This window comes from Acinetobacter sp. LMB-5 (assembly GCF_001541635.1).
In the GTDB taxonomy this organism is placed as follows: Bacteria; Pseudomonadota; Gammaproteobacteria; order Pseudomonadales; family Moraxellaceae; genus Acinetobacter; species Acinetobacter pittii.
The window spans coordinates 1-201,563 of record NZ_LRDR01000009.1; the positions used below are offsets into that span (position 1 = coordinate 1).

Below are 201,563 nucleotides of genomic sequence, written 5' to 3' on the forward strand. Positions count from 1 at the left end.
TACGTGTGGCTTATTACGTTCAAACTTGGCTTTAGCCATGATGATCTTCCTTTATAAACTACTCATGGAGGGTCACCCCATGAGCACTTGGTTTTTAACTAAGAAATTAGTTTGGGCTTATAGTAATCGAAAGATTACTCGTCGTCACCTTTTTTACCGCCAGCTTGGAATTTAGCGATGATGCCTTCAGCCACGTTACGTGGAGTTTCAGCATATTTAGCAAATTCCATAGAGTAAGTCGCACGACCTTGAGACATAGAACGCATTTGAGTCGCGTAACCAAACATCTCAGCAAGAGGAACTTCTGCACGAATTGCTTTTGTTCCACCAGGAAGATCGTCCATACCTTGAACCATACCACGACGACGGTTTAAGTCACCCATGATATCGCCCATGTAGTCTTCTGGAGTTTCTACTTCAACTTTCATGATAGGTTCAAGAAGGATAGGATCTGCTTTCATGAAACCATCACGGAAGGCATAAGAACCTGCCATTTTGAACGATAATTCGTCAGAGTCGACGTCATGGTAAGAACCATCGAATAATGTCGCTTTAATACCAACAACCGGGTAACCAGCCAATACACCATTCTTCATACGTTCTTGAATACCTTTGTCAACCGCGCCAAAGAATTCTTTAGGTACTACACCACCAACAACTTCTTCAACGAATTGGTATTCTTTACCAGCTTCTTCAACATCAAGCGGTTCAAGACGTACATATACGTGACCAAACTTACCTTTACCACCAGTTTGACGTACGAACTTACCTTCTTGTTCAACAGACTTTTTGATCGTTTCACGGTAAGCAACCATTGGTTTACCAATGTTAGCTTCAACACCGAATTCACGCTTCATACGGTCAACAATGATGTCAAGGTGAAGTTCACCCATACCAGCAATAATTGTTTGACCAGATTCTTCGTCTGTACGAACACGGAACGATGGATCTTCTTTAGCCAAACGACCTAAAGCGATAGACATTTTTTCTTGGTCTGCTTTAGTTTTTGGTTCAACAGCCAATGAAATTACTGGCTCTGGGAACTCCATACGCTCAAGAGTAATGATGTTTTTCTCATCACATAATGTATCACCAGTTGTAACGTCTTTAAGACCTACACACGCTGCGATATCACCTGCACGGATTTCATCAAGATCTTGACGTTCGTTCGCATGCATTTGCACGATACGACCGATACGTTCACGCTTAGCTTTAACTGGGTTATAAACCGGATCACCTTGTTTAAGAACACCAGAGTAAACACGTACGAATGTTAAGTTACCTACGAATTTGTCGTTCATGATTTTGAACGCAAGCGCAGAGAACGGAGCTTCGTCAGATGCTTCACGAGACGCTTTAGTTTCGTCTTTGTCGTCAAGGATACCTTCGATCGCTTTAACTTCTGTAGGTGATGGTAAGAATTCAATTACAGCATCCAACATACGTTGAACACCTTTGTTCTTGAACGCAGAACCACAAAGCATTACTTGAATTTCAGAAGCTAATGTACGAGCACGTAAACCAGCGATGATGTCTTCTTTAGAAAGATCACCTTCTTCTAGGTACTTGTCCATTAATTCTTCAGAAGCTTCAGCCGCAGCTTCAACCATTTTTGTACGCCATTCGTTAGACGTATCAACTAGGTCAGCTGGGATATCAGCATATTCAAACTTCATACCTTGAGATGCTTCATCCCAGATAATCGCTTTCATTTCGATAAGGTCAACAACACCCTGGAATGTATCTTCAGCACCAATTGGCACAACGATAGGAACAGGATTACCACCTAAACGAGTTTTAACTTGCTCAACAGCACGGAAGAAGTTTGCACCAGTACGGTCCATCTTGTTCACGAATGCTAAACGAGGCACTTTATATTTGTTCGCTTGACGCCATACAGTTTCAGACTGAGGTTGTACACCACCTACAGCACAGTAAACCATGCACGCACCGTCAAGAACACGCATAGAACGTTCAACTTCGATTGTGAAGTCTACGTGTCCCGGGGTGTCAATTACGTTGATACGGTGTTGTTCGAATTGGTTACCCATACCAGACCAGAAACAAGTCGTAGCAGCTGAGGTAATTGTAATACCACGCTCTTGCTCTTGTTCCATCCAGTCCATTGTTGCTGCACCGTCGTGTACTTCACCAATTTTGTGAGATACACCTGTGTAGAACAAAATACGTTCAGTTGTAGTTGTTTTACCTGCGTCAATGTGCGCAGAAATACCGATGTTACGGTAACGAGTAATTGGGGTTTGGCGAGCCATGATGTCTACATTCCTAAATGTTATATTTAAAACAGGACGCACCAATTAAATTGATGCGCGCGAATATCCAAACAGGCAACTTAAATACCTGCAAAGCCCCCACTTTGATAGAGAGCAATGTTGAATCGAGCTGCTGTACGCATGAATATTCTCCTGAATAAGGCCTGTTTTATCCGCTTAGAAACGGTAGTGAGAGAAGGCTTTGTTAGCTTCAGCCATACGGTGCACATCTTCACGTTTTTTGATTGCTGCACCTTTACCTTCAGCTGCATCAAGCAACTCACCAGCAAGACGTAAAGCCATCGTTTTTTCAGAACGCTTAGCAGCAGCATCTACTAACCAACGCATAGCTAAGGCAGTACGACGGGATGGGCGCACTTCCATAGGTACTTGATAAGTAGCACCACCAACACGGCGTGCTTTTACTTCAACCATAGGACGAACTTTTTCAAGAGTAGTCTCGAAAAATTCAACTGGGTCTACTTTGTTTTTTTCTTGAACGCGTTCTAAAGCACCGTAAACGATACTTTCTGCAATAGATTTTTTACCATCTTGCATTACGTGGTTCATGAATTTAGCGATTGTTTGGCTGCTAAATTTTGGATCTGGAAGGATCTCACGAGCAGCGACTACGCGACGTCTTGGCATTTTAATACACCTAATAATATGACACTTCAGGATGATCCAGCAGTTTGTACAAGTGTCATGTACACGACGCTGGCCTTACTATACGTCGCTTGAATTACAAATCTATGAAGAATTCAAACAAGCGAAACGCTAAAGGGCTTATTCGACTAGTTTCCTAGAATTACTTCTTAGGACGCTTAGTACCGTATTTAGAACGTGATTGATTACGATCTTTAACACCAGCACAGTCTAATGAACCACGAACGGTATGGTAACGTACACCCGGTAAGTCTTTAACACGACCACCACGGATAAGAACAACACTGTGCTCTTGTAAGTTATGGCCTTCACCACCGATGTAGCTAGATACTTCAAAACCTGAAGTTAAGCGAACACGGCAAACCTTACGCATAGCTGAGTTAGGTTTTTTAGGTGTAGTTGTATAAACACGTGTACAAACACCACGACGTTGTGGACAAGCCTTCAACGCAGGAACTTTGGATTTTTCAACCAAAGTCGTACGACCCTTACGGATCAACTGATTCGTTGTTGCCATATGGCAATTCTCCCGTTATTAAAAAACCTTAAAAAGAAAATACCTCTTTTTAAGGGCACATAATTGTAAGCCAAGATGCAAAAATGGTCAACACGGCAATACTTACCAAATGTTGACCATATCAATGTTTGACAGCACGATTTACAAATTTAAATAGAGGCTATTTTTACTTTTTAAACCTTCACTTTGTAAGCGTATTGTTAAGAGTATTTTTTATCTTCCAATATCTCGTCATCATCCTCTGGTGTTAGAGCAGGCTTTTGCTCAGTATGCTCATGTTCTGTCACATGTTTGTCAGCAAGTTTTTCTAAGCCCTTATGAACATTTTCCTGAACTTTCTCTTCACTTTTTTCGCTTTCTGTAGGTTTTAACACAATAGATACTTTCGAGATTACCTCGTGATTTTCTACTTTATGATGATGAGCAGCATGAATGTTGCCATCTTCACCCACATTTAAAAGTCTTGGGCTTGCTTTTTGAATGAGTGTAACCGCAGCATAATAAGCCTGTAGTGGAGATAAATGCTCACTTGGATGTTCGTTTAAATAATGTCTTGCAGCTCCAAAAATTGCCTGAGCTTTATGTCCTACATCTTCTTGTAATTTCCAGCTATATACTGCACTTAAAACAGCGCCTGCAACTGGAGTAAACTTACCAAAAGCTGAAAGTTTAGGAATACGATTTAACCATTCCCATTTAAACTCCCCTTCTTCATCTGTTAACCAGTTCTTTAAAGTATCTATATCTGTGGTTGAACCTAATACTTGCTGAAATTGATGAATATCTTGAGTTTCCAACATATTTCGCAATGTTTTTAAAGCCAACAAGAGAGTTTGTTTCTCTGCAATCAAGCTAATGTCAACTTCTTTAAAAATAAACTCAACAACATCTTGGTCTGCTACCTCCAGTAGATCAAAGCCATGTGACCTTCCTGTCTGGTAAATAGTTCTTAAGACCAAAACTAATGAAACTGGAATATCTACAGCTGCACCAACGACACCTGATACACCTGTAATTGCACCTTGTACAGTCGCAATGAGCTTGTTTTGTTCTATAAGCGCCTGACTTAGACGTTGAGAACGACCTGTATCTTTAGTTAATTCAAATAAATCTTTAGCACCCGCTTCTTCTAGGATTTTTTCAGTTAAGGTACTTTTTGAACTAAAGTCATTTAACCAATTAAATAAATGGCCTGAGATTTTTTCATCCCAATCTGGCGAAAGAAATGTAGCAACACCATTTACTTTTTTAAAATGTCGACCAAATACCTGACGTGTGACTTTTGGTAAATGTTCTCTTAGCATTTGTTGAGGACTTTCATATTGCTCAACTTCAAATGGGCTTTTTGTTCTCGATCTACCTTCAACAGTTTTTCCAGTTGGGATTGGTTCAATTACCTTACTTACGTCACCTGATTGGTTCTGTTGCAAGATACTCAATCCTGTAGAACTGAGCTTTTTAGCCACTCCGAAGACCTGAGAAAACAAATTGTCAGATTGATTATTATTAAATTTTGTCATCAAGTACCTCGATTTTTTAATTTATCTAATTAGAGATAAATACTAGGTGGAATGTGGATTTATCTCAACTTGAATGTGTGTATTTTAGTTAACCCTAAATGCAACATACTATGTATTTGGTTATTTTTTTTAAATGTAAAATTGTCATAAAGATTTGCCATAAGAAATAAAAATCCTTTCTGCTATCATGTTAACAACGAAAAACATGAGTCCCGTTTTCTTACAGCTATATTCTCCTATTCATTTTCATAGCTGTTGAACACGATAGACTCTTAAATATCACCATAAAGGGACCTGTAGATGAAACGTGTTGTAATCACTGGTATGGGTATTAACTCATGTATCGGTAACTCTTTAGAAGCAGTTACTCATTCACTTCAAAATGGAATCTCCGGGACACGTTTTAACCCAACTTATGCTGAACTCAATTTTAAAAGTCATGTCAGCGCTGCTGCAGAACAAGACTTTGATAATATCGACCGTAAATTAAAACGCTTCATGGGCGTATGTGCGATGTATGCATACAACGCTGCTGTAGCTGCAGTTGAACATGCAGGACTTACTCCTGAACAACTTGCTGGTAATCCACGTTATGGTATTGCAGGTGGTTCAGGTGGGGGCTCAACTGCTTCTGTTGTTGAAATGACAGAATTATTAGAGACTAAAGGCGCACGTAAAGTGGGTCCATTCTTCGTACCACGTAACATGTCAAACACCATTACTGCAAACGTAGGTGTTGCATTTAAACTACAAGGTATTTCACATACTATTACAAGTGCTTGTGCAACTTCTGCAGATGCAATTGGTTATGCGTACAACTTAATTCAACTTGGCAAACAAGACCTTATGCTTGCTGGTGGCGGTGAAGAAGATCACTGGTCTCAAAGTTTATTGTTTGATGCAATGGGCGCACTTTGCTCGAAATATAACGACTCTCCAGAAACAGCATCTCGCCCATATTCAGCAGACCGTGACGGCTTCGTTATTGCTGGCGGTGGTGGTTTTGTAGTACTTGAATCACTTGAGCATGCGCAAGCACGTGGTGCGAACATTTTAGCTGAAGTAGTAGGTTATGCTGCGAACAGTGATGGCGCGGACATGGTTGCTCCAAGTGGTGAAGGTGCTACACGTTGTGTATTAATGGCACTTGAAGAAGCTAAGCAACATGGCGTAGAGAAAATTGACTATGTAAATACACATGGTACTTCTACTCCAGCTGGTGACATTACAGAACTTAAAGCAATGGAACGTGCATTTGGTGAAGGTAACGTACCTCCTCTTAGCTCAACCAAATCTATGACAGGCCATAGCTTGGGTGCAGCTGGTGTACAGGAGGCTATTTACTCTGTGCTAATGATGCAAAATGACTTTATCGCACCAAACATCAACGTGACTGAACTTGATGAAGGTGCAAAACCTTTTGATATCGTACTTGAAAAACGTGATGCAAAATTGAATACTGTAATGAGTAACAGTTTTGGCTTTGGCGGTGTTAACGCTTGCCTTATTTTCAAGAAGTGGGATGCATAATCCCACCTAGGATTATCGATGGATGCACCTTCTGATGCTTTTTTGTGGGTAAAAGCATTACATATTATTGCCGTGGTTTGCTGGTTCGCTGCTTTGTTCTACTTACCACGTCTATATGTTTATCATGCTATGAGTGAAGATGCTGCAAGTCATCAACGCTTTGAGGTAATGGAACGTAAGTTGTATCGTGGAATTATGTGGCCTTCGATGATTGCTACATTAATTACCGCCCATTTCCTTGTAGAGTGGGGTGATGCAACTCGACATTACCATCAAGCAACTTGGTTTTACCTCAAAGTTGGATTAGTGGCTTTATTAGTGATTTATCATTTGGTATGTGGCTATTATCGTAAAAAGCTTATCGGAAATGCTCACTATAAATCACATAAGTTTTGGCGCTTCTTTAATGAAATGCCAACCTTAATTTTATTTGCTGTTGTGATTTTAGTTGTTGTAAAGCCTCAGTTCTAACTGGGGCTTTTGCTTTTCTTCTCTAAGAAGTCTTATATTCACAATAATAAAAACATGAAATTCATTTAAAGTTTTATGAAAACAGAACTATAAAATTAATAAATAGCCATGGCTCTTTATTTAGCAACACATGATCTATACTATGCTAAACAAATAGATGAACTCATCTAATGGCAAAGCTATGCTAACTTTTAATGCCCTTAAACGCTTAACCCATACACCATTTATTCTTCTTACACTTTTTATTTTCCGTCACTTAAAAAACTATCCGATTAGACATCTGACTGCTCAAGAAAAATTATTGGCACAAATGGTTTTCGGCGACATGCTTGATTGTGAACGGCCTAAAATTATTGCTACGCGCTACCTCCCTTGGCAGAGTTGCGGTATTTTCATGGCCCCAAATGGGAATATTTATGTCAATACTGCTGATTACAGTGAAAATTACGCTTTAGAATCTAAGTTTATGCAGGGTATTTTTATTCACGAACTCACACACGTCATGCAATATCAAAAAGGCATTCATGTCCTACTTAAAGGTGCTTTATTACAATCAGCCTATTACCTCAGCTTTAAAAGTTACAATCCCTACAAATACACCTATCACCCTGACAAGGCATTTAGTACGTATAATATTGAACAGCAAGGCGAAATTGCGCGCGACATTTGCTCTGGAAAAATCCCAAATATTATCTGTTCACCTCAACTTCATTTGTAACTAAATAATCAATCTCACTTTGAACGTAACATTTTTTGCGTAATGTAAATGAGAATTCTTATAAATCAGAAATACTTATCTAAACTATAAAAGTGCGCTTATTCAATTCAAATTATTGAAAAAAATAGAACAGACTTATTCCAAATTAGCTTGTGATAAGGCAGTATACAAACAATAAAAATAATGAAGCCTGTTTCTATTCTATACAGAAAATCTCGTTATTTTTACGCAGAAAATATGGGATTGGTATATATTATTGATCTTGACATTTTTGTTTACTATTTTAATTGTTTACTATCGTATCATACACATCGTTGAAAAATTATATCCATAAAAATCAACACTGTGTGTATCTATATTCGTTATGATCTAGGATTAGGTTTGAATGAAAAGTTTTAAAGTTGCCCTTGCTCAGTTTTCTCCGCATATTGGCAATATTGACTCAAACACCCAAAAGATGATTGAGCAAGTAAATCAGGCGAAAAAACAAGACGCTGACCTGATTATTTTTCCCGAGCTTTCTGTTATTGGTTATCCAGCTGAAGATCTATTGTTACGTCCAAATTTAAATAAACGTATGCAAAAGGCTTTTGCACAACTTGCCGAAGTTAAAGATATTGTTATGGTTTTCGGGTTCGTAAACCAGACAGAAGATGGTCAACGTTATAATTCTGCTGCTGTCATGAAAGACGGTCAAGTTTTGGGTGTTTTTAACAAACACAATTTACCAAACTATGGCGTCTTTGATGAAAAACGCTATTTCCAAAAAGGCCATCAGCACTTAGTTTTTGAATATCTTGGGCATAAGTTTGGTGTATTAATCTGTGAAGATATCTGGTCAATTAACACTGTCAAACAGTTGAGCCAATTAAATGTTGATACAGTTCTTGTACTCAACTCATCACCATATGAAGTCGGCAAACCACAACACCGTATACAGACCTTGAGTGAACTTGCAAAACAACTTCATCTAAATATTGTTTACGTTAACCAAGTGGGCGGACAAGACGATTTAATTTTTGATGGTACAAGTTTTGTCAGCAATCAAAATGGTGAAATTGCTTTACAAGCACCAAGCTTTAAAGAAGACATTTATATTGCTGAATTTGATCGTGATACAAAGTTATTTAAAGTCACTGAGTCTGCTCCTGCATTAGAAACATTCGCAGAAATCTATCAAGGTTTAGTCATGGCAACTCGTGACTATGTAGAGCGCTCAGGCTTCCCTGGTGTGATTCTGGGTCTTTCTGGTGGTATCGACTCTGCCCTCACACTCGCAATTGCTGTTGATGCAATCGGTGCAGAAAAAGTGCAAGCTGTAATGATGCCTTATACTTATACTTCTCAAATTAGTGTAGAAGATGCGGCTGAACAAGCTCGCCGTATGGGTGTGACTTTCGGTATTGCTGAAATTCACTCAATCGTAAATAGCTTCATGCAAACCTTGTATCCTTTCTTTGGTAATTCACCAGCTGACGCAACTGAAGAAAATTTACAAGCGCGTGCTCGTGGCACATTACTTATGGGCTTATCAAACAAGTTTGGTAATTTAGTCCTTGCTACAGGGAATAAATCTGAACTTTCAGTTGGCTACTGCACACTTTATGGCGATATGGTTGGTGGCTTTGCGGTTCTAAAAGATGTTTATAAAACTATTGTGTTTGAATTAGCAAAATACCGTAACAGCTTAAGCGAAACTCCGGTTATTCCTGAGCGTGTGATTACTCGCCCACCTTCAGCAGAACTTCGCCCAGATCAAAAAGACCAAGACTCTTTACCAGCATATGATGTATTGGATGCCATCCTTTACGCATATATTGAAGAAGATTTAGGTCAGGCCGATATTATTGCCAAAGGTTTTGATAAAGAAGTTGTTGAAAAAGTCATCCGTTTAGTTGATCGTAATGAATACAAACGTCGTCAAGGTGCGATTGGCCCGAGAATTACCTCTCGTGCATTTAGTCGCGAACGACGTTATCCGATTGTCAACGGTTGGACAGCGAATGACTGAGCAGAAAAACTCATCAAAAACTACAGCACTTGCTCAAGCACTTTTGCTTGAGCAGGTGGAATTTTTCAAAAAACAATTATCTATAGAAAACTCACCTATTTATTTCCAGCAGTTCATTCAGTTATTTATGCAACATGCTGACGAAATCAAGCTACACGAAGTTGTTGATTTAGAGCAACTACAAGCCGTTGTGAAACGCTATGCTTTTGAAATGCAGCTAGGTGCTGGTTTACTTGAATTTATTGGGGAAATTGCACAGCGTATTTATTTATCTGCGATGAAATCGCCAATTCAGTTACAAGACTTGGTCTCTGACCATCAATTTGAAATGTGGCTCTCCAAATTTTTAGAAATGGAGCATATTCCTCATTATCTCAATCAGTTTTTAAGAACTAGCCCTTCTGTACAACAGCTTTGCCAATATATTGCAACCTCAACTCTAGAACAAAAATTACCAAAACTTCTAACTGCATCTAGAATAGATGACTACCATTTTGAATGGCAACATAAGCTCAAAAAATTCTCTTTTTTACAACAACAACGCCTCGAGCATAAACTTGAAACTTGGATTGCCAGTTTTATTCATGAGCAACTTACAGAATTAAGTCTTTTATCGAGTGAAGATTTAGAAAGTTTAGTACGTCATGTTTGGGAAGATATTAGACATAAAAAAATGTATGAGTTTATGAAGCAGCTCACTCCTCTCGATGTTGAAGAGTTTTTTGTTTTAATTTACGAATACTGGAAAGAATTACGCCAGTCACAATTTATGCAAGATCTGATTTTGTATGGCGTGGAAGTTTTTTATGACTTTTATAAAGATCAGAGTTTATTTGAAGTATTAAGTGAGATTGGGTTAACCGAAAGCGACTTACAAACCGAAGCTTTACGTTTTTATCCGAAGGTTATGGATGCCTTTAATGAACACGGTATTTTAGAACCATTACTTCAAGCGCTTTTAGCTCCTTTTTATCAAAGCTCAAAAACACTCGATATGATTGAAAAACATTTTAATGAGTAAAAAATAGATAAAAAGAAACCACGCAGGAGCGTGGTTTTTAAAATGGTGGCTATGACGAGACTTGAACTTGTGACCCCCGCATTATGAGTGCGGTGCTCTAACCAACTGAGCTACATAGCCGTAAACTGTGTGCGCATTATCTATAGTTCTGTATAGCAGGTCAATAGGTAAAAACCCTTAATGCCCATCAATTGAACAAATAAGATTCAGATCATCATTATTTGTTCTTTTTTTAGCATTTTTTTGCTTTAAACAATTGATCGGCCACAGAAATATATTAAAGATCTAATATTAGTTTTTTACCTTTAGCTCTCGACACACAAATCATCATGCTCTTCTGTGAAGCCTTTTCTGCATCACTTAAGTATTGATCAAAGTGATCTGCTTCGCCTTCTAAAATAGCAGTTTCACATGTACCGCATACGCCTTCGCGACATAAGCACTCCACATCAATATTTAATGTTTCAATAGCTTGTAAAATCGTCTGATTACTTTGTACTTCAATTTCCTGATTAGATTTGGCAAGTACAACCGTAAATGCTTCCCCATCTTCAGGAACTGTTGAAGCGAATTGTTCCCAGTGAATGTACTCATCACGATAACGATGCTTATTACAACAATCAACCACAGCATCAATCATGGGTTTCGGCCCACAGACATACACGTGTGTGCCTTTAGGTTGTGATGAAATCAATTCATCCAGCTTTAATGAGCAGCCTTCTGAGTCAACATAACTAAACACATGTTCTGCATGTTTCTGCTTTAACTCATCTAACAAAGCCGCATGTTCAGGTGAGCGGTAAGCATAATGTAGCTCAAAATCTGCACCACGTGCTGCAAGCTCGTCCATTTGAGGTAAGAATGGTGTAATACCAATTCCACCTGCAATTAAAATATGTTTATTGCCTGTTTCAGCTAATCGAAATAAATTTTTTGGTTCTGAAATCTGAATTTCACAGCCTTCATTACACTGATCATGCATAAACACTGAACCACCCTTACCTTCCACATCTTTACGAACACAGACTTGGTAAGTTGATAAATCTTGCGTACAGCTCATCAATGAATACGCATTTGAAAGCTGTTCATTCATTTTGACAATAATATGGCTTCCCCCACTAAATCGAGGAAAGTTCTGCCCATCTTGACGTTTGAACGTAAACCGTTTGATTAAAGGGGTTAGCTGTTCTACACGAGTAACAACCGCTGGGAACATTTCATAATGATTAGCCATATTAGAATCCTTCTTTTACCGCATATTCTTGTTGTTAGGGCTTATCCTTAAAGCCCTAAACACATGTATTTAATGGTCATAAATTCTTCAAGACCATATTTTGAGCCTTCACGCCCAACACCTGATTGTTTCACACCACCAAATGGTACAACTTCATTTGAAATTGCTGTGGCATTCATACCGACCATTCCATATTCAAGCTGTTCTGACACTCGCCATAAACGTGAAATATTTTCGCTATAAACATACGCAGCCAAACCAAAGATAGTGTCATTTGCTTGAGCAACCACATCTGCTTCATCTGTAAAGCGAATGAGTGGCGCAACTGGACCAAAAATTTCTTCTTGGACAATTTCCATGGTCCGGTCAACGTTAGTTAAAACTGATGGTTCATAAAAGGTTTGCCCTAAAGCATGCTGTTTGCCGCCGCAAGCAATTTTAGCGCCTTTGCTCACTGCATCATCAATCAACTGCTGTGCTTTCAAAACTGCTTTTTGATTAATTAATGGACCAATTTGCACACCATCTTCAAGTCCATTACCGACTTTAAACTTTTGTACTTCTTGTACAAACTTCTCGGCAAAAGCTTGATAAATATTGTCATGTACATAAATGCGGTTAGCACAAACACAGGTCTGGCCTGCATTACGGAACTTGGCAAAAATCGCACCTTGTACAGCTTTATCTAAATCGGCATCGTCAAATACAATCAAAGGAGCATTTCCGCCCAACTCAAGCGCCAATTTTTTAATGGTGCTTGAACACTGCTGCATCAATAAACGGCCCACTGGCGTTGAGCCAGTAAAGGTCAATTTCTTCACTTTTTCATGCGAAGTAAATACAGAACCAATTTCTTGAGATTTACCAGTAACAACATTAATTACACCAGCTGGAATACCTGCTTTTTCGGCAAGTTTCGCAATCGCTAAAGCACAGTAAGGTGTTTCATTTGCTGGCTTAATCACTATCGTACATCCAGCTGCTAAAGCTGGTGCTGCTTTACGCGTAATCATAGCAATTGGGAAATTCCACGGCGTAATAGCAGCCACAACACCCACAGGTTCTTTACTAATAATAAAACGCTGCTGATTATTGACGGTTGGAATCACATCGCCATAAATACGCTTGCCTTCTTCGGCAAACCATTGAATAAATGATGCAGCATAACGCACCTCACCTTTCGCTTCTGCCAAAGGTTTGCCTTGTTCAATGGTCATAATTAAAGCAAGTTCATCGGTATGTTCGAGAACCAGTTTGTACCAAGCCAATAAAATATCTGCACGGTTTTGGGCAGTTAAAGCTTTCCAACTTTGTAAAGCCGTATAAGCAGCCTCAACTGCTTGAGTCGCCTCAGCCGCTCCCATATTTGGAATTGTGCCAATTTCTTCGCCTGTTGCAGGGTTAGTCACTGGAACTGTTGCATTTGACTGTGCAGCTAGCCATTGCCCGTTAATATAGGCTTGTTGCTCAAATAATTCTGTGCTTTGTAAACTCAACATATCATCTTCCTAACTGAAGAATCAGGTGTAAGTGATATTTACACCTGAATAAATCCATTTGTTTTATTTATGATGCTGCGCCACTAAATGTTGGAAGTAAGCAATACCATGCTCACTAATTCCTGAACGTTGCTTATCAGTCATAATACGGCCTTGACCTCGATAACCACGTGATTTCAAACCACGTTGTACGCTTTCGACCAAGTTCAAATCTTCAGGACGGAATACATTGCGATACCACTCAATCAAATCTTTCTGATCTTGAGTGAGCTCTTCGTTCGTGAAGTAAATATCGTAATGCTGCAAAGTCGTTTCTGCATCTACTGGAAACTCATAGATCACCGTCATGAAATTGCTGCCCGGTGGTACGTTGAACATCGTGCAAGGCCAAGTCCAGAAACCATGAAATTCAGGATCAGTGACCGATGGATCAAGCTTGAATGACTTCTCAGATGAGCGAGCAAAGCCATATTGCAATGTCCAGTTTTGATGTGTGGTATGCCAATATTTATCAACTTGTACCGAATCGGCAAAGCCCGGATGTGCAGGCCCACAGTGATAACACTCTAGATAGTTATCGACAATCACTTTCCAGTTTGCCGGCGTTTCTGTCACAAAACGTGCTGCCAGTTTCAAATCTTTAATTACGCTACATGCTTGATTTAAACGCTCAGCAAATTCCGGAAGTTGGTCTTCTACACAAGTCGCATTTTCATCCATATTAATGAAAACAAATCCCGCATATTCCTCAACTTTTAAAGGCACCATGCTTGAGTTTTCTTTGTCAAAAGATTCGACATGGTCACAGTTACGCGCCAAGGCTAAGCTACCGTCTAGCTTAAAAGTCCAAGCATGGTATGGGCAGGTAATTACATTTTTTGCTTTACCACTACCACTTAAAAGCTCGTGACCACGGTGCGGACATACATTATAAAACGCACGTAAAACACTATCTTTACCACGAATGATGACAATATTTTCACCAATTACTTTACGGGTAATATAGTCATTCGGTTGTGTCAATTCACTGCCATGTGCAACACAAATCCAGCTTTTAGCAAAGATTGCTTCTTTCTCATGCTCAAAAACTTGCGATGAAGTATAGAAAACTTTAGGGAAAGTCCATGCAACATCTGGGTTTGCACAAAAATCTTCAGGTAATTTTTCAACTGCACTCATGTTATTACTCCATTAAATTCTTTTCGTCCAAATGACTCGATATTAAATTGATGTCTTTTCGACACTGCCAAACATGCGGCGTATCGCACTCAGCATGTTTTGATATAACTGTTGAACTTCAGGGCAATCACGCATGAGACGTAAACTGCCATGTAATAAACCTTTGCCTAAATGGAACTTGTTAGGGATACCTGCTTGTTCCAATTTTTGGGTAAGGAAATAACCGTCATCACTTAAAGGGTCATATTCTGCAACTGCCACAAAACTTGTAGGCATATCTGAAAAATCAGTTGCCAATAAAGGTGCTAGACGTAAATCCTGCCAATCTTGTGAATTCGGTGCATATTCCTTTAAATAAAAATGCATATCTTCTGTTGTTAACAACGGCGCATGGGCATGCTTTTGTGCGGCTGGTGTATCGAGTGCTGTAGTTAAACACGGATAAACCAAAGCCAGACCTTGAGCTTGCATACCACTATGCTGTAGATGCACTGCAAGGGCTGCTGCTAAGTTACCGCCTGCACTATCGCCTGCTAGAACGATATTTTCACTATCAATCTGCCAGTCAGAACCATGCTCTTTAAGCCATTGATAAAGTGCTAAACAATCTTCAAAAGCTGCCGGAAAGCGATGCTCTGGTGCCATGCGGTAATCCACACTAATGACAACTGCATTTAAGTCCTGACATAAATAACTGGTAATAAACTCATGTGAATCGAGGCCACCCACCATCCAACCGCCACCATGTAAATACAATACACATGGCCAACCAGCTTCAGGTCGTTTAGTTTTTGGTGAATAGATGCGAACAGGCACTGAATGCTCTGCATTTGCAACAACTCTATCTTCTACTTCGATCTTGCCATCACAAGGCAAAGTGTAGTGTCGACACATCGCGTCATATGCCGCGCGGACTGAGTCAATATCTGCATCTGCTGGTGAATAAATGCTGCTCCAATACACAAGGCTTTGCATTTCTTCACTTAAGGCATACGTAGTCTGTTCACATGTAGTCATTACTGTTCCCTCTAGCTGGTTTTTCTGTCCAGTTTGATTGAGCTTGCAAGCTCAAGCTGCATCCGTTTTGCATGTTCATCTTGAGTCTGGTTTAAACCAATTTCCGCATCATCATAACCTTGTTGCTCAATTAAATGTGATGGGACTTTGGCATAATCCTGAATCAACCATTTCACTAAGCCATAGGTTTGAATCAGAATAATCACAATAAATGGTAAAGCCGTCACAATAGTTGCTGTTTTCATTGTGTCTAAAGGTGCCTTACTAAAGATCATGGCAATCGGAACCAAAGTCAGCATGACACACCAGAACAGACGGGCATTTGGCGATGGATCTTGCCCTTCACTTAAACCGCGTGTACATGTTGCTGAAACCGCATACCCAACCGCATCCATATGTGCTGCCAAGAACACCACCATAATGCCGAGGAAAATCCACATCATCAGCTTTCCAGCAGGTAATAGGCTGAGCAATTGACCAATTGCAACCTCACCACCCTGTTGGCTTAAGATTTGCGGTACATTTACAGCCCCATGAATAAAGCTATAAACGCTGTAGTTTTCAAACACACCAAAGATGAACCAAAGACCAACACTACCGCCAATTACCATGGCAAAGATCACTTCTTTAATAGTACGGCCTTTAGAAACACGCGTTACAAAGAGTGCCACACCCGGTGCATATGAAATCCACCACAACCAGTAAAATACAGTCCATTCACGGGTGAACTTGCCATCACCCATTGGGTCGGTAAACAAGCTCATGTCGACAAAGTTGGTTGCCATTAACCCGAAACTCATTAATGAATTATTCAAAATGAATTGAGTCGGACCAAAGCAAAGTACATAAATTGCAAACAGCACCACACCTAAGCACACCATGTGACTTAAACGTTGCATGCCCTTGTCCATACCTACATACGAACTGAGTGCAAATAGAACCGAAACACCCAAAATAATGATGACTTTGGTCATAAAGGTATTTGGGATACCTGTGAGTTGAGACAAAATATTGGTAAATGTCACGGCAGTGAGTACAAGCGAAATCGTTAATGCACCAAACATGCAAAGCAAGAACATTAAGTCGACTAAACGCCCAACCACACCTGTTGATTTAAAGCATGTTACCGCTTCAATCACAGAAGCCAAACTTAAGCCTTTGTTTTTTCTAACATGGTAGCTGTAGCACAAAGAAATTGATGCCAAAGCATAAATTGCCCATGCACTTAAACCTGAGTGAAAAAACGAGTAAGCCACGCTATATTTCAATGCTTCTGCTGACTCAGGCGGTAAGCTCAAACCCGGAGTTTGATAATAGTAAGCCCAGTCCAAAAAGCCCCAGTACAATGTAGAAGACCCGATACCCGACAAGATGAACATAAAAATCCATGACATCGTGGTGTATTGAGGCTTTCCTTCACCTAGTTTGATTTTGCCGTATTTACTAAAAGCTAGACCAAAAGTAAAAATAATGGCTAAAAAAGCAAACAGTAATACTGGGGTGGTAAATACCGATGTCGTCCACTGCATCCATGTTGCAGCGATCTTGATCGACTCTTGCGAATAAATCGCCAAACCAGCAACTGAAATAAATACAAACAGTAAACTGGTTACGGCAAGAACTTTATCCGTATAAATTTTTGTGTTTTGATTATCCATATCCATACATCCATTTTTGGATGGCGTTATTCCATAGCGAACACGTCCATTTTAATTTGGGCTACACACGATGCAATTGCATCTCCTACCTCATAAGTTTTTGCCTGACCGCCGATATCGGCTGTCTTTGGCCCATTAATTAATACATTCTCAATCGCCTGCATAATGTCCTGACCTGCTTGAATGCAGCGTTCATCATCTTCGCCAAAGAATTCGAACATCATGGCACCTGACCAAATCGCAGCGATTGGGTTGGCAATTTGTTTACCGTAAATATCTGGTGCTGAACCATGTACAGGTTCAAACAATGATGGGAATTTTCTTTCTGGGTTTAAATTTGCCGAAGCAGCCAAACCAATAGTTCCTGTACATGCAGGGCCTAAATCGGAAAGAATGTCGCCAAATAAATTCGATGCAACAACCACATCAAAGCGTTCAGGTTGTAAAACAAAACGAGCTGCTAAAATATCAACGTGCTGTTTATCGGCCTGAATTTGTGGATATTGTTTTGCCATCGCATCAACGCGTTCATCCCAATACGGCATGCTGACGGCAATACCATTTGATTTGGTCGCTGCTGTAATTTTTTTCGCGTCACGCTGATTTGCAAACTCAAATGCATAACGCAAAATGCGATCTACGCCATGACGTGTAAATACAGCTTCTTGTAAAACAAACTCTCGATCTGTTCCTTCAAAAGCCTTACCACCAATGGCTGAGTATTCTCCTTCACTGTTTTCACGGACCACGTAGAAGTCGATATCGCCCGGTTTTTTACCTACTAGGGGACATTTAACACCCGGCATTAAGCGCACTGGACGTAAATTCACATATTGGTCAAAACCGCGACGGAACTGGAGCAGCGAACCCCATAGTGAAATATGGTCAGGTACTTTATCTGGCCAGCCTACAGCGCCAAAATAAATTGCATCGTAGCCCTGCAAAGTTTCAAACCAGTCATCTGGCATCATTTTGCCGTGCTCAAGGTAGTAATCGCAGCTTGCCCAATCAAATGCATCTAACTGAAGCTCAATACCATGCTTCTCTGCTGCTGCCTTTACAACCTTAATGCCTTCTGGTAGAACTTCTAAACCAATGCCATCGCCTGCAATCGTGGCAACTTTATATCTTTTTGCCATAAGCTTCCTTCACACCTTCGACTAATATCCTTGTATGGCTTAAACATGATGTTTTAAGCAAAAATGATCAACAACAGAACTATCACTCCAATGGACACGGATCGTGAATAATCTACCTAACCTATCGGATTTAAAGGTTTTTTGCACAGTCGCCAAACTAAAAAGTTTTGTCGAATCTGCTGAGGAACTCGGGACATCGCCAGCTTTTATTAGCAAGCGAATTAATATTTTAGAAAACACCTTAAGCTGCAAACTTTTTCATCGCAGCACACGTCATGTTAGCCTGACAGAAGATGGCAAACTCATTCTTGAGAGAGTTTCAAATATTCTTGAAGAATTTGATGAAGTCTGTGAACTAGTGAACAACCCACTCAGTACACCCACGGGTCGTATGGATATTATTAGTAGCTTTGGTTTTGGCAGAAAGCATATCGCACCAATTCTGTCTAAACTAATGATGCTCTATCCAAAACTTCAGATTCATTTTGACACCATCGACAATACCAAAGACCTGATTCAACACAGTATTGATTTAGACATCAGAATTGGTAATGAAATCGCACCGAATATGATTGCGAAGAAGCTGGCGTCTAATTTTAGAATTTTGTGTGCGGCGCCAAGTTATTTACTTAAACACGGAGTACCGGACAGCATTGAAGACTTGCAAACACATGATTGTTTGACGATTAGTGAGCGTGATCAATCGTCTGTGCTATGGAAATTTAGACATGCTTCTGAAGATGTCTCAGTGCATATCAAACCACGTTTTGTTTCAAATAACGGCGAAATTATTCATCAGCTTGCCATAGAAGGCCACGGGATTATTTTCCGATCAATTTGGGATGTTGCAGATGAATTAATTACAGGTCAACTCCAACACATTTTGCCCGAATATTGGCAAGATGCAGATGTTTGGGCAGTTTATCCATCACGACTCAAAAGCTCATCTAAATTGCAAACCTGTATTTTGTTCATTCAAAACGAATTGCTCAATCGTTTACAGCACGTTCAAAACCTAAACCGAGGACAGCTCATTTCTCCAGCAGTTAAACGAGAACCGCCGCCTGAAAAAGTCTTTCTATAAAAAAAGCCCTAAGTGAGGCCTATTCACTTAGGGCAATCGTTTACTTTTAAATTTTAGAAATAATATCCAATTGAAAGATAGAATAGTTTATCCCAATCATTACGACTACCTTGTGCAAGGCCCTCAGCCCCACCGCCCACCATTGGATCATTTTTACTCATAATGTATTCGCCCTGAATACCAATGGCTTTGTAATTAAAATAAACCCCTGCAATTAAACGCTCAGAGTCTTTATATCCATCCTCATCTTTGAAAAAGCGGCTATGAGAGATATAAGGTTTAATATTTTCAAGTTTGTGAAATGGCTGAGCAAAGGTATAGTTAATTTCATTGACTAGATATTTGCCTTTGTTAGCGACTTGATACGGGTAATCAAATGCTCCAATGGTTGAGCTATTTGGCAATAAATTATCGCCATTAGTGACATCTTGCTTACCTGCTAAGAACATCCATTGCCATGCTTGATATTGCGTTTGAGCAAATACATTCCATGATTTGCGGTGTCCATCTTCATCTGTTCTTTTATTTTCTAAATCAGAATACCAGACTGAACCTCCTAACTCGGTCGAAAATTTTTGAACTTTATCAAGTTCAAATTTTCTAGAGGCTCGCGCAATCCACATATTCTTTTCTTCAATGTTGGTTCCTACCGTCAAGTCATCAGCTTCAACGAAATTACCGCTGTATCTACTTGAGTCTTTTGACGTTCCCTTATAGTTTCCTCCATCAGTTGGATAGAAACCTAAGGTCAAATTGTATTTATCATCTGCAAATTTATATTTAATCCCCAGATTATCAATATCTTCTAAACCAACGGTATTTAAAAGCGTTTCGTAATAACTACTTCCCCAAAATTCACCAAAGCCAAAATCAACGGGTTGCAAACCTGCCGTGATTCTCTGCTGATCAGATAATTTATAACCTACCCAAGCTTTTTTTAGAAAAATCGCATCACACAAGCGATCATATTGATAACAACGAGCATCTGCCCCTGCAATCCAATCTGGATTTTCATAACCTAGCACTAATTTAATATCAGTTAATCGCCAGTCATCATTTTGAGAACCTTCATTTGCATCAACCACATAATCTTTATGCAAATAACGAGAACGTACTGCGCCAGAAACTTTAAATTGTCCCGATTCCAAAGTTGGATCTCCCCAACTTAAATCAGCCGCAGAAGCCTCTACTCCCGCCGTTAAGCTTAAAATTCCTAAAAATAATAATGACCTTTTCATGTCTTCAACATCCTTGTTAAGTGTTATAAGAACATGAAGAAATTGATCTAGACAAGCAATGCCATAACTATAAAGTCGGTCTTTACAAACTGTGTTTAATCAAAAAATGAGCATAAAAAAAGACCACGCAGGAGCGTGGTCTATAAAATGGTGGCTATGACGAGACTTGAACTTGTGACCCCCGCATTATGAGTGCGGTGCTCTAACCAACTGAGCTACATAGCCGAAAACTGTGCGCGCATTATCTTAACTTCTTTAACGCACGTCAAGAAAAATTTTAAATAAAATGAGGTGAAGTGAGCCTATAAGCCGGGTTCTGTCGAGGATGGTCATTCCTCTAGGCGTACAATCACTCATACGCTCAAGCGACCTACCCGAATCCAGTACGGGCCGTACCTCAGGATTCCTATTTGGTCTTGCTTCTGGTGGGGTTTACCATGCCGTGAACTGTTACCAGACACGCGGTGCGCTCTTACCGCACCCTTTCACCCTTACCTCACGAATGAGGCGGTCTACTCTCTGCTGCACTTTCCGTCGGCTTTCACCGCCCAGGCGTTACCTGGCACCCTGCCCTATGAAGCCCGGACTTTCCTCCCCTGCTTCAGTCACGAAGACCTCCACAGCAGCGACCATCCAGCTCACTTCAGGGGCGCATATTAACAAATTTATTTACTAATTGCTTGTGCTTTTTTGAGCAATTAATTTTTTATATTTGTCGAATAGCTCATCTTCCGTTTCCACATGCTGCGGATCTTTAGGAATACAGTCCACTGGACAAAATAACTGACATTGCGGCTGGTCATGATGACCAACGCATTCAGTGCATAAATCTGGATGAATTTCATAAATCACTTCACCCATGAAAATAGCTTCATTTGGGCAAACTGGTTCACAAACATCACAGTTTATGCATTCATCGGTGATATATAACGACACTTTACCAACCTTGTTGATGTTTACGTTCAAAGGCCTCAACCACAGCTTGCGGAACAAACTTGGTTACATCCCCTTTTAAACGAGCAATTTCCCGAATTAATGTCGAAGAAATAAATGAATACTGCTCAGATGGTGTTAAAAATACTGCTTCAAAATGTGGGTCAAGTTGACGGTTCATATTGGCAAGTTGAAATTCATATTCAAAATCAGAAACTGCTCTTAAACCACGAAGTACTGCTGTTGCCTTTTGCTCTTTGAAAAAATTAACCAGTAGACCATCAAAGCCTACAAATTCAACATTTGATAAATGGCTGAGTGATGTTTGGGCCAGTTCAACTCTCTCTTCTAGACTGAACAAAGGGTTTTTATGATGTCCAATTGCAATTGCTACTACAACCTCATCAAACATTCTTGATGCTCTAGTAACTAAATCAACGTGTCCATTCGTGATGGGGTCAAATGTTCCAGGATAAATTACACGCGTTTTAGACATCCGCTAGTACTCTAATTGTATTGTGAACCTATTTTAGCAAAAGTTATACATCAGGCGAAATATTGACGTGCAGGAAAAACTTCACCTTAGCATCAGTTTACGGCACAATAGGGGCAATTGTGGAAGTTTGAATTATGGCGAAAGCAACAGTAGTAAAGAAACATAATGGCGGAACCATCGCACAAAATAAACGTGCCCGTCATGATTATTTTATCGAAGAAAAATTTGAAGCTGGTATGTCTTTACTCGGCTGGGAAGTAAAGTCTTTACGTGCTGGTCGCATGAGTTTGACAGAAAGTTATGTCATTTTTAAGAATGGTGAAGCGTTTTTATTTGGTGCACAAATTCAACCGCTCCTTTCAGCATCTACTCATGTAGTACCTGAAGCTACACGTACACGTAAATTATTATTATCACGCCGAGAACTAGAAAAGCTGACAGGTTCAGTTAACCAAAAAGGTTACTCATGTGTTCCTTTAGCATGTTACTGGAAAGGTCACTTGGTTAAACTTGAAATCGCGCTTGTGAAAGGTAAACAGCTTCACGACAAACGTGCGACTGAAAAAGATCGCGATTGGCAGCGTGATAAAGCTCGTATATTTCATAAGTAATTAAATAAAAAGCCTCTTTTTAGAGGCTTTTTTATATCGCGGAATTTATTAATTTAATCTATATAAGAGTCCAGCAATATATTCGCCAAACCATTTTGCAGTATCTAAATCGCCTTGTGGAGGAGTAATTTCAACAGGCGCATTATCTGACTGTGTCATTAAACCTAAACAACTCGATAATCGGTTTAAATCTTTTTCACTATGCCCAGTCGTCATTAAAGGTAAACCTGACCAAAGCATGCCATGTTGCATCGCAAAAATATTTAATTGTTGTAATACCGCCAGTTTATCGCCACTCAACCCACCTGAGTTTGCAAATCCAGCTGCAAGCTTCCCTTGCCACAAACGCTCTTTCCAACGTTTAGAAGTACTGTCCATAAACTTTTTAAAGTCAGCGGTCATACTCCCCATATAGGTAGGCGAACCAAAAATAATACCGTGCGATGCATCAAGTGCATCCCAATCAATATATTCAATATTCATTAAATGTACTTTTACACCCATCACCTCTGCCCCAGCAGCAATAGCGGAAGCTACCTTCGCGGTATGACCATATGGACTGTGGTAGACAATAGAGAGATGTTTTTCAGGCAAAGACATAAGATTAAAATTTTGAGCGATTTTTTCTATTTTATCATTTTATTAACACTTGCTAAACCTTCATCTATAAATATGAAATATAAGGTTTTCACTACTGCATACTATAGAAATATTTTCAAATTAAATAAAAAACTCTCCTATTTTTAATAAATATAAAATAAGAGAGTCATTTAAGGAAGTTATCAAAACTTACATAAAAACAAACGTAGCCATACGTCCTGTCTTCGCATCACGACGATAAGAAAAATACTCATCACCCTGTTGATAAGAACATTGATCTCCACCTAAGACTTGTTGCACACCTAGACTTTGCAAAATAAAGCGAGCAATCGCATATAAGTCTGCATGAAATTTATTTGGAGCCACGCCCTCAACAAAGGCTGTTTCCAACTCTGGATATTTATCACAAAAAGCAGTTTTTACTTCAGCCCCAATTTCAAAACAAGGTTGGCTGATTGCAGCCCCTAACCATGCCCAAGTTGGAGGATTCTGCATAGCGACCACTGTATTTTCAATAATGCCACCTGCTAAACCACGCCAACCGGCATGCAAATTAGCGACTTCGGTTCCTTCGGCATTTCCCAACACGACAGGTAAACAATCAGCCGTCATCATCATTAAAGCATGACCTTTTGTTTGGGTGACCAAACCATCGCCGATTAAAGCTTTAAAAGGAATTTGTTCATTTACAGTATGGCAAATCGTACTATGCGTTTGGGTCATCCATGTCATTTTTTTAACACCAAATTTCGCAAACTCATCTAACAATATCATTCGATGCTGTTGAACACGCTGTGGCTCATCTTTGACATGTAAAGCCAAATTAAAGCCAGATAATTCAAGTTGATCCGTTGGTAATGCCAAAGGATGTTGAACACGTGTCTGCCCTACAAATACGCCTTGAGGTAAACCTTGAACAAATTCCATATGTACGTCCTTAATATGCAGCGTTTTCTGAACGTAACACATTCACTAAATGTGTGAAATCTTCAGGCCACGGCGCTTCAAATAGCATTTCTTCACCAGTACGAGGGTGTTTTAAGCCCAATTTAGCTGCGTGCAATGCCTGACGTTTAAAACCACGTAAAGTTTCAATGAGCAGCTCAGATGCACCAGCTGGCACACGCACACGGTTCATATAAACCTGATCACCAATTAAGCCATAACCAATGTAACTAAAATGCACACGGATCTGATGTGTTCGTCCTGTTTCAAGACGAGCTTGTACACGGGTAAAATCTTTAAAACGTTCTTTTACATTGTAGTGAGTTACCGCATCTCGCCCACCCGGTAAAATTGCCATTTTCACACGGTCAACTGGGTGGCGTTTGATTGGTTCATCAATCGTACCGCCAGCAATAATATTTCCATAAACAACCAAATCATATACACGGTAAACCGTTTTATTTGCCAACTGTTTACTTAAAGAAAACTGAGCTTCCAGAGTTTTAGCAACAACCAGTAAACCGCTGGTATCTTTATCAATACGGTGTACTAAACCAGCGCGCGAAAGTTCTGCCAATTTTGGGAAATGGTAAAGCAAAGCATTCACTAAAGTTCCAGAACTATTGCCTGCTCCTGGATGTACCACCATGCCTACTGGCTTATTAATGACTAAAATATCATCGTCTTCATAGACAATATTAAGTGGAATATTTTCAGGTTGACTCGTCGTCTGAGCTTCGAGCTCTACTTCGAGCGTAAGTAGCTCTGTTCCTTCACAACGGTGCTTAGGCTTGACAATGTTACCATTCACCAACAGATGGCCATCCTTCAACCATTGCTTGAGCTTTTCACGCGAAAACTCGCTCCACACCAAAGCTGCTACCTGATCGATACGTTGTCCCAGATAGGTTTCATCTAGCTGAACTTGCAACGATAAACGTGTTGCAGTTGTATCAGAAGTATGGTTATCTGCATCCTCAGAATCTTCAAGTAAATTGAAGTCGGTTTCAGAGAAGTTTGTGTTTGAAGATTGTGCTGAAGTCATTTGATCATTGAGATAAAAGTGGTTTAATAGCGCAATTGTAGCTCATTGCCCAACATAACAGAGGAGTTTTTATGTCGCTACCACGTTATAAAATTACGATGCTTGCCTTATCTTTAGGCGTAGCGTCTGCATTTGTGGGCTGTAGCAGCAATCCAAGTAAAAAAGAAGTGGTCGATACTGGCCCTCAATCTAGTGAACAAGCTTACTTCGAAAAGGCCCAAAAGTCGCTTGACCGTGGTCAATATCTTGATGCGACCAAGTCTTTAGAGGCAATCGATACTTATTATCCGACTGGACAATACGCTCAACAAGCACAACTTGAACTTCTATATTCGAAATTTAAACAAAAAGATTATGAAGGCGCCATTGCCTTAGCAGAACGTTTTATTCGTTTAAATCCTCAACATCCAAATGTGGATTATGCTTATTATGTTCGTGCTGTTGCCAATATGGAGCAAAACTACGACAGTTTGATGCGTTATACCTCTTTGCAACAGTCACATCGTGATGTGAGTTATTTAAAAGTTGCGTATCAAAACTTTGTTGATTTAATTCGTCGTTTCCCAAGTAGCCAATATTCTGTCGATGCTGCTCAGCGTATGAAATTCATTGGGCAAGAACTTGCCGAAAATGAAATGACTGCTGCCCGCTTCAACGTTAAACGTAAAGCTTGGATCGCCGCTGCAGAACGTTCGCAATGGGTGATTGAACACTATCCACAAACACCTCAAATTCCAGAAGCTTTAGCCACTTTGGCATATAGCTATGACAAGTTAGGTGATAAAGCTACTTCGCAACAATATATTGAAGTTTTAAAGCTTAATTATCCAAGCCTTGTGAAAAAAGACGGCACAGTTAACATGCGTGCTGCTCGTAAAGAAGGTAACTGGATCAACCGTGCAACTTTAGGTATTTTCGGTCGTGAATCGACTGCTGCAACGCCAGAGAGCACAACTGAAGCAGAAGCTCCAAAACGTGGTTTCCTCAACCGTGTTAGTTTTGGTTTAATTGGTAATTCAGATAAAGAAGAAACTGAAGCACCAGAACAAACACCTGTTGAAGCTCCTAAGCCTGAACGTAGTTGGACAAACCGTTTAAGCTTCGGTTTATTAGACAAGCCTGAGTCACAAGCAGCAGAAAATACAACTGTTGCACCAGCTGTAACCTCTACTGAAGCTTCAACTGATGTTCAATCAGATGAGGCAACACAAGGTGCGGATGACGCTGCTCAATAAGTTTAAGCTTTAAAAAACATCAACAAACAGGCAAGTAATATCACTTGCCTGTTTGTTTTTATAAAATATTAAAATATTTATTGGGCATATCTCGACTCATCATGTCAGAATATTCTGAGTCACTGTCTCATCAAGTTTTAATACGGTTATCTGAATTATGGCAATTCCACAGCATACGATTGATCAAATTTTAGATCGCACAGATATTGTCGATCTGATTGGTCAGCGTGTGAAATTAAAAAAAACCGGACGTACATATTCCGGCTGTTGCCCTTTTCATCAAGAAAAAACGCCATCATTCCATGTCTACCGTGACAAACAGTATTATCACTGCTTTGGTTGTCAGGCTAACGGAAATGCAATCCGTTTTCTTATGGATATTGATAACCGAAACTTTATTGAGGTAATGAAAGAATTATCGAGCAGTACCGGAATTGAATTACCCAAAGATAATACTGAGAATAAAAAACTATCTTATACCCGTCAGGTTACAAAGCCACCTGTTACTAAAACAAATACGGCTGAGCCTGTAACTTCACAGCAGCCATCGGATGAAAGCTACAACACGCTTGAACCCGTATTTTTTGATGACCCTTTTGCTCAGTTCGAACAGCCGTTTAGCTTTGATGAACCAGTTCAAGAAGGTAATTTATATGACTTACTGGAAAATGTTGCTCAGTTCTATGAACAACAATTACCTCATAGCCAAAAGGCAAAAAATTACTTTAAACAGCGTGGACTAACCAATCAGACGATTCAATTTTGGCGCTTAGGCTATGCTCCAGAAGACTGGCAACACCTAGAGAAAGCCTTTCCCTATGACATTGACGGCTTAAAACAACTTGGGCTTATCCGCTCGAGCGATAATGGCCGTGATTTTGACCTATTACGTGACCGCGTTATTTTCCCAATTCGCGACCCGAAAGGCCGGGTGGTTGGTTTTGGTGGGCGTGCATTAAATGATGAAATCAAGCCCAAATATATTAACTCGCCAGATTCAGAAGTCTTTCATAAAAATCAGCTACTTTACGGACTTTATGAAGGTAGAAAGCTTAAATCTAGTGATTGGTTAATGGTTGAAGGCTATATGGATGTCATTGCGCTTCAGCAGTATGGCATTACTGGAGCTGTAGCAACGTTAGGTACCGCAAGTAATACTGAACATCTTAATATTCTATTTAAACAAAATAGCCGAATTACCATTGCTTTTGATGGCGATGCAGCCGGTCAAAAAGCTGCACGTAGAACTTTAGAAATTGCTTTACCACTTCTTAATGATGGTCGTGAACTTAAATTTTTTGTTCTACCCAATGATCACGACCCCGACTCTCTCATCCGTCGAGAAGGACTCGAAAATTTCCAAAAACTATTACAACAAGCCCCTCTTCTATCCGATTTCGTGTTTGCGCACTTAACAGGTCAACACGATATCAGTACGCCTGAAGGGAAAAGCTTAGTCATGGGTGAACTCAGAGAACTCACCGAGTTATTGCCAAAACAAGGTTCTTTCCGTTACTTACTTACTCAATCTTTCCGTGAAAAACTCGGACTAGGTAAACGTTTTACCCCACAAATCAGCCACGATGCCTCGCTCTCATTTAACATCCATACAAAAGATGAAGACTTTGCGATTGCAATTTTAATGCATCATCCTTTTCTTTATATTCATTTTGAAGGATTACGGGCTTATATTCACCAAGATGAATTATTGGCCAAAGTACTGGCAATCTTAAACCGTATTTTTGATGATTTACCGGATGATCAAGAGCTGGCAACTTATTATGTGCTTGGTGCGTGTAGTAGTTACTGTCATGAAATCGCTGATATTATGCAAAGAACAAATATTCAGGCATTAACACAGGCACCTGAAGTAGCTGACAAGTTAGCTAAGGAATATTCGCTAAGTCTGCAAGAAAGATATTTACGTCAGAAGCTGAAATCACCGATTTCTTTAATTGAATCAAGAAATCTAAGACAACAATTGAATGAATTAACAAAACAAATTAGCTTAAAGTTGTTGTCTTAATGTTTTGGCTTACGCTCATGATCAAATACATCCTGTAAATGCTGTTGTAACCATTCAAAATAATCAGGATTTTCTGCTTTAGCAGCTTCACGCAACAAGATAGATGTGGGATGCATAAGTTTTTGCGTCAAACGGTGAGCAAATTGCTGTAACACCTGTTCAGCATTCTCACCATGATGCAAAGCTTCTAGTGCATGTGTAAGCTCTTGTTGACTAATCTCTTCACTGTGCTGGCGGTAAGCATGAATTGTACTACCCGCCTCTTTAACCTTTTGATGAGTAATAAGCTGAGTAGCTAATTGATTAACCATGACCTCTGCTTCAACAGCCGCCTGACGACGTTGAGCAAGGTTCTCATCAATCACACTTTGTAAATCATCAACACCATATAAATAGACCCCATCAAGTGCTTCAACTTTAGGATCTATATCACGTGGTACCGCCAAATCAACCATTAACATTTGTTGGTAGCGGCGTTTTTTTAATGCGGCCTTAACATCAGAATAAGCAATAACTTGATATAAACTTCCAGTACAACTCGACACAACATCAGCACGATATAAATTCTCTGCTAATGCTGAAAACTCAATAATTTCAACTTCAACCTGATGTGCAATTTCCTGAGCCAACTGATCAGCGCGCTCACGGCTACGATTACAAATAATAATCTTCGCGACACCCATTTCAGCCAAATGTTTAGCCACCAAGCTATTCATTTCACCCGCAGCAACCACCATAACAGTAAGCTTTTCAGGCTTACTAAAAACCTGTAAGGCCAGTTGTGCAACTGCATAACCCATTGAAACAGCATGACTACCTACCGCTGTTTCGGAACGTACCCGTTTAGCTGCATAGAAAGCGTATTCAAAAACACTATTTAATTCAGGAGAGACTGTTTGAGCTTCTTTAGACAATGCCAAAGCGCTTTTAACCTGCCCTAAAATTTGTGGCTCACCAAGCATGAGAGAGTCTAGACCACTCGCCACTCGCATTAAATGTGTAATGGCCTGCGTATTCTCGTAACGATAAACATGATGAATTAACTGCTTTACATCAATATTATTGGCATCGGCTAACCATTTTAGAAGGCTTTCGGCGTTTTCTGCCATGGCATAAACTTCTGTACGGTTACAGGTCGAGACGACCACCAAATCCTTTAAGTTTTGGTGATGGCGTTGTTCGGCAAGCAAACGACTTAATCGCTCTGCATTGAAAGCAATTTGTTCGCGGAGTTCTACAGAAGCTGTTTGATGGTTGACACCCAATGCAAAGAAAGACATATCAGATCATCATTTCGCTAAATTTATGCTATTGTGCAACATCGGTGTCATAAAAAGCATTACTTTGGATCAATAAAAATTGCGTCAAATGAATAGCCGTATTAATTTTAACGGTGCTTCGATAAGACAGTATTCTACCACATTCTTGTTGTTAGGTAGCATGTCCTCGTATGTCTATGCACGTCCTGTGCAAGAGACCTATGCCGTGCATTCATTTGATCAGGCACTAGAGCAAACGATGGTCGCTGAATTTGCTCTAGCTTATGACGATATTCCAAACGCTTTGCATAATTACACAGTGCTTGCAATTAAAAGCAACTCTACATCAATTAAGCAGAGAGCTTTAGACGTTGCACTTGAATATAATGATTTACAAGCTGCGTTAAATATTGCTACACACTGGGTAGCTCAAGAACCTAAAGATGTACCAGCTTTATTTTATTTGTCACATATTGCTTTAAAAACGCACGAATATCAGCTTGCTGCTGAGACATTAGATAAAATTTTAAAGATAGATCCCACTGCCGATTTAGAACAAATTTTAGCTAGCATTGCTCCAGAAAATGCGCAAGATCGAGAAGTACTATTAACAGCTTTACGTTCTAGCGCAGAAAAAGACAATCCTTCTATTTTGGCACTCATCGCCAATTTAGAGGCTCAAAATGGCCAATTACAAACTGCGCTAACCAACATTAACAAAGCATTACGTCGACGTCCTAAAGTAACGAGCTTTATTTTAATGAAAGCAAACTTACTTATTGCTCTCAGCGATCAAGAAGGTGCGCTTAAATGGTATGCAAAGTCGAGTCGTAAAAATAAGAAAAATTTAGATATTCGATTAGCTGAAATCCGCTATCTCATACAAATTAACCAATCTCAGCTTGCGTTAGAAAAACTTGAAAAGATTATAGAAACCAACCCTAAAGCTGAAGAAGCCTTATTTATTGCAGGCTTAACGAGTATTGATTTAAAGCAATATGACAAAGCAGAACAATATCTTGTTGACCTACGAAACTCGGCAAAATATCAAAATGAAGCGTATTACTACTTAGCTATTAATGCGGAGCGTAAACAGCATTATGAAACTGCAAAAGCATACTATCGTTTAGTTGATGGCAGTTTATATGTGGTATCTAGACGAAACTTGATCGCAATATATGATAAACAAGAAAATTTACACGATGCTTTACGGTTCCTTACTCAAGAACGAGTAAATTATCCTCAACATGCAAGTTTCTTATATCAAGCCCAAGCTGAAATCTTAAAGAAAATGGGCAATAAAAAAGCTGCACTAAATCTATTAGATGAAGCAATTAAAAACCTACCCGACGACCCAGAACTAATTTATGCGGAAGTTTTATTACTTGATCCATATACGGACCGTGACAAGCTGGACAAAACCTTAAAACAATTATTACAACTTGAGCCCAACAGCCCAACGTATCTAAATGCATATGCTTATACACTGGCACTGCAAAACCGTCGTTTAAAAGAAGCACGTCAGTATGCAGAGCAAGCATTAGAATATGCGCCTGAACAGGCCTCAATTCTTGATACGCTAGGTTATATTGCATTTTTACAGAACGATTATGAAGCTGCGGCGGAAGCCTTAGGCAAAGCGTATGAACTTAGCCATAATATAAATATTGGCGTTCGTTATGCTAAAGCTTTGTATATGCAAGGGTCACTCACGCAATTTAGCGCAGTGTTACAACAACTTAAACAAAAACATGCCAATGATCCACAATTACAACAGCTTGATGCGTTAATTTTACCTACATCTGCAAAAAAGAGTTAAATATATGAGCAAATTTGCCCAACTGTGCACAGCGATCTGTGGATCAAGTGTATTATTTCTAACCGGTTGTCAGCATTTTACTCAACCAAAACCTGCGGTCACCCAACAAGTTCAAGACGAAAAACACTTTAATTTACAAGGTAAGATTGGGGTTCGTACACCACAGCAAACTGGTAGTGCGTTTTTTACCTGGCTTCAACAGCAAGATAATTTTGATATCGAATTAAGCGGTATTTTAGGCGTTGGAAAAACCCAAATTCAGGGTAAACCAGGCGAAGTAACTTTAAACAGTTCTAAAACAGGACTTATTAGCGCTGCCTCTCCAGAAGAACTTTTAGAGCGAGCAACAGGTTGGCAAGCACCAATTACGCACTTAACGAGCTGGATTTTAGCAAAACCAGCAACGCTAAATGCTCAAATTACGAAAGACGCTACAAATCGAGTGAGTCAACTGATTGAAGATGGCTGGACAGTTAATTTCAGTTACGATGGTGAACAAACTTTGCCAAACAAACTGGTTTTAAAGCAAGCTCTTGCTGAAGATAAAGAAAACCGTATTACAATGGTCATCCAAAACCGCTAAGTCTAATTATATAAATCTATGATTCGAGTTCCTTCCCCTGCTAAGCTCAACCTGTTTTTACATATTACAGGCCGACGTGAAAATGGTTACCATGAGCTACAAACCATTTTCCAACTAATTGATTTATATGATTGGATGACATTTACACCGACTTTGGGCGAAGAAATCAAAATTGATGGGTTGAGTGAAGTTCGAGCTGAAGAAAACTTGATTTATCGAGCAGCTCAAATACTAAAACCACATGCAAAAAAACTTTGTGGCTTGGACATCAAAATTGAAAAAAATATTCCAATGGGTGCGGGTCTAGGCGGCGGTTCATCTAATGCCGCCACAACACTTATTGTGTTAAATCAATTATGGGAATGTGGCCTAGAGAAAGAACAACTTGCGGACTACGGTGTTAAGCTCGGTGCCGATGTTCCAATTTTTATTTATGGTAAAAATGCATGGGCTGAAGGCATCGGTGAACATTTATCATTCATAGACTTAGATCAAAAACAGTTCATTATTTTAAAACCTGATTGTTTTATCAGCACTCAATTGCTTTTTTCACAAAAAACATTGACAAGAGACTCTAAGACCACTAAATTTTGCGCCTATCAGTTAGAACCTTCTAATTTTGGAAATAACTTTGAGCCACTGGCTCGGCAGTTATACCCTGAAGTAGAAGAAGCAATGCAATATTTAGATCAATTTGGTCAAGCAAAGCTTACAGGTACAGGTGCTTGTGTTTTTATTGAAGTAACGAATGAAATGAATATTGATGAAATTCTTAAGCATTCACCATGTAAATCTTACTTGGTAAATAGTTTAAAAGAATCTCCTCTTAATCATTTTAAGGTTACACGTTAGGGGCGTCGCCAAGTGGTAAGGCACCGGGTTTTGATCTCGGCATCCGTTGGTTCGAATCCAGCCGCCCCTGCCAACCTCACCTGTAATGATGATTATATTAGGGGCGTCGCCAAGTGGTAAGGCACCGGGTTTTGATCTCGGCATCCGTTGGTTCGAATCCAGCCGCCCCTGCCATCCTCTTATTTTAAAGACAGACTTAATTGCTATGCTTTTTGTTGATTAATCTTGACATTGCATTGCAAAAATATTAAAGTTCTGCCGCATTAGGGGCGTCGCCAAGTGGTAAGGCACCGGGTTTTGATCTCGGCATCCGTTGGTTCGAATCCAGCCGCCCCTGCCATCCTCTATATCATCGAATTTAGGGGCGTCGCCAAGTGGTAAGGCACCGGGTTTTGATCTCGGCATCCGTTGGTTCGAATCCAGCCGCCCCTGCCATCCTCTCCTGTAATGATGATTATATTAGGGGCGTCGCCAAGTGGTAAGGCACCGGGTTTTGATCTCGGCATCCGTTGGTTCGAATCCAGCCGCCCCTGCCATCCTCTTATTTTAAAGACAGACTTAATTGCTATGCTTTTTGTTGATTAATCTTGACATTGCATTGCAAAAATATTAAAGTTCTGCCGCATTAGGGGCGTCGCCAAGTGGTAAGGCACCGGGTTTTGATCTCGGCATCCGTTGGTTCGAATCCAGCCGCCCCTGCCATCTATTTCATTACATACCAACCGCCAAGGGTGCTTCATGCCCAATCTTGTCGTTTTTAGTGGAAATGCTCATCCACAGTTCGCTCAAAAAGTCGTAAGTCACTTACATATCCCTCTAGGTGCTGCATCAGTCGGTCACTTTTCTGATGGAGAAATTTCAGTAGAAATTACTGAAAATGTTCGTGGTAAAGACGTATTTATCGTTCAGCCTACTTGTGCCCCTACCAATGATAACCTTATGGAAATCTTGGTTATGGCAGATGCTTTGCGTCGTGCAAGTGCTGGTCGTATTACCGCTGTTATCCCTTATTTTGGTTATGCTCGCCAAGACCGTCGTCCACGTTCTGCACGTGTGCCGATTACAGCTAAAGTTGTCGCAGACATGCTTACCACTGTTGGTATTGACCGTGTCGTGATGATCGACTTACATGCTGACCAAATTCAAGGTTTCTTCGATATTCCAGTCGACAACATCTACGGTACTCCTGCTTTGCTTGCTGACTTACGTCAACAACAACATGACAACCTTATGGTGGTTTCTCCTGACGTTGGTGGTGTAGTACGTGCTCGTGCTGTTGCCAAACAGATGGGTGACATCGATTTAGCAATTATTGATAAACGTCGTCAAAAAGCCAATGAGTCGCAAGTTATGCACTTAATTGGTGACGTAAAAGATCGTGATTGCGTTATCGTAGACGATATGGTCGATACTGCTGGTACATTGTGTAAAGCAGCTGATGCGCTTAAGCAATTTGGTGCACGTCGTGTAGTTGCATACGCAACTCACCCTGTACTATCAGGTAAGGCTATTGAAAACTTACGTAATTCAGTTATTGATGAACTGGTTGTGACTGATACCATTCCTCTTTCTGAAGAAGCATTGACCTTAGGCAAGATCCGTCAGGTTTCTGTTGCTAGCATGGTTGCTGAAACGATTCGTCGTATTAATAACGAAGAGTCTATCAGTGCAATGTTCGATAGTTTATAATATTGCAGCTTTTTATAAACCCTAGCCTTGGCTGGGGTTTTCTATCACTAAACTGGTCGCAAGTTTAGTCTTTTAAACTTTAATGAGGATTTACTCATGGCAAACTTCGTATTAAACGCTCAAGCGCGTGCTGAAGACAAACAAGGGAAAGGTGCGAGCCGCCGCCTTCGTCGCGAAGCTTTAATTCCAGCTATCATTTATGGTGGCAACGCTGAGCCTGTAACTGTTACTTTAGAACTTCGTGAGCTTGTAAAAGCTTTAGAAAGCAATGCTTTCTTTGAAGAAGTTGTAGAAATCAAAGTGGGTGACAAAGTTGAAAACGTTAAAATCCAAGCGTTACAACGTCACCCATCTAAAAACACTCCTATGCACGCTGACTTCAAACGCGCATAAGTGTTTAAAGGCGTAGATTAGTGTCAAATATTTCGCTAATTGTTGGTTTGGGCAATCCTGGTTCAGAATATGCCCAAACCCGCCATAATGCAGGTTTTTGGTTCATTGAACAGCTTGCTGACAAATATGGCATTACATTAAAAAATGATCCGAAATTTCACGGAATCAGTGGACGTGGTAATATAGAAGGACACGATGTCCGTCTACTTCTACCCACTACATTTATGAACCGTTCTGGACAAAGTGTAGTTCCATTTGCAAAATTTTATCAAATTGCTCCCGAAGCAATTTTGATTGCTCATGATGAACTTGATATGAGCCCAGGTGTAATTCGTCTTAAAACAGGCGGTGGACACGGTGGTCATAACGGTTTACGTGACATTGTCCCTCATATTGGTCCAAATTTTCACCGTTTACGTATTGGTATCGGACATCCTGGCTCGAAAGAGAAAGTTTCAGGTCACGTACTTGGAAAAGCACCAAGTAGTGAACAAAGTCTGATGGATGCAGCAATTGATCATGCCCTTTCTAAAGTGAAGCTACTTGTTCAAGGACAAGTTCCACAGGCCATGAATCAAATTAATGCATATAAACCCACTTAAATTGTTGAACAATCATGCTTGCTATCTTGCTTTTTTAGGAGCAAAATGCGCATCAGCCACTTTGCCAACCGCAAAAGCTAAAGATTTCACCATAAGATCTACATCTTAGGTCTACTCAGGAGACGCTAGCCATGCTATCTCGTTTATTAAAATGCAAAATTCACCGTGCAGTTGTAACCCATGCTGAACTTCACTATGAAGGTTCTTGTGCAATTGATGGCGTATTGATGGACTTAGCTGGTATTCGTGAATATGAAGAAATTCATGTTTGGAATGTAACCAATGGCAAACGCTTCACAACTTATGCGATTCGTGGTGAAGATAACTCTGGAATTATTTCAGTAAACGGCGGTGCTGCACATCAAGCAGACGTTGGCGATTTAGTAATTATTGCTACATTTGGTGATTTTACTGAAGCTGAAGCAAATATTCATAAACCACGTTTGGTATATGCTAATCCAAATAATACAGTCAACCACACAGCGAATTGCATTCCTGTTCAAGTTGCCTAATTTATTTTAAGAATAAAAAGCCCGCATTGACGGGCTTTTATTATTTTATAAATCCTTAATAGTTCCTTCCCACCAGTTCTTTTGTTTTTCACAATTTAATGGTTGAAGCTGCTCTCCTCGTAATTCGAACAATATCGCCTCTCCTTCAGGATTTACCTTAAATTCAGCATATTTGGCTTTTTCATAACATTGAGCCAAGCCTTCTGCAAACAAGAAACTGCGAGAGGCAGGATATAAAGCCTGCAAACGATTTTCAGGATTTTTTAAAATTAACCTCTGCCCAACAAATGAATTATTGATATCTAAAATGGTACGAACTACGCGATTTTGTGAATCCAAAATAACTTTTGCGGGAACGGAAGAGCGATTAAAAATCACCTGTTCCAGAGCCTCACCTTCACTTCCTGCAAGAGCTTTAAGAGATTGTAAATGTAATTCATAAGCCAGTGCCATATAGTCACCTTGTAAAATTGAACGAGGATCAACTGGCTTAAGCTCAATGAAAATACTTTTACTATGGTGCAGATGCCATTCGTTTTTCGCCACTAAACCTGCAAAAAATAATAGCGTAATAAAGGCAAGAATAAGAGAAAAATACTTTTTCATTCTTTCTCTCCTTTAACAAGATCATTTTTATTTTTACGTTGAAGTAACCAAGACAGAGCCAACAAAACAATACCCGAAATAAAAATAGATGCACTCTTAGCTAGAAAAGTTATTTGTAAGTTGTAATAGAGCTGCCAGAACACAAAAACGAATACTGTTAAGCTCACTCCATACACAATATAATCTTTCTTTTTTAATGCCCACGTTAAAATAATAAGCAGGATGAAAATTTCAAAATATCCCAACACAATAAGTAACACACCAAATATTAAAAAGGCGCAAAAAGTGAGTGTATTAAGTTGTCGATATAAATGAAGAACACTAAAGCAAAGTAACCAGACAACAGGTAGCAAATATAAAACCCATAACTGCTGATTTATCGAATTTTCTGATGCCAACCCCATAAAAGTATTGAAAAAAGAAGCTACAAGAATTACGACCAGCACGTATAAAAAAATACTACGCTCATATAGGGCTATTGATTCCCTCTTAGGTAAGAGCACCAAACTAAAAACCAAGTAACTGAGCAAAGTTAAATTTAAATAAGTCTGAGTAGAATGTATTGACCATAATGAATGGTCCAGTTGTAGCAAATAGATAAAAGCTATGCCATACGTAGCAAGCATTTGACTTAAAATGAAGAACCAATGTGGTTTAAGAAAATAACTAATACATAGAATAAAAATCTGTGCAATTAAAACCCATAGAATTTGATCTGTTTCTGAACCAAGATGAAACAAGAAAGCGGTCTGCCCACTGATAAACAAACAATAGGCAAATTGCCGAAAGAAATAGCTTTGTGATTTCTTTAAAAGAATAAATGCCAATCCAACAAAAACAACTCCAATAACTAAAGAAATAGTCTCCCAAAACACCAGCGTAAAAGCTGCAAGTGCCAAGCCAGCAAGCCAAGCACCAATTGCCAATGGAATGATATAAAAGCGGCTTTGACGAAAAATTTTTATTAAAAGATAGCTAATCAGCGCAAACCAAATAAAAATAATGCCTGCAATCAATAAAAATATAAACTCATTAGAGTCTTTAAATAAGTTATTAACCCCATCTACAAGCCATATGGTTGCAGTCACACCCAGAACAGCTGCCATCAAACTAGCACATAGCTGATCATCTTTTTTGAAGAAATAATAAAAAGCGATTATTCCTGAAAAGAAGGCAGAGATCAGATAAGGAATATTCTCATTCGATAAATATTGAATCATTCCAATAATCGAAATAACGGCGAACCAAGCGATAAAGACAAACCTTAAAGCACGATATTTCTTTATACATACCCAAAACTCAATAAGGCTTAATAGATTTAGAGCGATTAAATATAAATAAGGAAACTTTTCAGACCAGAAAGTCTGTTTAAAAAATAAAAAAAGTGTAAGTTGGCTGGTAATACAAATTAAAGCAAAGATTCCAATATTCGGCCGATATAACCACGGTAATAAAAGCAATGTCCAAATTAAAAAAAGCAAATAACTGTCTGCACCAGTTTGATAAACCTGTCCAATTACAGCCAAGCTTAAACCTATCATCAAACCACTAACGCTATGTAAGGTCTGCCTAACCCCATCACTTAATGTATCTTTTATGCTGAACCAAGCTGTAACAACTAATATAACGGGCGGGATCGCGAGTTGAATACTGTCTGGAAGCATAAACCAGTTAGCAGCAATTAAATACAGAATACTTACCGCCATAAATACATAACTGAAAACATGGAGGTGCTGAATAAATGAGCTATTGGTAAGAGGGTAATCATCTCTTATCTGCATGAAACACCTATTTTATTTATAATTTTCTATAAAAAACATAGCATTCCATTTTCATATCAACAAGTAAGCTCTTGTTAAAAAGCCTATTTCGATTTATGAAAATGCTTATTCATAAAGAAACTTAGCATTCTATAAAAGCATCTAGCCAATTTTGCCAAGCGCGCTATAATAAAACCCATCGCTTCAGGGCGGGGTGTAATTCCCCACCGGTGGTAAAGTTAATTTTTATAAATAGATTAACAAGCCCACGAGCTTAAATTGTTTAATTTGAGCAGATTTGGTGAAACTCCAAAGCCGACGGTATAGTCCGGATGAAAGAAGACGACGAACTGGGATAAATCCGTTTTATTTCAGTGCCAGCCTGTTTTTACATCAGTCCTGAAATGTTCAACCGTATTTTTTACGAGAGCGTTTCATTATGTCTAGCTTAATTCAACCAGAACTTTTTTTCTCAGCCCTCTCTCCTGCTGAGCAACGCATTCAACAAGCATTAGAAGATATCCGTCAAGGCAAGCCTGTCTTGGTTATGGACGACTTTGATCGCGAAAATGAAGCAGATTTAATTGTTGCAGCCGAAACTTTAACGGTAGAAACAATGGCACGTATGATTCGTGATGGCTCTGGTATCGTATGTTTATGCCTTACAGAAGAGCTAGCAGATCATCTAGAACTCCCTCCAATGGTTTCTCAAAACTCGAGTCAGTTTCATACCGCTTTTACAGTGACCATTGAGGCAGCTCAAGGCGTTACCACTGGTGTTTCTGCTAAAGACCGTGTAACAACCATTCAAACTGCTATTAAAGATGGTGCTGTTGCAAGTGACTTAAATCGTCCGGGTCACGTTTTCCCATTACGTGCACGTAATGGTGGAGTCCTTACTCGTCGAGGTCATACCGAGGGAACAATTGATCTAGCAAGATTAGCCGGTTTAAAACCTGCTGGTGTGTTATGTGAATTAACCAACCCAGATGGCACGATGGCATCAGGCATTCAAGTTTTAGCATATGCTCAAACTCATCACTTAACGGTGATTACGATTGAAGAACTTGTTCAATACCGCCAGCAACACGGTATTTAAATAAAAAAGGTTTGGCTTTAGATCAAAGCCAAACCTTCAAATCAAAATTTAATAATATTTAAGAAACTTTCTTTTGTGCTGCCAGTTCTTCAACATAGTCCAAAAGCTCAGAAAACTGCTTAATCATTGCTTTTGGCTGTGCTTGAGCAAGTTCCTCTGCTGTTCCGTAACCATAAGTCACCGCTACCGCCTCAATACCGTTATGACGAGCACCCAAAACGTCATATTGGCGGTCACCGACCATTAAACACTCTTCTGGGTTTAATTGCTCATGCTCAAGAATATAATGGATAAGGTCAGCTTTATTAGTGCGCTCACCCGTTAACTCACTCCCATAGATATGTACAAAGTATTGGCTTAATTCAAAATGCTCCAAGATACGTTTTGCATAAATCGTTGGTTTAGCAGTTGCAACAAATAAACGATATCCTTCTTTTTTTAAAGCGCTAAGCGTTTTTGCAACAGATGGATATACTTCATTTTCGAACAGGCCAACCACCGAAAAACGCTCGCGATAAGCAAGTAAAGCTTGTTCAGCTAAAGCATCATCTTGAGTAGCTAATAATTTTGCGAGTGATGGCTTTAGTGGTGGGCCAATTGTCCAGTCAATATCTAAATCGGCAGCCAATGGATAGCCTAATTTCTCCATTGCATAGCGAATTGAAGTATGGATTCCAACTTTTGGGTCTGTTAAGGTTCCATCTAAATCAATCAAAATATGTTTTATAGCCATTCAATCATTAACCCAGTAAAGTATTTAATTCAATTGGTCGAGAGTTTAATCAAACTCTCTTATACTAACGTAAATTTAAATTGAAAAGGAAATAACCGTGCGTCCAACCGTACTTTGTTTCTCGGGTTTAGACCCTTCAGGTGGTGCAGGTTTACAAGCCGATATTGAAGCAATTGGACAAAGTGGTGCCCATGCAGCAATTGCATGTACTGCCCTCACCATTCAAAACTCACAACAAGTATTTGGCTTCGAAGCAACCTCAAAAGAACTCTTATTAGCACAAGCAAATGCAGTTGTAGGTGACTTACCCATTAAATGTGTTAAGTCAGGCATGCTTGGCACAACAGATAATATTGCGGCACTAGCTGAATTTTTACGTGCTCATCCTGACTATCAATATGTACTTGATCCTGTTTTAGTCGCAAACAGTGGCGGCTCTTTAGGTGATCAGGCAACTCTCGTTAAAGCGTTCTTTGAACTTATTCCTCTAGCCACAATTATTACTCCAAATACCGTTGAATTACGTGCTCTAACAGGTATTACTGATTTAGATCAAGCCACTCAAAAGCTTTTTGAAATGGGTGCTAAAGCTGTTCTAGTGAAAGGTGGACACGAAGATACACCAGATCATATTAAAAATAGTTTATATATCGATGGTGAACTAGCAGCGAGTAGTAGCTGTCCTCGCCTTGAAGGTGAATATCACGGCTCAGGTTGTTCTTTAGCTAGCTTTATCGCTGGCCGTTTAGCTTTAGGTGATTCTTTAAAAATTGCCGTACAGCATGCTGAAACATGGTTATTCGGTGTTTTAAAAAATGCAGACACCCCTATACCAAACGGACAAAAGATTCCAAAGCGTTTTTAAAAGCACAAAAAAGGCGCTTAAAGCGCCTTTTTTTATTAACCTCAATTATTGAGGAATACGTAAAACTTGTCCAGGGAAAATCTCATCTGGATCTTTTAGCATTGGTTTATTTGCTTCAAAGATTTTTGGATATTGATTTGCATCACCGTAAACTTCTTTCGCAATTTTTGAAAGGTTGTCACCTGATTTCACCGTATAAAATTTACTTTCCGGTTCAGGAGTTGCCACTGTCATCTGGTCATCTACTTGAGCCACATGATCAATGTTTCCAACAATAAGAATAATTTTCTCTTTATCCGCTTGGCTTTTTACCTGCCCTTTAATAATTGCAGTATCAGTAGTACCGTTATAGGTTACAGATAAGCCTTCTACCCCTAAGCCCAAACTTTTAATTAAACCTAATAATTTATTTGCAACTTCTTGTGCAGAAGGTTCTGCTGGTGTTGCTGGAGCTGGTTGTGGTTCTGCTGGTGCGGTATTTTTCTTGCCAATACCTTTTACAAAATCAAAAAGACCCATCTTTTAGTCCTCATATTATTGTTTATAGTAAAGTCATTAAACTGACCTTTATTGTTATACTTCAAAAAAGTTATACCTCTGCTATCAATTGAGGTTGATCTTGTAAAAATATGTATCTCTTAAATTTTTTCTAAAATAAAAAAAGCCACCTTACGGTGGCCTTCTTTTTATTCAGCAATATGCGAATTAACCAAGTTTTTTAGTTACATAGTCAATTGCAGATTGAACTGTAGTGATTTCGTTAGAATCTTCATCAGGGATAGTGATGTCGAAGTCATTTTCGAAAGACATAACAAGTTCAACTAAATCTAAAGAGTCAGCACCTAAGTCATCCATAAAAGATGCTTCGTTTTTAATCTCTTCAGCTTTAAGACCAAGTTGTTCTGCAACCGCTTGTTTAACGCGTTGTTCGATATCGCTCACAGGAATTCTCCTCATTGCTTGTGGCGTTTAATTTGCCACTAGTTTAATTGAATATAAAAATTTTTAAAAGTTTATACATCGGCGTTAGGCCATGTATAAACCACCATTTACATGTAATACCGTACCGGTAATGTAACCTGCTTTATCACTTGCAAGGAAACTCACCGCATTTGCGATATCTTGTGGCTCACCTAAGCGATTTAAAGCCACTTGATCACTCATTTTTTTGCGAATGTCTTCACTAAGTGCATCTGTCATTTCTGTTGCAATAAAGCCTGGCGCCACACTGTTTACAGTAATTTGGCGGCTACCCATCTCTTTTGCAAGGCTACGGCTGAATGCTTCAATACCTGCTTTAGCAGCAGAATAGTTCGCTTGGCCTGGGTTTGCAAAGTGAGCTACAACAGAACTGATATTAATAATTCGACCAAAACGTGCCTTCGTCATACCCTTAAGCACACGTTTAGATAAACGATAAACTGCTTTAAGGTGAATGTTGAGAATGTCATCCCAATCATCTTCAGACATACGAAGCAACAAATTGTCTTTCGTAATACCTGCATTGTTAACTAGAACAAGTACAGGACCATAGTTCTGTTCAATATGAGAAACGACTGCTTCAATCTCGTCGAGATTACGCACGTCGAGCGCCAAACCTGCACCTTGTTCACCAAAGCTATCACTTAACTTTTGTGCACCAGATTCAGAAGTCGCAGTACCTACAACAAAATAACCGTCTTGAATAAGTTGCTGGGCAATGGCAGCGCCAATACCCCGACTCGCGCCCGTTACTAATGCAACTTTGCGTTCTTGTGTCATGCAATTTTTCCTTCTGCCACTAAAACAGCATTTAGGGCATCTTCCATTTTGCTCTTACTATCAATAGAAAAAGCTTTTTCAATATTTGGTAAACGCTTTGCGAGGTTACTCAATACTGTACCTGGACCACACTCAACAATGTATTGAATACCTTGGTCTTGTAGAGACTGCATGGTACGTGTCCATTGTACTGATTGGTACAATTGTGCAGTTAATGCCTGACGCAATTGAGCAACATCGGTAGCTATTCCCGCGTTGACATTTTGTATTACAGGAATGGTAGGTAGCTCAATGGCAGTTTGTTCCAAAGCTTCTGCAAATTTCTCAGCAGCAGGTTTCATCAACGAACAATGAGAAGGAACCGATACAGGTAAAGCAATTGCTTTAGCTGACTGCTCTTTTGCCAAAGCCATGACTTCTTGTACAGATGCAGTACTGCCTGCAATTACAACTTGGCCTTGTGAATTATAGTTTGCAGCTTCTACAGAACCTTCACCTGACGCACTCACGGTTTGACAAAGTTCAACCACTTTTTCATCAGCCAAACCAAGGATTGCAGCCATAGCCCCTTGGCCCTGAGGTACAGCACTTTGCATGAGCTTGCCACGCAAGTTAACTAATTTAACTGCATCCGCCAAGCTCATAGAGCCTGCAGCTACCAATGCACTGTATTCACCTAGTGAATGTCCTGCAAGGTATTTAGGTGCCAGACCACCTAAATCAAGCCATACACGCCATAAAGCGATACTGGCAGTTAATAACACAGGTTGGGTATTTTCTGTTTGGTCGAGACCTTCGCCACTTTGCGCAATATGCCAAAGATCAAATCCAAGAGCATCTGAAGCTTCTGCAAAAGTTTGCCCGACCCCACTAAACTGTTCTGCTAGTTCAGCAAGCATACCGACTTTTTGTGAACCTTGACCAGGAAACACAAATGCAGTTTTTGTGGCTAAAGCTACTTGTTCAAGACGTTTAGCAGACATAAGAAATCCTTTTTTGGGTTTTCACTCATTTCTGGAGCGGAAATTTAACATGTTATTTATATATTTATAATTGCGAAAAACAACAAAAAAAGGGAGCTTTCGCTCCCATTTTTTCTATACTTAAGCATCACGCTTAATGCATATCATGCAATTATTCAGCATCAGCTGCTTTAGCGAATAATTGACGACCACGGTAGAAACCGTCTTTAGTCACGTGGTGACGACGATGAGTTTCACCAGTTGCTTGGTCTACTGTTAATGCATTCTCGGTTAAAGCGTCATGTGAACGGCGCATGTCACGGCGAGAGCGACTTTTACGGTTTTGCTGAACGGCCATGATGGCTCCTTACAAAGATCGAAAAAATGGATCAGAACAAATTCAGTTGTCTTATCTCACAATTATAACACAAATTATGAGTTAAGTTTACCCTTCAAACCTGCCAAAACATCAAACGGATTATCCCGTTTTTCTTCGACAACATTCTGAATGGTAGGTTGATGTTTATGTTCACAAGCATCATGCTTGGGAGATAAAGGCATCAACAATAACAGTTCATCTTCTAGTAATGCGAGTAAGTTAATCGAGGCAGGCGTATCATAATCGCCTTTCGTCGAAGACTCACTTTCACCTAAAACGATGAAATCAGCATCCTCATCCAAGCGCTCTATCAGTGACTCATCATCCACTAATGCAATATGGAAGTCTAAGACAAGAGGCATTTCAACAGGTTCCAAACAACGTTGGCACTCCATTGGAACTTTCGTGTCCATGTGACCGTCCATCCACACAATGCGATGATATGCATCCATTGATAGCTTACAGTCTATGTTGATCAATTGATTATCAATTGATCCAACAGCTTCACGAGCGATACGAACAAAGCGAGACAAGGGCAGTTGACCTGACCATGTAAAGCCTTGTTCAGCCCATTTAAACGGCTCAATCTGTGCCGGAAAGGTATTTGCTGACATAATTAAGGCGGCAATTCTACAAATTCATCGGTACTCTGTCAAAGATTAAGATACAATTTTGCACTTCTTTAGACAGAACTCGGGGTAAATTAAGCAATGCACCTGTTGCAGCCGCAACCTGAAGTTAACACTTCATTACTCGTTTGCACCCATTCAACTCATCAGAACACTATTGTACCTGACCCAGTGCAACTCTCACCATGGTCAAGCTCAAAATCGGAGTCTGAGCAAGTTGATTGGCTTATTTTACACTTTAATCACTGGTTTTCCCACCATAATGTGACATTAGTTCGTGGTGATTTTGAACCTGAATATTTTCCAGCGACAAATAAAGAACCAGCCAAGATCCAATTTGCTCACGGTTTCTTTAATAGTGCTTTGCATGAAATTAGTCACTGGTCTATTGCAGGTGAAAAAAGACGTCTATTACCAGATTTAGGTTATTGGTATGCACCTGATGGTCGCACCCAAGAACAGCAAAGTTTATTTGAACAAGTAGAAATTAAGCCACAAGCAATTGAATGGTTATTTGCGCAATCTTTTGGCCGAAAATTTAGAGTTTCACTCGATAACCTTACAGGTGATAGCGGTGATGGCAAACTATTTAAAGATAACGTTTATGCTCAAGTGCAACGTTACTTTTCGGGTGAAGCTAAGTTGCCACGTGATGCAGCAGCATTTATTGGTTTTATTTGCCAATGTACACGTTCGGGTACACCTTTACAATTAAATGAATTTAAACGTGAACTCCTTGATTAATTGACAAAAAAGCTACGTTAATTGCTTGCCTAGGCCATTTAAAAAGCCTAATAATTATTTTTAACACTGGCGTGATGGAGTCTCTAAAATATGATGCATTTACATGTACATCCTGAAAATCCACAGCAACGCCTCATTGCCCAAGCGGTTGAACGTATCCGAGCAGGAGATGTTGTGGTCTACCCTACCGATGCTGCCTATGCGATTGGGTGTCAAATCGGTAATAAAAATGCCATGGAACGTATTGCACAGATTCGTGGCTTAGGGCCTAAACATCAATATGCCATTATGTGCTGTGACTTATCTGATATTGCAACTTATGCAAAAGTTGATAATGCGACATATCGTTTATTGAAAGCGAATACACCAGCTATTACTACATTCATTTTACCTGCAACAAGTGAAGTTCCCCGTAGATTGATGCACCCTAAGAAGAAAACAATTGGCTTACGTATTCCGAGTAATCCAATTTGTCAGGCTTTATTACAAGAGCTTGGCGAGCCCCTACTCACCAGTACATTAATTTTACCAGGCCAAGAAGACCCTCTAGATGACCCTTACGATATTGAAAATCAGTTAGATAAACGAATTGATGTATTTATTGACGGAGGTTTTGGTACCTTGACCAGTACAAGTATCGTTGATTTATCGGGCGAACATCCTGAAATTATCCGCCGTGGTGTTGGCGATGTAAGTGCTTTTGAATAAGCACTTACTTTTTTACCAATAGTTTAAAAAAAAGTATTATCACTCAAAAAAATACTCTTTATTTATTTTGGATTTTTTTTACACTTTAGTCGTTAAGTAATTTATTAAAAGACACAATTCATTTAGAATGATTTTCACTATCTGCTGTTCTTCTACTTACAGCTGTCTAGGACTTGAGTAACAAGTCTCATGCTTTTGAAAATTCGCGTGGCTTATAATCGTAATGAATCAATCACTTCATCAATCCATGGAAGACGCTCCACACATCCGTGTTTTAGATGAGTGGCAGGACAAAATTCCAGAAGATCTCTATATACCTCCAGCTGCATTTGAGATTTTGCTCGAGCAGTTTGAAGGTCCATTAGATTTTTTAATTTATCTGATTCAGAAAAACGGTTTCGATTTAATTCAACTCGATATTGCTCCTATAGCGACTCAATATTTGGCCTATATGGATAGCATGAAATCTTTAAATATCGAGTTGACAGCAGATTATATGGTGATGGCTGCTTTATTGGCTGACTTGAAGTCTCGCCTACTTCTACCAAAACCTACAATTATAAGCATTGAAAAAGACCCTAAGCAGGAGCTTATTGATCGTCTTGAAACCTATCTACGCATTAAGCAAGCAGCTGAGCGTTTAGGCCAAATGCCAATTCTCGAGCGCGATACATTTAGTGCCAATGTGAGCTTGGGACATATCTCACCTGTTTATGAAGGTTACGATATCTCAGCGCTACATGATGCGTTGTTCTGTGTATTTAATCGCCCCGAACCTATTACCCATGTTGTCGCTCAAGAACCTGTTTTACTCGAAGAACGCATTGCATATATTGAAGAGAAATTAGAGTCTGGTGACGTGTTAAGTTTTAAAGAATTACTCAATCCCCAGCAAGGTCGTATGGGAATGGTTGTTACTTTTATGGCAGTTTTAGAATTGACTCGCCAACAGAAAATTAAAATTATTGCCACTGGTATTGAAGCCCCGTTAGCAATTCAAGGATCTTCAATATGAGTAGTTTTGAACAACATAATAGTGATTTGTCATTAGCAGACATACATCATGAAGTCTTATTACAACTTGAAGCAATTATCTTTGCCAGTGAAGCGCCTGTTTCAATTGCCCGCTTAAAAGAAGCATTTAACAATCAATATAATAAACAACAGCTTCGTCAACTTTTGCAACAGCTCGCGCTATTGCAACATGGTCGGTCTATTGAGCTGATTGAAACAGCACAAGGGTTTCGCTTTCAGGTAAGATCTAAATATCGTAGTATTATTGCGCAAATTTGGCCAGAGCGACCAACAAAACTGTCGCCTTCATTACTAGAAACCCTGGCTGTCATTGCTTATCATCAACCGGTTACCCGAGCTGATATTGAACAAATTCGTGGTGTATCTAATAATAGTCAGATTCTTAGAACACTATTTGACTGGAACTGGATTAAAGAAGCCGGTTTTAGAGATTTACCCGGAAGACCTGCGTTGCTAATTACAACGCCTCAGTTTCTGAATGCTTTTGGTCTAGCCTCTCTAGGCCAATTGCCTCCCCTACAGAACGCCAAGGAAGCCTTTATGGCTCTCGATGCAAATGCACCGAAATCATAAAGAGGTGGACTGTTGATCATTATGTCTAAGGTTGTGCTGTCATGAGTGAAAAATTGCAAAAAGTATTAGCGCGAATCGGATTAGGTTCCCGCCGATATATGGAAGAGGTTATTGCCGCAGGACGCGTGAGTGTAAACGGTCGTGTTGCCCAAGTGGGTGAGCGCATTGAACCAGGCGATGAATTACGCATTGATGGCCGTAAAGTTCAGTTTCAGATTGAAGACGAAATTCGTCGTCGCGTACTGATTTATTATAAGCCTGAGGGTGAAATCTGTTCACGTAATGATCCTGAAAAACGCCCAACCGTATTTGATCATTTACCACAAATTGCCAATGACCGCTGGGTAATGGTAGGTCGTCTGGATATTAACAGTACTGGTTTATTACTATTCACAAATGATGGTGAACTTGCTAACCGCTTAATGCACCCATCTAATGAAATCGAACGTGAATACGCTGTTCGAGTAATGGGTGAAGTAACGCCAAAACTACGCCAAAACATGGTCAACGGAGTAGAGCTCGAAGATGGCCCTGCCAAATTCGAATCATTCTCTGAAATTGGTGGTGAAGGTATTAACCGCTGGTACCAAGTTGTAGTAAAAGAAGGTCGTAATCGCGAAGTACGTCGTATTTTTGAATCGCAAGATCTTAAAGTAAGCCGTTTATTACGTACACGCTACGGCACAGTTATTTTACCGCGCGAACTACGTACTGGTCGTTGGATGGAACTCGACAAAACTGACATCGACAACTTAGCAAAATCAGTTGAGTTAAAACCACGTCAAGGTACAGGTTTATTTGGTATGGCGAAACGCCGTACTGATCGTATGACTGAAAAACCAATGGCTGCGCGTCGTGGCGGATACTTACGTCAACAACGTCGTGATGATGAAAAAGAAGCTCCTGTTAACACAGGGAACCAACGTAAATCGACTGGTTTTAACCGCGGTTCGAAGAAATTCTAAGATATTAAAAAGATGTAAAAAACCGCTCAAATTAGAGCGGTTTTTTATAGCCGTTTAACTTAATTCATTTTTGCCAGTTCAATCCATTCAGCTTCGGGGAAATGAATAGCTAAATAATCTTTCAAAAAATTTGAAGTATCTTGAGAAATTAATGGATCTTTTGATTCATCTTTTAGGTTATAAACCAAGGCATGCAACTTCAGCCCACGAGACTTAAGTGCTTCAAGACTAAGCAAAGTATGGTTAATACTTCCTAAACGACCTGATGTTACTAAAATAACGGGAAACTGGTGCTGAGCGACGTAATCAATGGTCAGCAGGCTTGTGGTTAATGGCACCATTAAGCCTCCGGCACCTTCCAACAATACGATTTCAAAACGCTCCGCCAATGTTTTGGTTGCATTTTCAATTTTTTGAAAATCAATTTCTCGGTTATCAAGACGTGTTGCAAGATGAGGTGAAGCAGGATAACTGAAGATTTCAGGCATGGTTAGCTTGTCATGATCTTCTTGAAACCAGCCCTGTCCCATAATTTCACGATGCTTTTCAATATCCTCAGAAATATCAGCATTACCTGTCTGAATGAGTTTTTGGGTAATCACTTTTTTACCCTGCTCAGTCCATAATTTTGCTAAAAATCCTGTTGCGTAAGTTTTACCAATTTCGGTATCAATCCCGCTCACAAAATAGATCTGGCCACTCATTTACTTCATTCTCCGGGCAATGCAATAAATCGGATGATATTTTAGGGAATACCCATCGGTATGTTTAAACCGATCATAATCTTGATAAAACTGTTGTAAAGTTTGCTTAGTCCAACGATGCTGCGCCGTTGCTGTTACACCTGTTGCTTTTAAATGCTGTAACACGTCTTTAGGTGAATCGAAATAGAGTTGAGTTTCTGATTCTGACAAATGCAAAATCTCAAAACCAGCCTGAATTAAGGCACTATTCCAATTTTCAATTGACCAATAACTTAAACCTTGTCCTGTTAATTCTTTAATCTCTAATAAGTTTTTAGAGCCAAATGTTGAAAAGCATAACCAACCTTGCTCAGTTAAAGCCTCATTACAACGTTCGAGCAAGCGCGGTAAATCTTGCATCCACTGTAAAGCTGAACCTGAAACAATCATATCTAGCTGCTGAGGAAAATCTAACGCCTCAACGTCTCCAATCAACCATTTCAAACTTTCTTGATGACTAAAGTGCTGCTGCACATCTGCATACAGATCATTCAAAATTAACTCTTCGATTTGAAAAGATGCAGTAATAAGACGAGTTAAATTGCCAGAACCACAACCAATTTCAAAAACACGTAGCATCGTCCTCGGGCAAAATTGCTTTAGTAAATTCGTTAAATTTTGGCAAATTTGTTTTTGAACAATTGCATGCTCTGAATAGGTTTGCCCTGCTTTGGCAAAACGCTGGGCAACTAAGTTTTTATTCAAACTCACAGAAAACTCACCAATTCTTCAAGTTCATGTTGCTGCACCATTGATGTTAAAGAAATACGCAAACGCGAACTATTTTTCGGTACTGTTGGTGGACGCACAGGCATAGCATAAAAACCACTTTCCTGAACCTGTTTTGCTTTATCGATAGCAGCTTGACTCTCTCCAACAATGACTGGAATGATATGGCTGGTCGATGGACTATCGTAGCCCTTCTGTACAACAGCTTGTTGAAGATATTGGCTAATATTTTTTAAGTGTTCACGCTGAGATTGAGAGATTAATACTTTCTCAAAAATAAAGTTTGCCCATGCCATAACAATCGGTGGCTGTGCAGTACTAAAAATAAGTGGGCGCATTTTATTAATGAGATAATCTTTAACAATTGGATCGCAAATAATGTAACCACCGACTGCTGCTAATGCTTTGCCTAATGTACCGACTAGAAAATCAATTTCCTGAATCACATTATATTGTTCAGCACACCCTAAGCCTTGCTGACCACGCACCCCAATTGAATGCGCTTCATCGACATATAACATAGTTTTAGCAAAACGTTTTTTTAGCTGAACTAAAGCGGCTAAATCCGTCTCATCACCGTCCATACTAAAAATACTTTCTGTGACCACAATGATTCGTTCAATCTTGTCTTCATCATGATATTTTTGGAGGAGTTGTTCCAAGTGTTGTAAATCATTATGTCGATAACGCACATACTGAGCGCCAGATAAACGTATACCGTCAATCATACTGGCATGAACTAACTTATCCGCCAATATTAAAGTTTTACTATCAGCAATAGCTGGTAAAATACCAATATTCATATGGTAGCCACTATTAAATAATAGTGCCGCGCGACCACCAAATGCTTGGCTTAGGCTATTTTCTAATTGTTCATATTCGTCAAAATTGCCCGTTAATAGACGTGAAGATGAAGAACTAAAATAGCTACGCTCGATTGGAAAGCTATCTAAAAACTCTTGACGAAGATTGATATCAGCAGCCAACCCGAGATAGTCATTTGAAGCTAAGTTGAGCATCGTTTTATTTTGAATTGTAATAAAACGTCCGTGCTGCACATTTGGGGTAAATTGTCTAAAGTTACCTTGTTGCTTTAACTCATCTAATTCGGCAGAAAAATGATCAAGCAATGACATCTTAATTCGCTCCCTGCATCGTTTGAACAACTTCAACCAACTGTTCGAGCAAATCGCTTAACTCTTGATGCGTAATGACATACGGTGGCATCACATAAACCAATTTTCCAAAAGGACGGATCCAGATTCCGCGGTCTACAAATTGTTGCTGTAAGGTTTTCATATCAACATTAAAGGTGAGTTCTACTACACCAATTGCACCCAGCACTCGCACATCGGCAACATAATCAAGCTGACTTAAAGGCGTTAAATATTGACTTAACTGTTGCTCAATTCGCTCAATATTAGCCTGCCAATCTTGCTCAATTAATAATTGGGTACTTTTTAAAGCGACCGCGCAAGCAAGTGGATTGGCCATAAAAGTTGGGCCGTGCATAAACACCCCAGCCTCACCGCGACTAATGGTTTCTGCAACATGCTTTGTCGTTAAGGTAGCAGATAACGTCATGTAGCCGCCTGTTAAGCCCTTACCTATACACATAATGTCTGGCTCAACTTGGGCATGCTCCCATGCAAAGAGCTTACCCGTGCGACCAAAACCAGTCGCAATTTCGTCAAAAATTAATAACAGATTATATTGTTCACAAAGTGCTTTCGCCTGAAGTAAATATTCAGGATGATAAAAACGCATCCCCCCTGCACCTTGAACAATCGGCTCAATAATCAGTGCAGCAAGGTTTTCATGATTTTGCTGAATAGCTTGCTCTAGCTCAGCAATATCTTCTTGGTTCCACTCTTCATGAAATTTGGTTTGCGGTGCTGCTACAAAAAGACGGTTCGGTAAACTTGTACCAAAAATTTGATGCATGCCTGTCACTGGATCACAGACCGACATCGCATTCCATGTATCACCGTGATAACCAGAACGTGTAGTAATAAAATTTGTTTTTTGTGGTTGGCCTTGTGCTGTCCAGAATTGCACAGCCATTTTCAAAGCAACTTCAACGGCAACCGAACCTGAATCTGCATAGAAAATTTTATCGAGACTCGGTGGAGTAATTTTTAAAAGAATTTTTCCAAGTTCAATTGCAGGATCATGAGTTAAACCACCAAACATGATATGCGACATGTTCTGTAATTGATCTGTCACTGCCTGATTGAGTTCAGGGTGGTTATAGCCGTGAATTGCACACCACCATGACGACATACCATCAATTAAAGTCTTACCATCATCTAGTTCAATCGTTGCCCCATAGGCACGTTTAACTTTAAACGTTGGTAAAGGTTGGGTCATTGAGGTATATGGATGCCAAATATGTTCCAAATCAAAATTATCGGTCATCCTCTATACCCTTTTACAGCAATTAAATCTTTCATTTAGCACATGTTAAACCTGTTAAGAATGAAAGAAAATTGCGAGATCAACCAAAGCTTATTAACTTTGCTGATGAATTGTTAAAAATTGGCAGATTTCTTCAATTGTTCGGTCCACTTCTAGATATGGAAAAGCATGAGTAGCGCCTTCTAGCACTTTATAATTCATGTTTTCTGTCATGATATTCTTGAAATTTTCAATAATTTTGCAAGGAACGACCTTATCTTGCTCGGCAAACACATGAAACTGCGGACCTGGGTAGCTTTTTAAGTTATCTACCAAATTTAGTTGTTCAAGCATTTTCAAACCCAGTGATAGCAATTCAATTGAAGGCGGATTTGCTATGTTTTGTATGCTTACCCAATCTTGTTTGGCCTGAGATGAACCGAGTGTAATTAAGTAATAAAAACGCTTTAAAGTGGCTTGCGGGTTTTGTAAAAAAGAAGTCTTAAATTGACTAAACACATCAGCAGGCATAGCAGTTTGCCAATTATCGTTGGTAACAAAACAAGGATTTGAAGCGAGTGTAATTAATGTTTTAGTTTGACCTGTTTGCTCATAAAAAGTATTAACCAATTGAGTTGCTAACTGTCCACCTAAAGACCAACCTATTACTACATCAACCTCAGCAACTAAATCAAGCTGGGCACGATACTTACCATCTAAAATATTAAAAATATTAATAAGTTGTGTTTGATAGCCAGCTTTTTCCAATTGCAATTTAAGGGACTGCAAAGGCTCCACTCCTACTCCCCAACCTGTAATTAATAAAATTTTATTTTGTAACTTCATATGCCTGCTCAAAGCCGATTTTATAAGGATTATATAATATTATCGGTTTAAAATATCTTTTAAAATCAATATAAAAAACAAATTTTAGAGCATAAAATTAAGCATTTATAATAAGATAATATTCTGAAATATATTGATAAATAAGACCTGCATTATTCATAGTAAACATACAAAAATTTAATTATCTAAACATTGAAGCCAATCAAAAAACAACATACTCCACACTTCGCCTATAAATCCATTATGCAATGTAATTAATGTTAATACTTATGTTTTTTTATTAAAAGAAATGACTCATCAATTCATTTTAATGCTAGAAGATTAATTATTGATCAGAAAATATCAGGAAGGCTAATATGAACAGTCAAAACACAATATCTGATGGGAGAGAAAAAAACACATCTTTTGTTACACCCAATGATATTATAAACAACTTATCTTTAGATAAAAATTACTGCTTATTTTTGGATATTGATGGCACACTAGCACCCTTTCAAATTAATCCTGAGCATAGTTTTATTCCAAACGCCACATTAGAAACTATAAAAAAAATTACTAAATTAAATATACCTGTTATAGCTGTAACAGGTCGTGATGTAGATACAGCAAGCAAACTACTACATCCTATTGAAGTTCCAATTGCTGGTTTACATGGTTTAGATATTTATTTTAATTCAGGAAATTATATTCGACCAGATTTAAGCAGTATTAATTTCAAAAAATTAAAACAAGATATTATCAAAAATTGTGAAAAATATCCCGAATTATTAATTGAGGATAAAGGATATTCTATTGCCTTACATTATCGTAAAAATCCTAATTTAGAAAATAATGCTATTAATATTATGCAGAAAATTAATATCAACCACCCCCACTTAAAAATAAATAAAGGAAAATTTGTTGTTGAATTAATCCCAAACCAAGCTGATAAAGGTAGAGCAATTGAGACTATATTAAATCATCTTGATTTACATGCAGTATTACCTATTTTTATAGGTGATGATTTAACAGATGAATCTGGTTTCACTTACATTAATCAGCAAGCTGGCCTTAGTATTAAAGTAGGTCCAGGCGAAACACAAGCAAAATATAGATTAAAAGATATTGATAATGTCGCGGATTTTCTTCTTTTATTTCAAAACAGAATAAAAAGCTTATATGTCAAAAATAGCCAAAATCAGAATGGAGAAAAATTATGTCTAAATTAATCGTATTATCGAACAGAATAAGTATGCCATCAGGTAAAGCTTCAGCAGGTGGTCTTGCTGTAGCTGTACAAGATGCACTAAATGATAGTAACGGCATCTGGTTAGGCTGGAATGGGCAGCAAATTACCGATAGCGAAGCGCCAGAATTTGAGCAGGCTTATTCTCAAGGAATTGACTACATTACCTGCCCCCTCACTCATCAGCAATATGCCCAATATTATTGTGGTTTTGCTAACAAAGTTTTGTGGCCAGCAATGCATCATAGAGATGATCTGATTGAATATGATGCAGAAGAATATAAGACCTATCAAAAGGTTAATCGCTTATTTGCTCAAAAGCTAAAACAGCTTGCTCAGCCTGAAGATCTTATTTGGGTGCACGATTATCACTTTTTTAGTGTGGCTCGCTATTGCCGTGAATTAGGCATGCAAAACAAAATTGGTTTCTTCTTACATATTCCTTTTGCCAGTCTGAATATCTGGCACAAAATTCCGGTAGCCCGTGAGTTAATTCAAGACTTGAGTCAATATGATGTTATTGGCTTACAAACTCAGATTGACCAAAATGCTTGCATGCAGACTTGTCTGAATTTACTCGAAGCTCAAAAAATTCAAAGCAATAGTATTAGCTATAAAAAACGTCAAATATTAATTAAATCATACCCAATTGGTGTTCAGCCTGAACTTATACAAAAACAAGCCCAACAAGATTTGGCGACCTCTTCGGTGTTTAATTTTGAAGAAATTCCACGTCAAAAAACTATTATTGGAGTTGATCGTATTGATTATTCAAAAGGTTTACTCGAAAGATTTAATGCATTTGCAACGTTCTTGGAAACCAGCCCTGAATATCATGGCTTAGTTCGACATCTTCAAGTGGCAATCCCTTCTCGTACCGATATTCCAGCTTATCAACGCTTATACCAACGTTTTAAAACCAAGCTGGAGTTAATTAACGAAGAGTTTGCGCATGAAGACTGGAGGCCAGTAGATTGCTGCTATGACACGGTACAACACCATAATCTTATGCACATTTATCGTCATTCAGATATTTGCTGGATTAGTTCACTACGTGATGGTATGAATCTAGTGGCTAAAGAGTATATTGCGGCACAAGACCCTGAAAATCCAGGTGTGCTCATTTTATCTAAATATGCTGGTGCTGCTGAGCAAATGTCTCAAGCCTTGATTGTTGACCCGCAAGATAGAGCGGCAATGATGGATGCTTTAAAAATGGCTTTAGAAATGTCTAAAGCTGAGCGTATTAATCGTTATCAACAATTGATAGAGGGATTAACATCATCTGATCTTACCCATTGGCGAAATAATTTCTTGGATGATTTAGAAAAGACACCAACTTTACTAATGAAGCCTCAGCGATTATTACAAGATAATTATCAATCTATTTATCAGGTTTTATAAATCTAAATAAAAGAACATCGAGAAATTCAATTTCTCGATGTTCGCTATTTGGTGATTATTATTTATAAATTAATTTGTCTTTACTAATGTAAAGCGGTTAAGTAAAGCAATAATAAATAGTAATACAGCGACGCCTGTTAAAACTGTACTTAAACCAGTCCATTCCCCAATTAAACCGATTAAAGCTGGTCCACTTAATGAACCGGTATAGGCAATTGTTGATACTAAAGATAGTGCTGCTGCTTTAGGCATATTGTTTTGTCGACCAACACGAGAAAACATCACGGGTACAATATTAGAACAGCCTAATCCTAACAGTGCATAACCCAATACAACCACTTGCCACACTGGCGCAGTTACAATAACAGCCATACCAATAGCGGCTCCAATTGCACTATAAGTCACAATATTTTTTTCACCCCATTGCTTAAGCAAGATATGACCTGCAAAACGACCAGTCGTCATGCTAAGCGCAAAGAAAGTGTAAGCTAAACCAGCAAAAGCAGGATTAAGTTGATATTTACTTGTTAAATAAATACCACCCCAATCCATCGCAGCACCTTCTGATAAAAAGGCGATAAAACACATCATACCAATAAGCAGAATAATGCCATCGGGACGATAACGTTTTTTCGGTGCTTGAGTTGTATCTTCATGTGGCTTTTCATCCTGTTCAAAAGACGTTAAACAAGAAGGAATAGCAACACCACCAATAACAAGCAAAATCATAACGACTGATAAAGTACTCATTAAGGGTGAAAGTCCTACTGCCAATAGTGCTGTCACAAGCATAGCGCCCGTTAAGCCACCAAGACTACACATTCCATGGAAGCTAGACATGAGCGCTCGCAAGCTATGTTTTTCAACAACCACTGCTTGTAAGTTGATAGCTACTCCAAGACATCCTGCTGCCGATCCAAAAATAAACAATGCTACAGCCATCGTCACAATGCTGCTCCACATCGTAAGGCTAGGCAATAAAACCATTAACAACATCAATGCCAAAGCAATTAACGGACGACACCCCCAGCGCTTGACTAAAGCACCAGTCGCAGGCATAGCAATCATTGACCCGATACCCATACACAGCAAAAGTAAACCAAAATCGGCATGATTTAGGTTTAAACGCTGCTGTGCAAAAGGAATAAGAGGTGCCCAAGCTGCAGTCGCAAAACCTAAGCTAAAAAAGCTTAGTCGTGTTGCAAGACGCTGTGTGCTTAGGAGAGTAGCTGTATCTAAAACAGCAGGTTTGGTAAATAACATATTTCGCGAACTCACCATAAAATCATTGGCGATCCATACCAACCGATTTTCCATAGAAAAACCCTTGCCTCATTAAATTTCTAGGCAAGGGTTTTATTGGCGAAATTATAAACAATTCCATAAAAAAAACAGGGGGTGTGATACAATTTTTCTGACTTTTTTGTAACTGCCAAAGCCTTATATAGTAAGGCTTTGAATATGTTCAATTTGACAAAATCAACATCTAAGCCAAGACTTCATTTTATTAAAATGAGCCAATAAAAAAACCCAGCCTTAGCTGGGTCTTTTTATTAAATTTGAGATTGAATATAGTTTTGTAAGCCAATTAACTCAATTAAACGTAATTGCTTTTCTAACCAGTATGTATGGTCTTCTTCAGTATCTGATAATTGTTGACGCAACATATCACGACTAATGTAATCGCCCTTCTCTTCACAGAGTTTGATACCAGTCGCTAACTTTTCACGAACATGATATTCAAGCGCCAAATCAGCTTTTAAACAAGATACAACGTCTGTACCAACATTGATATCTTCACGATGCATGTTTGGTTTAGCACCTAAGAACAATACACGGCGAATGATCGCATCAGCATGAGAAGCTTCTTCTTGCATCTCATGATCAATACGTTCATAAATTTTATTTAGGCCCCAATCCTCATACATACGAGAATGGATTAGATATTGATCACGGGCAGCCAATTCTCCGCCAATGAGCATATTTAAATAGTCTATGACTTCTGGATTGCCACGCATAATAAATCTCCTATCGTATGAAGACTATTATGGGCAATCTTAAAAATGATTGCAAAATAAAAAATAGTTAAGTTTATGATTTTTATCAAATTAAAATGAGAAACATACGCATTTGCAGTTTAAGTTATTTAAATTTCCTGTGCAAAAAGAAACGCTTGTCTGATTTATAAGCTCAAACAAGCGTTAAAATATAACTTAAACCATCAATTTATAAATTTGTAACTAAAATCAATGGTTCTTATTTCGGTAGACCTATTCGCTTAAAGTCTGCCCGTAGCTCGCCATAAGTGATAAGAAATCAGTCTCATTCATAACAGCAATACCAAGTTTGGCTGCTTTTTCTAATTTCGAACCAGCCTTCTCACCCGCAACAACACATTTGGTCTTACTTGATACACTACCGCTTACACGCGCACCTAATGCTTGTAGCATTTGAGTCGCCTGATCACGGGTCATTTGCTCTAATGTGCCTGTTAACACCCAGCTTTCACCATTTAACGGCTGACGTGTTGGAGCTGTTGGCGCATCCCAATGAATCCCAGCTGCAATTAAGCGATCAAGCACTTCAATGTTATGTGGTGCCAAGAAAAAGTCAGCAATCCACTCTGCGGTAATATCACCAACATCTGGGGTTTTCTTTAAAGCTTCAACATCAGCAGCTTTAAGTGCTTCTAAAGTTTGGAAAGTATTGGCCAACATTCTAGCTGTTGTTTCACCCACCCCACGAATTCCCAGTGCATAGATAAAACGAGCAAGCGTTGTCTTCTTACTAGCTTCAATAGCATCAATCAGATTTTGTACCGATTTCTCACCCATTTTTTCAATACCGAGCAAAGTTTCTCGGTGCTCATGCAAATGGTAAATGTCGGCAACATCTTTAAGTAAATCGAGATGCAATAAAGACTCTACCCAGCGGTCCCCCAGACCTTCAATATCCAGTGCTTTACGTGATACGAAGTGACGAATGGCTTCAATTCGCTGTGCAGCACAGTAAAGTCCACCAGAACAACGTGCTAAAGCTTCCCCTTCAGGCATTACAACTGGTGAAGCACAAACAGGACAGCTTTCGGGAAGCTGCACCACATGATATTCTTGATCAACTAATCTCAAATCTGTCCAAACTTTTTCGACTTTAGGAATAACATCTCCACTACGGTAGACACCAACAGTATCCCCAACACGAACATCGAGGCGATGGATTTCGCCAATATTGTGTAGAGTTACATTAGAAACAGTCACTCCCCCAACATTAACAGGAACTAAGCGTGCTACCGGAGTTAAAGTGCCTGTACGACCAACTTGCCAATCAATCTGCTCAACTGTTGTCAGTGCTATCTCAGCAGGAAATTTATAAGCCACTGCCCATCTTGGAGCTCGACTTATGAAGCCTAGTTGTTTTTGTTGTTCTAGACTATTCACTTTAATGACCATTCCATCTATCTCTACTGTTAGATTTGGTCTTTCATTTATTAGTTTTTCATATTTTAATTGAGCTTGTTCAATACTATCCACAACCCAATGATCATAATTTTCAAAGCCAAAAGATAATAACCAGTCTAAATTTCCTCCTATTGTTTCTACATTATTGTCTGGAATACATTGAGCAATACCATAAGCATAAAAAGCTAAAGGTCTGGTCTTTGTTATTTGAGAATCCAATTGACGTAAACTACCAGCTGCAGCATTACGTGGATTAGCAAATTCTTTTTCTCCACGTTTTTTCAAATGTTTATTTAATTTTTTGAATCCAGCCTTTGGCATAAGTACTTCACCACGAACTTCCAGCAAACTTGGAATTTCAAAGTGATTTGAATGTAACACTTTAGGCAAATTACGAATCGTTTTAACGTTCTGGGTAATGTCTTCTCCAGTTTCGCCATCACCACGTGTAACACCACGTATTAACACACCGTTTTCATACCAAAGCGAAATCGCGAGACCGTCAAATTTTAATTCGACATCATATTGTACTTTTTGATTGGGTAACCGCTCTTCTACACGATTAGCAAAAGCAAATAACTCATCCTTATCAAAAACATTATTTAATGAAAGCATAGGAACTACATGAGTCACACTTTCAAATTTAGAGAGTGCTTGGCCGCCTACCTTTGTCGTTGGAGAATCTGATTGAACCTGATCAGGATATTGCTCTTCTAAAGCTTTTAACTGGTGAAATAAATGATCATATTCACTGTCCGAGATTGTCGGCTGATCCATCACATAATAGGCGTGGTTATGCTTTGCAATCAGTTGAATAAGCTGACGCATCTGTTCGATCACGGAAGTTGTTGCCATTATGTTATTCACCATAAAAAAGGGTGGAAATTTCTCCACCCTGAGCTGCGACTAGATATGTTGCAATTATCGCAACGAACGTAAAAAATTAAAACTAGGCGGTCGCATGTGCCGGACGATAATCAATCACATGATGACGCCAGTGCTCTTTTAACTGCGGCGTAAATTCAAGATTATTTTCATCATAAACTTTGCCATCAATTTCACGAGCAATTAAACCTGCAATACTCGCCATCATGTCAAAACCAGTTACAGCTTTACTGTTTGGAAGCGCAAGGAAAAATGCCAACCCTTGAACTTGTTCACTAGACAAGGTTTCAAGATCAAATCCAGCTGGTCCATTGTCTGTCATACGCAGTACTGAAAACATTAGTACGCTCGGCTCATCCGTATTTTCATAGCGATGGAAACATGACATTTCGCCATAACGTAAACCATATTTTAACAATACTTTAAGTGCTTTATCTCCAGACAACGCGCGACGCGGGTTCGGATAGACATTTAATGCAATAATCTGTTCAGCCATCGCTAATGCACTTTCATCATCATAGCGTTGCTGTTCATGCAAATGTACATCCAGAATATTACTCTCGCCTTCAAATTCAGCAATTTCGGCAGTTTCAATATTTGGGTTTAAACTCAACTCAGGCTCAGTTTTCAAGTTTTCTTCTGATAAAGCTTCAATTTCTGATTTAACAGAAACCGTATCAACTAACTCAGCTGAACTGTCTGTGTTAATGGTAGAGCTTTTTACAGTTTCTTCAGATTTAATCTGGTCCGAAGAATTTTCAACAGCGGGTTGAGTTTGTTCAGTTTGAATTGCTTTAACGGGTTCTACGGTCTCAATTTCTGACTGTTTTGTTTCAGGTACTTGTGACGGCGCAGCTTCGCTTAAAGTCGGCTCTACTCGCTCTACACTAGTCACCGCTACAGATTCAGCTTCAGTTTTCTCAAGCTGATCTCTCACGTGCCTAGGTATAACTGGTTGATTACTATCAGGATTGATATGCAAATCACTGTCTAATGAGGGTTCAGCATGGTTTGGCTTTTTTAAAATCATTTTTAAGCCAATTAGCATAATTATAATGGCAACAACGATGCCAATAATCGTATTGATTTCCATTCTATGACTCCGAAACTAACCCGTATTCTTTTGCCTGTTCTAAATCGACAGTGACTAATTTTGATGTACCCGGTTCAGGCATGGTCACACCCAACAAATCAGTTGCCATGGTCATCGCCAGCTTATTATGTGTAATGTAAATGAATTGTACATGTTCAGAAAGTTCTTTTACCAAATTACAATATCTCTGAACATTCGCATCATCAAGTGGTGCGTCCACTTCATCTAGTACACAAAACGGTGCCGGATTTAATCTAAAAATCGCAAATACTAATGCTAACGCTGTTAAAGCCTTTTCTCCACCGGAAAGTAATGCTAGAGAACTATTTTTCTTACCCGGTGGCCTTGCCATCAGTTTAACACCAGATTGCCAGTCATCTTCAAGACTTAAACTCGCCTCACCACCATTAAAAACCTTTGGAAACAGGTTTTGCAACTCCTGATTGATTTGATCAAAAGTTGTCATAAACAGCTTACGGGTTTCTTGATCAATGCTTTTCATCGCATCTTTTAGTTGAGTTACCGTATTTTCCAAATCTTGAATCTGGTGACTCAGCTCATCAAAACGCTGAGAAACTTCTTCAAACTCTTGTGAAGCGGCAAGGTTAACCGCTCCAATTTTTTCAAACTGTTTCTGTACTTTTTCCAGTTTTTGCTGGTGCTCGGTTAAATCTATTTGTAAGCCTTTTTGGAGTTCGGCATTTAGCTCTTTAAGCTGCTCTTGATAATGCTCACGATCTGACTTGGCTGCTTGCCATGCCAATCGTTTCTGTTCAAGTTGTTCTCTAAGCTGCTCATCTTTTTGTTGATATTGATGACGCTGATCGGTCAAAGTCTGCTGTTTTTCCTGCACACTATTGAGTTCAAGCTGCCATTCATTCCAGTTCTTTTGCAACTTTTCAGTTTGAGCAAATTGTTGCTGAAACTCTGACTCAAGATTTGGTAGCTCTAATTGAATAGGGTCAACAAACTTTTTCGCTTGCTCCATTTGAGCTGCAATTTGTTGATATTGGCTTTGCAAGAATGAGATATCTTTTTCAAGCAACTCAATCTGTTGAGTTGTCTGCGTGCTATTACGGCGTAAAATTTCACGTTCTTGTTGCTGATGTTGCAGGGCTTGTTGCTGCTCGTCTAGCTGTTCTGTTAATTCTTCTACCCGAAATTGCAAAGTTTTATAGTCAGGTAAAATGGTTTCGAGCTTAATTGCTAATGCATGCAAATCAATTTCAAGATCATCTTTTTGCATTGCATCTTCTTCAAGCTGCATGTCTAACTGACCAAGTTGATCTTTTAATTGCTGTTTTTGCAATAAAAATGCTTGTGCTGCGGTTTGTTGCTTGGCAATTTGCACATCAAGCTGTTGTAAGTCTTTTTGCTTTTGTTTCACAACCTGCTGCTTGTGCTGCACACCTAACTGTAATTGCGCTAATTCATCTTTTTGCTGAACTACAATTTGATCTAGTGTTTGTAATTGAGGTTGTTGCTTTTCAAGAGCTTGTTCAATTTCATCTAGACGAATACGGTGGCTCAGCATACCTTGTGCACTTTGACTTTCGTCATCATACATAAGGGCAATCACCCAATCCTGCCCGACATGATAACCATCTAAAGTCAGAATAGACTGACCATGTTGTAATTGCTTTTGCTCATTTAAAGCTTGAGTCAAATCTTGTGCAATCGCTACATTTGAAAAAATTGATAGCTTTGGCGATGCAATCCACTCATTCAAACAAACCAAGTTTCCTTTAAATTTATTTGTTTGCTCTGAAGGTTTTAGCTGGCGAGCAACTCCTTCTTGAAAGACTTGTTCGGTCTCAAGAATATGAGCTTGTAACCATTTTGCTAAAAACTTCTCAACAATCTGCGCATGTGGTTTACCTTGCTCTGTTAACTCTAGAGCTTGCATTAAACGTAGCGTATCTTGGTTTTGCTTTGGACTTTGTTTAGCAATAAGCTGGCTTAAGTTTTTCTGCTCTGATAATAAAACTTGGATTTCTGTTTTCAGAGTTTGCTGCTGATTTTTACTTGACTGGTGTTGCTGTTGAGATTGCTCTAAATGCAGTAATTGTTGCTCAATTTCAGTTTCAAGCGACGCGATTTCGCCCAGTAATTTCTGTTGCAGTTGCTCAAGCTCGCCCTGCTCATCTTCATGAACATGCGATTGAATTTGGTTTGCTTGATGTTGCAGCGTTTCTTTTTGCTGCTCAATGCGCTGAACATTTTTACCCAACTGTTCAATTTGAGCTGACATCTGCATTTTTTGCTGCTGTTGTTTTTCAACCTGAGCTTTTACTTGCTCAAACTGTTGTTGTGCTTGTTTCTGCTGAGATTGTAAATCAGCAAAGTTTTGTTCAGCCTCCGTCGCTGTATGCTCAACTCCAGTTAAAGCTTCTGTTTGTTCTTCTAGCTGATTATTCAGTGTTTCGAGTTGCAATTCAGAAAGCTGTAAACGTTCTTTAGTTTGGAATCTTTGCTGCTCTAACTGAACGAGAGTCGTACTATTTTGCTGGTATAGACTCTGTTTTTGTTCAAGAGTCATTTTAAGTTCAGATAGTTTCTTTTCAGCTTGTTGCCATTCTTGTTGTAGCGGTGAAGATTGCTGAATAAGTCGCTGAAACAAAGCACTGGTTGCTTCTAAATCATGTTCAATCGTGCTTAATTCTGAGCGAACCAATTTAAAGGTTTCACCCAATTCATTCATTTGAACGGTATATTCTTCTTGTAGGCGTACACTTTTCTCTGCCTGAAAAGACAAAATTTCAATTTTGAGCGTACGAATCTGGCTTTCTAAAGTTTTATATTGAACCGCTGCTTCCGACTGACGCTTAAGCGTTTTAAGCTGCGATTTTAACTCTAGTGCAATATCGTCTAAGCGTGAAAGGTTTTGCTCTGTATGTTCAAGATGCTGTAAAGTTTCACGGCGACGAGCCTGATAACGAGAAACACCCGCGGCTTCCTCAATGAACACACGCATTTCTTCAGGCTTGGCATCAACTAAGCGGTTAATCATGCCTTGCTCAATGACCGCATATGAGCGTGGTCCTAAGCCTGTTCCCAAGAAAATATCGGTAATATCACGGCGGCGACAACGTGTACCATTCAAGAAATATTCTGATTTACCTTCACGCGTGACCTGACGGCGAACAGCTAACTCATTATAAGCATTATACGATCCGCCCAACTTTCCATAAGTATTATCAAAGCGTAGCTCAACACTGGCCACACCAACGGGTTTACGTTTGGAAGTCCCCGTAAAAATAACATCTTGCATGCTACCACCACGGAGCTGACGAGCGTTTGACTCACCCATCACCCAGCGGATCGCATCGATTACATTGGATTTGCCACAACCATTTGGACCAACCACTGCTGTGCGGTTAGCCTTAAAATTTAAGGTTGTACTATCTGCAAAAGATTTAAAGCCGGAAAGTTTTAAACTGCTTAAACGCATAATGCCCTAACTAGCGGCGTGAGCGTCTTGCCCAAGCCAATTCAATCTGTTTCATTCGTGTCAGCGATTCCAACACAAGGTTACGTAAGTGTCGACAAAAATCTTCCATAAATAAAGCGGCTTGTTGTGATTTTCGGATTAAAATTGCATCAGTCACGAGTTTAAATAATGCAAATGCTTCTTGTAGTTCCCGCTTAGAGGTATTTAAGGTCAAAAAATAACTACGACGTAATGAAGGTAATAACTCTTTATAAAATTTCATTAGATAAGGATTCCCCACCATATCTTGCTGTTCAGCTAAATATTGGAAGACTCCATCATAAAATTTTTCGATATCACCTGCTTTGACATGCTCAAGAAGTTGCTCTAATAGCAACTGTAATTGATCTGCTTCATGCGCACGCCATGTTTCGCTCATGCGTTGTACAATATGCCCCAATAACATCATATTTGTATCAAACAACGCTTTAACTTGTTGTGCAGACATTTCTGAAACAATTGCCCCACGGCGTGGAAAAATCTCAATTAAATGAGTACGCTCTAATAATAACAATGCTTCACGAACTGATCCTCGGCTAACGTCAAGTTCTTTGGCAATACGTAGTTCTTGAATACGTTCGCCTTCTACTAGCTCGCCACTAATGATCTGTTCGCTAATATATTTGACAATTTGCTCAGAAAGACTTTCTGTGTCTTCGAGATTCATAAATCACCCGCTACTTTTTATATGCATTAATCCATGCTTTTCTTTCGCATCCTTGTTTTTAACTGATCCCATCGATTAAAAACTATGTCATTGTCTGACAATTTTATTGCATTTTAAGCCAACTCATTTAAAAACAACACCAAAATCAGATGAATAAAAGCCCCAAATGTTCTTATTTTACTGAATAAAAAAAGCTCGAATTTCTAAAAACTCAAGCTCTTAAATCGTAGTTCTAGTGAGATTAATATTTTACTCTCTAGTGCATAATCCCTTTATAAATAAAGTAACTACCTACCACCACTAACAGGCAAGCAAAACATTTTTTTAACATCTGCGGCGACAACGCATGAGCAACCTTTGCTCCAAACTTCGCTGTGACAAAACTCATGACACTAATGCCAATAAACGCATAGATATGTACATAACCAATCGTGTTAGGCACTGAGATTTGTTCTTTTGCACCAAACCACATAAAGCCAATCGCTCCAGCAACCGCAATTGGTAAACCGCAAGCGGCAGAAGTCGCGACTGCTTTTTGCATGACCACGCCATGACGGTTTAAGTATGGAACGGTTAAACTTCCTCCCCCAATTCCAAAAATTGCAGAGGCAATACCAATGCCACCGCCCGCCATGAATTGCATAGGGGTTGAAGGAAGCTGACGCGTTCGATCAACAACTACATGTGCTCCTTTAAACATCCGATAGGCCATCACAACCGCAAAAATACCAATAAGAAGTTGCAAATGCTGGCCAGACATCAGGTCGGCAATACCCGCCCCTAAAAATGAGCCCAACACCAGTCCAGGCGCTAAATTACGAAAAACAGGCCAAAGTACTGCACCCTTTTTATGATGAGCTGAAACAGAACTAAAAGACGTCACAATAATGGTTGCAAGCGATGTTCCGACTGCAATATGCATGATTACCGCGGGATCGTAGTGCAATTGGGTAAAAACCACATAGAGGATTGGTACAATAATTAGTCCACCACCAACCCCAAACAATCCGGCAGTAAAACCAGCAATTGCGCCAATGAGTAAATATATGATTAACTCCATAAATGTTTTACCACTCTGCTCATATTCAACATGGATTTAGAGACTCGCCAACTACAACAACTTTTAAGCGCAAAAAACCAGCTTCCAGAAGTGGTTTTATTAAAAGCAACCACAACTTCGACCAATGATGATATTCGTGAAATTGCCCAAAAAGGCATTACAACGGGCTTGGTTTGCAGTGCTCAACAAACTCAAGGGCGAGGTCAACATCAACGGCAATGGATTTCACCTGAAGGAAACATTTATTTAAGCACATTGGTGCAAACTCGAACACCCTTAGATGGTCGCTTAGCACTTGAAGTTGCTCTGAATATTTTGCAAATCCCCCAGTTACAAGCGCTGAATCTGCAAGTGAAATGGCCAAACGATTTATATAGTGCTCAGGGCAAATGGGGTGGAATTTTAGTCGAACCACTATCTCAGCATCAGGCTATTGTAGGTGTAGGTATTAATTTAAAAACACCACCAGTGACTGATAGTGATCAGCCAATTACCTCTTTAGAGGATTTAGGTCTAGAGCAAATGGGTCGTCTTGAGTTAATTTCAGAGCTCTATGTTGCCATTCAAAATGCTGCTCGCTGGTTTGATCATGGCTGCTACAATTTAGCGGGACGTTTTAACCATCATGCGGCGTGGATTAATCAGCTAGTTCAGTTTGAACATAGTCAAGGACTGGTACATGGCCGTTTCGTTGGAATTTCCAATGAAGGTGCAGTAATTCTTGAAACTCCAGAACCACAGCAGTTTTATCAAGGTCGTCTAAGACCACAAATAACTCAGTAATCAGGTATTTTCCCCATGAAAAGTTTATGGCTTGATATCGGAAACACTCGTTTAAAATACTGGATTACTGAAAATCAGCAAATTATTGAACATGCAGCTGAGCTACATTTGCAGTCTCCTGCCGATTTATTACTTGGGTTAATCCAACACTTTAAACATCAAGGTCTACATCGCATTGGAATTTCTTCGGTACTTGATACCGAGAATAATCAACGCATTCAGCAGATTTTAAAATGGCTTGAAATTCCAGTAGTTTTTGCGAAAGTTCACTCTGAATATGCAGGTTTACAGTGTGGTTATGAAGTTCCAAGTCAACTCGGGATTGACCGCTGGTTACAAGTGTTAGCTGTAGCTCAAGCAGATGAAAACTATTGCATTATTGGTTGCGGAACAGCGCTCACAATTGACCTAACTCAAGGTAAACAGCATTTAGGAGGTTACATCCTGCCTAATTTGTATTTGCAGCGAGATGCTCTTATTCAAAATACCAAGGGTATTAAAATTCCAGACTCAGCTTTTGACAATCTAAATCCGGGTAATAACACTGTAGATGCAGTACATCACGGTATTTTATTAGGCCTGATTAGTACCATTGAAAATATTATGCAGCAATCACCTAAAAAGCTGCTGCTGACTGGTGGTGATGCAAAACTACTTGCCAAGTTCTTACAAAAATATGAGCCTGTGGTAGAAACTGATCTTTTACTCAAAGGGTTACAGCAATATATTGCTCATTACCCTAAAGATTAAAATACAGAACAAAATAAAAGGCGCTATATGCGCCTTTTATTTTATGGATTTATTTCTTTTGGTCATTATTACCAAACAGTGGTCCCATTCCGCCACCGCCGCCGCCAAATTGCTTTTGCATATTGCCTAATGAACGCATCATTTTGCTCATACCAGATGGATTCGCAAATTTCTTCATCATTTTAGCCATTTGCGCTTGTTGCTTAATGAGTTTGTTCACTTCAGCAACATCCATACCACAACCTGCCGCAATACGTTTTTTACGACTTGGGTTCATTAAGTCCGGATTACGGCGCTCTTTAACAGTCATTGACTGGATAATCGCTTCCATCTTCTTGACTTGTTTTTCAGGGTTCGCTTGCTCAATCGCTTGCTGAATTCCTGCACCGCTCATGCCAGGCAACTTGTCTAAGAAGCCCATCATACCGCCCATTTTTTTCATTTGCTCAAATTGCATCAGCATATCTTCAAAGTTGAAGCTACCGCCTTTTTGCAATTTTTTCGCCATTTTTTCGGCTTTTTCTTTGTCGATTTTGCGTTCAACTTCTTCGACTAAAGAAAGTACGTCACCCATACCTAAAATACGTTGAGCAACACGGTCCGGATGGAATGGTTCTAAGGCATCAAGCTTCTCGCCCATACCCAAGAACTTGATTGGCTTACCTGTAATAGCACGCACAGAAAGTGCTGCACCACCACGTGCATCACCATCAGTTTTAGTAAGAATTACACCTGTAAGTGCCAAAGCATCATTGAATGCTTTTGCTGTATTTGCAGCATCCTGACCTGTCATGGCATCAACCACAAACAAAGTTTCAGTCGGCTTAACTGCTGCATGTAATTCTTTAATTTCGTCCATCATGTCTGCATCGACATGTAGACGGCCTGCCGTATCGACAATCAATACATCAGCAAACTGGATTTTTGCCTGTTCAATTGCACGATTAACAATATCAATTGGCTTTTCAGAAGGATCTGAAGGAATAAAGCCTGCACCAACTTCATTTGAAACAGTTTCTAACTGTTTAATCGCTGCCGGACGGTAAACGTCGGCAGAGACAGTCATTACTTTTTTCTTTTGACGTTCTTTTAAGAAACGTGCCAGCTTGGCAGCAGTTGTGGTTTTACCTGCACCTTGTAAACCAGCAAGTAATACTACAACAGGAGGTTTCGCACTTAAATCAAGTGTTTCATTCGCCTCACCCATCATCTTGGTGAGTTCGTCATAGACAATTTTTACAAATGCCTGGCCTGGTGATAACTGAGTCATCACTTCTTGGCCCAATGCCTCTTCCTTAACTTTCGCGATAAATTCACGAGTTACAGGTAACGCGACATCGGCTTCAAGAAGTGCCATACGTACTTCACGTAAGGTATCTTTAATATTGTCTTCGGTCAGCTGCCCTGAGCCAGTAACATTTCTTAAACTCTGTGTGAGTCGTTCTGTTAAGGTATCAAACATTGCAAAATCCGCTTAAAATGGCTAGTTGCAAAAAAATCTTTCTCGAAATAGAAAATTTATGCATAGAATGCTATAGGATACTTTAGTTCGCAGCGAATTTATATCTTATATAGATGAATTAATCCTGAAAAAGGTTTGACATGATTAGCCTCCCCTTGGTTTATACAATTTTGGCACTCATCGCATATACCACTTCTTTCTGGTATCTGTTTATTCGTTTAATGTCAAAACGTGAACCAAACTCATGGTTATTTGCTTTTGTTACTATCTTGGCATTAGTACTGCACGGCACAGTTTTATGCGATGCCATGCTTACACCAGCAGGAATTAACTACGATGTATTTAACCTGATGTCTTTTACATCAGGGCTTATGTTATTGTTAAGCTTAATTTTTAGTACTTTCCGCCCTATTCTGCCATTAAATTTGTTAGGCATTCCTGTCGCAGCTATTGGTCTTATTTTAGGGTTTGCCTTTAGTCGACCAGATCAATTTATTGAACAGCATTCGTTAGGACTTGATACTCATATCATTCTTTCGCTTTCTGCCTATGCAGTTTTACTGATGGCAACCATACATGCGATCTTAATGTGGTTCCAAAACCGTGAACTCAAAAAGAAACAAAAAAAACGTTTCTGGGTCAACTTACTCCCGCCAATTCAGGCGATGGAATCTTTATTATTTGACCTAATCATTACAGGTTTCATTTTATTAACAATTGCGCTTACATTTGGTTTTTTAACAATTGATAGCTTCTTTGCTCAGCATCTCGCTCATAAAACCGTATTTAGTATTATTTCTTGGTTTATCTATGGCTCATTACTGATCGGCCATTACAAACTTGGCTGGAGAGGTCAAAAAGCAATTCGTTTTACCTTAATGGGTTTTGTACTTTTAGCGATTGGATTTATCGGCAGTAAATTTGTGCTTGAGATGATCTTAGGGCGCTAGAGAAATTAAAATTTAATCGATACTAGACAGCGTTATGCATATCCCGTATAACGCTGTTTTCGTTTTACTCAGGTGACACAGACTGTGAAACTCATACTCGCTCCAATGGAAGGTTTAACTGACCCGATCATGCGGGATACACTCACATCTGTTGGTGATTTCGACTGGTGTGTGACCGAATTTATTCGCGTTACAGACAGTATTTTGCCAGACCACATCTATTATAGTTTTTGTCCTGAACTAAAAAATGATGGTAAAACAGCAGCAGGTACGCCTGTTCATGTTCAGTTCCTAGGTAATAACCCAGATATGCTGGCAGCAAACGCAGCAAAAGTTGTTGAATTGGGTGCACCTGCAATCGACCTTAATTTCGGTTGTCCTGCAAAAACCGTTAATCGACATCGTGGTGGTTCAGTCCTTCTTGATGAACCAGATGTTGTGCATCTGCTGATTAAAGCAGTAAGAGATGCTGTACCTGCACACATTCCTGTTTCAGCAAAAATGCGTTTAGGTTACCTCGATGAAAACCATACAATGGAAAATGCCCACGCTGTTGAAGATGCAGGTGCAAGCTGGTTAACTGTACATGCTCGAACTAAAGCAGATGGCTATACACCACCAGCTTATTGGGAAAAAATTCTACCTATTAAAGAAGCTTTAAAAATTAATGTGATTGCTAACGGTGAAATCTGGACCAATGCTGATGCTAGAGCTTGTCAGCAACAATCTGGTTGTGAAGACTTAATGATTGGCCGTGGTGCGGTAACGACTCCAGATTTAACACAATGCATTCGCCAAAATATGGATGAAGCATTATTTAGTTGGGAACAACTTGTTGATTTACAAATTCGCTTTTTAAACGGTCAAGCAAAAACAGAAATTGGGATGGTTGGTCGTTATAAGCAGTGGTTAGGCATGATGACCAAAGCCTATCCTCAAGCGAAAGAATTATGGGACCAAGTGAAACGTATTAAAGCTTTAGATGAAATTGTTCAACAATTAGAACACACCAGATCAGATACTATTTAACTCGGCATAGCCTTTAAAAAAAGAGGGCGATTATTTTCATAGTCGCCCTCTCGTATTTCAGGTTAAGCTATTATTCTTTTTTAAAAGCCGCTTACTTTCATTTTAAAGTCAGTTACAGAAACACCAGTGACACCAAAACTCCCCATAGAACCATTAGGTAAATTATTAAACGTTGTTGTATTTTGAGTAGCCATATTTCCTAAAGTGACATTATTAAGTGAAGCATCAAATTTACTAGATGCACCTGTATTCCCAAAAGTTAATCCAGTTGGATCAACACCTGCATAAAAACCATCTAACACAAAACCAGTTGAGGTATTTGTTCCTGCAAACTTAAACCCAAATGTAGCACCCGTATTATCGGACACTAAAGTAATTGGGCAACCCGTAGCAGCAGAACAAATAGATTGAATTGCTCCACCAAATTTAACCATAACGGATTGGGCAGCATGACCCAGTTGAATATTTAAACGAGGTTTATTGGTTTGTACAAAGTTAATATCTAGATTTCCAGTAGAGCGAATGATTTCTTTTACACCCGTATTTACTGTCGTTCCCGAACTAAAAATTGATTTTGGTGCATAACTTGTTAATGCATAATCGGATGGGCTAGATAAAGATGTACTTGGGGCTAAATAAACTGAAAAAGGTAGAAGTCGAATTCCGTTTACATCATTCCCCATAGATATAGCTAAATTTAAAAAAGGATTTCCACCCCCGGCATCGGTATCCATTGCAATATTAAAAGAAGGATTACCCGATACAGCGGCTTTAATAAACTCTATACCAGGAACTGGATTAGTAGAGTTTCCAGCAATGACAAAACCAGCCTTGCTGTTATAAGAAGTTGAAGCAATACCGTTAGTATCAATGAGTGCGACTTGATTAAATTTAACTTTATCGGCCTGAATTCCTAAAGTTAAACCATTTTGGCCCGTCGTTGCTGCAAGGCTTTGATCATCCAAAGGTTGCATTGCAAAAACACTTGAACTACTGACAAGTAGCAGCCAAAATCCTATATTTTTATTCTTCATGTCGCTCTAATCCTTAAGAGACAAACGCTTATTATTTGTTCAGACTATCAGAATAATATTTAAGTACAAAGCAATTATCTCTATAACCCGACGAATGCAAATCCAATCACACTAAAATAAAATTTATATAAAAAAGTGACGATAATCGTCACTTTTTTATATTAGTTAAAGGCCCCATTTCTAGGCACAATACTAAAGCTACTATTTAAACGTCCACCAGTAATTGCAAGCTCACCTAAACGTGCTCCAGCTCCTGTTGAAGGCGGATAGAAATTAATATCTTTAACACGTAATGCGCCGTCAATACTCTTATCAGGGTTAAAATAAACCGCCGTATTTACGCCAACTTTACCTAAACCGCTTGTTGTATCTTTACCCACAACCAAAGCACTATTAAACGCTAGCTTTCCTGTAATATTGTCAAAACCAATTGCAGAACCATCAATCGGATCACTAATTTGAACCGTATTTCCAGTTGCTGTCGCAGGCACTGTGAAATCGCCGAGTACAGTTAATGCACTACCATCTGCAATTGAACTATTTGGCACAATTGATAAGTTAAGATCGCCACCTAAACGGAGTTTTAGACCAAATAAGACATCATTATTTTTGGCAAAATTATCAATAGGTGAAGTACATGAACCCGTCGCTGGACAAGTTTTATATTTAGCCCCTGGTAAATAACCAGCTGCAATTTCTGTTGATAAAGCAAGTAGCATCTCTTTTAAACTAATATTAAGACTGCCATTTTCTAAACCAATACTTCCATTGCCTTTGAGGAACATATCAATATTACGTAAGCCCATGTAATAATCAGTAGGACTACCACCATTATTAGCATTTGGAGAACCATCAATTAATAAAATTGAGGTTGTTTTAGTTCCAGTCGCATCACGTCCCGTAGTTCCAGCAGCAATACCAAAACCTAAACGCGAAGTGGTTCCAGATGCAGCTACAGCATTTCGAATAGGCTTACCATTTGCATCTTTGGTATAGTAATAGGCACTATTTGCTGGTGCATCTAAACCATATACAGCAGCGTTAGCATTTAAGTTATAAAAAGGTAAGGCTAAGCCCCACTGGTTATTTGCACCATTGTCTGCAAACTGATTGGCAGCAGCAACATTTGCACTTGTCGTAAAACGACCGCGTCTTGAAAATGCTTGAAACTCTGCTCCACGCATCGCAAGAATTAAGCTAAACGGATTAGTGACCGTATCACGGTGAATGTTATGTTGATAATCAGCAGTTGTTGTTAAAGTACCCGACCCTAAACGAATTGCATTTAAAGTCGCGTTGTTTGGCATTAATAACGTTTTTGTATCAGCAAGATTTAAATAAATATTTCCGCTATCAAAATAACCACGCGTAGCTGAGTTAAGGCCTGTTAAATTACCAAATTCGAAACCATAAGCATTCAGACCTGCTCCACCAATTTCTAAAGTGGTTGCTTTGCCATCTGAGCCTAGCATTGAGTCATTATCTTTAGTGAATTCACCTTTCATACGAAAGGCAATTCCAGAATTACCTAAAATACTATTACTTGAGCCCGTACCCGCAGCGGTATTTGCTGTACCTAATATTGTTGTATCTGACGTACCATCCATACCACGGACTTGTAAATAACTATTTACCATACGTCCGCTAGCACCTAAACGAATCAAGCCTTTCGCATTTTGGGGACTATTGGTTGCATCTAAAGCATAAGGGTTAGTTTTATCGATATTAGAACTTAACATGACCTCAATATTCAGGCCTGAATTAGTTACTTTTCCACTACTGTCTACATATGTGCCTGCTGTTAGACCAGAAGCTGAATCTGCTACACGATTAAAATCAACATAGCCATAGGTACTATTTGGGGTTTGTCCTACACCAGCGACATTAGTTCCAGTATTTGTCTGTAAAACCACGCCACGAATTGGGTCAATCAGCATGGCTCCTTTACCAACAAAATTAAAGTTAAAATTTCTTAAAATTAACTGATTTAGCTGACTACGAGCATCTAATTGCCCTAAATAAATATTGGCATTATTAATACCAAGCGTCATGCTTGACTGACTATTTGCATTAAATAGACCATCTTGGGTTGTAAGTGCCAAATTTAAAGGAGAGGTCGTTTGAATAGCTAACTGCCCTAAAGTTGGCGAGCATGTAGCTGAACTATTACAAACTTTAACGCTATTTACGGTAATAAGTGATGGACTGCTTTGCATAGAAAAGTCGAGTCCAGTTTTACCCGTAGTTGGGTTACTCCCTACATCTAAACGGTAATTTGTACTTAAAGGCTGACTAGATGCATTACTTTTTTGAACTTTTATCCCGCTCGCTTGAGCTCTTAAGACCTGATCTGCACTACTAGGTGTACCTGCATGATCATCCCAGTAAGCATTATCAATATTGATTTCATTAAACGTCGTTTGAATCGAAATCCCATCTTGCCCATTAACAGCACTCATGTCAGCATCTGTTAAAGCTTCTAAAGCAAAAGCATGTCCGCTCACTAACAACATGCTGGTTGTTAATGCGTTTAAAATAAACTTTGAGCTGTGATTTTCTTTATTTTTTTTCATCACTTCAGTTCCTTTGAAATCTACATTAACCCTTAACAACGAGGATGGCTGCCATCACAGCTAAAGACCATGACTTTTCCTTGGATAGCCAAATTCCCATTCATCATCAAGCCCATAAAACCAGTTTCACGTCCATGGTCATACACCGATGGTGTTGCAGTAGCAACTTGCTGGTTTGCACTATTAGCAGTGGCCGCATAAGTTGGCTTTTTGAAATATGCATAATCATACATATTTGCACTCGACCCTTGCGCTGTTGTTGAGCTGGTAAAGTTATCTTGCTCAATTGATAAAGCATTAAAACCAAAGTTACGAATTAAAATTGGCTGTGCCGCACTAAAACTAAGCTGAATAGCAGGCTTAATCATTTCAGTATTATTTTTATCCAAATACTTTAAATCAGCGCCATCCAAACCCATCTTTTGAATATTTAAAGTACCTTGTACGCCTTTAAATACGAGCCAAAGTTTATTACCACTATCACTATTTTCGGCCCAACCACTTGGTTTCGTTGCATCTGCTTGTACAAAACGCTTATTAATTGCCAAGCCAAGATGGCAAAACTCTACGCTCTCACAGACACCACCACTACCATTGTCAAATACACCGTTAGCTGTTTGGTTTAAATTGAGCATTAAAGATAAATCAGCACCCGCTTGACCATTTATGGCCTGTAATGCTTCATTATCTAAAGTTTGTAGCTCTGCATGAGTGACCGTTGCACAAAGAGCGAGGATTAAAGTACTTATTTTTTTCATAGCATTCTCCTCCTCTTATAGACCTTTAGTTGTCAGTTTCAAGTGTTGGATTAAAACACCGTCAATGACAGCAGAACCCATGTTATTACTAATCGAAGAACTAATTTGTGAACTGGATAATTTATATGTATTCAAGTCAGCATTAGGCGTGGTTGTAGACCAACGTCCATTGTTATAAAGTGCATCAGGTAAAGGCGTACCATTTGGTACAACATATTGTGCACCATTACCCGCATCTGTAGTGGTATAACCTGTATTATTTACTGTCGGGTTATAATAAGAAGTACTATCAATATTAGCCCAATTCGCTCCTTGAGAATCAAATTTTAATCCTGAACCCGCATTTCCAGTCCAGCCTGTTGCTGTACGATATTGCCAAGTATCATAACAAGTAAAAATTAAACTACATGTATAACTACCCGCTCGACGTTCTTGATTTTGTAGTTGATAAAAGTTTTTAGTTTGTGTGGTAGCGGCAACTGTACCTGTTGGCAATTTTCCAAATGAAATGCCGACTGCATCTTGAGTACTATTCCCTTTAAATGCCTCTAAGGTATTATTCGCCGCATTATAAACAGTCGATCCTATTGAAATACTACTATGCGTTGCGCTAGAACCCTGATAACTTTTACCACCCAATGTTAAATTAGTGCCACATTGATAAATATTACAAGTAGAACCGAGATAACTACTATCAGTTCCAGTATAGTCAGTATAGATTTTCTTATAAATTTCAGGTTTATTCGGAATACGAGCTAGTTCTAAACTAAAGTTTTTACCATCCGAGCTTAAAACCAATGGTTGATATAAAGAGCCCAACACAAGGTTAATATTCGGGTTATAGAGGTATAAACCTTCATTCGCATCAAAAGTTGGGGCAATTCCCCCATTAATTGCAGGGGTTACCAAATTACCCTGCCCAGTACCAGATTCACGTGTGCTTAAACGTAACACATTACTCATTGCATTGTCAGTTGGTGCAGTCCATGAACCAGTTGATGTAACAGTCGTAGTCTGGCTACGAATACGATATAACCAGTCTGAACTTGGCGAGTTATTACTTGGTGCCCCAGTATATTGGGTGCTATAGCGATTTACCCATGGTCCAACTGCTGATGTAGGAGTATTTGAAGTAATCGTTGCTCTTAAATTAGAGGCATCCCCACTATTTAAACGTACTACTCCAGCAAAGCCTAAAGTATTATTGTAGAAGGGGCTCATTCCTCCTGCAGATGTCGCTCCACCTAGTGTCTGGAAAAGCTGTAAACGACTGCCGTTTAAACTAAAGTTATTCCACACTCCTTGTAAACGAAGACGGTTTGCACGGCTTGCATCTGTACTTGTGCCGATCAAACCATTTGCATCACCATAATTAAATTGATCTGACGCACCATTTATTTTATTGGGATTTCGGACAAAAATATCTGTCCATAAGCCTAGTTTTAGCTTATAAGCGTCAATACCTGCAGAATCCTTCGTTCCGACTTCATATAAAGGGGCTTCTAAAGCTAAGTAAGTTACCTGACATGTTGGATCAGTCGCACCTGTACAATTATTAGCACTAAAATTCGGCACTGAGTTTTCAGTCGCAACTTTGAAAATCCAAGGGTTAACAGCAGTACCCCAGCTTGAGATTGCAGCAGCTGCATCAGTAGAAGCAAGGCGAGTATTTATATCATTATCAGATTTAGAAAGTGCCAAGCCATAAAGAAAAATATCAGCTTTACCTACTGCACGGTCGCCAGAATCAATCGAACCATTTTTATTAGTATCAGCAGCTGTCATACTTAAAGGACCAACAGGTACGTAATTGATATAACCTGTATCTTTAGTACGATCAGTTAAAATCTGACTTGAGGTTTCATTTGCACCTGCACCACGAAATACCATATAAGTATTCTGTGGCAAGATAGCAATACCTTCACCTGTAGTTTCACTTAAGCCCGCATCAGAAAGTTCTTCGAGCGCGAAACTAGGTTGGCTTATACAAAGCCCAATTAAACTTGCCAAAACGGTTTTTTGAAACCTTACCGTATAATTAAGTGTAGTCATCTTGACCTTCCTGTTTTATACGATGCCGTGCACCATATTTATTTTTCTTTAACAATCCTTGAGGTCAGGTGAATTTCTCCTTTTCACCTTATGCAAAGAGACAAATCTAAAAGATATTGCCAACTTTTCCACATTTCCATTATGTGCAATATTTGCACATTTCCATTATGTGCAATATTTGCACAAATGCAAAAAAAAAGGCATAAAAATCTAAATTTCCGATGAATGAAATAGTTTAAACTTTTAGCAAAATTTTACATTTGCTCCATGACAGTTAGGTGCGAAACTTTGATTTTTTAAAACCAAATTGCTTAATGACATCTGTACTGGAGTTGCACCTGCTAAATTTAAGTTGCCAATATTAATCGTGCTACCACCAATACAACTTAAAAGACCTACAGCACCGCAGTCTACTTTTGTATCGCCTCTTGTACCCGTACTTAATTTCTCACTTACAAGTGCTAAAGTCTCTTCAATTGTTTTATTTGCAATACTTACAGAATCGACCGGAGTAATATCTCCAATATCAATTGGATTTGAAAGTTCTAACCACCAGCCTCGCTGCGCTATCGATTTAGAACCAGGCCAACGTATATCATTTCCCTGAAGCGATAATGAAACAGGGGAACCATTTAAGTTAGCTTTGTGGAAAAATCCCAAATCTTCTGAAATATCAACATTCACAGTTAAATTATTAATAGAACCTGTAACAGATTTATCTAAATTTAAAATTCCTGCCGCCATAGCCTTAATATTACCTGATACATTAATACCACTTACCGTTGCTGTGGCTTTTAATGGCGCTACAGAAATACGTTTACCAGTAATTGTTTGCTGAGGTAGAACTAAAGTACCAGTCAATTTATCAGTTGAGTTGCCAGCTGCATCTGTCGTTAAATTCAATGTATAGTCATATGTCTTAAAAGGTACACAAGCTAGATACCCACAAGCTTCACCAGAAATTTGAGTATTATTCACATCAGCTGGTCTCAAACCACTTACAGGATTTACTTTAACTGTACCTCCAGCTTGAGCAACCTCCATATAACCACTTAAAGAATTAATACCACTTTTAGTTGGTCCATTTTCAGTACCAAAAGTTAATAAACCTTCGATAGCCTCTGCACTTACTCGCATCCCAGTTACTTCGCGTAACGAAGTACTATTAGGATTTTTAATTGCAAATTCAATAAATGGATTAGTTATTTTTGCAGATGAACTAGCGCGGCCATCATTTGTATCAGAAATACCACTCAAACTTAAGTTATCAATATCAATATCACATGCTCCAGTACCATTAACACCGCCACACCCTAATTGAAGCTTGCGTATATTAGTATTAATTTCGACATCAGCATCTAAACCTAATTTATAAAAACCCACATTGCTATTACTATCACGCAATTTTTCTAAGTTTGCAGAGTCCGTAGGCGCAATATAAGACATACTCATCAAGGCTTGGCCCCGAGTTGCTGATAGTTCCGAATCTGACATAGGGACTAGTGTAGAAGCAGCGTAAGCTGAAGAAAAACATAAGCTTCCGAGTGTCAAAAGTGCTACTCGAAGTGACGTAAACTGTCGCATGGCCGACCTCCGTATCCGTGGGGGCTTAATCCTGTTTAATTTCTTTTTATTTGGCCTATCTACATTTGATAATGTATTTAACTAAACATTATCAAAGAGAGCCTATATCAATCATATTTGCTTTTAAATTCTGTGATGCAGAACAAAAAAACAAATCAATTATTGATCATTTTATATCATTTTCTACAAAAGGAAACTGTCGTTTATCATAATTCCGATAAACGCTTCCCACAAAAATTTTATTTATAAAATTGGGCCACCTAAGTGACCCATTATTTTTTAAAATCTTTTCATCAAGGAAACATTAAGTTTTAGGAAGTGTAACACCTGTTTGACCTTGGTATTTACCACCACGGTCTTTATAAGAGGTTTCACATACTTCATCACTTTCAAAGAATAGCATTTGTGCTACGCCTTCCCCTGCATAAATACGTGCAGGTAAATTTGTTGTATTTGAAAATTCTAAAGTAACGTGACCTTCCCATTCAGGTTCTAATGGAGTCACATTTACAATAATACCGCAACGAGCGTAGGTCGATTTACCTAAGCACACTGTTAACACATTGCGAGGAATACGGAAATATTCAATTGTACGAGCTAGGGCAAATGAGTTTGGCGGAATAATACAAACATCAGACTCAATATCGATAAAACTTTTGTCATCAAAATTCTTTGGATCGACAATTGCAGAATGTACGTTTGTAAAAACCTTGAATTCACGGGCACAGCGTACATCATAACCATAGCTAGAGACCCCGTAGGAAATCAACTTTTCACCATTTTCATCAAAACGGACTTGATTCTCTGCATAAGGTTCAATCATGCCGTGTTTTTCGCTCATTTCGCGAATCCAACGATCAGACTTAATGGCCATGTATTTTCTATCCAAAAGGTAAATTCATTGATTTCGACGTACTTTAACTTAAAAAACCAATTATGAAAACAACACAGAGCTACTCAAATAAATAAGAATAGCTCAGCTGCACATTTAGAGGTTCAATAAAGCAGAATAACTAATTGGAATTGAAAAGCTGACCAATACAAGTGAAGCTGTTTTTTGTAAGTTAGTTTGATTTAACCAACCTACTTTCTTAGAAGCTAAAACCGATCCCAAGAAAATCCAGAACAATGCAATTGGGGTAATAAGCGCTAAATAAGCCATCATATGAATTAAATAAATATGAAAATTACTCCATGCACCTACTGGGAAAATTGCTGAGGCAAACAGTAATGCTTTTGGGTTTAATAGAGTGGCGCAGAATAACTCACGAGCACGAATCGTTGGCTGATTTAATTCAACTTCTTGATTTGCCGTATGCCATAACTTGATGGCTAAGAAAATAATATAGCAAGCGCTCAATAGCTTTAGAATAGGCGGCAGCATTGGTAGTGTGCTAGACACTTTTCCAATCAGCATTCCCCATGCAGAAATAGAGATGACATAACCTAAAACTTCTGCTGGAATAAGTTTTACTGACTTCCTTAAACCCACTTGTACCCCAGAAGAAGCGAGTAAGGTATTGGTTGGACCAGGAGTAAGTAAAATTGTGGCTACTAAGCCAATAAAAAGCCATGAAATCATTGAATGACCTCACAATATAGTCATCTCAGATTAATAGATATCCTGTCACAAGGCAAAAGGTAATTGTAAGACAAAGTATTTCAAATTATTTTCAAAATAAAAATAAAGTATATAAAAACAAATATTTATAAAATTATCACATAAAGTCGAGAAGAAAACTTTACGGTCGGTTGTTATACTTTTCAAATAGATTCTGAGTTAAGTAACATAACTATTTTTATTTTAAGTCTATTTTTCCATCAAAAGTCTTTATAATAAAAAATATATAGCAATGGTAAGTTTAAATTTTAAGCTTTTAATAAGTTTCAATTCATATATTGTTTCTGATTTTTTATATAGAGCATCGCGCTTTACTACCCTTAATGATTATGGCAAAGCATTTTTTTCAATCTTGGCTTCCCTCCCCCGAGAAAGTTTCAAATATGAAATTTCTAAGGATTTTTGGTAAAAAGACCCTTAATCCTGTGCTTTGGTATGTCAATCGAAAATCAATCACCCGAGCTGTTTTTGTCGGAACTTTTTTTGGTTTACTGCCTATTCCTTTTCACAGCGTATTTATTGTGATGGCGGTATTACTATTTGAAGTAAATTTACCAATTAGCTTGATGCTCGCTTGGTTAAGTAACCCGCTTACATTAGTTCCTATTCTATATATCGGTTTTTGGTTTGGTGCACACATTTTTCATGTGCATATGATTAATAAAGAAATGTTGCTAGGTGTATTGCATCAGATTTCTCGTTGGATTACTCATTTCGGCCATGGCCACATTGATTTGAGTCTTGCGAAAATCTTGATGACTGGACTTGTTGTAGAAGCTTTTGTATTTGCTGTCATTTTATATATATGTACAGAAATTTTCTGGCGCTGGATGGTCGTTAAAAATTGGAAAAGTAGACATCTTCAAAAGAAGCAAGAAGAGGTTTTATAAAAGCTTCACTCTTCTTGCATAAGTTTAAATCATTATTTTGGCAGTTTTGATTTCATATATTCTTCGGCCACATTAAGCACATATTCTTGGCAAGCCTCTCCTGTACCAGGGTCATAAGCTCCGTTATTGGTAATATTATTAGATAAGATTCGAATGCCTAAAAACGGAACGTTCAACTGACTTGCAATTTGCGCAACAGATGCTGCTTCCATTTCTTCAACAGAAGTACCATAACGTTGATGGAAAAATTGAATACGGTCAAGTTCATTATTCCAAACATCTGCTGAACCAATCGTTCCTTCAACCACCTCACCTTTATCATAACGGACTTTATGTGCTGCCATTAACAACTCTTGGTCACCTTCAAATTTGCGTATTGCAATCGGTTCTGGGTCAGATTCCAGAGTTGGTAAAACATCAAAGGCCTCAACCCATGTAAGTGAGTTTGAACCACCACCCACTGGCTGTTTAGGAGTTCTAAACGCACCAATATTGGTTGTATATTTTCCTAAAACAATATCGTAAACGTGCAAATCAGGATCATGTCCACCTGAAGTTCCCTGATTAATGATCGCAATCGGTTTATAACGCTCAATCGCTAGAGCAGTTGCTGCAGCAGAGTTACTCATACCCATGCGAGTTTTAGAAATAATCATTGGATAACCGTTATAGGTACCCTTCCAGAATTTCCACCCACCAATTTCTTCAATAGTCTTATTCTCTAATTTTGAAGCCATTTTTTCCGATTCTACTGGCAAAGCACCCTGAATAATGATCGGCTGTAACTTCTGTTTTTGTTCCTGAACTGTTGGGGTTTGTGAAGCAGATGAGTTGTCATCGTTACATCCAACAAAAAATAAAGCGCTACATAAACTGATTACGCCCAAACTATACTTAAATTGCATTTTTTAACCTTTCTTTTTAAAAAGTGTAAAGTAGCAATCTGCATGCCAATTTCAAGTTCAGCTTTGTTATTTAGATTCAGTAATTTAATTTTTTATTTTAATCAGATGATAAAAAACCCGACTTAAAGCCAGGTTTTAATAAATTAGAAAATACGCTTATCATTACGTGTGCGTTGAGGGATTTTTTCAATCTGCTGCCAGACTGCTTTAGCAATCTCAATATAACTATCAGCCGCATCATCCATTGCCACAACACTCGGTTTACCCTGATCAGCATGTTCACGTATTTGAGCATTTAGAGGCAAACGGCCTAGCAATGGAATATGGTATTGCTCGGAAAGCTTATCACCACCACCGATACCAAAAATTTGCTCTTCATGACCACAGTTTGAGCAAATATGAGTCGACATGTTTTCGACGACACCTAATACTGGAATACCAACTTTATTAAATAACTCAATTCCTTTGGTAGCATCAAGCAAGGCAACATTTTGTGGAGTAGTCACAATGATGGAGCCTGTAACCGGAATACGCTGTGCAAGCGTAAGCTGAATATCACCAGTACCTGGTGGCATATCAATCATGAGTACATCTAAATCAGGCCAAAGTGTTTGATTAAACAATTGCATTAGAGCGCCTGTTGCCTTTGGTCCACGCCATGCAACAGGTGTGTTGTTATCACCAGTTAAATGACCAATAGAAAGCACAGCCATACCATAAGCATCTAAAGGTACAAAATTTTCACTTTCAATAAGTGGAGTTTTGCCAGCGTTTCCTAGCATTGTGGGAATACTTGGACCATAGATGTCAGCATCTAATACCCCAACCTTAAGACCCATTTTTTGCAAGGCAAGCGCCAAATTGACGGTAGTTGTCGATTTACCAACGCCACCCTTTCCAGATGAAACTAAAATAACATTCTTAATGCGAGGGTGAAGTGGAACATCTCTTTGTTGCGGAGCGGCTTTTTGAATCGGTGGATTATTTGGATCTGGTTCTGATTTAGGTGAGGCATCAAGCACAGGAGGTAAATTTGAACTTTCTTGTGTAGGGCGCTTTTGTTGAACCACGTGTAAATTAAGTTCTTCAATACCGCACTTTTCTAATGCACCCGCTAAATCATCATGGATTTGCTGCAAATGCTCTTTTTCATCAGGAAATGTATTAATCGTAAGTTGTAATACACGACCTTGAACCTGAAGCTGACTAATGCGCTCCTTTAAAGCATCTTTCGAATGCGGTAATAAATAATTTTGGAGTACGGTTTGGATTTCATCTTCTTTCACCTCTTGTGCGGGTGAAAAAACGGACTTTAATGAAGAAAGCCAAGACATATTGTTTACTCCAAAAACAGATCATTACAGCTTAATGGAGATAGTGTAACAGTATTGCTCCGCACTCGCTCACCTTGGGATGAATAATTACTAACTTCAGATCTCATCTTTTAGGTAAGGAGTGCAGATTTTAGTTTAAATCAGCTTATTCAGCAGAATCATGGTTCTTTAATTTGTTGAGTTTATCGGTTGCAGTTTTCTTCAACTCATCAAGTTTTGCGGTTGCTTGCGTTTTCAACTCATCCAATTTTGTAACAGCCTCTTCCTTTAATTCCGCAGCTTTGGCTTTAGCATCGTCAAGTTTATGAGCTGCTTCTGTGCGCAAGTGATCAAACTTATCTTGTAGACTATGCTGAGCATCCTCAAGTTTACCTTTTAAATCAGTTGCTTTTTCTTCAAGAGCCTCTTTACCAGAAGCTTGTTTCTCTTTTACATTTTCCTTTAAATCGTCCAAAGCTTTTTCGCCTTGTACTTTCGCATCAGCTGCTTTTGCCTTTAATTGGTCTACCTTATCTTCAACTACTTCTTTACCAGCAGCTTGCTTCTCTTTTACATTTTCCTTTAAATCGTCCAAAGCTTTTTCACCTTGTACTTTTGCATCAGCCGCTTTTGCCTTTAATTCATCTAATTTATTTTCTGTAGTCATCGTTGTTATCCTCATAGTTAATTAAAAAATTACCTGAATAAGTTATTAGTTATACATCGTTATGGCTTATTTTCTGACCGTAACTGCAATTTGAAACAAAGACAATACAGGAAGATTCAAATATTTTTTGATTTGTTTATCTGTTCTAAAGAGAAACCATGCCTGACCAAAATCCATTTTAATAGAAATCTCTTATGCCAAGCCGGAGATTATTAATCTTTGCTTATCTCCGTGCATCAGTTAAAATCTTCCACCTTATAAATACGAATGAGAGAATGAAATCCGTGCGTAAAATTTTAGTCACTAATGCCCTCCCTTATGCTAATGGTCCAATTCATATGGGTCATTTACTCGGTTACATCCAGGCAGATATCTGGGTTCGTGCCATGCGAGCAATGGGTCATGATGTGACTTATGTATGTGCGGATGATGCTCACGGTACAGCAATTATGCTACGTGCCGAAGCAAATGGTATTAGCCCAGAAGAGCAAATTGCGAATGTTCAAAAAGAACACATCCGTGATTTTGACGGTTTTGGCGTACATTTCGATCACTACGATTCAACGCATAGCGATGCAAACAAAGCACGTTCAACAGATATCTATATTAAAAACCGTGAAGCTGGAAATATTGCAGTTCGTCCTGTAACTCAGTTATTTGACCCAGAAAAAGGGATGTTCTTGTCTGACCGTTTCATTAAAGGTACATGCCCAAAATGTAAGTCAGAAGATCAATACGGCGACTCATGTGAAGTGTGTGGTACGACTTATAATGCAACTGAGTTACTTAATCCACGTTCAACATTAAGTGGCGCAACACCAGTTGAAAAATCATCAGATCACTATTTCTTCAAGCTTCCAAACTTCTCTGAATATTTACAAAAATGGACGCGTGACGAAGGACGTTTACCTCTTTCAATTGCGAACAAGTTAGATGAATGGTTTGAAGCTGGTTTAGCAGATTGGGATATCTCTCGTGATGCACCATATTTTGGCTTTGAAATTCCAGACGCACCAAATAAATATTTCTACGTATGGGTAGATGCCCCAATTGGTTATATGTCTAGTTTTGAAAACTACATCAAAACTAAACGCCCAGATTTAAACTTTGATGATTTCTGGAAAAAAGACAGCCAAAACGATGTTTATCATTTTATTGGGAAAGACATTGTTTATTTCCATGCTTTATTCTGGCCTGCAATGCTTGAAGGTGCGAACTATCGCACTCCAACTGGTCTTTTTGTAAATGGTTTCTTAACTGTAAATGGACAAAAAATGTCTAAGTCTCGCGGTACTTTCATTAAGGCCGAGACGTATTTACAGCATTTAAACCCAGAATATTTACGCTACTACTTTGCATCTAAGCTTTCAGATAAAGTTGAAGACTCTGACTTGAACCTTGATGACTTTGTTCAGAAAGTAAATTCAGACTTAGTCGGTAAAGTCGTTAATATTGCTAGCCGTTGTGCGAAATTCATCAACAGCAGCTTTAACAATACGTTATCTGCTCAATGTGCAGAAACTGATTTAGTACAAAGTTTTATTGATGCTGGCGATTCAATCGCTGCTGCATATGAAGCACGTGAATTCTCTACGGCGATCCGTGAAATCATGGCGCTAGCTGACCGTGCAAACCAATATATTGATGAGAAAAAACCTTGGGCTCTTGCTAAACAAGAAGGTCAAGAACAACAAGTTCTTGATGTCTGCTCTGTCGGTATCAACTTATTCCGTCAACTCGCAGTGTACTTAGCTCCAGTTCTACCAACTTTAGCTCAACAAGTTCAAGATTTCTTAAAACTTGAAAGCTTCGATTTCGAGTCACGCAAACAAATTCTTGTAAGCCATGAGATTGCGCAGTTCCAACCGCTTATGCAGCGTGTTGATCCAAAAGCTGTTACAGCTATGGTTGATGCATCTAAAGAGTCTTTAAGTGCTCCTGCTCCAGAAGCAACTAAAGCAACGGCGAAAAAGGACAAAGCTGCCGAGAAAAAAGCTGCCCCTGCTCCAGCAGTGGGTGAAGCTGAAATTATTGGTATTGAAGATTTCTTAAAAGTTGACTTGCGTGTTGCTCAAGTACTTGAAGCTGGTACAGTTGAAGGTTCAGATAAATTACTTCAATTGACATTAGATGTTGGTGAAGCTGAACCACGTAACGTATTTAGTGGTATTCGTAGTCAATATGCGCCAGAAGACCTAAAAGGTAAATTGGTTGTTATGGTTGCTAACCTTGCACCACGTAAAATGCGTTTTGGTATTTCAAACGGTATGGTACTTGCTGCTGGAAATGGTGAAGGTATTTTCATTATTTCACCAGATAGCGGTGCAAAGCCAGGCGATAAAGTTTCTTAATCTACTTTCAAAAAAAGCTCCCTAAATTGGGAGCTTTTTTATTTTTAAGGGCTTTGAATAGGTTTAAAAGAGGCTTACTAAATTAGGACCACGGCCACCCTTCGCAAGGGTTATTAAATAAAACGTGTATATTTCCCAACTCTTCATTTGTTAAATAGCCATTCTTATTTTCATCTAAATAATGAAATAGCTCTGTCTGCTTGTTTTCACCTTGAAAACGCTTATCACTCGGCCAGTTATAAGGATAAAAGTCTTCAACCCGTTGAAATTCTTTTTGGCTATACATGCCATCATGATTTAAATCATATTTTTCCTGAAAAAGCTCCCAATCTAAAGAAGCAGGCTCACATGCACTTACCATATTCAAAACACAGTAAGTTGCACATCCAGCAAGTAACTTAATAGTTAGATTGCTCATGATTATTCACTTGTATATCGGAAATTTTATAATCCTTTTCGTGAACTGGAGTACCCACAATACTCATAGTCCGCTCATTTGCCGATTGTTGTTTACTCGTCGTTCTCATCTCACATCCTGTAGTTAAGATGAGAAAAACTACAGAAATGCTCACCATTAGTTTTTTCATAACGTGATCCTCATTTCTTTTTGTTTTATTTATTAAGTTACCACTTTTAAAGTGTTTAAGTGCTAAAAAAGATATTTCAATTTGTATATATTTTACGCAAAAATTAAGCCAGACTATAAATAGCTGGCTTTGGATTTTGTAGATATTTTAATTAAAGAATAATCATTTGAAGAAAATTAATTTTAAACCCAATAAAGTCACAATACTTCCAGCAACTCGATCCACCCCTGTTTTTGCTTTCAGATACATTTTTCGAGGCTTCTCTGAAGAGAGCAGCATTGCCACACATGAGTACCAACCCGCATCAATCATAAAACAAATCACTGGTAATGCGACGTAGTAATAATTTGGAATTTCTTTTGGCAGTAAAGCCGTAAATACGCTGGCCAATACAACTGCGATTTTTGGATTACTTAACTGGGTAATTAAGCCATATCGATATGCCTGCTTATAGGTCATTTTCGATTTGCCATCGTTTTCCATCGCAATTGGTTCTTTAGCATGTTTAATAATTTTAAAAGCCAGCCAAAGCAAATATAGCCCACCACCAATTTTTAAAATTAGATAAGCAGAAGGCACCGCCAATAAAACTGCTTGCAATCCCATAACTGCTAATAGACCAAAAAGCGCTGCGCCTGTCCCCGTCCCTAAAGCGGTAAACAACCCATGTTTACGTGATTTAGAAATTGAATTTTGTGCAACATAAATAAAGCTTGGCCCAGGACTTATTGCTCCAAGCATCAATGCCATCGCAATTGAAAAAAGAGGAATAAGGGACTCAAACATTGTATTGACCTAGCATCATGCAATTGCGCGGTATTCTAACAGCTTTTTGTGACACATATAAAAATGGCCAAGATATAAATGATGAAAATTGAATTTTCATGTTTTTACAATTTAAATCTTCACAACGGACAAAAATGTCCGTTAAATATATAACCTTTAGAACTCCCCAAACCGATGACATGAGTAAACGTCAAAAAATTGCTGCCCATAATCGGGATGAATTACTCAATGCAGCCGAAGAATGTTTTCGTATTCATGGTATTAATGTTCCCTTACAAGTTGTGATTGACCACGCTGGGGTCGGCAGAGCGACGTTCTACCGTAACTTTTGTGATCGAAAAGCTTTAATTAGTGCACTTTTAGAACGTGCGATTACACAGCTAGAGCAAAAAGCAGCTCATTTTCAACAATTCGAAGATGGTTTATTTCGTTTAATTGAAGGACATATTGGGCAACTTCCCAAACTCGCAATTTTGCAAGATTTTTGGAGAGTGATTGATCGACAAGATCCAATTATGTTAAAAATTTATGAACGGCGAAATAATGCACTTAACCCACTGATTGAAAATGCGATAGAACAAAAATTGTGTCGAGCTGATCTGACCGCCGATGACTATGCAATGGTCACAGCAATGTTGGGTTCTTCATTTCAAGGACATGAGCCAGAAGAACAGACTCGCTTAGCAAAACGAGCAATTGAATTACTGTTTCAAGGTATTCAAATACAAAAAATTCGAGGGATAGAATGAGTAAAACGCCTCGTTATTTAGAAACACCACCCGACTGGACCCCAGAAGAGCAACCGACTTTACCTGGCTCACCAGCAGCTATTGCACACTCTGTACCTAAGCGGTTTATTTACTTTTTTATTGGTTTATTTATCGCCCTTTCGGCAAGCTTAAGTAATGGTTTTATTACGGCAAATTTACCTTTAATCCAAGGTGAGTATGGACTAACTCCTTCCGAAGCGGCTTGGTTGCCTGCTGCTTATGTCATGGCAAATGTCAGTTCAAACCTGATTTTATTTAAAGCCCGGCAACAGTATGGTCTGAGAGTATTTTCTGAAATAGGACTCGTGATTTTTATTGCAGTTCTGGTATTACATATTTTTGTGCATACTTATGAAATGGCCCTATTTGCGCGGGTTGTAGCTGGTTTAGCTGGTGCGCCATTAAGCTCTTTAGGTATGTATTACACCATGCAAGCTTTTAAAAAAGCAGACATGGCAAAAGGTATATATATTGCCTTTGGTTTTCAGCAACTTGGCGTGCCATTAGCTTGGATTATTTCTCCATTTCTCGTAAATACAGATAGTTGGTCTGTTCTATATACCTTTGAGCTCGGCTTAGCACTTTGTTGTTTAGCCATGGTCGTTTCATTGAAGTTACCACGTAGCTTAAGAATTTATGTTTTTGAGAAGCAAGACTTTTTCACTTTTGCTTTACTAGCCCCTGGCTTTGCCTGTTTATGTATTGTACTCACACAAGGTCCAATCTTATGGTGGTTTAATAGCCAGTGGCTTGCTTACGTCTTAATTGCAGGTTTTAGTTTAGTTGTTTTGGGGTTGCTCTATGAACACTATCGTGCCAATCCATTAATTATGACACGCTGGTTAGGTGCCGCTTCGACCCTACGCTTCATTTTTGGTGCCTTTGCCATTCGACTTTTAATGTCTGAACAAAGCTACGCAGCTGTTAATTTCTTAAAAACCATGGGAATGGGTCCTGACCAATTTGTTCCACTCTATGTGGTCATATTGATAGGGATTTTAAGCGGAACACTTTTTAGTGCACTGACTTTTTCACGCGAACGGATTATCTTCCACTTACTTTTTGCAGAATTTTTAATTTTAGTCGCGTGTGGACTAGATTATCACTTAACCAGTGATGTCCGACCTGTGAACTTCTTTGCAAGTCAGTTTTTAGTAGGCTTTGCAGGTGGTTTATTTATTGGGCCATTGCTCCTGATTGGCTTTGCGCAAACTTTGGCTAAAGGTCCTTCGTATGTGGTGACTTTTATTGTGCTGTTCTCTGCAACTCAAACATTTGGCGGCCTTGTCGGGTCTTCATTCTTCTCGACCTATCAACAACACCGCACACAAAACTATCAAGTCGAGATTATTAAAGATTTAGAACAAGCAGATCCTCTAGTTGCTCAAAGGCTCTCTACATATCAACGCAGTGCATCAGTTACGACTACTGACCCAGCATTACAAACAGCCCAATCCATGCGCTCACTTAATCAAGTGGTCACTCGTGAAGCGCAAGTGCGTGCCTACAATGACGTTATTGCATTGAACGGTATTTTTGCTGTCGCACTACTCTTGTGGGGTGGTTTTAATATTGCACGAAGTAAATATCTACAACGTAGAGGAATTATCCGTCCTTAATGGCTTCTTTATTGATGAAATAGAAATTGAGATTGATATATGTCAGATGATCAAAACAAACCGGAACAAGCTCCACCTCAAGCAGCTCCCGCTCCATCTAACGAACCGGCACCCGCGAGCAAACTGATTCCAACAAAACGCTCAACTTTATTATGGATGCTAGTTGTGCTCATTGTTGGTATTTTAGTGATTTTGTGGGCATGGAGAATCGGACCCTTCGCAACGAGCGTTCAGCAAACTGACAATAGTTATGTTAAAGGTAAAACAACGATTTTATCGTCGCAAATTAATGGCTATGTTAAAGATGTATTAGTTAAGGACTTTGACCACGTTAAAAAGGGTCAAGTATTAATGCATATTGATGCAACCACCTACGACCAAAAAGTAACGCAAGCGGCTTCTGGAGTTGAACAAGCTAAAAATACTTTAGCCAATCAGACACAGTCTATTGCTCAAAAACAAGCTGATATTGTGGCTGCACAGGCTAAAGTTGAACAAGTTAAAGCTCAATATGAACTTTCTTTAGCACAGCTTAGACGCTATCAACAGTTAGGAAATAGTGGCGCAGCCTCTAAATCTGAGCAGGATAAAGCCGCAGCAGATGCTGAAAATAACCTTGCAGCACTGAAGCAGGCAGAGGCCAATGTTTTAGTTGCCAAAGAAGCGCTTAAAACAGCGCAAGTGGCAGAAGCTGGATTAGAAGCACAAGTTTCCAGTGCTAAAGCACAACTAGACCAAGCACAAACTACTAAAGACTATAGCGTTATTGTTGCTCCAATGGATGGTCAACTTGGTGAGGTGAACCCTCGTGTTGGGCAATATGTAGCAGCAGGGTCACAATTACTCTACCTCATCCCACAGCAAACTTGGGTGATTGCCAACTTTAAAGAAACCCAAATTGCCAATATGCGGATTGGTCAAAAAGCATGGTTTACAGTCGATGCGATGAAACACAAAAAATTTACAGGGCATGTTGAGCAGATCTCACCTGCTGCGGGTTCTGAGTTCAGTGTATTAAAGCCTGACAATGCAACAGGAAACTTTACCAAAGTGGTTCAAAGAATTGCCGTACGCATTACCATTGATCCAAATCAAGAAGGAATAGAACACTTACGCCCTGGCATGTCAGTGATTACTTCTGTCGATACAAGTTCGTAAACAGCTTTTTAAAGCTCTATTTAAAAAGCTACAATGTGATCAATCATTATTTTTCTCAATTTCTAATGTTTGATCACATTGCCCAACCTGTTTCCTATCAGCATATTGAACTCCCCTCTTTAGTTCATCTCGACATTAAGCGATTAGATTTAGTTCATCCTCAAATTTCGGGCAATAAATTTTTCAAACTAAAATACAATCTGCTTGTCGCAAAACAACAAGGTTTATCGAGCATTTTGACTTTTGGTGGCGCTTATTCCAACCATATTGCCGCGACTGCCTATGCCGCTCATCTTTTTGGCTTAAGAAGTATTGGAATTATTCGTGGTGAAGAGTTAGCTGACAAACCTCTGAATCCAACCTTAGCAAAAGCTCAAAGTTTAGGAATGCATCTACATTTTGTCTCACGCAATGAATATCGCTTACGAGAAGATGCAAACTATCTTCAACAGTTACACCATCAATTTCCTGAAACTTTCATTATTCCTGAAGGCGGTACCAATGAACTGGCAGTTCAAGGTTGTCAGGAAATTATCAGTCAAAGCGATTTGCAAAACTATGATGTGATTTGCTGTGCAGTAGGAACTGGCGGAACGATTTCGGGTCTTATTGAAACAAGTTCAGCCGATCAAAAAATCTTAGGATTTTCGGCTTTAAAAGGTGACTTTTTACAACAAGAAATTCGGCAGTGGACCAAAAAACAGAACTGGTCTGTGATAGATGCATACTGCTGTGGCGGGTATGCAAAAACTTCACCCGAGTTATTGGCATTTATAGAAAGTTTCGAAGAACAACATGCTGTACCACTTGAACCGATCTATACGGGAAAGATGATGTTCGGTCTGTTTGATCTTATAAAGAATAATTACTTTTCTGAAGGTACTCGCATTCTGGCAATTCATTCTGGTGGTTTACAGGCAGATATAAGAAATAAATCACATCAATAACTTATTAGCTTTTAGTGCACATTACTCCGCATAGCATTAAATGTCTTTAGCATGACTAAGGCTCGGCATGATAGTATATGCCCCTTTTAAATTTTCACGATTAATCGAGAATCTCTTATGTCTAACAGTCATGTCGATGTCATTGTCTTAGGTGCAGGTGCTTCTGGACTCATGTTGGCTGCCCATGCTGCTAAACGAGGGCGCTCGGTTTTAATTTTAGAAAAAGCCAATAAAATTGGTAAAAAGATTTTAATGTCAGGCGGTGGTAAGTGTAACTTTACCAACCTTTATGTAGAGCCTGACAACTATATTTCTCATAATCCACACTTCGTTATTTCTGCCCTATCACGCTACAGCAACTGGGACTTTATCGGTTTGGTATGTGATTATAAAATTGCTTATGAAGAACGAAAACACGGGCAATTATTCACGCTAAACGGTGCTAAAGAAATTTTAGAGATGCTAGTGAGTGAATGTGATAAAACCAATAACGTTGATATCCAAACTCAATGTGAAGCTGTACAGATTGATCCATTAGAAAAAGGCGGTTTTACTGTACACACAAACCAAGGCCGATTTAGCTGTGAGTCATTAGTGGTTGCTACAGGTGGTTTATCCATTCCAACTTTGGGTGGTTCTGGATTTGGCTATGAACTGGCACAAAAATTTGGACATCAGGTTTTCCCAACTCGCGCAGGTTTAGTCCCATTTACTTTTTCAGATCATATTAAAGAAGTCACTACACGCCTAAGTGGTAATGCTCTAGATGTGACTCTAAGTAACTCGAAGAATAGCTTTACTGAAGCATTATTGTTTACGCATCGTGGTTTGAGTGGTCCAAGTTCTTTACAGCTTTCAAACTATTGGAATACCGGTGAAAGTTTTAAAATTGACTTTTTCCCGAGCCAAGATTTAGTAAATTATTTAAAAGACAAAAAGAAAGCCCAACCTAAAGTTTTATTGCGTACTCTTCTGAATGAATTTACGGCAAAAAGTATTGTACAAGAGTTACAACAACTTATATGGCCAGAGCAGAGTGAAACAGCGATTGGTAATATCAGTGATGCACAGCTAGATCATATTGCCGAGCAACTACATGGTTTTGCTGTGAAACCATCAGGCACAGAAGGCTATCGTACTGCCGAAGTTACTTTAGGTGGAGTTGATACAAGTGAAGTATCTTCCAAAACCATGGAAAGTAAAAAGCAGAAAGGACTGTTTTTTATTGGAGAAGTACTTGATGTGACTGGCCATTTAGGAGGTTATAACTTCCAATGGGCTTGGTCTTCTGCTTATGCAGCAGCACAATACGTTTAAATGATGAATAAGCTAATTTGAGGCTTTCGAATCATTTGAAGATTTTTCAGAATTACGTGTATGAGTTGTTGCCTGTTTTGATGAATTAGATTTATTAAACACAAATTTATAAGCACTTGCTAAAAAACCTACTGTAATTCCCGCAATGACAATCGGTGCTAAAAAACGACCTGGTTTCTTCATCGTATTTTCCTCACTTATTTCTTTTTATAATGGCCCAAAAAAAGTTCGACCACTCAATATAGAGTGGTCGAACTTATCACAAAAATCAAAGATTTTTTGTACGGTTTATCTGAAAATTAGTTTTACTTACTAAATTTCGTCATTTTCTCCAGTAGATCCAAACGGTTTATTTACTGGTGGTTCTGCTGGATTTACTTGTGCAGAATCAGCAGGTTTTGCATCAGATGAAACCGTTGATGGTGAAGTTGTAGTTGTTGGTGCAACTGTAGATGTTGACGAACTCGTAGTTGCAGATGAGCTACCAGCAGATGGGCTGCTCGTTGTGGTAGTAGACGGTGGTTGATAAAGCGGATTCGGTTCATTCGCTTCTTTTTTAGCTTTATCTAGCAAATCGCTCAACAGTCTTTCTGCTGGTTGGCGACCACCTAAACCAAATGCAAGAGCGAAAGCAACTGCAACTGCGCCTAGAGTCAAGCCAAATGCAAGATTAACGATTGAATCTGCAATACCCATCGCTCTTAAACCAAGCGCAAGTACGAGACCAATAATTAACACACGAACTAAACTACCTAACCAACGCGAGCTATTATATTCGCCGCGTTGAACCACGTTCGCCACCACATTGGCAAGCCAGAAACCAATAACCAAGATTACAGCGCCCAATAGAATGTTTGCACCGAAATGGATAAACATTGCAATTAGACCACTAATTTGATCGAAACCAAGACGATCCGCAGCTTCAGAAACTGCAAATAGCATAGTAAAGAATACAATTAACCAGCCAACTGCATTAGAAACTTTAGTTTGACCTAAAAAGCGTTGTACATCTAACTTTGCAGGAATTTCATCAACACCAGTACCTGCAATTAATTCGGCTACTAAGCGGCCAACAAAACGAGAAACAATATAAGCAACTAGTAGAATTAAACCAGCAGCAATAATGTTTGGAATCGCCTGCAAGATTTCATTAAGCATTGCTGTTGCTGGCTGAGAAATTGTCTCAATGCCTAAAGCTTCAAACGCTACAATCAATGTTGTAATAATGATGATTGCGAAAACAAATGACCCTAAGAATTTGCCTACGTTAGAGCTTTTGAAAAGACCAATTTTTTCAGCTTGAGCCTGAACACCTAAGCTATTTACTAAACCTTCAACAATACCACGTACAATTTTTGCCAAGATATAACCAACAAAAACGATAACACCAGCAATAAAGATATTTGGCAAGAACGCTACGGCGTCATTTACCATATTTTGAACTGGAATCAGTAAGCCTGTTAATCCTAATATTGAAAGAACAATCGGAAGGAAAAGTAACAATACAAGCCAGTAAAGAATTTCACCAATATTCTGGCTAATTCCACCTACACCCACTTCACTGCTTAACTTATCGTCAAGTTGAGTTCGGGATAAAATATTGGTCACCCCTGCTCGCACCAGTCGAGCAACGATCCAACCAATAAAACCCACCACAACAGCAGCAATAATATTTGGAATATAGACGAGTACCTGATTCACCATATTGCTGAACGGGCCACTCACTCCACTAATGTTAAGTACATTGAGAGCTGCGACAACAGCTAAGATTAGAATAAACCAGAATACGACTTTTGAAATAAGGCCTTCTATGTTTGGAGCACGCCCAGTTGCTGAAGATAATTTTGCATTGGTATTTACTTTTTGCAGAAGTTTTTTTACACCTGCCGCAACTAATAAAGCGATTATCCAGCCAACCAGTAAGATGACGATTGCAGCTAAAATAGGATGAAACTGATCCCAGTAATACATCGCATCAAACTGAGCGCCGCGAGGCCCATTAAAAAATTCATTCATATTGTTATGTCCTCAATTGTTATGTTCTTTTTAGTGCCATCAATTATGAAAAACACCATTCGTTGTTAAAAATGACGATAAATGCGGTCTATCTCACCTTATGTTTTGAGTATTTTCTAATCAACACACTTCTGCATAAATACAACAAATTGATGCAAAAGGTTGCAAAAAAAGCCTTTAGGTCACATCCCAAAGGCTTTCTATCAAGATATACTGGTTGGCTTATTACCCTTTATAGATATTCAAATCTGAAGTACTCTTAATAACATGCGGTATGACCTCATGTTGAAAAGCGGCTTCTTCTTTAGGCGTTTTGCTGTGATCAGCAACCATGTAGACGATGAGTGCAATAAGAAAAAGCCCAACAATAATTAAAATGTAAACTGGCAATCTTCTTTTTTTCGCAGTTTCTTCAGGACTCGTCACATGAGGTGGTTTTGAAAAATCATGCATCTTCTTTCCCCTCTTCTTTTATCATTAACTTTATAATCATCATAGCAATTTGGTTTGTTGCATTGTGTGAAAAAGCATTATGCTAAGGTGTCTGTGTTTGCAAAACTCTACTATTAAAATAATAAAAACAGTATAAAATTTAGGCAAAAATATTTAGCCATTTAAAAATATTGATAAATTATGCTCGAGCTTCTTTAAGGTTCTATTTGTAATACAATATGTTTTAGCGCTTACTTTTTATAAAATAGGCTATAATAAGCCCCCTTGTTTTAAAGCTGCTCTATTTTATGATGTATCGTCAGCAAAACGTAACACTTGATCTCGACACTGACGTCACACATCAATGTTATATACATCAGACGAGAGACGAACATCTCATTGGTATTATTGAATTTAATAAACCAAGTTATGAACTCAAATGGGGTGATTTAGAGTATTTTCGTCGCCGTACTGAAGAATTTTCGGTCATGCCATTTCCTGACTGCATTAATGCCATGATTGTTGATATTCGTAATATCAATATTTTTCTAGACAATGATGTTCCAATCTTGCCTTGGCGCTTACTAGAAGAAGACTGTCCTGTTCGCTTAGTCGTTCCACAAGATCGTTTGGAACATTATGCAGGTCTTTTTGAGCCAACTTGGCTTTCAACCGATGTAGATAGCGCAATTTCAGAAATTCGCGAATTTATGGATATGTTTGTCCACTAATAAACATATCCATAAAATTAATTATAAAGTTGTTTTCACCGCAATTTATTACCAGTAATTTTCTACCGCAATATTTCCCTCACCTCGACGGTTCATCGCCAAACCACGGCGTTTTAAAGCCTCTTTCGTGTCATCTACCATTTGCGGATTTCCGCAAAGCATGACGTGGCTTGTGGCAGGATTCAGCTCTATACCAGCAGATTTTTCTAATTCACCATTTTCAATCAGAATCGGCAAACGATCATGCAATGGCGCAGATGGATCTCGAGTAATAATCGAAATAAATTTAAATCCGTTATGTCCTTCCCCAAAAGTTTGAGCAATCTCTTTAATACGATCAACGTAAGCTAACTCAGCTGCGGTACGGACACTGTAGACCAAATTAATTTTTTGATATTTAGACCATGTATCGAAGTCTTGTAGCATAGATAAAAATGGAGCTAAACCCGTACCTGTTGCTAATAACCATAAATCATGCGGTAAAGGTTGTTGATAGCGAGCTAAAGTCAAATAACCATAAGGTATTTTTTCTAAATAAAGCTCATCTCCTACCTTTAAATGTTGAAGATTTGACGTAAATGCACCGTCTGGTACCACAATCGAAAAAAACTCAAGCGTTTCATCAAATGGTGATGAGACTACCGAATAAGCACGAACAACGAGTTCCTCTCCAACTTTTAGCCCAATACGTGCGAATTGCCCAGCTGTAAATTTAAAATGTGCAGGGCGAGTCATGGTGAAACTAAAAAGAGTTGGAGTCCAGCGGTGTACAGATAAAACTTTTTCTACGCTAAATTTTTCAATTGACATGATTTCAACGTGGCATGAAATAGTGCGCTCATGTTAGCATGACAGCCGAAATAATGAATACTTTTAAACGTTAAGGCTTTTTAAACATGCGCATGACATTACGCCAGTTGGCTGTTTTTGTAGCAGTCGCTCAAGAAGGAACTGTCACCAAAGCGAGTGATGCGGTCAGACTGACGCAAAGTGCAGCAAGTATGGCTTTAGCCGATTTAGAGGATGGCCTTGGTGCTCCTCTATTTGATCGTTTAGGTAAACGATTACAGCTTAATGATTTAGGTCGTTTTTTATTGCCTCAAGCATTAGAAATATTAGGTCGCTGTGAAGCTTTTGAGCAAGCTGCAAAAGGTGAATTGCAAAGCATTGATTTACGTATTGGGGCCACTTTAACGATTAGTGATTACCTCATGCCAGATTTAATGGCAAACTTTTTACAGCATCATCCTAAAGCACATTTGCAATTACAAGTGGGCAATACACGCCAAATGATTGAAGCAGTCAATCAATTCCAACTTGATTTAGCTTTAATTGAAGGCTCATGTCACTTACCTCAACTCCAATGTATTCATTGGCGTGATGATGAGCTTGCAGTTTGCTGTGCCCCAAATCACCCGTTAGCACGTTTAAATAGACCTCTAACAGCGCATGATTTTCTTCAAGTCGAATGGATTTTACGTGAAGAAGGTTCAGGAACGCGTGAAGTATTTGATAATGCGATATTGCAAGATCTGCCAGACGCGAATATTCGCTTAACTCTAGGTCACAATGAAGCAATTTTAAAAATCGTTGCTGGTGGTTTAGGTATGTCATGTATTTCTAAACTTGCCATTGAACCTTTAATTGAAAAGGGACAATTAGTAATTTTAGATACACCATTCTGGCAGCTTACCCGTCCGCTTTATATGCTGGTACATCGTCAAAAATATCAGGGTCCAGGTCTCAAAGCATTCTTACAATTCTGTGAAGATCAGGTTTAAAACCTGATCTTTTCGTTGATTAGCGTCGAAAATTTGATAGCAATTCGCTTGTGATCGCTTTATTGTGATCTGCAATTTTATTTTTCTTGGTTTTCGCAGGATTCGGGTCAACACGCTCAATTTTGATCGCTTTAAATTTACCCTGATTATCTGCGGCAAGAAATCTCACTTTTTCATTTCTTTTCGGTTCGCCCTCCGATGCAGGGAAATCAGAAATATGAAAGAAAATATCTCCTTCAGTAGTTTCAATAAAACCAAACCCTTTATCAGGGTTATATTGTTTTACCCATCCAGTATAAAACTCTTGCTTCATGATCTTTCCCCTACTTTTCTAATCCAGTCGTTGCAGTAAATAAAAAAGAGACTCACGATTCCGTTTTTAAAATTATACGGTTGAATGAAGTCTCTTTTTAATGCTATTTCAAAAAATTAATCTTTTTGTACACTACCAAAAATTTTATCGCCAGCATCACCCAAGCCAGGAACAATATAACCTTGTTCATTTAAGCCATTATCAATAGATGCCGTATAAATTTGCACATCCGGATGAGCTGCTTCAACTTTAGCAACGCCTTCAGGTGCAGCAACCAACACCATAACACGGATATCTTTACAACCACTTGCCTTTAACACATCAATAGCAGCAACTAACGAATTACCCGTTGCTAGCATTGGGTCAATAATCATCGCAAGACGATTAGCCACATCCGGAACTAATTTTTTGTAATACGTGCGAACCTCTAATGTTTCTTCATTACGCTCAAGACCTAAAACACTCACTTTTGCGCTTGGAATTAGATTAAGTACGCCATCCAACATACCAATTCCGGCACGTAAAATCGGTACAATCGTTATTTTTTTACCAGCAATACGCTGAGTAGTAACAGTTCCAGCCCATCCATCAATTTCACAATCCACAACTGGTAAATCTTTTGTTGCTTCATAAGTCAATAACATAGTCACTTCCTGAGCAAGCTCACGGAAATTTTTAGTACTGATGTCAGCACGGCGTAACAAGCCTAATTTATGACGAATAAGTGGGTGACGAATTTCTTGAATGGCCACAGATGTTACCTAAAAATATAAAAACGTATTTATTATAATCTTTTTTTAACGCTCAATAAAAAAAAGCCTCCAGATTTGGAGGCTTTTTTGTACACCAGAATTACTGTTGTGAAAGCATGAAATGTAATGGAGATAAAATTTCTGCTTTTAGTGCCAAATTAATCATTGGATCTGGGTAGACACCCAAAATAATAACTAATGCAGCAGCAGCCAATACCATTAAACCACCCACTTTTTGTCCCCAATGAGCATCTGCATCAATACGAGGAGTTTCTGGTGGTGTCATATACATTACAACCATCACACGTAAGTAATAGTACAAACCGATACCACTACCCACAATAATCATTGCAGCTAAGAACCAGTGTTGAGTTGTTACAGCAGCCATTACCACCAAGAACTTACCAATGAAGCCTGCTGTTAATGGAATACCAGCCAAAGACAACATCATGACTGTTAAAGTTGCTGTAAGTACTGGACGACGCCAGAATAAACCACGGTAGTCTGCAAGGCTTTGTGCTTCATCTACGTTGTTATATGGGCTAGACATTAACGCTACTGCACCAAAGGCACCAATAGTTGTTAATACATAAGACACCACATATACAGTTACGCTACCCAAGCTCGCATAAGTCATGCTAATTAAAGCAATTAACAAATAACCAAAGTGAGCAATAGATGAATAACCAAGAATACGTTTTAAGTTAACTTGACGAACAGCGAGTAAGTTACCAACTAAAATCGACAATACAGCAATGATCGTCAAAATAGTTACTAACGAGTTCACCATCATTGCGCCTGAAGCAAGCATATAGCGCACGAACAAACCAATTGTTGCAACTTTAGCAGCAGTCGCTAAGAAAGTTGCCATTGGCGCTGGTGCACCTGCATATACATCCGGTGTCCATTTATGGAACGGCGCAAGCGATAATTTAAATGCAACAGCAAAGATAATAAGTGCTAAACCTAATAACACCATTGGCTGTTTGATTGCTTCAAATAATGCTTGTACAGAATCATAGAATGAAAGCGAACCTGTATATGCATAGATATATGCCATACCCATCAACAACATTGCCGAAGCTGTCGCTGAAAGTACAAGGTATTTAATACCCGCTTCAAGTGAGTTACTACGTTGATAAGTATAAGCAAGTAAGCCATATACAGGAATCGACATTAACTCAAGGCTAATGAAGAACGATGCATAGTGAGAGCTTGCAACCATCAACATTGCACCTGCTACTGAAGCAAGTAACAAAAGATATAACTCTTCGCGGTTGTCTTTATACGTTTCAATGTAAGCATGAGACAAAGTACAACATGCCAATGCCGCAATCAAAATCATAAATTGATAGAACATGGTAAATGGATCAACCATAAACATGCCCATCACATTTGCCGGTACAAACTTACCGCCAAATACTGCAAATAAAATATAAAGTGCAGCAAGGTTTAAACCAACAACAGAAGCTGTTGCGATTAAATTATGATTACGCTTAATTGAAATTAACAGCATGACGACGATTGTTGTCAAAGCAACAATCATCACCGGAGCTAAAGGCATAAGCGTAGAGAATGATACTGTGAAGTTCATGATTATTGGATCTCCACATGGTCAAGTTGAGTAGCTGTTTGCTGAACAGTTTCAACGACTTCTTGTACTGGCACATAACTATTGACCAACCACTGCATGCTTGAATGAGATACATCCAAGAATGTTTGTGGGTAGATACCAAGCCAAACGAGACCAATCGCACAAATCATCAAAATACCAACTTCACGAGCAGATAAGTCTTTCAATGGACTAGTGTAATGTTGCTTTTGTTCAGGATTTGGTTCACCAAATAAAGCACGGTGAATCAAGATCAAGCCATATAAACCTGCAAATACAAGGCTGATAGAAGCAAGAATCGTAAAGACAGGATATTTATTAAATGAACCCATCAAAATCAGGAATTCACCAATAAAGTTACCTAAACCTGGTACACCTACAAGAGCAGCAACGAAGAACATCAAGAAAAATGGCAAGTACTGAAGCTGGCCACGAAGACCACCCATTAAACGTAAATCACGTGTATGTAAACGTTCATAGATTTGACCAGACATAATGAACAATGCAGCTGATGACAAACCATGTGCCAACATCATGATCATTAGACCTTGGAAGGTCAAAATATTACCTGCATAGATTGCAAGTAAGATAAAGCCCATGTGTGAAATCGACGTATACGCAAGTAAACGTTTCATGTCAGTTTGCTGGTAAGCACACCATGCGCCGTAGAAAATACCAATCAAACCGAAAATAATCGCAATGTCTGCAAACTGTGCAGAAGCTGTCGGGAAGAATGGAATAACAAAACGAAGCAAGCCATACGCAGCTGTTTTAATCAAGATACCCGCTAAGTCTACAGAACCTGCTGTAGGAGCTTGAGCATGCGCATCTGGCAACCAACCGTGTAATGGGAATACTGGTAACTTCACCGCAAAACCGATGAAGAAACAGATCATGAAACCGTACGCTAAGCCTGCAGGTAAATGGTTAGCTACAGCTAATAAATAGTTGTAATCAAAACCGATCATGCCCGTCATCATGTAGCCATAAACTACAAGACCTAAGATACCGATTAACATCACCAGACCAGCAATCTGCGTGTAAAGGAAGAACTTAGTAGCAGCGTAAACACGTGAACGACCGTTTGAACCTTTATGACCCCATAACGCAATCAAGAAGTAGATTGGTACAAGCATCATCTCCCAGAAGAAGAAGAACAAGAACAAGTCAATCGCTAAGAATACACCGATAACGCCACCTAAACTCCATAATAGGTTTAAGTGGAAGAAACCAACGTTCTTTTGAATCTCGCCCCATGAACAACCAACAGCAAGTACACCAAGTAACGCTGTTAATAACACCATGAGTAAAGATAAGCCATCCACAGCTAAGTGAATGCCAATACCGAGTGATTGAATCCACGGTAAATAGAACTCAGCAGACCAAGTTGGGATTTTAGAACCCAACTCGTAGCTATAAGTTCCACTTTGCCAAAGCGCAAGACCTAAGCCCAAAGTAATGAGCATACCAATTAAGGCAATCCAGCGTGGCAAAGTTTTGTCGAGCTTATCGACTAACCAACAAATAAAACCGGCAATGAACGGAACAAGGATCAGCGCGGGTAAAATTAAATTGTTTTCCATTTTATTTCCCCACTACCTGAATAACGATCAAGATCATCAATAACACCACTACACCGAGTGACATGCTTGATGCGTATTCACGCAATGAACCTGTTTGACGTGAGCTTGTAAAACTGTTTCCGCCTTTCACGAGCGCAGGAAGAACTAACCACAAACCGTCAATCGGATCACGGCCAAAGATTTTGGCGAAGAATAAATAAGGTTTAACAAAAACGATGTCATACAATGCATCAAAACCAAAAGCGGTACGGCAAATATGTGCCAAACCTGAACCCAAACTTGTTTGAGCAAATGATTTCACTGCACCATAAGCAAATGTAAATAATGCTATACCAACAACTAGACCAACTAGTGCAATACCTACTGCTAAGTGCTCTGCCCCATGCATGCCTTCCACAAATTGTTCAGCGACATGGAATTCAGGGATTTTTGCAGTATTCAGAATACCTGCTACTGGTGCTTTTAATACCGCACCAACAAAAGTAGACAATACAGCTAAAATACCCAATGGAGCCCAGTAAGTTGCACCTTTAATTTCATGGTAAGGCGTGTTTTCTTGACCAAAGAATACAACCCAGATTAAACGGAATGTATAGATTGAAGTCAGGAATGCACCCGCTACACCCACCCAATATAAGGTGTGATATAAAGCAACTGATTGACCTTGTACCCAAACTTCACCAAGAATCGCATCTTTAGAGAAGAAGCCAATAGTTAAGAATGGAATAGCTGCTAATGCACCGCCACCAATCGCGAAACAAGCAAACAGGAATTTGTTACGTCTGAACAAACCACCCATTTTGAAAATGTTTTGCTCGTGATGGTAAGCCAGAATAACCGCACCAGAAGACAAGAATAATAATGCCTTAAAGAATGCGTGAGCCAACATGTGGAACAAACCAGCTTGATAAGCTTCAGCACCTACAGCCATAAACATATAGCCAAGCTGACTCATTGTTGAGTAAGCCAAGATACGTTTGATGTCCGTTTGTACAAGTGCAGCAAAACCTGCAACTAACAACGTTACCGCGCCAGTTACTGAAATGAATTGCATCACTTCAGGAGCAAGTTCAAATACGCTGAATAGACGACAGCATAAGTACACACCAGCCGTTACCATTGTTGCAGCGTGGATTAATGCAGAAACAGGTGTTGGACCTGCCATCGCATCTGCCAACCATGTTTGCAATGGAATTTGAGCAGACTTACCAGCAGCACCCAAGAACAACATTAATGCAGTCCAGATGGTAAGTGACGAACTCTTCGTCATTACTTCTGCTGCGTGTTCAACGATGTACTGAGTATTCAGCGTACCAAATTGTTGGTAAAGCAAGAATAAAGCAATAAGCAAGAATACGTCACCAACGCGGGTCACTGTAAACGCTTTGATCGCAGCCCAACCATTTGCAGGGTTTGCATAATAGAAACCGATCAGCAAGTAAGAGCAAAGACCTACACCTTCCCAACCCAAGAATAACAACGCCAAGTTGTCACCCAATACAAGCACAAGCATGCTTGCAACAAACAGGTTGAAATAAGAGAAGAAACGCGCATAACCCTCTTCACCACGCATGTACCATGATGCAAAGATGTGGATTAAGAAACCAACACCCGTGATCATACCCATCATGAGTAAAGATAAGCCATCTAAATGTAAGCTAATGCCCGGCGCAAAACCGCCAACATTGAACCATGTCCACAAGTTTTGAACAAAAACTTGCTGACCACTCGTGGTAAATGCCACTCCAGCAATGAGTGCAAATAATGCAGATAAACCTACAGAACCTACACCAATAACTGCTGCAACATTTTCAGAGAGTTTGTCTCGTCCTGCCGCCAATAAAATAAAACCGATTAGCGGAAATAATACTGTTAGATATAAATAACTCATCCGCGCATCTCACTAGCAGCATCCACATCCAAATGATGGAAGCGATGATAGAACTGAAGGACAATCGCAAGACCGATACATGCCTCTGCTGCTGCAAGGGTCAAAATCAAGATGAACATCACTTGCCCATCTGGTTGTGCCCATACGCTACCCGCAAGAACAAATGCCAATGCTGCAGCATTCATCATGATTTCAAGGCTCATTAACATAAATAATAGGTTGCGTCGCACCATTACACCGTAAAAACCGAGTGCAAAAAGGATGGTTGCAACAATCAAACCATGTTCTAAAGGAATCTGGCCCATTATTCTTTTTCCTCTTCTGCACCTGGTTCACGTTTACCTAAGTGGTATGCTGCAACAAGGGCTGCTAGCAATAACATCGCGGCAACTTCAACCAATAATAAATAGTGAGTAAAGAGTGCTTGACCAACTACTTTTGGTCCAATCACTTGTGCCCCAAGCGGTGCTGAAATAGTGGTGTATTCACCACCAAGCATCCAAACTAAAAGCAAGCCGAGTAAGAAACTCATGAGTGCTGGATATGCCCAAGCATCTGAAGAAAGCCATTTGCGTTCTTGTTCAACGGTGTGTTGACCTAAGTTAAGCATCATCACCACGAAGACAAATAGAACCATAATTGCTCCGGCATAAACGATGATTTCAAGAGCACCTGCAAAAGGCGCCCCCACGATCATGAAAATACCAGCAACAGCAAGCAATGAAACAATTAGACTAAGTAGAGCGTGTACAGGGTTCGTGTTAGTCACTACACGAACCGTAGAAACGATGGCCACGAGTGCCATCAAATAAAACGGCCACATCATGGTAATAGACTCCGTACATCGATTGGTGCACTTTCTTTTTGTGCTTGACCTTTCTCTTTACCGTTAATTGCCATACCCGTTACACGGTAGAAGTTGTAATCTGGGTATTTGCCCGGACCTGAAATGAGTAAGTTTTCTTTCTCATAAACAAGGTCTTGACGTACATATTCGCCTAACTCGAAGTCTGGTGTGAGCTGAATCGCAGTTGTTGGACAAGCTTCTTCACACATACCGCAGAAAATACAACGTGAGAAGTTGATACGAAAAAACTCCGGGTACCAACGACCATCTTCTGTTTCTGCTTTTTGTAGTGAGATACAGCCAACCGGACATGCAACCGCACATAGGTTACATGCTACGCAACGCTCTTCCCCATCAGGGTCACGCGTTAATACGATACGACCACGAAAGCGTGGCGGCACAATCTGTTCAGCCGGAACTTCTGGATATAAAATCGTGTCACGTTTACGTGTTGCATGGCTAAACACCATGAGTAACGTACGTACAATTGATCCGAATCCAGCTAGAAATTTATACATTTTGTACTCCCTGCTGTCCTAGGCCTGATTCATCAGAATCACAGCACCAGTCACTAACAAGTTGACCAACGCCAATGGCAAACAAATTTTCCAACCAAAGTTCATGACTTGGTCATAACGCGGACGCATTAAAGAACCACGTGCCAATACAAACATCATTACAAAGAATGCTGTTTTAATCACAAACCAGAATACTGGTGGAACAAATGGAATTTCTAAATTGAATGGCGTTAACCAGCCACCAAAGAATAAAGTCACGATCAATGCAGAGATTAGTACTACGTTGACATATTCAGCAACGAAGAACATACCCCATTTCATACCGCCATATTCAACATGGTAACCTTCTGCCAATTCTTGTTCTGCTTCTGGTTGGTCAAATGGATGACGGTGAGTTACCGCAACACCAGCAACCACAAAAATCAAGAAACCTAAGAATTGTGGAATAACGAACCAAACATCGCGTTGTGCTTCAACAATTTCACGAAGGTTAAATGAGCCTGCAATTGCAACCACACCCATTAATGAAATACCCAAGAACACTTCATAAGAAATGGTTTGAGCAGCTGAACGTAAACCACCAAGCAACGAGTATTTGTTATTTGAAGCCCAACCACCAAACAATACTGCGTAGACAGCAATACCAGCCATTGCCATGAAGAACAATAAACCGATACTCATGTCGGCAACACCCAGTGAAGGACTCACTGGGATTACCATGAACGAAAGAACCGCTGTTGCCATTGCAACAGCTGGTGCTAAACGGAATGTAAGTTTGTCAGCAAACTTTGGTGTCCAGTCTTCTTTGAACATGATCTTGAGCATGTCGGCAACGATCTGGAACATACCACCAGGACCAACACGGTTTGGACCATAACGGTCTTGCCACCAAGCAAGTAAACGACGCTCAATAAAAGACATCAACGCTGCAACTAAAACTACAACAAGCAAAATCACAACTGCTTGAACGACAGCATAGGCAATCGGCCAGTTCTCAGCCCAAAGTGGCGTTTGACGTATAATTTCTTGATTCATGAATTACACTCCTAATGCCACTGAAACAGGCTCAGCTAGCGACACCATTGGTGCTAAACCAACTGGGTAACCAATATAACCTGTAGGTAAATATTCAATTACTTGTACCGGCAAGCTTACAGTCGTTTCGCCTGCTTTTACTGTAATGCGTTGACCTTCTTGAAGGTTCAAACGAGTTGCATCTTGTTCGCCCACTGCAAACACAGCTTCAGGAATACGAGTTTCCATTGCAGGTGTTTTAATGGTGAATTCGCCAGAACCAAAAATATGATGCATTGGTACTAAGCGGAAACTTTCAGGGTTTGCAACTACTGGCACTGGAGCAACGTAGCTGCGTGCAGGACGTTTTGCCAAGCGATCGAATAAACGAACCCCAGAATCACCACCTTTTAAGTGACCACCGACTTCATCCTGGTATTTGTTCCAAGATTGTGGAGAGTTCCAACCCGGAGCCCATGCAAATGGTACTAATGATGATGCTTTTTGCGGACCAACATAACCTTCCATTGAGAATGTTAATGCTGAATCTGGATCGGTAGGCTGTTTAGGCTCATGAACCGATAAAGGCGCACGCATTGCTGTACGACCTGAATAACGACGTGGTTCACGCGCGATTTTCAAGCCATGTACACGATAACCTGCATCAGGCGCAACATCTTGGATAGCTTCAAGTACTGGTACATTTTTCACGATGCTTTCAATTACATCGTCAAGCAATGTCCAATCTACAGCCTTACCTTTAATGCCAGTTTCAATGGCATGTAACCAACGCCATGATTCTTTAATTGCATATTCAGGTTTGTAATAGCTTGGATCGTAAACTTGATAGAAACGCTGTGCACGACCTTCTTGGCTTACAACAGTACCATCACCCTCTGCAAAGCTTGCTGCCGAAAGAACGATATCAGCCTGTTTCACAGTTTCAGTTTCGCTGTGATCAAGTACAATTACTGTTTCAGCTTTATCTAATGCAGCTTGTACTTGTGCAGCTGGTAAGCGACGGAACAAGTCATTTTCAACAATAACAAGCGTGTCGTAGTCTTGAGCAAATGCTTGTTCAAGGCTTAAACCACCGAACAATGCCAAGCCCATAGAGTTCACTTCAGGAACTACAAGACTTAAACCAGCTTTAGAACCTAAGTTCTGAGTCAACTGTGCTGCAGCTTCCATAATAGAAGCATCTTGCAAGCTTGTACCCGCAATAATTAATGGTTTGTTTGCTGCTTTTAGAGTGTCAGCAATGGTTTGAGCAAATGCTTTTGCATCTTCATCTAAACCACTTACAACTTCACCATTCACTGCCGCAGCAACTGCAAAGCCTAAACGTGCGATGTCATTTGGAGAAGCAACCACTTCACCAGTTGCAACGTCAGCAAGACGAGTTTGAGTTGCAGCTAAAATGTAAACCGGAGATTTTGCTTCTTGGCCAATACGTTGTACAGGCTCAGCTAACCAATCTGGTGTACGTGTTTTTGCAGCCATTTCACGCGCTTTGTTTTTCGCAGCTTGGCGAACAGACAATGCCATGCGAGGTGCAGTTTGAGTTAGGTCTTCGCCTAAGATCAGAACAGCATCATAGCTTTCAATTTCACGCATATTCGGGTTGTAGATACCCTCGGTTTGCATGATAGATGCAGCAAGTTCAACAAGCTTTTGCTCTTTTTGTGCAATACCAGTTGAGTAGTTTGCCTGACCTACAAGCTCACGTAATGCGTAGTTTGATTCCAAGCTTGCACGAGGAGAACCAATACCCAAAACTTTTTTGCCTTGAAGCTTAGCAATCGCTTGATCTAGAGCTTGGTCGACAGAAACAGTTGCAACAGTTTCACCATTACGGAACTGAGGCTGACGTGGACGGTCTGCACGGTTTACATAACCTGTGCCAAAACGACCTTTGTCACAAAGGAAGTACTGGTTAACCGAACCATTAAAACGGTTTTCTACGCGACGGATTTCACCATAACGTTCACCCGGAGAAATGTTACAGCCAGAAGAACAGCCTTGACACACGCTTGGTGCATACTGCATGTCCCACTTACGGTTATAACGCTCTGAATGAGTCTTATCAGTGAATACACCTGTTGGACATACTTCAGTCAAGTTACCAGAGAATTCAGACTCTAAAGTACCTGATTCTGGACGACCAAAGTAAACACGAGATGCATTGGCATATACGCCAAAATCTGTACCGCCCGCATAGTCTTTGTAGTAACGAACACAACGGTAACAAGCAATACAGCGGTTCATTTCATGCGCAATGAATGAGCCAAGTTCTTGGTTGTAATGCGTACGTTTTGTAAAACGATAGCGACGACGGTCATGACCTGTCATTACAGTCATATCTTGTAAATGACAGTGACCACCCTCTTCACAAACTGGACAGTCGTGTGGGTGATTCGTCATCAAAAATTCAACAATAGATGCACGGAAATCCGTTGCTTCTTTGTCTTCAATTGAGATATAGGTATTGTCAGATGCTGGTGTCATGCAAGACATGACTAAACGACCACGCGTATCTTCTGGATTCGCATATTGCGTAACAGCACATTGACGGCAAGAACCAACCGAACCTAAGGATGGATGCCAACAAAAATATGGGATGTCGATGCCCAGACTCAAACATGCTTGTAGCAAGTTTTCCGAGCCGTTGACTTCATACGATTTTCCATCGACATGAATTGTAGCCATAGTCGAATTCCTTAAGCTTGTTCTACGTTGCTGGTTTGCACGACAGGACGATTTGTCACTTTCGCTTCAAACTCACCACGGAAATGTTTGAGTGCGCCCATAAGCGGCTCCATCGCACCTGGTGCGTGGGCACAGAAAGTTTTACCAATCCATAATTTACGAGTTAGTTCTTGTAAATGGTCGATATCTTCTTTCTTACCTTCGCCTGCTTCAAGTGCTTTAAGCGCTTTAACAGCCCATGGCAAACCATCACGACATGGTGTACAGAAACCACATGATTCACGCGCAAAGAACTCTTCTAAGTTACGAGTGAGCGATACCATACATTGGGTTTCGTCTACTACCATTAACAAACATGTTCCCAAACGAGAACCTGCTTTCATAATCGTGTCTGCATCCATTGGTAAATCAATGGTATCTGCTGGTAAAAAGTCAGTTGAAGCACCACCTGGCAACCATGCTTTGAGCTTTAAGCCCTCACGCATACCACCTGCATGATCTTCAATTACTTCACGTGCAGTTGTACCAAACGGCAATTCCCAAAGACCTGGGAATTTAACTTTACCCGATGCACCATAAATTTTAGTGCCTGGATCTTTTGATTTACCCGCTGACAAGCCGATATACCACTCTGGTCCACGAAGCATGATTGCTGGCAAGTTGTTATAAGTTTCAACGTTGTTCACAATCGTCGGACGACCCCATGCTCCTGCAACTTGCGGGAACGGTGGCTTAGTACGTGGGTTAGCACGACGGCCTTCAAGCGAGTTAATCAATGCAGTTTCTTCACCACAGATATAACGCCCTGCACCCGTATGTACATGCAGATCAAAATTCCAGCCAGAACCTAAGATATTTTCGCCTAAATAACCTTTAGCACGAATCTGTTCTAATGCTTCATTTAGATATTGAGCAGCCTCGATGTATTCACCACGGATAAAGATATAACCTTGAGTTGCTTCTAAGGTATAACCCGCAATTAACATCCCTTCGATCAATTGATGTGGAAGTTTTTCCATCAACAAACGGTCTTTAAAGGTACCCGGTTCCATTTCGTCGGCATTACAGATCAAGTAACGTGGACCACCATCATTTGGTGCCATCAATGACCATTTAATACCCGCTGGGAAACCCGCACCACCACGACCTTTTACAGTTGCAGCTTTAATGACGTCTAACACTTCAGCAGGTTTCATGCCTAATGCTTTTTTAAAGCCAGCATAGCCTTCAAGTGCTTCGTAATCATCAGCACTACGTACCGCTTCTTGTTTACTTAAACGCCAAGTAAGCGGATGAGTTTCTGGATTACCGTCGCCATAAATTGGTTTTGGTTCAGTATTCATACATACTTCTCCAATAACTGTTTAATTGATGTCACTTCGACTAAACCGTGAGTATCTTCATCAATCATTAAAGTTGGGCCTTTGTCGCAGTTGCCTAGGCAGCAAATTGGAAGCAGTGTAAAACGACCATCTGGTGTCGTTTGACCATACTGAATTCCTAATTCACGCTGGAATGCTTCAGCAAGAGTTTCTGCACCCATTAAGAAGCAAGCAATTGAGTCGCAAAGCAAAATTACGTGACGACCTACCGGATGGCGATAGATACGGTTGTAAAATGTTGCAACACCTTCCAAATCAGCAACACTCATCGACAACAACTGTGCGATGGCATTCATTTGAGCGTCATCTACCCAACCATTACGGCGCTGTACACACTTCAATGCATCCAAAGAGGCTGCACGAGGGTATGGATAGTGACCAATGTGATGTTCAATTTCGTGAATTTCTTCCGCAGTCAAAATCCCTTCAACATTCACACGTGGTTTTTTATCAGTCAAAATCATCATTATGTGTTACCTCTTAGCGATCCACGTCAGCCATAACCACGTCAATGGTCGCCAGATAAATGATTAAGTCAGATACTAAACTTCCGTTAATCACTGAAGGCATTTGCTGTAAGTGAGTAAACGTCGGTGTACGAATACGAGTACGATAACTCATGGTCGCTTTATCTGAAGTCAAGTAGTAAGTACTTGCGCCTTTAACCACTTCAGTCATAAATGATGACTCGCCCGCTGGCATGACAGGACCCCATGAAACGCTCAAGAAGTGCGTAATCAAGGTTTCAATATCTTGTAATGTCTTATCTTTCGGTGGTGGAACAGCCAATGGATGATCCGCCTTGTATGGACCAGAAGGCATGTTATCCAAGCACTGTTGAATAATTTTTAGCGACTCGGTAATTTCACGGAAGTGAACAAGCACACGTGCGTATGCATCGCCTTCATACTCAACCGGCACATCAAAATCGAAGTTTTCATAGCCGCTGTATGGGCGATATTTACGTACGTCAAAATCGATACCTGTTGCGCGTAAACCAGTACCAGTTACACCCCATGCGAGTGCAGATTTGGCATCGTATTGTGCAACATTACGCGTACGACCAATAAACACAGAGTTTTTCAATGCTGCTGTGTAGTACTCGTTTAAGCGTTTAGGCATCCACTCTAGCAATTCTTTAACAAGCTTTTGCCAGTTGTTTGGAAGATCGTGTGCTGTACCACCAATACGGAACCATGCTGGATGCATACGGTAACCCGTGATTGCTTCAACAATGTCATAAACTTTTTGACGGTCTGCGAACATATAGAATACTGGTGTCATACCGCCAGCATCCTGAATTGCCGTACCACAGAATAACAAGTGGTTATTAATACGGAACAATTCGTTCAACATGACACGAATAACTTGTGCACGCTCAGGAACTTTAATGCCTGCCATTTGCTCTACAGCCATCACATACGGCATGTTTTGAGCACAACCACCTAAGTAGTCAACACGGTCAGTATAAGGAATGAAAGAATGCCATGTTTGACGTTCAGCCATCTTTTCCACACCACGGTGGTGATAACCAATATCAGGTACACAGTCCTTCACTTCTTCGCCATCTAACTGCAATACAACACGGAACGCACCATGTGCAGATGGATGGTTAGGACCCAAGTTCAAGAACATGAAGTCTTCATCAGCGTTGCCACGCTTAAGACCCCAGTCTTCCGGCACAAAACGTAAGTGTTCTTGTTCAAAGTCTTGTTTCGCTTTATCTTGCATGTACGGCGTATATTCTGTCGCACGTGCTGAATATTCTTTACGAAGCGGATGACCTTCCCAATAGGTTGGCAACAAAATACGACGGAGCATTGGATGCCCTTCGAAATTGATACCGAACATATCGTAAGCTTCACGTTCATACCAGTTGGCATTTGGCCAGATATTTGTCGCTGTCGGAATGTTTAGATCATTTTCGTTCAAGGCAACCTTGATACGAATGTCACTATTACGCTCAAGCGATAATAAATGATAGAACACAGTGAAGTCAGATGCTGGTAAACCATCACGATGAACACGTAAACGCTCATCCATCGCAGATAAGTCAAACAGCATTACATACGGACGTTCCACTTTACGCAGGAACATAAGGACTTCTTGCACGCGTGCGCGCTCGACCCAGACTGTTGGAAACTCTTCAAAAGTCGCCTGCACGTAAAAGTTCTCACCAAATTTGGTTTTGAGCTCTTCTACGATTGCAAATGCTGGGCGTGAATCAACTGCTGTTGACTCTGGCATAGCAATGTCAGTTTCAGCCATTGGCTTGGCTTCCTATTTAATACAAATTCTGTCAATTTTCTCGATGAACATATCAGTTAGATATGTCAAAACACCGTCAAAAAATTATTTAATCTCATCCATAGAGCGTAAGTTTTTAACGGCAATACGCTCTGCATTCTTACGATCACGTTCTGGCATCATCTTTGGCTTATACACTGGCTGAAGATCATCACCGATCACGGCAGAAAGCGGGCGTCGCTCTAATTGAATCTGGTCTTGTAAAAGCATTAAAGCTTGAATTAATGCTTCAGGACGAGGCGGACAACCTGGGACGTACACGTCAACAGGAATAATTTTGTCTACACCTTGTACTACTGAATAGATGTCGTACATACCTCCAGAGTTTGCACAAGCACCCATCGAGATGACCCATTTAGGCTCTAACATCTGTTCATACAGACGCTGAATAACTGGTGCCATTTTTACGAAACATGTACCTGCAACAATCATCAAGTCAGCCTGACGAGGTGAAGCACGGATAACCTCTGCACCGAAACGTGACAAGTCATGCACACCTGTTAAGGTCGTTGCATATTCGACGTAACAACATGAGGTACCAAAGTTAAATGGCCACAAAGAGTTTTTACGTCCCCAGTTTACTGCTGTATGCAAGACATCCTCTAAACGAGTCATGAATACGTTTTTATTCACTTCCTCTTCAAGCGGATCCGTCACAATTTGACGTTCTTGCAATGGGTATTGATCAGCATCCGGATTCGCGCGGGTCAGAGTATATTTCATCCCGACTTACTCCTTTTCAGATGACAATGCAGGTGTAGTTTTTGACTTAACACGACCTGATGATTGAGCTGGAATCTGGCCTGTAGGGTCAGTTACGAGCTCTTCAATAGAATTAAAGCGTGTAATTTCAGCAATGTTCATTGTTGGTGAACCGATTTTAACCGCTTCACCTGCTGATTTACGGCGATCTGCTGGTGACCAACTTAAAGCACCTACAGAGAAGGCATAAACAAGCGCAATCAATAAATCAACGACAAAGATCACCACAGTGGTATATCCCAACCACCCTACTTCACGCACAGAAGTAGACCATGCATAGAGGTAAAGTGCCTCTAAGTCGAAGACAACAAAGAAAATTGCAACTAAATAGAACTTTGCAGACAGGCGAATGCGAGCGCCACCAGCACTCACGACACCTGATTCAAACTGCTCTTGCTTAGCACGTCCCCACGATTTTCCCCCGAGGAGTAAGGGAACTGTGAGCATAAAGACGCAAAGAAATGTAACGCCGATCACGAAGGCGATAATCGCCCAGTCGTATGGAGTAATGGCACTCATGCGGGGATAACTCCTGGCAGGCCTATTATTTAACAAAGAATGTATGTATTGGCCTTCAAATACACCAAACACAAAATTAATCCCGCCAATTGTACCTGATTTCTAATTTCCCATGCTAGTTGAAGCGTCTTAGTCTTTCGGATGATTTTCTAGACAAAACTATTCATCTATGTGTTGTAAGGGGGGTTTCACAGCACATAATCGGTTTATTTAATAGTTTCTTTGTTTATGATGATTTTTTTCATTTTTTAATTTTAGAATATTTACACAGTTGAAGCGCTTATTAACTTTTTATAACTTACTTTTTTATAATATTAGTTTGTTTTTTATTGTATTCAGCTTCTCCTCTAATTATGATGAATGTTTAATCATGCATAATATTTTATTACTCTTGGATAAGAGTATTTATCATTAAGGGCAGCTGATGCCATACTCACTTCGTGAATTTTCATTTCTCTCCTTTTTAAAATTTTTTCTCCTATTTAGCTTCATTATTGCGACATGTTGTTTGATTGGCATCGCATCTCGCCCTTTAAGTTTTCTTGCATTCTTTTGGCCTGCCAATTCGGTTTTGCTCGGATTGCTTATTCGTTTTCCAATCACACGCCAACCAAGCGCATTTTTAGGTGCCTATATAGGATATGTGATTGCTGACTTATTTCAGGGCACTCCATTTGCTCTCACACTTGTTTTAACAACATCAAACTTTCTTTATGTTGTTACTACGTTTGCGCTCTATATGTTTTTTAATCAACATATTAAAGCGGCCTATCGCGGTTATTCTTACCTTTTTTTATTTGGATTATGCGGAATAGGTAGCGTAGTAGGTGCATTGTTTGCAGCAACTTTCGTGCCTATGTTTAATACCAAATTTATGATTGGTGGCTTGTTGGATGAGTTTGGTTACTGGTTTACTTCAGAACTGCAGAATGCCTTGCTTCTTTTACCTATCATATTGAACATTCCTCAATATAGTCAGGTTAAGCATTACTTTTCAAGAAATCGCGGCCTACAACCAACCGACCTTTTACCTTTTGGCGCTGTACTTATTTCGATTGCTGCTAGCTATTATGACTCTGGTCCGGGTTCGCTGCTCTACCCGATTGCTGCCCTGATCTGGTGTGCGATTCGCTACAAACCTATTGTTGTTGCACTCATTACTAGCTTTACCAGTGCTTATATTATTTATCATGTCTCTGGACATTACCTTTTGCTCTATCCAAACGAATATTTCAGCAATACGATCTCGATCCGAATTGGGTTAATTATGATGACGATTGCCCCACTCACGGTTTCTAGCATTAGTGTTTTGCATTCAGAGTTAATTCAAAAGCTTCAACATGCCATTGCACATGACGAACTAACGTCAAGCCTGACTCGACGCCAGTTTTTACAATCGGTCAGATTACTTCAAGAAAAAGTTCAAAAAGAAAATAAGACCTCAGCTTTTTTCATGCTTGATGTCGACCACTTTAAGCAAGTTAACGACAACTACGGCCATCAAATCGGTGACCGTGCGCTACAAACTTGTGTCACCACCATACAAAATATTTTGCATCCCCACGATTTATTAGGCCGTTTTGGCGGTGAAGAGTTTGCCATTTTTATTGCAGATACCACTAAAGAAAGTGCATTTGAACTGGCTGAACAAATTCGAATTAAAATTAGCCAGCAACCGATTTATATTTATGGAAAATTACCAATTTTCATACAGGTGAGTATTGGCATAAGCTTATATTCCCCATCGTCCCATCGAGCGATTGAAAATTTATTTAAAGAAGCAGATGATGCTTTATATCAAGCAAAACGCCAAGGACGTAATCGAGTGTTTATCTCTTTATAATTTTTTCATTTCATCATCTAGTGTAATGAATTTTATACAATAACCTGTGTTTTGCCATGTATGCTAATAACAGATAATAAGGAGAAAAATGCATGACTCTAGAATATACGCATAAACCAAACTACTACTTGTTTGCACAATTACTGGTGCGACATATAGAAAGCTATATTCACAAACATCCAGATGCCAACAATGCAATTTTTGACTTGCGAGATGTCTATGAAATATTTAGACAGGATTTTGCGTCAACGACAACAAACCTAGAAGGTATTTTGCATATTGCAGATGAATATAAAATAGAAACGCTTAATGGAGATCAACCTCTTATTCAAAAATACCAGATTGATGCAAAAAACAATTCGTTACTGATCGATTTTAATTCCGATGCGTTAACCAGCTTAAGAAGCGGAAAACCTATTTTGGAACCAGATGCAACCCAACTATAAGTAGATTAATAAAAAAGCACCTTATGAAGGTGCTTTTTTATTGGCTTTTAAAGGAGGCTGTTTAAAGCGTTTTGCTGGCCATGTCATAATAAAACGAGCGCCACCCAAGGTTGGGCTTTCATCCACTTTAATTTCACCACCAAACCAATAGGCAATACGGCTTACGATAGACAACCCTAAACCATAACCACCCGACGCACGCGTACGGCTATCGTCTAGACGGGCAAAAGCTTCAAATACTCTTTTACGGTCTTGTTCAGGAATACCTGCGCCATCATCTTCAACACAAACAAAGGCCATGCCATCACTGTGGATACCACCGGTAATCCGAACTTTATTATCACAATAACGAACTGCATTACCCACCAAGTTTTGAACAACACGATGTAAATAACGGCGCTCAGCATCTACTTTTACATAAAGTGGAGGAGCAACAAGTTCAATTTCTTTTTGCGTTTTTAAAGCTTCGGTTTCAACTGCAACCTGATCTAACACATCAAATAAAGTAATTTCATCAAAATCTAGTGAAGGTGTACCCTGCTCTAGTTTTGCATAAGTCATGATCTCATCAATTAAAGTATTGAGTGCCTCAATATCTTTATCAATCATGTCGACCTGATGCATACGATGATTATAGTCATCTTCTTCCGCCAACATCTCTGTACCAAAACGAATACGGGCAACAGGTGTTCTAAGCTCATGAGATACCGCTCTCATTAACTCACGCTGAGCCTCGATTAAACGCTGAATATGATCAGACATGTTGTTATAACTTGATGCCAAGTTTGCCATTTCGTCACTTCCTTCAATAGGAACACGCAATGACAAATCACCAGACTTCATACGGTTTAATGCATAACGTACTTGGCGAATTTTACGCTCTAGCGGCAAGATCAACCCATAAACACCTAGACTCAGCAAAAATAAGCTAAATAAAGTAATCCCTGCTGAAAGCTGCAAAGGCATCCAGTTAAACATCGGAACCGGTCCAAGCACGAGAACCCGTGTAGGCTGATTCGGAATTGGAGAGACGATTGAAATGGTTGTACCGCGGACTGTCGCACTGTCTTTGTACAACATAACGCTTTGGTCTTGGCGTAAACGACCAATTTGTTCAGAGTCCAGATTAACGTCTTGAATATTGTAGATATTAATTGGGTAAGAGAAATGCTTTTGAATCTTGGCAAGATATTCTTGTTCTTGCCCCGGATAAAACATTAGATAATCAAGTACAAAAATAGGGAGAGCCTTCATTTGGCGCTCAGTAATTTTGTCGACTTTTATAGATAAAAAGTGCTGAGGATCATCACGTAAGCCAATAATGATATACGCAATACTATTACTGGCATCGTAACGGACAACAGACTTTTGAGCTTCGATTCGTTTTTTCTCGGTACGAGATAACTCAACCTTGCTTGCATCAGTATAGTAAATTGGAAGTTCCAATAAATCTGACGCATCTGAAACCCAGTCTATTTTCTGTTGCTTCCCTGGTTGTCGAGCGACTCCCTCACTAATGACATAAGAAATACCATCGGTTAAAGATTCTCGGTATTCTTGTGCCCGTTGATAATTGATAATTTGTACAAGCAAATAACCAAAGACAGCAACCAGAACAACAAGAATTACCAGTCCCGCATATATTCGCAGGAATATACTGTGTTTAAACACTCGACCAACCTTATAGGAAGTTTATTCAGACCTTATAACCCGTTGGTTTCTTTAACAAACAAGTAACCTTTACTACGTACTGTTTTAATACGCTTTGGATTTTCAGGATCATCACCAATTTTTGGACGAATACGTGAAATACGGACGTCGATTGAACGGTCCTGACCATCGTATTCGATACCACGTAAACGTTCGAAGATATCTTCACGCGATAAGATACGACCAGCATTTGATGCAAGCAACCATAATAGATCATATTCTGCACTAGTGAAGTCAACAAGTTCACCATTTAGCGTTACAGAACGACCGCCATTATCAATTACAAGGTCATCGAACTCGATACGTTGAGCAACTTCATCTTCTACAGTTTTATCTGTGCGACGTAATAGTGCACGGATACGCGCTAAAAGAACACGTGGTTGAACCGGTTTAGCAACATAGTCATCTGCGCCCATTTCCAAACCAAGTACCTGATCCATGTCTTCTGTACGTGCAGTCAACATCAGAATCGGTTGATGGTAATGTGGACGAACTTCACGGCAAACTGTTAAGCCATCGGCACCCGGCAACATGACATCCAAGACTACTAGATCTGGTTGTTCACTAATAATACGACGAATTGCACGGTTACCATCAGTTTCTACACCAACTTCCAAACCGTTGCGAATTAAATATTCTTGAGTTAATCGCGCTAAGCGCTCGTCATCTTCAACGATCAGAATCTTTGGTAACTTTTCTTCTTGGCTCATATCATTGCCCCTATAAATCTCGTTTCATGCATCTTAAAAATCTTGCAGATACATTCGTTTATCATTTGCAATATACACACGTTTACATTGTAAACAAGTAGGCGTTCACCAAACTGATACATGACCATCGTATTTTGTTGCATTTTATTAGCCTTTGAATTTTCACGTGTTTTTAAGATTTATTTATTGTTATTAAATTTCATATTCTATTCATATTTCCAATGTATGAATATTAAACAAATTATTTCTCTGTTTAGTTTAAATTTATTTAAGTGTTTGTTTTTTGAGTTATCCACAAAGTTATCTATAAGTGTTTTTTAACAGCTTTGCTATGCTATCTCCCATCAAATCATACAGATAAAAAATTACTAAAAAGTCAAGATTGATCTGCTATGAAAAATCCCGTATCTTGTGTTGAAAATAAACTTTAACTACTAAGTCTTGTGTTTATCCCTCAAATATCGTGGCATGTTTTTTGCTCGGTTCAAACGGTCTATGAACATAACAAAAGTGACAATGGAGCTATGCTGGCATGAGCGTAATTACTTCGACTCCCGGTCAAATTCAGGTGATTAAGCGCACTGGAGATGTTGCTGCATTTGATGCAGAGAAAATTTCAGTTGCGATTGGTAAAGCTTTTCTTGCTGTGGAAGGTCAACAGAGTTCGGATTCTAGCCGTATTCATGACCGTATTACCCAGTTGACGGAAATGGTCTTAAATACTTTTACTCGCCGTTTACCATCGGGCGGTACAATCCATATTGAAGAAATTCAAGATCAAGTAGAACTTGCTTTAATGCGTACTGGGGAACAAAAGGTTGCCCGCGCTTATGTGATTTACCGTGAACAACGTGCTAGCGCTCGTCAGCAAACGAACTCAAACCACCACCCTACTTTACAAGTTACCGACACAAACGGTCAGCTTCAGCCACTTGATTTAAGTGCATTGCAAGCAACTGTTTCTAAGGCGGCTGAAGGCTTGGAAGGTATTGACGTTCAAGCCATTGTCGATGAAACCGTTAAAAACTTATATAACGGCGTAAAAGAAAGTGATATTGCCACTACAATGATGATGGCAACACGTACCCGTATTGAACAAGAACCAAACTACACTTACGTGACTGCACGTTTGCTTTGTAACGAATTAGTGAGCACTGGTTTAACGTTCTTAGGCTTATCAACAGACACACCAGAAAACAATGCACTTGAAGCATTCTTGAAAAAAGGTGTTGAGCTTGATTTGCTTTCACCTGACTTGCTTGACTTCGACTTAGAAAAATTATCAGCAGCAATTCAGCCAGAACGTTCTAATCAGTTTACCTATTTAGGTTTGCAGACTTTATTTGACCGTTACTTCATTCACTCAAACGGCGTTCGCTTCGAATTACCACAATTATTCTTCATGCGTGTGTCGATGGGTCTTGCACTCAATGAGCAAGATAAAGAAGAGCGTGCAATTGAGTTCTATAACTTATTGTCTAGCTTCGACTACATGGCTTCTACGCCTACCCTGTTTAACTCAGGTACATTACGTCCACAGCTTTCAAGTTGTTACTTAACAACAATTGGCGATGACCTTTATGACATTTATGGCGCAATGCGTGACAACGCAATGCTTTCTAAATGGGCTGGCGGTTTAGGTAATGACTGGACGCCTGTTCGTGCCTTGAACTCTTATATTAAAGGTACTAACGGTAAGTCTCAGGGTGTTGTTCCATTCTTGAAAGTTGCGAACGATACAGCTGTTGCAGTAAACCAAGGTGGTAAGCGTAAAGGTGCTGTGTGTGCATACCTAGAAACTTGGCACTTAGACATCGAAGAGTTCTTAGAGCTTCGTAAAAACACGGGTGATGACCGTCGCCGTACTCACGACATGAACACTGCGAACTGGGTTCCAGACTTGTTTATGCAACGTGTATTTGAAGATGGTGAATGGACATTATTTACCCCTTCTGAAACTCCAGACTTGCACGACTTAACTGGTGCTGAATTTGCTGAGCGTTATGCTTACTATGAGTCTGTAGCGAAAGAAACTAACATGCTACACAAGAAAGTACGTGCTAAAGACTTATGGCGCAAAATGCTTTCTATGTTGTTTGAAACTGGTCACCCATGGATCACATTCAAAGATGTATGTAACTTACGTTCACCACAACAACACGTTGGTGTAGTTCACTCATCTAACTTATGTACTGAAATTACCTTGAACACAAATCAAGATGAAATTGCAGTATGTAACTTGGGTTCGATCAACCTTGTACAACACGTTCAAGGTGGTGTGTTAGACCGTGAGAAGTTAGCTCGCACTATTAAAACAGCAGTACGTATGCTCGATAACGTGATCGACATTAACTACTACGCTGTACCACAAGCGAAAAACTCGAACTTGAAACACCGCCCTGTCGGTATGGGTATCATGGGCTTCCAAGATGCTCTATATGAAATGGGTATTGCTTACGGTTCAGACGCTGCTGTTGATTTTGCAGATGAATCAATGGAAGTGATTAGCTACTACGCGATTGAAACTTCAAGCAACTTGGCTGTTGAACGTGGTGCTTACTCAACATTCAAAGGTTCATTGTGGGATCAAGGCATCCTTCCAATCGATTCTTTAGAAATTGTTGCGAAATCTCGTCCAGAGCGCATGTTCGAAGTTGACCGTACTCAACGTTTAGACTGGGACACTTTACGTGCCAAAGTTCAAAAAGACGGTATGCGTAACTCAAACGTGATGGCGATTGCTCCAACTGCAACCATCTCTAACATTTGTGGTGTTTCTCAATCTATTGAGCCAACATTCCAAAACTTATATGTGAAATCTAACTTGTCTGGTGAGTTCACTGTTATTAACCCATACCTTGTTCGTGCATTAAAAGAACGTGGTCTTTGGGACACAGTAATGGTTAACGACCTTAAACACTTTGAAGGTTCAGTACAAAAAATTGCTCGTATTCCTGAAGAATTAAAAGCAATCTTTGCTACTGCGTTTGAAGTAGATACACGTTGGATCGTTGATGCTGCATCACGCCGTCAAAAATGGATTGATCAAGCTCAGTCGCTTAACCTTTACATCTCTGGTGCAAATGGTAAGAAACTTGACATCACTTATAAGATGGCATGGTTACGTGGTCTTAAGACGACTTATTACCTCCGAGCTTTAGGTGCAACTTCTGCTGAAAAATCTACAATCAACACAGGTGCTTTAAACGCAGTTAAACCTGCGACTGTTGAAGCAGCGGCAGTTGCTGCCCCTGTTGTAGAAGCGAAGAAGCCAGAAGCAGCAGTTGAAGAGGAAGGCTTTACTCAAGCAGCTCCAGTACCAATGGCTTGTTCAATCGACAACCCTGATTGTGAAGCTTGCCAGTAATCACTGATTAGACAACTTATCCGTAGAGATCACTTATCACTAAGTGATCTCATAAATAGTCGATTTGGCTATCGAGGATGTTGTACAGTCAGTAGATAGTCAAATCATCACTTGAATGATGATTATGATAGACATTACAAGTATTTTTATCGGGTTAATAGTCGCGTTGATTACGATGGTAAGTTATAAGATCTGTGTAAATTTTACGAATATTGGAAATCGTAATAACTCCAATAATACGAAAAATATTTACAACATCACTAATAACCATTATCACAACGATAAATTCGATAAATAAAAAGAAGGCTAAGATTATGTCCAATTTAAGTCATAACTATGAGTTAGGAGTATTTGTACTAGTCTTAGCCTTTTTATTTTTTTATATTCCAATGATTTATGCATTTTTAAAAATACGTAAGCAGCAACGTAAGCAAAACAAATAGTTTTAAAATTAATGAATTATTTCTTTTGGTTATGGATAAGAAATTACTCTTTAAATATCCAAAATGAGAAAGGGAAACACCGCGTCAACGATGCTTCCCTTTTCCCAAAAGACATAAGGTTATCTTTTGGGCGATGACTATTCTTTCGAAACAGCTAGGGAATATTCTGAACTAGTTTAAAGCCATCGTCAAATTAACCATTATTAATGGCTCAAACTTTAGGAGTGTTCTTATGAGCAAATCAACTGACAGAATGGTATATAAACGTGGTAACGAATGGGTGAATAAAGCTAATGGCAATAGTCGTGCTTCTTCAACCCATACAACACAACGTGATGCTATTGATTCTGCAAGAACTATGTTGAAAAACTCTGGTGGTGGTGAATTAACTATTAAAGGGGTTAATCAACTTATCAGAGAGAAAAATACTATTCCAAACGGAAATGATCCTAGGAATATTAAAGGGTAATTTATTCCCTCAAATTAAACAAAATTCCTTATTACCTCGACCTAGATCGGGGTAATAAAGGCTATCAAATAAAAACATAAATTGATGATTTTTTTACATTTTTTATTGCATTCAAAAACAATTATATAATCCTTAATATGCTCAAAATTCATCTATTCGTCCTTAAAACAGCTATCAAAATTATCATTTGATAACTACAATAGTACTCAACTTATTAAGAACTAAATTCGCCCACTGAATTTCTGAACAATATTGGCAATATTTGTTTCATAAGTTTCTCCTAATTGGGCGTATAAATTTTGAGAGAATTGATATGTCTATACTTAGTTGGGACGATTTTGAAGATGATTCGCAAAAACCGACTACACCTGAACACAAGTCTGCGCCCGTCCAATCGGAAAAAGCGTCAGATTCGCAGAATGTATCTACTGCGCAGCCATCATCGCCGAGCATGGCAGCTCCACAATCCGCTGGAACCCATTCCGTGCGACCAACAGTTGCCTCCGATACAGTGGCTAGAGCCGCTCAAGCCTTAGAACATTTAGACGTTGCCCCTGGCCTTGAAGAGCTAGAAATGGGTGCTCAACGTGTTCAAGTTGACGACAAGGCAATGATTAACTGTCGTGCCGATTTGAACCAACTTGTACCATTTAAATATGAGTGGGCTTGGCAGAAATATCTTGACGGGTGTGCAAACCACTGGATGCCTCAAGAAGTTAACATGAACCATGACATCGCGCTTTGGAAGTCTGAAAATGGCTTAACTGAAGACGAACGTACTATTGTTATGCGTTCTTTAGGTTTCTTCTCGACTGCGGACTCTTTGGTTGCAAACAACTTAGTATTGGCGATTTACCGTCACATTACTAACCCTGAATGCCGTCAATACATCTTGCGTCAAGCATTTGAAGAAGCAATTCACACTCACGCTTACCAATACTGTATCGAATCTTTAGGTATGGACGAAGGCGAAGTCTTCAACATGTACCGTGAAGTTCCATCTGTTGCACGTAAAGCAGCTTGGGGCTTGAAATATACTCAATCTTTAACTGATCCTAATTTCCACACAGGCACACCTGAAAACGACCAGCGTTTACTTCGTAACCTGATCGCATTCTACTGTGTACTTGAAGGGATCTTCTTCTACTGTGGCTTTACTCAAATTTTGAGTATGGGTCGTCGTAACAAGATGAACGGTGTTGCTGAGCAATTCCAATACATCTTGCGTGATGAATCTATGCACTTGAACTTTGGTATCGACATGATTAACCAAATCAAGATTGAGAACCCTCACCTTTGGACTGCTGAGTTCCAACAAGAAGTGGTTCAAATGATTGTTGAAGGTACGATGCTTGAAATCGAATATGCACGTGACACGATGCCACGCGGTGTATTGGGTATGAACGCAAGCATGATGGAAGAATATTTGAAATTCATCTGTAACCGTCGTTTATCTCAGTTAGGTTTACCAGAACAATTTGCTGGTGTAACGAATCCATTTGCGTGGATGTCTGAGATGATGGACTTACGTAAAGAGAAGAACTTCTTCGAAACTCGCGTAACTGACTACCAAACTGGTGGTGCGTTAAGCTGGTAAGTTTAAGTATCTACTAAATAAAAAAACCGCTATCTATAGCGGTTTTTTTATTACTCAAAATGTCATAAATTCTTAAATAGAATCAACCTTTTCCAGAGTACAGAACTGAACCAACTAAAACGGCTTGGCCTGCAATACTGACGTGTAATATTGAATCTGTTTTCTCAACTGTCACTAGAACTCGCCCCGGTTTTTCTATTGCGAAGCCTTGATATCCCCAATAAGTTACTTTCTGATCACATTCGATTAAATCGTGATGAACAAGGTACGCTCCCGCTGGACCATTTGCATTACCAGTTACAGGATCTTCATTAATACCGATTGCAGGGGCGAACATTCGGCCATAGGTAATAGGTTCTTGCTTACTACCCTCCAAGACAAATGGGAAAAAACCATTGCAGCCTATTTCAGCACTAATAGCTTTCAGTTTTTCATTATTCGGAGTTAATCCATCAAGCGTACCTCTGCTCAGCATGGGCACCATCACCTTGGAATGCCCCGTCGTAACAACTTGTATTGGTAAGTCAGCAAAATCATTCATACTTACACCCAATGCGCTTGCGAGTTCAGTCCGTTGACTCTCATTAAAAGGTGATAAAAACTCTACGCGACCTTGAGTCATTTTCACCAATAACGCTTCTGGACTTCCAAATATTGAAACGGGTAAATGACCAGCCCCCGTTTTTGCGATTAATGGATAGTCTGATTGGTGGCCAGTAGTTGCACGTAAAAAATGAGTAGCGATCGTCGCATGTCCACAGATCGGGACTTCATGTGTAGGGGTAAAATATCGAACATGTATGTCATGGCTTTGATCTTTAGGTGACAAAACAAAGGCAGTTTCCGAATAGCCTGCGAATGCAGCAATATCTTGCATCTCTTGAGTCGTAAGATGGTCCGCATCTAGAACAACCCCTGCTCGATTTCCTGTATTTGGTTTGGTGGTAAACGCATCAACTACATAAATGGTCGTCATGGCAGAACTCCTCTGTTGTTAACATTGTGATCTCAGAAATAGCTCCTGCCATAACCAGAAAATCTTATTTAATTGCAACGACACATGCCTTAGCTCAAAAAGGTTTATAGTCGCCTCATATAATGAGTTTTGATTCTTTGTACTAGTTATTTGAATTGTATAAATCTAAACATCGGGGATACTATAGTTTTTATTGCAAACGCATTTTCTAAATATGGAAAGGTATGAACTGGGACGATACTAAAATTTTGTTAGCTATTGGACGAACTGGCGGGTTGAGCCGCAGTGCAAAATTGCTTGGTATTAGTGTTTCTACCGTACATCGCAGAGCTGTTGAACTAGAGAAAAGTCTCAATGCGATTCTTTTTTCTCGAGACAGTGATGGCTATACACTCACCCACGTTGGAAAACATTTTTTTGCTTTGGCTGAAAAAGCAGAAGAGCATTTAATAGCGATGGAACGTTACAACGATCAAGGGCAGCAATCATTGTTCCGCATTGCTTTACCTGAGTTAATCGGGCAACAGTTGCTTCAGTCAAAGCTAACAGCATTGCAGTTGAAGCATCCAGATTTACAATTAGAGATGTCAACGAGTGTCGTTCCTGTTGATTTTTCCCGACGGGAAGCTGACATTATTCTTCGACTTGTTCGACCAGAAAGCGGGCGTTACATTATTCGACGTCTTGGCCAACTGGAGTACGGGCTTTATTGTAGTAAAGATTATCTCACCAGTTCCACAGAACATGCTGAAACGGCTAATGATTTACTGAATCATCGTATAATCGGTTGGGACCGAAGCATTCAATATACGTTCTTAGCACAATGGATGCGTGAACTCACCCAAAATGCAGCCCCAGCTTTGTCTTTTGATAACATGCACTCTCAACTACGAGCAGTCATTGAAGGACAAGGAGTCACAGCCCTGCCTTGTTTTGTTGCAAAGGGTTCGGGTTTAGTACCCATACTACCTGAGCAAACTTTAAAACAAGAAGTGTGGTTAATGCGTCATTTAGATACTAAGGATAGTGACTATTCAGCGTTGATTAGCGAAACGATTGAAAAAGAACTACAAAAATATCTGTTGTGATAAGAATTAGCTTTTATCCTAATTTTGAATTTAAAAAAAGAAATTTTAAGTTAAACCGAGTTATGTCTCACTCAAGTTGTACAGAGTGATTTTTAGTCAAAATAATTGACCAAAACTATCAAATCTGCTCATAAAAAATCTGACTTGTGTCAAAATCGGAATTTTGCTTTTTTTGTAGTGGATAAAAATTCTTAACACTCTAATTTTAAAATCTTTTTTATATGGTCTCAGATAATACCCATTATGTTAAATAGAGAGATTTTATGAGAGTTTTCGAATATTATTGCTTCTAAAATAGAACCTTTAGAAGACAAAGATACTGAAATGTTAGATTTATTTACTAATACTAATTCAAAAAAAGATTTCTTTTCGAACGGATTAATGCAAGAAATTCAGAAGGACATGGATATTTATATAGCGTCTGCTTTTTTTACAGAAGTTGATGTAATTGATGAGTTAATTAAAAACAATTGTCGTATTCGAATTATTGTTAGACTAGGTTTTCCAACGTCTCCTCTCGCATTAAAACATCTTCTAAAACATAAAAATATTGAAGCTAGATTTTATACAAGTCATGAGTTTCATCCTAAATTGTATATCTGGGGGGATAAGAAAATTTTTGTTGGATCAGCCAATTTAACAAAAGCTGCATTACTTAGAAATCAAGAAATCATGATAGGTATCTTACCTGATGACTTGCGGTTTGAAGAATTAACTTACTTATTTTTAGGGTATTGGCAAGAAGCAAAGGTATTAACACTAGAAGAAGTAGAAAAGTATGAAAAAGTTTATAAAAGCTATAAAGATAAGCTAGATGCTATAAATGATTTTGATGATGAGGTTCAAAAAGTCTTAGGTGATCATAATTTTCCTAATATTCAGCGATATGAAGTAAAACAATCTAGTTCAGAACTATTTTTCGATAATTTCTTAAAAACTTATCAAGAATCAGTTCATGCTTATAACTTCATTGAGGACGAATATAAAAAGAAAGGTCGGAAAGTTAATAGTGAACTTATACCATTGCGCTTAGAAATTGATTCATTCTTTAGTTTTGTTCGAGAAAGTCATGCAGTTCATGAGACATGGAGAGATCAAGATCTTGGTTGGAATGATAATAATAGAATGATATTAAATAATTTAATTGATGAATGGATGAATATTGATTGGGCTCATTTTGAACAAAGGATCGTTAAGCAGAACTATCCATTTATAAATAGCATTCTTGGAAGTGTAGATTCTATTAATGAAGCGACAGCTAGTGAAATTGTAGATGCTCTTTGTGTAACACATTCTTTTCATGACCGGCTACGATTTTTTAAAGGTGGTTTAGATACATTAAAAGAAGCATTTCTTAATCAGAACGAACTAAGCAAAGTAAAAAATACGTTAGCTTATTTATTACATGATCAAAAAAATCCTATAGGAAAACGTATAGCAAATTGTATTTATAATCCTAACTTTAAATTAAATGAATTTGGTCAATCAAATGTACAAGAATTGATCGGATGGATAAATAATGAAAATATGCCTGTTATAAACGGTCGAACTACAAAGGTTTTACGTTATTTTGGCTTTGATGTGAGACAGGTCAATTAATTTAGATTTAATAACTTTTCTAAAATTAACATAATACACCTTATGCAAAAGGCCCAATTTGTGGGTCTTTTGATCCTCTACTTAACATAAATCTCTTATGCAAACTCAAAAAATTGAGCCTTAAGTTACTATATTTTTTGAAAATTTCGCATGACTCTCATTATGTTAAATGGGGGAATTTATGTAATCAAAAATTATTTTTTTAGTTATAAATATAAATTTTCCAAATAGAGTTTTAATTATATAATTATAAAAAAATTAATGTCTTAGGGGGAATTATGTCAAAGGCAATGAAATGGATTGGGAGAAATTTAAGCCTAGGTGGTCTTGTACGTCATGCTGGTAATGGTCTAGGTACTGTTACTAACGTTACTGTACAAGGTGTGGGTATGGTGGCAAGTGCATTATCTGATGATCCTAAAACAAAAAAAAGTATAAAAGATGCTTGTTCAAATGTAGGTAAAACACTTGATTCTAGTATTACAAAAGGTAGTGCTGTAGCAGGCCAAGGTATTGATTATGGCGTGCAAAAGGCTAGTGTTGGAATTGGCTATGCAAGCGGTGGTGCCGCAAAGTTACTTGGGGCATCTGAAGAAAATGTAATACTTGCCAAAAAAGTAGGAACAGTCGTGGGAGCTGTTAGCATCGGTGTTGTAGCTGGTGGTGGAGTAGCTGATGCAGCAATTGCTATTGGAGCTGCTTCAGGTACTGCTGGAGCAGCAGCAACAACTAGTGGATTAGCAGCGCTTGGTGGTGGGTCAATAGCTGCTGGTGGTGGTGGAATGGCTGTAGGACAGGCAGTAGTAAATGCTATTGTTGCAACAGGTGGTGTATCTGGTGCAGCAACAGTAAAAGAAAATAACTGATTTTAGAAATAGATATAGTCTGAGTTTATGTAAGTTTTTCTAAAATCAACATAATATAGCTTATGCAAAATGTAATTTTTTATCTGATATAAATCATAGTTTTACTTTTTAAAAAAGCCCAACTCATAGTGCTTGGGCTTTTTTTATTTTTCTACAAATAATATTTTAAAGAGAAATTAATTAAATCTGGAAATTTCAAAATTCAATTTATATGTTAGAAAATTTATTAAACAGGCTTCTCTAATTCTTTCTTTAAATAGATCTTGAAACCAAAAATTTGTTAAAAAATTACCCGCAGAGATGAAGAATGTTTAAAATTCTTCTATAACCTTGGCTTATGTCCGCTGGCTCAGATTCAAATAACCAAACACAGCTTTTTCAACTCGCTGTTGTAAATGGTTTAAATCACTTTCCCCTGCTATGCCTGCCGCGTTAATCATACCCTTGCTTAAAGCAATTACATCTTGTGCGGCTATCTGTGAATGTGAAATACCAGAATGTATAAACAGAACAGAAATTATGGTTTCAAGTTCATGTTGAAGCTCATTTTCCTCAGTGTCTTTACCAATGATTTCAGAAGCAAACTCTAGAGTTCGTGCCAACTGCGGACGGCTCAATTGATGTTGCACCGCAGCATGTATGATGAGTTTTAGTTTATCTTTTAAGTCTGCGGCATCACTTTGCTGTATGACTTCAACGATATGATTTGAAAGTTTGGCGCGTTCACGTCGAATTAGCTCGACGATTAAAGCATCTTTAGAAGGAAAGTATTGATATAGGCTACCAATGCTTACGCCAGCAAGTTCAGCCACGATATTTGTGTTAAATCCAGCAAAGCCTAAAGACTCCAAAATGCGAGCAGCCGCCTCTAAAATAGCTTCAAAGGTAGCCACTGAGCGTGCTTGACGCGGGCGTTTGCGTGGGTCTGGAAGTGCTTCTGACATAAGCCGAAATGCGAGTATTTAATGTGAGTAATCACTCATATACTGACTGAGTCATATTGATATGACAAGCAAATGCTGTCTTTTCAGTTGAGCTACAACTCGCCTCAGTCATGGAGTGGTTATGCCTAGAACCTATACTTTTTTTATTCATTTAAGAGCTTTGCCTGCTTGGTTGGCTTTAACTCGTGAAAAGCGGGCTAAGTTTAGTGCACAGAAGCTTGAGCCTATTTTTGCGAAGTACCCAACTGTAAAAGTTCGGTGGTATGACGTTGAAGCGTTTAGCACTAAAGCCAGTGATATTGCTGTGTTTGAGACCACATCTTTGCAAGATTATTATTTTGTGATTGATGCGATTCGAGACTCTGAGTTTTGTACAGTGCCCTACTTTGAGTTTGTAGAGATTATTCCTGCGATTGAAGATGGATATGTAGAGTATGAAAGTTCTTTGTAATTTTTTTAATCTAGTTAATTACATACAATCAGTAGATATTAATTCATACTAATCAATGGAAATTTTAAATTTATAAATTTCGCAAAAACAAAAATTAATTAATTTTATAATTTACAAGAATAAATATTTACCAAATAAATAAGACCATTACTTAAATAGTAATGGCCTTATTATGAATAAATTATTTTATTTAAACCAGTGCGAAATCCATATTATAATATCATTAAAGACTTTAGTAATATCATTAAAGACTTTAGTAATAGCATCCCAAGCCATTTTTATCCATTCAACAATATTTTTAATAATACCAACAATATAGTCAACTATCTTAGTCAATAAATCATTAATAAGCTCATTAATTTTTTGTGCTGCAACGAGGATAAGATTTTGAGCTGCTGGAAAATCGTTACCGATCTTTTCTGCTTCATCAAACATTTTATCTATATTATCACTTGCTTTCTTCTTAGCATCCTCTCTAATTTTATTCAGTTCATCTTTAAATTTTGAGTGTAAACTATCAGAATTATCACTGTCTTTCAGCTCTTTAGCAGATTTTTTTAATTTTTCTTCGATAGTTGATGCAGTATTAGTAGCCAAAACCTTTGCTTGATTTCGTAAATCATTCAATTTACTTTGAACAGGATTATCTGCTAATTCACTATCATCAGCGACAAGATACTTATTCGTTGCCTCCATTAAATCTAAAGAATCCTCAACCAAATTAGGATAATATGGTATTGCTACACCAGTATTAATATTATTTTGGTAGTGATCACGCATTTCCTTTAGAACATCTACGAAGTTTGTCATATATTATTCCTATAATACTTTTTAATAATTAGTAAGATATTTATTATGATTAGTATAAAATACTCTTTTCATCACAATATGCAAGAGATTAACATAGTAAACCTATAAGTAAATATCCCATTCCACGTCAATTACAAATAAAAAACAATAAAATTATTATCAAATTAAAATTAAAAGCCATGCAAACATAATTACAAAAACAGTTTAAGTAACACTTTTTTGATTAGCAATTTTAAATATTTAAATAATCTAAACAGTTTTATTAATATTTTAATGTAGCAACCAACTCAAAATACTCATAAATATAGTTTTCATTATTTTCCTCTTTTTAAAATGGGTTCATCTAGTAACTCATTTAATACCCCCCTCCCCCAAAACCTCTCCAACACCACATTTCTTTCATCCAAACTGTTAGAGCTTAAAACCTGTAGCATCAAGCCATCAATTAGGTTTAAAACCATGTTGGCATCGGGTTTGGATTTGTTGGTTTCCAGACTAAAGACCAAATCAAAAATTTCTTTTAGTAGCCATTTTCGATATTCAACTGCTATGCGGTAAGCCCGTGGATAAAGCAGTTTTAATTCAAAAATCGCTTTAAACAAAAGATGGTAAAGGCTATTCACATCCACATGTAAACGGACAATTTCTTTAAGTTTATCGGCTGCAGTTGGGTAGCGATGTGAATAGACAATTGCCAGAACTTCTTCTTTAAGTCGGCTTTTTTGAAAGATTAAACACATTTCAACAAGTCGTTCTTTCGAGTGAAAGTAGTTATAAAACGTGGCTTTTTGAATTTTGGATTTTTTAATAATCAGGTCTACGCCTGCATTGTGAAATCCATACGTCGTAAAGAGTTGGATGGCGGTTTGAACAACCTGTAATTTTTTGGAAGATATTTCTAAAGTTGGCATAGTTTTACCGTTATAAATTCTTGTTGTTTCTAAATGAGATAAAAAGCCTGTGCCCTTTCTGGGAGAAAAAAAGACACAGCAAAGCCGTAAGACGGTGCTTGGCACATCTCAAGTTTTGTTTTGCTAAGTTTTAAGTAAAAATGACTAAAGCCTGAAAACCTAATGGCGTTCAAGCTGCTGTAAATTTTTAAGCTGTGTCGTTATAGCTTTTGGCGCTCAAGGCCAAGAAATAATGGATGTGCATAGCCAACTCCTGATTTTGGGAGTTCTGCCAAAGCATTCATTTGGAATTATGGTGGCAGAACGAGCAAGGGTTAGCAGACTGATAGTAAGAAATCAGCACACCCGAAGGTGTCCCTCACTCGTCCTACCGCGACGAGCGAGGGACGATTGATACACATGAGACTACTCCTCAGAAGGAATAATCTGATGCTCTTACTATGCGGTCTGCTAAAACCGGCTGGCAATGTGACCAGCACGCAAAGCATAATCTGAGAGTTTAGAGGTGTCAATGTAGCTTTTATGACAAGCAATTAAATTTCTTATTGTTTTTCATTAGATTAACTTAATTATTATTTTAGATATTATATTTAATTGTATTTATTTATTTTTTAAAAAGAGTCAGATTCGGTAAGCTAAACCACATGAATTTTACTTTTTGATTTGGAATATTTTTTAGAACTTTACGAGAACATAAATGATAAGACTATCTTCAAAGTCCATTTTAATATTAACAACTGGGTGTTTGTTAAATGGCTGTAGCCAAGGCCCTCTTCCATTAGAAGTTACGCTACATCAAGATTATGTATGTGCCTTTACCAATAACCCTAAAAAAACAAATTATTCTTTTGATAAGAAATTTTTGATTTTTATGGGGAAAGTGGACTACCAAAACGGATTTAAAAGTTCTTATGAGAAAGAATATTTAAATGCCCCTCTGCCTATAGAAGAAAAAGATTGTGTAAAAATTCCTCTAAAAGAATTTGAAAAGAATGTGGTTTATGACATTACTTTAGATATATACAAAACTTTTGATACACGTATTTGTGTAGTAGAACATAACAATAAGCTAGAAATCCGAGAGCCTGAACCCGGTGAAACAACTTGTAAATAGGATTGTTCCTAGGTCCTCATTTCGCTATTTCAGAAACAACAAAACAAGTGGGTTTAGACAATCTCGGTCTGTCCCACTTGGTGATAAGCACGGTTGAAATAAACCAAACTTTGGTCATGTTGGCTTTGTTTAATCGCTACGATCGGGCATATAAAAATCGTGTGTGTGCCGACTTGTTGAATTTGCTCAATCTCACAATCGAAACTTACCAAAGCATCATCTAACACAGGTGAACCCGTTTCTAACTCAATCCATGTGCCATGTTTAAAGCGCTCTTCTGGTGTGAGCTTAGATGAAAATGCTTTTGAAATATGTTCGTGGTGTGCGCCTAACACATTCACCGTTAAAATTTTGTTATCTAGGAAATGTGCATGCGAACTCGCAGATTGGTTCATACACACCAATAATGTCGGAGGTGTGTCGGTCACACTACAAACAGCAGAGGCAGTAAATCCAAAACGGCCAGACATGCCTGCCGTAGTCACAACACTAACTGCACTTGTGAGTAAAGACATTGCATTTCTAAAGTCTGTTGCTTGAACCATGACATTATTCCTAAATTGAACCGTACCTTGTCCTGTGTGTTTGCTATACCGCCCAACTCCATCAGGAAGGTACTATCGACATGCGATCTGATTAGAGCGACATGTAGTAAGTAAAATGAGGGTTACTTGTTTGATTATCAACTGCCATCAAAAAAGTAACCCTTTATACCACTTATTGGTAAATATTAAGCAGTAAGATCATAACCAGTCAGTTCTCGGCGAACGATTTCTGCACCTGCACTTAAAGCATTTAACTTGCCGCGTGCCACTTCACGAGAAAGAGGTGCCATACCGCAGTTTGTGCAAGGATAAAGCTTGTCAGCATCTACAAACTGAAGCGCTTTACGTAGTGTGTTAGCCACTTCTTCTGGTGTTTCAATCTGGTTAGATGCAACATCAATTGCACCGACCATTACTTTTTTACCGCGAATGAGTTCGAGTAAATCGATAGGCACATGTGAGTTGTGACATTCTAACGAGATGATATCAATGTTAGACGTTTGAAGTTTCGGGAAAGCTTCTTCGTATTGACGCCATTCTGAACCAAGTGTCTTTTTCCAGTCAGTGTTGGCTTTAATGCCGTAACCATAGCAAATGTGCACCGCAGTTTCACATTTTAGACCTTCAATTGCACGCTCTAAAGTCGCGATGCCCCAGTCATTTACTTCGTCAAAGAATACGTTAAATGCAGGTTCGTCAAACTGAATAATGTCTACACCAGCAGCTTCTAACTCACGCGCTTCTTGGTTCAAGATTTTGGCAAATTCCCAAGCAAGTTTTTCACGGCTCTTGTAGTGACCATCGTAAAGCGTATCAATCATGGTCATTGGGCCAGGTAATGCCCACTTAATTGGTTGATTGGTTTGCTGACGTAAAAACTTCGCATCTTCAACAAACACAGGCTTTTGACGAGACACCGCACCTACAACAGATGGTACGCTTGCATCGTAACGGTCACGAATACGAACTGTTTCGCGCTTCTCAAAATCTACGCCATTTAAGTGTTCAATAAACGTGGTCACAAAGTGTTGGCGAGTTTGTTCGCCATCGCTCACAATGTCGATGCCAGCAAGTTGTTGTTCATGCAAAGCCAAACGTAACGCGTCTTTTTTACCTTCGGCTAAGCCTTCGTTTTCAAGTTTCCAAGGCGACCAAAGCTTTTCAGGTTCTGCAAGCCAAGACGGTTTTGGTAAGCTGCCAGCAGTTGAAGTTGGTAATAATTTTTTCATGATCAATAACCCGTATGTTGATTAATTAGTAGCGTAATTAGCAGACCACTGCTCAAGAATCGCTTGGTATGGTTTGATAAATTGCTCTTCAACAAACTTCCCCTGCTCAATAGCCAGACGGCTACGTTCTTCACGGTCATACACAATTCGAGTAAGTGAATAATCTTCGTGTTTCAAGCTTGGTTGATAAGATTTTCCAGCTACTGAATTTGCGTTGTAAATTTCAGGACGGTAAATCTTTTGGAATGTTTCCATCGTACTAATGGTACTAATCAACTCAAGGTTGGTGTAATCACTCAACAAATCGCCTGTAAAATAGAACGCTAACGGCGCAACGCTATTTGGCGGCATGAAGTAGCGAACTTTTAAGCCCATTTTTTGGAAATATTCATCAGTGAGTGAATAGTCTTCTTGCTTGTATTCAACACCTAAAACAGGATGTTCATTTTCAGTACGGTGGTACTCTTTAGTCGTCGAAACGCTTAAGCAAATCACAGGCGCCTTTTTAAAGTTGGCTTTGTAAGTTTCAGAGTTAATAAAGCTCTTAAACAAGTTACCGTGCAATTCACCAAACTTTTCTGGCGTGCTAAACGTAGACTTGTTTTTGTTATGATCTAACAACAGCACACTAAAGTCATAGTCACGTACATAAGACGAGAAGTTGTTGCCTACAATACCTTCGATGCGTTCATTGGTTTTCTTATCAACAATATTGGTTTTCAATATTTCAATTAAAGGAAGCCCGCTGGTACGGTTTTCGGCATCAATATTCATTTCAACTGAAATGATTTCAAGTTCAACGCCATAGCGGTCGCCTTTAGGGTTGTCCCAATGAGCTAAGGCATTGAAACGATTGTCGATCATCTGCAATGTATTGCGCAAATTCTCTTCGCGGCTCATCCCTCTTGCTAAGTTAGCAAAGTTGGTTGTAATACGTGTATTGTCTGCTGGACGATAGTTCTCATCGAAACAAATACTCTTAATCGTAAATGTAAATTCTTTACTCATTGTGATCAGTACCCTAATTTCTGAGATAAAACCTAAATAAAAACTTTTTGCTCTTTTTAAACTTTCCAGACTTGTCAGATTTGTGCCTTATGGTCTTATCAAAAGTGAATGACTGGAACGCTTCAGAGCATGAATAGATTTATACCGCAATCACAACATGAATAAAAATGATTTAGTCTCATTACAAACTGAGTGAAATTCATGTTTAGAGTTTAATAAATAAGTATGAAGTTAAATATTTTTCATCTTAGAGAATTTTAGACATCAGAAATTCAAGATACGGCGCTCACACGGCACCTTAATCATTTCAAATATTTATTATTAGTTTCAAAAGCTTAAAAAGAAAAATTCAATTTAAAAAGAATCAACCTAAAGTAATGTGTGCTGAGTTTCATTCATCTCTGCTTTTAGCCATTCTAAAAATATGGTTTTGCGTGAATCTTCCTCAAAAGCGCTATGAGAAAGTAAAAAATAGGCTGAGTTATCTTGCACAACAGGTGAAATTTTTTTCAGTAAGTTCCACTCAAGCTCTTTTTCAATCATATAAATTGAGATGACTGTTGCGCCAAGTCCCGCTAAACAGCCTTCTAAACATAGATAAAAATGTTCGAGTTCAACTTTAGCGTAGCCTTTTAAACTCTGCTTTAACTCAGTAATGCGACTCATGCTTTTGAAAAAATTGGGTCTAGAGGTCGAGATGAGTACGTCGTTTGCTTCCGATGGCTTAGTTGCTTGAACTAGAGCGATATATTCATCGGCAATCTTTTCGCTATAAATATGCTCTCCCCAATCAAAGTCATTTCTGCGAATTGCGATATCAATATTATCTTTTTCAAAGTCGACCACGCCGCCTGCTGTGAGTAGCACAACCTCAAAATCATGACCAAGCTTTTTAAATTTTGATAACCGAGGAATGAGCCATTTCATGGAAAGAGTCGGCTCGCACGACAAGACCAGTTGTTTGTTGTGAGTTTTAGGCTGGCTGAGTTCTATTAAACATTCATCGAGTTGACCAAAAACTTGATGGCAACAACTCAATAAAATTTCGCCCTGCTCGGTCATCACAAGTGTTTTGTTTTTTCGCTCGAATAAAGCCGTATTTAAAGCTTCTTCTAAATTATAAATCTGTTTACTGACCGCACTTTGCGTCACAAATAATTTCTTTGCAGCTAAAGTCACGCTGCCATACTTCGCCACAAAATAGAAAAATTTTAATGAATTCAGCGATATTCTTTCAATCATTCTAAAAACTCATAGATGTGTAGTCATTTTTATCGATTTTTATTTTTAGGTTTCTGTTCAAAATAAAAATCATCTTTATTAAGCCCCATTTTAGATGATGAAAAACATATTGAATATCGATATCTATCCTCCAAAATGTAAAGCCTTAATCTTTCTCATGAAAAGAATAACAGCTTTAAGCAAAACAGTTCTCCTCTCAAATACATTCCAAAAAGTACTGATCAACCCCCTCATTTTCAGTGAGGGTGCAAGATAATGGCAGAGTTTATTGCGGTTATTCTCATTACGATTTTGGCGGTGGTTAGCCCCGGAGCTGACTTCGCGATCGTTACGAAAAATAGTTACTTGTACGGCAGAAAAATAGGCGTTTTGACTTCACTTGGAATATCGCTTGGGGTGTTGGTGCATGTGACCTATACATTAATTGCTGTTACGTTTGTGATGACTTATACGCCACAAATTTTGAATATTGTTAAGTATATTGGCGCACTTTATCTGATCTATATTGGCTATAAAACTTTTACTCAAAAACCAGTTTTAGACACTGCGGCTTTAACTTCTATAGGTACTTTGCAAGCCATAAAATACGGCTTTTTTACCAACGCCCTGAACCCTAAAACCACGCTATTTGTGATTAGCACCTATACGCAAATTGTGAGCTTAACCACGCCTAAAACCATTCTTTTGGCTTATGGCTTTTTTATGTCTTTTGCCCATTTTGTATGGTTTTCACTGGTGGCGGTGTTGTTCTCATCCATGCTGTTAAGGCAAAAAATGTTAGCCAAGCAAGTACAGATTAATAAGGTGATTGGTTCAATTTTATGTGTATTAGGTGTGATTTTGCTTTTTACTCAGTTTCAGTAGAGCCGTTTAATTTTTAATAATCTTTAGGGTGAATTTATAATTAATGGACTGAGTGTTTTGTACAGAACTCAGTCCTTTTGAGTGAGATAAAAAGCTATGCTTTAACTTTTTGACTCAGATAAATCATTTAGGTTCCAACGGTTTGCTCTTTTAAAGGTTCCGACATCGTTAAACCGCACCCCCATATCACGCATGACTTTATGGGCAACTGGTGCCGTCATTTGTCGAATGTAGAATGGTTCTTTCACCACAAAATGATGGATGGCATGCGTCGAACCAAAGTTAAAGCAAAAGAGTTGGAACGGCATCATCCACCACGGCTTTAATACTTGAGTTTGTTGAATGACATTACCCAGTTCGACATCACCATAGTAATGCATATTACTAGTCACAAAGTGCAAGCAGAAGGTACGCAGCACATTCGGTGCAACCCAAACAACAGTCAAAATATTAACCACATGCATAATATTTAAAGTGGTAGCTGACCAAGCAATCGGTGCATTCGCCCAACTTGAAACAGTATCTACTGCATGAAAACCTAAAAAGATATACCACAGCGACCAGTGAATAATCCCTAGCGGGAAATAAGCCATAAATGCACGTTTAAAAATTACTTTTCTAACCGCCCAATTGCTTGCAGAAATAATACGAAACAAGACCGCCAAGCCGTTATCACCAATCGCGATGAGTCGACGTATGCTCCACTGCTCTCCATTGGTTAAAGCTCTTTCTTCTAAATCAACTTCGGTGCCTGAGTTTTTATGATGGTTAAAATGCAGCTCACGACGTTTCCACGGGTTAATGGTACTTGGTCGAGCTAACCAGACTAAGCCCATCATTAAATGATGTGCCCATGGTTTCTTTCTAAAATACATCCAGTGAATCAGGTCATGCTCTAACTCATGGGTGAGCGATGCAAAAAAAGCAATAATTGGAATTGCAAACCAAGCTGAAAGTTGATGATTTATATAGAGCACGGCAGTCGCTATCATGCCGACCAAAGATATAAATAGAATCATCGCCCCAATGGCATTTTGATGGTTCAAAATAGGGTGGCGTTTGCGTAAAGCCACGCCTTCTGCTGTTACTACTTTTTTAATATGTTCGGTTTTTTCGCTATCGGTCATTCCGGCAGGATTTTTATAAATATAGGTCATCCGTTATTCCTCAGTTTTTCATGCCCCTACTTTATTTAGATCACCCTAAGTGTGCTTAGCTCGAAACGCCAATCTATTGGCTATGGATGCCAAAATAAAAAGATTCAAAACAAACAAAAGATTTTTTAGTTTTGAATCTTTTATACTGTTCATAGGAATATGAATCACAAGTTATAGGACATAACATGCCACAGACAGCAACGGCACTGGCTAGCTGGGTGAAAGCGATTCAAAAAGCGCTCGAAAAAGCTGGTGTTGATAGTCAACCTTTATTAGAACAAGCAGGTTTAGATATTCAGGCTCTGAGTAATCCTGATGCACGATATTCATTAAAACAAACAGCAAATTTATGGAAATTAGCAGTTCAGAAAACTCAAGATTCATGTTTTGGCCTTAAAGTTGCCAGCCAAGTCAATCAAAATACTTTTCATGTCTTAGGGCATTCACTGATTACCAGCACCACTCTAAAAGAGATGTTTCTAAGAATTATTCGTTATTTTCGTGTGGTTACGGATATTCCAGAGCTAGAGTTTTATGGGCAAGGAAATAATCATTATTTCGTTATTCATGTTCCCGACGAAGTTCAGCCCGAATCAATAGATGCATTTATTTCCGTTTTTATTCGTTCAAGTCGTGCTTTACAAGGCTCTGTTTTTTCACCCTTACGCATTGAACTTAGACGTTCAGAACCTGAAGATTTAGAAACATTCCAGAGTATTTTAAAAGCTCCGATTGTTTTTAATGCACCCAAAGATATGATTGTGTTTGATACGGCAACCATAGAACAACCACTCGAAGGTGCAAATCCGACTCTCACCCAAGAATATGATGAAATTATTAATCGTTATCTGGCACGGTTCGATAAAGAAAATATATTGGCACGTGTGAAAGTAAAATTAATCGAAAAATTATCTACAGGTGATTTTCAACAACAAGACGTTGCGAAAAGTCTGGGCTTAAGCATACGAAGCCTGCAACGCAAACTTTCTGCCGAAAACACCTCTTATAGTGAATTACTCGATCAGACTAGGCATGAACTCGCCTTATCGTATATTAAAAACTCAAGCCATAATATTACTGAGATTGCTTATATTCTTGGCTTTAACGATGTCAGTAGTTTTACCCGCGCGTTTCGCCGCTGGACCGATTTATCACCTATCCATTATCGAGAAAAATATCTGGCTTGCTCTTAACTTTTAAAAACTTAGATAAAAAAGATGCATGTGAATGCATCTTTTTTTATGAGTAACTTACTTTTTAGTAAGCAGTTCTAGCATCGAAACTGTAGTGACTTTAGCACCCACTGGCAAAGCTTTTAAGTCAACAATGTAGTTTGGACTATGTGGAATATAAGGCACAGGTTTGCCTTGTTTGACTGCATTTGCAAACACAACTGGGTCTGCCACACCAATAAACATAAAGTTAAACGGAATGTCTTTTTGGTCGCCTAATAAATGGTGAACATCTTCTGACCCCATAACCGCAGGATACTCAGTTAGAACATGTTTATCGCCTAATAATGCTTTTAAAGGCCCATTTAAACGTGCCGAAAATTCTTTATTGTTAATTACAGGTGTGCTTGAACCTTTAAAAGTAAAGGTCGGCATTTGGTCTTTACCCATCCCCTGCATTTGAGACGCGCCTTCACTCATAGACTTAATGTTATTTAACATAGTTTCACGCACTTTAGGATCAAACCAGCGCAAGTTCATTTTGACCAATGCTGTAGAAGGAATCACGTTATTCGAATTTCCAGCCTGAATTGAGCCTATCGATAATACTGCCGCTTGCTGCGGATCAACTGCGTTACCCATAATGGTTTGATATTGATTTACTGCATTGGCCGCCATGCTAATTGGGTTTTTGGTGAGCATTGGTAGTGAACCATGCCCACCCACACCTTTAAATAAAACATCAAGCTGATCGGTTCCCGCCATACGTGGCCCCGGTGCATTGATGACCACGCCCACAGGTGCAGGTGTGGTATGCACTGCAAAGAAATAATCAGGTTTTGGCAAGTTATATTTTGTCCATAAGCCATCGGTCACCATAGCTTTTGCACCTGTGATCGGCTCTTCGGCAGGTTGCGCGACTAAAATAATAGTTCCGCTCCATTCCTTTTTTAAAGCGACTAATGTTTTTGCCATGCTGAGCATCCATGTCACATGTGCATCATGACCGCACATATGTGCTACAGGTGTTTCAGTTCCATCATCAAGTTTTACACGCACTTTACTCGCGTATGGTAAACCAGTCGCTTCTTCAACAGTGTTGGCATCCATATCGGCACGGTACATGACTGTTGGCCCTTCACCATTTTTTAAAATGCCGACTACGCCTGTTTTGGCTATTCCCGTTTTAACGTCAAAACCCAGTGACTTAAGTTCTTTGGCAACAATTGCTGAAGTACGCGTTTCCATAAACCCAAGTTCAGGGTGTTCATGAATGTCTTTATAGACCTTATTTAACCACTCTGTTTGCCTATCAATAATGGTTAACGCTTTTTGCGAAACCGCCGGCAAAGTTGTTGGACTTGCTTCCGCATGAAGGAGAGTTCCATAACCTGCAATGAAAGTCGATAATCCTAAAAACAGGCTGTTTTTAATGATTTTATTCATGTAATTAAAACCTTATAAATGACTGATTTAATTTTAAAATTTATATCCAATTTTTAAGCCATAGCTGACTGAGTGGTTATCCTTAAACTCACCTACATAATAGTCACTACCCGCCTGTGCGCCAAGCTGAGCTTTTGCATCGCCTAACCAGTAATACTTCACGCCACCAGAAATAAAGTATTGCGATGTCGGGCTATATTGAGCACCCACGCCCAAGTTGTAATATCCCTTGCTTGGGCCACCCGTTGACACTTTATCACCTGCTCCCGAGTCCCATCCAACCGACACAGAGCCTAACCATTTAGGTGAAAAGCGTTGTCCAACCCCCAAATTTAAAGACCATTGGTCGTCATAATAACGAACCAAATTAAAACCTTCTGGACGGCTTGGCGTTGATAGTCCGCCAACAACTTTTGAGATCTCACCGAAGCGATAAGGTTGCAAAGCAAGATCACTCCAATTTACCCAGCGTAAACTACCAAACAGTAAAGTTCCCTGACGAAGTCCGGTCTGGAACTCCAAATTCACTGAATCAGGAGATTTAAATTTTGTTGTACCTGTATCTTCTTGTTCTGGCAAATTGGCAATAATCTGATTTAAGTAAGCTTTCTTTTGTGGAGTCATCTGACCAATAGAAATCATGTAGTCTAGATGCTGATTAACTAAATCACGACCTTGTTGAGTGCTTAACATCTCAATGAGTGGGGCATTTTCAGTCGCATTTAGTTTGTGAGTAATGGCTGAACGGTAGGTTAATGAGACTTTCACAGCTTTTTCTGGAATCTGGTAGGCAAGCCCTGCTAACCATCCCAAGTCACCTACAGTTTTGGTGTGAAAGTCATAGCCGTTGTAAAGACTAAATACATTACCCCTTAATTCAACCTGACTTTTAAAGGTTTGATAGACCAGCCCCGTATAAAGATTCCAGTTCTTTGTGGGTTGATATCCCAAAATAAAGCTTAAATTTTGTATATCAAATTCTGATTTTGCATTTCCTGTAGGAGCCTGACCAGAAGTAGCATTGGCAAGTCCTGCTGTTGTAATGCCGGGTAACATCACCGTGTCTTTTGGCGTTGCGACAAAGCCATTTAGGCCTGAATATTCTGTGTCGGCACCAAATGGTTGATCGTAAAGCATGCCAAATGAATACTGCGGTGCTAACTGTAGTTTTAATGCTGTGGTAGGTCGATAATCGGTGTTAGCGATATCTGAAATTGAATGATGTGACGGGTTTGTGCCCGACTCTACACCACTTAAATCGGCATCTGTGATTCCTAAACTTGCTTCAAAATAGTTACCCGGTTGTAAAAATGCCGCTACAGACTGCCCTGTTTTATCAAATGCAGCCGCATGTAAGGTGCTTGTGCAAATTGAAGTTATTCCTAAGATCAATATTTTTTTATTCACAACAAAACTCATGGATCCATCCTGGATATTTTTTATTTTGATTCCTCACTTTATGTAGATTTGAATGCTTCTGCTTAGCTCCAAACGCCAATGATTTGACCGTAGATGCCATATTGAAAAGTTATCGTTTGTGTAGCAGCAAACACAACAAAGTTTTTATATTAAAAAGCTCTTACTTTTTAGATTTAAAAAATAATTGCAGACTGTATTGATAAAAAAAGCGTGTAGTGAGAATTACAAAAATTAATCTTGAAAGTTGGAAAGAAACGACGATGGGTACTGCGAGTCCGAGAGCTTTAGCCATCAGTGACATTTCTGCGATGCCTCCGGGTGAAAGGCCTAAAATCAAGATTTGTTTTTCTGTATGACTTAAATTAACCAGTAATAAAGCAACGCTTATTGATAGCACTAAAGCCAGTAAATTGAATATCAGTGTGATTCCAATAAATTTTTTATTCTTTCTTAAAAAGCTAAATGGAAATTTGCTACCTAGTGACCAACCAATACAGACTTGACCAAAGGCAGTAAACCATTCAGGTAATTTCATCTGAAGTATTCCGCAAAATGACAAGAACCCAATAATGGCGAGTGGCCCCAAAATCCAAGCATTCAAAAGATTAAAAAATTGAAAAACCTGACCAACAAACAGAGCTAGACAAAACAGCAATACAACCTGAAAAAAGCTAAATTGATCCAACACTGGTATCTTTAAACCAGTCCATTCGACATGAAAATAAAGCTCCATAAAAATTGGGACCAGCACAACCAGAATTACAATTCTCAGGCTATGAGCGGCAACGACTTTATCGACTTGAGCTTGGTGTCGCTCTGCAATATTCACCATTTCACTGGCGCTACCAATGGCCGAAGAAAACCATGCAGTTGCCCAATCCAAGGCATTAACTCGATATTGCAATCCAGCCAGCAATGTACCCAACACAAGTGACCACGCCAAACCTATGAGGATAAAGCCCCAATATGCTGCCACTGCCTGTACCAAAGCTGGTGAAAAGTATAGGCCTAAAGCCATACCAATAATAACCTGCCCTATGCGTCGCCACTGGGGATCACAGGCAAGTGGATGACCAACACTACCGAACAATAAGGCCGTCAATAGAGGTCCAAGCAACCAAGGCAAGGGAATATGCAAATATTTGGCAATTAAAGCTCCGACCAGAGCAATTGCTAATCCTTTGAGATTTGAGCTTATTTTTTCCATAATTCAGAGCAATAATAGTCAACTAATGCTGACTATTATTGCTGTCCTATTAAGCTTGCTGTTTTTTGATAAACAAGTATTTACGAACGATTGGCAAGATCAATAATAATCCTGACATGATCCAAAGTCCTATACTAATGTTACTGCTCCATAAGACATCAAGTTCCCCTTGAGAAATTGAAAGTGCACGGCGCAGATTCGATTCCATTAATTCGCCAAGTACAAAACCAAGAATCAGTGGTGCTAAGGGAAAATCAAATTTTCTGAGAATATATCCAAATACACCCAAACCCATACATAACAGCAAGTCAAAGATATTGCTATGAATAGCATACACACCAACAAAACTCACGCTTGCGATGATCGGGATCAGAATGTAATTAGGAATACTCAGCATGCGGGCAAAGAAGCCTACCAATGGCAAGTTTAATACCAACAGAATGATATTGCCTACCATAAGCGATGCAATCAGTGACCACACCAGTACTGGTTGCTGAACAAATAACTGTGGACCTGGTGCGATGTTGTACATAAGCAATGCGCCCATCATGACCGCAGTCGTTCCCGAACCTGGCACACCTAATGTCAGCATGGGTACAAATGAACCACAAGCCGCTGCGTTATTCGCACTTTCTGGTGCAGCAAGCCCACGTAAATCACCTTTACCAAACTTGCTACTATCCTTTGCCATCTTCCGTTCAGTGGTATAGGCCATCGCACTTGCAACGGTTGCACCTGCTCCTGGAAGAATACCTAAGAAGAAACCAATCACTGAACTGCGAATAATCGCAACTAACGAGAAAAAGAACTCTTTAAGATTAAAAAGAGAACGCTTTCCTTGTTTTAAAGCAACTTGACCAATTGTCGTACGTTCGAGCATTAATAGGATTTCGCTTACACTAAATAGGCCAATAACCAAAGTAGTAAAAGCAATACCGTCACTTAAACCCACACTGTTAAAGGTAAAGCGATATACACCAGTAATTGCATCCATTCCCACAGTTGAAAGTGCTAAGCCCATGAGTGCCATAATTAAAGTTTTAAAAGGCTGCGTACTGACCAGACCAGTTAAACAAACAATGGCAAAAACCATCAGAGCAAAATATTCAGCGGGACCAAACGCAATTGCCCATTTCGCCAATATAGGAGCAAACAACACAATCCCAATAAAGGCAACCGTACTCCCAACAAAGGAACTAACCGATGACAAAGACAATGCAATTCCTGCCTTTCCTTGCTGTGCCAATGGATAACCATCTAACGTGGTCATAATGGCCCCAGCATCTCCGGGTACGTTTAACAGAATCGCTGAAATACGTCCGCCATATTCACAGCCCAAATAAACCGCTGCCAATAGAATCAAGGCACTATCTACAGGTAAACCCAAGGCATAAGCAAACGGCAATAAAATTGCCACGCCATTAATTGGACCTAAACCCGGTAATAAGCCAACAATCGTTCCAATAAATGCGCCAATCAAAGCAATTAAAAGATTCTGCGGCTGCAAGGCAACCTCAAACCCCATCATTAAAAAACTTAATACATCCATATCGGGTCATCCTTAACCAAAAAATCCAAGTGGTAACGGCACATCCAAGAAACGGTCAAACATATAGTAGGTACTGATGCTAAGTACCAAACCTGTCACCAAAACCGGTATGGTTTTGCCATGGAAAAGTTTGCCCACTGCAATGGTCATTAATAGGGTTGCAACAATAAAGCCGAGCCATTCAAAAACTAATGCGTATAGCGTTAAAGCCACCGCACATAACGCTAACTTAACGATTAAATGTTTTGTCCATCCCAACTCAACGGGTTCAAACATAATGGCTGGTCGAATAGTGAGATACGCTGCACTCGCTGTAATTAAGCCCATTAATAAAATAGGAAAAGCTTTAGGGCCCACTGGGTCGTAGGAAATTGGGGCTTCAAAATTGCTCGCATAAATCAACAAAAATAACCCGCAAACCGTAATAATGGCGGTAAGAATCCGTTCAGATTTCATCATCTATCCTCAGAAAAAAACTGAGCTGAAAAATAGCTTCTCAACCCAGTCGATTTGTTATTGTGATAATTTATATTCTTGCGATAACTGCCGCATTTCCGCGGTCTGTTTATAAACATAAGCTTTGAGTTCTTCACCTGTCATCTGAAATGGGAGTAGATCCTGATTTTCACGGACTGCATCAAATTTCTGGTTAGCCATCATTTTATCGAAGGCATTTTTCCACCAACCATAAGCTTCATCACTGACCTTTGGCCCCATATAGAAACCACGGATCACCGGCCACTCAATGTCATAGCCTTGCTCTTTTGCAGTAGGTAATTTTGAGAACTTCCCATCTAAACGCTTGTTAGCAAAAACTGCCAATACCCGAATATCACCAGACTCTAGGTATGAACTGACTTCACTAATATTGCCGACCCCAACTTGAATATGCTGCCCAAGTAATGAAGTCAGCACTTCCCCACCGCCTTCAAGTGCAACAAATCTTAAATCGGCAGGACTAATACCTGCTTTTTTTGCCAACATTGCTGTTTGCATCCAGTCTTGACCACCCACACTTCCGGCACCACCAAAGCTAAGTGCTTTTGGATTTTCTCTGAGTGCTTTCATCAAGTCATCAAGGTTTTTCAATGGTGAGTCTTTATGTACCGAAACCAGACCATAATCGACGGCGACGCCAGACAACCATTTCACATCTTTTTCAGTGAAGTGTCCGAATTTTCCTTGTGCTAAGTTCAAAAGTGAACCAGTGGAAAATGCAACCACGGCATTATTATTCGCAGGATCACTGTTTACGATTTTGTTATAGGCTACGGCACCTACCCCACCCGGCATATAGGTTACGCGTATTGGATCTTTGAGCTGGTCTGTTTGTTTAAAGCCAGATTGAATCAATTTACAGGTCATATCAAACCCGCCACCCGGCTTGGCTGGGGCTATACATTCCGGGCGTTTTGGCTGACCCGCCTCTTTAGAAGCATTTCCTGAACCACACCCAGCCATTGTCACACTGACGCATGTTAATGCGAGTAAAGTTAAATTTTTCATGTTACATACATCCTTATAACGTTTTGCTCTATTCATATTTTGATTTTTACCAATCTCCATAATCGACCTCCTTGGCACGATCATGCTTATCGGTTTTTAGTTTTGGTCTTATGTTTTGAAATGCGCTTTTCACAGCGAACTTCAGTAATGGAGCGTTACTATAAAAATTACGAATCAATCGACTGAAAAAAATAGCTAAGTAGAGGGAAAGTTAGGGCAATCACCAGATCTATAATGAGAATTAAAACCTTTGCAAAATATCTAAAAATGCTTCGGTTAAATAATACTGATGAATAACAACAAAATAGTAAAAACGTAATCTATTGAGTTGTCTTTTGCATATCCATGCTATGGGTAACGTTAATATTCAAATAAATAAACCTATTTACCCAATCTTCTCTTCTGATCAAATGAGCTAAATACTCATATATTTTTCCAATAGTTATTGAATCAGTTACTCTTCTTCATAATTTGAAAATCCATCATATTTTCTAATGCATCATGCATTTAATGTGCTCCTTTTTTCATTTGAAAAGATTAAAGCACAGATCAAGAAAACATCGTGATACCAATAAATTAAAGGGGGCATTAGTAAAATTAAATAGGTTAAAATTCTAAGAATAGGGAATGTGAAAGACTGAAAATCTAGCGGTAAATTTATCGTAATAATAAATAAAAGTTAGAGAATAAATTTTAATATTAAAGTTGAAAAAGATCGTTTTATTATTTTTAGAATATCAAATTAAAGATCTTTTTTATGGATTGCTGTTAATATTAAAGCGCATGATAGATTTCCCAATCCTTCATATCTGTACAAATTAAATCAAGGATGATGAGCGAACACATTTATTATGGAAATCAAACAAATAAAGTATTTTTTGACTGTGGTTGAAGCAGGTAGTATTGGTAAAGCTGCCCAAAAACTTGATGTGGGTGCTTCTGCTATTAGCCAGCAAATTAGTAAATTAGAACAAGAGCTAAGCATTCGCCTATTACAGCGTAATGCCTTTGGTGTAACCCCTACTCCAGCAGGTCTCGCCTTTTTAAAACATTCTCAACTTATTTTACGTCAAGTAAACTTCGCGGTAGATGCTGCTCATTCTGCACGACTTTCAGGTCATGTCAGCCTTGGCTTTCCACCGACTATTACGGCTTTGATTGGCATCCCTTTAATGAAACTAATGTCTGAACGTTACCCAGACATTCGTTTAGAGATTGTGGAAACGCTATCGGGCAATCTAATTCAGTCTATTAACTCGCGTCAGCTCGATATCGCGATTATTTTTACCAATGAAATTGATAAACAGTGGTCAATACAGCCTTTGGTACGCGAGCAAATGTATTTAATGGCACGCAAGGAAGTGCTAGAAGAATATGGCCTTGCCGAATGCATCAAAAGTGGCGTTATTCAGTCTCAACAAATTGGAGACCTTCCTTTAGTACTACCACGTCAGCGCCATAGCTTAAGAAAGTTGCTTGAGCACAAGATTGGTCAGCTTAATGTCGTCTATGAAATTGATGGCCTACACTTACTCATGGACAGTCTAATTCACCTCGACCTTGCCAGCGTCCGCCCAGGTAGCGCTTGTCTGCAAGAGTACAAACATAAGCTTCAATTACTCAAGTTAGTAGACCCTGAAGTTGAACGAATCAATTACTTGGTAAGCCTTGCCGAAGAAGAATTATCACCTGCTGCACTTGCCGCAAAGTCAGCCATTAAGGCTTGCGTGAAAGATTTGATTCAAAACCAAATTTGGCCATGTTCTGAAATTATTTTATAAAGAGTCATTAATTTTATTAAATACCTAATTAATTTTGCCCTCTCACTCCCTCCTGCTTTTTGAGATTACATTTTCGTCCGAATGATAAGTGGTTTTCTGCTTATCGAAATACAGATGTGTAGTTTGAACTGGAAACAAGGCATCACATTTTCTGCAAAGGACCTCGCTAAATCTCATCTCTAACCTATTTGCTCTTTAGATTTATTGATTGAATCAATTTAGGTCCAGCCTCGAAAATCGTGAATGTTTCCATTTTGTCAGGCCAAGGAGGTCTCCAATGGATGTCGTGAATAACCGTAGGTCTACTTTTAAAAAAATATTAAATGTAACGAGTGGCAACTTTTTAGAGCAGTACGACTTTTTTCTTTTTGGTTTCTATGCCACTTATATCGCGGCAAAATTTTTCCACTCTGAAAATGAATATGTCTCTTTAATGATGACATTTACCGTGTTTGCTGCGGGCTTTCTTATGCGTCCTCTCGGCGCTATTTTCTTGGGAGCTTATGTCGACAGAGTTGGTCGACGTAAAGGTCTTATTGTTACTTTAAGTCTTATGGCCATCGGAACCATCTTAATTACCTTTGTACCGGGTTACGAAACCATAGGTATTATTGCGCCGATTTTGGTGGTGATTGGACGTCTATTACAAGGCTTCTCGGCAGGTGTTGAATCTGGCGGTGTTTCTATTTATCTAGCAGAGATTGCAACGGATAAAAATCGTGGATTTATCACAAGCTGGCAGTCTGGCAGCCAACAAGTTGCTGTTGTGTTTGCCGCATTACTTGGCTACTGGCTCAACACCATCTTAACTACTGCTCAAGTGGGTGAATGGGGCTGGCGTATTCCGTTCTTAATTGGTTGTTTGATTATTCCGTTAATCTTCTTGTTCCGTCGTACTTTAGAGGAAACTGAAGACTTTAAATCGCAAAAGACTCATCCTTCAACAAAAGAAATTTTTAGCACACTGGCGAGCAACTGGCGCATCGTCCTTGCAGGCATGATGATGAGTGCAATGACGACGACCACTTTCTACTTTATTACGGTTTACACCACAGTGTATGCAAAACGTACTTTAGAAATGTCAGTAACAGATAGCCTTTTAGCAACGGTGTTTGTTGGTTTGTCTAATTTCTTCTGGTTACCAATGGGTGGTTTGCTTTCAGACAAAATTGGCCGCCGTCCAGTTCTAGTCGGCATTACCACACTTGCTCTCTTTACAAGTTATCCGGTTTTAAGTTGGTTAGTGAGCAACATTAGCTTCTCAAACCTTCTAATTACGCTTGCTTACTTCTCGTTCTTCTTTGGTATGTACAACGGAACCATGGTCGCAACCCTTGCAGAAGTGATGCCGAAACGTGTGCGTACAGTTGGTTTCTCTTTAGCATTCAGCCTTGCAGCCGCTATTTTTGGTGGTATGACACCAATGGCTTGTACCTTCCTTGTCGAAAACACAGGCAACCCAAGCACCCCTGCTTTCTGGCTCATGCTTGCTGCGGTCTGTAGCCTTATCTCAAGCTTGTATCTATGCCGTGGTTCTAAACAGAAAAATACTGACGCGATTGCTGAACCTGCAAAAATTAGCGCTTAAAACAACAACTATTTAACCTGAAATTTTAATGAACAGTACGGCAGATCTTACGTCTCCGTACTGTGTTCTCCTGTCATTAAAGCGAGATATTATGAAAAAGTCCCCTATCTTCATGACCATTTGCCTAGCTGGTGCTGGCTTAGGCTCAACTCTTGCTAACGCAGATACAATCGAAGTGATTAGCTCAGGCGGTTTTTATTCATCTATGGAAAAACTCATTCCATTATTCGAAAAACAAACAGGCCATACTGTGCATCTCTCGTCTGGTTCATCAATGGGTGCATCACCAACTGCAATTCCAAATCGACTCGATCGTGGTGAACGTTTTGACGTGGTGGTCTTGGCTGCTCCTGAACTGAGCAAGCTCGCAGAAAAGGGTTATGTAGACCCCAATTCACAAAGTGCTTTAGTGAATTCAAGCATTGGTATGGCTGTGCCTAAAGGTGCGCCAAAGCCAGACATTAGTTCTGCAGAAAAGTTTGAAAAAGTTTTATTAAATGCCAAGCACATCGGCTATTCAGCAAGTGCGAGCGGTACGCATCTTGAAAAAGATGTTTTCCCAAGCTTCCCGCCTGTCGAGTACAAAGTAATTTCAAGTAAGGCAGAAAAAGTAGTTGGTGACCGCGTTGCAAAACGTATCGCCGAAGGCCAGTTTGATATTGGTTTCCAGCAAATTAGTGAAATCAAACCTTTTACTGGCAAATATGGTCAAGTTGAATTAGTCGGTCCAATCCCTGCACCTTATCAAAAAGTGACGGTATTTTCGGCAGGCATTGGTAAAAACTCGGAACATGCAAAAGTCGCAAAAGAGTTAATTAAATTTGTGAAATCGTCACAAGCAACACAAATTATTGAAGAACAGGGTCTTGAGCAGGTTAAAGAATAAAAGCTCTAAAAGGCAACATCTTGAGGTGATGTTGCCTTTACTCTATTGCCAGTTTACTCAAAGCAATAGAGTAAAAACTATAGCGACAAACCAGTGTAGAATTAATCCATAAAGGTTAATGTAGTATTTGCCGTGGAACTCAAACAATTAAAGTATTTTATTGCAGTGATCGAGTCAGGAAGCTTGGGTAAAGCTGCAAAAAATCTCGATATTGGAACTTCTGCCTTAAGCCAGCAAATCTCAAAATTAGAAAGCGAGCTTTCTATTCGCCTTTTACAACGTACCGCTTTGGGTACGGTTCCCACCCCTGCGGGTTTAGCTTTTTTTCAACAAGTGCAACTGGCTCTTAGACACCTAGACCATGCCGTAGACTCTGCACACTCTTCACGTTTAAGTGGTCACGTCACCGTAGGTTTTTCGCCAAGTGTTGCGGCTGTTATTGGCACACACTTTTTAAAACTCATGAGAAACCGTTACCCCGACATTAAAGTCCGTTTAATTGAAGGGTTATCGGGTGACCTCAAAGCCTTAGTGAATGCAAGGCAGCTCGATGTTGCCATCATCTTTAGTGATGATGTTGACCCACAGTGGGCCATACAGCCCTTAGTCAAAGAACAGATGTTTTTAATCTCGCCTAAAGAAGTGCTGAGTCAGTACGACCTTGAAAGCTGTATCGACACTCAAGCCATTACTCATTCGCAGCTTAAAGAACTTCCTCTGATTTTACCAAGTCAACGACATGGACTGCGTTTATTGCTCGAACAGAAAATTCATCAGCTTAAAGTGGCTTATGAAATTGATGGACTGCACTTATTAATGGAAAGCATCAGCCAACTCGAAATGGCAACCATCCAACCTGCGGGCGCATCGTTAAACTCACGGCAAGACCTATGTTTACTGCGCATTGTAGAACCTGCTATCGAACGCATTAACTATTTAATTAGTCTTTCTGAAGAAGAACTCTCGCCTGCCACCTTAGCCACGAAGGTGGTGATTCGTGCCTGTGTAGCAAACTTGATTAATGAAAAGCGCTGGCCCGGTGCGGAACTCATAAACACTTAAGCCATTAGTGTTTATTTTTACTAAACACCCATTCAAGCCTAGCCTCTCACTTCACCTTTCCTTTTAAAGCTACATTAGCCCTAGCTGAGAAAGGGAGAAATCCATGCATGATGTGATTGTAATTGGTGGTGGGAATGCCGCACTGTGTGCCGCGCTCACGGCAAAAGAAAGTGGTGCTTCTGTGCTGGTAATAGAAGCAGCGCCCAAAGAGTGGCGTGGTGGTAACTCACAACACACTCGTAACCTTCGCTGCATGCATGATGCTCCTCAAGATGTATTGGTCGATGCCTACCCCGAAGAAGAATATTGGCAAGATCTACTTAAAGTGACTGGGGGCAAAACCAATGAACATTTAGCTCGTCTAGTGATTCGTAGCACGGCGACTTGCCGCGACTGGATGCGTAAACATGGTGTTAATTTTCAGCCGCCGCTATCGGGTGCTTTGCATGTTGCACGTACCAATGCATTTTTTATGGGCGGAGGTAAAGCTCTCATTAATGCGTACTACCGTAGTGCCCAAGAACTTGGTATCGAAATTTTATACAACACAAAAATTAAAGATCTAAAGTTAAATCAAGGACATTTTGAAGCTGCAATTGCTGAAGATGGACGTGTATTTAAAGCAAAAAGCTGTGTCTTGGCCGCAGGTGGTTTTGAGTCAAATTTAGAATGGTTAAGAGAAGCATGGGGACAAAATGAAAACGGCGAATGGCCTGCCGATAATTTCATTATTCGCGGAACCCGCTTTAATCAAGGCAACTTACTCAAATTTATGATAGATCAAGGCGCCGATATTATTGGTGATCCATCACAATCGCATTGCGTCGCTGTAGATGCAAGAGCACCGTTATATGACGGCGGCATCTGCACCCGTATTGACTGCGTTTCACTGGGAATTGTGGTCAATAACAAAGCCGAACGTTTTTACGATGAAGGCGAAGACTTCTGGCCAAAACGTTATGCGATTTGGGGCCGCCTTGTTGCCAAACAACCGCAGCAAATTGCCTATTCGATTATTGATTCAAAAGCCATTGGCCGCTTTATGCCACCTGTGTTTGCAGGTGTAAAAGCAAATAGCATTCAAGAGTTAGCCGAAAAAATCGGGCTGGATGCCAAAACCTTATGCCATACCGTAAAAGAATTTAATCAAGCCTGTGTGCAAGGCACCTTTAACCATACCGTTTTAGATGACTGCACCACCGAAAATATTGTTCCCAACAAAACCCACTGGGCCGTTCCTCTCGACCAGCCACCTTTCTATGCCTATGCCCTTAAACCCGGCATTACCTTTACCTATTTAGGTTTAAAAGTCGAAGATGATGCGGCTGTGCGTTTTAACAATAAACCAAGCCGCAACCTATTTGTCGCAGGTGAAATGATGGCAGGCAACGTACTTGGTCAGGGTTATACCGCAGGCGTTGGCATGTCGATTGGCACGACCTTTGGACGCATTGCCGGAAAAAATGCCGCCCACTATGCACTTTCACAAGGAGTTGAACATGAATGCTAATAGCAAAGCCCTAATTCCAGTTGTTCAGCTCTCTGACCATGAGCAAGAAGTTCAAAGAGCCCTACAGATTTGTAATGCTTGTCGCTACTGTGAGTCTTTTTGCGCTGTTTTTGCAGCCATGACCAAACGCCTTGAGTTTAATCAAGCCGATATTCATTACCTCGCAAACCTGTGCCATAACTGTGGTGCTTGTTTACACGCTTGCCAGTATGCCCCACCTCATGAGTTTGGCGTAAACATTCCAAAAGCGATGGCACAAGTACGTTTAGAAACTTACCAAGAGTTTGCGACCCCTCAGCCTTTAGGTCGACTTTATAAATCTGTGGGTATTCCTTTTGTCTCGGTGTTAACACTTATTTTCTTTTTTTGCATGTTAGCTGTGGTGTGGTACAAAGGTACCGACCTGTTTGCAGGCTATCAAGGTAATTTCTATGCGATTTTCCCGCATAACTTTTTAGCACTATTGTTTGGAGCGACCTTTACAGTTGCGATTGTTTTACTCGGTATTGGAATTAGCAAATTCTGGCGACAAACCTCTAAAGTCATTCATGGCAAAGTTGAGAAACCCGATCTGGTTCAAGCCACTCAAAATGTATTAACGCTTAAATATTTAGATGGTGGTCATGGTAAAGGCTGTAATGAGCAAGATGACCGTTACACACAAATCCGCCGTGTGTTCCATCACCTGACGTTTTATGGCTTTATGCTCTGCTTTGCAGCTACAGGTGTAGCGACTTTATATCACTATTTTCTTGACCTACATGCACCTTATCCTTACCTAAGCTTGCCTGTCATTTTAGGAACTTTGGGTGGAATCGGCTTAGTTGTCGGACCCTCTGGCTTGCTCTATTTAAATCTTAAACGCCATCCGTTGCATGGTGACCGTGAGCAAAAACCTGTAGATCGAGGCTTTATCTTCCTTCTGCTTATCGTTAGCGCTTCAGGGTTAGCACTCATGGCATTTCGTAATACCCCTTACATGGCACTTTTACTGATTTTCCATTTAGCCACTGTCATGACATTCTTTATTACCATGCCATTTGGAAAGTTCGCACACGGTTTTTACCGCAGTGCTTCTTTACTCAAATTTGCCATCGAAGAACGTATTTCCAAGAAATCATAATTTCATTCAAAAGTATTCACTATCTTGGCGTAGTGAATACTTTCATTATTTTAAGCTCAAAACACTTCATGCCATCCCTACTTTTTACTGTTTAAAATTCCCAAGCCATACATTGGCCACTTGGTACTCGCTTTAATATTATTAATGAGCATCGCCACTAAAACTAAAGACACTGCACCAACCAAAACAGGAAAAATTAAGAAACTCCACTCGTAATGTATGCTGCTTGCGGTGAGCAAAATAACCAAAGGATTAGCTCCAGCAGGTGGATGAACACATTTAAAAACCTGCATGAGCGCAATGGCACAGCCCACGGAAAAAGCAATTGTAAAAATGGAAACGCCGACAAATTTTAGAAAAAACAAACCTACAAAAGCCGAAATAAGATGTCCAAATATAATATTTCTCGGCTGTGCCAAAGGTGATTGCGACACGGTATAAAGTAAGACACAAGTTGCACCAAACGGCGCCATGATAAAGATATTATGTGTGAGCTTACTCAACCACAGAAGTATAAAAATACTGAGCGCCCCCCAACAAGGCTTCTTAAAATATCAATTTTAGCGGGCGATGGAGCCAGTTTTTCTTTGCCATAAAAGATCGAGAACATGGTTTTTTCCTCAAACAAAAATTTGCTTTTTAAAAAGCATATAGATAAAATTTGAAATAGTACAGATCTGTACTATTTTATTTTTTGGAAAAGACACATGTCAAAATCTGCCTTAAAAATATTAGATACAGCCGAGAAATTATTTAATGAAAATAGTTTTGTTGGGGTTGGCGTTGACCTGATTCGTGATGAATCTGGCTGCTCTAAAACCACCATGTACACGTACTATAAAAATAAAAATCAACTGGTTAAGTCTGTGCTCGTTGCACGTGATGAGAGATTCAAGCAAAGCCTTTTGGGCTATGTAGGAGATGCAACAGGGTTAGAGGCCATCAATAAAATTCTGGATTGGCACACCAACTGGTTTAGGCAAGATTTTTTTAAAGGATGTTTATTTGTAAGAGCAGTTGCTGAATCTAACCAAGATGATCAAGACATTATTTCTATTTCTAAAGCCCATAAACAATGGATTAAAGTATTGATTGCACAAAACTGCAATATACCCAATGGTGAAGCTTTATCTGAGCTGATCTATACGGTGATTGAAGGACTCATTAGCCGCTTTTTAGTCGATGGTTTCGATGAAACACTTGCGACAAACATGAAAAACTCTATTAATCAATTATTTAATATTCATAAACATTAGCATGAGAACTTAAAATGGAAGTGGACCATATTTTTATTTGTGTACAATCAGGCGCTCCCGAAGCTGAAACTTTAAAAAAATTCGGTCTAACAGAAGGTTCATCCAACAAGCACCCGGGTCAAGGTACCGAAAACAGACGCTTTTTCTTTAAAAACAGTTTTATTGAGTTAATCTTTTTAAATAATCCAGAAGAAGCCTCAAGTGATCTCATCAAACCTACTCTGCTTTTTGAGCGACTAAGTACTCAAAATAATATCGCGTCCCCTTTTGGTATTTGTTTTCGCCCTAAAAATAAAGATGATAATGGCGCAAAATTTCCTAATTGGGTTTACAAGCCAAGCTATTTACCAGCCAACTTAGAAGTAAATGTTGCCAAAAATTCTGTGGTATCTGAACCGATGTGGTTCTTCCTTTCATTTGCTTCACGACCAGACCTTGCTGCAAAAGAAAAACAACAACCACTTGTTCATAGCAAAGATTTATCAGAAATCACCTCAATTAAGGTTTCTATTCCAAACCTTGAAAAGCACCCTACTTCATTGCTGTTCAATTCGCTTGATGATTTTGAAGTGACTAATGGATCGGAGCATTTAATGGAAATTAGTTTTGATCATGAACCTCAAGGAATGATTCATGATTTTAGACCAGAGCTGCCACTTATTTTTAAATATTAAGGCTCTTATTTTCCAATAAAAAAACTGTGATTTATTGCAAATCACAGTTTTCATTAAAATTGAATAACATTAAAAGCGGCAATAGCTTAAGCAATTTTCCCATCAATAACGCCTTTCTCTTTTAACGTAGCCAACTCCTCTGCTGTTTTAAATCTCGATAAGATTTGGGCGGTATGTTCACCCAACTCTGGCGGTGCATGATGATATTCAACTGGAGTATCAGACAACTTGATTGGTGAGCCAATGGTTTGGAAGTTTTCATTTAAACGATGAGGAATATTCACCACCAAATTGCGATGTACGATTTGTGGTTCAGCTAAAGCATCTTCAATAGAGTTGATAACACCTACGGGTACTTTTAAGGCATGAATCATGTCGACCCACTCTTTGGCAGTTTTCTGCAAAAAGTGCTTCGACAATAAAGGAATTAGTTCATCTCGATATTTGACGCGGTCTTGGTTACGGACAAACTTTTCATTTTCGAGTAACTCTGGATAATCAATTGCAATACATAAATCTTTAAACTGCTTGTCATTACCACAAGCAATAATAAATTCTTTATCTTTAGCCTTAAAAGTTTGATACGGCACAATACTCGGGTGTTGATTACCCATGCGCTGCGGGGCTTTACCTGAAGCTAAATAGTTCATTCCCTGATTTGCCAGTGCCGCGACCTGCACATCAAGCAAGGACATATCAATATACTGACCGCGTCCCGTGTGTGAGCGTGCAATCAAGGCCGCTTGAATGGCAATGGTTGAATACAACCCAGTTTGAATATCGACCACAGCCACACCAACCTTTTGTGCACCACCACCTGCCACATCATCAGGCTCGCCAGTAATGCTCATTAAGCCAGACATACCCTGAATAATAAAATCATAACCGGGTTCTTCTGCACGTGGACCATCTTGCCCAAAACCGGTAATCGAGCAATACACAATATTTGGGTTCAGCTCACTTAAGGAAGCATAGTCCAAACCATATTTAGCCAAAGACCCTGTCTTATAATTTTCAATGACCACGTCAGCAGTCTTGGCAATTTCATAAATTAAGGCCTGACCTTCGGGTGTGGTAATGTCCACTGCAACTGAATATTTATTACGATTGGTACACTGAAAATAGCCAGATTCACGGGTCATGTTTCCATCTTGATCGGGCATCCATGGTGGCCCCCACATACGGGTGTCATCACCGACTCGAGGACGTTCAATTTTAATGACTTCCGCGCCAAGGTCTGCCAATATTTGCCCACACCAAGGCCCTGCAAGTACACGACTTAAATCTAAAACCCGAATTCCTTGTAATGCACCCATAACGATACCCTTATCTTTTTAGAAGGTACTCAACGCACCTTCTTGTCATTGTTTATGATTGTTTTTGCGGATCGTACTGACGATCTTTAATAAATAATCCTGGCAATACACCCGCAACAAAATACGCAGCACCCATCACAATAAAGGCCATCGCAAAAGTTCCACCCGATGCCAAGAAACCAATGGTGGCTGGTGCAATCGCTGCCCCGACACGACCAATGTTATAAGCACCGCCAATGGCTGTTCCGCGCACATCCGTTGAAAAACTTTCAGCCATATAAGTCGCATTCACACCGTATGGAATGCCATATAAAAAGCCAAAAGTGATTAATAAATACAAAATATTGTCAGGGGTATTGAAGAAAATAATGATTGGCAAAAACACGGCGCTGGCTATTGTTCCAAACACAAAAACAGCACGGCGGTTAAATTTGTCTGCAAGATAACCCGCTAAAATTTTGCCTAAAATCATTGCAGTATATGAACCCACCATATAACTGGTTAAGTTTTTAAAGTTCATATGCACTTCTGTTTCCAAATAACTTGGCATCCAGTTGTTAATACCGTAATAACCAAACTGTAAGAAGAATGCTGTGGTCATCCACAACAAAAACATTTTACGGTGCTTAAAGTTATTAAAAATTTGCTTATAGATACTGCCACTTTTAGGCTTTTCAGCCACAACTATTTCTTTAGGGTGTCTGTTGCCTTGCAAGCTTTCAATTTTAGTGAGCTGCCAAGATTTTGGCTCTGGCACAAATCGTTGTAGGAAAATATTAACAAAAGCAGGTACTACGGTCAGGAAGAACAAAACACGCCAGCCATGATCTGGAATAATTGCGCCAGCTAATAACGTCGCAGCAATATAACCTACGGTCTGACCCGTCTGTAATGTGCCCAATACCGTTGTACGGTACGTGGTTGGCACATATTCAGCCATTAAGGTATTACATGCCATATAAAGTGCTCCAATTCCTAAAGCACCAATAAAACGTAAAGCCATAAATTGCTCGAAGCTTTGCGTAAAACCTAATAAACAGGTCGCTACAGAAAAGAAAGTCACCGAGTTAGCAATGGTCCGTACGCGACCAAACTTGTCACATGCCCAACCACCTAAAATACCGCCAATACCCATACCCGCCAAAGAAGCACTACCTAAGGCACCTGCCTGAAAGGTACTTAAACCAAACTCTGCCTTTAAACTAGTCAAGCTATAAGACAACAGCATAATATCTATGCCATCGACTACCATCGCAAAATAGGCAAATAACAACGCCCATTTCCATGTATGAGGTCCAATCCTTTCGTATGTTCCAAGGTTGCTTGGAAATGTATTTCTTAATTCTTTCGATATTACTTGAACGTCATTGTTCATCTTTAGTTCCTCATTTTCCCAAATGAGTCATCGGTAGCCTACTTATGTTTTCTGTATGACTTAATCTTCTATATTTTTCATCATCTTATATTTAGTTTTAAGTACACAGAGGAACATCTTCACATGAGTATCCTTACGATGAATCTTGTCATTTTCCATAAATTTTTGCGTAAAAATCTCTAAAGGTGCTCCCGAAAGAACACCTCTATCTTTAAAAATGAGTGAGTTAGTTACTAAATGCCGCGATACCTGTTTGGGCACGACCTAAAATAAGAGCATGAACATCATGTGTACCCTCGTAGGTATTCACAACTTCAAGATTGACCAAATGACGTGCCACACCAAACTCATCACTAATACCGTTTCCACCCATCATGTCACGCGCCATGCGAGCAATATCAAGTGCTTTCCCACAGTTGTTACGCTTAATTAGAGATGTACCTTCAACTGATGCAATACCTTCATCTTTCATACGGCCAAAACGTAGAGCCACTTGCAAACCTAATGCAATTTCAGTTTGCATATCTGCCAGTTTCTTTTGAATCAACTGATTTGCAGCCAACGGACGACCAAATTGTTTGCGGTCCATGGTGTATTGATGTGCAGTATGCCAGCAGAACTCGGCAGCCCCCATTGCACCCCATGCAATGCCATAACGGGCGCTATTTAGACAGGTAAATGGGCCTTTTAAGCCTCGAATTTCAGGGAATGCATTTTCTTCAGGTACAAAAACGTTATCCATCACAATTTCACCCGTAATGGATGCACGTAAACCGACCTTGCCATGAATGGCAGGCGCAGATAAACCTTCCCAGCCCTTTTCCAAAATAAAGCCTCGGATATCACCGACATTACCTTCAGCAGAAACTTCTTTTGCCCAGACCACAAATACATCGGCAATTGGACTGTTGGTAATCCACATTTTTGCGCCGCTTAAACGGTAACCACCGTCAACTTTTTTAGCACGGGTAATCATACTACCCGGGTCTGAACCATGATCAGGCTCGGTCAAACCAAAACAACCAATGTATTCACCAGTAGCTAGTTTAGGTAAATACTTCTGCTTTTGCTCTTCGGTACCAAATTCATGAATTGGAACCATGACCAATGAGCTTTGCACACTCGCCATAGAGCGGTAGCCCGAATCGACATATTCAATTTCACGCGCAACCAAGCCATAACTCACATAGTTCAAACCCGCACCGCCATATTGCTCAGGAATGGTTGGCCCTAATAAACCAAGCTCTCCCATTTCACGGAAAATAGATGGGTCTGTTTTTTCATGACGGAATTGTTCAAGTACACGTGGTTGCAAGCGCTCTTGGCAATAGGCATGAGCCGCATCACGAATCATGCGCTCATCTTCGGTAAGCTGTTGTTCAATTAAAAATGGGTCTTGCCAGTTAAATTGAACTTTTGCTTTTTTTGTTGTCACCATGTGATTCATCGCATCCTCTGCTTGATTTGATCTTCTTTATTTAACTCGATGTTATGCGTGAAAAATGCAGTAATCAAACGATAAATGTTCATGCAGATATGCGACTTACGCATATTTAAAATAAGACATATTAAATTTAGATATTTAATTGGTTGTATTTCATTAAAAATGGCTTATTTTTATACTAAACTCGGATATCTGCATTTAGGTCATATGCCATTTTGAAATATGACCACAAATAAAAGGATTTTATTTATGCGAAGAAGCATCCCGTCCATTCAGGGCCTGATTTGCTTTGAAAGTGCAGCAAAACATCTAAGTTATACCTATGCTGCGCAAGAGTTATGTATTACCCAAAGTGCAGTTTCTCGCCAAATTCAACAATTAGAAGATTTCCTAGGCGTTGAACTTTTTATTCGTACTCGGCATGGTGTTGAACTCACGATTGCTGGTCAGCAGTACTTTAAAAGCATTAAACCCTACTTATTGGGGCTAGAGAAATGTACAGCCGATGTGATTTCTCATAAGGGTTTAGGAGGCACACTAAAATTAGGTGTGGTTCCTACCTTTGCAACGCGCTGGCTGTTACCCAAGCTCCATCTTTTAAATCAAAAACACCCTGAAATTACAGTTCACTTAGAAACCAGTACCAAGCCTTTTTTATTTAACGACAATATTTTTGATGCTGCTATTTTTGCAGGTACGCAGCAGCAAATTGACCACTGGCCCGGCATACAAGCACATTATTTAATGGATGAAGAAATTGTACCTGTGTGCTCACCAACGCTCATCGAAAAGTATTTTCCAGATGCAGTGATGATTAATGAAAATACCTATGATCTAAGCTGCGAGGATTTACTAAAAATTCCCCTATTACAACAAACCACTCGGCCTAGCATTTGGCAAGAATGGTTTCTAACCCATCAGATGCAACACCCGAAACCTTTTGATGGACAACGCCATGAGTTATTTTCAATGCTTGCGGTTGCCGCCAGTCATGACATGGGAATGGCTCTAATTCCACAAATGTTGATTGAATCTGAACTACAAAAAAAAGAATTGGTGATTGTTTCCAATAAGAAACTAAAAGGCAGCCGAAAGTACTACCTCATCCATTCGAGCCAAGACATAACCCCAACCATTCAAAAATTTGTTGAGTGGATTTATCAAGAGTTAGAGCAACTAAAGATCAATACGCATTAGCTCAGCAGCTTTGATTTGTGCCACATATTGCGATCTATAAAAATAAAAAAAGATTGTGATTAGTGAGATCACAACCTTTTATTTATGCATAAATAACTTTGACTTAATGACTCATCAATTGAATATCTGAACCGCTACGTTTAGGGTCAATCAAGATTTTGGCATGCTGTTCAGGATCACGTAATGCTTCAAATGCACTCGTAACACCTTCTAAGCCAACAACACCCGTAATGAGCGGTGAACAATTCACTTTCCCTTCTGCAATCATATGTAGCGCATCTCTAAACTCAAGTGGTGTATAGCCCAACACAAACTGAATTTCTAACTCTTTATTAATTGCAAGTGCGGGTTCGATTTTGTCACTTTGCATACAGACGCCCACCCCAACAATTCGGGAAAACAAAGGTGCACCTTCAATAATTTGCTGTAAAACACCCGGTACGCCGACACACTCAAAAATAACAGGACGTTTTGGCAGAGCACCTAATTTATCAATCATGCGCCATCCATGCCACCACGGTAAGCGAGTCGCTTGCAACTTATCAAACAGCCCCATACCCATGTTAATTGCATCAGAAACATTGCCAAGCAAACCAAACTCTTTCCAGTTGGCAAATGGCGATGTCTCTTTAGGGTCTACCACAATATCGGCACCGCATTGCTCGGCAAGCTTACGGCGGTTTGGTGAAAAGTCGCTGGCAACCACGGTTTTAACCCCAGCTGCTTTAAGCATTAATATGACACCTAACCCGACAGGACCACACCCAATCACAATTGCAGGTTCACCAGTTTTCACACGGCTACGGCGAACAGCATGCAATGCAACCGCCATAGGTTCAGTCATGGCAGCACTATCGGCATCTAGACCGTTGGGTACTTCAAACATCAAGCTTGATTGAGCCAATACTTGCTCGGCATAGCCACCCGAAGCATTTGGAGAAAGCCCCGTAGACAAATAACCATGCTGATCAACGTTTAAAAGCGGCATTGCACAAACGAGTGTATCCGCTTTAAATTTATGACGTGTTTTTGGACCATAATCTAAAACCTTGCCACAGAACTCATGTCCCAATACAAACGGATCTGTAGACTTGGCTAAACCATTAAACCCGACACGTGCCGCTAAATCATGCATGTGGTCGCAGTGATGCTGCATATGCAAATCAGAGCCACAAATTCCACATCGCACCACTTCCAATAAAACTTGCCCTTTTGCAGGCAGTAAGTTCGGTTGGTCCACGACTTGCAATGTTGCTTGATGACAAAGTACCGACTTCATTTGAGCGCTTCCTATTTCTTCTTTTTCATTTACTTGCCAGAAATAGATTTCTACAGATAAATTAATCGCCTTATCAGTTTGGTCTTTAGCAAGCCTTTATTCAACTTTACAAGTAAAAGGCAAAATACCAATGACCATTCTTCAGCCAATCCACTCTTGAAGAGTCAAAAAAACAGGCTCAGCGAAATTAAAAACAATAAAAATCTTGGTGCTTGTATCTTACACAGACTGCGTTATCTTCTTAGGCCAGAACAATGTCATCAAAATTAAAACTTATACAAATATAGTAAGTTCAAAAAACTCAACTCAACGCTTTTCACAAAAACATAGCAAATCCAAACTTTTATCAGCAGTCTTAAACAGGCATGATAAATTAAGATGAACAGATAAGAAGAAATCCATGATTACAAAAACACTTCCACTTACAGATATACACCGCCATCTTGATGGCAACATCCGCATTCAAACCATTTTAGAATTGGGGCAACAATACAATTTAGATTTGCCTGCCTATGACATTGAATCTTTACGACCACACGTACAAGTTATGGATAACCAACCTGACTTATTAAGTTTTTTATCTAAGCTCGATTGGGGTGTAAAAGTATTAGCAAGCCTAGATGCCTGCAAACGTATTGCATTTGAAAACATGCAAGATGCAGCACAACAAGGGCTAGACTATGTAGAGCTGCGTTTTTCACCAGGTTACATGGGAATGACACATCAACTTCCACTCGAAGGCGTAGTTGAAGCTGTGATTGCTGGAGTAAAAGAAGGCAGCCAAGCGTACGGAGTAAAAGCGAATTTAATTGGCATTATGAGTCGTACTTTTGGCCAAGAAGCCTGTGAAAAAGAGTTAAATGCTCTACTCGCCCATAAAAATGATATTAAAGCACTAGATCTTGCTGGAGATGAGCTTGGTTTTCCGGGCAATTTATTTATTGAGCACTTTAAAAAAGCACGTGATGCAGGTTGGAACATTACGGTACATGCAGGCGAAGCTGCTGGTCCAGAAAGTATTTGGCAAGCTATTGAAGAATTAGGTGCTGAACGAATTGGACATGGTGTTAAAGCAGTTCAAGATTTAAAACTTTTAGATTATTTAGCGAAACATGAGATTGGTATTGAATCTTGCCTTACCTCAAATATTCAAACCAACACAGTGCCTTCTTTAGCAGAGCACCCATTAAAGACTTTTTTAGAACATGGTGTGCTTGCCACCATTAATACAGATGATCCAGCGGTAGAAGGCATTGAGATACAGCATGAATATTTAACTGCTGCCCCACTAGCAGGTTTAAGCCCTGAGCAAATTTATACAGCTCAAGAAAATGGACTTAAAATCGCATTTTTATCAGAACAAGAAAAAGATGAGTTAAGGCAGAAATATCAATAACAGAGAACAGAGAACAGAGAACAGAGAACAGAGAACAGAGAACAGAGAACGAGCTTATATAAATAAGTTCAAATATTGGAGTGTGTATGAATTAAAATTTAAATATATAAAAACAAAAAAATTCCTTCTATCTGTAAGACTAGAAGAAATTCTTTTCAATATTTGAGATATTTTCAAAGCTTGAACGCTTTTAAATATGGTCGGAGCAGTAGGATTCGAACCTACGACCCCCTGGTCCCAAACCAGGTGCACTACCAGGCTGTGCTATGCTCCGAAATTGGGGTGAATGACGGGATTCGAACCCGCGACAACTGGAATCACAATCCAGGGCTCTACCAACTGAGCTACATCCACCATCAAATAAGTTCTATGTACCAAGCTACCAAATGGCGCGCCTGACAGGATTCGAACCTGTGACCATCCGCTTAGAAGGCGGATGCTCTATCCAACTGAGCTACAGGCGCTTAACCGATGATGCTTATCATGCGATACTTCGCCGATCTTAAAATATTATTTTAAGTGGTCGGAGCAGTAGGATTCGAACCTACGACCCCCTGGTCCCAAACCAGGTGCACTACCAGGCTGTGCTATGCTCCGATCTATCTCAGCTTTTGCTGTATCGCACATCGTGCGGTACGGTGTGCATTCTAGGCGCGACGCCCTCAGACGTCAACACCTATTCTCAAAAAAAGTTAAAAATCCTTATCAAATGTATATTTAACAAGCATTTTGAGGTTTTTTAACGTTTTAACGATGCACTAAAGGCTAACATTCGATCTAAAGGCATTTTGGCACGTTCAGCAAGTGCTGGATCGACGTGTATTTCCTGATCACCTTTTTGTAAAACTTCTAAAATTCCGTCGAGTTCATTCATTGCCATCCACGGACAGTGAGCACATGAACGACAAGTTGCCCCCTCACCCGCTGTTGGCGCTTCAACTAAAATCTTATTGGGAACCGCTTGCTGCATTTTGTAGAAAATGCCACGGTCTGTTGCCACAATCAGTCTTTCATTTGGCAAAGTCTGCGCAGCTTTAATCAGTTGAGAAGTACTACCTACCGCATCAGCAATTTCTACAACCGATTCTGGCGATTCTGGATGTACCAATACAGCAGCGTCTGGGTACAGTGCTTTCATGTTGGCAATGCCACGTGCACGGAATTCTTCATGCACAATACATGCGCCATCCCAAAGCAACATATCTGCACCAGTTTTCTTTTGAATATAGCGTCCTAAGTGCTGATCTGGCGCCCAAATAATTTTTTCACCTAAGCTGTCTAGATGCTCAACAATTTCGACCGCACAGCTTGAAGTCACGACCCAATCTGCACGTGCTTTAACAGCCGCCGATGTATTGGCATAAACAACTACAGTGTGGTCAGGGTGCTGATCACAAAATGCCGTGAACTCATCAACTGGGCAACCCAAGTCGAGTGAGCAGGTTGCTTCAAGTGTCGGCATTAAAATTGTTTTTTCAGGAGACAGAATTTTTGCTGTTTCTCCCATAAACTTTACACCAGCCACAACGAGTGTTGAAGCAGCATGATCTCGTCCGAAACGGGCCATTTCTAAAGAGTCAGAAACGCATCCACCTGTTTTTTCGGCAAGCTCCTGTACTTCAGGGTCGCAATAGTAATGAGCAACAAGGACAGCATCACGTTTTTTGAGCTCTGCTTCGATCTGCGCAAACTTTTGTTGTTTTGCTTCTTCACTTAAGCGATTGTCTTTTGGCTCACCTAAACGGTCTAAATGCGCTTGTACAATGTTTTTTGCATCGTTGGCAATTAAAGTCGCATCACTCATAAAACGTCTTCTCTATCCTTCATGCTGGCATACCTGCTCGCATATAACGTTACTGCTTAAATGATTTACGGATTGAATCATTTAATATCATAAGATGGGGCTAATAAAAAAGCCTCTTTGTCGAGGCTTGATTATAACTGATATTTAAGAACGGTAATCAGCATTAATTTTGACATAGTCGTAAGATAAGTCACAGGTATATACCGTGTCTTTGGCCTGACCACGTCCTAAATCAACACGAATGGTAATTTCGGTTTGAGCCATAACACGCGCGCCCGCTTCTTCGGTATAGTCCTCAGCTGCGCCGCCATCTTTACAGATTTGCACGTCGTCTAACCACACTTGAATTTTAGACACATCTAAGTCTTTAACACCTGCATAGCCAATCGCAGCTAAAATACGTCCCCAGTTCGGGTCCGATGCAAAAAGTGCAGTTTTGACAAGTGGTGAATGCGCAATGCTATAAGCAATGTCACAACATTCTTGAGTATTCGCGCCGCCTTCTACAGCAACAGTAATAAATTTCGTCGCACCTTCACCATCACGGACAATTAACTGGGCTAAACGATTCATTACACGAGCAAGAACTTCTAACACTTTAGCGTAGCGTACATCACTGTCCGATGTAATTTCAGCGCCACCCGCCTGACCTGTTGCTACGAAAATACAAGAGTCATTAGTCGAAGTATCGCCATCAATCGTAATACGGTTAAATGAATGCTCAACCGTGGTTTTTAGTAGCTTTTGTACTAAATCACGGCGAATAGGTGCATCTGTTGCCACGAAACTTAACATGGTTGCCATGTTTGGACGAATCATGCCAGCGCCTTTACTAATACCTGTCATGGTATAAGTAATGCCATCAAGTTCAAATTGTTCAGATGCGCCTTTAGGCACAGTATCTGTTGTCATAATGCCAGTTGCAGCATCATTCCAAGCCGCATCTTGTACGCTATTTAATGCAGGCTGAAGTCCAGCAAGTAAACGCTCCATTGGAAGCTGCTCGCCAATCACCCCCGTAGAAAACGGAAGTACTTCAGAGCTATTTACTCCAGCAAGCTCCGCTAACTTCGCACAAGTATCCTGAGCGTTTTTCAAACCCGTAGGTCCGGTTCCCGCATTGGCATTACCCGTATTAATCACTAAATAACGAGGATTACCTTCGGCAAGATGGGCTTTAGAGACATGAACAGGCGCTGCACAAAATGCATTTTGCGTAAATACACCAGCAACATTTGAGCCTTCTGCAAACTCAAAAATGACTAAATCTCGTCGGTTTTGGTAACGTACATATGCTTCTGTTGAGCCAATTTTTACACCTTTTACCACATGCATTTGTGGCATTGTTACGTCACCGACAGCCATTTTTAGAACATCCAAAGTTTGTTGAATAAGATCAATATTTCAAAAAAAGTGATGCAATAAAGCACCGACCTTATGAAATATCATTGTGAACAGCTTAGTAGAAAAGTCTAAAAAAATCGAGCGCAAAAACGGCTCATTGTTGCTCTAGTTTTAATAAAATATCTTTCTTATCAAGCCCACCAGCAAAACCAACTAAAGCTCCACCCGCACCAATGACTCGGTGACAAGGTGCAACAATTGAAATCGGGTTTTTGCCATTTGCAGCGCCAACTGCTCTCACCGCTTTTTCATTGCCAATTTGAACAGCAATATCTTTATAGCTTCTTGTTTCACCATAAGGGATGGTCAGTAAAGCAGACCAGACCTGCTTTTGAAATGCAGTTCCTTCGAAATCTAGTGGCAATGTAAATTCACGGCGTTTGCCTTCAAAGTATTCTTGTAATTGTTGTTCCGTCTTTAGTAAAACTGGATGGTCAAGTTGTTCGACCAGCTCAGCCAGTCGAACACGTTTTGGATTTTCATTGTCCCAGAGTACTGCCACTAAAGCATTTTCATTCGCAACTAGCTTTAATTGCCCAACAGGCGAATTGATATACTTATAAGACAGCAACATAGTTTTATTCTCTTAAGACGGCGATGAAATTTTCATTAAAACCAAACCTGACACAATTAATACAGCGGCAATCATTCGTATAGCTCCAATGGGTTCATGAAGAAAAAATATACCTACAAGAAATGACCCAATTGCGCCAATGCCTGTCCAAACCGTATAAGCAGTGCCAAGAGGTAAAGTTTTCATTGATATTGAAAGCAGAACTACACTCAAAATCATAAAAACTACGGTAATAACACTAGGGGTTAAACGTGTAAAACCTTCGGACATTTTCATAGAATATGCCCAAATGATTTCAAATACACCTGCTAAAATTAAAATAGCCCAAGCCATAACATTCACTAATTTTTATAGCGTCAGGTCGTCCCGACATGATGTCCCATTATGGGGGAGGTCGTTCCTCCTTTATGTGAGGACTCAGTTTACTTTAAAATAAAAAATGAAGGCAAACCCCTATCTAAAGCTAGCCTGTTTTAGAAAATATTATTCGTTTTTTAACTGTAAAATTTTTCGTGCACCATTTAAAACAAACAAAACAATAATTAATCCAATCATTAAATCAGGATAACGCGAACCTGTAATGGCAACCAATATCCCTGCAATAATGACACCTAAGTTAACGATGACATCATTTGCAGAAAAGATATAACTCGCCTTCATATGTGCCCCGCTCTCCTTATGGTCTCTCATTAAATAAAGGCAACTAATATTGGCCGCAAGAGCTAATCCGCCAATTAAAATCATGAGAATTGAAACAGGTTCACTGCCATAAATAAAACGGCGCAACACATCGATTAACACAATCATGGCTAAGCCCAACTGCAACCATCCAGAAAGATGCGCAGCCTTTAATTGCGCATTTAGATTTTTACCCACCACAAATAAAGCAATGCCATAAATTGCCGCATCAGCAAACATATCGAGCGAATCGGCAATTAATCCTGTAGAGGAAGCGATGATGCCGGCCATAAACTCAATGACAAACATGACGCCATTAATCAGTAACAACCATTGTAAAACTTGTTTTTGTGCTGCATTAGTTGAAGAACTAGCTCGAACCTTTTTAGGTTTTTCAACGGGTTCATAATGTGGCTGCGTTTGTTGTAACTCTGCTCCTAGTCCTAGACGCTGTAAACTTTGAGTAATCATTTCAGCTTGAAGACTGTGATAAATCGCTAAATGGCGTGCAGGCAAATCAAAATGAAGCTCTTGAATATCTTTAGTGTAAGAGGCTAAAGCCATCCGCACCATTTGCTCTTCGGCTGCACAGTCCATGCGAGGAATATGGTAATAACTTACCCACTGGCTCTTTTTAACCACAGGTTCACTAGGCGTGAAACACTCCTGAGACGACATGCTTGAGCATTCGCAGTTAGAGCTATTTTTACTTAAATGTATTTGATTCTCTTGTTTTTCTAAAGCCATCTTTGCACCATAACTGACACAAAAAACAATGCCATTAGTATAAACCAATGGCATATGTTTAAGCTTACTTTTTGTTCGGCAATTAGAATTTTAGTGTTAACCCAGCTCCATAATACCAACCATGTTCGGAGTCGGTTCCAGTTTGCCAAGCAGTTTGTTTTAAACCTTTTTCATAACCATAACCGACATCAACAAATGGCATGACCTTTTTGTTGATTTCATAACGGGTTTGAAAGCCAACTTGTAAACTAGATAGCCCTGTTTTATTGGCATAGCGAGATTCATCTTGCAAAACAACATCTGCTTTTAAATAAGGTTTACCAATTAACTTTTGGGTAAAGAGCAAGTCCCTTTCCGTTTCTAAACTTAACTTCCATAGCTGGTCTTCACCTGCATAAAGATATGCATCGGTTTCAAAAAAGTATGGTGCCATGCCATGTAAACCCACAACACCAGCCCAACGATCTTGCTTTTCATCTTCTCGTTGCAAACGTTCGTAGTTTACACCGGCCTGTACATCCCAATAGTCAGCTACATTTCGACTATAAAGTACTGAACCGCCATAATTGGCATCTTCTGACTCTGCTTTTTCAACGTGGGCTTTAATGAACAATTTATTTTCATCCGTTCCCACCCAAGTTTCTAATTCCGAAGAAAAACTACCTTCTCCCTCTTCGTCTTGAGTCCAGCCAGTATCAATTTTTGTTGCTTGATAAACCTGTCCGCCATGTTCACGTAAATGATCATGAGTTAAAGGCTCTTGAGCAAAAGTAAATACTGATATGCTCGAGAAAGCACCGCAATATAACATTTGAGAAAATAACTTAGTGATGCGCATGACTAGCTCCTTTCTCATTTTCAGATTGAACAGGTGATTGAGCTTGAGCAGGTTGTTGTCCATCATTCACTTGAGCCACAATTAACTTATTCATCATTCCCGCACTCATGTGGTAGAGCAAATGGCAATGAATCGCCCATTCGCCTAATGCATCGGCTGTCAATAACGCAGTAACGGTTTTTCCAGGTGGGACAATAAGAGTATGTTTATTTGGTAAGTTTTCAGCTTGTTGGCCATTTTCTAATTGCATAAACATGCCATGTAAATGCATTGGGTGGGCCATCATGCTGTCATTCACAAACTTCAAGCGAATACGTTCGCCATACTTAACTTGTAATGGCTCAGCTTCGCTAAATTTTTTGCCATTAATGGTCCAGATATAACGCTCCATGTTGCCACCTAAACGAATAACTAATTCACGTTCTGGTGCACGCTTGTCTGGCTGAGGTGTTAAAGATTGCAAATCACTATATTGCAGTGCTTTCATACCCGCTGGTGTCGAAGCATTTGCCCAGCCATAAACGGGTTCATCCTTTTTAGGCTTATTTTCAGATTGCGCAGGCATCTCATGATTCATATTCATCATAGCGTGGTCATGCTCGCTAGCTGACATTGCCTGCATATCATGCTTCATTTCAGGCATCGCTGACATGTCATGCTTCATTTGCATCATGGAATGATCATGTTCGCTAGATGACTTATTTTTCATGTCATGATCCATATTCATCATTGTAGAATCATGATTAGCATGGCTCGCTTCTTTTTTCATTTCAGGCATAGCCGACATGTCATGTTGCATGTTCATTTGATGGCCAGCATGTTCATCACTTGCCCCATTGCCATGACTCATGCCCATATCTTCCATGGTTAACAAAGCACGTGGACGCGGCTGCGGCATTTGAATTGGCCCTACAGCTTGCGTATTTTCATTGTGCAAAGTCCCAATGGCAAAACCACTGCGGTCAATAGACTCTGCTTCAATCTGATAATTTGATTGCGTAGGTTCTACAATGACATCGTAGGTTTCGGCTGTACCGATACGAAACTCGTCAATTGCAACTGGTTTAACTGGCTGCCCGTCTGCACTCACAACAGTCATTTTCAAATTTGGAATTCTGACATCAAAAAATGACATCGCTGATGCATTAATAAATCGTAATCTAACCTTATCGCCAGCTTTAAAGTTAGCTGTCCAGTTTTGCTGAGGTGTCTTGCCGTTGACCAAGAACGTATAGCCCGTCACATCAGACATATCGGTTTTTAACATCCGCATCTGATTCCACATCGAACGATCTTGCCAAGTTGCTTTTAAGCCTTGTGTTTTAACTTGCTTCAAAACATCAGATATGGTTTCACGGCGGTTTTGATAATACTCAGCAGATTTCTTCAAATTCTTCATAATACTATCGCTAAAAGAATTATGAAAATCTGAAAGCATCACTACATAATCACGATCAGTTTTCTCATGAGAAGCAACAGGTATCTTGCCTTTTGGATAAATCACAAGTGGGCCATATAAACCATCTTGCTCTTGGCCTTTACTATGCGCGTGATACCAATACGTGCCGTTTTGTTTCACCTTAAAGCGGTAAACAAAATCTCCGTTTGGCGCGATTCCTTTAAAACCATTGAAACCGGGTACACCATCCATTAACCCTGGCAGTAACAACCCATGCCAGTGCAAAGAGGTATCTTGATTCTTTAATTGGTTATGAACATGAATAACTGCTTCATCCCCCTCCTCAAACTCAAGGAGTGGTGCTGTAAACTTGCCATTTACGGTAATTCGTTTGAGCGGCTGACCCGTAACATTGACCTGTTGTTCATTAATATTAAGGTGATATTCCTTAATTGCCGCGAGAGTCCATGGTGAAACCAATAGACCAAATACAGCGACGAGGCTGCTAATTGTTTTATGAGACATTACTGTGATCCTTTTTAATTAAAAAAATAAGTAAATAAGGATCAAGCTTTAGGAGGACGTAAAATCTCTTGCCAGTATCCGGCTAAATGTTGAGCCTGATAAATACTGCTAAATTGATATGAAATAGGAATAAATGGGGAGTCAACGTCAGGTACAGCTTGCTGCAGAGCCAAATTCACCATTTGGCAATGGACTGGGTTACAGTCCTGACAATGCTCACCATGCGAATGAAGAGACTGAGTCATCTTTTGATGACATACGGTCTGATCATTTGCTTGAGTATGCATATTGTTATGCGAAGATTTTTCACTATGACACGGCATAGTATGAAGATCATGTTGCATAGGCGTCTGTGCAATAGACACACCACTCCACCCAATGACGAAAGCCATTAGGAACACAAACCAAGCATACTTGCGTAAGTGTTGTAGAGCCATTGTGATTTATCGCCTAGAGCCGATGAGTGATCTTAATGCCATTAGCATAACGAAGTTTTAAAAGAGATACAATTTCCTATCTTAACTGCTTGTTATAGAGCAATTAAGCAAATGGAGGTTGATGCTGAAGGACTAAATCAATCACCTCTAATGCGCCTTCTTGTTCATTACTTACAGTGGTATAAGGCGCCACCGCTTTTAATGCTTCTACTGCATTTTCAACTGCAAACCCATAACCCACAGCTTTAATCATCTGCATATCATTGTTGTTATCACCAATCGCAACCACTTGATTAGGTTCAACCTGCCATTTTTGTAGTAATAAGTTCAAACCGTGTGCTTTATGCTGGTCGGGAAGAATCAAATCGATAAAATTAAAACCACTTGAAACAGGTACCAAAACTTTATCTGCTACAAAACTTTGCTTCTGAAAATGCTCAAAAATCGCAAAGCTTTCGTTTTCCTGAGCGGTAAAAGTAATTTTGCACACTAAGTCATCTAGTGCATAAAAGTCATCTACAACTGTCAGTTTTTCAAAATATCGGGCAACCTTGGCATAGTCCTCTGCGTTCATGCTGCTATGCACATAAGCACTCTGTTTCCCGCAGATCACCATGGTTGAGGTATATGAAGGATCAATCGCTTTTAGAATCTCAATATATTGTTGCTGACTTAAATGAGCAAAAGCTAATTCTTGCCCTGCATCTACAACATGCGCGCCATTTTCTGCAATAAAAGCAATTTCATGACTAATTTCTGGAAAATAGGTAATAAGCTTTGCAAGTTGATTACCACTGGCTACCACAAAATGAATATTATTTTGTTTTAGTTGTTCGTATTGTTTTAAAAAACGTGCTTTGTTGTACTGCTTTTTGGAATTAAGAAAAGTCCCATCCATATCTACCGCTAAAATTTTTACTGTCATTAATTATCGAGGTCTCTTACTAAAAACTTATTAAACCAAATTTAGCTTTATTTTTCATGACACTTTTACAGTTTTATACGTATCTATGCACAAAAAGTTTTACACAGAGCTACATCGTTTTTTGCACAGGTTATTTTTTAGCAAAGCTTAATAAAAAACCAGCTAATAAATTATTCAACACGCATAAAAAAAGAACGCCAAAACGTTCTTTTTTCATAGTTTTTGTCTATAGAATAAACGGTTGATCTAATTTTGTTTATTTTACCAACATCTTATCCATACGGTTATCAACACAGTTATCCATACAGTTATAAACAAAGTTATCCACAAGTTTATTTTAGATTAACTCTATCTTTTTAAGCATCAACACTGCCTACTTTCGCAAGCTCTGCACGCATTTGGTCAATCACAACTTTATAATCGGGTTGACCAAAAATTGCGGAACCCGCAACAAACATATCTGCACCAGCTTCTGCAATTTCACGAATATTTGCAGGGCCAACACCACCATCAACTTCTAAACGGATATCACGGCCACTTGCATCAATAATTTTACGAGCTTCACGTAATTTTTCTAAAGTCATTGGAATGAACTTTTGTCCACCAAAACCAGGGTTTACACTCATTAATAAAATTTGGTCAACTTTATCAAGCACGTAATCTAAATAGTGCAACGGCGTTGCTGGGTTGAAAACTAAACCTGCTTTAGCACCGCCTGACTTAATTAACTGTAATGAACGATCGATGTGGTGCGATGCTTCTGGATGGAAAGTAATAATATCTGCGCCTGCTTCCAAAAAGTCTCCAATAATTCGATCAACTGGAGATACCATTAGATGCACATCAACAGGAGCTGTAATCCCATAGTTTTTTAAAGCCTTACATACACCTGCACCAAAAGTTAAATTTGGAACATAGTGATTATCCATAACGTCAAAATGCACTACATCTGCACCTGCGGCTAACACTTTGTCTACATCTTCGCCTAAACGAGCAAAATCGGCAGATAAAATAGAAGGAGCAATCAAATAAGGCTTGGACATAGGTGGATGACCTGGCTAGAAGTTTAAGGAGAGGCTAAAAATTATAACAAAAAAGAACCTACTTAGCCCGCCCTTCCTTGCTTAAATGACAACATTTCAAACTTGAAACGTAACGTTGCAACAATAGAATGCTAATGGCGAAACGAATTTGTTAAGGTACATTAAACCAATGTGAGGATTGATAATGAAAAGCACAACTCATCTATTAACAAACGATGGAAAACGCATTGCAAAACGTCTAGTTAATCATTGGAAGCACAAATTTGAAGTACAAGAAACTGAACAGGATTTTAAAATCTTAATGCCTACAGCAACAATTACGCTTGCACCAGCAACAGAGCAGTTAAACGTTGCTATTGATAGTCAGTTAGATGACCACAACCACTTAGAAAAAGTTGTTCTTGATCATCTAAACCGTATGGCTCAACAAGAATTTCAAGTTGAATGGCAACACTAAACTAATTAGCCAAATACTTTTTCTAACTGGATTGCATGAAACTGTAAGTGCTCATCCATAAAGGTTTGAATGAAATAATAACCATGGTCATAGCCAGCATGTTGTCTTAAAGTTAAAGGCTGTCCTGCTTTTAAACATGCTTGCTTAAATTTTTCAGGGTGAAGTTGTTCATAAAATTGGTCATCCAATCCCTGATCCACCAAAATTTCGCTAAATATTGCACCATTCTTTGAGACTAAAGCTGTAGCATCATGAGCTAACCAGCTATTGCGATCTGCACCTAAATAATGGCTAAACGCTTTGTTTCCCCATGCACACTCTGTTGGTGCACAGATCGGAGCAAAAGCAGATACCGACTTAAATTTCTCAGGATATTTAAAAGCCAAAGTCAATGCGCCGTGGCCACCCATTGAGTGCCCAAAGATACCAACTTGTTGATCGTTTACAGGAAAGCTTTTTAAAATGAGTGGATATAGCTCATCAATTAAATAACTTTCCATTTGATAATGCTCAGACCAAGGTGCTTCTGTGGCATTAATATAAAAGCCTGCGCCTTGACCTATATCCCAATGATCCCCTGCCGCAACTTGTTCGCCACGAGGAGAAGTATCTGGGGTAATCAGTATAAGACTAAGTTGAGCTGCCATATGCTGTGCATGTGCTTTAATGGCAAAGGTTTCTTCAGTACACGTTAACCCAGCTAAGTAAAATAGAGTTGAGCAAGCTTTACCTTCTAGAGCTGCTGGTGGTAAATAAACACCAAACTTCGCTGGTCCTTTTAAATAAGAAGATTCAAATTGGTATATACGCTGCTCGCCCTCAAAGCAGCGGTTTTTTTGCAGGAGTTGCATCGTTTTTAGCCTCTGTTTTTGTTTGAGCAATATCTACACTACCCGTATTTTGCTGAGGAAATAGATACTTTTCCAATTGAGGTAGCATAAGTTCCATATTTTTACCGATCATCCACTGAGGTTCCGAAGGTTCAACACCTTGAGCCACTTCCCATTTGGTTACCGTTTGCTTAGCTGTGTTAAACGAATCTTTCATCGACGATTGCTCTCGCATAGCCAAATCAAAGAAAGCTCGACCAAAATAGGTATAGTCAGCTTCGTTATTACACCCAAAAGAAGTTTTATCAGCAGCCGATGCAGTAATAATTAAGGTATCAGGAGACTGTAAAGCAGGAATAAAGCTTCCTGAATAACAGGCTGAGATCACAATTACACGCCAGCGAATACCGGATTTGTCCAGTGTTTCTCGCAACCATTTCGGGTCCACTTGCCCTAAATCTAATGGCGCATTTTCAATTTCGAAGTGATTTTGTTCACCGTGTGAAGTCATATATAAAAATAGTACATCACTATCGCGGTTCATTTGCTGGCCCATGCGGCGTAGGGCTAACTCGATACTGGTTTTAGAGGCAATCGGAATTTCTGTGCGGGTATCTGGATTATTAACCAGCATCATCGAACGTCCAATCGTTCCGAAACGTGTATCAAACTGTTCTTTAATACGGACCACTTCCGATTTAAAAACATCTTGATAACTATCACCAGCAACACCTAAAAAATACCAATGGCTTTTGGCGAGCTCACCATATTGAACTTGCTCTAAAGAATCATTTAATAGTTTACTTTGTGCATAAAAAGCATCTTCAGCAAACGTTGGAGCCGTATCTTCTACCTTCCAAATCGGTTGATCTTTTACAGAAAGTTGCCAAACCACCATCGTTGCAATGGTCGCAACCATAACCAGTGCACGTTCCCACCATGGCCACTTAAGCTCACGTGAGAAAACCCAAATTACGGCTAAACTTTGCCACACGAATAAAGCTACAAATAAACTCGGTAAAATTCCGTTATAAATAGCATCGGGAATAAAGTTGAGATAACCGTTAGACCCCAAATACTGGATTAAACATTGAATTAATAAGATATTTGTATCTAGAACCAGCCAAAGTAAAGCAGGAACTAGCATTAAGCGAGGTTGGTTGGTTCGCTGTGATAAGAAAATACCAACAATTAAAGCAATGAATGGCCAAAGCGCATAACCAATTAAACCTTGTGAATTAAAATCACCGATTTGACCAGCTACAAGCCAGCTGTAAAGAGAGTTAGTACACCCCCCTAAAATTCCCCAGACAATAAGCTGAAGAATAGATGGATGCACAATCTGTAAAGAACGTCTTGACCCCAAAAACAGCCACATTCCGGCAATTTGGTTGCTTTTAAAATCATGCCAAAAGTTAATGGAGGGTTTAAGATCAATCATAAAAGGTTTTCAAAAATTTCGTTTTTGACAGGCATCTTAAGTGTATGCCTGCTAAGAATTTTAGCAATCATGCTTTTGAACTATATCACATATATTTGTGCATTATTCAAGCAATAAAACCTAACCTTACATAAGCCTACTGAAAATACGCATCAAAACGACAAGCATCCCCTTGCCATTGATGAGCTGGCTCTTGATTTGCCAAGAAAATAGCATGGCGTGGCCGCTTAACGACTACACGTTTAGCAACTCTCTGTGCCAAAACTAGCAAATTATCCCCCAAATCCATCTCACCATCTTCAGGTAAAAGAAGATGTAAAAGCTGCATTTGTTTTTTGACTTGAGCTTGTTTTTTAATTGCTTGTTGATTTTGGTCGCGCTGTGGGAACATCGGGTCAAGATAGACTACATCAACCGTTTTTGCTTCTTGATGTAATTGCTGTAAATAGCTCCCAGAGTCAGCAAAGATCAGTTGAATACAATCCATAAATTGACTTAAAAATGGATCATGTTCCGCCTGAGCTTTTGAATCTTCAAGTAAAGTAAATAAAATCGGATGGCGCTCAACGAGCTGGATTTGAGCCCCTAAATAAGCCATAAGTAAGCTGTCATGGCCTAAACCCGCTGTAGCATCAACCAATACTGGCTTTTCACCTAACTGACAAGCACGGGCAATCATTTCCGATTTAAGACTTGCACGTTTTAAACGTGGAATTTCAGCTTTCCAGTCAGGCTGCATTTTCATGCCATTAGCAGATAACCAAAGTCCGTTTTCATCTACACAAAGGGCAATTTCAGGATTGAAGCGTAAAAACCGTGCATTCAGCTTTTCAATTGGCTGTAAATCGACAGTCACACCTCTAGAACAAAGCACAGCTTGGTAGTGCTGTGCTTGTTCTTGAAAATCTTCTTCAAAATATATATGCATGAGTACTGCCTTTACTTTGCTTTACCCTGATCCGCTATCTTTTTCCACGCATCATCACGTAAATAAACTGGCAAAGCATGCTCGGCATCCACCCATTGCTTTTGTGTAGCATAGACACGTGCAATAGAAGCAATATCCTGTGCAGTTGCAGTGATTGTTTGATGCTCTGCATCAGCTTGAAGTAGCTTGGCGCCCGAACCAATTAAGCAATGTTTTGCATAAGCTGCTGCTGGCTCATAGCCCATTAATTTTTCTTCATCAATACACTGCATAATTCCTTGTTCATCTAAAACATAACTTGCAATGTAAACTTCATTCATACGCGCATCGAGCACGGCAGTCACTTGTTCCAAACCTTCAAGTCGGTATGCCGCTTGTGCTAAAGCTTGCAATGTAGAAACGGGAATTACTGGTAAATCTTGTGACCAAGCTAAAGCCTGGGCAACAGCAGCATTAATTCGAACACCACTAAAAGAACCTGGCCCACGGCTAAAGGCAATCGCATCTAAACCAGCAACTTCAAGACCTGTTTGTTGTAGCCCTTGCTCAATCATCGGCAAAATAGTCTGTGTTTGTGCTTTCGCCCGCGTATCGAGTTGAAAAAACAGTTCTTGGGTTTCATCGACTAATGAAATAGAACACTGCTCATTTGCAGTTTCCAACGCCAGCAATTTCATGCACAACCTTAGTATTAAATCAGATTAAAAACGAGGGTTATGATACCCCACTCGGCTCTGATAGGCGAGTTGTTCTCTTTCTAAATAAAAATGCCAAGCTTGTGCTTGGCATAGAAAATAACTTATTAAAAGATTTTAAAAGTGAAACTCTTTTAAATCTGCATAGCTCTTAAAGTGTTCAGCATAATGTAATGCGCTCAAGCGTATTTTCGCTGCCCCATCTTCATCTAAAGTTTTGACAATTTTGCCTGGTGAACCCATCACCACTGAATTATCTGGAATTACTTTTCCTTCAGGTATTAAAGCATTAGCACCGATAATACAATTTTTACCAATCACCGCCCGATTTAAAATTACGGCGTTCATACCAATCAAACTATTATCACCAATCGTACAACCATGCAGCATGACTTTATGACCGACTGTGACATATTCACCAATATTTAACTCAAGTCCAGCATCAGTATGTAAGACAGAATTTTCTTGAATATTAGAAAAATCACCAATCCGAACGACACAGTTATCAGCACGAACTACTGCACCAAACCAAATACTGACCTGACGACCTAATTCCACTTGCCCAATAAGTGTTGCAGTTGGAGCAACCCAACCATCCCATGGTTCATGTAATGCTTTTGGGTGCTGTCCTTGATAGCTATACATCATAATTTATCAATCCTGATCTTTATTTTTTATGAGAAAACTTTGGCATTCCAAAGGTTGGTGAGTTAAGTAAAAATGGCCAATCTTTTTGATAACCTAGTCCATATTTAAACAGAGCAACTAACATACGAGCAGTTAAGCCCCAAATAATTTCATTATCAATCTGTAAGCTTGGAAAATATAAAGACTGATGAGCATATCGAACTTCATAAGGTGTTGGCCGCGTCTCGATAAGCTGCTGTAATGGGACAAAGAAAATTCGATCAATTTCGGTAGGCTGAGGTATTAAAGTCACCTCTGGAGGAATAAGTCCAACGATCGGTTTTACAGACAAACCGCTTCTTGCACGCTGCATCGGCAAATCACCTAACAACTGTACATCAAACGGATTTAAAGCTGTCTCTTCTTGAGCTTCTCTCAACGCTACAACAATATTACTCGTATCACTGGGGTCACGCTTTCCACCCGGAAAAGAAACTTCCCCCGCATGGTTGTTCATATGTATTGAACGGCGTGTAAGCAGTACCTTTGGATCATTCTCATTCGTAATGGCAATAAGTACTGCAGCTTGTGCTTCTTGTATGCGGGTGGAAAAGCGTAATCTTTGCTGTAACTTTTGTGTTAGCAAGTGCTCTTCCATACCATTCACCTATTATTCTGTCTCTCTTTGCATCATATCTGAAAATCAATGTTAGGGAATAGAGTTGATGCGTAAGTCTAAAAATTCAGTTATGCTGAGGCATCTCTATACTCGATGATAATTATGAGTTTCTGTGTAGCGTGTGGGCATAAAACCGAACAAAAAATTCCTTTAGGTGATCATAAAGTACGCCGTGTTTGTACTCATTGTGGAAATATTCACTATGAAAACCCCAAAGTAATCTGCGGTGCCTTAGCGTTATGGGAAGATAAAGTATTACTCTGTCGTCGTGCGATTGAACCTCGTTATGGTTTGTGGACATTACCTGCTGGTTATATGGAGTTGTTCGAAACCATGGAACAAGGTGCAGCACGTGAAACCCGTGAAGAAGCAGAAGCCGAGATAGAAATAGAACAACTTTATTGCATGTACAATATTCCGCGTATTGGTCAAATTTATGTACTGTTCAAAGCACAGCTGAAAGATGGCATTTTTGGTGCAGGTGAAGAAAGCATCGAGAGTCGCCTGTTTGAAGAACATGAAATTCCATGGGGAGAACTAGCCTTTCCTAGTGTGGAACACACTCTAAGACATTATTTTGAAGACCGTAAAAAACAAGTGTTCCCAACACATCTTGAAACTTTGGGTACTCGTTTAGACCATACGGGTTAATCATTTAGATAATAAAAAAGACCGCTAAGCGGTCTTTTTTATTTGTTTAATATGTTAAGACTTAGTTTTAATTGCTTTACAAGCTGGAATAGATTGATCCGCTAATTTGATTGTTACTGTTCCTGTAATACGTTGTGCTAATGCCTTTTCTTCGTCAGTTGGAGTTACATTCTCAAGTGCATTATAACTCGCTTGTGTAGCTGCATGAGCGTTATACCAACTCGCTACTCCTTTTGCACCATTATTAAGATTAATACTATTACTATCTACTTTATTTGCTAGCAAATTAAATAGATTCAGTTTTGCAGTTCCTGCTGATGGTCCGATAAATGTCAATCCAATAATTGCACCATCAATATTCCCAAATTTTTGATTTGCTAAAATCATACGTATATAGACTGAGCGATCAGAGTTTATCGGATTATTTAAAGTCGCAGCAGTCGTACCAATACGGTATTGTTGAACCCCCAAACTATCAATCAAGTTATTAGCAGTGACTGTAGCACATTGACCTGACATATCAGTGTTTGTGGAATTTGGCTTAATATCAGTTCGGATATCGCCATGCTCATCAATAACAATACCTAAATTTACAGGTTGGGCACCTGTTTGCTCAAAATTAAAAGTTAAAGTTGCATAGAGTGGAAAAATATAATTTTCTCCAGTTTTAACATTACCTGCAGTTTTAAAAACACTACTTTCCAAGAAGCTAATCTTATTCCCTTTATAAATATCTACACCCCCGTTATAGTTTTCTCCACCCAGATTTTGCCTCCAGCGACCATAATGTTGCGGATTTCCAGTATTAAGATTCGTCAAGCTTTTATATACAAACTCATTTCCGGCAATAGCATAGTCATTAAATAATTTGCCTTGATAAATTTGTAAATCTTCATTTGGGTTATCCGATAAACTAAAACGAAGAGGTGTAGTTGATTGGATTTCTCTGCTGATTGGATGAAGCCAAGCATTTTGTGCATTAGCATTCATTTTAACTGGTTTAACATTCCGTAAAAGATTTAAAGGATCCGTTAAATCTTTTTTAACTCCATTCCATTGTAATCCATATCCTAATGTATAACCTTGACGGTCTGCCAATAAATACATTGAATTTACACTTTGCCGTAAGTTAGTAGAAGTACTCGCTTCGCAATTATCGTAAGAGTTAAGGTTACATCCCCTGAATAAAAAGGCTTTAAGGATATCTGTCGCCTCATAAGTTCCCGCATTACTTAAATTAGTTGTTTGCACTACTAATTTATATGCCTCATCGTCTGAGATTTGGCTGACATCTAACCATGGTTTTAAAAGGCTCGCATAAGCCCCACTTTGAAAATCTGCTGCTGTTACGCTTTGAGAGAGCTTAGTAAGTAGATCTTTTTTCTCATCTGTGATTTCTGTTGGCTGTATATCTCCAATCAGATTATCACCTTTTTCAAAACCGATACTTTGAAAAATTTTCACTAAAGCAATTGCGACTTTAATTGTTTCATCATTTTTATCTAAAGTTGCTGGGGTTTTACCTGTGATCCCACTTGCCAAATCTAATAGCCTTAAATACACGGGTAGTGATGTTTTTTGAGTTCCATTATTCACAAAAGCTGTATATTTTCCTATTGTATCAAGCTTTACACTGCCTAAGAAAATCTGCTTATCACTTTTACCTTGTAAATAAAAACGCGCAGTATCACCAACTTTACATGAACCAGTAACAGTATTTTCTGAAAGTGTTGTCGTAAAGTGCTGTCCCAAGGCAGTACTACAATCAAAATTAACTCCTGCAACTGGATAATCCAATGCAAACTCAAAACAATTTGAATCTCTAGTCGAGTTACCACTTACACTTGGTTTGCAACTACCAGAAGTTAGGTTTCCATTATTACCACCTGAATTCGGATCTTCATTAATATTGGAACCACCACCACCACAACCATTTAACATCAGTGCTAGAGTAGTTAGTGCAAAAGGCCAGAAAACTTTTTTATTCATTAGCTATCCTACTTATTTTTTAACGTAATACTGAAATTTGAATTTGTCCCTGATTTGTTAACTCTTTTTCTTCAACATCTACTGCAGAGGATAAAGGTGTCATCATGATATACTTTGCTGAAGGTGGTACTTTTAAAATACCTTGAATCGATGCATGCTGTAATATTGTAGAAGGATAAGATCTGCTTTTGAATCCACTTACACCCTCTAAGATACAGCCTTTATCATCCAAAAAAATGACTAAAGGCCAGTAATATAAGGGTTTTTCATTACTAGCAGCAAATGATAGAAACTTTAAATTTTGAACAGAAGGATCTAGTTTGACGACCTCATATTCAAATTTTTCTTTTAATGGCTTCCGCGGCCACAAATTTACTTCTTTATTTATACTAAGGGTCTTAATTGATTTGGTATAACCTTTAACAAAACATTTATCTTGTTCAAAAGCCCTCTCTAATTCTTCTGAGGATAAGCGCATATATGTTGAAGCTAATACAACAGCGGTTTGATCATCTTGAGAGTGTCGATTAAAAAGCTGATCTAACGTTGACCGACTAACACCTTTTTTCCGTTCTATTGATTCAGTTCGCCCTAGGCCATCCGGCATAAGATAAAACCGTTTTTTACCCTCTATATTGAATTCTTGATCTTCAAGAAATTCACTATTTACATACTCCACACCATCAATAGTTGTAAACTTAGACTTATCTTTTAAAGAGTCTGACGAGGATGGAGCTTGAGAAGAACTTCTTATTGGTGGTGGAACTAAAGTGAGCTTTTTCTTCAATTCATCATTAGGAACTGATTGGGATTTTTCTGTTTCAAGAGATTTCGTTTTCTTCACAGGGATACTTAATTCGCTAACACTTATAGCACTTTCGCTAGTATCTTTGGGTGCAGTCGGTGCAGTCGGTGCAGTCGGTGCAGTCGGTGCAGTCGGTGCAGTCGGTGCAGTCGGTGCAGTCGGTGCAGTCGGTGCAGTATTTAATTTCTTTTGTTTTTGCTGTTCTATTTTTTTCGGTAAATCTCTGTACTCTTTCTCTTTAATAATTATTGGATCTGGGATAATCACAGCCTCATTAAGTGAATTTTGAGGATTTATTTCTATTTTAGAAGTAGACTCTTTTTTTTGCTCAATATTTTTACTAGGCACGATCATAGGACGACCATCTGGACCTATAATCGTATAAAAACCATCTGCATAAGATAAAGAAATACTTGCCATCACAATACTTAATATTGAGACAGCAAGTTTAGGGCGAAACATCCATTTATATTGTCTTACCATTTTGTTCTATAACTCAAACCAAGCACTGTAACTTTAGTATTTGTTTTAACATCTAAACCGGCATAAGGGTTTAATAAGATATTATCGACACCGCATTTATTAGATAAAGTACTTGTACAGGCTGGTATGTTGTCTCGACTGCGTAAGAAACCAACTGAAAGATCTAAATCCGTATCGGTATCGAAACGATATCCAACTCCCAGACCAAACAATTGTGCATTATTAATCGGGACCATTGTATTACGTTTGTCATCAGGGATAGCACTAGCACGTGGTTCATAACCAGCACGCAATTTCAACCGATCTGTAGCAGAATACTCTAGCCCAATCCCCCAACTCCAAGGTGAAGTAAACTTTAATGGCAATGCTAAAGACTGTGGAGTTACCTCATTAGATAGAATTCTCGCCACTTGAAGTAGTGAAATCTGGCGATCAAATTCAAATTTAAATTTATCCCATGCGGAATAGTCTGTCCAACCTACATCAAAATTCACTTGTAAATCTGGTAGTAATTTATATTTAATCCCTGCTTGAAAATGGGCAGGGTATTCCAAATCCATTGCTACTAAACCAGACTCTATATTGGGGATATATCCAGGTAACTGTAAGACTGCTGAGGCAACGCTACCAGTAGTTGATGAGTTAAGTCCAGCAATAAGCTGCTGTGGAGCTTTTGCATTATCTATTAGGTACTTACCTTTCAGTCGCATTTTAGCTGAACTTTGATAAACCATACCAAAACTAAAATCATCAGTTGGTTCCCAAAGCAACCCCAAGTTATAGCTAGGACTCAATGATTGCTCTAATGAAACCTGTAGCGCACCCATTTTGTTAAATGGATTCATTCCTTCTTGAGTATTACAAATACCTAGTAATATTAGATCTGTAAAAAATTCCTTATTATTTTTAAATGGTCTACAAACTACTTCATCAACCATCCTTAGTACACCAATCATTTCATTGGGGAAACGTAGATCAGTGTTTAGGGCTATCGCGTTGTAGGACATACCCACTGAAGCACCAATTGATAAATGGTCATTTACCTGATAACCAAAAGACGGAGATAAATATGTAATACGCTCTACAGCAACTTGTTGCCCCATATAATTACTTGGGTTACCATTTTCCGCACCAAAACCTGCAACTAATGGTGCATACATTGCTGTTGCATAAGTGACTTTCGAGCCTGGTGGTTTATAAGCTATACCAGCTGTAGGAGCAACTAATGGATAACCGGCACCTAAATCAACCATTTTTTTAAGAATGGGTACATATAAGCTGGCATATTCCACATCACCGCGTACAGGTCCTTTGAAATCGGTGCAGATACCAACGGAAACCTCCGGTCTATCATTACATACAATAGGGTCATCTGAATAACCGAAAACATTATATCCAGGTGGTGCAGAGTATTCTCTTTGAATATCAAAGTTCGCTAAAATTCCTTGTACGTCTGTCTGCAAGCCGTCAATTTTAGCTAAAGCTGCTGGGTTAAAGTGAACTGCACTAATGCCAGGAGGATCTGCAGTTACAGCATTCCCCATCGAGAGTGAGCGAATATCAACAGCTAGGTTTTGTCCTAATTGAGCATTGGCAAAGCTAGAAAAACCGGAGATCACAATTGCCGCCGTTAAAGGACATAATTTAGGGTATTTCACCTTAATATCTCCTTATTTTTGCTTTTTGCCAAAACCTAAAATATCTAACGGGAAAGATAGACCGAGCGAAATATCTGGTGCATCTTCTGTTAAACCAATACCCACCGTACCATTGACAATCGTTTCAGGTGATACACGTACACCTAGAGCAAATGAGAGCATCGCACTACTTTGATCTGGTGAAGTATAAGATTCATTTCCATTATCAAATTCGAATTCAGCATCCATATTGAAACTTTGCTGATAGGACATCGTTAAAGATACGTCGTAATTAAACGAGTACGCAAAACCGAAAGAGAAACCACCGCTAATGCCAGGGTCAAATGAGGTTAAAGTTCTTGTCCCATTTTTTCCTCCCCCTCGCTGTTGATCTAAACCAGATTCTTTAAAACCATAATTGGCAGATGCGGAAGCGAATAAAACGACGGGATCGATATACTTACGAGTACTTGCTCCTACTCCTACAGAGTAATAACCTTTACCGGTAGAGAGCTCATCTAAGCCTATCTCATACGGACTGTCACCCGTTTTAGTGGATAGGTTACCAAAAAGAACTAATGGTAAACGTCCTTGCTTTAAAGGAAATGGCTCCCAGCGAGCACCCAAAGAAATATCACCCAAACCAGCGGTAGTTTTATCTTTAATAATTTCAGACTTTGCCACAAAAGGTAAAGTTGCTGAAAGAGTTAAATTATCAAGAACACCATATTGAAAAGTAAAACTATTTGTTAAAGTATGGTTTGCATCCTCTTCTACACGTAAACGATTGAGTTGAGAAGAATTATCCGATAAAGCTAAATCAATTCGAGTATCACGATAATATGTATAATCGAGGTCATAATAAGAAGATATAACCCCTTTTTTAATTAATGAGTATTGACGCTCATTTGAAGTAAATACTTCTTGTAAATTTGTTTCTTGACTCGCATCACCTTCTTTTTTCTGTAAAGCAGTAGCTGCTTGGTTTGCTTCTGGAGTAGCTGATGTAGGTGCAGATTCAGTGATTCCCCCCTCTGTGGTCGGAGCTGTTTTCTGTTCTTGCACTGAATTTGTTGTTGGCATTACTTCTGGCGTTGTACTCACCTCAGGAACAGCTACACTATTTTGTGTACTTGCTTCTGCAACTTGATCATCTGCATAAAGTGTATCTGTAATGGCAATTAAACTTAATGCCAACACACTCATCTTCATCCATCGATTATTCATATTTCTTCCCACCCAATCTATTTATTTTACTAAATTAAAATTTGACTATTTACGCTTGTAATAAAGACGCATATAAGTTTCTATCGGCTGATTATATGTTGGAGAATGGTTATCATTATCCAAGACGCGACGCATCGTTGAAGCTTTGTTTGCTAAACGGTCATAATTAAATGTTGGATACTGCACATCAACAAAAGCATACCGATTGACTGTGGCATCTTCTACATGACGCATATCAGCTTCTTTTAATGCTAATAGATCTTTACGCTGAGATTCAGGAACAGAAATAACAAATAAAGTATTATTATCCCAAATTTCTTTAAAACGATTTTCATCAAAGCTGATATTTCCTAAAGCAGGATCAGCTACATATACTCGTCCATCTTTATAAGCTTTATATACGACGAAATGTTTAAAACCAGCATATGAAATAGGAACGATTGCAGGTTGACCAAGTTTAACTAAATCAGAAAACTCTCCCCGATAACCGCCACTCTCTAAACCAATTGCAGTAACGAAACGCTTCATATCAAGTAATGAGAAACTTCGACGCTCAATAATACGTTGATATTCGCCGTACTGTAGTAGACCACTCATGGTCTGCTGTTCAGTCAAACTCGTCCCCACATAACCATTTAAAAGTGTAGTAAGAGCAGCTGAACCACAACTATAGTCATAAGCTTGACGAACAATACCCCTGAACTGATCTTCTACAGCTGGTTTAATCGTGACTGGTTCAATATGACTACGGCGAAAAGATAAATTACGTGAATCGGCGGTTTCTGTATAATAAACAGTTCCCGGTGGCTTTTTTTCTATTTCGAAGGCTTCTGTCGCAAAGTAATATATCAATGCCGAGCCTAAAGCAATCTCTAACATAAGCACTTGGTCTAACTGGTGGCCTAACTGGCCTTATTCATTTTATTCTTAGAGCAATAGCTCTACATCCCTGTGTGTTGAAGATACCTTTTTTTTCTGTAAAAAACAGCTTTTTTTTAATCTTTTTGATGAATGTATAGTTTTACTCTATTTAAATTGTTAATTAATTCTCACTTCGATTAATTTCTTATCTAGATATATAATATTCATATAATAATTTTAAATTAAACAACTATATTAAAACCTCTTTTTTCATTTAATAAAAAAAGCGCGTATTAAACGCGCTTTTGTTTTTTGACTTTTAAAATTAGTGTCCAGAAATTGTAATTGTAGAGTTAGCAACATTTAAGCCTTGAACTTCGACATCGCCAATTGAAGCAGCTGTACCCAAATGTACACCTTGTAAATATACATTCATTGCTTGAGTACTGTTGTTTTTAATTTCTAGTCCTGTTGTTTTTACAGAAATACCAGCATTTACATCTAGATCACCTGTAGCATTAGCGCCACGTACCATGATTTTGTCAAGTTTGATGGTACCACCGCCAGCAGCATCTTTAATACCAAGATTAGAGATATTTAAGCCACCCTGCAAACTTGAATTCACTTTAATCATTGCACCTTGAGGAGCGGCACCTAACTGGATATTTGCAGTAATTTTACCTAAAGACAAATCTAAACCAGTAATGATTTCTGTTGGCGCTGTTTCAGTGATACCACGAGTTGCTGTAGTTTCATTTACAGTACCAGAAGTACCCACACCAATTGAGCCAACATGCACATCAACAGCACCAACCGTTGCCGCAACGTTTAAGAAAGCACCGTTAGTACCAGAAGCACCATTCGTGTCAATTGCTAAATTTAAAAGTGGATCAGTACCTGTTTGTTTAAGAGTGATACCATTAATTGCGATCGCACCCGCAGTACCTGATGCACCTACAATTCCTGTTGCAGTACCCAAACCATCATTATCATGTAAATATAGTTTACTGATATTAATACCGTCAGTACCTAAAGCAATACCGATATTAATACCATCTTGACCTGTAGCAGCACTAAGCGCAGCATCGTCCATTGACTGCATTGCCATTGCATTTGCGCTGATAGCTAAAGAAGAAACTAAAGCAAGTTTAGTGAACATTTTCATTGAGCACTCTCCCAAGAGCATTTATTTTTTGACTTAACCACTCTCATTGTCTCAAATTGCATTTTTCTTTATATGGCAACCGAAACTTCCAATCCTTGAGCGGTTTTGCTTAGCAATTACTAAATTACATCTACGTTAATTTTTGTTCAACTAGTGTTGTGCATTTTTTGCCAACTACCCGACAAACGGTACACTCAAGTTTTTCTACATAAACCTTGCTAAAAACAATAAATTCTTAGTTAAAATTTCGTTCATTTTATCAGCAAAAAGTTTAGTACTTAAAAGACTTTCTCCTGATGAAGTGCAACTTATAGTAAACTAACTACTCTCTCATTAAACACTCTTTTATTTAAAAATGTCTCAGTTAAAGAAAAAAATCTCTTTATATAGTAAAAATGCTGCCGATATTTTAAAAAAATTAGATGGTTTAACTGGACTTATTTATTTAAATGACAACAACAACCCAACTATTGGATTTCTTCCACAAGATTATATTATTATTCAAAATGAAAATTATTTAGAGTTTGAGCGCCAAAATTTCAACGAATATAAAAATAGATCAAAATCAAATCAACTTTTAAATTTCATTCAATTTAAAGAAAACAATTTAAGTAAAGATATTAAATCAACAACAAGTTTTATAGGTGGTTATATTGGTTTTATCAGCTATGATTTCAGTGCGCATCAATTTATTAACGGGCAAAATCATATGCAACCTTCTTTATTCCTAGGTCAATATCGATCTTTTTTAAAATATATAGATAATGATTGGTATTTTTTTAGTGATGAAGAAAATGCAATTGATCTATTCTCATATATTGAAAATAAAATAGAGAATTTTGGTTCCAATAACTCTAAAAATACATTTGAATTAAAAACCACTATTCAACCAAGATGGTCTAAAAAACAATATTTCGATGCTTTCTATAAAATACAAGAATACATTAAAGCTGGTGACTGCTATCAAATTAACTTAACCCAAGAGTTTAAAGCTAAATTTTCAGGATCCTTATTAAATAAAGCTAAAGACCTATGGCAACTTACAAATGCTCCATATGCAGGTTATTTAAAATTAGATGATTTTGAATTATTAAGTTGCTCTCCCGAACTTTTCATCGAATTCAATCAAAATAAACAAATTAAAACTAGACCTATTAAAGGCACAATGCCTCGCTATGAGAATGCAGAAAAAGATTTTATTTCTAAACAAACCTTAAAAAACTCTCAAAAAGACCAAGCAGAAAATGTGATGATTGTCGATTTATTACGTAATGATTTGAGCATTTATGCCAATACAGGATCTGTAAAAACAACAAAATTATTCGAGATTGAAAGTTTTAATCAAGTACATCACATGGTAAGCGAGATCGCTGCGACCCTTAAAGATGATATTAATCCTATGCAAATGCTGCTCTCTGCCTTACCCGGAGGCTCAATCACAGGAGCTCCCAAAATTCGGGCAATGCAGATCATTGAAGAGTTAGAGGAATCAGCAAGAGGTGCATATTGCGGGACATTGGGTTACTTCAATTTTGATGGAACTGGCCGCTGGAATATTCTCATCCGTAGTTTTCAACAATATCAGAATCAGCTCTCTTTATGGGCAGGTGGTGGTATTACGATTGCATCAAATGCAGAAGCAGAATATCAAGAAAGTCTTGATAAAGTCTCTGCTATGCTGAACTTGATGAACAGCACAGCAGAGTAAAATTTAGAGAATATCTTCTTTTAATGTCTGTACTAAACGCTCATTTTGCTCATCAGTTCCTACAGTAATTCGCAAGAATTGATTAATACGAGGCTTATTGAAATAGCGCACAATAATGCCCTGCTCACGTAATTGCTGTGCAAGCTGACCTGCATCATGCGATGGATGCGAAGCAAAAATAAAGTTTGCTTTAGAAGGTAAAACTTTAAAGCCCAAAGCAGTTAATTCATCTACTAGCTTTTCACGACTAGAAATAACTTTTTGACATCGTTCTTCAAAATAAGTTTGATCTTCAAAAGAGGCTACCGCTGCTGCAATTGCAAAACGATCAATAGGATATGAGTTAAAACTATTTTTGACAGCTTCAAGTGCAGCAATTAAATGAGATTGAGCAATCGCGAAGCCAACGCGTAAACCCGCAAGAGAGCGAGATTTTGAAGTTGTTTGGCACACAACCAGATTCTCATAGCGATTTACTAAACTCACAGCTGATTCTGCACCAAAATCAACATAAGCCTCATCAATGACAACCACTCGATCTGGATTAGCTTTTAAAATTTGTTCGATTTCTGCTAAGCCTAGTGCAATACTTGTTGGAGCATTAGGGTTTGTAATAATAACCCCACCATTTGGTTGCACATAATCTTTAACTTCTATCTCAAAATTATCATTGAGTGGGATTTCTTTAGTCTTTGTACCAAAAAACTGACTATAAACTGGATAAAAGCTATAAGTGATATCTGGATAAAGAATTGGTTCATCTTGAAGAAAAAATGCTTTAAAAATATGAGCAAGCACTTCATCTGAGCCATTACCAACAAAAACTTGTGAAACGTCAATATTCTGTTGCTTAGCAATCGCATGTTTTAATGCCGTAGCGTCTGGGTCTGGATATAAACGCAATGCATCAGCCTGATGAGTTAAAACAGCTTGAACTGCTTCAACTACTTTTGGTGATGGCGGATATGGATTTTCATTTGTATTGAGCTTCAATAAATTCTGAATTTTAGGCTGTTCACCAGGAACGTACGGCTCTAACTCACGAACTTCTGGACTCCAAAAGCGCATTTGTGCTGTAGATAAAGTCATGGTCTTATCTCAAAAAAGGGCTGAAAACCAGCCCTGAGTAATAATTAAAAAACTACAAGGTTTATAAGCTTATTGATAACGATAGCGAGCTGAGCGTGCATGGGCATCTAAGTTCTCTTGGACAGCCAATATATCTGCTGTCTTAGCTAACGATTTGACTCCATCTTTCGAACACATGATTAAGCTCGAACGTTTTTGGAAATCATAAACACCTAATGGAGAAGAAAAACGAGCAGTTCCGGAAGTCGGCAATACATGGTTTGGACCTGCACAATAGTCACCAATTGCTTCAGGTGTATAGCGCCCCATGAAAATTGCTCCAGCATGGCGAATATCTTCACTCATAGCCTCGGCATCATCTAAGCAAAGTTCCAAATGTTCTGGTGCAACTTGATTAATCAAATCAATTGCTTCTGCACGGTCTTTAACTAATACCAAAGCACCACGGTTTTCAATCGAAGTTCTCGCAATGTCTGCCTTTGGCAATTCATTTAAATGCTTTTCAATTGCCAACTCTACCGCATTAAGCAAAGCTTCATCAGGAGTAATGAAAATAGCTTGAGCAACTGTGTCATGTTCAGCCTGAGATAAAACATCCATAGCTAACCAATCTGCATTATTTTCACCTTCTGCATATACTAAAATTTCAGAAGGTCCAGCAATCATATCAATACCAACCTGACCAAATACAGCGCGTTTGGCAGCCGCCACAAAACGATTTCCAGGGCCAGTAATTTTATCTACAGGTGGAATAGTCTGAGTACCATAAGCAAGAGCTGCTACAGCTTGAGCTCCCCCAATAGTGAATACTCGACTCACTCCTGCAAGGTAAGCCGCAGCTAGAACCAATGGATTTAGTTCACCGTTTGGTGCAGGAACAACCATAATAATTTCAGGTACACCAGCAACATGGGCTGGCACTGCATTCATTAAAACTGAAGACGGATAAGAGGCTAAACCACCTGGTACATAAATACCCACACGGTCTAGAGGTGTGACTTTTTGTCCTAATGTATTACCCAAATCATCTATATAAGTCCAGCTCTCTTGTTTCTGAGCTTCATGAAATGTACGAATACGCTTTGCTGCCAACTCTAGAGCATCACGAATTTCTGGGCTTAAATTATCAAAAGCAGTTTTAAGTTGTTCTTGAGATACTTCTAAATCTGCAAATTGATGCGCTGGATGTCGATCGAACTGTTGAGTAAGCTTTAAAACATGATCATCACCATGCTGACGAACATCAGCAATAATTTGATCTACTGTTTGCACTAAATTAAGATCATTTACAGTTTCAAATGCTAAAAGCTCAGCAAAAACCTGTTTGAAGTTCTGATCTTGAGTCGATAAACGTCGCATCAATTTACCCACAAGGCGAAAAAGAAAAAACAAGTTTACTCTTTTTCTAGGCGCTTGTGGGCATCATCTGAAGCAACTATCACAAAAGCATGATGGGAAATTGCTTTTAACGTGATTGAACAGCTTGCTCGAGCTGTGAAATGATTGGGTTTAATAAAGTTTGCTTACGTTTAAAACTAGCTTTATTTACAATTAAACGTGAAGAGACTTTGCAAATCTCCTCTAATGGCTCAAGACCATTCGCTCTTAGCGTATTACCAGTATCGACCACATCAACAATGTAATCACCCAACCCGACCAAAGGCGCTAACTCCATAGAACCATAGAGTTTAATTACATCAACTTGCTCACCTAAGCTTGCATAATACTGACGAGTAAGATTGACGTATTTCGTGGCAATTTTTAAACGGCCTTTTGGACGTTCCATTCCCACTTTACCAGCAGTCATTAATTTACACTTAGCGATTTTCAGGTCAAGTAGCTCATATACATGCTGAGCACCGTGTTCCATCAACACATCTTTGCCTGCTACGCCTAAATCTGCTGCGCCATTTTCTACATAGGTAGGCACATCAGATGCACGTAAAATCAAAATACGTACTTGCTTATGCGTAGTAGGAAAAATCAGTTTGCGGGACTTTTCCGGATCTTCGAGCAAATTAATACCCGCTGTAGCTAGTAAAGGTAACGTCTCTTTTAAGATACGCCCTTTACTGAGTGCCAAGGTCAAACCATGATCAAAATTGCCCATCACATCAAAATTAGGATCATCGTTTCTTACATCATTCATTAACTTACTCGCTTAATTTTGGCACCTAAACCTTGAAGTTTCTCTTCGACATGCTCATAACCACGGTCAATATGGTAGATACGGTCAATTAAGGTATCTCCTTCTGCCACTAAAGCTGCCAAAACTAGAGAGAACGAAGCACGCAAATCTGTTGCCATTACAGGTGCAGCCTGTAAAGTTTCTACTCCAGTTACGACAGCATCGTGACCTTCAACCTGAATATTAGCACCCATGCGTGACAATTCAGGAACATGCATAAAACGATTTTCAAAAATCGTTTCAGAGATAGTTGCAAATCCACGACCAATAGCATTTACAGCCATAAGCTGAGCCTGCATATCTGTTGGAAACTCTGGATGTGGCAAAGTTCTAAAACTTACAGCTTTAGGGCGTTTACCTAACATATCAAGTTCGATCCAGTCATCACCACGAGTGACTTCGGCACCCATTTCTTCAAACTTATCCAAAACAGATTCAAGTAATGCAGGGTCGGTATGTGTAGTTTTGACACGACCGCCCGTAATTGCCGCAGCTGCCAAATAAGATCCCGTTTCGATACGATCAGCTACCACAGCATATTCACAGCCATGCAAACTTTCTACTCCAGTTACAACAAGAGTATCAGTATCAAGTCCTTCAATCTTGGCGCCCATTTTGATGAGCATTTGAGCAAGGTCAGTGATCTCAGGCTCACGAGCTGCATTACGAATAGTCGTAACACCATCAGCTAGTGCAGCAGCCATCAAGATGTTTTCAGTACCGCCAACGGTAACCATATCAAAAACAACTTCGCCACCTTTTAAACGACCTTCAACTGAAGCATGGACATAACCATTTTCAACTTCAATATGTGCACCTAAAGCTTCTAAAGCTTTTAAATGTTGATCAACTGGACGTGATCCAATTGCACAACCACCTGGTAAAGAAACTTTCGCATTACCGTAACGCGCTAATAATGGTCCTAAAACCAAAATTGAGGCACGCATTGTTTTTACTAGCTCATAAGGAGCAAACTGATTATCTAAAGTAGAGGTATCAGCTTTTACTGTGTCATTTTCATAGCCGATTGTAACTCCTAACCCACCAATCAACTTGACCAAAGTATTTACATCTTTAAGATTTGGAACATTCGTGATCGTAATTGGAGAGTCTGCAAGAATAGTTGCAGCAAGTAATGGTAAAGCTGCATTTTTAGCACCAGAAATGCGCACTTCCCCGTCGAGCTTAACACCACCCGTAATTAAAAATTTATCCATTAATATTTAAGCTCCGAAAAGGCTTGCTTTACGCCATTCATCTTTGGTCATTGCACGAATTGTTACCGCGTGAACTTCGCCACTTGCAATATAAGTATTTAATGGTGCATAAACTAATTGTTGGCGAGCAACAGTACGCTTACCGTCAAATTGATCATCCACAATACGGAGGTCAAATTTTCCGGCCTGTCCGCTCACCGCTACTTCCGCTTCAGGGAAAGCTTCTTTTAAAATTTGAGTGAGCTGTTCACTATTCATTGCAAAGACCTCTGACGCAACCTAAGGTGTAAAACGAAGTATTTTACTATAACTTTTTCAAAGAATTCAGTACGTGTTTATATTTTATCAATAAAAAAGAGGCTATGTTTCAAGCCTCTTCCAATTATATAAAACTTATTAAATAGAAACAGCAACTTGCGAATAAGTGCACTGCATTTTCCGATATTTTAATAATTGTTTTTTTAATTTTTCAGTTAGTTTTTTAATTGAAGTATACATATCATCAGCAGTTGCCTGAGCAAACAACTCAATTCCCGGCAATCTTACTATAGCCTCTGCAACATGGTTTGAACTACCTTTATGAGAGCGCTTATCAATTTGATGATCTTTTGTTAATTTAATCTGCATACTATTCACCTGATCTAAGTGTTTTGTTAACTGATTAAATTTTGATTTAATATTTTCTTCTATAGCTGGTGTAATTGCTAAATGATGTCCACGAATCGTTATTTGCATAATTCTATCCCTCACCTTTTTTAGGTTATCTAAAGAAGAACTAAAACGATTTAATGCTATCAAAAAGAAAACTTAGAACAATTAAACCATTTTAGTTACTCTCTTGGTGAAAATGAAATTTCATTATTTCGTCATAATGAATCTCTAGAATAGCCATACTTCAAAATTCAGATCAAGACTTTTCTTTCAGACGATGAAGGAATATGTAACGATTCTCGATATTTTGCGACCGTTCTTCGAGCCACTTCAATTCCCTCATCTTTTAACAATGTAGCAATTACATTATCTGACAAAGGCTTACGTGGATTTTCATTGGCGACTAGTTTCTTAATCATTGCCCGAATTGCGGTGGAAGAGGCTTCCCCCCCTGCTGTTGTTCCTACATGGCTAGAGAAAAAATATTTCAACTCAAATAGACCACGAGGCGTAAGCATATATTTATTTGTAGTTACACGAGAAACTGTAGATTCATGCAATTCGACTTCTTCTGCCACATCTCGAAGAACTAGCGGCTTCATCGCTTCAGGGCCTATTTCCAAAAAAGCTTTTTGATGCTCTACGATACAAGAAGCCACTTTTAATAACGTTTTATGCCTTTCATCAATACTTTTGATAAAGTTTTTCGCCTCAAGCATTTGGTTACGTAAATATAAATTATCCTCACTCTGATCTGCTCTACGAATCATACTAGAGTAAAAAGAATTAATTCTTAATTTAGGAAGTACATCTGGGTTTAGCTGAACCTGCCAATGTAAATCTTTTTTTGAAACCACTACATCGGGAATTTGATAATCAGATTCTTGCTTATCAAAATCCATACCAGGATAAGGTTTTAACGTTTTTAAAAGATTGATTGCAAATTTTAATTGGTCTTTCGTTAGACCAGTTTGTTTGAGCAATTTATTAAGATCATTGGCTATCAAAAGCTCATAATACTGTAATAGACTTTTTGCCTCGTTTAGATATTCAACATCTTTGGGTAGAAATTCGAGCTGTATCTTTAAACATTCCGCTAAATTACGCGAACCAATACCTAAAGGATCAAGTCGTTGAATGTGTTTTAAAACAACTAAAACCTCATCTTCTTCGATCTCTTCCTCAATATCCATTTCATTCAATAATTGTTGTGCCGCTAAAATTATTTCTTCAATTTCAGCATCTAAAAATCCCTTATCATCTAATGCATCAACAATACAATAAGCAATTAATTGATCTATTTTAGAAAAATGTAAAAGGTTAACTTGTTCTAGAATATGTTCCTTTAGCGATAATTGAACTTGGCGATTATCCTCTCGCTCTTCAAATTCTGGAGTAGCCAAAGCTGTTGATTGATGGGTATAAACATCATCCCACTCAGTATCAACGGGTAAATCATCAGGCAAATGATCTGCATTTAGCTCAGTCGTTAAGTCATCCGATTCTTTATTTTCTAATGCAGCTAGACTCTCTGTTAGTGATTCTTCTTCTATTTTTTCAAGTAAAGGATTACTATCTAGTTGAATCTGAATTTCCTGTTCAAGCTCTAAACTAGAGAGTTGTAACAAACGAATCGCCTGCTGCAATTGAGGTGTTAACGATAGAGAATTCGCTACTTTCAATCCAACAGATAATTTCATATATTTCATTTTCCATAAAACAAGCAAAAATCATGCCTATTCAATATTTATAACATATAGTCTCTATTTGTCATACATATCCAACTGAAATTTGTAGAAGAAAAAAGAGATTTTTCCAATTATAAAAATAATCTTATTGAATTAATTCTATCAAACATGGTTCTCATATGAAGTAAGACACGAAATCTTGTTATAAAAAGTTAATTAGGGGGAGCTAGCCCTCTTTTAATTTTGTTTAATTGATTACTCTTCGATTGTATATTTACTCCCTACAAATATATTTATTCCCCCCAATAAAGAAACACCCCCATTCGTTAGAA

The 201,563-nt window shown here is 39.2% G+C and carries 186 protein-coding genes, 12 tRNA genes, 1 other RNA gene, 1 pseudogene and 1 riboswitch; of the genes and pseudogenes, 70 read left to right on the forward strand and 130 right to left on the reverse strand.

Translation table 11 applies throughout. The annotated features are described in order from the left end of the window. Positions 1–134 precede the first annotated feature (134 nt). From fusA to AW165_RS13400, 4 genes are all read right to left on the reverse strand, one after another. Complete coding sequence (gene fusA, locus AW165_RS13385; protein ID WP_002120436.1) at positions 135–2,273, reverse strand: elongation factor G; 2,139 nt, start codon at positions 2,271–2,273, stop codon at positions 135–137. Between the two features lie 177 nt (positions 2,274–2,450). Beyond that, a complete protein-coding gene (rpsG, locus tag AW165_RS13390) occupies positions 2,451–2,921 on the reverse strand; it encodes a 30S ribosomal protein S7 (protein WP_001138055.1) in 471 nt (156 codons plus the stop codon). Between the two features lie 160 nt (positions 2,922–3,081). Continuing rightward, positions 3,082–3,456, reverse strand: coding sequence for a 30S ribosomal protein S12 (gene rpsL / locus AW165_RS13395; protein WP_002050319.1), 375 nt, complete (start codon positions 3,454–3,456; stop codon positions 3,082–3,084). Between the two features lie 200 nt (positions 3,457–3,656). Further along, positions 3,657–4,976 carry an EcsC family protein gene (locus tag AW165_RS13400; RefSeq protein WP_002120376.1) on the reverse strand — a complete coding sequence of 440 codons (1,320 nt, stop codon included), beginning with the start codon at positions 4,974–4,976 and terminating at the stop codon, positions 3,657–3,659. Between the two features lie 300 nt (positions 4,977–5,276). Between AW165_RS13400 and AW165_RS13405 the strand changes: the two genes are divergently transcribed. The 5 genes from AW165_RS13405 (at position 5,277) to AW165_RS13425 (ending at position 10,727) form a co-directional block, all read left to right on the forward strand. Next, positions 5,277–6,506 (forward strand): beta-ketoacyl synthase N-terminal-like domain-containing protein, encoded by a 1,230-nt coding sequence (locus tag AW165_RS13405; protein ID WP_002120440.1) that lies wholly within the window; start codon positions 5,277–5,279, stop codon positions 6,504–6,506. Positions 6,507–6,524: 18 nt separating this feature from the next. Then, positions 6,525–6,977, forward strand: a complete 453-nt coding sequence (gene hemJ, locus AW165_RS13410) for a protoporphyrinogen oxidase HemJ (RefSeq protein WP_002120291.1) — start codon at positions 6,525–6,527, stop codon at positions 6,975–6,977. Positions 6,978–7,134: 157 nt separating this feature from the next. Next, positions 7,135–7,695: a hypothetical protein gene (locus tag AW165_RS13415; protein WP_060466104.1), complete on the forward strand. Its 561-nt coding sequence runs from the start codon at positions 7,135–7,137 to the stop codon at positions 7,693–7,695. A gap of 385 nt (positions 7,696–8,080) precedes the next feature. Next, entirely contained in the window at positions 8,081–9,706 is a 1,626-nt protein-coding gene (locus AW165_RS13420; protein ID WP_060466105.1) for an NAD+ synthase, read from the forward strand. Then, a complete protein-coding gene (locus tag AW165_RS13425) occupies positions 9,699–10,727 on the forward strand; it encodes a hypothetical protein (RefSeq protein WP_005070922.1) in 1,029 nt (342 codons plus the stop codon). Before AW165_RS13420 ends, AW165_RS13425 begins: the two co-directional genes overlap by 8 nt. A gap of 43 nt (positions 10,728–10,770) precedes the next feature. Here AW165_RS13425 and AW165_RS13430 read toward each other — a convergent pair. The 7 genes from AW165_RS13430 to AW165_RS13460 all read right to left on the reverse strand — a co-directional run bounded on the left by AW165_RS13430 (position 10,771) and on the right by AW165_RS13460 (position 18,453). Next, a tRNA-Met gene (locus tag AW165_RS13430) sits at positions 10,771–10,847 on the reverse strand. Between the two features lie 157 nt (positions 10,848–11,004). Continuing rightward, on the reverse strand, positions 11,005–11,961 hold the full coding sequence (gene cntB, locus AW165_RS13435) for a carnitine monooxygenase, reductase subunit CntB (RefSeq protein ID WP_060466106.1): 957 nt from the start codon (positions 11,959–11,961) through the stop codon (positions 11,005–11,007). Between the two features lie 47 nt (positions 11,962–12,008). Next, on the reverse strand, positions 12,009–13,460 hold the full coding sequence (locus tag AW165_RS13440; RefSeq protein WP_060466107.1) for an NAD-dependent succinate-semialdehyde dehydrogenase: 1,452 nt from the start codon (positions 13,458–13,460) through the stop codon (positions 12,009–12,011). Between the two features lie 63 nt (positions 13,461–13,523). Next, positions 13,524–14,639 carry a carnitine monooxygenase subunit alpha gene (cntA, locus tag AW165_RS13445; RefSeq protein ID WP_060466108.1) on the reverse strand — a complete coding sequence of 372 codons (1,116 nt, stop codon included), beginning with the start codon at positions 14,637–14,639 and terminating at the stop codon, positions 13,524–13,526. Positions 14,640–14,681: 42 nt separating this feature from the next. Further along, the gene (locus AW165_RS13450; RefSeq protein WP_060466109.1) at positions 14,682–15,656 is read right to left on the reverse strand and encodes an alpha/beta hydrolase; all 975 of its coding nucleotides are present in this window, start codon (positions 15,654–15,656) and stop codon (positions 14,682–14,684) included. A gap of 11 nt (positions 15,657–15,667) precedes the next feature. Beyond that, a complete protein-coding gene (locus AW165_RS13455) occupies positions 15,668–17,320 on the reverse strand; it encodes a BCCT family carnitine transporter (RefSeq protein ID WP_081410662.1) in 1,653 nt (550 codons plus the stop codon). A 20-nt stretch (positions 17,321–17,340) separates the two neighbouring features. Next, positions 17,341–18,453 (reverse strand): tartrate dehydrogenase, encoded by a 1,113-nt coding sequence (locus tag AW165_RS13460; protein WP_005803190.1) that lies wholly within the window; start codon positions 18,451–18,453, stop codon positions 17,341–17,343. 103 nt (positions 18,454–18,556) lie between these two features. Here AW165_RS13460 and AW165_RS13465 point away from each other — a divergent pair, with 103 nt between their 5' ends. Then, entirely contained in the window at positions 18,557–19,537 is a 981-nt protein-coding gene (locus AW165_RS13465; protein ID WP_004710275.1) for a LysR family transcriptional regulator, read from the forward strand. A gap of 53 nt (positions 19,538–19,590) precedes the next feature. On the opposite strand, the gene AW165_RS13470 is transcribed toward AW165_RS13465, so the two are convergent. The 5 genes from AW165_RS13470 to coaD form a co-directional block, all read right to left on the reverse strand. Further along, a complete protein-coding gene (locus AW165_RS13470; protein WP_060466111.1) occupies positions 19,591–20,775 on the reverse strand; it encodes a porin in 1,185 nt (394 codons plus the stop codon). Between the two features lie 148 nt (positions 20,776–20,923). Then, positions 20,924–21,000, reverse strand: a tRNA-Met gene (locus tag AW165_RS13475). A 64-nt stretch (positions 21,001–21,064) separates the two neighbouring features. Further along, positions 21,065–21,420, reverse strand: an RNA gene (gene rnpB / locus AW165_RS13480) — RNase P RNA component class A. A 27-nt stretch (positions 21,421–21,447) separates the two neighbouring features. Continuing rightward, a complete protein-coding gene (locus AW165_RS13485) occupies positions 21,448–21,711 on the reverse strand; it encodes a YfhL family 4Fe-4S dicluster ferredoxin (protein ID WP_005070936.1) in 264 nt (87 codons plus the stop codon). 1 nt (position 21,712) lies between these two features. Continuing rightward, the gene (gene coaD, locus AW165_RS13490) at positions 21,713–22,204 is read right to left on the reverse strand and encodes a pantetheine-phosphate adenylyltransferase (protein WP_005070938.1); all 492 of its coding nucleotides are present in this window, start codon (positions 22,202–22,204) and stop codon (positions 21,713–21,715) included. Positions 22,205–22,338: 134 nt separating this feature from the next. Here coaD and smpB point away from each other — a divergent pair, with 134 nt between their 5' ends. Beyond that, complete coding sequence (gene smpB, locus AW165_RS13495; protein ID WP_002120348.1) at positions 22,339–22,815, forward strand: SsrA-binding protein SmpB; 477 nt, start codon at positions 22,339–22,341, stop codon at positions 22,813–22,815. Positions 22,816–22,863: 48 nt separating this feature from the next. Here the strand turns inward: smpB and AW165_RS13500 are convergent, their stop codons facing one another. The 3 genes from AW165_RS13500 to rluD form a co-directional block, all read right to left on the reverse strand. Next, complete coding sequence (locus tag AW165_RS13500; protein WP_060466112.1) at positions 22,864–23,415, reverse strand: flavodoxin family protein; 552 nt, start codon at positions 23,413–23,415, stop codon at positions 22,864–22,866. A gap of 189 nt (positions 23,416–23,604) precedes the next feature. Further along, on the reverse strand, positions 23,605–24,342 hold the full coding sequence (pgeF, locus tag AW165_RS13505; protein ID WP_060466113.1) for a peptidoglycan editing factor PgeF: 738 nt from the start codon (positions 24,340–24,342) through the stop codon (positions 23,605–23,607). A 10-nt stretch (positions 24,343–24,352) separates the two neighbouring features. Further along, complete coding sequence (gene rluD / locus AW165_RS13510) at positions 24,353–25,405, reverse strand: 23S rRNA pseudouridine(1911/1915/1917) synthase RluD (RefSeq protein WP_032038599.1); 1,053 nt, start codon at positions 25,403–25,405, stop codon at positions 24,353–24,355. A gap of 71 nt (positions 25,406–25,476) precedes the next feature. Here rluD and AW165_RS13515 point away from each other — a divergent pair, with 71 nt between their 5' ends. Further along, positions 25,477–26,640 carry an outer membrane protein assembly factor BamD gene (locus AW165_RS13515; RefSeq protein WP_060466114.1) on the forward strand — a complete coding sequence of 388 codons (1,164 nt, stop codon included), beginning with the start codon at positions 25,477–25,479 and terminating at the stop codon, positions 26,638–26,640. Positions 26,641–26,797: 157 nt separating this feature from the next. Continuing rightward, positions 26,798–28,666, forward strand: coding sequence for a DNA primase (locus AW165_RS13520; RefSeq protein ID WP_032056898.1), 1,869 nt, complete (start codon positions 26,798–26,800; stop codon positions 28,664–28,666). On the opposite strand, the gene hemA is transcribed toward AW165_RS13520, so the two are convergent. Further along, on the reverse strand, positions 28,663–29,946 hold the full coding sequence (hemA, locus tag AW165_RS13525) for a glutamyl-tRNA reductase (protein WP_005803203.1): 1,284 nt from the start codon (positions 29,944–29,946) through the stop codon (positions 28,663–28,665). The two genes, AW165_RS13520 and hemA, sit on opposite strands and share 4 nt — an antisense overlap. Positions 29,947–30,034: 88 nt before the next feature. On the opposite strand from hemA, the gene AW165_RS13530 reads away from it, so the two are divergent. From AW165_RS13530 to panD, 13 genes are all read left to right on the forward strand, one after another. Continuing rightward, a complete protein-coding gene (locus tag AW165_RS13530) occupies positions 30,035–31,744 on the forward strand; it encodes a tetratricopeptide repeat protein (RefSeq protein ID WP_005070953.1) in 1,710 nt (569 codons plus the stop codon). A gap of 4 nt (positions 31,745–31,748) precedes the next feature. Beyond that, positions 31,749–32,327 carry a lipoprotein insertase outer membrane protein LolB gene (gene lolB, locus AW165_RS13535; protein WP_017481320.1) on the forward strand — a complete coding sequence of 193 codons (579 nt, stop codon included), beginning with the start codon at positions 31,749–31,751 and terminating at the stop codon, positions 32,325–32,327. 18 nt (positions 32,328–32,345) lie between these two features. After that, complete coding sequence (ispE, locus tag AW165_RS13540; protein WP_060466115.1) at positions 32,346–33,179, forward strand: 4-(cytidine 5'-diphospho)-2-C-methyl-D-erythritol kinase; 834 nt, start codon at positions 32,346–32,348, stop codon at positions 33,177–33,179. After that, a tRNA-Gln gene (locus AW165_RS13545) sits at positions 33,178–33,252 on the forward strand. Before ispE ends, AW165_RS13545 begins: the two co-directional genes overlap by 2 nt. Before the next feature lie 26 nt (positions 33,253–33,278). Then, positions 33,279–33,353, forward strand: a tRNA-Gln gene (locus AW165_RS13550). Between the two features lie 91 nt (positions 33,354–33,444). Next, a tRNA-Gln gene (locus AW165_RS13555) sits at positions 33,445–33,519 on the forward strand. 20 nt (positions 33,520–33,539) lie between these two features. Then, positions 33,540–33,614, forward strand: a tRNA-Gln gene (locus AW165_RS13560). Positions 33,615–33,640: 26 nt separating this feature from the next. Next, positions 33,641–33,715: transfer RNA gene (locus AW165_RS13565), tRNA-Gln, on the forward strand. A 91-nt stretch (positions 33,716–33,806) separates the two neighbouring features. Next, positions 33,807–33,881: transfer RNA gene (locus AW165_RS13570), tRNA-Gln, on the forward strand. 36 nt (positions 33,882–33,917) lie between these two features. Beyond that, positions 33,918–34,868 (forward strand): ribose-phosphate pyrophosphokinase, encoded by a 951-nt coding sequence (locus tag AW165_RS13575; RefSeq protein WP_002120445.1) that lies wholly within the window; start codon positions 33,918–33,920, stop codon positions 34,866–34,868. A 96-nt stretch (positions 34,869–34,964) separates the two neighbouring features. Next, entirely contained in the window at positions 34,965–35,261 is a 297-nt protein-coding gene (rplY, locus tag AW165_RS13580; RefSeq protein ID WP_002120443.1) for a 50S ribosomal protein L25, read from the forward strand. Positions 35,262–35,281: 20 nt separating this feature from the next. Beyond that, positions 35,282–35,863, forward strand: a complete 582-nt coding sequence (gene pth / locus AW165_RS13585) for an aminoacyl-tRNA hydrolase (protein ID WP_017481319.1) — start codon at positions 35,282–35,284, stop codon at positions 35,861–35,863. Between the two features lie 131 nt (positions 35,864–35,994). Continuing rightward, positions 35,995–36,375, forward strand: a complete 381-nt coding sequence (gene panD / locus AW165_RS13590; protein WP_002120296.1) for an aspartate 1-decarboxylase — start codon at positions 35,995–35,997, stop codon at positions 36,373–36,375. Between the two features lie 45 nt (positions 36,376–36,420). On the opposite strand, the gene AW165_RS13595 is transcribed toward panD, so the two are convergent. Beyond that, complete coding sequence (locus AW165_RS13595) at positions 36,421–36,981, reverse strand: GDYXXLXY domain-containing protein (RefSeq protein WP_060466116.1); 561 nt, start codon at positions 36,979–36,981, stop codon at positions 36,421–36,423. After that, complete coding sequence (locus AW165_RS13600) at positions 36,978–38,762, reverse strand: DUF2157 domain-containing protein (RefSeq protein WP_060466117.1); 1,785 nt, start codon at positions 38,760–38,762, stop codon at positions 36,978–36,980. Before AW165_RS13600 ends, AW165_RS13595 begins: the two co-directional genes overlap by 4 nt. A gap of 176 nt (positions 38,763–38,938) precedes the next feature. Continuing rightward, a riboswitch (FMN riboswitch) is annotated at positions 38,939–39,089 on the forward strand. A gap of 91 nt (positions 39,090–39,180) precedes the next feature. Between AW165_RS13600 and ribB the strand changes: the two genes are divergently transcribed. Then, on the forward strand, positions 39,181–39,840 hold the full coding sequence (gene ribB / locus AW165_RS13605) for a 3,4-dihydroxy-2-butanone-4-phosphate synthase (protein WP_005070969.1): 660 nt from the start codon (positions 39,181–39,183) through the stop codon (positions 39,838–39,840). 58 nt (positions 39,841–39,898) lie between these two features. Here ribB and AW165_RS13610 read toward each other — a convergent pair whose 3' ends face one another. Beyond that, positions 39,899–40,573: an HAD-IA family hydrolase gene (locus tag AW165_RS13610; protein ID WP_060466118.1), complete on the reverse strand. Its 675-nt coding sequence runs from the start codon at positions 40,571–40,573 to the stop codon at positions 39,899–39,901. A gap of 97 nt (positions 40,574–40,670) precedes the next feature. Here AW165_RS13610 and AW165_RS13615 point away from each other — a divergent pair, with 97 nt between their 5' ends. Next, the gene (locus AW165_RS13615; RefSeq protein ID WP_060466119.1) at positions 40,671–41,438 is read left to right on the forward strand and encodes a hydroxymethylpyrimidine/phosphomethylpyrimidine kinase; all 768 of its coding nucleotides are present in this window, start codon (positions 40,671–40,673) and stop codon (positions 41,436–41,438) included. 45 nt (positions 41,439–41,483) lie between these two features. On the opposite strand, the gene lysM is transcribed toward AW165_RS13615, so the two are convergent. From lysM to AW165_RS13645, 6 genes are all read right to left on the reverse strand, one after another. Continuing rightward, positions 41,484–41,957, reverse strand: a complete 474-nt coding sequence (lysM, locus tag AW165_RS13620; RefSeq protein ID WP_002120434.1) for a peptidoglycan-binding protein LysM — start codon at positions 41,955–41,957, stop codon at positions 41,484–41,486. Between the two features lie 186 nt (positions 41,958–42,143). Then, entirely contained in the window at positions 42,144–42,380 is a 237-nt protein-coding gene (gene acpP, locus AW165_RS13625; RefSeq protein ID WP_001279871.1) for an acyl carrier protein, read from the reverse strand. A gap of 84 nt (positions 42,381–42,464) precedes the next feature. Then, the gene (gene fabG, locus AW165_RS13630; RefSeq protein ID WP_002120395.1) at positions 42,465–43,199 is read right to left on the reverse strand and encodes a 3-oxoacyl-ACP reductase FabG; all 735 of its coding nucleotides are present in this window, start codon (positions 43,197–43,199) and stop codon (positions 42,465–42,467) included. Further along, positions 43,196–44,182, reverse strand: a complete 987-nt coding sequence (gene fabD / locus AW165_RS13635) for an ACP S-malonyltransferase (RefSeq protein ID WP_002120357.1) — start codon at positions 44,180–44,182, stop codon at positions 43,196–43,198. The genes fabG and fabD overlap by 4 nt, the downstream gene beginning before the upstream one ends. Before the next feature lie 151 nt (positions 44,183–44,333). Continuing rightward, entirely contained in the window at positions 44,334–44,519 is a 186-nt protein-coding gene (gene rpmF, locus AW165_RS13640) for a 50S ribosomal protein L32 (protein ID WP_000290730.1), read from the reverse strand. A gap of 74 nt (positions 44,520–44,593) precedes the next feature. Continuing rightward, complete coding sequence (locus tag AW165_RS13645; RefSeq protein ID WP_060466120.1) at positions 44,594–45,154, reverse strand: YceD family protein; 561 nt, start codon at positions 45,152–45,154, stop codon at positions 44,594–44,596. A gap of 96 nt (positions 45,155–45,250) precedes the next feature. On the opposite strand from AW165_RS13645, the gene AW165_RS13650 reads away from it, so the two are divergent. From AW165_RS13650 to rluB, 5 genes are all read left to right on the forward strand, one after another. Continuing rightward, a complete protein-coding gene (locus AW165_RS13650; protein ID WP_060466121.1) occupies positions 45,251–45,913 on the forward strand; it encodes an elongation factor P hydroxylase in 663 nt (220 codons plus the stop codon). 90 nt (positions 45,914–46,003) lie between these two features. Beyond that, on the forward strand, positions 46,004–46,621 hold the full coding sequence (locus AW165_RS13655) for an L-threonylcarbamoyladenylate synthase (RefSeq protein WP_002120255.1): 618 nt from the start codon (positions 46,004–46,006) through the stop codon (positions 46,619–46,621). A gap of 223 nt (positions 46,622–46,844) precedes the next feature. Further along, complete coding sequence (locus tag AW165_RS13660) at positions 46,845–47,636, forward strand: segregation and condensation protein A (RefSeq protein ID WP_060466122.1); 792 nt, start codon at positions 46,845–46,847, stop codon at positions 47,634–47,636. Continuing rightward, entirely contained in the window at positions 47,633–48,229 is a 597-nt protein-coding gene (gene scpB / locus AW165_RS13665) for an SMC-Scp complex subunit ScpB (RefSeq protein WP_060466123.1), read from the forward strand. The genes AW165_RS13660 and scpB overlap by 4 nt, the downstream gene beginning before the upstream one ends. A gap of 41 nt (positions 48,230–48,270) precedes the next feature. Beyond that, complete coding sequence (rluB, locus tag AW165_RS13670) at positions 48,271–49,194, forward strand: 23S rRNA pseudouridine(2605) synthase RluB (protein WP_002120431.1); 924 nt, start codon at positions 48,271–48,273, stop codon at positions 49,192–49,194. A gap of 59 nt (positions 49,195–49,253) precedes the next feature. Here rluB and bioD read toward each other — a convergent pair whose 3' ends face one another. From bioD to AW165_RS13695, 5 genes are all read right to left on the reverse strand, one after another. Next, positions 49,254–49,898, reverse strand: coding sequence for a dethiobiotin synthase (gene bioD, locus AW165_RS13675; RefSeq protein ID WP_033848280.1), 645 nt, complete (start codon positions 49,896–49,898; stop codon positions 49,254–49,256). Further along, positions 49,899–50,648 carry a malonyl-ACP O-methyltransferase BioC gene (gene bioC, locus AW165_RS13680; protein ID WP_060466124.1) on the reverse strand — a complete coding sequence of 250 codons (750 nt, stop codon included), beginning with the start codon at positions 50,646–50,648 and terminating at the stop codon, positions 49,899–49,901. It lies immediately after the preceding gene. Next, positions 50,645–51,802, reverse strand: a complete 1,158-nt coding sequence (locus AW165_RS13685) for an 8-amino-7-oxononanoate synthase (RefSeq protein WP_060466125.1) — start codon at positions 51,800–51,802, stop codon at positions 50,645–50,647. The genes bioC and AW165_RS13685 overlap by 4 nt, the downstream gene beginning before the upstream one ends. Position 51,803: 1 nt before the next feature. Then, positions 51,804–53,084, reverse strand: a complete 1,281-nt coding sequence (gene bioA, locus AW165_RS13690) for an adenosylmethionine--8-amino-7-oxononanoate transaminase (protein WP_060466126.1) — start codon at positions 53,082–53,084, stop codon at positions 51,804–51,806. Positions 53,085–53,177: 93 nt separating this feature from the next. Continuing rightward, positions 53,178–53,909 (reverse strand): alpha/beta fold hydrolase, encoded by a 732-nt coding sequence (locus tag AW165_RS13695; RefSeq protein ID WP_060466127.1) that lies wholly within the window; start codon positions 53,907–53,909, stop codon positions 53,178–53,180. A gap of 356 nt (positions 53,910–54,265) precedes the next feature. Here AW165_RS13695 and otsB point away from each other — a divergent pair, with 356 nt between their 5' ends. Beyond that, the gene (otsB, locus tag AW165_RS13700) at positions 54,266–55,117 is read left to right on the forward strand and encodes a trehalose-phosphatase (protein ID WP_060466128.1); all 852 of its coding nucleotides are present in this window, start codon (positions 54,266–54,268) and stop codon (positions 55,115–55,117) included. Beyond that, on the forward strand, positions 55,105–56,538 hold the full coding sequence (locus AW165_RS13705) for an alpha,alpha-trehalose-phosphate synthase (UDP-forming) (protein WP_060466129.1): 1,434 nt from the start codon (positions 55,105–55,107) through the stop codon (positions 56,536–56,538). The genes otsB and AW165_RS13705 overlap by 13 nt, the downstream gene beginning before the upstream one ends. A gap of 69 nt (positions 56,539–56,607) precedes the next feature. Here AW165_RS13705 and AW165_RS13710 read toward each other — a convergent pair whose 3' ends face one another. The 7 genes from AW165_RS13710 to AW165_RS13740 all read right to left on the reverse strand — a co-directional run bounded on the left by AW165_RS13710 (position 56,608) and on the right by AW165_RS13740 (position 67,191). Beyond that, complete coding sequence (locus AW165_RS13710; RefSeq protein ID WP_081410668.1) at positions 56,608–57,801, reverse strand: MFS transporter; 1,194 nt, start codon at positions 57,799–57,801, stop codon at positions 56,608–56,610. Positions 57,802–58,091: 290 nt separating this feature from the next. Beyond that, positions 58,092–58,556: a heteropolymeric bacterioferritin subunit Ftn gene (ftn, locus tag AW165_RS13715; protein WP_001214863.1), complete on the reverse strand. Its 465-nt coding sequence runs from the start codon at positions 58,554–58,556 to the stop codon at positions 58,092–58,094. 252 nt (positions 58,557–58,808) lie between these two features. Beyond that, complete coding sequence (ligA, locus tag AW165_RS13720; RefSeq protein ID WP_060466131.1) at positions 58,809–60,851, reverse strand: NAD-dependent DNA ligase LigA; 2,043 nt, start codon at positions 60,849–60,851, stop codon at positions 58,809–58,811. Positions 60,852–60,945: 94 nt separating this feature from the next. Further along, complete coding sequence (locus AW165_RS13725; protein WP_060466132.1) at positions 60,946–61,974, reverse strand: cell division protein ZipA C-terminal FtsZ-binding domain-containing protein; 1,029 nt, start codon at positions 61,972–61,974, stop codon at positions 60,946–60,948. Position 61,975: 1 nt separating this feature from the next. Next, the gene (gene smc / locus AW165_RS13730; RefSeq protein WP_060466133.1) at positions 61,976–65,425 is read right to left on the reverse strand and encodes a chromosome segregation protein SMC; all 3,450 of its coding nucleotides are present in this window, start codon (positions 65,423–65,425) and stop codon (positions 61,976–61,978) included. Positions 65,426–65,435: 10 nt separating this feature from the next. Next, positions 65,436–66,131 (reverse strand): GntR family transcriptional regulator, encoded by a 696-nt coding sequence (locus tag AW165_RS13735; RefSeq protein ID WP_002120391.1) that lies wholly within the window; start codon positions 66,129–66,131, stop codon positions 65,436–65,438. A 256-nt stretch (positions 66,132–66,387) separates the two neighbouring features. Beyond that, complete coding sequence (locus tag AW165_RS13740; protein ID WP_060466134.1) at positions 66,388–67,191, reverse strand: sulfite exporter TauE/SafE family protein; 804 nt, start codon at positions 67,189–67,191, stop codon at positions 66,388–66,390. 30 nt (positions 67,192–67,221) lie between these two features. Here AW165_RS13740 and AW165_RS13745 point away from each other — a divergent pair, with 30 nt between their 5' ends. Both AW165_RS13745 and AW165_RS13750 read left to right on the forward strand, forming a co-directional pair. Then, positions 67,222–67,974, forward strand: a complete 753-nt coding sequence (locus AW165_RS13745; RefSeq protein WP_060466135.1) for a biotin--[acetyl-CoA-carboxylase] ligase — start codon at positions 67,222–67,224, stop codon at positions 67,972–67,974. A 15-nt stretch (positions 67,975–67,989) separates the two neighbouring features. After that, complete coding sequence (locus tag AW165_RS13750) at positions 67,990–68,724, forward strand: pantothenate kinase (protein ID WP_060466136.1); 735 nt, start codon at positions 67,990–67,992, stop codon at positions 68,722–68,724. A gap of 49 nt (positions 68,725–68,773) precedes the next feature. Here AW165_RS13750 and ffh read toward each other — a convergent pair whose 3' ends face one another. Beyond that, positions 68,774–70,186, reverse strand: coding sequence for a signal recognition particle protein (gene ffh / locus AW165_RS13755; RefSeq protein WP_002120334.1), 1,413 nt, complete (start codon positions 70,184–70,186; stop codon positions 68,774–68,776). Between the two features lie 140 nt (positions 70,187–70,326). On the opposite strand from ffh, the gene AW165_RS13760 reads away from it, so the two are divergent. Both AW165_RS13760 and AW165_RS13765 read left to right on the forward strand, forming a co-directional pair. After that, the gene (locus AW165_RS13760; RefSeq protein ID WP_002120294.1) at positions 70,327–71,136 is read left to right on the forward strand and encodes a cytochrome C assembly family protein; all 810 of its coding nucleotides are present in this window, start codon (positions 70,327–70,329) and stop codon (positions 71,134–71,136) included. An 84-nt stretch (positions 71,137–71,220) separates the two neighbouring features. Continuing rightward, positions 71,221–72,165, forward strand: coding sequence for a tRNA dihydrouridine synthase (locus tag AW165_RS13765; protein WP_025464116.1), 945 nt, complete (start codon positions 71,221–71,223; stop codon positions 72,163–72,165). Positions 72,166–72,245: 80 nt separating this feature from the next. Here AW165_RS13765 and AW165_RS13770 read toward each other — a convergent pair whose 3' ends face one another. The 7 genes from AW165_RS13770 to AW165_RS13800 all read right to left on the reverse strand — a co-directional run bounded on the left by AW165_RS13770 (position 72,246) and on the right by AW165_RS13800 (position 81,748). After that, positions 72,246–73,199 carry a DUF6160 family protein gene (locus AW165_RS13770; RefSeq protein WP_060466137.1) on the reverse strand — a complete coding sequence of 318 codons (954 nt, stop codon included), beginning with the start codon at positions 73,197–73,199 and terminating at the stop codon, positions 72,246–72,248. Between the two features lie 161 nt (positions 73,200–73,360). Beyond that, positions 73,361–75,772: a DUF6160 family protein gene (locus AW165_RS13775; RefSeq protein WP_060466138.1), complete on the reverse strand. Its 2,412-nt coding sequence runs from the start codon at positions 75,770–75,772 to the stop codon at positions 73,361–73,363. 32 nt (positions 75,773–75,804) lie between these two features. Next, positions 75,805–76,530: a DUF6160 family protein gene (locus AW165_RS13780; RefSeq protein ID WP_060466139.1), complete on the reverse strand. Its 726-nt coding sequence runs from the start codon at positions 76,528–76,530 to the stop codon at positions 75,805–75,807. A gap of 15 nt (positions 76,531–76,545) precedes the next feature. Then, positions 76,546–78,582: a hypothetical protein gene (locus tag AW165_RS13785; RefSeq protein WP_060466140.1), complete on the reverse strand. Its 2,037-nt coding sequence runs from the start codon at positions 78,580–78,582 to the stop codon at positions 76,546–76,548. A 243-nt stretch (positions 78,583–78,825) separates the two neighbouring features. Then, on the reverse strand, positions 78,826–80,166 hold the full coding sequence (locus AW165_RS13790) for a hypothetical protein (protein ID WP_060466141.1): 1,341 nt from the start codon (positions 80,164–80,166) through the stop codon (positions 78,826–78,828). A gap of 304 nt (positions 80,167–80,470) precedes the next feature. Then, complete coding sequence (dcd, locus tag AW165_RS13795; RefSeq protein ID WP_003653416.1) at positions 80,471–81,040, reverse strand: dCTP deaminase; 570 nt, start codon at positions 81,038–81,040, stop codon at positions 80,471–80,473. A gap of 114 nt (positions 81,041–81,154) precedes the next feature. Next, entirely contained in the window at positions 81,155–81,748 is a 594-nt protein-coding gene (locus AW165_RS13800; RefSeq protein WP_032004285.1) for a LysE family translocator, read from the reverse strand. 362 nt (positions 81,749–82,110) lie between these two features. On the opposite strand from AW165_RS13800, the gene AW165_RS13805 reads away from it, so the two are divergent. Next, positions 82,111–82,677 (forward strand): DUF2062 domain-containing protein, encoded by a 567-nt coding sequence (locus AW165_RS13805; RefSeq protein ID WP_212823871.1) that lies wholly within the window; start codon positions 82,111–82,113, stop codon positions 82,675–82,677. 32 nt (positions 82,678–82,709) lie between these two features. On the opposite strand, the gene AW165_RS13810 is transcribed toward AW165_RS13805, so the two are convergent. The 3 genes from AW165_RS13810 to AW165_RS13820 form a co-directional block, all read right to left on the reverse strand. After that, the gene (locus tag AW165_RS13810; protein ID WP_060466143.1) at positions 82,710–83,582 is read right to left on the reverse strand and encodes a 5'-methylthioadenosine/S-adenosylhomocysteine nucleosidase; all 873 of its coding nucleotides are present in this window, start codon (positions 83,580–83,582) and stop codon (positions 82,710–82,712) included. Between the two features lie 143 nt (positions 83,583–83,725). Beyond that, the gene (gene apbC / locus AW165_RS13815; protein ID WP_060466144.1) at positions 83,726–84,916 is read right to left on the reverse strand and encodes an iron-sulfur cluster carrier protein ApbC; all 1,191 of its coding nucleotides are present in this window, start codon (positions 84,914–84,916) and stop codon (positions 83,726–83,728) included. 145 nt (positions 84,917–85,061) lie between these two features. Next, positions 85,062–85,562, reverse strand: coding sequence for a hypothetical protein (locus AW165_RS13820; protein ID WP_060466145.1), 501 nt, complete (start codon positions 85,560–85,562; stop codon positions 85,062–85,064). A 284-nt stretch (positions 85,563–85,846) separates the two neighbouring features. Between AW165_RS13820 and metG the strand changes: the two genes are divergently transcribed. Further along, entirely contained in the window at positions 85,847–87,913 is a 2,067-nt protein-coding gene (gene metG / locus AW165_RS13825) for a methionine--tRNA ligase (RefSeq protein ID WP_060466146.1), read from the forward strand. Positions 87,914–87,995: 82 nt separating this feature from the next. Here metG and AW165_RS13830 read toward each other — a convergent pair whose 3' ends face one another. The 3 genes from AW165_RS13830 to AW165_RS13840 all read right to left on the reverse strand — a co-directional run bounded on the left by AW165_RS13830 (position 87,996) and on the right by AW165_RS13840 (position 89,286). Next, positions 87,996–88,331, reverse strand: coding sequence for a calcium-binding protein (locus AW165_RS13830; RefSeq protein WP_060466147.1), 336 nt, complete (start codon positions 88,329–88,331; stop codon positions 87,996–87,998). Then, positions 88,312–88,500: an NF038215 family lipoprotein gene (locus AW165_RS13835; RefSeq protein ID WP_039756269.1), complete on the reverse strand. Its 189-nt coding sequence runs from the start codon at positions 88,498–88,500 to the stop codon at positions 88,312–88,314. Before AW165_RS13835 ends, AW165_RS13830 begins: the two co-directional genes overlap by 20 nt. 162 nt (positions 88,501–88,662) lie before the next feature. After that, positions 88,663–89,286 carry a LysE family translocator gene (locus AW165_RS13840; RefSeq protein ID WP_002120398.1) on the reverse strand — a complete coding sequence of 208 codons (624 nt, stop codon included), beginning with the start codon at positions 89,284–89,286 and terminating at the stop codon, positions 88,663–88,665. Positions 89,287–89,465: 179 nt separating this feature from the next. On the opposite strand from AW165_RS13840, the gene AW165_RS13850 reads away from it, so the two are divergent. The 5 genes from AW165_RS13850 (at position 89,466) to AW165_RS13870 (ending at position 95,097) form a co-directional block, all read left to right on the forward strand. Then, on the forward strand, positions 89,466–90,035 hold the full coding sequence (locus AW165_RS13850; protein WP_060466149.1) for a TetR/AcrR family transcriptional regulator: 570 nt from the start codon (positions 89,466–89,468) through the stop codon (positions 90,033–90,035). Continuing rightward, complete coding sequence (locus AW165_RS13855; protein ID WP_060466150.1) at positions 90,032–91,675, forward strand: MFS transporter; 1,644 nt, start codon at positions 90,032–90,034, stop codon at positions 91,673–91,675. The genes AW165_RS13850 and AW165_RS13855 overlap by 4 nt, the downstream gene beginning before the upstream one ends. Before the next feature lie 39 nt (positions 91,676–91,714). Then, entirely contained in the window at positions 91,715–92,833 is a 1,119-nt protein-coding gene (locus tag AW165_RS13860) for an HlyD family secretion protein (protein WP_060466151.1), read from the forward strand. A 65-nt stretch (positions 92,834–92,898) separates the two neighbouring features. Next, entirely contained in the window at positions 92,899–93,780 is an 882-nt protein-coding gene (locus tag AW165_RS13865) for a 1-aminocyclopropane-1-carboxylate deaminase/D-cysteine desulfhydrase (RefSeq protein WP_060466152.1), read from the forward strand. 117 nt (positions 93,781–93,897) lie between these two features. Beyond that, entirely contained in the window at positions 93,898–95,097 is a 1,200-nt protein-coding gene (locus AW165_RS13870) for an NAD(P)/FAD-dependent oxidoreductase (RefSeq protein ID WP_060466153.1), read from the forward strand. A 12-nt stretch (positions 95,098–95,109) separates the two neighbouring features. On the opposite strand, the gene AW165_RS19370 is transcribed toward AW165_RS13870, so the two are convergent. The 3 genes from AW165_RS19370 to AW165_RS13880 form a co-directional block, all read right to left on the reverse strand. After that, a complete protein-coding gene (locus AW165_RS19370; RefSeq protein ID WP_002120038.1) occupies positions 95,110–95,280 on the reverse strand; it encodes a hypothetical protein in 171 nt (56 codons plus the stop codon). 129 nt (positions 95,281–95,409) lie between these two features. Next, entirely contained in the window at positions 95,410–97,113 is a 1,704-nt protein-coding gene (locus AW165_RS13875; protein WP_060466154.1) for a mechanosensitive ion channel, read from the reverse strand. A 225-nt stretch (positions 97,114–97,338) separates the two neighbouring features. Next, positions 97,339–97,566 (reverse strand): hypothetical protein, encoded by a 228-nt coding sequence (locus AW165_RS13880; RefSeq protein ID WP_057062888.1) that lies wholly within the window; start codon positions 97,564–97,566, stop codon positions 97,339–97,341. Between the two features lie 290 nt (positions 97,567–97,856). Here AW165_RS13880 and AW165_RS13885 point away from each other — a divergent pair, with 290 nt between their 5' ends. Then, the gene (locus AW165_RS13885; protein WP_014205905.1) at positions 97,857–98,276 is read left to right on the forward strand and encodes a hypothetical protein; all 420 of its coding nucleotides are present in this window, start codon (positions 97,857–97,859) and stop codon (positions 98,274–98,276) included. 48 nt (positions 98,277–98,324) lie between these two features. Here the strand turns inward: AW165_RS13885 and AW165_RS13890 are convergent, their stop codons facing one another. Further along, positions 98,325–99,086 (reverse strand): ferredoxin--NADP reductase, encoded by a 762-nt coding sequence (locus AW165_RS13890; protein WP_060466155.1) that lies wholly within the window; start codon positions 99,084–99,086, stop codon positions 98,325–98,327. Between the two features lie 86 nt (positions 99,087–99,172). Here AW165_RS13890 and gigC point away from each other — a divergent pair, with 86 nt between their 5' ends. Next, a complete protein-coding gene (gigC, locus tag AW165_RS13895) occupies positions 99,173–100,057 on the forward strand; it encodes a LysR family transcriptional regulator GigC (RefSeq protein ID WP_002120024.1) in 885 nt (294 codons plus the stop codon). Between the two features lie 19 nt (positions 100,058–100,076). Here the strand turns inward: gigC and AW165_RS13900 are convergent, their stop codons facing one another. From AW165_RS13900 to ndhC, 15 genes are all read right to left on the reverse strand, one after another. Beyond that, positions 100,077–100,370, reverse strand: coding sequence for a cold shock domain-containing protein (locus tag AW165_RS13900; protein ID WP_005803269.1), 294 nt, complete (start codon positions 100,368–100,370; stop codon positions 100,077–100,079). 116 nt (positions 100,371–100,486) lie between these two features. After that, complete coding sequence (upp, locus tag AW165_RS13905) at positions 100,487–101,122, reverse strand: uracil phosphoribosyltransferase (RefSeq protein ID WP_002120045.1); 636 nt, start codon at positions 101,120–101,122, stop codon at positions 100,487–100,489. A 100-nt stretch (positions 101,123–101,222) separates the two neighbouring features. Then, positions 101,223–102,716, reverse strand: a complete 1,494-nt coding sequence (gene nuoN, locus AW165_RS13910) for an NADH-quinone oxidoreductase subunit NuoN (RefSeq protein ID WP_002120035.1) — start codon at positions 102,714–102,716, stop codon at positions 101,223–101,225. A 2-nt stretch (positions 102,717–102,718) separates the two neighbouring features. Next, on the reverse strand, positions 102,719–104,317 hold the full coding sequence (gene nuoM / locus AW165_RS13915; protein ID WP_002120006.1) for an NADH-quinone oxidoreductase subunit M: 1,599 nt from the start codon (positions 104,315–104,317) through the stop codon (positions 102,719–102,721). 1 nt (position 104,318) lies between these two features. Next, positions 104,319–106,208, reverse strand: a complete 1,890-nt coding sequence (nuoL, locus tag AW165_RS13920) for an NADH-quinone oxidoreductase subunit L (RefSeq protein WP_060466156.1) — start codon at positions 106,206–106,208, stop codon at positions 104,319–104,321. Beyond that, positions 106,205–106,513: an NADH-quinone oxidoreductase subunit NuoK gene (gene nuoK, locus AW165_RS13925; protein WP_000529822.1), complete on the reverse strand. Its 309-nt coding sequence runs from the start codon at positions 106,511–106,513 to the stop codon at positions 106,205–106,207. The genes nuoL and nuoK overlap by 4 nt, the downstream gene beginning before the upstream one ends. Further along, on the reverse strand, positions 106,513–107,031 hold the full coding sequence (nuoJ, locus tag AW165_RS13930) for an NADH-quinone oxidoreductase subunit J (RefSeq protein WP_014205902.1): 519 nt from the start codon (positions 107,029–107,031) through the stop codon (positions 106,513–106,515). Before nuoJ ends, nuoK begins: the two co-directional genes overlap by 1 nt. After that, a complete protein-coding gene (gene nuoI, locus AW165_RS13935; protein WP_002120012.1) occupies positions 107,031–107,573 on the reverse strand; it encodes an NADH-quinone oxidoreductase subunit NuoI in 543 nt (180 codons plus the stop codon). The genes nuoJ and nuoI overlap by 1 nt, the downstream gene beginning before the upstream one ends. A gap of 18 nt (positions 107,574–107,591) precedes the next feature. Then, a complete protein-coding gene (gene nuoH / locus AW165_RS13940) occupies positions 107,592–108,608 on the reverse strand; it encodes an NADH-quinone oxidoreductase subunit NuoH (protein WP_002120063.1) in 1,017 nt (338 codons plus the stop codon). Between the two features lie 3 nt (positions 108,609–108,611). Further along, complete coding sequence (gene nuoG, locus AW165_RS13945; protein ID WP_014205900.1) at positions 108,612–111,296, reverse strand: NADH-quinone oxidoreductase subunit NuoG; 2,685 nt, start codon at positions 111,294–111,296, stop codon at positions 108,612–108,614. Between the two features lie 11 nt (positions 111,297–111,307). Beyond that, entirely contained in the window at positions 111,308–112,639 is a 1,332-nt protein-coding gene (gene nuoF, locus AW165_RS13950) for an NADH-quinone oxidoreductase subunit NuoF (protein ID WP_002120030.1), read from the reverse strand. Continuing rightward, positions 112,636–113,145 carry an NADH-quinone oxidoreductase subunit NuoE gene (gene nuoE, locus AW165_RS13955; protein ID WP_002120040.1) on the reverse strand — a complete coding sequence of 170 codons (510 nt, stop codon included), beginning with the start codon at positions 113,143–113,145 and terminating at the stop codon, positions 112,636–112,638. Before nuoE ends, nuoF begins: the two co-directional genes overlap by 4 nt. A gap of 13 nt (positions 113,146–113,158) precedes the next feature. Next, positions 113,159–114,946, reverse strand: a complete 1,788-nt coding sequence (gene nuoC, locus AW165_RS13960; RefSeq protein ID WP_002120052.1) for an NADH-quinone oxidoreductase subunit C/D — start codon at positions 114,944–114,946, stop codon at positions 113,159–113,161. 84 nt (positions 114,947–115,030) lie between these two features. Further along, positions 115,031–115,708, reverse strand: coding sequence for a NuoB/complex I 20 kDa subunit family protein (locus tag AW165_RS13965; RefSeq protein WP_002120034.1), 678 nt, complete (start codon positions 115,706–115,708; stop codon positions 115,031–115,033). Between the two features lie 6 nt (positions 115,709–115,714). After that, complete coding sequence (ndhC, locus tag AW165_RS13970; RefSeq protein WP_002120061.1) at positions 115,715–116,266, reverse strand: NADH-quinone oxidoreductase subunit A; 552 nt, start codon at positions 116,264–116,266, stop codon at positions 115,715–115,717. 424 nt (positions 116,267–116,690) lie between these two features. On the opposite strand from ndhC, the gene AW165_RS13975 reads away from it, so the two are divergent. Both AW165_RS13975 and AW165_RS13980 read left to right on the forward strand, forming a co-directional pair. Continuing rightward, the gene (locus AW165_RS13975; RefSeq protein WP_060466157.1) at positions 116,691–118,109 is read left to right on the forward strand and encodes a GGDEF domain-containing protein; all 1,419 of its coding nucleotides are present in this window, start codon (positions 116,691–116,693) and stop codon (positions 118,107–118,109) included. Positions 118,110–118,201: 92 nt separating this feature from the next. Further along, positions 118,202–118,555, forward strand: coding sequence for a hypothetical protein (locus tag AW165_RS13980; RefSeq protein WP_002120022.1), 354 nt, complete (start codon positions 118,202–118,204; stop codon positions 118,553–118,555). Positions 118,556–118,576: 21 nt separating this feature from the next. On the opposite strand, the gene bfmS is transcribed toward AW165_RS13980, so the two are convergent. Genes bfmS through AW165_RS20150 form a run of 3 tightly spaced genes read right to left on the reverse strand, consistent with a single transcriptional unit; the run spans position 118,577 to position 121,154 of the window. Beyond that, positions 118,577–120,226, reverse strand: coding sequence for a sensor histidine kinase BfmS (gene bfmS / locus AW165_RS13985; protein WP_032006728.1), 1,650 nt, complete (start codon positions 120,224–120,226; stop codon positions 118,577–118,579). Between the two features lie 32 nt (positions 120,227–120,258). Beyond that, positions 120,259–120,975 (reverse strand): response regulator transcription factor BfmR, encoded by a 717-nt coding sequence (gene bfmR / locus AW165_RS13990; RefSeq protein WP_000076440.1) that lies wholly within the window; start codon positions 120,973–120,975, stop codon positions 120,259–120,261. Beyond that, positions 120,972–121,154: a hypothetical protein gene (locus tag AW165_RS20150; protein ID WP_031944149.1), complete on the reverse strand. Its 183-nt coding sequence runs from the start codon at positions 121,152–121,154 to the stop codon at positions 120,972–120,974. The genes bfmR and AW165_RS20150 overlap by 4 nt, the downstream gene beginning before the upstream one ends. Before the next feature lie 353 nt (positions 121,155–121,507). Here AW165_RS20150 and AW165_RS13995 point away from each other — a divergent pair, with 353 nt between their 5' ends. The 4 genes from AW165_RS13995 to AW165_RS14005 all read left to right on the forward strand — a co-directional run bounded on the left by AW165_RS13995 (position 121,508) and on the right by AW165_RS14005 (position 126,851). Continuing rightward, positions 121,508–124,342, forward strand: a complete 2,835-nt coding sequence (locus AW165_RS13995) for a ribonucleoside-diphosphate reductase subunit alpha (protein WP_005071099.1) — start codon at positions 121,508–121,510, stop codon at positions 124,340–124,342. A 314-nt stretch (positions 124,343–124,656) separates the two neighbouring features. Further along, the gene (locus AW165_RS20155; RefSeq protein ID WP_075383816.1) at positions 124,657–124,785 is read left to right on the forward strand and encodes a preprotein translocase subunit YajC; all 129 of its coding nucleotides are present in this window, start codon (positions 124,657–124,659) and stop codon (positions 124,783–124,785) included. A 232-nt stretch (positions 124,786–125,017) separates the two neighbouring features. After that, positions 125,018–125,254 carry a DUF2188 domain-containing protein gene (locus AW165_RS14000; RefSeq protein WP_060466158.1) on the forward strand — a complete coding sequence of 79 codons (237 nt, stop codon included), beginning with the start codon at positions 125,018–125,020 and terminating at the stop codon, positions 125,252–125,254. 313 nt (positions 125,255–125,567) lie between these two features. Beyond that, positions 125,568–126,851: a ribonucleotide-diphosphate reductase subunit beta gene (locus AW165_RS14005; RefSeq protein ID WP_057106871.1), complete on the forward strand. Its 1,284-nt coding sequence runs from the start codon at positions 125,568–125,570 to the stop codon at positions 126,849–126,851. Positions 126,852–126,933: 82 nt separating this feature from the next. Here AW165_RS14005 and AW165_RS14010 read toward each other — a convergent pair whose 3' ends face one another. After that, on the reverse strand, positions 126,934–127,827 hold the full coding sequence (locus AW165_RS14010; protein ID WP_060466159.1) for a PhzF family isomerase: 894 nt from the start codon (positions 127,825–127,827) through the stop codon (positions 126,934–126,936). A gap of 224 nt (positions 127,828–128,051) precedes the next feature. Here AW165_RS14010 and AW165_RS14015 point away from each other — a divergent pair, with 224 nt between their 5' ends. From AW165_RS14015 to AW165_RS14025, 3 genes are all read left to right on the forward strand, one after another. Beyond that, positions 128,052–128,915, forward strand: a complete 864-nt coding sequence (locus tag AW165_RS14015; protein WP_060466160.1) for a LysR family transcriptional regulator — start codon at positions 128,052–128,054, stop codon at positions 128,913–128,915. A gap of 324 nt (positions 128,916–129,239) precedes the next feature. Further along, positions 129,240–130,514, forward strand: a complete 1,275-nt coding sequence (locus tag AW165_RS14020; protein ID WP_060466161.1) for a phospholipase D family protein — start codon at positions 129,240–129,242, stop codon at positions 130,512–130,514. Between the two features lie 278 nt (positions 130,515–130,792). Continuing rightward, the gene (locus AW165_RS14025; protein ID WP_060466162.1) at positions 130,793–131,380 is read left to right on the forward strand and encodes a hypothetical protein; all 588 of its coding nucleotides are present in this window, start codon (positions 130,793–130,795) and stop codon (positions 131,378–131,380) included. Between the two features lie 335 nt (positions 131,381–131,715). Here AW165_RS14025 and AW165_RS14030 read toward each other — a convergent pair whose 3' ends face one another. Beyond that, on the reverse strand, positions 131,716–132,324 hold the full coding sequence (locus AW165_RS14030) for a TetR/AcrR family transcriptional regulator (RefSeq protein ID WP_060466163.1): 609 nt from the start codon (positions 132,322–132,324) through the stop codon (positions 131,716–131,718). Positions 132,325–132,445: 121 nt separating this feature from the next. Here AW165_RS14030 and AW165_RS14035 point away from each other — a divergent pair, with 121 nt between their 5' ends. Continuing rightward, entirely contained in the window at positions 132,446–132,775 is a 330-nt protein-coding gene (locus AW165_RS14035; RefSeq protein WP_060466164.1) for a darcynin family protein, read from the forward strand. A gap of 186 nt (positions 132,776–132,961) precedes the next feature. Here AW165_RS14035 and AW165_RS14040 read toward each other — a convergent pair whose 3' ends face one another. Beyond that, on the reverse strand, positions 132,962–133,585 hold the full coding sequence (locus AW165_RS14040; RefSeq protein ID WP_060466165.1) for a hypothetical protein: 624 nt from the start codon (positions 133,583–133,585) through the stop codon (positions 132,962–132,964). Positions 133,586–133,899: 314 nt separating this feature from the next. Next, positions 133,900–134,496, reverse strand: coding sequence for a TetR/AcrR family transcriptional regulator (locus tag AW165_RS14045; protein WP_060466166.1), 597 nt, complete (start codon positions 134,494–134,496; stop codon positions 133,900–133,902). A 697-nt stretch (positions 134,497–135,193) separates the two neighbouring features. Here AW165_RS14045 and AW165_RS20305 point away from each other — a divergent pair. Beyond that, positions 135,194–135,610, forward strand: coding sequence for an NF045616 family extracytoplasmic (lipo)protein (locus AW165_RS20305; protein ID WP_060466167.1), 417 nt, complete (start codon positions 135,194–135,196; stop codon positions 135,608–135,610). A gap of 53 nt (positions 135,611–135,663) precedes the next feature. Here AW165_RS20305 and AW165_RS14055 read toward each other — a convergent pair whose 3' ends face one another. From AW165_RS14055 to AW165_RS14070, 4 genes are all read right to left on the reverse strand, one after another. Next, positions 135,664–136,155, reverse strand: coding sequence for a flavin reductase (locus AW165_RS14055; RefSeq protein ID WP_032055233.1), 492 nt, complete (start codon positions 136,153–136,155; stop codon positions 135,664–135,666). 185 nt (positions 136,156–136,340) lie between these two features. Next, a complete protein-coding gene (locus AW165_RS14060; protein WP_017400049.1) occupies positions 136,341–137,384 on the reverse strand; it encodes a methionine synthase in 1,044 nt (347 codons plus the stop codon). 21 nt (positions 137,385–137,405) lie between these two features. Beyond that, positions 137,406–138,392: a DUF1852 domain-containing protein gene (locus AW165_RS14065; protein WP_060466168.1), complete on the reverse strand. Its 987-nt coding sequence runs from the start codon at positions 138,390–138,392 to the stop codon at positions 137,406–137,408. A gap of 369 nt (positions 138,393–138,761) precedes the next feature. Continuing rightward, entirely contained in the window at positions 138,762–139,634 is an 873-nt protein-coding gene (locus AW165_RS14070) for a LysR family transcriptional regulator (protein WP_060466169.1), read from the reverse strand. A gap of 255 nt (positions 139,635–139,889) precedes the next feature. Between AW165_RS14070 and AW165_RS14075 the strand changes: the two genes are divergently transcribed. After that, positions 139,890–140,498 (forward strand): LysE family translocator, encoded by a 609-nt coding sequence (locus tag AW165_RS14075; protein WP_060466170.1) that lies wholly within the window; start codon positions 139,890–139,892, stop codon positions 140,496–140,498. Between the two features lie 101 nt (positions 140,499–140,599). Here AW165_RS14075 and AW165_RS14080 read toward each other — a convergent pair whose 3' ends face one another. Next, positions 140,600–141,625 carry a fatty acid desaturase gene (locus AW165_RS14080; protein ID WP_081410670.1) on the reverse strand — a complete coding sequence of 342 codons (1,026 nt, stop codon included), beginning with the start codon at positions 141,623–141,625 and terminating at the stop codon, positions 140,600–140,602. Between the two features lie 215 nt (positions 141,626–141,840). Here AW165_RS14080 and AW165_RS14085 point away from each other — a divergent pair, with 215 nt between their 5' ends. Next, positions 141,841–142,848, forward strand: coding sequence for an AraC family transcriptional regulator (locus tag AW165_RS14085; RefSeq protein WP_060466172.1), 1,008 nt, complete (start codon positions 141,841–141,843; stop codon positions 142,846–142,848). Positions 142,849–142,905: 57 nt separating this feature from the next. Here AW165_RS14085 and AW165_RS14090 read toward each other — a convergent pair whose 3' ends face one another. From AW165_RS14090 to AW165_RS14115, 6 genes are all read right to left on the reverse strand, one after another. Beyond that, positions 142,906–144,273 carry an amidohydrolase gene (locus AW165_RS14090; protein WP_060466173.1) on the reverse strand — a complete coding sequence of 456 codons (1,368 nt, stop codon included), beginning with the start codon at positions 144,271–144,273 and terminating at the stop codon, positions 142,906–142,908. Positions 144,274–144,306: 33 nt separating this feature from the next. Next, a complete protein-coding gene (locus AW165_RS14095; RefSeq protein WP_060466174.1) occupies positions 144,307–145,692 on the reverse strand; it encodes an outer membrane protein transport protein in 1,386 nt (461 codons plus the stop codon). A 160-nt stretch (positions 145,693–145,852) separates the two neighbouring features. Further along, complete coding sequence (locus AW165_RS14100) at positions 145,853–146,899, reverse strand: AbrB family transcriptional regulator (RefSeq protein WP_060466175.1); 1,047 nt, start codon at positions 146,897–146,899, stop codon at positions 145,853–145,855. Between the two features lie 49 nt (positions 146,900–146,948). Further along, positions 146,949–148,448 carry a tripartite tricarboxylate transporter permease gene (locus AW165_RS14105; RefSeq protein ID WP_060466176.1) on the reverse strand — a complete coding sequence of 500 codons (1,500 nt, stop codon included), beginning with the start codon at positions 148,446–148,448 and terminating at the stop codon, positions 146,949–146,951. Between the two features lie 12 nt (positions 148,449–148,460). Further along, complete coding sequence (locus tag AW165_RS14110; protein ID WP_014208457.1) at positions 148,461–148,907, reverse strand: tripartite tricarboxylate transporter TctB family protein; 447 nt, start codon at positions 148,905–148,907, stop codon at positions 148,461–148,463. A 54-nt stretch (positions 148,908–148,961) separates the two neighbouring features. Next, complete coding sequence (locus AW165_RS14115) at positions 148,962–150,014, reverse strand: Bug family tripartite tricarboxylate transporter substrate binding protein (RefSeq protein ID WP_060466177.1); 1,053 nt, start codon at positions 150,012–150,014, stop codon at positions 148,962–148,964. A gap of 791 nt (positions 150,015–150,805) precedes the next feature. Here AW165_RS14115 and AW165_RS14120 point away from each other — a divergent pair. The 6 genes from AW165_RS14120 (at position 150,806) to tcuB (ending at position 157,904) form a co-directional block, all read left to right on the forward strand. Beyond that, a complete protein-coding gene (locus AW165_RS14120) occupies positions 150,806–151,735 on the forward strand; it encodes a LysR family transcriptional regulator (protein WP_005803313.1) in 930 nt (309 codons plus the stop codon). 277 nt (positions 151,736–152,012) lie between these two features. After that, a complete protein-coding gene (locus tag AW165_RS14125; RefSeq protein ID WP_019767947.1) occupies positions 152,013–153,323 on the forward strand; it encodes an MFS transporter in 1,311 nt (436 codons plus the stop codon). Positions 153,324–153,414: 91 nt separating this feature from the next. Beyond that, a complete protein-coding gene (locus tag AW165_RS14130) occupies positions 153,415–154,209 on the forward strand; it encodes a substrate-binding domain-containing protein (protein ID WP_060466178.1) in 795 nt (264 codons plus the stop codon). 132 nt (positions 154,210–154,341) lie between these two features. Continuing rightward, complete coding sequence (locus AW165_RS14135; RefSeq protein WP_060466179.1) at positions 154,342–155,271, forward strand: LysR family transcriptional regulator; 930 nt, start codon at positions 154,342–154,344, stop codon at positions 155,269–155,271. Between the two features lie 103 nt (positions 155,272–155,374). Next, a complete protein-coding gene (gene tcuA, locus AW165_RS14140) occupies positions 155,375–156,781 on the forward strand; it encodes an FAD-dependent tricarballylate dehydrogenase TcuA (protein WP_060466180.1) in 1,407 nt (468 codons plus the stop codon). Continuing rightward, positions 156,771–157,904 carry a tricarballylate utilization 4Fe-4S protein TcuB gene (gene tcuB / locus AW165_RS14145; protein WP_060466181.1) on the forward strand — a complete coding sequence of 378 codons (1,134 nt, stop codon included), beginning with the start codon at positions 156,771–156,773 and terminating at the stop codon, positions 157,902–157,904. Before tcuA ends, tcuB begins: the two co-directional genes overlap by 11 nt. 77 nt (positions 157,905–157,981) lie before the next feature. On the opposite strand, the pseudogene AW165_RS14150 reads toward tcuB, so the two are convergent. Beyond that, positions 157,982–158,514: pseudogene (locus AW165_RS14150) on the reverse strand (HPP family protein). 97 nt (positions 158,515–158,611) lie between these two features. On the opposite strand from AW165_RS14150, the gene AW165_RS14155 reads away from it, so the two are divergent. Further along, a complete protein-coding gene (locus AW165_RS14155) occupies positions 158,612–159,160 on the forward strand; it encodes a TetR/AcrR family transcriptional regulator (RefSeq protein WP_032042435.1) in 549 nt (182 codons plus the stop codon). A gap of 14 nt (positions 159,161–159,174) precedes the next feature. Next, the gene (locus AW165_RS14160) at positions 159,175–159,834 is read left to right on the forward strand and encodes a VOC family protein (RefSeq protein WP_060466182.1); all 660 of its coding nucleotides are present in this window, start codon (positions 159,175–159,177) and stop codon (positions 159,832–159,834) included. A gap of 86 nt (positions 159,835–159,920) precedes the next feature. On the opposite strand, the gene AW165_RS14165 is transcribed toward AW165_RS14160, so the two are convergent. The 3 genes from AW165_RS14165 to AW165_RS14175 all read right to left on the reverse strand — a co-directional run bounded on the left by AW165_RS14165 (position 159,921) and on the right by AW165_RS14175 (position 163,972). Further along, positions 159,921–161,150, reverse strand: a complete 1,230-nt coding sequence (locus AW165_RS14165) for a CaiB/BaiF CoA transferase family protein (protein ID WP_060466183.1) — start codon at positions 161,148–161,150, stop codon at positions 159,921–159,923. A gap of 52 nt (positions 161,151–161,202) precedes the next feature. Further along, positions 161,203–162,525, reverse strand: coding sequence for an MFS transporter (locus tag AW165_RS14170; protein WP_060466184.1), 1,323 nt, complete (start codon positions 162,523–162,525; stop codon positions 161,203–161,205). Positions 162,526–162,751: 226 nt separating this feature from the next. Beyond that, on the reverse strand, positions 162,752–163,972 hold the full coding sequence (locus AW165_RS14175; protein WP_009390606.1) for an acyl-CoA dehydrogenase: 1,221 nt from the start codon (positions 163,970–163,972) through the stop codon (positions 162,752–162,754). A 246-nt stretch (positions 163,973–164,218) separates the two neighbouring features. Here AW165_RS14175 and AW165_RS14180 point away from each other — a divergent pair, with 246 nt between their 5' ends. Next, positions 164,219–165,166, forward strand: a complete 948-nt coding sequence (locus AW165_RS14180; RefSeq protein ID WP_060466185.1) for a LysR substrate-binding domain-containing protein — start codon at positions 164,219–164,221, stop codon at positions 165,164–165,166. 103 nt (positions 165,167–165,269) lie between these two features. Here the strand turns inward: AW165_RS14180 and AW165_RS14185 are convergent, their stop codons facing one another. Beyond that, complete coding sequence (locus AW165_RS14185) at positions 165,270–166,445, reverse strand: zinc-binding dehydrogenase (protein ID WP_060466186.1); 1,176 nt, start codon at positions 166,443–166,445, stop codon at positions 165,270–165,272. Between the two features lie 400 nt (positions 166,446–166,845). Here AW165_RS14185 and add point away from each other — a divergent pair, with 400 nt between their 5' ends. Continuing rightward, a complete protein-coding gene (gene add / locus AW165_RS14190; RefSeq protein WP_060466187.1) occupies positions 166,846–167,841 on the forward strand; it encodes an adenosine deaminase in 996 nt (331 codons plus the stop codon). A 197-nt stretch (positions 167,842–168,038) separates the two neighbouring features. Here add and AW165_RS14195 read toward each other — a convergent pair. The 14 genes from AW165_RS14195 to rpe form a co-directional block, all read right to left on the reverse strand. Next, positions 168,039–168,115 (reverse strand) — tRNA-Pro (locus tag AW165_RS14195). Between the two features lie 4 nt (positions 168,116–168,119). Beyond that, a tRNA-His gene (locus AW165_RS14200) sits at positions 168,120–168,195 on the reverse strand. A gap of 33 nt (positions 168,196–168,228) precedes the next feature. Beyond that, a tRNA-Arg gene (locus AW165_RS14205) sits at positions 168,229–168,305 on the reverse strand. Between the two features lie 56 nt (positions 168,306–168,361). Continuing rightward, a tRNA-Pro gene (locus AW165_RS14210) sits at positions 168,362–168,438 on the reverse strand. 142 nt (positions 168,439–168,580) lie between these two features. Next, complete coding sequence (gene nadA / locus AW165_RS14215; protein ID WP_002115913.1) at positions 168,581–169,645, reverse strand: quinolinate synthase NadA; 1,065 nt, start codon at positions 169,643–169,645, stop codon at positions 168,581–168,583. Between the two features lie 144 nt (positions 169,646–169,789). Then, positions 169,790–171,010, reverse strand: coding sequence for a bifunctional glutamate N-acetyltransferase/amino-acid acetyltransferase ArgJ (gene argJ, locus AW165_RS14220; protein ID WP_060466188.1), 1,221 nt, complete (start codon positions 171,008–171,010; stop codon positions 169,790–169,792). 133 nt (positions 171,011–171,143) lie between these two features. Continuing rightward, the gene (locus tag AW165_RS14225) at positions 171,144–171,623 is read right to left on the reverse strand and encodes a methylated-DNA--[protein]-cysteine S-methyltransferase (protein ID WP_060466189.1); all 480 of its coding nucleotides are present in this window, start codon (positions 171,621–171,623) and stop codon (positions 171,144–171,146) included. A gap of 12 nt (positions 171,624–171,635) precedes the next feature. Beyond that, on the reverse strand, positions 171,636–171,956 hold the full coding sequence (locus AW165_RS14230) for a DMT family transporter (protein ID WP_044102872.1): 321 nt from the start codon (positions 171,954–171,956) through the stop codon (positions 171,636–171,638). A gap of 150 nt (positions 171,957–172,106) precedes the next feature. Continuing rightward, the gene (locus AW165_RS14235; RefSeq protein WP_060466190.1) at positions 172,107–173,102 is read right to left on the reverse strand and encodes a cation transporter; all 996 of its coding nucleotides are present in this window, start codon (positions 173,100–173,102) and stop codon (positions 172,107–172,109) included. Between the two features lie 28 nt (positions 173,103–173,130). Then, the gene (locus AW165_RS14240) at positions 173,131–173,886 is read right to left on the reverse strand and encodes a copper resistance protein B (protein WP_060466191.1); all 756 of its coding nucleotides are present in this window, start codon (positions 173,884–173,886) and stop codon (positions 173,131–173,133) included. Beyond that, positions 173,873–175,810: a copper resistance system multicopper oxidase gene (locus AW165_RS14245; RefSeq protein WP_060466192.1), complete on the reverse strand. Its 1,938-nt coding sequence runs from the start codon at positions 175,808–175,810 to the stop codon at positions 173,873–173,875. The genes AW165_RS14240 and AW165_RS14245 overlap by 14 nt, the downstream gene beginning before the upstream one ends. 41 nt (positions 175,811–175,851) lie before the next feature. Next, positions 175,852–176,247, reverse strand: a complete 396-nt coding sequence (locus AW165_RS14250) for a hypothetical protein (RefSeq protein WP_060466193.1) — start codon at positions 176,245–176,247, stop codon at positions 175,852–175,854. A 103-nt stretch (positions 176,248–176,350) separates the two neighbouring features. After that, the gene (locus AW165_RS14255; RefSeq protein ID WP_005803356.1) at positions 176,351–177,172 is read right to left on the reverse strand and encodes a Cof-type HAD-IIB family hydrolase; all 822 of its coding nucleotides are present in this window, start codon (positions 177,170–177,172) and stop codon (positions 176,351–176,353) included. A gap of 356 nt (positions 177,173–177,528) precedes the next feature. Continuing rightward, complete coding sequence (rpe, locus tag AW165_RS14260) at positions 177,529–178,215, reverse strand: ribulose-phosphate 3-epimerase (RefSeq protein WP_000043044.1); 687 nt, start codon at positions 178,213–178,215, stop codon at positions 177,529–177,531. A gap of 184 nt (positions 178,216–178,399) precedes the next feature. On the opposite strand from rpe, the gene AW165_RS14265 reads away from it, so the two are divergent. After that, complete coding sequence (locus AW165_RS14265; RefSeq protein ID WP_017481242.1) at positions 178,400–178,672, forward strand: DUF2218 domain-containing protein; 273 nt, start codon at positions 178,400–178,402, stop codon at positions 178,670–178,672. Between the two features lie 5 nt (positions 178,673–178,677). Here AW165_RS14265 and fghA read toward each other — a convergent pair whose 3' ends face one another. The 6 genes from fghA to AW165_RS14295 form a co-directional block, all read right to left on the reverse strand. Further along, positions 178,678–179,523 (reverse strand): S-formylglutathione hydrolase, encoded by an 846-nt coding sequence (gene fghA / locus AW165_RS14270; RefSeq protein ID WP_032004343.1) that lies wholly within the window; start codon positions 179,521–179,523, stop codon positions 178,678–178,680. Next, positions 179,492–180,943 carry a C13 family peptidase gene (locus tag AW165_RS14275; RefSeq protein ID WP_032004344.1) on the reverse strand — a complete coding sequence of 484 codons (1,452 nt, stop codon included), beginning with the start codon at positions 180,941–180,943 and terminating at the stop codon, positions 179,492–179,494. The genes fghA and AW165_RS14275 overlap by 32 nt, the downstream gene beginning before the upstream one ends. Positions 180,944–181,079: 136 nt before the next feature. Next, complete coding sequence (locus AW165_RS14280; RefSeq protein ID WP_060466194.1) at positions 181,080–181,871, reverse strand: class I SAM-dependent methyltransferase; 792 nt, start codon at positions 181,869–181,871, stop codon at positions 181,080–181,082. 11 nt (positions 181,872–181,882) lie between these two features. Beyond that, on the reverse strand, positions 181,883–182,548 hold the full coding sequence (tsaB, locus tag AW165_RS14285) for a tRNA (adenosine(37)-N6)-threonylcarbamoyltransferase complex dimerization subunit type 1 TsaB (RefSeq protein WP_060466195.1): 666 nt from the start codon (positions 182,546–182,548) through the stop codon (positions 181,883–181,885). A gap of 135 nt (positions 182,549–182,683) precedes the next feature. After that, on the reverse strand, positions 182,684–183,211 hold the full coding sequence (locus tag AW165_RS14290) for a gamma carbonic anhydrase family protein (protein WP_078210186.1): 528 nt from the start codon (positions 183,209–183,211) through the stop codon (positions 182,684–182,686). 22 nt (positions 183,212–183,233) lie between these two features. Next, positions 183,234–183,860 carry a CoA pyrophosphatase gene (locus tag AW165_RS14295; protein ID WP_014208431.1) on the reverse strand — a complete coding sequence of 209 codons (627 nt, stop codon included), beginning with the start codon at positions 183,858–183,860 and terminating at the stop codon, positions 183,234–183,236. A 114-nt stretch (positions 183,861–183,974) separates the two neighbouring features. Between AW165_RS14295 and AW165_RS14300 the strand changes: the two genes are divergently transcribed. Further along, complete coding sequence (locus tag AW165_RS14300) at positions 183,975–184,523, forward strand: NUDIX hydrolase (RefSeq protein ID WP_002115876.1); 549 nt, start codon at positions 183,975–183,977, stop codon at positions 184,521–184,523. Positions 184,524–184,577: 54 nt separating this feature from the next. Here the strand turns inward: AW165_RS14300 and AW165_RS14305 are convergent, their stop codons facing one another. The 6 genes from AW165_RS14305 to AW165_RS14330 form a co-directional block, all read right to left on the reverse strand. Then, positions 184,578–186,512: a hypothetical protein gene (locus AW165_RS14305; RefSeq protein WP_060466196.1), complete on the reverse strand. Its 1,935-nt coding sequence runs from the start codon at positions 186,510–186,512 to the stop codon at positions 184,578–184,580. 19 nt (positions 186,513–186,531) lie between these two features. Then, positions 186,532–187,800 (reverse strand): putative pilus assembly protein FilE, encoded by a 1,269-nt coding sequence (gene filE / locus AW165_RS14310; protein WP_060466197.1) that lies wholly within the window; start codon positions 187,798–187,800, stop codon positions 186,532–186,534. Next, on the reverse strand, positions 187,794–189,458 hold the full coding sequence (locus AW165_RS14315; RefSeq protein WP_060466198.1) for an OmpP1/FadL family transporter: 1,665 nt from the start codon (positions 189,456–189,458) through the stop codon (positions 187,794–187,796). The genes filE and AW165_RS14315 overlap by 7 nt, the downstream gene beginning before the upstream one ends. A 12-nt stretch (positions 189,459–189,470) precedes the next feature. After that, positions 189,471–190,664: a hypothetical protein gene (locus AW165_RS14320; protein WP_060466199.1), complete on the reverse strand. Its 1,194-nt coding sequence runs from the start codon at positions 190,662–190,664 to the stop codon at positions 189,471–189,473. Between the two features lie 45 nt (positions 190,665–190,709). Then, positions 190,710–191,543, reverse strand: coding sequence for a C39 family peptidase (locus AW165_RS14325; protein WP_060466200.1), 834 nt, complete (start codon positions 191,541–191,543; stop codon positions 190,710–190,712). A 307-nt stretch (positions 191,544–191,850) separates the two neighbouring features. Further along, a complete protein-coding gene (locus AW165_RS14330; RefSeq protein WP_060466201.1) occupies positions 191,851–192,690 on the reverse strand; it encodes a DUF6160 family protein in 840 nt (279 codons plus the stop codon). A 355-nt stretch (positions 192,691–193,045) separates the two neighbouring features. On the opposite strand from AW165_RS14330, the gene AW165_RS14335 reads away from it, so the two are divergent. Then, positions 193,046–194,398, forward strand: coding sequence for an anthranilate synthase component I family protein (locus AW165_RS14335; protein ID WP_060466202.1), 1,353 nt, complete (start codon positions 193,046–193,048; stop codon positions 194,396–194,398). Between the two features lie 3 nt (positions 194,399–194,401). Here the strand turns inward: AW165_RS14335 and hisC are convergent, their stop codons facing one another. From hisC to AW165_RS14370, 7 genes are all read right to left on the reverse strand, one after another. Next, the gene (hisC, locus tag AW165_RS14340) at positions 194,402–195,487 is read right to left on the reverse strand and encodes a histidinol-phosphate transaminase (RefSeq protein WP_060466203.1); all 1,086 of its coding nucleotides are present in this window, start codon (positions 195,485–195,487) and stop codon (positions 194,402–194,404) included. 69 nt (positions 195,488–195,556) lie between these two features. Continuing rightward, the gene (hisD, locus tag AW165_RS14345; RefSeq protein ID WP_060466204.1) at positions 195,557–196,846 is read right to left on the reverse strand and encodes a histidinol dehydrogenase; all 1,290 of its coding nucleotides are present in this window, start codon (positions 196,844–196,846) and stop codon (positions 195,557–195,559) included. A gap of 106 nt (positions 196,847–196,952) precedes the next feature. After that, a complete protein-coding gene (gene hisG, locus AW165_RS14350; RefSeq protein WP_005071248.1) occupies positions 196,953–197,636 on the reverse strand; it encodes an ATP phosphoribosyltransferase in 684 nt (227 codons plus the stop codon). Further along, a complete protein-coding gene (gene murA, locus AW165_RS14355) occupies positions 197,636–198,892 on the reverse strand; it encodes a UDP-N-acetylglucosamine 1-carboxyvinyltransferase (RefSeq protein ID WP_002115380.1) in 1,257 nt (418 codons plus the stop codon). The genes hisG and murA overlap by 1 nt, the downstream gene beginning before the upstream one ends. A gap of 6 nt (positions 198,893–198,898) precedes the next feature. Continuing rightward, the gene (gene ibaG, locus AW165_RS14360; RefSeq protein WP_002115399.1) at positions 198,899–199,150 is read right to left on the reverse strand and encodes a BolA family iron metabolism protein IbaG; all 252 of its coding nucleotides are present in this window, start codon (positions 199,148–199,150) and stop codon (positions 198,899–198,901) included. Positions 199,151–199,288: 138 nt separating this feature from the next. Beyond that, on the reverse strand, positions 199,289–199,627 hold the full coding sequence (gene hpf / locus AW165_RS14365) for a ribosome hibernation-promoting factor, HPF/YfiA family (protein ID WP_005071251.1): 339 nt from the start codon (positions 199,625–199,627) through the stop codon (positions 199,289–199,291). A 167-nt stretch (positions 199,628–199,794) separates the two neighbouring features. After that, on the reverse strand, positions 199,795–201,243 hold the full coding sequence (locus tag AW165_RS14370; protein ID WP_060466205.1) for an RNA polymerase factor sigma-54: 1,449 nt from the start codon (positions 201,241–201,243) through the stop codon (positions 199,795–199,797). Between the last annotated feature and the right edge of the window lie 320 nt (positions 201,244–201,563).

Excerpts from the sequence above, each read along its gene's own strand:
- AW165_RS13710 (WP_081410668.1), bottom strand. The coding sequence starts at position 57,801 with ATGTTATTTACCAAACCTGCTGTTTTAGATACAGCTACTCTCCTAAGC.
- AW165_RS14110 (WP_014208457.1), bottom strand. The coding sequence starts at position 148,907 with ATGATGAAATCTGAACGGATTCTTACCGCCATTATTACGGTTTGCGGG.
- AW165_RS13835 (WP_039756269.1), bottom strand. The coding sequence starts at position 88,500 with ATGAAAAAACTAATGGTGAGCATTTCTGTAGTTTTTCTCATCTTAACT.
- AW165_RS13740 (WP_060466134.1), bottom strand. The coding sequence starts at position 67,191 with ATGGAGTTAATCATATATTTACTCATTGGCGCAATTGCTGGTTTTACT.
- AW165_RS13450 (WP_060466109.1), bottom strand. The coding sequence starts at position 15,656 with ATGACTACATGTGAACAGACTACGTATGCCTTAAGTGAAGAAATGCAA.
- filE (WP_060466197.1), bottom strand. The coding sequence starts at position 187,800 with ATGGTAAGACAATATAAATGGATGTTTCGCCCTAAACTTGCTGTCTCA.
- AW165_RS13725 (WP_060466132.1), bottom strand. The coding sequence starts at position 61,974 with ATGGAAATCAATACGATTATTGGCATCGTTGTTGCCATTATAATTATG.
- rpsL (WP_002050319.1), bottom strand. The coding sequence starts at position 3,456 with ATGGCAACAACGAATCAGTTGATCCGTAAGGGTCGTACGACTTTGGTT.
- AW165_RS14305 (WP_060466196.1), bottom strand. The coding sequence starts at position 186,512 with ATGAATAAAAAAGTTTTCTGGCCTTTTGCACTAACTACTCTAGCACTG.
- AW165_RS13420 (WP_060466105.1), top strand. The coding sequence starts at position 8,081 with ATGAAAAGTTTTAAAGTTGCCCTTGCTCAGTTTTCTCCGCATATTGGC.
- smpB (WP_002120348.1), top strand. The coding sequence starts at position 22,339 with ATGGCGAAAGCAACAGTAGTAAAGAAACATAATGGCGGAACCATCGCA.
- AW165_RS14265 (WP_017481242.1), top strand. The coding sequence starts at position 178,400 with ATGAAAAGCACAACTCATCTATTAACAAACGATGGAAAACGCATTGCA.
- AW165_RS14000 (WP_060466158.1), top strand. The coding sequence starts at position 125,018 with ATGAGCAAATCAACTGACAGAATGGTATATAAACGTGGTAACGAATGG.
- ibaG (WP_002115399.1), bottom strand. The coding sequence starts at position 199,150 with ATGAATAGTGAACAGCTCACTCAAATTTTAAAAGAAGCTTTCCCTGAA.
- AW165_RS13900 (WP_005803269.1), bottom strand. The coding sequence starts at position 100,370 with ATGAAGCAAGAGTTTTATACTGGATGGGTAAAACAATATAACCCTGAT.
- AW165_RS14040 (WP_060466165.1), bottom strand. The coding sequence starts at position 133,585 with ATGACAAACTTCGTAGATGTTCTAAAGGAAATGCGTGATCACTACCAA.
- bioA (WP_060466126.1), bottom strand. The coding sequence starts at position 53,084 with ATGACCGATAATTTTGATTTGGAACATATTTGGCATCCATATACCTCA.
- AW165_RS14325 (WP_060466200.1), bottom strand. The coding sequence starts at position 191,543 with ATGTTAGAGATTGCTTTAGGCTCGGCATTGATATATTACTTTGCGACA.
- AW165_RS13830 (WP_060466147.1), bottom strand. The coding sequence starts at position 88,331 with ATGAGCAATCTAACTATTAAGTTACTTGCTGGATGTGCAACTTACTGT.
- lolB (WP_017481320.1), top strand. The coding sequence starts at position 31,749 with ATGAGCAAATTTGCCCAACTGTGCACAGCGATCTGTGGATCAAGTGTA.
- AW165_RS14300 (WP_002115876.1), top strand. The coding sequence starts at position 183,975 with ATGAGTTTCTGTGTAGCGTGTGGGCATAAAACCGAACAAAAAATTCCT.
- AW165_RS13460 (WP_005803190.1), bottom strand. The coding sequence starts at position 18,453 with ATGGCAAAAAGATATAAAGTTGCCACGATTGCAGGCGATGGCATTGGT.
- hemA (WP_005803203.1), bottom strand. The coding sequence starts at position 29,946 with ATGTCTTTCTTTGCATTGGGTGTCAACCATCAAACAGCTTCTGTAGAA.
- AW165_RS14235 (WP_060466190.1), bottom strand. The coding sequence starts at position 173,102 with ATGCCATTGGTTTATACTAATGGCATTGTTTTTTGTGTCAGTTATGGT.
- AW165_RS14090 (WP_060466173.1), bottom strand. The coding sequence starts at position 144,273 with ATGAATAAAATCATTAAAAACAGCCTGTTTTTAGGATTATCGACTTTC.
- AW165_RS13980 (WP_002120022.1), top strand. The coding sequence starts at position 118,202 with ATGACTCTAGAATATACGCATAAACCAAACTACTACTTGTTTGCACAA.
- AW165_RS14255 (WP_005803356.1), bottom strand. The coding sequence starts at position 177,172 with ATGACAGTAAAAATTTTAGCGGTAGATATGGATGGGACTTTTCTTAAT.
- AW165_RS14070 (WP_060466169.1), bottom strand. The coding sequence starts at position 139,634 with ATGATTGAAAGAATATCGCTGAATTCATTAAAATTTTTCTATTTTGTG.
- AW165_RS13855 (WP_060466150.1), top strand. The coding sequence starts at position 90,032 with ATGAGTAAAACGCCTCGTTATTTAGAAACACCACCCGACTGGACCCCA.
- AW165_RS14025 (WP_060466162.1), top strand. The coding sequence starts at position 130,793 with ATGTCAAAGGCAATGAAATGGATTGGGAGAAATTTAAGCCTAGGTGGT.
- rpe (WP_000043044.1), bottom strand. The coding sequence starts at position 178,215 with ATGTCCAAGCCTTATTTGATTGCTCCTTCTATTTTATCTGCCGATTTT.
- AW165_RS13770 (WP_060466137.1), bottom strand. The coding sequence starts at position 73,199 with ATGAAGAATAAAAATATAGGATTTTGGCTGCTACTTGTCAGTAGTTCA.
- ndhC (WP_002120061.1), bottom strand. The coding sequence starts at position 116,266 with ATGAGTGCCATTACTCCATACGACTGGGCGATTATCGCCTTCGTGATC.
- lysM (WP_002120434.1), bottom strand. The coding sequence starts at position 41,957 with ATGGGTCTTTTTGATTTTGTAAAAGGTATTGGCAAGAAAAATACCGCA.
- AW165_RS14320 (WP_060466199.1), bottom strand. The coding sequence starts at position 190,664 with ATGAATAATCGATGGATGAAGATGAGTGTGTTGGCATTAAGTTTAATT.
- AW165_RS13520 (WP_032056898.1), top strand. The coding sequence starts at position 26,798 with ATGGCAATTCCACAGCATACGATTGATCAAATTTTAGATCGCACAGAT.
- ispE (WP_060466115.1), top strand. The coding sequence starts at position 32,346 with ATGATTCGAGTTCCTTCCCCTGCTAAGCTCAACCTGTTTTTACATATT.
- AW165_RS13850 (WP_060466149.1), top strand. The coding sequence starts at position 89,466 with ATGAGTAAACGTCAAAAAATTGCTGCCCATAATCGGGATGAATTACTC.
- AW165_RS13975 (WP_060466157.1), top strand. The coding sequence starts at position 116,691 with ATGCCATACTCACTTCGTGAATTTTCATTTCTCTCCTTTTTAAAATTT.
- nuoH (WP_002120063.1), bottom strand. The coding sequence starts at position 108,608 with ATGAATCAAGAAATTATACGTCAAACGCCACTTTGGGCTGAGAACTGG.
- bioD (WP_033848280.1), bottom strand. The coding sequence starts at position 49,898 with ATGAGTGGCCAGATCTATTTTGTGAGCGGGATTGATACCGAAATTGGT.
- AW165_RS13655 (WP_002120255.1), top strand. The coding sequence starts at position 46,004 with ATGATGCATTTACATGTACATCCTGAAAATCCACAGCAACGCCTCATT.
- AW165_RS14045 (WP_060466166.1), bottom strand. The coding sequence starts at position 134,496 with ATGCCAACTTTAGAAATATCTTCCAAAAAATTACAGGTTGTTCAAACC.
- AW165_RS13810 (WP_060466143.1), bottom strand. The coding sequence starts at position 83,582 with ATGCAATTTAAGTATAGTTTGGGCGTAATCAGTTTATGTAGCGCTTTA.
- AW165_RS13775 (WP_060466138.1), bottom strand. The coding sequence starts at position 75,772 with ATGAAAAAAAATAAAGAAAATCACAGCTCAAAGTTTATTTTAAACGCA.
- AW165_RS14030 (WP_060466163.1), bottom strand. The coding sequence starts at position 132,324 with ATGTCAGAAGCACTTCCAGACCCACGCAAACGCCCGCGTCAAGCACGC.
- ftn (WP_001214863.1), bottom strand. The coding sequence starts at position 58,556 with ATGCGTGGCAATCCAGAAGTCATAGACTATTTAAATATGCTCATTGGC.
- AW165_RS13965 (WP_002120034.1), bottom strand. The coding sequence starts at position 115,708 with ATGAAATATACTCTGACCCGCGCGAATCCGGATGCTGATCAATACCCA.
- AW165_RS14015 (WP_060466160.1), top strand. The coding sequence starts at position 128,052 with ATGAACTGGGACGATACTAAAATTTTGTTAGCTATTGGACGAACTGGC.
- AW165_RS14280 (WP_060466194.1), bottom strand. The coding sequence starts at position 181,871 with ATGCATATATATTTTGAAGAAGATTTTCAAGAACAAGCACAGCACTAC.
- nuoK (WP_000529822.1), bottom strand. The coding sequence starts at position 106,513 with ATGGGCCAGATTCCTTTAGAACATGGTTTGATTGTTGCAACCATCCTT.
- AW165_RS20305 (WP_060466167.1), top strand. The coding sequence starts at position 135,194 with ATGATAAGACTATCTTCAAAGTCCATTTTAATATTAACAACTGGGTGT.
- AW165_RS14095 (WP_060466174.1), bottom strand. The coding sequence starts at position 145,692 with ATGAGTTTTGTTGTGAATAAAAAAATATTGATCTTAGGAATAACTTCA.
- hpf (WP_005071251.1), bottom strand. The coding sequence starts at position 199,627 with ATGCAAATAACGATTCGTGGACATCATTTAGCAATTACACCAGCTATA.
- AW165_RS14080 (WP_081410670.1), bottom strand. The coding sequence starts at position 141,625 with ATGACCGATAGCGAAAAAACCGAACATATTAAAAAAGTAGTAACAGCA.
- AW165_RS14125 (WP_019767947.1), top strand. The coding sequence starts at position 152,013 with ATGGATGTCGTGAATAACCGTAGGTCTACTTTTAAAAAAATATTAAAT.
- rplY (WP_002120443.1), top strand. The coding sequence starts at position 34,965 with ATGGCAAACTTCGTATTAAACGCTCAAGCGCGTGCTGAAGACAAACAA.
- dcd (WP_003653416.1), bottom strand. The coding sequence starts at position 81,040 with ATGGCCATTAAGTCTGATCGTTGGATTCGCGAAATGAGCGAAAAACAC.
- AW165_RS13650 (WP_060466121.1), top strand. The coding sequence starts at position 45,251 with ATGCACCTGTTGCAGCCGCAACCTGAAGTTAACACTTCATTACTCGTT.
- AW165_RS13400 (WP_002120376.1), bottom strand. The coding sequence starts at position 4,976 with ATGACAAAATTTAATAATAATCAATCTGACAATTTGTTTTCTCAGGTC.
- AW165_RS13790 (WP_060466141.1), bottom strand. The coding sequence starts at position 80,166 with ATGCGACAGTTTACGTCACTTCGAGTAGCACTTTTGACACTCGGAAGC.
- AW165_RS14335 (WP_060466202.1), top strand. The coding sequence starts at position 193,046 with ATGTCTCAGTTAAAGAAAAAAATCTCTTTATATAGTAAAAATGCTGCC.
- AW165_RS14115 (WP_060466177.1), bottom strand. The coding sequence starts at position 150,014 with ATGGAGATTGGTAAAAATCAAAATATGAATAGAGCAAAACGTTATAAG.
- AW165_RS14055 (WP_032055233.1), bottom strand. The coding sequence starts at position 136,155 with ATGGTTCAAGCAACAGACTTTAGAAATGCAATGTCTTTACTCACAAGT.
- AW165_RS13500 (WP_060466112.1), bottom strand. The coding sequence starts at position 23,415 with ATGTCTTTGCCTGAAAAACATCTCTCTATTGTCTACCACAGTCCATAT.
- AW165_RS13660 (WP_060466122.1), top strand. The coding sequence starts at position 46,845 with ATGAATCAATCACTTCATCAATCCATGGAAGACGCTCCACACATCCGT.
- AW165_RS13820 (WP_060466145.1), bottom strand. The coding sequence starts at position 85,562 with ATGACTACAGAAAATAAATTAGATGAATTAAAGGCAAAAGCGGCTGAT.
- cntB (WP_060466106.1), bottom strand. The coding sequence starts at position 11,961 with ATGGCTAATCATTATGAAATGTTCCCAGCGGTTGTTACTCGTGTAGAA.
- AW165_RS14250 (WP_060466193.1), bottom strand. The coding sequence starts at position 176,247 with ATGGCTCTACAACACTTACGCAAGTATGCTTGGTTTGTGTTCCTAATG.
- ligA (WP_060466131.1), bottom strand. The coding sequence starts at position 60,851 with ATGGCAACAACTTCCGTGATCGAACAGATGCGTCAGCTTATTCAACTG.
- AW165_RS13425 (WP_005070922.1), top strand. The coding sequence starts at position 9,699 with ATGACTGAGCAGAAAAACTCATCAAAAACTACAGCACTTGCTCAAGCA.
- AW165_RS14230 (WP_044102872.1), bottom strand. The coding sequence starts at position 171,956 with ATGGCTTGGGCTATTTTAATTTTAGCAGGTGTATTTGAAATCATTTGG.
- AW165_RS13860 (WP_060466151.1), top strand. The coding sequence starts at position 91,715 with ATGTCAGATGATCAAAACAAACCGGAACAAGCTCCACCTCAAGCAGCT.
- panD (WP_002120296.1), top strand. The coding sequence starts at position 35,995 with ATGCTATCTCGTTTATTAAAATGCAAAATTCACCGTGCAGTTGTAACC.
- AW165_RS13870 (WP_060466153.1), top strand. The coding sequence starts at position 93,898 with ATGTCTAACAGTCATGTCGATGTCATTGTCTTAGGTGCAGGTGCTTCT.
- rluD (WP_032038599.1), bottom strand. The coding sequence starts at position 25,405 with ATGACTTCAGCACAATCTTCAAACACAAACTTCTCTGAAACCGACTTC.
- add (WP_060466187.1), top strand. The coding sequence starts at position 166,846 with ATGATTACAAAAACACTTCCACTTACAGATATACACCGCCATCTTGAT.
- AW165_RS13760 (WP_002120294.1), top strand. The coding sequence starts at position 70,327 with ATGATTAGCCTCCCCTTGGTTTATACAATTTTGGCACTCATCGCATAT.
- AW165_RS14005 (WP_057106871.1), top strand. The coding sequence starts at position 125,568 with ATGTCTATACTTAGTTGGGACGATTTTGAAGATGATTCGCAAAAACCG.
- nuoG (WP_014205900.1), bottom strand. The coding sequence starts at position 111,296 with ATGGCTACAATTCATGTCGATGGAAAATCGTATGAAGTCAACGGCTCG.
- AW165_RS13995 (WP_005071099.1), top strand. The coding sequence starts at position 121,508 with ATGAGCGTAATTACTTCGACTCCCGGTCAAATTCAGGTGATTAAGCGC.
- hisC (WP_060466203.1), bottom strand. The coding sequence starts at position 195,487 with ATGACTTTATCTACAGCACAAATGCGCTTTTGGAGTCCAGAAGTTCGT.
- AW165_RS14120 (WP_005803313.1), top strand. The coding sequence starts at position 150,806 with ATGGAAATCAAACAAATAAAGTATTTTTTGACTGTGGTTGAAGCAGGT.
- AW165_RS14100 (WP_060466175.1), bottom strand. The coding sequence starts at position 146,899 with ATGGAAAAAATAAGCTCAAATCTCAAAGGATTAGCAATTGCTCTGGTC.
- smc (WP_060466133.1), bottom strand. The coding sequence starts at position 65,425 with ATGCGTTTAAGCAGTTTAAAACTTTCCGGCTTTAAATCTTTTGCAGAT.
- AW165_RS13840 (WP_002120398.1), bottom strand. The coding sequence starts at position 89,286 with ATGTTTGAGTCCCTTATTCCTCTTTTTTCAATTGCGATGGCATTGATG.
- AW165_RS13610 (WP_060466118.1), bottom strand. The coding sequence starts at position 40,573 with ATGGCTATAAAACATATTTTGATTGATTTAGATGGAACCTTAACAGAC.
- AW165_RS14180 (WP_060466185.1), top strand. The coding sequence starts at position 164,219 with ATGCGAAGAAGCATCCCGTCCATTCAGGGCCTGATTTGCTTTGAAAGT.
- AW165_RS13745 (WP_060466135.1), top strand. The coding sequence starts at position 67,222 with ATGGATTTAGAGACTCGCCAACTACAACAACTTTTAAGCGCAAAAAAC.
- AW165_RS13695 (WP_060466127.1), bottom strand. The coding sequence starts at position 53,909 with ATGAAGTTACAAAATAAAATTTTATTAATTACAGGTTGGGGAGTAGGA.
- cntA (WP_060466108.1), bottom strand. The coding sequence starts at position 14,639 with ATGAGTGCAGTTGAAAAATTACCTGAAGATTTTTGTGCAAACCCAGAT.
- rluB (WP_002120431.1), top strand. The coding sequence starts at position 48,271 with ATGAGTGAAAAATTGCAAAAAGTATTAGCGCGAATCGGATTAGGTTCC.
- AW165_RS14290 (WP_078210186.1), bottom strand. The coding sequence starts at position 183,211 with ATGTATAGCTATCAAGGACAGCACCCAAAAGCATTACATGAACCATGG.
- AW165_RS14155 (WP_032042435.1), top strand. The coding sequence starts at position 158,612 with ATGTCAAAATCTGCCTTAAAAATATTAGATACAGCCGAGAAATTATTT.
- AW165_RS13600 (WP_060466117.1), bottom strand. The coding sequence starts at position 38,762 with ATGCAGATAAGAGATGATTACCCTCTTACCAATAGCTCATTTATTCAG.
- AW165_RS13735 (WP_002120391.1), bottom strand. The coding sequence starts at position 66,131 with ATGAATCTCGAAGACACAGAAAGTCTTTCTGAGCAAATTGTCAAATAT.
- AW165_RS14245 (WP_060466192.1), bottom strand. The coding sequence starts at position 175,810 with ATGTCTCATAAAACAATTAGCAGCCTCGTCGCTGTATTTGGTCTATTG.
- AW165_RS14275 (WP_032004344.1), bottom strand. The coding sequence starts at position 180,943 with ATGATTGATCTTAAACCCTCCATTAACTTTTGGCATGATTTTAAAAGC.
- AW165_RS14020 (WP_060466161.1), top strand. The coding sequence starts at position 129,240 with ATGTTAGATTTATTTACTAATACTAATTCAAAAAAAGATTTCTTTTCG.
- AW165_RS13440 (WP_060466107.1), bottom strand. The coding sequence starts at position 13,460 with ATGTTGAGTTTACAAAGCACAGAATTATTTGAGCAACAAGCCTATATT.
- AW165_RS13880 (WP_057062888.1), bottom strand. The coding sequence starts at position 97,566 with ATGCATGATTTTTCAAAACCACCTCATGTGACGAGTCCTGAAGAAACT.
- AW165_RS13405 (WP_002120440.1), top strand. The coding sequence starts at position 5,277 with ATGAAACGTGTTGTAATCACTGGTATGGGTATTAACTCATGTATCGGT.
- AW165_RS14075 (WP_060466170.1), top strand. The coding sequence starts at position 139,890 with ATGGCAGAGTTTATTGCGGTTATTCTCATTACGATTTTGGCGGTGGTT.
- AW165_RS14185 (WP_060466186.1), bottom strand. The coding sequence starts at position 166,445 with ATGAAGTCGGTACTTTGTCATCAAGCAACATTGCAAGTCGTGGACCAA.
- AW165_RS13890 (WP_060466155.1), bottom strand. The coding sequence starts at position 99,086 with ATGTCAATTGAAAAATTTAGCGTAGAAAAAGTTTTATCTGTACACCGC.
- otsB (WP_060466128.1), top strand. The coding sequence starts at position 54,266 with ATGAACAGTCAAAACACAATATCTGATGGGAGAGAAAAAAACACATCT.
- AW165_RS13595 (WP_060466116.1), bottom strand. The coding sequence starts at position 36,981 with ATGAAAAAGTATTTTTCTCTTATTCTTGCCTTTATTACGCTATTATTT.
- apbC (WP_060466144.1), bottom strand. The coding sequence starts at position 84,916 with ATGTCTTGGCTTTCTTCATTAAAGTCCGTTTTTTCACCCGCACAAGAG.
- scpB (WP_060466123.1), top strand. The coding sequence starts at position 47,633 with ATGAGTAGTTTTGAACAACATAATAGTGATTTGTCATTAGCAGACATA.
- AW165_RS14170 (WP_060466184.1), bottom strand. The coding sequence starts at position 162,525 with ATGAACAATGACGTTCAAGTAATATCGAAAGAATTAAGAAATACATTT.
- nuoJ (WP_014205902.1), bottom strand. The coding sequence starts at position 107,031 with ATGTGGCCGTTTTATTTGATGGCACTCGTGGCCATCGTTTCTACGGTT.
- AW165_RS13885 (WP_014205905.1), top strand. The coding sequence starts at position 97,857 with ATGTATCGTCAGCAAAACGTAACACTTGATCTCGACACTGACGTCACA.
- nuoC (WP_002120052.1), bottom strand. The coding sequence starts at position 114,946 with ATGGCTGAAACTGACATTGCTATGCCAGAGTCAACAGCAGTTGATTCA.
- AW165_RS13515 (WP_060466114.1), top strand. The coding sequence starts at position 25,477 with ATGTCGCTACCACGTTATAAAATTACGATGCTTGCCTTATCTTTAGGC.
- AW165_RS14035 (WP_060466164.1), top strand. The coding sequence starts at position 132,446 with ATGCCTAGAACCTATACTTTTTTTATTCATTTAAGAGCTTTGCCTGCT.
- AW165_RS14330 (WP_060466201.1), bottom strand. The coding sequence starts at position 192,690 with ATGAAAATGTTCACTAAACTTGCTTTAGTTTCTTCTTTAGCTATCAGC.
- pgeF (WP_060466113.1), bottom strand. The coding sequence starts at position 24,342 with ATGGAATTTGTTCAAGGTTTACCTCAAGGCGTATTTGTAGGGCAGACA.
- AW165_RS13705 (WP_060466129.1), top strand. The coding sequence starts at position 55,105 with ATGTCTAAATTAATCGTATTATCGAACAGAATAAGTATGCCATCAGGT.
- AW165_RS13780 (WP_060466139.1), bottom strand. The coding sequence starts at position 76,530 with ATGAAAAAAATAAGTACTTTAATCCTCGCTCTTTGTGCAACGGTCACT.
- nuoI (WP_002120012.1), bottom strand. The coding sequence starts at position 107,573 with ATGTATAAATTTCTAGCTGGATTCGGATCAATTGTACGTACGTTACTC.
- hisG (WP_005071248.1), bottom strand. The coding sequence starts at position 197,636 with ATGAATGATGTAAGAAACGATGATCCTAATTTTGATGTGATGGGCAAT.
- bfmR (WP_000076440.1), bottom strand. The coding sequence starts at position 120,975 with ATGAGCCAAGAAGAAAAGTTACCAAAGATTCTGATCGTTGAAGATGAC.
- AW165_RS13785 (WP_060466140.1), bottom strand. The coding sequence starts at position 78,582 with ATGACTACACTTAATTATACGGTAAGGTTTCAAAAAACCGTTTTGGCA.
- nuoM (WP_002120006.1), bottom strand. The coding sequence starts at position 104,317 with ATGGAAAACAATTTAATTTTACCCGCGCTGATCCTTGTTCCGTTCATT.
- AW165_RS13750 (WP_060466136.1), top strand. The coding sequence starts at position 67,990 with ATGAAAAGTTTATGGCTTGATATCGGAAACACTCGTTTAAAATACTGG.
- AW165_RS14165 (WP_060466183.1), bottom strand. The coding sequence starts at position 161,150 with ATGGGTGCATTACAAGGAATTCGGGTTTTAGATTTAAGTCGTGTACTT.
- AW165_RS13875 (WP_060466154.1), bottom strand. The coding sequence starts at position 97,113 with ATGAATGAATTTTTTAATGGGCCTCGCGGCGCTCAGTTTGATGCGATG.
- AW165_RS14065 (WP_060466168.1), bottom strand. The coding sequence starts at position 138,392 with ATGAGTAAAGAATTTACATTTACGATTAAGAGTATTTGTTTCGATGAG.
- AW165_RS13455 (WP_081410662.1), bottom strand. The coding sequence starts at position 17,320 with ATGGATATGGATAATCAAAACACAAAAATTTATACGGATAAAGTTCTT.
- AW165_RS14010 (WP_060466159.1), bottom strand. The coding sequence starts at position 127,827 with ATGACGACCATTTATGTAGTTGATGCGTTTACCACCAAACCAAATACA.
- fghA (WP_032004343.1), bottom strand. The coding sequence starts at position 179,523 with ATGCAACTCCTGCAAAAAAACCGCTGCTTTGAGGGCGAGCAGCGTATA.
- ffh (WP_002120334.1), bottom strand. The coding sequence starts at position 70,186 with ATGTTTGATACCTTAACAGAACGACTCACACAGAGTTTAAGAAATGTT.
- AW165_RS14225 (WP_060466189.1), bottom strand. The coding sequence starts at position 171,623 with ATGTTGCTGTCTTATAAGTATATCAATTCGCCTGTTGGGCAATTAAAG.
- AW165_RS19370 (WP_002120038.1), bottom strand. The coding sequence starts at position 95,280 with ATGAAGAAACCAGGTCGTTTTTTAGCACCGATTGTCATTGCGGGAATT.
- fabG (WP_002120395.1), bottom strand. The coding sequence starts at position 43,199 with ATGACACAAGAACGCAAAGTTGCATTAGTAACGGGCGCGAGTCGGGGT.
- AW165_RS13800 (WP_032004285.1), bottom strand. The coding sequence starts at position 81,748 with ATGATTTCATGGCTTTTTATTGGCTTAGTAGCCACAATTTTACTTACT.
- coaD (WP_005070938.1), bottom strand. The coding sequence starts at position 22,204 with ATGTCTAAAACGCGTGTAATTTATCCTGGAACATTTGACCCCATCACG.
- AW165_RS14060 (WP_017400049.1), bottom strand. The coding sequence starts at position 137,384 with ATGAAAAAATTATTACCAACTTCAACTGCTGGCAGCTTACCAAAACCG.
- fabD (WP_002120357.1), bottom strand. The coding sequence starts at position 44,182 with ATGTCTGCTAAACGTCTTGAACAAGTAGCTTTAGCCACAAAAACTGCA.
- nuoN (WP_002120035.1), bottom strand. The coding sequence starts at position 102,716 with ATGAACTTCACAGTATCATTCTCTACGCTTATGCCTTTAGCTCCGGTG.
- AW165_RS14085 (WP_060466172.1), top strand. The coding sequence starts at position 141,841 with ATGCCACAGACAGCAACGGCACTGGCTAGCTGGGTGAAAGCGATTCAA.
- AW165_RS13865 (WP_060466152.1), top strand. The coding sequence starts at position 92,899 with ATGTTTGATCACATTGCCCAACCTGTTTCCTATCAGCATATTGAACTC.
- AW165_RS14175 (WP_009390606.1), bottom strand. The coding sequence starts at position 163,972 with ATGAATCACATGGTGACAACAAAAAAAGCAAAAGTTCAATTTAACTGG.
- AW165_RS13530 (WP_005070953.1), top strand. The coding sequence starts at position 30,035 with ATGAATAGCCGTATTAATTTTAACGGTGCTTCGATAAGACAGTATTCT.
- AW165_RS13575 (WP_002120445.1), top strand. The coding sequence starts at position 33,918 with ATGCCCAATCTTGTCGTTTTTAGTGGAAATGCTCATCCACAGTTCGCT.
- tsaB (WP_060466195.1), bottom strand. The coding sequence starts at position 182,548 with ATGAAATTGCTGGCGTTGGAAACTGCAAATGAGCAGTGTTCTATTTCA.
- tcuA (WP_060466180.1), top strand. The coding sequence starts at position 155,375 with ATGCATGATGTGATTGTAATTGGTGGTGGGAATGCCGCACTGTGTGCC.
- tcuB (WP_060466181.1), top strand. The coding sequence starts at position 156,771 with ATGAATGCTAATAGCAAAGCCCTAATTCCAGTTGTTCAGCTCTCTGAC.
- AW165_RS14240 (WP_060466191.1), bottom strand. The coding sequence starts at position 173,886 with ATGCGCATCACTAAGTTATTTTCTCAAATGTTATATTGCGGTGCTTTC.
- AW165_RS13685 (WP_060466125.1), bottom strand. The coding sequence starts at position 51,802 with ATGTCATTGCTTGATCATTTTTCTGCCGAATTAGATGAGTTAAAGCAA.
- AW165_RS13415 (WP_060466104.1), top strand. The coding sequence starts at position 7,135 with ATGAACTCATCTAATGGCAAAGCTATGCTAACTTTTAATGCCCTTAAA.
- fusA (WP_002120436.1), bottom strand. The coding sequence starts at position 2,273 with ATGGCTCGCCAAACCCCAATTACTCGTTACCGTAACATCGGTATTTCT.
- nuoF (WP_002120030.1), bottom strand. The coding sequence starts at position 112,639 with ATGAATACTGAACCAAAACCAATTTATGGCGACGGTAATCCAGAAACT.
- AW165_RS14370 (WP_060466205.1), bottom strand. The coding sequence starts at position 201,243 with ATGAAATTATCTGTTGGATTGAAAGTAGCGAATTCTCTATCGTTAACA.
- nadA (WP_002115913.1), bottom strand. The coding sequence starts at position 169,645 with ATGAGTGATGCGACTTTAATTGCCAACGATGCAAAAAACATTGTACAA.
- hemJ (WP_002120291.1), top strand. The coding sequence starts at position 6,525 with ATGGATGCACCTTCTGATGCTTTTTTGTGGGTAAAAGCATTACATATT.
- AW165_RS13805 (WP_212823871.1), top strand. The coding sequence starts at position 82,111 with ATGATTATGGCAAAGCATTTTTTTCAATCTTGGCTTCCCTCCCCCGAG.
- ribB (WP_005070969.1), top strand. The coding sequence starts at position 39,181 with ATGTCTAGCTTAATTCAACCAGAACTTTTTTTCTCAGCCCTCTCTCCT.
- murA (WP_002115380.1), bottom strand. The coding sequence starts at position 198,892 with ATGGATAAATTTTTAATTACGGGTGGTGTTAAGCTCGACGGGGAAGTG.
- AW165_RS14105 (WP_060466176.1), bottom strand. The coding sequence starts at position 148,448 with ATGGATGTATTAAGTTTTTTAATGATGGGGTTTGAGGTTGCCTTGCAG.
- rpmF (WP_000290730.1), bottom strand. The coding sequence starts at position 44,519 with ATGGCCGTTCAGCAAAACCGTAAAAGTCGCTCTCGCCGTGACATGCGC.
- hisD (WP_060466204.1), bottom strand. The coding sequence starts at position 196,846 with ATGCGACGTTTATCGACTCAAGATCAGAACTTCAAACAGGTTTTTGCT.
- rpsG (WP_001138055.1), bottom strand. The coding sequence starts at position 2,921 with ATGCCAAGACGTCGCGTAGTCGCTGCTCGTGAGATCCTTCCAGATCCA.
- nuoE (WP_002120040.1), bottom strand. The coding sequence starts at position 113,145 with ATGATGATTTTGACTGATAAAAAACCACGTGTGAATGTTGAAGGGATT.
- AW165_RS14130 (WP_060466178.1), top strand. The coding sequence starts at position 153,415 with ATGAAAAAGTCCCCTATCTTCATGACCATTTGCCTAGCTGGTGCTGGC.
- AW165_RS13470 (WP_060466111.1), bottom strand. The coding sequence starts at position 20,775 with ATGAAAAGGTCATTATTATTTTTAGGAATTTTAAGCTTAACGGCGGGA.
- nuoL (WP_060466156.1), bottom strand. The coding sequence starts at position 106,208 with ATGAGTTATTTATATCTAACAGTATTATTTCCGCTAATCGGTTTTATT.
- AW165_RS14160 (WP_060466182.1), top strand. The coding sequence starts at position 159,175 with ATGGAAGTGGACCATATTTTTATTTGTGTACAATCAGGCGCTCCCGAA.
- gigC (WP_002120024.1), top strand. The coding sequence starts at position 99,173 with ATGCGCATGACATTACGCCAGTTGGCTGTTTTTGTAGCAGTCGCTCAA.
- AW165_RS20155 (WP_075383816.1), top strand. The coding sequence starts at position 124,657 with ATGTCCAATTTAAGTCATAACTATGAGTTAGGAGTATTTGTACTAGTC.
- argJ (WP_060466188.1), bottom strand. The coding sequence starts at position 171,010 with ATGGCTGTCGGTGACGTAACAATGCCACAAATGCATGTGGTAAAAGGT.
- AW165_RS13645 (WP_060466120.1), bottom strand. The coding sequence starts at position 45,154 with ATGTCAGCAAATACCTTTCCGGCACAGATTGAGCCGTTTAAATGGGCT.